A 230686-nucleotide genomic window follows, 5' to 3' on the forward strand; every position below is an offset into this window, starting at 1 on the left:
GGCAGGTCGGGCCGAGGAGTTGCTTGAGGTCGCCCATGAGGGACGGGGAGGGGGCCACGCGCAGGCGGTCGTCGAGGCGGACGACCGTGGTGCGGGGGCCGTTCTGCAGGTGGAGGTGGACCTCGGAGCTGCCCGGGTGGGCGGTGAGGACCTCCTTGAGGCTGGCGACGATCGGCGGGGTGCAGCGGCCGATCGGGAGGGTGACCGAGAGCGGGCCCATCGAGTCGGCGACGGTGAGGTCGGGCTGGGTGACCTCCATCGCGATGATCTTCGCGACGTCCTCGCGGCGGTCCAGGCGGCCCTTGACGACGAGGATGGCGTCCTCGGCGAGGAGGGTGGAGCAGAGCTGATAGGAGGAGGGGAAGCACATCACCTCGATGGAGCCGCCCAGGTCCTCCAGCTGGAACATGGCCCAGGAGTTGCCCTGCTTGGTGACCTTGCGTTGGAGCCCGGAGAGGAGGCCCGCGATCGTGACGACCTGGCCGTCGGCGCCGTCGCCTTCGTTCAGGACCGCGATGGAACGGTCGGCCTCGCGGTCCAGGACGTGCTCGATGCCGAGGAGGGGGTGGTCGGAGACGTACAGGCCGAGCATCTCGCGCTCGAAGGCCAGGAGGGTGGTCTTGTCCCACTCCTCGCCCTCGGGGATGGCGACGGCGAACGCGTCCCCGCCCTCCTCCTCTTCGAGGGCGCCGAACAGGGAGTCCTGCCCGATCGCCTCCTTGCGCTTGATGTCGATGACCGAGTCGATGGCCTGCTCGTGGACCATGAGGAGCGCCTTGCGCTCGTGGCCCAGCTCGTCGAAGCCGCCCGCCTTGATGAGCGACTCGATGGTGCGCTTGTTGCAGACGACCGGGGGGACCTTGGACAGGAAGTCGTTGAAGTCGGTGTAGGCGCCCTTCTCCTTGCGCGCCGCGACGATGCCCTCGACGACGTTGTGGCCGACGTTGCGGACGGCGGACAGGCCGAAGCGGATCTCGGTGTCGCCCATCGGGGTGAAGTCGGCCTCGGAGGTGTTGACGTCCGGGGGCAGCACCTTGATGCCCATCCGGCGGCACTCGTTCAGGTAGAGGGCGCTCTTGTCCTTGTCGTCGCCGACCGAGGTGAGCAGGCCTGCCATGTACTCGGCCTGGTAGTTGGCCTTGAGGTAGGCGGTCCAGTACGACACCAGGCCGTAGCCCGCGGTGTGCGCCTTGTTGAACGCGTAGTCGGAGAACGGCAGGAGGATGTCCCACAGGGCCTTGATGGCGGCGTCGGAGAAGCCGTTCTCCTTCATGCCCTTCTCGAAGAACTCGAACTGCTTGTCCAGCTCGGACTTCTTCTTCTTGCCCATCGCGCGGCGGAGCAGGTCCGCGCCGCCGAGCGAGTAGCCGGCGACCTTCTGCGCGATGGCCATGACCTGCTCCTGATAGATGATCAGGCCGTGGGTCGTGGACAGGATCTCCTCGAGCGGCTCCTCCAGCTCGGGGTGGATCGGGGTGATCTCCTGCTGCTTGTTCTTGCGCAGCGCGTAGTTGGTGTGGGAGTTGGCGCCCATCGGGCCCGGGCGGTACAGCGCGAGGGCCGCGGAGATGTCCTCGAAGTTGTCGGGCTTCATCAGCCGCAGCAGCGAGCGCATGCCGCCGCCGTCCAGCTGGAAGATGCCCAGTGTGTCGCCGCGGGCGAGGAGTTCGTAGGCCTTGCGGTTGTCGAGCGGGAGCGACAGCAGGTCGAGCTTCTCGCCCTTGTTCTTCTCGATGTACTTGACCGCGTCCTGCATGATCGTCAGGTTGCGCAGGCCCAGGAAGTCCATCTTCAGCAGGCCGAGCGTCTCGCAGGTCGGGTAGTCGAACTGCGTGATGATGGCGCCGTCGGCGTCGCGCCGCATGATCGGCACGTGGTCGGTCAGCGGCTCGGACGACATGATGACCCCGGCCGCGTGCACGCCGGTCTGGCGGATCAGGCCCTCCAGGCCCTGCGCCAGGTCCATGATCTGCTTGATGTCGGGCTCGTTCTCGTACAGCTGCCGCAGCTCGCCGGCCTCGCCGTAGCGCGGGTGCTTGTCGTCGAAGATGCCCGACAGCGGGATGTCCTTGCCCATGACGGCGGGCGGGAACGCCTTGGAGATGCGGTCGCCCAGCGCGTACGGGAAGCCGAGGACGCGGCCCGCGTCCTTGATGGCGGCCTTGGCCTTGATGGTGCCGAACGTGGCGATCATCGCGACCTTGTCGGCGCCCCACTTCTCGGTGGTGTAGCGGATCGCCTCCGCCCGCCCGACTTCGTCGAAGTCCACGTCGATGTCGGGCATGGAGACGCGGTCGGGGTTGAGGAACCGCTCGAAGATCAGGCCGTGCGGCAGCGGGTCCAGGTCGGTGATGCCCATCGCGTACGCGACCAGCGAGCCGGCCGCCGACCCTCGGCCCGGGCCGACCGCGATCCCGTTGTTCTTGGACCACATGATGAAGTCGGCCACGACCAGGAAGTACGAGGGGAACCCCATCTTGCAGATGATGTCCATCTCGTACTCGGCCTGCTTCTTGTGCTCCTCGTCGAAGCCCTCGGGGAAGCGGCGGTCCATCCCCTTCCAGACTTCCTTGCGGAACCAGCTCTCCTCGGTCTCGCCCTCGGGGACCGGGAACTTGGGCATGAGGTTGTGGTACTCGAACATGCCCTCGGGATCGACCTTCTCGGCGATCAGGAGCGTGTTCTTGCAGCCCTCGAGCCACGCCTCGGAGGTGTCGATGCCGCGCATCTCGTCGGCGGACTTGATGTAGTAGCCGCTGCCGTCGAAGCGGAACCGGTCGGGGTCGGCGAGCTGCTTGCCCACCTGGACGCACAGGAGCGCGTCATGGGCGGTGGCCTCGGACTCGTGGGTGTAGTGCGAGTCGTTGGTGACCACCGGCGGGATGTTCAGCTTCTTGCCGATGTCCAGGAGCCCCTGGCGGACGCGGCGCTCGATCTCCAGGCCGTGGTCCATCAGCTCGAGGAAGTAGTTGTCCTTGCCGAAGATGTCCTGGAACGTCGCGGCGGCCTTCAGCGCCTCGTCGAACTGGCCGAGCCGCAGCCGCGTCTGGATCTTGCCGGACGGGCAGCCGGTCGTCGCCATGACGCCCTCGGCGTGCTCGGCGAGCAGCTCCTCGTCCATGCGGGCGTACTTGAAGACGAAGCCCTCGGTGAAGCCGCGCGAGGACAGCTTGAACAGGTTGTGCAGGCCGGCCTTGTTGCGCGCCCAGAGCGTCTTGTGGTTGATGAGGCCGCCACCGGAGACGTCGTCGCGCTTCTGGCTCGGCTCGCCCCACTGGACCTTCTTCTTGTGGAAGCGGGACTCGGGGGCCAGGTAGGCCTCGATGCCGATGATCGGGGTGACCCCGGCGGCGGTCGCCTGCTTGTGGAAGTCGTAGGCGCCGTGCATGTTGCCGTGGTCGGTCATGGCGATGGCGGGCATGCCCTGGTTGCTGACCTCTTCGAACATCTGCTTCAACCGGGCTGCCCCGTCCAGCATGGAGTACTCGGTGTGTACGTGCAGATGAACGAACGAGTCGGCCATGCTGTAAGCGCCTCCTAGTGAAGCCGTGCCGTGAAGCCGTGCTGGTCAAGCCGTGCCAGTGAAGCCATGCGGCGGCCCGCGTGCGGTCGGCACGCGTCCGTCGAACCCTGTCCGGGGGAAGATCGTATGAACGCGTTTCCGGCGCCGTTCATACGCGGCCCTGAGAGCCTAACCCGCCCCACCGACACTCCGGGCCTCGACACTCCGGATGCCCGATCCGCCCCACGCGTTCCGTTTTGTCACGCGTGTGTCAGGCTGCGCCCCGGGCACGCCGATAGGCCCCTGGCGGCACTCCCACGGTGCGCTTGAAGTGACGGTTCAGGTGCGCCTGGTCAGCGAATCCCGTCCGGGAGGCCACCTCGGCAGGGAGGTCCCCCGCGTCCAGCAGGCGGCGCGCCTCGCGCACGCGGATCTGGTTGAGGTAGGCGTGCGGCGGCAGGCCCGTGACGGTGCGGAACGCGCGCAGCAGGGGGAACGGCCTGGACCCCACCTCGGCGGCCAGTTCCTCCAGTGAGGGCGGGTCCACGAGCCGCTCGTGCAGGATCTCCCGCGCGGCCCGTACGGCGGGAGGGACCGCGGCCTCGTCGCTGCCCGGAATCTGCTGGGCGTGGCGCCGCAGCATCCCCGCCAGGGCCGACCGCAGCAGGGTGGAGGCCGCCAGGGCGTCCCCCTCCTCCCCCGCCTGATGGGCGGAACGCAGCAGGCGGGTCGCGGCGGGATCGGTGAAGACGGTCTCGGGAAAGTAGGGCGTCCCCGATGAGGCCCCCAGTTCGGCGGCGACTTCCCTGACCAGGTCCACCGAGGGGTACATCCCGCGATAGACCCATCCCTCAGGGATGGCGGCCTGCCCTGTGTGAACGGTGTCCGGGTTCACCACGACGATCGAGCCCGGCCCGGCGCGCAGCAGCGTTCCCCGGTGCTCGAACTCCTCGACGCCCTGCTCGATGACGCTGAAGTTGTAGCCCTCGTGCACATGACGCCCGAACCGGTGGGTGATGAAGCGGGCCCGCAGCAGGTCCACGTCGGGCATGACGGGGTGCCGCCAGTAATGCGCGACCTCGTCACTCATGTCCGACATGGTAAAGGTGGAGGATGAACACCGAGGTCACGGTGGTCTCGACCGCCGAGGAACGGGTGGACGCCTACCAGATCCGCATGCGGGTCTTCGTCCGCGAGCAGGGCGTCCCGGCGGGAATCGAGCTGGACGAGCACGACACCATGGCCGCCCATTTCCTGGGCCGGGTCGACGGCAGGCCGATGGGGACCGTACGGCTGCTGGCGGGCGGGCCGGGCGTGGGGTTCCTGGGGCGGCTGGCCGTTCTGCCCGAGGCGCGGGGCACGGGCCTGGGCGGGGCGCTGGTCGAGGCCGTCGAGGACCTGGCCCGGGAGCGCGAGATCACGACCATAGAGCTGCACGCCCAGGTCGAGGCGCGCGGATTCTACGAACGGCTGGGGTACGAGGCGTACGGGGAAGAGGACGTCTCGGCGGGCATCCCGCACATCTGGATGCGCAAGACCGTCTCACGGGATGAGACACCTGTCCCGTAGCTTGGCGGCATTCGTCAACGGCCTCTACCATTGTGACCATGGAACGTCGCTATTTCGGGTTTACGCAGCCGGCTCCGGGTGAGCCGGTCGGCGCGACGACCTGAGCGACGACCCCGGAGCCGGCTCAAGGCAGAGACCCCCACTCGGGCTCTGCTTTCGCATTTTGCTGACACGGCCGCGTTTTGCTGACACGGCCGCGGCTCCGGGCATATTCCCTGCGCGGCGCCGCCGCGCAGAAGGGACCCCGCCACCATGCACCGCCACACCGACGACAACGTCATCATCGAGTCCGACGCTCCCTGTCTCAACGACGAGGTGTGCCTCACGGGAGCCGATCATGAGCTCCGCGTGCCGCTGGCCGATCCGGCCGCCATCGCCTCCCTGCCCGAGGCCAGGGAGGCGATCGACGAGATCGATGCCGCCCTGGCCGTCCTGCTGGAGCGCCGCGCCGCCGTGGCCGGCGTCGTCCAGGCGCTGAAGCCGGTCGGCGGGTTCGCCGGGCGCAACCCCGAGCGGGAGAGTCAGATCGTGGCCGCGATGGCCGAGCGGGCCCCGTCGCTGGGGCCCGCCCGCCTCACCCGCATCATGAACGCCGTCATCGAGGCGGGGCTGGAGGTCGCAGAGCAGCGGCGGCGGCCGCCGAACGGTTCTTGACGAATCGCCAGCCCGCCCACAGCCCCACCACCAGGAACGGGATGGCGATCACGGCCCACTTCTGGTTCGAGTCGAAGCCCATCAGGAACACCACGAACGCCAGGAATCCCAGGGTGATCCAGTTGGTGTAGGGCGAGCCGGGCATCCGGTAGTCGGGCCGCTGGATCTCGCCCTGCATCGCCCGCCGCCGCAGCCGGATCTGCGCGTACAGCAGCGTCGCCCAGGTGGTGAGGACGCCCAGCGAGGCGATCGAGGTGGCGATGTCGAACGCCGAGTGCGGCACCCAGATGTTGAGCGCGATCCCGGCCAGGTAGACGGCCGAGGTGAACAGGATCCCGCCGTAGGGAACGTGGTGGGAGCTCATCCGCCCGACGAACTCGGGCGCCTCGCCGCGCTGCGACAGCGACCGCAGGACCCGGCCGGTCGAATAGAGCCCCGAGTTGGTCCCCGACAGCGCGGCGGTGATCACGACGATGTTCATGATGCTGCCGATCCCCGGCACGCCGAGGGCCGAGAAGACCGTCACGAACGGGCTCTCACCCGACCGGTAGACCGTCCAGGGCAGCACGACCACCAGCAGGAAGATCGCGCCGACGTAGAACAGCGCGATGCGCCAGACCACGCCGTTGATCGCGCCGGGCATGACCTTGCGCGGGTTCTCGGCCTCGCCGGCGGAGATGCCGACCATCTCGATCGCCGCGTACGCGAAGATCACGCCCTGCAGGCTGAGCAGCACCATCCAGAAGCCGCGCGGGAAGAAGCCCCCGTAGTCGGTGAGGTTGGAGAACTGCGCGTGGTAGTCGCCGATCTTGGCGTGCGTCGCGACCAGGAAGCAGCCGACGACCAGGAACGCCACCAGCGCCGCGACCTTGAGCATCGCGAACCAGAACTCCAGCTCGCCGAACAGCCGTACCGACACCAGGTTGACGGCCAGCAGCACCGCCAGCGCGATCGCGGCGGAGATCCACTGCGGGAAGTCCGGGGCCCAGTAGTGCACGTACATGCCGACCGCGGTGGTCTCGGCCACCCCGGTCATCGCCCAGTTCAGCCAGTACATCCAGCCGCTGGCGAAGCCCGCCCAGGGGCCGATGAAGTCACGCGCGTACGTCACGAAGCTGCCCGAGGTGGGCTTCCACAGGACGAGCTCGCCGAGGGCCCGCATCACGAACAGCGCGGCGATGCCGGCGGCCAGGTAGGCCAGGACCAGGCCGGGCCCGGCGTTCTGGAGGCGCTGCGCGCTGCCCAGGAACAGCCCGACGCCGATCGCGCCGCCCATCGCGATCATCCGTACGTGGCGGGGCTTCAGCGACTGCTGGTAGCCCTCGTCCTCGGGCGAGGGCGGCGGCAGCTGCCTGGCCGCGTCGACCGCCACGTGACCGGCGCCGGCGGTCATCTCACCGAGCCCGCCCGCGACCTCCCGCGCGCCCTCGGCGGCCTTCCTGGCCCCGGCCGCCGCGCGCCTGGCGCCTTCGGCGGTCTCCTCAAAGCCCTTCGGCCGCTTCCTCGGCGGTTCTGGCAACTCCGGCAACGCCTCGCCTCTCCTCGACGTAACTGCTCTTCGATGTGCCACTCTTCGACGTGACTGTGAGTAAGCATTTGATCACGGTGAGCCGGGCGTGGGCGGCGCAAGAACGTTCAAGACCAGGGAAAGCGAGCCGCCCTAGCGTGGCGGCCATGTCCACGACCGAATCCGAGCTGGCGGCCGCCTCCGCCACGCCCGCAACGTCCCCTGGAAGGCGCTCAGCGGCCGTACGAGACGGTCTGGGAGTCGGACTGGCCGTCGGGATGTCCGGGCTGGCGTTCGGCGCCGCAGCGGTCACCGCGGGCCTCTCGGTCCCCCAAGCCTGCGCGCTCAGCCTGCTGACGTTCACCGGCGCCTCGCAGTTCGCGCTCGCCGGGGTGATCGGCGGGGGCGGCGGCCTGATCGCGGGCACGCTCGGCGCGGTGCTGCTCGGCGGCCGGAACGCGCTCTACGCGCTGCGGCTGGCCGATCTGCTGGACGTACGGGGCTGGCGGCGGCTGATCGTCGCCCACGGGATCATCGACGAGTCCACCGCCGTGGCGACCGCCCAGCCCGACCGCGCGACCGCCCGTACCGGCTTCTTCGTCACCGCGGTCAGCCTCTTCCTGACCTGGAACCTCACCACGCTGCTGGGCGCCGCGGGCGCCGCCAGGCTGGGCGATCCGCGGACCCTGGGGCTGGACGTGCTGGGCCCGGCCGTCTTCCTGGCCCTGCTGTGGCCGCGCCTGACCGCCGGGCGGACCGAACTGCGGGTGGCGGCCGGGGCCGCGGTGATCGCGATCCTGGCCACTCCCGTGCTGCCGCCCGGCGTGCCCGTGATGCTGGCCGCCCTCGCCGCGCTGATCGGCTTCCTGCCCGGGCGGCCGGCACGTCCAGACCGTACGGAAGGGAGCACGGCATGAGCGTCTGGATCGCCGTGATCGCGACCGGGCTGGGCTGCTACGCGCTGAAGCTGGGCGGCCTGGTCACCCCGCAGCGGGTGCTGGACGACCCGCGCGTGCGCCGCTTCACCGACCTGGTCCCGGTCGCCCTGCTGACCGCGCTGATCGCCGTCCAGTCCCTGGCGGACGGCCGGACGCTGGAATGGGACTGGCCGCGGATGGCCGGACTGACGGCGGCCGTGGCGGCCCTGCTGCTGCGGGCCCCGTTCCTGGTCGTCCTGGCGGTCGCCGCCGCCGTGGCGGCGGGCCTGCGCCTGGCGGGCCTGTAGCGGCTGGTCAGAGCTGGTCGGACTCCCCGCGGCTGGCGGGTCTCTGAGACCCGCAGGCCTCAGGACTCGCTGGCGACGATCTCCAGGGCCTTGGCGAGGTCCTCCGGGTAGGGGCTCTCGAACTGCACCCAGTCGCCGCGCGTCGGGTGCTCGAAGCCGAGGCGCATGGCGTGCAGCCACTGGCGCTTCAGCCCGAGCCGCGCCGCCAGCGTCGGGTCGGCCCCGTAGGCCATGTCCCCCACGCACGGGTGCTTGATCGCGGACATGTGCACGCGGATCTGGTGCGTACGGCCCGTCTCCAGGTCGATGTCCAGCAGGGTCGCCGCCCGGAACGCCTCCACGGTGTCGTAGTGCGTGACCGACGGCTTGCCGCCCGCCACGACCGCGAACCGGCCGTCGCCGGAGGGGTGGCGGTCGATCGGGGCGTCGACCGTGCCGCGGAACGGGTCGGGGTGGCCCTGCACCAGCGCCTGGTAGCGCTTGTCGATGCGGCGCTCCTTGAACGCCCGCTTCAGCCGGGAGTAGGCGATCTCGCTCTTGGCCACCACCATCGCGCCGGTGGTGTTGGCGTCCAGGCGGTGCACGATGCCCTGGCGTTCGGCGGCGCCGCTGGTGGCGATCGTGTGCCCGGCGCCGAGCAGCCCGCCGAGCACGGTCGGGCCGGTCCAGCCGGTGGTCGGGTGGGCGGCGACGCCGATCGGCTTGTCGACCACCACGATGTCGTCGTCCTCGTAGAGGATCCCCATGCCCGGAACCGGCTCGGCCACCGGAGCGGGGGCGGCGGGCGGCGGCGGGAGCGTCACCTCGAGCCAGGCGCCGCCGTGCACCCGGTCGGACTTGGCGACCTCCTGGCCGTCCAGCAGGACGTCGCCGGAGGCGATGATGTCGGCGGCCCGGCTGCGGGACAGGCCGAACAGGCGCGCCAGTGCGGCGTCGACCCGTTCCCCCTCCAGACCGTCGGGCACCGGCAGGCTGCGCACGTCGGCCATCAGGACTGCTTCTCCTCCGGCTTGTCCGCCGGGGCCGCCTCCCGGGGCTCGGCCGTCTCCTCGGCCTGCACGGTCTCGGTCTCGGTCTCGGCCTTGGCCTCAGGCGCGGAAGCGGGCTCGGGAGCGGGCGCGGCCTCGGGGGCGGACGCGGGAGCGGAAGCGGCCTCGGGGGCGGCCCCGGGCGCCTCGGCCTTGGAGCCGGACTCGTTCGCCGCGGCCTTGGCCTCCGGCTTGGTCTCCGCCTCGGCCTCGGTCTCGGGCTCGTCCTTGGCTTCGTCGGCGTCCGACATCCGGGTGCCGTCGAGCTGCAGGCCGCGGGCCGCCAGGACCACCGCCAGCACGCCACCGCAGACGATCGCCGAGTCGGCCAGGTTGAACACCGGCCAGTGCGGCAGCTCGATCCAGTCGACCACGTGGCCCTTCAGCGGCCCGGGGGCGCGCAGCAGCCGGTCGATCAGGTTGCCGATCGCGCCGCCGAGCAGCAGGCCCAGGCAGATCGCCCAGGGCAGGCTGCGCAGGTTGCGCGCGGTCCGCAGGATCGCGACGACCACGCCGCAGGCGATCACCGTGAAGATGATGGTGTAGCCGGTGCCGATGGAGAACGCGGCGCCGCTGTTGCGCGTCTCGCGCAGCGTCAGCAGGCCGCCCAGCAGCTTGATCGGCTCGTGGTCCTGAAGGGTCGCCACGACGACGACCTTCGAGACGATGTCCAGGGTGAGCGCCGCCAGCGCCACCAGGACCAGTACGCCGACACGGCGCGGCCGAGGAGATCCCGCGGATCCCTCGGCCCGGCGCGTCGTGGCTTCGTTGTCGTCGCTCAGCGACGTTCCTCGCGTTGTTTGCATGTCACACATAGGGTCGCACGCGGAAAGGCCTGAAGGCGCGCCTTGCCGATCGGCTTTCCGCACGACTCGCAGATCCCGTACGTGCCCTCGTCCATCCGCTGGATGGCGCGCTCGTTCTGAACGAGCATGTCACGCGAATTGTAGGTCAGGGAGAGCTCGTGCTCGCGCTCGTAGGTCTTGGCGCCCGCGTCGGCCTGGTCGTCGCCCGCGCCGTCGGAGGAGTCGCCCTCGGCGATCTGGCTGGCGGAGGCGTTGATCTCCGCGGTCAGGCCGGCGACCTCCTCGGCCAGCTGCGCGCGGACCTCGGCGAGCTCGGCCTCGGTCCAGCGGTCCTCGCCCTCCCGTACGGGGAGTACGTCCGCTTTCGCGGTCTTGGTGGTCGCGCTGGACGCGCTGGACGCGGCCTTCGCCGGGGCGGCCTTGGCCTTGGCTGCGCCCGACTTGGCGGCACCCGACTCGGCCGAGCCCGTCTTGGCGGCGCCCGACTTGGCCGTGCCGGTCTTGGCGGCGCTCCGCTTGGCCGGTTTGGCCGCCGGAGCCTTCGACGCCGGAGGCTTGGACGCGGGAGCCGTCGAGGGCTTCTTCTTGGCGGCGGTCTTGGCCGCCGTCTTCCGCGTTCCCCGTGACTTTTCGCTGGTGGGCGCCTTGTCCCGCCCCGCGCCGGCCATGTCGGCTCCCCTCGCGCTGATCTCCTCGACAGGCAGTGCGGGCAGCATGAGTCCCCTTTCGCGGGCGGGCAGACGACCTTGGATCACTACACGCCGCATATGCCCAGTGACAGGTGAACGAGAACCCCCCACTCATTGGTTCCCTGTAGTGACCTACGCCACATGGGGTCGCCCCAACCCCTGTGGCGGCGGTAATGGGAAGAGTTTTGCCGATGGGTGCGTTAACCTCGCATCGAGCAGTCTCATCGGCAGGCCGTGATGGGGACACCTGCCGCCGACAGCGAGCCATGAGCGACCCGGGGACGGTGCGAGCCCGGGGGCGAGCCCGGCGGTCTGATCACCCCGGAGCCGCCGGAGGAAACCCCTTTCAGGGCCCGAAAAGCCTCTGAGGGCGCGTAGAACCGGCAGCACGAGACTCAATGAAGCGGGCCGCAGCAGGCATGCGGCCAAGGAGGGTGGTACCGCGGGCCACCCGCTCAGCCCGGCTGAGCAGGCGACTCGTCCCTCCGGTCCACGTAGCGAAACGTTGATCCGGAGGTACGCCCACCGTGAGCCGTCAGTTCCGGCCCCTGCCCGCGCAGGTCGATCTGCCCGCCCTGGAGCGGGACATGATGCGCCGCTGGCAGGAGAACAAGGTCTACGAGCGGTCACTGGAGCGCACCGCGTCCGGGCCGCGCTGGGTGTTCTACGAGGGCCCGCCCACCGCCAACGGCATGCCGGGCGTGCACCACGTCGAGGCCCGCGTCTTCAAGGACATCTTCCCGCGCTTCAAGACGATGAAGGGCTACCACGTCCCCCGCAAGGCCGGCTGGGACTGCCACGGCCTGCCCGTCGAGGTGGCGGTGGAGAAGGAACTCGGCCTCACCGGCAAGAAGGACATCGAGACCTACGGCATCGCCGAGTTCAACGACCGGTGCCGCGAGTCGGTGCTGCGGCACGTGGACGCGTTCGAAGAGATGACCGACCGGATGGGCTTCTGGGTCGACATGGCCGACGCCTACCGGACGATGGACCCCGACTACGTCGAGGCCGTCTGGTGGTCGCTGAAGGTCGTCTTCGACAAGGGCCTGCTGTTCCGCGACTTCCGCATCACCCCGTACTGCCCGCGCTGCGGCACCGGCCTGTCCGACCACGAGCTGGGCCAGCCCGGCGGGTACGAGACCATCACCAGCCCCTCGGTGTTCGTGCGGATGCCGGTCACCGCCGGTCCCCTGCACGACCTGAACGCCTCGCTGCTCATCTGGACGACCACCCCGTGGACCCTGGTGTCCAACACCGCCGTGGCCGTCCACCCCGACGTCACCTACGTCGCCGCCCGTACGGCCGACTCCGACGAGGTGCTCGTCGTGGCCGAGCCGCTGCTGGAGCAGGTGCTCGGCGAGGGCGCCCGCGTCCTTCAGCGCTTCCAGGGCAAGGAGCTGGAGCGCACGCCCTACAAGCGCCCCTTCGACCTGGTCGACATCCCGGACGCGCACTACGTGGTCCTGGGCGACTACGTCACCGTCGAGGACGGCACGGGCCTGGTCCACCAGGCGCCCGCCTTCGGCGCGGACGACATGACCGTCTGCAAGAACTACGGCATGCCGATCGTCAACCCGATCGGGCCCGACGGGAAGTTCCTGCGCGAGGTGCCGATGGTCGGCGGGCGCTTCTTCAAGGACGCCGACGAGGACCTCACGGCCGACCTGAAGAAGCGCGGCCTGCTGTTCAAGGGCGACCACTTCGAGCACAGCTACCCGCACTGCTGGCGCTGCCACACTCCCCTGCTCTACTACGCGCTCCCCGCCTGGTACATCCGGACCACCGAGATCAAGGACCGGCTGCTGGAGGAGAACGCCGCCACCAACTGGTTCCCCGAGACGGTCAAGGAGGGCCGGTACGGGGAGTGGCTGCGCAACAACGTCGACTGGTCGCTGTCGCGCAGCCGCTACTGGGGCACGCCGCTCCCCCTGTGGGTCTGCGGCGAGGACGAGGACCACATCACCTGCGTCGGGTCGCTGACCGAGCTGGGCGAGCTGGCCGGGCAGGATCTGTCCTCGCTCGACCCGCACCGCCCGTTCGTGGACGACGTGACTCTGCCTTGCCCGCAGTGCGGTGCGGAGGCCCGGCGCGTGCCCGACGTCATCGACGCCTGGTACGACTCGGGCTCCATGCCGTTCGCCCAGTGGGGCGCGCCGCACCGCAACAACGAGGTCTTCGAGGAGACCTTCCCGGGCCAGTTCATCTGCGAGGCCCAGGACCAGACCCGCGGCTGGTTCTACTCGATGATGGCGGTCAGCACGCTGGTCTTCGACAAGTCCTCGTACGAGAACGTGCTGTGCCTGGGCCTGATCCTGGCCGAGGACGGCCGCAAGATGAGCAAGCACCTGGGCAACGTGCTGCGGCCCATCCCGCTGATGGACCAGCACGGCGCCGACGCGCTGCGATGGTTCATGCTCGCGAACGGCCTGCCCTGGGCGTCCCGCCGGGTCGGGCACCCCGCGCTGGAGGAGATCGTCCGCAAGGTCCTCCTCACGTACTGGAACACCGCGTCGTTCTTCGTGCTGTACGCCAACGCCGCGGCGGCGCAGGGCGAGGCCTGGACGCCCGACCGGCTGTCCGCGGCGCCCGCGCACGCCGACCGCCCGCTGCTGGACCGCTGGGCCCTGGCCGAGCTGCACCGTACGGTCGGCGAGGTCGACGCGGCACTGGAGGAGTTCGACACCACTCGCGCCGGCCGCCGCCTGGCCGAGTTCGTCGACGACCTGTCCAACTGGTACGTGCGCCGCTCGCGCCGCCGCTTCTGGGACGGCGACGACGCCGCGTTCGCCACGCTCTACGAGTGCCTGGAGACGCTGACCCGCCTCATGGCGCCGATGGTCCCGTTCATCACCGACCACGTCTGGGACGTGATCCGGCCCGAGGACGCGCCGGAGTCGGTGCACCTGGCCGAGTGGCCCGCCGTGCGCGAGGACCTGCTCGACCCGACGCTGACCACCCAGATGGCGCTCGTGCGCCGCCTGGTGGAGCTCGGCCGTTCGGCCCGCGCCGCCAGCGGCGTCCGTACGCGTCAGCCGCTCGGCCGCGCCCTGGTCGGCGCCGCGGGCTGGCCGTCGCTGCCGCCACAGCTGCGCGACCAGATCGCCGACGAGCTCAACGTCGTGGCGTTCGAGGACCTGTCCTCGATCGGCGGCGACCTGGTCGACTTCGAGGTGAAGCCCAACTTCCGCGAGCTCGGCAAGCGCTACGCCAAGGACACCCCGAAGGTGGCCAAGGCGATCACGAGCGCGGACCCGACCGAGCTGGTCCACGCCCTGCGCGGGGACGGTGCCGGCGTCGAGGTTCCCGAGCTCGGCACGGTCGAGCTCGGGGCAGGCGACGTCATCGTGACCGAGCGGCCCCGTACCGGCTGGGCGGTCGAGAGCGGCGGCGGCGAGACGGTCGCCCTCGACCTGGAGGTGACGCCGGAACTGCGCCGCGCGGGCCTGGTCCGCGAGGCGATCCGGCTGTTCCAGGAGGGCCGCAAGGCCGCCGGCCTGGAGGTCACCGACCGCATCGAGCTCGCCTGGCAGGCGAGCGGCGACCTGGCCGAGGCGCTGCGCGCCCACGGCGAGGAGGTCGGCGCCGAGGTCCTGGCCGTCAGCGTCCGTGAGGGCACCGGAGAGGGCCCGTCCCAGAACGACGAGGACCTGGGCCTCACCTTCTGGATCCGCAAGGTCTGACGCGACCTGACGCCGCCTGACGCGGTCTGACGCGGTCTGACGCGATCTGGCCGCCGCGGGAGAGATCTCGCGGCGGCCAATTCCGTCCAGACCCTTTATCGAGACACATCGCGTTTGCGATGATGGCTTCCGTGACAGACTCCGACTCCCTGCGCGCCTCAGACGCCGACCGCGACCAGGTCGCGGACAAGCTGCGCGAGGCCCTCGCCGAGGGCCGCATCACGCCCGAGGAGCACGCGGAACGCATCGACGCGGTCTACCAGGCCAAGACCTACGCCGAGCTCGCTCCCGTCCTCAGCGACCTGCCCGGCCAGAGCGGCCCGGCCCCGAGCGTGAGCCTCCGGAAGGAGGAGAACGCGCCCGCCCCCGTCTCCGAGTCGGCCAACATCGTCGCCGTCTTCTCCGGCGCCGAACGCCGCGGCCGCTGGCTGGTCGAGCCGAAGACCACCCTCACCATGGTGTTCGGCGGCGTGGAGCTGGACCTGCGCCAGGCGGTGCTGTCCCAGCGCGAGGTCGAGATCAGCGTCACCTGCGTCTTCGGCGGCCTGGACATCACCGTCCCGCCGGGCGTCCGCGTCACCTGGAACGGCTTCACCATGTTCGGCGGCCAGCAGCTGCCCGGCGACGACCCGGACGACCTGAACGCCCCGCACGTGAAGCTGACCGGCGTGATCCTCTTCGGCGGCATCGACGTGAAGCGCCGCGAGCAGGGCGACCTCACCAAGGCCCAGCGTCGCGCCGAACGCCGCGAGCACCACCGCGGCCTCCACGACCACCATCTGGAGATCCGCGAGCAGCACCAGGCGTTCCACGCCGAGATGCGCCGCGCCCGCGCGGACCGCCGCGAGCACCTCCGCGAGCTCCGCGACGCCCGCCGCGCCTCCCGCCGCCGCTGCTGACCCCAGCCGCCCCACCGCCCAATACGCCGATCTTGCTCTGAGCGCCCCTATCGGGCGGCGTGAAGGGCGCTGAGAGCAAGATCGGCGTGGTCTTGGCGGGCGTGCACGCATCGGAGGCTCGGCTGCGAGCCCGCGGGGCGACCGGCGAGGGTTGCTTTCGCGAAACAAGTGCTTTCGGGAAACAAGAACGCGGCCGTGGCCCCCTTGGGGGTCACGGCCGCGTTCTCGGGTCGGCTGGGGTGGGCGGTCAGTCGCGGGCGTGCTCCTTGTCGGGCTGGCAGACCAGGCAGGGGGTGCAGCCCCTGGCCTTGGCCTCGGCCCGGGAGAGCGCCTCCAGGTCGTCGGCCTCGTCGCCGATGTCCTCGATGAGGGCGCAGTCGGTGCGGTGGTAGCGCTTGGTGCCGCTGAGGATGCGCACCTGCGGGCCCTCGTCGTCGGAGTCGGCGGCCGGGGGCTTGGTGTCCTCCGGCTGCCGGGGGCGCGGGGCCGCCGCGGACGACGGCTCAGGGTCGGAGTTGGCGGCCGCGGCCTTCTTGGCGGCGGCCGCCAGCGGCAGGTCGGTCACGGTCGGGTCGGCCTTGGGCGCCTTCGGGGTCTCCGGCCCGGGCTTGGCCGCGGGTGCCACCGGCGGCGTGGGCGCGCCCCACGCTGACGGCAGCGGGCCCGTGGCACGCTCCGGGTCGTCGACCGGCTCGGACGCCTTGGGGGCCTCCTTGGCCGGAGCGGACTGTGCCTGCGCGGACTTGGCAGCGGCCGGCTTGGCGGCGGCGGACGCGATGTCGCCCAGCGCGTCCGAGGCCGGCGCGGCCGGCTTCGGCGTCACCGGGTTCGGCGTGACCGGTGGGCTCGCGGGCTCGGCCTTGACCGGCTGAGCGGGCGGGCTGGACGGCAGCGCCGAGGACGCGGCGGACGCCTGGCCCGCGGGCTTGTCCAGGCTCGGCTTGTCCAGGCTCGGCTTGTCCAGGCTCGGCTTGTCCAGGCTCGGCTTGTCCAGGCTCGGCTTGTCCAGGCTCGGCTTGTCCAGGCTCGGCTTGTCCAGGCTCGGCTTGTCCAGGCTCGGCTTGGCCGGGCCGGGCTTGGCCGGGCCGGGCTTGGCCGGGCCGGGCTTGGCCGGGCCGGGCTTGGCCGGGGGCGTACGGGGCAGCTCGGCCGTCTTGGCGGTGTCGGAAGCGGGGCCCGGCTTGGCCAGCCCCGCGAGGCCCTTCTTGTCCCCCGCCGCCGCAGGCACCGAGACCGCGGCGCGCGCCGCCAGGGCCGTGTCGGGCAAGCAGGCGGTGCAGGGACTGAAGCCCTCTTCCTTCGCCTCCGCGTAGGTGAGCTCTTCCTTGTCGCGGCCGGCCAGCTGGCGGCAGGTGTCCAGGTGGTAGCGCTTGCGGCCGCGGACGACGAACACCGGGGCGTCATCGGGCACGTTCGCCGGCGGGGCCGGGATCTGCACCTCGTCGTCGACGGGCTCGGGCGCGTCCTTGGGAACGGGCGCCTTGGCCTTGGCGGGAGCGGCCTTCTTGCCCTTCTTGGGCTTGCGGGCCTGCGTCGGCGTCGCGCCGCCGCCGAAGAGCTCCTTGCGCCGCAGGAACACCCCGATGGCCAGGCAGAGGGCGGACACGATGCTGACCGCGATCGACACATAGATCACGACCAGCGCGTCCAAGCCGAACACCTGTGCGCTGTCCCCGTTGCCGGCGACGATGCCCGCCACCAGAAGCGCGATCGCCACGACCACGAGGACGCCACTCAGGATGATCACAGGGTCTCCCTCTAACACAGGCCTACAACCACGGGCCCTCTACCACAGGCGAACGGCCCCCGGGTCGCCCCGGAGGTCACCACCGACGTACCGAAACGCCGAACGCCGCCGGGATGGCGTCCCTGCCATCCGCGGCGCGGCGATCGGAAAAGACACTACCGCCTGCGCGACCCGGCCCTAGCGCCTCTCGTGCGGCGGGTTGTCCCCGGCGTGGAACGCGCCCGTCGCGGAGTGCTGGACCTGCTGACCGTGCTGGGCGGGCTCGGCGGGCGGCGGGAACGGGGTGCCGCCGGTCTGCGTGGAGGCCGAGCCGTTGCGGTTCTCACCGGCGTGCGGGAGGGCCGCCTGCGGGCCGGTCTGCGGACCGCCGGACTGGGAGGCACCGCCGCCGGGCGTCGGGAACGCCCCGGTCTCGGTGCTGCCCGCCTCCAGGTCGCGCAGCTGACCCTCGAGGTAGACCTTGAGGCGGCTGCGGTACTCGCGCTCGAAGGCGCGCAGGTTGTCGACCTCGCGCTCGAGCTCCTCGCGCTGCTGCACCAGCGAGCCCATCACCTGGCGGTGGCGCTCCTGGGCGTCGCGGTCGAGGGCCTCGGCGCGGGAGCGGGCCTCGCTCACGATCTGGTCGGCCTGCCGGCGGGCCTTGCCGAGGATCTCCTCGGCCTCGCGGCGGGCGCGGCCGAGCGTCTCGTCGGCCTCGCGGCGGGCGTCGGCGATCGCCTGGTCGGCGGTCTGCTGCGCCAGCGCGAGCACGCGCGCCGCGGTGTCCATGTTGTCCTCGCCGGAGGGGGCCGACATCGTCAGGCCGCCGAGCGCCGGCTCGGGCTCGGGCTGCGGCTGGGGCTCGGGACGAGGCGGCTCGGGGATCTTGGCGACGTCCGGCTTGGGCTCCACGATGGGGGCGGCCATCGCGGGGACCTTGCCCCGGAGGCACTCGGCAAGCTTGGCGCGCAGTTCCTCGTTCTCCTGGATGAGGCGGTCGAGCTCGGCCTCGACCTCGTCGAGGAAGGCGTCCACCTCCTCCTCGTCGTACCCCGGCCTCAGCCTGGTGGTACTGAACTGCTTGTTCCGCACATCGGCGGGTGTCAGCGGCATGTTCGTCTCCTTGGCGCGCTTGGAGTCTGTCCCAAAGGACGGTATCCGATCAGAGCCCCTGCACGAAGATGATCAAGACCCATACCACAAGGATGAGGACCGTGAAGCTGAGGTCCAATGCCACGTTACCCAGCCTGATGGGTGGGATGAAACGCCTGAGCAGTTTCAGTGGCGGGTCGGTCACCGTGTAGACCGCCTCGGCGATCACCAGTACCACCCCCGTGGGTCGCCATGACCGGGCGAACGACTGCAGGACTTCGAGGATCAACCTCCCGATCAGGAACAGGAGGAAGATGTAGAGCAGCGCGCTCAGCACGTCAACAACGATTGTCACGGACACTCTCGCATGTGGCTGTCAGCTTTGGTTGAAGAACCCTCGTTCTGCCATCCGGGCCTTGTCTTCGGCCGTCACCTCGACGTTGGCCGGTGACAGAAGGAACACCTTGTTGGTAACACGCTCGATGCTCCCATGAAGGCCGAATACGAGACCTGCCGCGAAGTCGACGAGACGCTTGGCGTCGCTGTCGACCATCTCGGTCAGGTTCATGATCACCGGCGTTCCCTCTCGGAAGTGCTCCCCGATGGTCCTTGCCTCGTTATACGTCCTTGGATGCAGCGTAGTGATACGCGCAAGGTCTGCGGTACCCGACTCGTAGAGCGCCACGGAGCGTCGCTCCGTGACCGACGAAGAGTGATGATCTCGATCACGGTCCCCGGCGTCTTCGGGCCGGGTAAGCTGCGCTGCGGAGTCGTCCTCGCGCGCGCGGCCCGGCCGCCCCACAGCGGGGTCGGCCTCGTCGTCGTAGACGTACTCGTCGTCATAGTCGTCGTACTTGGCGTACTTGTCGTCGTAGCGGTCGTCCTCCACAAGGCCGAGGTAGACCGCCATCTTGCGCATCGCGCTGGCCATATGCCCTCCGTCGTCCTGCGGTCGGACCGCTCCGTCCAGGTGGCCCACCGTTTCGGCAGGTACCACTGGGGGGACATTACCTGACGATTGCCCGTCGGCCGCCGAGCAACGCCGTACCGACACGTACGTGTGTCGCGCCACACGCGATCGCGGCCTCCAGATCACCGCTCATTCCCGCCGAAATCGCCATGGCCCCCGGGTGCGAGTCCCGTACCCCCGCCGCGATCTCGGCCAGCCGGGTGAACGCCTCGACCGGATCTCCGCCGAGCGGCGCCACCGCCATCACCCCGCCGAGCTCCAGCCCCTGCGCCCCGGCGATCTCGTCCGCGAGGGCGGGCACGTCGGCCGGCGCGGCCCCGCCGCGCCCTTCCCGCTCGTCCAGGCCGACCTGGACCAGGCACCGCAGCGTCCGTTCCTCCCGCAGCGCCGCCGCGGACAGCGCCCGGACCAGCTTGGAACGATCCACGGATTCCACGACACCGGCGTACGAGGCGACCGAGCGCACCTTGTTGGTCTGCAACTGCCCGACGAAGTGCCACGTGAGCGGCAGGTCCCGGCACTCCCCCGCCTTCGGCGCCGCGTCCTGGTCGCGGTTCTCGGCGACCTCGGTCACCCCGAGCCCCGCCAGCAGCCGCACGTCGGACGCCGGGAAGGTCTTGGTCACCGCGATCAGCGTGACCTCGCCCGGCACGCGCCCGGCGGCGGCGCACGCCGCGTCGATCCGCTTGCGCACGTCCGCCAGGTTGGCGGCGATCTCGTCCCGCCGCGCGGACGGTGAGACGGCCGTGGGATCAGTCACGGGAGGGGTCCTTGAGCCAGACGAAGCCCGCGAAGCGGCCGGTGCGGCCCTCGCGGCGGTAGGAGAAGAGGCCGGGCGACTCGATCGTGCAGCGGGGATCGATCGCCACCGAGGCGACGCCGTGCGCCGCGAGCTGCGCCGCGATACCCGCGCGGATGTCGACGCCCGGGGTGCCCTTGCTGGTGGTGGCGTACGAACCGGGCGCCGCGGCCTCGACCTCGTCGCGCATCTCGGCCGGGACCTCGTAGCAGCCGCCGCAGGCGGCCGGACCCACCGCGGCCCTCATACGTTCGGGATCCGCACCGTGCTCGGTCATCTCTGTGACGAGCGCGGGCACGACGCCCGCCGCGGTCCCCGGGCGGCCGGAGTGGGCCACGCCGACGACTCCGGCGACGGGATCGGCGATCAGCACCGGCGCGCAGTCGGCCACCAGCACGGCCAGGACCAGGCCCGGCTCGGTGGTGAGCGTCGCGTCCACCGGAGAGTCGAGATGGGGGGTGGTCACGTGCGCGACGTCCGCGCCGTGCACCTGGCGCATCCAGACCGTGCGGCCTGGATCGGCGCCCAGGGCGGCGGCGGCACGGGCGCGGTTGCCCGCGACCGCGGCGGCGTCGTCGCCGACCGCGCCGCCGAGGTTCAGCGAGTCGAACGGTGCGCGGCTCACCCCACCCGCGCGGGCGGTGAAGGCGGCGCCGATCCCCTCGCCCAGGTCAACGGTCGTGATCACTTCGGGGGGTCCGCGATCACTTCAGGAAGTCGGGGACGTCGAGGTCGTCGTCCTCGTCGAACACGACCGGGCGGCGGCGCTGGCCCGCACCGGCCGAACCGCTCTCCCCGTCGCCGGCGTGCACCCGCGTCGGGGCCGGCTCGGAGGCCGGGCGCGGCGCGGGCGGCGGTGCCGGGGACGAGGCGGGCTCGCTCTCCTGCGAAGAGGGCTGCGGCCGCGCCGGCTCGGCGGCACGTTCCTGCGGCCGCTCGGCCTCGGCGGGCTTCGGCGGCGGCGGGGGCGCCGGCGCCGACTGCGGCGGCGCGGGCACCGGGGCCGCCGCGGCCTGGGCGATCGACTGCGCGGGCTGGGCCGGCTGGTCGCTGCGGCCGACCCGGCTCGGGATCGGGTTCGCGGGCTGGGCCGGTGCCTGCTGAACGGGCGGCGCCTGCTGAACGGGCGGCGTCGGGGGCGGCGGCGCGGGTCGCGGCGGCGGCGGTACGCGTTTGGCCTCGGGTTCGGGCGCCGGCTTGGCAGGTCGCCCTTCGTCAAAACCCGCCGCGATCACCGTGACCCTGACCTCGTCGCCGAGGGCGTCGTCGATGACCGCGCCGAAGATGATGTTCGCGTCCGGTGCGGCCGCGTTGGAGACCAGCTGGGCCGCCTCGTTGATCTCGAAGAGGCCGAGGTCGGAGCCGCCGGAGATGGACAGCAGGACGCCGTGGGCGCCGTCGATGCTCGCCTCCAGCAGCGGGCTGCTGATCGCCATCTCGGCCGCGGCCACGCTGCGGTCGTCGCCGCGCGCCGAGCCGATGCCCATGAGCGCCGAGCCGGCGCCGGACATGACCGACTTCACGTCGGCGAAGTCCAGGTTGATCAGGCCCGGCGTGGTGATCAGGTCGGTGATGCCCTGAACACCGGACAGGAGCACCTGGTCGGCGGCCTTGAACGCGTCCAGCACGCTGACCTGCCGGTCGGAGATCGACAGCAGCCGGTCGTTCGGGATCACGATGAGGGTGTCGACCTCGTCGCGCAGCGTCTCGATGCCCGCCTCGGCCTGCATGGCCCGGCGCTTGCCCTCGAAGCTGAACGGGCGGGTGACCACGCCGATCGTGAGCGCGCCGAGCGACCGGGCGATGTTGGCCACGACGGGCGCGCCGCCGGTGCCGGTGCCGCCGCCCTCGCCCGCGGTCACGAAGACCATGTCGGCCCCCTTGAGGACCTCCTCGATCTCCTCGCGGTGATCCTCCGCGGCCTTGCGGCCCACGTCCGGGTTGGCCCCGGCGCCCAGGCCGCGGGTGAGCTCACGCCCCACGTCCAGCTTCACGTCGGCGTCACTCATCAGCAGCGCCTGGGCGTCAGTGTTGATCGCGATGAACTCGACGCCCTTGAGTCCCTCCTCGATCATCCGGTTGACGGCGTTGACGCCGCCGCCGCCGATGCCGACGACCTTGATGACCGCGAGGTAATTCTGCGGTGCTGCCACGACGAGGGGCCTTTCCGCTCGCTCTATCCAACCCGCCGGGCCCGGCGGGTCGCCGGTGCCGTCGCGGAGTTCCTGACCTGGGACTTGCTCTGAGACTTACGGGTACGGATCGGGCGGTGCGAGCACCCCCAAACCCTCACCCTCAACTTGAGACTTACAGTTATGTCAACCTGAAGGCTGATACGGACAGTAGGGCGGGCTTACCGCCAGGGTCAACTAACCTCCGGCCAACTGAACCGGCGTGTCGCAGTGCGCGAGAGTTGCCCTGGTTGGCGAACGAAGGGAAGCGCCTCCCCATGTCTGGGCTCACGCCGGACATGACTCCTCCCCTTCCCGCACCGCAGGACGCCATTTCGTCCTCCGGTCCAGCGTGCCCCATCGGGCGCCCGGAAGCCCCGCGACGCGCGCAGGGATTCCCAGTCACCCGTGGACGGGATCCAGATCACCGTGTCGTGACGACCTCGGGAGAGCTGACGTCGATGGTGTGCGCCGCCCGTCCCGCGGGCGTCTTCAGCAGCGCGTCGAACAGCCGCAGCTTCTCCTCCGGCCGGTCGTCGGAACCCCACACCACCGACGGGCCACCGGAAAGCCGCAGCGTCACCGACTCCGGCGACGGCGCCTCCACGCCCACGACCCGGCGGCCGAGCCGGTCCGGCAGCGCGGCGACGACGTGCAGCGCGGCGAGCGTGGCCGGATCGGTCGGACCGGGCGCGGTCGCGCTCAGCGCGGGCAGCTTCGGCGGGCGCGCGGGGCTGTCGGCGACGGTGACGCCGTCCTCGTCCAGCTGGTAGTAGCGCCCGGCGCGTTCGACCATCACCAGCGGGACGCGTTCGTGCACGACGATCCGCACCGTGGCGGGCCAGCGGCGTTCGACCTTGGCGGACTTGACCTCGCGCAGCCGTTCCACGCGGCCGCGCACCTCCCCGGTGTCCAACCTCACCATCGGCACGCCCAGCCTGATGCCCGCCGTCGCCACGATGCGGTCGCGCGGCGCGAGCTTGGTGCCGGTCACCTCGACGTGCCGTACGACCAGCAGCTTGGAGCCGAGCAGCATCCACGAGGCGGTGCCGAGGACGCCCAGCACGAGCAGCGCGACGAACGCCGTCTTCCACCTGCTGGCACCCTTGGGGCGCCCCGACGGCGGCTCAGAAGGCGGCGTGGTGCCGTCTCCGGGCACGTCGGCACCGGTGGACTCGCTCGCGTCGCCGTTCGCGGTGTCCGCTTGGCTCGTGCCCGCCTCGGTCATGACCCCAGCTTGGCAGTCATCTCCGTTGAGCAGCGGGAGCCCACGCCTAGGAGGCCGCGATCCGTTCCAGGATCATCGGGCCGAGCCTGGTCACGTCGCCCGCGCCGAGCGTGATGACCACGTCACCGGGCCGCGCGAGCGCGGTGATGGTCGCGGGGACGTCGTCCCAGACCGGGGCGTAGACCGCCTCGGTCCTGGCCGGGACCGCGTCCGACACCAGCTTGCCGGTCACGCCGGGCTCGGGGTCCTCACGGGCGCCGTAGACGTCCAGCACGACCGCGACCTCGGCCAGGCCCAGGGCCTCGCCGAACTCGGCGGCGAAGAAGCGCGTGCGGCTGTAGAGGTGCGGCTGGAAGACCGCGACGATCCGCCCGCCGCCCTTCTGCTCCACGTAGTCGCGGGTCGCCGACAGGTCGGCGGTCAGCTCGGTCGGGTGGTGGGCGTAGCTGTCGAACACCTCGACGCCGTTCGCGCTGCCCTTGGGCTCCAGCCTGCGCATCGCGCCGCCGAACGCGGTCAGCCCCTCCCGTACGGCGGCCAGGTCGCAGCCGAGCGCCTGCGCGACCGCGACGACCGCGGCGGAGTTCAGCGCGTTGTGGCGGCCCGGCACCCTCAGCGCCACCGCCCCGACGCCCTCGATCTCGAACGCCGAGCCCAGGCCGCGCGGGGTGAAGCCGGTGACGCGCAGGTCGGCGCCCTCGGCCTCGCCGTAGGTCCGCACGGTCAGCCCGCGCGCACGCCCCTGCTCCCCCAGCTCCATCGCGACGGGGTCGTCGGCGCCGACGACCAGCGTGCCGCCGGGCTCGATACGTTCCACGAAGCGGGCGAAGTTCTCCTTCACCTTCTCGAAGCCGCCGTAGTTGTCCAGGTGGTCGGCCTCGACGTTGGTGACGACCGCGATGTGCGGCGTGTACATCAGGAACGAGCCGTCGCTCTCGTCGGCCTCGGCCACGAACACGTCCCCGGTGCCCTCGTCGGCGCCGAGCCCGGTCGTGACCAGCTGCCCGCCGATGCAGTACGACGGGTCGGCGCCCGCGTGCTGCAGCGCGACCGTCAGCATCGACGTCGTGGTGGTCTTGCCGTGCGTGCCCGCCACCGCGACCGCGCGCCGCCCGACCATCAGCGCGGCGAGCGCGGCCGACCGGTGCAGCACCCGCAGCCCGCGCTCGCGCGCGGCGACCAGCTCGGGGTTGGTGTCTCGGATCGCGGTGGACACCACCACGGTGTCGGCGTCGCCCACGTGCGCGGCGTCGTGCCCGACGAAGACGTCGGCGCCGAGCCCGGTCAGCTGCGCGAGCAGGTCGGAGTCCTTGGCGTCGCTGCCGGAGACCGCGATGCCGCGCTTCAGCATCACGCGGGCGATGCCGGACATGCCGGCCCCGCCGATCGCGATGAAGTGGACCCTGCCCAGCTCATCGGCAGGCAGGATCTCACCCGGACTGATCAGACTCATGCGGCACCGTTCGTTCCCTTGTCCTCCGCGCCGCCCCCGCGGCGCGGCCGTCGTCCACGTGCGTTCCCCCCAGCGGTCCTACTGCTGTTGCTGGTGGGCGGCCCGTACGACGTCGTACACCATCTTCGCCAGCGCGACGTCGGCGTCGCGGCGGCCCATCCGGCCCGCGGCCTCCGACATCTGCGCGACCCGGCTCGGGTCGGCCAGGGCGGGCAGCAGCTGGTGGGCGATCCACTCCGGCGTGAGCTCGGCGTCGTCGACCAGCAGCCCGCCGCCCGCGGCCACGATCGGCTCGGCGTTCAGGCGCTGCTCGCCGTTGCCGATCGGCAGCGGCACGTAGACCGCCGGCAGCCCGACCGCGGTCAGCTCGGCGCAGGTCATCGCGCCCGCGCGGCACATGGCCATGTCGGCCGCCGCGTAGGCCAGGTCCATCCGGTCGCAGTAGGGGATGGTCACGTACTGGGGACCGCCCGGACCGGCCGGCTCGGGCTCCTCGGTGTTCTTGGGCCCGACGATGTGCAGCACCTGGATCCCGGCCTGGCGGAACGCGGGAGCCGCGGCCACCGCGGCCCGGTTCAGCGACCGGGCGCCCTGCGAGCCACCGAAGATCAGCAGCGTCGGGAGGTCGGGCAGCAGCCCGAAGTAGGAGCGCGCCTTGTCGCCCATCGCCAGCCGGTCCAGCGTGGCGATCTCGCGGCGCAGCGGGATGCCGACGAACGTGGCGTTCGGCAGCGGGGAGTCCGAGTGCGAGACCGCGACGTGGTCGGTGAAGCGGGCGCCGAGCTTGTTGGCCAGGCCCGGCTTCGGGTTGGCCTCGTGCACGATGATCGGCACCTTGCGGCGCTTGGCGGCCAGGTAGCCGGGGGTGGCGACGTAGCCGCCGAAGCCGACCAGGACGTCGGCCCGCGCCTGGTCGAGGATGTTCGCCGCGGCCTTGATCGCACCGTTCAGCCGTCCGGGCACCGACAGCAGCTGGGGGGTCAGCCGGCGCGGGAGCGGCACCGGCGGGATCAGGGCGAGCTCGTAACCGCGCTGCGGGACGAGCCGGGTCTCCAGGCCCCGCTCGGTCCCCAGGCACGTGATCCCCACGTTCGGGTCGTTGCGCCGCAGCGCGTCGGCCAGGGCCAGGGCGGGCTCGATGTGTCCGGCGGTGCCGCCGCCGGCCAGGACAACCCTCATGCTCGTAGACAACTCCTCGGGCGAGTCGGTCAGGGGATTCAACGCCGTGCCAGGCCCAGCCAGCTTAGGGCCCGCAGGACCGGTCCGGGACCTCGTGCGGCCAGCGCCTGGCGGGCCCCCGGCTCCCGCTTGGCGAACGCCAGCAGCATGCCGAGCGCGATCAGGGTCGGGATCAGCGCCGAGCCTCCATAGGAGACCAGCGGCAACGGGATCCCTGTGATGGGAAGCACACCGATCACCGCCCCGATGTTGACGATCGCCTGCACCACCAGCCAGGCGGTGGAGCCGGCCGCGGCCAGGCGGGTGAACGGGTCCTTCACCCGCCGGGCGATCCGCAGCCCGGCGTAGGCGAGCAGGCCGAACAGGCCCAGCACCACGAGCGTACCGACGAGCCCGAATTCTTCACCCACGATCGCGAAGATGAAGTCGGTCTCGGCATGGGGCAGGAAGTCCCATTTCGCCCGGCCCTCCCCCAGCCCGGTGCCGAACCAGCCGCCGGAGGCCACCGCGTAGAGGCCTTGCAGGCCCTGATAATTCGTCTTGAGGGGGTCACCGCTGGGGTCCAGGAAACCGGTGAGGCGCTGCATGCGGTACGGCTCGACGACGATCAGGATCGAGACCAGCACGCACACCAGCCCGGCGATGCCGACGAACAGGCGTCCGGGCGCCCCGATGACCCACAGCAGCGCCAGGAAGATCGTGAGGAGCACCAGCGTGGTGCCCAGGTCGTTCCCGAGCATCACCAGCAGCACCAGCAGCCCCGCGCCGGGCAGCAGCGGGACCAGCAGCGGCTTCCACTCGTTCAGCTGGCCGAGCTTCTCCTTGCGCGCCAGCAGGTCGGCGCCCCACAGCACCAGGCCGAGCTTGGCGGGCTCGGACGGCTGGATCTGGAGCGGTCCGAGGCTGATCCAGCGGGTCGCCCCACCGGCCGTACGGCCGAGCCCGGGCACCAGCACCAGGACCAGCGCCACGACCGACAGCAGGACCAGCGGGTAGGCCAGCGCGCGGATCGCCTTGACCGGCATCCGGGAGGCCAGCCACATGCCGGGCAGGCCGATCACCATCCACATCGCCTGCTTCTGGAACAGGGTGTAGGCCGACCCGGTCTCCTGCAGCTGCTTCACGCTGGAGGCCGACAGCACCATGGTGAGCCCGAGCGCCAGCAGCAGCATCGAGCAGCCGAGCACCAGGTAATAGGACGTGAGCGGGCGGTCCAGCAGCCCGACCGCGGCCGCGACCTGCTCGCGCGGCCCGGACCGCTCCCTGGCCTCGGTGACCTCGTCTTGCGCCGGTACGGCGGTCATCAGGACTCGGCCAGCCGCCGAACGGCCGCGATGAAGGCGTCACCGCGGGCCGGATAGTTGGCGAACATGTCGAAGGAGGCGCCGACGGGGGCGAGCAGTACGGTGTCGCCCGGGCGGGCCAGGGCTGCGGCTTGGTTCACGACACGGTCCATCGCCCCAGTGTCGGTGTCCGGAACGTCCACGACCGGGACCTCGGGCGCGTGTCGCGCGAGTGCCTCGGCGATCCGCCCGCGATCACGGCCCATGAGGACGACGCCGCGCAGCCGGGGCGCGCTGGAACGGACCAGGTCGTCGACGTCCAGGCCCTTCAGCAGCCCGCCCGCGATCCACACGATCGGCTGGTAGGCGGCCAGCGAGGCGGCCGCGGCGTGCGGCTGGGTGGCCTTGGAGTCGTTGATGTAGGTGACGCCGCCGATGTCGGCGACGTGCTGGATGCGGTGCGGGTCGGGCACGAACGCGCGCAGGCCCTCCCGTACGGCCCCGGGCGGCACGCCGTAGGCGCGGGCGAGGGCGGCGGCGGCGAGCGCGTTGGCGACGTTGTGCGGCGCGAAGGGGCGCACGTCCTCCAGGCCCGCCAGCTCGTCGGCGTGCCGGGCCGGGTCCTCGGTGAACGCGCGGTCGACCAGCAGTTCCTCGACGACGCCGAGCTGACCGAAGCGCGGGCAGTCCAGCGTGAAGCCGGCCCGGCGCTCGGAACGTTCCGCGAGCGCGGTCGAGGTGGCGTCGTCGGCGTTGTAGACCGCCAGCGTGCCCGGAGCGAAGATCTTGCCCTTGGCACCGACGTAGGCGTCCATCGTGCCGTGCCAGTCGAGATGGTCGGGCGCAACGTTCAGCACGGTCGCGGCGAGCGGTGCCAGCGAGCTCGACCAGTGGAGCTGGTAGCTGGACAGCTCGACCGCCAGCACGTCGTGCTTCTGCAGCACGGCCTGGGCGATGGGGGTGCCGACGTTGCCGACCGCGAGCGCGTCGTGCCCGGCGGCCTCCAGCATGCACGCCAGCATCCGCACGACCGTGGTCTTGCCGTCGGTCCCGGTGACGGCCAGCCAGGGCGCCGCGTCGGCGGGACGCAGCCGCCACGCGAGCTCGACCTCGCCGAAGACCTCGATCCCGGCGTCGGCCGCGGCCACCAGCAGCGGGGCGTCCGGGCGCCAGCCGGGCGAGGTCACGACCAGCTCGGTGCCCTCCGGCAGCGACTCGCCGTCGCCGAGCCGTACGGTCACACCCTGCGACTCCAGCTCGGCGGCCTGCGCGCGCTGGTCGTCGCCGTCGCGGCCCTCCACGAGGGTGACGCGGGCGCCGCGCTCGGCGAGCACCCGCGCGGCCGCGCGACCGGAAACACCGATCCCGGCCACGCAGACGTTCAGGCCGTCCCAGCTGCTCGCGGTGGGACGACCCCCCGCACCCCCCGGCCCGGCTTCGCCGGATTCCCAGGCGGTCACTTCTTAGGCATCCATTCCAGGTAGAACAGCCCGAGCCCGATCGCCACGAACAGCGCCGACATCAGCCAGAAGCGCACGACGATGGTGGTCTCGGCCCAGCCCGACAGCTCGAAGTGGTGCTGGAGCGGTGCCATCTTGAACACGCGTTTTCGGGTCATCTTGAAGCCGCCGACCTGGATGATCACCGACAGGGTGATCATGACGATCAGGCCGCACAGGATGGCCAGCAGGAACTGGGTGTGGGTGAGGATCGCCAGGCCCACCAGCACGCCGCCGAGCGCGAGCGAACCGGTGTCGCCCATGAAGATCTTGGCGGGCGGCGCGTTCCACCACAGGAAGCCGAACACGCCGCCGAGCACCGCCGCGGCGACCACGGCGAGGTCGAGCGGGTCGCGCACGCTGTAGCAGCCGGGCGCCAGGCCCGCGTCGTAGCAGCTGTTGCGCAGCTGCCAGTTGCCGATGATCACGTACGCGGCCAGCACCATGCCCGCGGGGCCCGCGGCCAGGCCGTCGAGGCCGTCGGTCAGGTTGACGCCGTTGGACATCGCCGCGATCAGCAGCAGCGCCCAGACGACGAACAGGTACGGGCCGATCGACGGCCCGAAGTCGCGCAGGAACGACAGGTGCGGGGAGGCGGGGGTGACGTCGTACCCGTTGGGGAAGTTCAGCGAGGCGACCGCGAAGACGACGCCGACCAGGATGATGCCGATCATCTTGGCGCCGCTGCGCAGGCCGAGGCTGCGCTGCTTGAAGACCTTGATGTAGTCGTCGACGAACCCGACCAGGCCGAGCCCGGTCATGAGGAACAGGGTCAGGATCCCCGAGACCGTCGGCTTGCTGCCGGTGATCAGATGGGCGACCGCGTAGCCGACCAGCGAGCCGACGATGAAGACCGTGCCGCCCATCGTGGGCGTGCCGCGCTTGGACAGGTGCGCCTCGGGGCCCTCGTCGCGGATCATCTGGCCGTAGCCGAGCCGGTTGACGATCCGGATCCACACCGGCGTGCCGACCATGACGAACACCAGCGCCACGCCCGCGGCAATGATGATGTTGGTCATGCCGTGTCACTCCCGTGCTCACCCTCGAGCAGCCCGGCGGCGACCCGTTCCAGCCCTACCACGCGAGAGCCCTTCACCAGTACGACGTCCTGCGGCGCGAGCCGCTCCCGCAGCGCCGTCAGAGCGGCGCCGACGTCATCCACCTGTACGCACTCTCCGTTCCATGACCCCACCTGCCCGGCCCCCTCGGCCATCGCGGCCGCCGCCTTGCCGACGGCGATGAGGCCGGCGAATCCGCTGCGGGCGACATGCTGCCCGATCTTGGCATGTTCCGCCACGGAGGACGCGCCGAGTTCGGCCATCTCGCCCAGAACGGCGAACGCGCGCCGTCCCCTGGCCATGTGCACGACCGTGTCGAGCGCGGCGCGCATCGACTCGGGGTTGGCGTTGTAGGCGTCGTTGACCACCGTCACGCCGTCGCTCTGGCGCACGGTGACCTCCATGCGCCACCGGCTGGCCGGTTCGGCCTCCGAGAGCGCCTCGGCGATCTCGTTCAGCTCCAGGCCCGCCTCACGGCCGACGGCCGCGGCGGCGAGCGCGTTCATGACCGCGTGGGCGCCGTGCAGGCGCAGCGAGACCGGCAGCACGCCCTCGGGGGTGACCAGCGAGAACCGGGCCCGTCCCTGGTCGTCCAGGAACTCCTCGGTCGCCCGCACGGTCGCGTCCGGCGCGCGCCCGAAGGTGACGATCTTGGCGGCGGTACGGGCGGCCATCGTGCGCACCAGCGGGTCGTCGGCGTTCAGCACCGCGGTGCCGTGCACCGACAGCGCCTCGACCAGCTCGCCCTTGGCGCGGGCCACCATCTCCTGGCTGCCGAACTCGCCGATGTGCGCGTGGCCGACGTTCAGCACCACGCCGATCCGGGGCCGGCCGATGCGGGCCAGGTAGGCGATGTGGCCGATGCCACGGGCGCCCATCTCCAGCACCAGGTGGCGGGTCTGCTCGTCGGCGCGCAGCGCGGTGAGCGGCAGGCCGATCTCGTTGTTGAACGAGCCGACAGGCGCGATCGTCGGCCCGGCGCGCCGCACGACCTGCGCGATCAGGTCCTTGGTCGAGGTCTTGCCGGCCGACCCGGTGATGCCGGTCACGGTCGTGTCCGGCAGCCTGCCGAGCACGCCCCTGGCCAGCTCGCCCAGGGCCTTCTGCACGTCGTCGACGACGACCGCCGGGCCGCCCACCGGGCGTTCGGCGAGCACGCCCGCCGCGCCCGCCTGCAGGGCGGCGGCGGCGTAGTCGTGCCCGTCCACGCGTTCGCCCCGGAACGCGGCGAACAGCGCGCCCGGCTCGACGGCGCGCGAGTCGATGACCACGGGCCCGTCGACCAGGACGTCGGGCCGCTCGCAGTGGAGCGTCCCCCCGGTCAGCTCCGCGACCTTCGACAGCGGAAGTGGGATCACGCCTGCGTCCCGTCCCCTCTCACAACCCCGTCTCCTCTCACGACCTGGCGCAGGGCCTCCCCGACGACCTCTCGGTCGTCGAAGGGGAACACCTCGCCGGCCACGTACTGGCCCTGCTCGTGGCCCTTGCCCGCGACCACGACGACGTCGCCGCGGCGCGCCCGGCCGATCGCCAGCCCGATGGCGGCGGCGCGGTCGGGTTCCACCACGATGTGCGCCCGCTCGGGCTGCGGCACCTTCAGTCCGCCCTCGACCATAGCGGCGAGGATGGCCAGGGGATCCTCCGACCGGGGGTTGTCGTTGGTGAAATAGGCCATGTCGGCCAGCCTCGCGGCGGCCTCGCCCATCAGCGGGCGCTTGCCGCGATCGCGGTCGCCGCCGCAGCCGAGCACCACCATCAGCCGGCCCTCGGTCACCTTGCGCAGCGCCGTCAGCACCGCCTCGACCGCGCCCGGCTTGTGGGAGTAGTCGACGAGCGCGACGAAGTCCTGGCCCTCGTCCACCTTCTCCAGCCGCCCCGGCACGCCGGTGAGCTCGGAGACGCCCCGTACGGCGGCCGGCAGCCCGATGCCCGCCTCGACGAGCGCGACGATCGCCGACAGCGCGTTGGAGACGTTGAACGGCCCGGGGAGCTGCACGGCGCCGTCCGCCTCTATGCCGCCGGGCCCGACGACGCGGAAGACGCTCCCGTCGGCGCCCAGGCGCACGTCCTCGGCCCGCCAGTCGGCGGCCGGGTCCCCGGTCGCCGAGTAGGTGGTCGTCGGCACGGTGGCGATCTCCAGGAGCTCGCGGCCGTAGTGGTCGTCGAGGTTGACCACGCCCACCTTGGAGTACTCGGGCGTGAACAGCTTCGCCTTGGCGGCGAAGTAGTCGTCCATGGTCGGGTGGTAGTCCAGGTGGTCCTGGGAGAGGTTGCTGAAGATCGCGACCTCGTAGTGGGCGCCGCCCACCCGGCCCTGCGACAGGGCGTGGCTGGAGACCTCCATCGCCGCGGCGCCGACGCCCTGCTCGCGCATCATCGCGAACAGCGCGTGCAGGTCGGTGGACTCGGGGGTGGTCAGGGAGCTCGGCACCCTGCTGTCCTTGATCCGCATCTCCACGGTGCCGATCACGCCGGTCTCGATCCCGGCGGCCCGCAGGCCCGCCTCCAGGAGATAGACGGTCGTGGTCTTGCCGCTGGTCCCGGTCACCCCGATGACGGTGATGTCGTCGGCGGGCTCCCCGTACACCCAGGCGGCCACCGCGCCGAGGCGGTCGCGCACGTCGTCGATCACCAGCACCGGCAGCCCGGTCGAGGCGGCCTGCTCCAGCCCGGCCGGGTCGGTGAGGATCGCGGCCGCGCCCGCCTTGGCCGCCTGGCCGGCGAACGCGGCGCCGTGCGTGCGGGCGCCGGGCAGTGCGGCGTAGAGGTCGCCGGCCAGGACGGCGCGGGAGTCGTGCGTGATCCCGGTCACCGCGGTCCCGGCCCATTCCTCAGCGCGTTCCAGCCCCAGGAGCGCCACGAGCCCCGACAGCGGACGGGCCGGGTTGGTCGTGGGACGCATGGCGGTTCTTCCGGTTCTGTCGGTGGCGGGCGAGGGGCCCGGCCGGGACGTCGAAGCTGGACTCACGGCGAGAGAGCGTACTCGTTGAGCTCAGCCGGTGGCGTAGATCTTGGTAACCGGCGGTTTACTCCCCGTCGGCGGGATCTTGCGGGTCTGCAGGGCGAAGCTCATCACGTCCTTGAAGACCGGTGCCGCCGCATCGCCACCATAGTGGCTTCCCCGCGTCGGGGCCTGCAGGACGACCTGGACGACCAGCTGCGGATCATCGGCCGGCGCGAACCCCGCGAACGAGGCCGTGTAGCCGCCGCCGCTGTAGCAGCCGCAGGCCGGATTGACGATCTCGGCGGTGCCGGTCTTGCCCGCGACCCGGTAGCCCGGGACCTTCGCCTTGGGGGCCGTGCCCTCGTTGGAGGTGACGCCCTCCAGCATGTCCCGCAGCTGCCGCGCCGTCTCCGCGCTGATCACACGCTTCTGCGCGGACGGCGGCGCGGGCGTGAAGGCGTTGTCGTCGCCGGTGGTGCCCTCGATCAGCCGCGGCGCCACCCGGACGCCGCCGTTGGCGATCGTGGAGTAGACACTGGCCATCTGCAGCGCGTTCACCGAGACCGTCTGCCCGAACGCGATCGGGTAGCGGTCGGTGCCCGACCACTTGTTCGGCGGGCTGAGCTGCCCGGCGGTCTCGGCCGGCAGCCCCACGTTGGTGGTCTGCCCGAAGCCGAAGTTGCGCAGGTACTGGTAGAGGGTGTCCTGGCTGATGTGGTCGCTCGCCATGATCGTGCCGACGTTGCTGGACTTGGCGAGGACGCCGCCGAACGTCAGGCGCTCGGGCTTGTGCGGGTGCGAGTCGTGGAAGACCCGGTCGTACTTCCTGATGCTCGACGGCACGGTGAACGGGGTGTCCGGCCGGATCCCGCCCTGCTCCATGACCGCCGCGGCCGTGATGACCTTGTTGGTGCTGCCGGGCTCGAACGCCTCCTGGACGATCGGGTTGGCGTAGGCCGACTGCCGCGCCTTGGCGTAGTTGTTCGGGTCGTAGCCGGGCGAGGAGGCCATCGCCAGCAGCTCGCCGCTGCGCGGGTCCATGACGACCACGCTGCCGCTGCGGGCGCCGGTCGCCTTCACCTGCTGCTCGATCGCCTGCTGCGCCTTGAACTGCACGTCGCGCATCAGGCTGAGGCGCACGCCGCGGCCGGGCACCGAGGGACGCTTCTGGTCCTCGCCCATCGGGATCCGCTCCCCCTCGGGGCTGATCTCGATGCGCTGCCAGCCGTTGCGGCCGGCGAGCTGGCGGTTCATCGCGTACTCCAGCCCGGCGCCGCCGTCTCCGGAACGGTTCACGAAACCTATGACGTCCGCGGCGAGCGAGTCGTTGGGGTATTCGCGCCGATATTCCGGCAGAGTTCCGAGGCCCAGGAACTTCAGGGCGGTCACCAGCCGCGCCTGGTCGGGCCGCACGCCGTGCGCGAGGTACTCGAACCGGCTGTTCCTCGTGCTGATCGTCTTCATCACGAACGCCGGGTCCAGGCCGAGGATGGGCGAGATCGCGTTCACGATCGCCTGCCGCTTCTCCGGCTTGATGACATAGGGGTCGGCGAAGATGGACTTCGCCTCGACCGTCATGGCGAGCGGGTTGCCCTGGGCGTCGGTGATGTCGCCGCGCACGGCGGGCAGGTCGATGGTCTGCAGCCGCTGCTTCATGGCCAGCTCGGTGTACTTGCCGGACTCTATGGTCTGCAGCTGCACCAGCCGCCCGGCGAACAGCGAGAGCACGAACGCCACCACCAGCAGCCCCACGTTCAGGCGCTTCAGCGGGTCGCGGCGGCGAAACGGGATGCGCGGCCGCGGCCGGCGCGCGGGGGGCCTGCGTGCCCCTCCCCCGCCGCCCGGGGGCCGCGAGCCGCGCTGCCCGGCCCCCGGCCTGGTCTGCCGCGTGCCGCCGGGCCCCGTCGAGCCGTTGGCGCCGTTCTTGCGCGGCGCGGGGACGGTGCCGTTACGGGCCGGCCGGCGAGGGGACGCTCGGTCCTTCGCCGGCCGGCCCGTTCCGTCCTGCCTGGGCCGGCCGGTGCCGTCCTGCCTTCCGCCCGGCGGCCGGGGCGGATTTCCGGTTGAGCGCCCGGACGCGCGCGCCGCGCCCGGGCCGTTCTTCTCGTCGCGGCCCGCGGGATTGCGCGGGCCGCGTCTGCGACCGGGTGGAGGTCCCGCGGTTCCGCGGCCCGGTCGTGTCGTCACGGGGCACCGCCTCCCTGGCGGGGCGTCTGCGGACTGGACTGGCGGGCTCCGGGCGACGCGGTGGCGTTGCCGCCGGGAGCGGTGGGAACGCCGCCGCCGGGCACGACCACGCCGGGGATCGCGGCGACCGCGGCCGCCTCGGCCGACGCGGCGGCCGCGTTGGGCACCGCCCGCACCGACCCCGGCCCGACGATCTGGCCGGTCAGCGGGTCGATGTAGAGCGGGTCCTGCGGCTGCATGCCGAGCGCCTTGGCCCGCTGCGCGAGGTTCTCCGGCGAGGCCTCGCGCGTGTTGTCGCTCTGCAGCTGCTGGCGCTGCTGGTCGAGCAGCTTGTTGCTCTGCTGGAGGCGCGTCAGCGTGAACGCGTCCTGCGCCAGCACGGTGTTGAGCAGCAGCAGCGACACCAGCGCGCCGCTCAGCAGCGCGACGATGAGCAGCACGAACGGCGCGCGCGGCGGCGCGCCATGCCGGACCACCGCCGCGGCCCTGGCCGTGGTCCTCGGCGCGGCCTTGCTCTTGGGCGCGGCCTTCGGCGAACCCTTAGGCCCGGACTTGGGCGCCGTCTTGGGCGCGGCCTTCGTCGTCGGCGCGGGCTTGGACTTGGGAGCCGGCCTGGTCTTGGGCGCGGCCTTCGACGTCGGCGGAGCCGCGGTCGTGGTCGCGTCCTCGGGAGCGGGCCGCTGCGCCTTGCGCCGGCGCGTCGTGGTCGTGGCGGCCGCTCCGCGCTGCTTGCGGCCCTTCGACCCGGGCGTACGGGTGCTCGTCGTGGTCATGTGGCCTCCCGGACCCGCTCGGCGGCGCGCATCCGCACCGATCCGGCCCGTGGGTTGGTCGTGGTCTCCTCGTCGGAGGGCAGCTCGGCGCCGCGCGTCAGCAGCCGGAAGCGTGGCTGATGCTCGGGCAGCGGCACCGGCAGGTCCGGCGGGGTGGTGTCCGCGGACTGCTGGGCGAGGACCTGCTTGGTGATGCGGTCCTCGAGAGAGTGGTAGCTGAGGACGACGATCCGGCCCCCTACCGGAAGCGCGTCCAGTGCGGCGGGCAGCGCCCGCCGCCAGGTCTCCAGCTCGCCGTTCACCTCGATGCGCAGCGCCTGGAAGGTGCGCTTGGCCGGGTTGCCGCCGGTACGGCGGGTCGCGGCCGGGATCGAGGTGCGCACGAGGTCGGCGAGCCTGCGGGTCGAGTCGAGCGGCTCGCGCTCGCGCTCGCGCAGGATGGCGGAGGCGATCCGCTGGGCGAACCGCTCCTCCCCGTACTCGCGCAGGATGCGGGCCAGCTCGGCCGCCGGGTAGCCGTTGACCACGTCGGCGGCGGTGAGGCTCTGGGTGCGGTCCATCCGCATGTCGAGCGGAGCGTCATAGGAATAGGCGAAGCCGCGGTCGGCCTCGTCCAGTTGCGGCGACGACACCCCCAGGTCGAACAGGACCGCGTCCACCTCGGCCACGCCGAGCCGCTCCAGCACGCCGGGCAGCTCGTCGTAGACCGCGTGCTCGAGCGTCACCCGGTCGCCGAAGCGGGCCAGGCGAGCCGCGGAGCGGTCCAAGGCCGTCGTGTCGCGGTCGAGGCCGATCAGCCGCAATTGCGGATGCGCCTCGAGCATCGCCTCGGCGTGGCCCCCCATGCCGAGAGTGGCGTCGACGTAGACGGGATCGCGAGCAGAGCCGGGATCGCGAGCGGAGACGGGATCTCGCCCGGATGCGGCGCCGCCGCCGGTGACCTGCACCGCGGGCGCCAGAAGTTCCAGAACGCGGTCGAGCATGACCGGTACGTGACCGGCTTCGGCCGCGTGGTCTCCCACGTCCATGATCCACCCCCTACTGTGCCACTTCGCTCGCGGACTGTGTGGCATCGTCGGCCCGGCGCGCCCCTCCGTTACGCCAGGTCAGGCCGCTGATGGTTGGATCAGCCCCCTTGAGCCCGCCGGCGGCCTCGCCCGGCCAGGTCCCCATCCGCTGCCCTGAGGAAGTTTCACCGCGACAGTGCAGTTTCACGCGCATCGCGGGGGGTCGCCGTCTGGCACCGGGGAAGCTGCGCCAGTTGGCTAGGAGAGCGGCTGGAGACCTGGCCGAACGTGGGCCATGCCGGTCATCGGACCGACGAGTCGTGTCTCAGAGGATCCCTGGCAACACCTCCTCCGAGACGTCGGAGAAGGCCTGTTCCTCCTGCTCGAGGTAGGTCTCCCAGGCCTGGGTGTCCCAGATCTCCAGGCGCGTGTTGGCACCGATGACGGTGCAGTCGCGCGTGAGTCCGGCGTAGGTCCGCAGCGGCGGCGGGATCGTGATGCGTCCCTGCTTGTCGGGGACCTCGTCGGAGGCGCTGGCGAAGAAGACGCGGCTGTAGGCGCGTACCGCCTTCTCGGTGACGGGTGCGGCACGCAAGGCCTCGGTGATGCGCTGGAACTCCGCCATGGGGAAGACGTACAGGCAGCGTTCCTGGCCTTTCGTGATCACCAATCCCCCCGACAGCTCCTCGCGGTACTTCGCCGGCAGGAACAGTCGTCCCTTGTCGTCGAGGCGCGGCGAATGGGTGCCGAGGAACATCGGCCCCACCTCCCACGCGGCGCGGGGCGCTACTGCTCCCCACGGCGCCCCACTCTACTCCACTCTGCCCCACCGTCAACCAAGTAAACGCCTCTCGCGCGTCGCATCCCGACTCGAAACCGCAGGTCAGGGGTGGTGGTGCGGAGTGGGGCGCCGGGGGCGGGCGCAGGCGTGGCGGTGCCGTACCGGGGCCGGTGGAGGGCCGTACCGCGTCCCGCATCGTCCCTTTTGGCCCTCGCCGGGGAGGCGGGTGGAGTGAAGTGGAGAAGGCCTTAGGGCTGTGATGACGATCCCCTTGGAGCACAATGGGCTCCCGTTCCCCATGAACATCTGGGCGGGCGCTGGGAGTGAACCGTAAATATCGCGGTGGACGGCCCGACGACGTACTGTCGTTCACGTACGGCCGGACGCCTGAGGAGGGTTGTTGGTGGCAGTAGGCACGCACGGCGAGTCGTTGACCGACCCCTCAGGATCCCCCCGCCGCGACCCTCACGGCGGGCGCGGGAACGGCCTCGACGGGCTGGCACAGGTCTCCACCAAGATCCGGGACGCCATCGAGTCGGTGGTGGAGGGCAAGCCCGGCGTCGTCCGGTTGGCTCTGACGGTGATGCTCGCCGAGGGGCACCTCCTCATCGAGGACGTGCCGGGCGTCGGCAAGACGATGCTGGCCAAGGCGCTCGCCAGGTCGATCGACTGCTCGGTGCGGCGGGTGCAGTTCACCCCCGACCTGTTGCCGAGCGACATCACCGGGGTGAGCGCCTACAACCAGGAGCGCCGGGAGTTCGAGTTCAAGCCCGGGCCGGTGTTCGCGCACATCGTGGTCGGCGACGAGATCAACCGCGCTTCCCCCAAGACGCAGTCCGCGCTGCTGGAGTGCATGGAGGAACGCCAGGTCACCGTCGACGGCACCACCTATTCGCTCGAGCAGCCGTTCATGGTGATCGCCACCCAGAACCCGGTGGAGATGGAGGGCACCTACCCGCTGCCCGAGGCGCAGCGCGACCGTTTCACCGCGCGCATCTCGATGGGCTACCCCGACCCGGCCGCCGAGCTGGAGATGCTCGACGTGCACGGCCAGTCCTCCCCGCTGGACCGGCTGAACCCGGTCGCGCACGCCTCCGACGTGCGCGAGCTGATCAACGTCGTCCGTCACCAGCACGTCGCGCCGCCCGTACGGCAGTACGCGATCGACCTGGTCACCGCGACCCGCAACCACCCGGAGCTGCGGCTCGGCGCCTCCCCTCGCGCCACCCTGCACCTGGTCCGCGCCGCCCGCGCCTACGCGGCGCTGGACGACCGCGACTACGTGGTGCCCGACGACATCCAGGACCTGGCCGTCCCGGTCCTGGCCCACCGGCTGCTGCCCACCGCGGAGGCGCAGGTCGAACGGCGCCGCCCCGAGCAGGTCGTCGCCGAGCTCGTGAGCCGTCTCCCGGTGCCCTCCCCCAGGAAGTGACCGCTTGAGAAGAGCGCTGGCCGGCCTGACGACCCGCGGCCGGTCTTTTGTCGCCGCAGGGGCCACCGCGATCGTGTGCGCCTTCATCCTCGGTGAGCGCGATCTGCTGCGCGCGGGCGTGCTCGTGCTGGCGCTGCCGCTGCTGTCCACGCTGGCGCTGTCGCGGACCCGGTACCGGCTGGCCTGCGCGCGCCGGCTGGACCCGTCCCGGCTGCCGGTCGGCCACGAGTCGCGGGTCGACCTGCGAATGGAGAACGTCTCGCGGCTGCCGAGCGGGCTGCTGCTGGTCGAGGACCAGGTCCCCTACACCCTCGGCGGGCGGGCGCGGTTCGTGCTGGACCGCATCGAGCCGCACGGCTCGCGCGAGCTCAGCTACCGGATCCGTTCCGACGTGCGCGGGCGCTACCGGGTCGGCCCGATGGTCGTCCGGCTGGCCGACCCGTTCGGCATGGTGGAGCTGGTCCGCTCGTTCAGCCTGGCCGACACCCTCACCGTCACGCCGACGATCGTCCCGCTGCCGTCGGGGCGGCTGAGCGGCGCCTGGACGGGCGGCGGCGACAGCATCGCCCGCACGGTGTCCACCGCGGGCGAGGACGACGTGGCGCCGCGCGAGTACCGGCACGGCGACGACCTGCGCCGCGTGCACTGGCGGTCCACCGCGCGACGCGGCGAGCTGATGGTGCGGCGCGAGGAGCAGCACTGGCAGAGCAGCGGCACGCTCTTCCTGGACACCCGGCGGACCGCGCACCACGGCGACGGGCCGGGCGCCTCGTTCGAGCAGGCCGTCTCGATCGCCGCGTCGATCGGCGTGCACCTCGGCCGCGGCGGCATGGGCCTGCGGTTCGTGACCGACCTCGGCGAGTCGCTGCCGTCGTCGGTGGCCTACGAGGGCGCCTTCGAGGGGGCGCTGCTGGACAACCTCGCGGTGATCAGGACCTCCACCGGGCGCGCGCTGACGCCCGGGCTGGCCGCGCTGCGCGGCGCGCTCGGCCATGGCCGGGAGGGCGACGGCCTGGTCGTCGCCGTCCTCGGCGCGCTGTCGGCCGAGGAGGCCAGGACCGTCGCGGCCGTCCGGCGCGGCACCGCCACCTGCGTCGCCGTCCTGGTGGACGTCGCCGACCCCGACCTGGGTGACGGCGGCGGCGCCGACACCGCCCGGCTGCTGCGCGCCGCCGGCTGGCGCGTGGTGACGCTGCGGTCGGCCACCGAGCTCGCCGCGGCCTGGGTGCAGGCCGACCAGGCCACCGAGGATCTCGCACGGGGGACATCGCCGTGAGAATCAAGATGACGATCATCGCCGGGCTGGCGACGCTGGCCAGCTCGGTCGGGCTCTACCCGCTGTTCGCCAGCGGCGGGTGGTTCTGGTCCGGGCTGGGCGCGGTCGTCGCCGTCGCGGCGGCGGGCGTGCTCATGCGGCGGTTCCGGGTGCCCGCGGTCTTCAGCGCCATCGGCGGGCTGGCCGCCCTGCACCTCTATCTCACGGCCCGGTTCGCGGCCGACGACGCGCTGCTGGGGATCATTCCGACGCCCGGCTCGCTCCGCAAGCTCGGGGACCTGATGGGCTCAGGCTGGGACTCGGCCAACCAGTACGCCGCGCCGGTCCCGCTCGCGCCCGGCATCCTGCTGCTGTCCTCGGCCGGCATCGGCCTGGTCGCCGTCATCGTGGACCTGCTGGCCGTACGGCTGCGCCGCGCCGCGCCCGCCGGGCTGCCCCTGCTGGCGATGTACAGCGTGCCCGCCGCCGTACGCGAGGACAGCGTGAGCTGGCTGGCGTTCGGCGTCGGCGCGCTCGGCTATCTCGCGCTGCTGATGACCGACGCGCGCGAGCAGGTCGGCGGCTGGGGCCGGGTGGTCTTCACCCGCCGCTGGTCGGAGGAGGCCGAGGCGCGGCCCGAGCGCCCCGACGCCAGCGGCATGGCCGCGAGCGGGCGCCGGATCGGCATCGCCGCGGTGGTCACCGCCGTCCTGCTGCCGACGCTGATCCCCGGCATCCACCCGCGCGGCATGTTCGGCATGGGCGGCGACGGTTCGGGCGGCGAGGGCTCGCAGACCGTCACGACGCCCGACCCGCTGGTCAGCCTCAAGCGCGAGCTCACCGAGACCAACGACCAGGTCGTCCTCACCTACCAGACCAGCGACCCGCACCCCGACTACCTGCGGATGTACGCGCTGGACAAGTTCGACGGCGACAACTGGACCTACAGCCCGCTGCAGAGCTCGCCCGACGACAGCATCAAGGGCCGCGACCTGCCGCCCGCGCCGGGCCTCGGCGCCACCTCCACGAACACGGTCACCACCAAGATCAAGGTCAAGCGCGAGTTCAAGAAGCTGACCTTCCTGCCCGCCCCGTACGCGCCGACCCGGGTGTCGATCAAGGGCGACTGGCGGGTGCACGGACCGTCGCTGATGGTCTACTCGCTGCACGACTCGGCCACCGGGCGCACCTACACCGTCCAGAGCACCAAGGCCGTGCCGAACCAGGACCAGCTCGCGACCGGCGGGTCCTACCCGTCCGACGTGATGGCGACCTACGTCGACCTGCCCAAGAACATCTCGCCGAAGGTCGAGGACCTGGCGACCAGCGTGACGCGCGGCGCGCCCAACGCCTACGAGAAGGCCGTCCGCCTCCAGCGCTGGTTCACCTCGACCGGCGGCTACACCTACGACACCAACGTCCAGGCGCCCCGCCACGTCAACGACCTGGAGGACTTCGTCCTCACCAGCAGGCGGGGCTACTGCGAGCAGTTCGCCGCGTCGATGGCGGTCATGGCCCGGATGCTGAAGATCCCCGCCCGCGTGGCGATGGGCTTCACCGCCGGAACGCAGGTCGGCCCGCGCGACTGGCAGGTGCGCAACCGCGACATGCACGCCTGGCCCGAGCTCTACTTCGAGGGCGTCGGCTGGGTGCGGTTCGAGCCCACCCCGTCGGGCGCCACCGGGCAGGGCACCGCGATCCCGCCGGTCTACAGCCAGCCGCCCGCCTCCGGGGAGCAGCCCTCCGACCAGCCGTCCTCGAACCCGAACTCCACCCCGTCCAGCGCGGCCTCGGCCAGCTCCAGCCCCGGCTCGAACCCGGGCCACCGCCCCGACGAGCGCGACCAGTCCGTGGGCACCGACGCCCAGCACAACGGCGACAACGGCACCCTCGCCGCCTGGCTCGCGGGCTCGCTGCTGGTGCTGCTCCTGCTGGCGGCCCCGATGACCGTCCGCGCCCTGACGCGCCGCCGCCGGTGGACCGCGCCGCCCAGCCAGACGACGACCCCGGAGGTCAGCGCGGCGCACGCGGCGTGGAGCGAGGTCCATGCCGACGCCCTGGACCACGGCCTGGCGTGGCGCCCCAGCGACACCCCCCGTGCCGCCGCCCGGCGCCTCAGCCAGCTGCTGGAGCTCGACGCCGAGGCCTCACACGCCCTCACCCGGATCGCCCGCGCCGAGGAGCTGGCCCGCTACGCCCGCGAGACCTCGGTCCCGCACTCCAACCTCCGCGCGGACGTCCGGACCGTTCACACGGCGATGGCCGCCGCCGTGGGCCGCACCACCCGCTGGCGCGCCCGGCTGCTGCCGCCGAGCACCATGACCGGCTTCCGCGCGACCACCGCGCAGCTGATGGAGACCGCCAACCGGCTGAACGCGAAGGCCTCCGGCTTCCGCCTCTCCGAGCGGCTGAGGCTCCAAGAACGCCTGAGGCTCCCCCGCCGCAAGTAGCCGCCGCAGTAGCGAGAATGAGAGCAAGGCCACACTGCCGGGCGGCGGAAAACGGCCTGAAAAACGACTCGACCGCCCCGCACGGGTCGGCGGGACGGCCATGGGGCAGGGCTGATCTGCCGCGGGCAGAGCGGGTCAGCGGGCGTCACGGGACGTGGCGGAACCCGGCGGGGCGGGCTCGGCGGGCGTCAGGGGCTCACCGAGCGTGAGCCCTGGCGCCCTCTTACTCGCTTACTCGCCTTCGGTGCGCTTGCGCCAGCGCTCTTCCATGCGCTCCATGAAGCCGGCGCGCGCCGGGCGCGGGCTGCCGCGCTCGGGCTCTGCGCCCACTCCGGTCATGCGCTTCCAGCTCGACAGCGCCCAGACACAGCACACGACCATCAGGATGAAGCCGGTCACGCTGATCGCGATGGTGATCGGGCCCTCGTTGACGACCAGGCCCGCCATCAGCGCGCAGACGCCCACCACGAAACCGAGGGCTGCCTTGACGATGCGACGCTTGTAGTGGACCTGGGGGTTGGTCGAGCGGACCGCGTGAGCGAACTTCGGATCCTCGGCGTACAACGCCTGCTCGATCTGTTCGAGCATGCGTTGCTCGTGCTCAGAGAGCGGCACGGCGCCTCCCAACGACAGCCCCGCGACGGGGTATCCGATGCAGGACGGGAACCTCAACGGTGATATGCCCAGAATACGAGGCCGGACAAGCGTACGAAAGCGAACGGCCAACCGCGGACCACATGCCGGTCATCTCACCGACCTCAATCATCGCTCATCATCACCGGTGCCACTACCGTCCCTCTCTCTCGTCCGACGCACCAGGGCCGCGGGCCGGACCGCCCCGCTGCCGAAGCGGTGCGCGGCCTGGTCCATCGCCCGCTCGGCCTCGCGCCAGCCGGTCTCGGGCTCGTCGAAGGCCAGCTGGCGAGGGGCCTGGTCGGCGGGGCCCAGGTTCTCCACCCGTACCCCGACCAGACGGAGTCGTACCCGCTCCAGGCCCGCCCCCTCGTACAGCTCGCAGGCTGTGATGTAGATCACACGAGCCAGATCCGTGGGCTCACGGAGCGTGCGCGCCCGAGTGATCGTTTTAAAGTCCGACATGCGTAGTTTGACGCTCACCGTACGTCCGGAGTTGCCACCGGCGCGCAGCCGGGCGCCGACCTTCTCCGACAGCCGCAGCAGCTCGCGGCGGATGACCTCGGGGTCGTCGATGTCGGTCTCGAACGTCTCCTCGGCGCCGATGCTCTTGTCCGGGTTGTGCGGCTCGACCTCGCGCGGGTCGCGTCCCCACGACAGGTCGTGCAGATGGCTGCCGAGCGCGTTGCCCAGTTCGCGCTGGAGCGTGCTGAGCGGCGTCTGGGCGAGCTGCCCGACCGTGCGCAGCCCGAGGCGCAGCAGGCTCGCCTCCGTGCGCTCTCCGACGCCCCAGAGGGCCGCGACGGGCAGCGGGTGCAGGAACGCCTCGGTCCCGTCCGCCGGAACGACCAGGAGGCCGTTCGGCTTGCAGTGGGTCGAGGCGAGCTTGGCGACGAACTTGGTGCTCGCGACGCCCACCGAGCAGGTGATGTTCTGCTGGGCCTGCACCTGCTCGCGGATCTGCTGAGCGATCTCGGCGGGGCGGCCCAGGCGGCGCAGCGCGCCCGCGACGTCCAGGAACGCCTCGTCCAGCGACAGCGGCTCCACCAGCGGCGTGACGGACTGGAAGATCTCGAAGACGCCCGCCGAGACGCGCGAGTACTTGCCGTGGCTGGGCGGGATGATCACGGCCTGCGGGCACAGGCGGCGGGCACGGGTGATCGGCATCGCCGAGTGGACGCCGAACTTCCGCGCCTCGTAGGAGGCCGCCGAGACCACGCCGCGCGGGCCGGGATGGCCCACGATCACCGGGCGGCCGCGCAACTCGGGGCGGTCCAGCAGCTCGACGCTGACGAAGAACGCGTCCATGTCGACGTGCAGGATGGGGCACCCGGTGTCGTCGGCGGGCGGACCGGGGGTGGGACCGGGGCGGTGCAGCTGCTGCTTGCGGCTCATCTGTCGCTACGGCTCAGTTATGGGCGAGCACGTGCAGCTGGGTGGCGAGCTCCCGAAGGATCGGATGGACGGCCGCCGCCGACTCCAGCGCGATCAGCGCCTCCGCAGCGCGTGTTTCGCCCCCATGGCTACGCCCCGCCGCCCCCGTTTGTTCGGCGTCGATGAGCCCGCTCGGCACCAGGTCGGCGAAGATCCGCACGCCGTGCAGCTCCCCCACCGTGAGCCCGGCCGAGGCGACCAGCTCCGACAGCGTCTCGCGGGTGAAGCGGCGGGGCATCCGGTCGCCGTCGCCGAAGCGCCCGGCCGGGTCGTCCAGGACCCGCAGCGCCTCGTCGAAGTGGCCGGCGACCGCCCGGTGCAGGACCGCGGCGACCTGGCCCGCGACCAGCACGCTCACCGAGCCGCCCGGCCGGACGGTGGTGGTGAGCGCGGCCATCGCGGCGGCCGGGTCGTCCACGTACTCCAGCACGCTGTGGCACAGCACCAGGTCGGCGGCGCCCTCCCCGAGCAGGTCGGGCAGGTCCACCGCGTCGCCCTGGACGGCCCGCACGGTCACGCCCGCCTCGTCGGCGCGGCGCTCCAGCGCGGCGAGGGCGTCGGGGCTGGCGTCCACGACGGTGACCCGGTGGCCGAGCTCGGCGAGCGGCACGGCGAAGCCGCCGGTGCCGCCGCCGACGTCCACGACGTCGCTCGGTCCCTCGGGGGCGATGCGGTCCAGCACGCGGCGCAGCGCGTCCCAGAGGACCGCGTTGCGCACGCGGCTGCTCCCCCGGGCTCTCTTCCCCTGCTGGGCGGCCACGGTCGCCCCCTTAACCTCGGTCATCCCGACCTTCCCACCACCCATGGCCTCACCCTAGTTGCTGGGACCGACGCTAGAGGGTGAGGGACGGCTTGAGCTCCTGAAGACGCGACAGGAGGCCGTTGACGAAGCGCGGGGACTCGTCGGTCGACAGCTCGGTGGCCAGGTTGACCGCCTCGCTGACCGCGACCCCGTCCGGGACGTCGTCCACCCACAGCAGCTCGTAGGCGCCCATCCGCAGGATGTTGCGGTCGACGACCGGCATCCGCTCCAGCGTCCAGCCGGTGGCGTAGGTGGAGATCAGCTCGTCGATCCGCTCGTTGTGCTCCTGGACTCCCTCGATCAGCCGCACCGCGTGCCCGAGCTCGGCGAGCTCGTCCTGGTTCGGCCGCCCGCGCTGGGCGAGCACGTCGGTCGGCTTCTCCTCGCGCAGTTCCGCCGCGAACAGGATGTCCAGCGCGAGCTTGCGCGCCTTGGTCCGTGCGCTCAATGCCTCGCTCCGCTCGGCGGTTCGCAGCCGTTCTCACGCGGCGGCTTCCCTCGTCGCAAGCTCCTCAGTCCAGCCGCCGCGCGGCTGCTCACGGCCGCCACGTCAGCCGCGACCGAGGTACTCGCCGGAACGAGTGTCGACCTTGACCTTCTCGCCGGTGGTGATGAACAGGGGCACCTGGATCTGCGCGCCGGTCTCGAGGGTGGCGGGCTTGCTGCCGCCGGTGGAGCGGTCGCCCTGCAGGCCGGGCTCGGTCTCGGTGATCTGCAGGATCACCGCGGCCGGGAGCTCGACGTAGAGCGGGTTCTCGTTGTTGAACGCGATGACCGCGCCGCCCTCGGGCAGCAGGAACTTGGCCGCGTCGCCCACGGTGGCCGCGGGGATGTGCGGCTGGTCGTAGGTCTCGGTGTCCATGAAGACGAAGTCCTCGCCCTCGCGGTAGAGGTACTGCATCTCGCGCTTGTCGACGCTGGCCACCTCGACCTTGGTGCCGGCGTTGAAGGTCTTGTCGACGGTCTTGCCGGAGAGCACGTTCTTGATCTTCGTGCGGACGAAGGCCGGGCCCTTGCCGGGCTTGACGTGCTGGAACTCCTGAACGGTCCAGAGCTGGCCGTCGATGTTCAGCGTCATGCCGTTCTTCAGGTCGTTCGTCGTCGCCACGTGTTTCTCCTGGTCGCGGGCCTGCTCGCCGGGCCCGGGCTCGCGGGCTCAGAGGACGAGCAGTTCCTTGGTCGTCTTGGTGAGGAGCTCGGGGCCGTCGGTGCGGACCACGAGCGTGTCCTCGATGCGGACCCCGCCCCGGCCGGTGAGATAGACCCCCGGCTCCGCGGTGATCGGAACCCGATCCATCAGCTTACCGGTCTTGTCGTACCCCATGAGCGGAGCCTCGTGGATCTCGAGGCCGACGCCGTGTCCGAGACCGTGCGGGAAGTCGTCGCCGTGGCCCGCCGCCTTGACGATGTCGCGGGCGGCGGCGTCCACGTCCTTGGTCTCGGCGCCGGGCCTGGCCGCGTCGACGCCGGCCTGCTGGGCCCGCTTGACCAGGTCGTAGACCTCGCGCTGCCAGGCCGCGGGCTCGCCGACGGCGACGGTACGGGTCATATCGGCGTGGTAGCCGCCGTAGAGCGCGCCGAAGTCCATGGTCACCAGGTCGCCGGCGGCGATCTCGCGCGCGCCGGGACTGTGGTGCGGGACCGCGCCGTTCGGCCCGGACGCGATGATCGAGTCGAACGCGGGGGCCTCGGCGCCGAAGTCGACCATGTGACGCTCCAGCGCGATCGCGACCTCCCGTTCGGTCACGCCCGGCCTGATCATGGGCAGAATCGCCTCGAAGGCCCGGTCGGTGATCGCGCAGGCCTCGCGCAGCAGCGCCAGCTCGTCCTCGTCCTTGACCCGGCGCAGCTCCTCGACGAGGCGGCCGACCGGCTTGAACGCGATGCCGCCGTCGAGCGCGGCCAGCTCGGCGTGCTTCTCGACGGTGAGGTCGTGCGCCTCGAAGCCGAGGGTCTGGGCGCCGGAGTCGGCGGCGAGCGAGGTCAGCACCTCGGCGGTCTTGCGCTCGACGATCGTCTCCAGGTCGCCGGCGATCCGCGCCGCCGTGCCCGCGTAGCGCGCGTCGGTGGCGAGGACGGCCGGTCCGTCGGTGCGTACCAGCAGCGCGGCGTTGGAGCTGGCCAGGCCGGTCAGGTAGCGGACGTTGACCAGTCGCGTGACCAGGAGTGCGCCGGCGTCCCGCTCGGCGACCAGTGCGGCGAGCCGTTCGCGCCGCGCGTTGTGAACCTCACCCATGGCCCGACTCTAACCCGTTGTGTTCGGGCGATCGTCTCGGGGCGATCACAGAACATGAATATCCCTCGACTTAGCCGTGACCGCGCCACTACGTTGGGCCCCGCCAGTGATCGTTTCCCCCCGCCATTGGCCCGGCCTCAGGCCTAGTCCCCTAGGAGGGACCTTGACCGCAGTAAGCCGCCGCAGACTCCTTGGAACCGGCGCGCTCACCGCCGCCGCGGGCGCCGCGATGTCCGCGCTGCCCGCCTCCTCCGCCCGCGCCCAGACCTCACGGGCCGCGCCCCAGGACGCGCCGAACGCCTCGGCCGACGTGGTGATCGTCGGCGGCGGGCTCTCCGGGCTGACCGCCGCGCGGGACCTGATCGCCGCCGGCCGTTCGGTGATCGTGCTGGAGGCGCGCAACCGTGCCGGCGGGCGGGTGTACGGGATGCCGCTGGGCGACGGTACGACCAGCGAGGGCGGCGCCGAGTTCATCGGCTCGACCCAGACCCGCATCGCGGCGCTGGCCAAGGACATGGGCGTCGACACCTTCCCCACATACAACACGGGCAAGAACGTCTACTACCGCAACGGCAAGCGCTCCCTCTACGCCACCGACGGCATCCTGGGCGCGGTCCCGCCGGACTGGGGCGTCATCGATCTCGAGGTCGCGCTGCTGAACATCGGCAACATGGCCAAGAGCATCACGCCCGGCGAGCCGTGGAAGGCCGCCAAGGCCGAGGAGTGGGACAGCCAGACCTTCTACACCTGGTCGCGCGCCAACTCTCTCAGCAGCGGCGCGCGGTTCCTGCTGGACGAGTTCATCAGCTCCACGCTGTCGGTGCGCTCCAAGGACGTCTCGCTTCTGTACGTCCTGCACTACATCGCCTCGGCGGGCGGCGTGGACCCGCTCATCAACACCAAGGGCGGCGGACAGGAGACCCGGTTCGTCGGCGGGTCGCAGGAGGTGCCGCTGCGCCTGGCGGCCAAGCTCGGCGACGCGATCCGCTACAACGCGCCCGTACGCGGCATCGAGACCACCGGCAGCGGGGTCACGGTCACGGCGGACGGGGTCACGGTCACCGCCAAGAGGGCGATCGTGGCGATGTCCCCGGCCATCGCCGGGAAGATCGCCTTCTCCCCGGGGCTGCCCGCCTCGCGCGCGCAGCTCATGCAGCGCTACCCGATGGGCTCGATCGCCAAGTTCGTCGGCGTGTACGAGACGCCGTTCTGGCGGGCGGACGGCCTCACCGGGCAGGCGGTCGCCGACAGCGGGGCGATCGACGCGACGTTCGACAACAGCCCGCCGGACGCCTCGCGCGGCATCCTCATGGGCTTCATCAACCAGACCAACATCCGCAAGCTCGACGCCGCGTCCGCGGACGACATCAGGGCGGCCGGTCTGGACTCGTTCACCAAGCTCTACGGCGACAAGGCCGCCACGCCGGTGCTCACCGCGTTCCAGCGCTGGGACAACGAGGTGTGGAGCGGCGGCGGTCCGGTCGGCATCGCGCCGCCCGGCGTGCTCACCGAGTACGGACCGGCGCTGCGCACCCCGTGCGGCCCCGTGCACTGGGCGGGCACCGAGACGTCCGACATCTGGACCGGTTACATGGACGGCGCCGTGCGCTCCGGCGAACGCGTCGCCAAGGAGGTCCACGCCGCCCTGTAAATACGCCGATCTTGCTCTCAGCGCCCTGAGAACAGGCGGGGAAGGGCGCTGAGAGCAAGATCGGCGTGTTGTACGGGCTCGGCGAGGAGAGGGTCAGAGGTCGGCGGCCATCTCCTTGACCTTCTCGATCAGGCCGAGGCGGCTCTTGTGGTCCCCGGCGATGGGGGTCACGTTGAGCGTGGTGACGCCGGACTCCTTCATGGCGGCCAGGCGCTCGCGGACGTGGCCCTCGGAGCCGATGAGCGACATCTTCTCCAGCAGCTCGTACGGGACCTTGGCGGCGGCCTCGTCCTTCTTGCCGGCCAGGTAGAGGTCCTGGATCTCGTCGGCTTCCTTCTCCCAGCCGTAACGGCGGCAGAGGTCGTTGTAGAAGTTCTTGCCCTTGGCGCCCATGCCGCCGATGTAGAGGGCGGCCATCGGGCGGCCGAACTCCAGGAAGCCCTGGACGTCGTCGCCGATCGCCAGCGGCGCCTGGCCGACCACGTCCAGCTCGCCGAGCGAGGCGTCGCGCTTGGCCTTGCCCGCCGCCAGGGACGGGCCCCACACGTCGGCGGCCTTCTCGGGCAGGTAGAAGATCGGCTCCCAGCCGTTGGCGATCTCGGCGGTCAGCTCGACGTTCTTCGGGCCGATCGCGGCGACCAGGATCGGGATGTCGGCCCGCACCGGGTGGTTGATGATCTTCAGCGGCTTGCCGAGGCCGGTGCCCTGCCCCTCGGGCAGCGGCATCGTGTAGTGCTTGCCCCGGTGCTCCAGGCGCTCGCGGCGCCACACCTTGCGGCAGATCTCGATGATCTCGCGGGTGCGGCCGAGCGGCGCGGTGTAGGGCACGCCGTGGAAGCCCTCGATGACCTGCGGTCCGGACGCGCCGATGCCGAGCGTGAACCGGCCGTCGGACACGTAGTCCAGGCCCGCGGCGGTCTGCGCCATCGCGGTCGGGGTCCGGGAGTAGATGTTGAGGATGCCGGAGGCGATCTCCAGCCGCTCGGTCTTGGCGGCGATGTAGCCCATCTGGCTCACCGCGTCGAAGCTGTAGGCCTCGGCGACGTAGACGATGTCCAGCCCGGCCTTCTCGTAGTCGGACAGCTCTTCGACCGTCTCCTTGAAGCCGCCCGAGTAGCTGAGGGCCATCCCGATGCGCATCCCGCATCCCTTCATGAGTAAAACCGAACCAGATTCGAGTACGACGTAATCTAGTGCTTACGCCCGTTCAGGAGAACACGGGGCCGCGAAGCGCCTCGATGGCGCCCCGGTACATGTCCCTGCGGATCTTCCCGATGGTCGTGCCGTTCTTGGGTGCCAGCGAACCCGCCAGCTCGACCGCGGCGGGCAGCACGTCCGCCTCGGCGGCGGTCCGGTGCACGATCGCGGCCTCCTGGGCCTGCTCGGCGGTGTAGCGGCGCCCGGAGATCATCGCCTCGTGCGCGGTGGCGTGCGAGAGCCGCGCCTGGATCAGGGCGCTCATGCCGGGGGTGAAGCTCATTCCAAGGTCGACCTCGGGCAGGCAGAAGTAGCCGCGGTCGGTCCGCATGACCGAGAAGTCGTGCGCGAGCGTCAGCATCCCGCCACCGGCGAACGCGTGGCCGTTGATCGCGGCGACGGTGGGCAGCGGCAGCGACAGGACCCGGGCGTACATCCCGTTCACGCGCTTCAGGTAGTCCTCGAACCGGTCCTGGTTGGCGCCGAGCCAGTCCAGGTCCAGGCCGTTGGAGTAGAACTTGCCGGTGCCCGTGGTGACGAGCGCCTTCGGCCCGTCGGTCTTCTCGACGGTGTCGAGCGCGTCGTTCACCGCGTCGAGGAAGCCGGGGCTGAAGCGGTTCTCGTTGTCGTCGAACCGCAGGACGTACACGTCGCCGTCACGCTGGAGATCGATCACGCCAGGACTCCTTGCTGCTCCGTTGCCTGAGAAAACCCTACTTGTCGGTAACGGCGGGGGCCACGACCTCCCCCAGGTATGACGACCGTCATAACTCAGCGTTGCTATGACGATCGTCATAGTCAACCCGGGATCCTTATGATGAATGTCATAATCGACGCATGAGCACCGACAGCCGGGAACGCATGGTGCGCAGCGCGGCCTATCTCTTCCGCGAGCGCGGGTACAGCGGGACGGCGTTCCGCGACGTCATCGCGCACAGCGGCGCCCCGCGCGGATCGATCTACCACCACTTCCCCGAGGGCAAGGTGCAGCTGGCCGAGGAGGCGGTGCGCTACGCCGGTGAGTTCCTCAACTCGGGCATCGCGGCGGCGGCCGAGGGCGGCGACCCGGCCGCGGCGGTGGACGCGTTCACCGCGTGGTGGCGGCAGGTCCTGGTGAAGAGCGAGTTCCGGGCGGGCTGCCCGATCGTCGCGGTCACGGTCGAGTCGCACGACGACGCCCCGCAGCTGGCGAGGGCGGCCGCCGCCGCGTTCGACCGCTGGGAGGACACGCTGGCCACCTGCCTCGGCAACGCGGGCGTGGTGGACGAACGAGCGGGCCGCCTCGCACGCATGATCGTCGCCGCCGTCGAGGGCGCCACGATCCTGTGCCGCGCGCACCGCGACGTGAAGCCGCTGGACGACGTGGTCAGCGAGCTCAAGGCCCTGGTCGCGTCCGCGACGGGCTGAGCCACGGCCGGCCGAGCCACACAGAGCGCCGGGCTAGGAGGAGACCGGTGCGGGCTCGGGCTCGCGGGCCTGCGCCAGCTTGATCTGCCGGGCGAGCAGGAAGAGCGGGAAGGTGACGCTGATGGCGATCAGCAGCGAGCCGATCACGTACGCCCAGCCGTACCGGACGCCGACCCGGCGCGCCTCGATGACCATGAAGACGACCGCCGCGAGGCCGACGAAGACGATGTCGTTCGACAGCGACGCGGCGGCCGGGTTGGCCCAGGCGTCCTTGAGGAACCCCGTGAGGCCGCCGTTGTCGTCCTGCCCGAAGAACCGGATGTTCTGCGACCACGTGGCGATCAGCGCGCCGAACGCCAGCACGCCGTAGATCACGCAGATGGTCTTGTCCCGGCCGGTCACGGCGCCTCCCGTATAAGCAGACACTTACAACGCGGATACGCGGGACAGACTAGCGGGTCAGCCCTTGCTCTTCTCGGCGATCAGCTCGGCGACGGCCTGGAGGGCCAGCACGTACGACATCAGCCCGAACCCGGCGATCGTGCCGGTGGCGACGCCCGCGACCACGGAGTTGTGGCGGAACTCCTCGCGCGCGGCCGGGTTGGAGATGTGCACCTCGATCAGCGGCGCGGTCCGCTGCGCGAGCGCGTCCCGCAGGGCGTAGGAGTAGTGCGTGAACGCGGCCGGGTTCAGCACGATCGGGAGCCGTTCGTCGGCCGCCTGGTGCACCCAGCCGATCAGCTCTGCCTCGTCGTTGGTGTGCCGGACCTCGACGTGCAGGTCCAGGTGCCGCCCGGTCTCGCGGCACAGCGTCACCAGGTCCTCATAGGTGTCGGCGCCGTAGACGTCCGGCTCGCGGCTGCCGAGCCGCCCGAGGTTCGGGCCGTTCAGCACGAGCACGGTGTTCATCGGGCGACCTCCTGGTAGGCGGCGGCGAGCAGGTCCTCGTCGGGACCCTCCAGCCGGCCGGGCTCGGCGATGCCGTCGAGCACGACGAAGCGCAGCGTGGCACCGCGCGACTTCTTGTCGATGGTCATGGTCTTGCGCAGGCCGGGCCAGGCGTCGATGCCGTACGAGGTGGGCAGCCCGACCGAGGCGATCACCGCGCGGTGGCGGGCGACGATCTCCGGGGACAGCCGCCCGGCGCGGCGGGCCAGCTCGGCGGCGTAGATCATGCCGATGGCCACCGCGTGCCCGTGCCGGAACCGGTAGTCCTCGGCCTTCTCGATCGCGTGCGCGAGCGTGTGGCCGTAGTTGAGGATCTCCCGCAGCCCGGCCTCCCTGAGGTCGGCCGACACGACGTCGGCCTTGACCTGGATGGCGCGTTCGACCAGCTCACGGGTGTGCGGCCCGTCCGGCGCCGCGGCGCCCGCCGGGTCGTCCTCGACCAGCTCCAGGATCGTGGGGTCGGCGATGAAGCCCGCCTTGATCACCTCGGCGAGGCCGCTGATGTAGTCCTCGCGCGGCATCGTCATGAGCGTGGTGAGGTCGCACAGCACCCCGGCCGGCGGGTGGAACGCGCCGACGAGGTTCTTGCCCTCGGGGATGTTGATGCCGGTCTTGCCGCCGACGGCCGCGTCGACCATGCCGAGCAGCGTGGTCGGCACCAGGACGGCCTTCACGCCACGCAGCCAGGAGGCCGCGGCGAAGCCCGCCAGGTCGGTGGTGGCGCCGCCGCCCACGCCCACGACGGCGTCGGTACGGGTCATGCCGAGCTCGGCGAAGCGCGACCAGAGCCCGGCGAGCACGCCGACCTCCTTGGCGGCCTCGCCGTCGGGAACGGGCAGCGCGTGGACCGCGTACCCGGCCGCCTCCAGCGCACCGCACACCGGCCGCGCGATCTCCGGCAGGCCCTCGGCGTGCACCACGGCGACCGTACGGGCCCTGTCGCCGATCATCCCGGCCAGCTCGCCCAGCACACCGGTGCCGATCACCACGTCGTACGGGTCGGCGCCGCCCACCTGGACCCGCGACACCGTCATGAGAGCTTCCCCGCGAGCTCCTCGACGAGCTCGGCGGGCTCGCGGCCGTCGGTGACGATGGTGATCGTGCCGAGCCGCTCGTAGATCGGCAGCCGTTCCTCCAGCAGCTTGCGGAGCTGGCTGCGCGGGTTCATCACCAGCAGCGGCCGCGCCGAGGCGAGACCGACCCGCTTCACCGCCTCCGACAGCCCCACCTGCAGGTAGACCACGGTGTGCCCGGCCAGCAGCTCCTGGGTCGCGGGCGACATGATCGCCCCGCCGCCGAGGGCCAGGACGCCCTCGTGCTCCTCCAGCGCCGCCCGCACGGCGGCGTGCTCCAGCGCGCGGAAATGCTCCTCGCCGTCGTCGATGAAGATCTCGCCGATCGGCTTGCCCGCGGCGGCCTCGGTGTCGGCGTCGGTGTCGCGCAGCGCCACGCCGAGCCGCTCGGCCAGCGCCGCGCCGACCGTGGACTTGCCGGAGCCGGGCGGCCCGATCAGGACTGCCTTGGGTCGGGTCATGAGCTCTGCCTCGCCCTTACTTGATCGTGCGTTGTGTGATCGTGAGCTATTTGATCGTGAGCGACGACAGGTAGCCCCGCAGGTTGCGGGCGGTCTCCTCGACCGAGTCGCCGCCGAACTTCTCCAGCGCCGCGTCCGCCAGCACCAGCGCCACCATCGCCTCGGCGACCACCCCGGCCGCGGGCACGGCGGTGACGTCGCTGCGCTGGTTGATGGCCTTGGCGGGCTCGCCGGTCTTGACGTCCACGGTGTCCAGGCGCTTCGGCACGGTGGAGATCGGCTTCATCGCGGCCGACACCCGCAGTACCTCGCCGGTGGTCATGCCGCCCTCGACGCCCCCGGCCCGGTTGGTGCGGCGCCGCAGCCCCTCGGGGCCGCCGTCGATCTCGTCGTGCGCGCGCGACCCGGGCCGCCGGGCGGTCTCGAAGCCGTCACCGACCGCCACGCCCTTGATCGCCTGAATGCCCATGAGGATCCCGGCGAGGCGCGAGTCCAGCCGCCGGTCCCAGTGCACGTGGCTGCCGAGGCCGGGCGGGAGCCCGTACGCCAGCACCTCCACCACGCCGCCGAGCGTGTCGCCGGCCTTCTTGACCTCGTCGATGTGGGCGACCATCTCGGCCGAGGCCTCGGCGTCGAAGCACCGCACCGGGCTCTCGTCCACGGCCGCCAGGTCGTCCGGCTCGGGCAGCACGCCCGCCGGGGCGGACACCTCGCCGAGCGCGACGACGTGGCTGAGGACGTCCACGCCGAGCGCCTGCTTCAGGAACGCCTTGGCGACCTCGCCCAGCGCCACCCGCGCCGCGGTCTCCCGCGCGCTCGCCCGCTCCAGGACCGGCCGGGCGTCGTCGAAGCCGTACTTCTGCATGCCGACCAGGTCGGCATGGCCGGGCCGCGGCTGCGACAGCGGGGCGTTGCGGGCCTGCGCGGCCAGCACGTCAGGGTCGACCGGGTCGGCCGACATCACCGTCTCCCACTTGGGCCACTCGGTGTTGCCGACCTGGATCGCGACCGGCCCGCCCTGGGTCACCCCGTGCCGGACCCCGCCCAGGATCGTGACCTTGTCCTGCTCGAACTTCATCCGGGCTCCCCGCCCGTGCCCGAGTCGGCGGCGGCGCAGGGCCTCGGCGATGTCGTCCGAGGTCACGCGCACGCCTGCCGGAAGGCCCTCCACGATCGCGGTGAGGGCCGGGCCATGGGACTCCCCCGCGGTCAACCAGCGCAGCATGCGTCGATCCTAGTGACTCCGCCCCGGTGCCCGGCGCCGTGTCCAGCCCGTGAGAACGAGCCGGACGAACCTAACGGGGCAGTTTCGAGGCCGCCTCGGCCGCCACTGCGGAGACCGCGTCGATCGACTGTCTCCGATTCGGTGGTTTGGATCGGCTGTTCGACGCGAAAGTGACCTCCAGCAGCAAATTCCTGCTCCGTACCATGATCCGTCCGGGCGATCCCTCCTCCAAATAGGAGGCGAAGGCCTGGTCGCCGAGGCCGGTGAGGGGCTTGTAGTACTTCTCGTCGTCGCCGCTGATCGGCTGGCCGGCCTGGGCGTTCAGCTGGGAGGCCAGGTAGGCGCGGGCGGCGGCCTGCTCGGCCGCCCGCCGGTCGGCGCCGGGCCCCGAGGCGACCGTCACGGTCAGCACGCGGTCCTTGGCCCCCCAGGCGCAGGTGGACCGGCGGCCCTGAACGAGCACGCCGTCCTTGGCGACGTCGGTGTTCGGGGTCGGTGACCGGTGCCCCTTGATCACCTTGCCCAGGACCTTGCCGGAGACCAGCCCGCACGCGCTCGAAGGCGGCGCGAGCGGCGCTCCGGCGCCGCCACCGGTCCCGTAGGCGGGCGTGCCGTGCGGGGCCGAGCCGAGGCTCCGGGCGATCTCGGCGCTCGCCTTGAGTGCGCTCGCCCTGAGGCTCGCCTCCGCACGGGGCTTGGCCCCGCCGAAGCGATCGACCCCGTACGATACGCGCGCGACGACGTTGCCCACCCGGAACTGCGTCCAGCCGGCTCCGGTGCCCGCGCGGAAGCCGCCGACGCCGTCCTCGCCCACGCCGGTCAGCGGCTCGGGCTCGTCGTTGGAGTACCGCGCGAGCCCCGTGGCCGTGACCGCGTCGCCGAGCGGCGACGTGCGCACCCTGCCCCAGCGCAGCCCCGACGAGGAGATCGCCAAGACGCTCCCGGGCAGGTCCGCCACCGAGCCGCTCACGTAGGCGCGCAGCGACACCTCCAGGGACAGTGACTGCTCCCGCACGAACCACCGGCACTCTCCGAAGTCGCCGTTCTCCACCACCTCGGCCTTGGGGACGAGCGAGCGGAGGGTCGCGGCGGACAGGCCGCAGTCTCGCGGGAGCCGCTGCGTGACCGGCCCGGCCATGGGGGCGGCCCCCTGGGGCGACTTCAGCACGCCGGCGATGCCCAGGGCCGCCGTGTAGGCGCCCGCCAGCGCCTTGTCGCCTGGCAGGTCGGTGCGGTAGAGGGTCTTGGACTGGGTGTCCTCGCCCCTGTACAGGACATCGACCAGGACGTTCCGCAGGCGGAAGACCACCCGCCCGTAGTTCTGGTACTGCGACCAGGTGCCACCGAACGCCTGGTCGCCCAGCCCCTTCAGCGCGTGGAACCGCTCGGCGGCACCGGCCTTGCCCGTCCCGTCTCCCCGGGCCTCCCCGTGCAGCCTCAGGTAGGCGCGGGTGATCGCGCGGGCACCGGCGCCCGGCTCCCAGTCCGGCACGCTGCCGACCGTCACCTGGAGCACGCGGTTCCGGTCCACCTTCGCGCCGGCCGGCCCGGAGGCGTTCCACTCGCAGGTGTCGGTCGCGCCCCCGCGCAGCTGGGCGAACATCTGGGTGAGCTCCTGGTTCGCTTCGCCGCGCGAACGGTCCGCGCCGCGCACGAGCCTGTCGAGCGCGTCGCCCGGCACGGTGTCGCACACCCGGGGCAGCGCCGCGAAGCCCGGGGCGGCGCCGCCGACGGGCGTGGTGCCGGACGGGGACGGCTTGGCGGGAGCGCCCAGATTCTTGGCGATGTCGGTCGCGGCCTTGAGCGCGCCGGCCTCGGCCTTCGTCTCGGTCAGCCCGCGCCCGCCGTAGGTGACCCTGGTGTACGACCCCCGCAGGGTGAGGCTGATCTCCGCCTCTGCCTTGCCGTACGGGGACGAGGTGCGGGCGAGGGCCTCGTCGTCCCCGAGCCCTGAGAAGCGCTTGGGCGGCCGGGGACTGATCGCGTAGAGGGTGTCGGCCGATGACGTCACGACGGGCGGGGCGCCGCTCAGGCCGTCGTCGACCGTGAGGAACCGGTCGTCCCCGAACCAGTCGCAGGAGCGGTCACCGGACTTCTTCACGCCCGGGACCAACTCCTGGGCCGTGCCCTTGGACAGGCCACAGTCACCCTTCTTGAGCCCCTGTGAGACGGGAACGGTGTCGGCGGTGAACGCCGGTGACGCGAGCCGCCCCTCACCGCGTCCACCTTCGGAGGCCTTTCCCGAGGAGGACAGGACGACGGTCAGGACGACCGCCGTCACCGCCGCGGCCATGGCGGCGATCACCACCGTGGTACGGGACTTGAGCTGCGGCATGGCGGACTCCGGGTGCCGAAGAGTGGAACGATCGGATCTAGGACGTGGCGTTACGGACATCGGTTCGCGGCACCGGTGCCGGATGGCCGTTCAGAATGGTCCTGAACGGCGTTTACGCAGGTCACCCCGGGACCGTCCTGAACCGGGCACCATCGGGCGAATCGCCCGGTAATCTGGCCCACCGGGAATTGGATCTTCCGAACGTGGAGGTGGACCATGGTCGAGGACACCTGGCATCCGATCGGCATCGACACCTCCACCCCCAACGCGGCCCGCATGTACGACTACTTCCTGGGCGGCAAGGACCACTTTCCGGCCGACCGCGAGGCGGCGGACAAGATCCTGCTGTACGCGCCCGAGGTGCCCCACGTGGTGCGCGAGAACCGAGCGTTCCTGGCCCGCGTGGTCCGGCACCTCTGCGAGGCCGGAGTACGGCAGTTCCTCGACATCGGCACCGGCCTGCCGACCCAGAACGCGGTGCACGAGGTGGCGCAGCGGCACGCCCCGGACGCCCGCGTGGTGTACGTCGACAACGATCCCGTGGTGCTGACGCACGCCCGCGCCCTGCTCACCGGGGTCGGCGAGGTCAGCGTCGTGCAGGGCGACCTGCGCGAGCCCGAGGCGATCATGAAGGACCGGGACGTGCGGGCGGCGCTGGACTTCGACGAGCCGGTCGCGGTCCTGCTGCTGGCGATCCTGCACTTCATCCCGGACGGCGAGGACCCGGCCGGGCTGGTGCGGCGGCTGCTCGCGCCGCTGCCGCGCGGGTCGTACGTCGTCCTCACGCACGCGACCCCGCAGGACAGCAACGAGGCCGACATCCCGAAGGTCATGGGGGTCTACAACTCCTCGACCTCGCCGGTGACGCTGCGAGACAAGGAGCAGATCTCCACGTTCTTCGGCGGCTACGACCTGATCGACCCCGGCCTGGTCTACGTCTCGCAGTGGCGGCCGCACGCCGCGCGCAGGCTCACCGGTCCCGACCGTTCGCGCGCGTACGGCGGCGTCGCGCACATCTAGAGCCGCGCGCATCTAGAGCCGCGCACGTCCAGGGCCGCGCACATCTAGAGCCGGTCGCGCGCATTTAGAGTCGGGGGATGCAGGACTCCCCGGAACAGGCGGCGCTGGCGCTCTTCCGCCACGTCGCCGCCACGGTCCCCGCGTACGCCGCCTTCCTCGCCGAGCAGGGGATCGACCCCGCGCGGGTCACCGGCCTGGCCGAGGTACCGCTGACGACCAAGGCCAACTACGTGCGCCGCCATCCGCTGCCCTCGCGCTGCCGCGACGGCGTCATCGGCGACATGCTCGCGGTCTCGTCAGGCTCGACGGGCGAGCCCACGTTCTGGCCCCGCTCCCCCGCCGACGAGGCCGCCGTCGCCACCCGCTTCGACCAGGTGTTCTCCGCCTTCGAGTCGAACGAGCGCGCCACCCTGGCCGTGGTCTGCTTCGCCCTCGGCACCTGGGTGGGCGGCCTCTACACGACCGCGTGCCTGCGTCACCTGGCGGCGCGCGGCCACCGGATCACCGTCGTCGCGCCCGGCAGCGACAAGCGCGAGATCCTGCGCGTCCTGCCCGAGCTCGGCCCGCACTTCGACCAGGTCGTCCTGCTCGGCTACCCGCCGTTCCTCAAGGACGTGATCGACACCGGCCGGGCGCAGGGCGTGCCGTGGGCCGACTACGACCTCAAGCTGGTGACGGCGGGCGAGGTCTTCAGCGAGGAGTGGCGGTCCCTGATCGCCGAACGGACCGGCATGCGCGACCCGGCCCGTTCCACCGCGTCCCTGTACGGCACCGCCGACGCGGGCGTGCTCGGCAACGAGACGCCGCTGTCCATCGAGATCCGCCGCTCGCTCTCCCCCGAGGTCGCCCGGGAGCTGTTCGGCGAGTCACGGCTGCCCACGCTCCTGCAATACGACCCGTACCTGCGCTTCTTCGAGGAGCAGGACGGCACGCTGCTGTTCACCGGCGACAACGGCGCTCCCCTGATCCGGTACCACATCGCCGATGAGGGGGGCCTGATCCCGTACGAGGAGATGCTGGCCTTCCTGGACCGCCACGGCCTGTCCCCCAAGACCGACGGCCCTCAGCTGCCGTTCGTGTACGTCTTCGGCCGCAGCCACTTCACCGTGTCCTTCTACGGCGCGAACGTCTACCCCGAGAACATCACGGTCGGCCTGGAACAGCCGCCGGTCAGCCCTCACGTGACGGGCAAGTTCGTCCTGGAGGCCCGGGAGACCGAGGACCGCGACCGCGCCCTCACCGTCACGGTCGAACTGGCCCCGGCCGCGGACCCGCCCGCCGACTTCGCGGACACGGTCGCCGACTCGATCCTGGAACACCTGCTGCGCCTCAACAGCGAGTACGCGCACTACGTCCCGGAGGGGCGGCGGCGGCCGGTGGTACGGCTAAGGCCGCTCGGGGACGCCGAGTACTTCCCGCCGGGCGTCAAGCACCGCTACACCAGGCCGCCGGACAGGTCCTTGCCATAGCAGCGGCTGGTCTCCGAGCCGCTGTAGAAGCCGAACTTGGGGATCGCCAGGTATCCGGACGAGGTGTAGAGGGCGATGGCCTCCGGCTGGTTGATGCCGGTCTCCAGGACCATGCGCCGCCGGCCTCGTTCCAGCGCCGAACGCTCCAGGTCGGCCAGCAGGGCCCGCGCCAGACCTCGGCCGCGGGCCCGCTCGGCCACGTACATCCGCTTGAGCTCGGCGTCGCCGTCCAGGAAGTTCGGCTCGCCGTCGTGGCCGCGCCACCCGCCGCACGCGACCGGCTCGCCGTCCAGCCAGCCGACGACGAAGTGGCCGAGCGGCGCGGTGAAGTCGGCCGGGTCGGTCGGGGTCTCGTCCTCGCTGCCGTAGCGGGCGACGTACTCCTGCTGCACCTGCGCGACCAGCCTCTTCGCGACCGGATCGTCATAGCCGCAGACCACGATCTTCATGGTCGAAAGGGTATGCGAGGTCCCCGACTAGGCGATCTCGCGCCAGTCGACCACCGGCGCGACGAGATCACGGATGGCGGCGAGGAAGCCGAGCCGGTTGGCGCGGACCGCCTCGTCCTTGTCCATGACCATGACGTCGTCGAAGTAGGCGTCGATCGGCTCGGCCAGCGGCAGCGCGGCGGCGGTGAACTCCGGCAGCGCCGGGTAGCGCGGCATCTCCGCCTGCACCTCCAGGAACGTCTCGTGCAGGCGCCGCTCGGCGTCCTCCTGGAAGAGCGCGAGGTCGTAGCCCGCGACCGTGTCCTCCGGGACGATGCGCAGGACGCGCTGGAGGGCGGCGGTGAGGCGCTGGAAGCTCTCGTCGGCGAGGAGTTTGGTGAGGTCGCCCGCGGCGCGTTCGGCGTGCGCGGGCGATCCGGCGTGCGGCATGACGGCCCGGACGACGTTCACCGGGTGGCCCTCATCCAGCAGCGACTGCTCCAGGCGGCGGGCGACGAAGCGTTCCGCCTCGGCCAGGGCCTCGTCGCTCACCTCGACGGGCTGGCGCCAGCCCGCGATCCCGAGGGCCTGCCCGACGGTGAGCGGTGCCAGGCCCGGCACGGCGCGCATGACGGCGGTGAGCGCCAGGGCCGCGCGGCGCAGCCCGAACGGGTCGGAGCTGCCGGTGGGCGCGGACCCGACGGCGAACAGGCCCGCCAGCAGGTCGAGGCGGTCGGCGATCGCCAGCAGCGCGCCGACCGTGCTGGTCGGCAGCGCGTCGCCGGCGGAACGGGGCAGCTCCATCTCGTACAGGGCCTGCGCGACGGTCTCGCTCTCGCCGGAGCGCAGGGCGTACTCGCGGGCCATGGTCCCGGCGAGGCTGGACAGCTCGATCACCATCGAGGACGCGAGGTCGAACTTGGCGAGCTCGCCCGCGCGGTGCAGCGCCTCGTGGTCCTCGGGGTGCAGGTCCAGGTGGGAGGCCAGCTCGGCGGCGATGCCGCGGATGCGGGTCGAACGGTCGGCCATCGAGCCGAGCCGGTCGGCGAAGGTGAGCTTGTCCAGCCCCTCCTTCATGTCCAGCGGGGCGGTGCGCAGGTCGTGCTGGAAGAAGAACGCGGCGTCCTCGTAGCGGGCGCGCAGCACCGCCTCGTTCCCGGCGCGGACGGCGTCGTGGTCGCAGTCGCCGTTCGCGACCGTGACGAAGTGCGGCAGCAGCCTGCCGTTCGCGTCCCGCACCGGCAGGTAGCGCTGGTGCTTCTTCATCACGGTGGTGAGGATCGGCTCGGGCAGCTCGAGGTAGCGCTCGTCGAACGAGCCGCGGATCACCACGGGCTCCTCGACCAGGTTCACGACCTCCTCGACGAGGGCGTGCTCGCCGGGGAAGTCGATCACGCCGCCGACCTCGCGGGCGAGCGGCTCGGCGGTCTCGACGATGCGGGTCCGGCGGCGCGCGGGCGACGGCTCGATGCCGTGCGCGCGCAGCGTCTCCAGCAGCGCGGTCGCGGACGGCACCTCGACGGTGGCGGGCCGGTGGACGCGGGTGGTGCGGCCGGAGGTCATGTTCGCCACGGTGAACGGGACGACCTGGTCGTTCAGCAGCGCCACCAGCCAGCGGATCGGGCGGCTGTAGGACAGGCCCGGGGCGTTCCAGCGCATGTTCTTGTCGGCGCGCAGGCCCTCGACGATGCCGGGCAGGGCCTCGGCGAGCACCTGCGCGACCGGGCGGCCGGTCACCTGCCGGACGAACCCGGCGTACTCGATGTCGCCGACCGTGACCGTGCGGACCTGGTCGAGCTCCACGCCCCGGCCGCGCGCGAAGCCCTGCAGCGCCTTGGTCGGGTTGCCGTCGGCGTCGTAGGCGGCCTGGACGCGCGGGCCCTTCACGACCTGCTCGGTGTCGGGCTCGCGGGCGGCGACCTCGGGGATCACCACGATCAGACGCCGTGGCGTCGCGTAGACGTCGACGAGCGTCCCGTCGTCGTAGACGCCGGCCTCGCCCAGGGTCTCGATGAGCCGCTGCGCGACGTGCCGGGCCGCGGGCTCGGCGACGTCCGGCGGCAGCTCCTCGACGCCGATCTCGAACGCGAACGCGCCGTGGCCCTCGATCGCGGGCAGCTCACCCGGCGCCGGGAGCTCGACCGGGCGGACGACGGCGTTGCCCAGCGGGTGCTCCAGCTCGGCGCGGCGCTCGACCCACAGCTGCGCGACCTCGTGCGCGAGGCCGCGCATCCGGCCGAACGCGCGGGCACGCTCGGTGGTGCCGATCGCGCCGCGCGAGTCGAGCACGTTGAACGCGTGCGAGCACTTCAGCACGTAGGTGTGCGCGGGCACCGGGAGCCGCGCGTCCAGCATCCGCCGCGCCTCGGAGGCGTAGGCCTCGAACAGCTCGCGGTTGGTGTCGATGTCGGCGTCGTCGAGGTAGTAGCGGCTCATCTCGTACTCGGCCTGGCCGAACGCCTCACCGTAGGAGATGCCCGGCGCGTACGCGATGTCCTTGAAGTGGGAGACCCCCTGGAGCGCCATGATGATGCGCTCCATGCCGTAGGTGATCTCGACCGACACCGGGTTGAGGGTGAGCCCGCCCGACTGCTGGAAGTAGGTGAACTGGGTGATCTCCAGCCCGTCCAGCCAGACCTCCCAGCCGAGGCCCCACGCGCCGAGCGCGGGCGAGGCCCAGTTGTCCTCGACGAACCGGACGTCGTGGGCGTTCAGGTCGATCCCGATGGCCTCCAGGCTGCCCAGGTAGAGCTGCTGGGAGTCCCCGGGCTCGGGCTTGAGGATCACCTGGAACTGGGTGTGGGTCTGCAACCGGTTGGGGTTGTCGCCGTACCGTGAGTCGTCGGGGCGCACGCTCGGCTCCACGTAGGCGACCCGCCACGGCTCCGGTCCGAGCACCCGCAGCGCCGTGCCGGGGTTCAGGGTTCCCGCGCCGACCTCGGTGTTCATCGGCTGGGTGATGAGGCAACCGTGCCCCGCCCAGTAATCGGTGAGCCGGATCAGGGCGTCCTGCATGGTCAGCACGGGTTTTCCTCCGGGATCGAAAGGGGCTCCCAGCGTAGAGCTTCAGCTCGCGTGAAGGAGAATCGCGATCAAGGATCCCAGCAGCATGTACGGACCGTAGGGAAACTGCGATTTCCGCCCGGCCCGCCGGGCCGCCAGCAAGACCACGCCCGCGATGCCCGCCAGGAAGACCGTCGCGACCAGGCCGAGCACCCAGGCCTGCCAGCCGAGCCACCCGAGGCCGAGGCCCAGCACGCCGCCGAGCTTGGCGTCTCCCGCGTACATCGCGCCCACGGGCAGGAACATCACCTGCAGCGCGAACCACGCGTACAGCGCCGCCATCCCGATCAGCGCGTGCAGGAAGCGGGCGCCGCCGTCGTCGGTGAAGAACGCGGCGACCCCGAGCAGCGCGGCGACGATGCCGTACGACGGAAGGGTCAGCGGGTCGGGCAGCCGCTGGATCGCGGCGTCGATCACCCCGAGCGCCACGCCCACGACACCCAGGTAGAGAAAGGCCGGAAGGTCGGGCCGCAGCCCGATCCGCCAGACCAGCAGCCCGCACACGACGACGCAACAGGCGGCCACGAGCACGGGCCGGGCACGCAGCGGCTCGGACCAGTGCGGAGCCGGGGGCGGAGCGGAGGGCGGGGCGTCGTCCACGGCGCCGACCCTACCGGGCGTCCTACCGGGCGCCTCCGCGCATGACGTTCAGCTCGACGCCGCCGACGATCCGGCCGCGCAGCAGCTCGGCCAGCCGGTCGGAGACCCGCTGCACGGTGACCCGCTCGTCGTGGCCGGGCACGATCGCGAACCGCACGGCGAGCTCGGCGCCCGCGCCCTTGCTCACCCGCACGCCCGCGACCCCGGTCTCGGAGCCGAACGCGGCCTCGATCGCGGCCAGCACCTCGGGGTCCTCGTGCGGCGGCGGGATCGGGCGGCCCTCGGCCAGCAGGTGCAGCCGGAGCCCGTCGACCGCGAACGGCACGGGGCCCGCGACGTCCACCACCAGCGCCTGCGCGCCCTCGTCGAGCGCGGCCAGGCACGCCTGCCGGGCGTGCACCGCCACGGGCCTTGCCTCCGGGCGCCACGCCTTCAGCGCCTCCATGCTGGTGAAGCCGAGCACGCCGCGGCGGCCGTCCTCGCCCATCAGGGTGGGCAGCGCCATGTCGGAGTTCTTCTCGCGGCGCAGCTCGCCCGGGCCGACCTCCTCTTCCTCGGTGAGCACGGCGACGACGGGCACCAGCAGGCGCGAGTCGTAGAGCTCCTCGAGGACCCGGTGCTCGCCGACGCGCCCCGCGGCGTAACCGGCGAGCGCCTCGGCCAGCCGAGGATCGGCGCTCCCGTCGTCCGCGGGGAACTGGGGTTCGGGAATGGTCTTTCCGGACACGGCCATGAGGCTATAACCTCTCGCGACCGCGGAGGGTACTTAATTCAATACTCTCCGATATCCGGAGCTGTCAGCCCAGGTCAGCGATGGCGGCGACGGTGCCTCCTCCGGAGGGGCCCTGGTGGACGGCGGCGACCGAGACGAACACGGCCGGGTCGCCGGTGACCGAGGCGGCGACGCCGCCGACGCAGGCCTTGATCTGGCGGTGCCAGTGCACGTCGGAGTCGTCGAGCATGATGTTGCGGCGGCCGCGGACCGAGCCGGTCGGGTCGGCCTCGCACTTGATGAAGACGTTCACGAGCCGGTCGCCCAGGTCGCTCGGGTGCGGCCGGTCGGGCAGGTCGAGGCCCGTGCCGCGGACGGCGTCCCAGATGCCGTCGGCGTCCAGCGCGTCCTTCATCACACCGTGGCCCGCGCGGTAGCGGCCGCCGACGCCGCGCACGTTGCCGACCACGACGATCTGCGCGCGGTCCAGCTCCACCCCCGACGAGCAGGACGCGACCGAGGAGTACAGGGACAGGTCGTGGTGGATCTGCTCGGCGGCGGGCATCTCGATCTCGCCGAGCGCGACGGCGATGCCGAGCGCGGTGGTCGAGTTGGAGATGTCCATCGACTTCAGCGTGTCCTCGGTGACGACGGTGTGACCGCGCCGCTTGGCGTCGTTGATGGTGTCGAGGGTGAGCAGCGGCGTCTTGGTCTGCACGTAGTGCACGTCGGCGGCGTCGTCGATCCCGGCGATCTTCATGGCGTCGCGGACGCCGGCGGCGACGGTCTCGACCATCGCTGGGCGGCCGATGTCCTCGGGCGCGATGATCTCGCTCATCGCGACGCCGACCGACAGCCGCGGCTCGGCGGAGGCGGGGACCGACGCCGGGTCGGCGGTGGCGAAGACGGTGGCGTGCGGGCTCAGCACGCCGTCGGTGCCGCCCGACCAGACCAGCGGCACCCGCGCGACCTCGTCGGCGGTGCGGGTGCCCTTGGCGAGCAGCACCTCGCGGAACGCGCGGTCGGCCAGGATGCGTGTGTAGTCGTTCACGCCGCCGTTGCCCTCGGTCTTGCCGACGACGGCCAGGACCCGATCGGCCTCCAGCACGCCGTCGTCGATCAGGCGGGCCAGCCCCGAGGCGTCGGTGACGCTCTCGATGGGCACCTTCCGGACTTCGATCGGATCGGGCACGTGACTACTCCTCGATGATGGTCCCTGCCTTGCCCTCGACCGCGTCGGTGATGCGGCCGAGCGAGCTGATGGCCGCCCGTTTCCCGCCGGCCGCCACGAAGCGCAGCAGGGCCTCGACCTTAGGGCCCATGCTGCCGCCGGCGAAATGCCCGGCGGCGGCGAGCGTGCGCAGCTCGGCGGAGGTGGTGCGGTGCAGCGGGCGTTCGGCGGGCGTACCGAACCCCACCATGACGTGCTCCACGTTGGTGGCGATCACCAGCGTGCCCGCGCCGAGCCGCCGGGCGAGCAGCGCGCTTGCCAGGTCCTTGTCGATGACGGCCTCGACGCCGCGCAGCTCCCCGCCCTGGCGGACGACCGGCACTCCCCCGCCGCCCGCGGCGACCACGACGTGCCCGGCTGCCATCAGCACCGCCGCCGCGTCGGCGTCCAGGATCTCCAGCGGGTCGGGCGAGGCGACCACCCGCCGCCAGCCGCGTTCGCCGAACGACTTCCAGGACTGGCCGATCGCCATGAAGCGGCGCGCCTCGTCCACCGGGAAGTAGCGCCCGACCGGCTTGACCGGGTCGGTGAAGCCCCGGTCGGCCGCGTCCACCAGCGTGCGGGTGACGACCGCGCTCACCGGCCGGGCGGCGCCGCGGGCCGCCAGGGCCCGCTCCAGCGCGTTCATGATGAGGATGCCGATGGTGGCCTGGGTCTGCGCGCCGCACCAGTCCAGCGGCACCGGCGGCACGACCGTGGCGGCGAGCTGGTTCTTGATGAGCAGGTTGCCCACCTGCGGGCCGTTGCCGTGCGTGACCGCGACCTGGGCGCCGGCGGCGACCAGGTCGGCCACGTGCTCCATGGCCCCGGTGACGGCCGCCGCCTGAGCTGCCGGCGTGGCGCTCCCGTCCGGCCCGGTCATGGCGTTCCCGCCGAGCGCGATAAGGACCCTCTCGCCGTTGAGGGGTCCGGTCACCTCACTGGTCACGCTGCGACGTTACTGGCGGAACGACCGGTGCTCACTGGCGGAATCCGCCCAACGAGCACCGGCCGTTCGGCAACACTCGCCCGGTTACGGCACCCGCCACTCGCCCGGTTACGGCACCCGCCCGTCGAGCGAGTCGACCCACCCCATCGACTCGTAGGCGACCGACAGGCCGGGGGTGCCGGTGGCGCGGGAGTCGTAGGACTCGTACGCCAGCAGCTGGGCCGACTTCGGGTCGATGACCAGCCGGACCTCGCCGTCGGGGCCCTTGGATCCGAAGGCGCTCGCCAGCGGCAGCGTGACCGACAGGCCGCGGCGGCCGAGCTGGTCGGTCACCATGCCGTCGGAGCGGACACCGGGCTGCTGGGCGAGGACGCGGTAGAGCGCGGCCTTGGTGCCCGGCGTGATCGGACCGGCGAGCAGGTCCTGCGCGGTCGTCCACACGTAGTAGGGGTAGGGGTCGACGTTCTGCGGCCCGCCCGCCCGCTGGACGTCGAGGGCGCGGCGCTTGCGCAGGTAGCGGCTCAGGTCGTCGGCATCGGTGGGCAGCTTGAGCAGATCATCGGTCTGCACCTGCTCGTTCCCGATCTGGAAGTGCAGCGGGATGTCGTAGTTGTTCACCGACGGCTTCCGCTCGTCCTTCTCGACGAGGTCGGGCGAGCCCGCCTTCACCCACTCCGCCCTGTCGGCGGGGGTCGGGAAGGTCGTGCGGACGTCGATCGAGGTGATGGTCCTGGAGCGGTCGCGGCCGGTCCGTGACATCCAGCTCTCCTGGCCGCCCGAGGAGAGATAGGTGTACGGGAGTTTGGTCACCTCGCGCTGCGGCCTCCGCGCCAGTTCCCCGGGCTTGGCCCCCTTGACGTCGGTGCGGGTGCTCTGGACGGTCTGCGTCCGCTCGCGGTCGTACCAGTAGCGTCCCGGCTTGACCTGCATGCGCTCGGCGGTCGCGGCGCTGGCCAGCAGGACGCCGCGCGCGTCCAGCTGACGGGTCGGCGTGGCGGCCGGGGTCCGCGCGGGCGAGGTGCCGTGGCGACCGGCCGCGGTGGTGGCCACGACCGTTCCCGCGGTGGCCGCGCACGCCGTCGCCAGCCCGGCGACCAGGATCGTCGGCCGCCACCGCGCCTTCCGTCCTTGAGTGGCGGAGGCGCCGCGCATGGCCCGGTCGAGGTCGTCCTCGCGGCGGCGCGCGTAGGCGTCCTCGGTCAGTTCGTCGAGCGCCGCGGGCTTGAGTGCACGGAACGTCGATTCGGGGTCGGTCATGGTGTTCCTGCCGTTTCCAAAGGTCATCGGGCCACCTCCTCGGCGACGTGGGGAAGGGTGCGGGCCGCGGGGTCGCCCTCCAGGGCGCGCGCGAGCCGTTTGCGCGCCCGGTGCAGCCGTACGAAGAACGTGGCGGCCGAGCAGCCGACGACCTTGGCCGCCTGGCGCGGGTCCAGGCCGTGCCAGTTGACCAGCGCGAGCGTCTCCAGGTCGCGTTCGGGCAGCCCGGCGATGGCGGCCAGCGCCGCCTCGCGTTCGACCACGTGCTCGGCGACGTCCCAGGCGGCCAGGTCCTGCGGGCCGGTGAGCGCGGCGACGCGGTCGGCGAGCACCCGGCGGCGCCGCCCGCTGTCGCGCTGCTTGTGCAGCAGGTTGCGGGCGACGGTCAGCAGCCAGGGCAGCGCCGGGTCGGGCACCTCGGCGAGGCGCCGCCAGGCGATGAGGAAGACCTCGCTGGCGATGTCCTCGGCGGTGTGCGGCTCGGCATGGGTGAGCGCGTACGCGAGCACGCGGCGGTAGCTCTGGTCGTAAAGCCTCGTGAACCGGGTGGCGGGATCATCCACGGAGGCCCTCCCGTCGGGGATGGGGATCAATGTCGTCGTCCTGTAGTCCCTCCGGGACCCGCTCGTTTACACTCCCAGCTCAATCGATCTTGAATGCCCCCTGGAGTCTCTCGTGCAGCCGATCACGGGCGCACCCCCTCTTCCGCAAGGCGCCGCCGCACTCAGCGCGTGGCGCGAGCTGCCCCGGGCCACGCGGCGCGAGCTGCTGCGCGCCGACGGGCCGCATCCCGACCCGGCGGCCGGTGTCGTCGCCGTCGGCTACGCGCGCGCCGTGCTCGCCAGGTCCCCGCTCCGGCACGCGGTGCCGCTGGTGGGCGTGCTCTTCGCGGTGCTGCTGCCGCTGATCGTGGTGCTGGTGGTCACGACCCACTCCAAGACGATCTCGAACGCGGTGGTCCTGCCACTGGCGCTGGCGGGCGCGCTGGCCTGGCGGATCCGGATACGCGGCCGGCTCGTCGCGCTGCACCGGATGGAGAGCGTCAACTCGGCCGCGCTGTGGGAGACCGAGCGCGGCGCACCCATTCAGGCTGCTGAACGTTCGGCGCCGACCACCGCCGAGGAGGTCGAGATCCGGTACAACGCGGGGGCGCTGCGCAGGCAGTACGCGTTCCTCGCGGTGTACGGGCTGGTCGCGGTCGCCGTGCTGGCGGTGCTGTTCTGGTACGCGGCGGTGGCCGTCGCGGTGCTCATGGTCGTGGTCATCGCGCGGACGGTCGTCGTCACGCGCCGCCACGTCCGCCCGGACCTGCCGATGCTGGTCATGGACGCCGAGGGCGTGCGGATCCCGGCGATGAGGGCCCGGCTGGCGTGGGCCGACCTCACCGAGATCCGCGTCAAGCCGTTCCGCGCGTGGCTGTGGGGCAAGGACCGGCACGCGACGGTCTTCGTGCTCGCCGATCCCGAGGTCTTGTCGTCCCAGCTCGATCCCTGGTGGACGCGCCGGACACAGCTGTCGACGAAGGCGCACGGCTCGCCGCTCGCGGTCGCCGACCTCTCGCTCGACCACACCTCCGAGGAGACCGCGTCAGCGGCAGCGGCGCTGAGCGGTCTCCCCGTGCGGCGTTTCGGCCTCTGAGCCGGCCACGAGTTATCCGCGGGTCGCGGTGATGAGGCGGGCGGTGTCGCGGGTGCCCAGGCGGACGAACAGCGGCAGCGTGCCCAGGCCGGCCGGGTAGGCCTTCAGGTCACCGCCGTTCACCACCTTGTGGCGGGCGACGTCGTACCAGCGTCCCGGCGGCAGGTGAACGTCGCGGGAGGTGCCCTCGGCCAGCAGCGGCGCGGCCAGCAGCGAGTCGCCCAGCAGCCACTCGTCGTTGATCCCGTAGGACGCGCGGTCCCGGGGGAACTCGAAGAACAGCGGCTTCATGATGGGCTCGCCGGACGCGACGGCCCGCTTCACCTGCGCCTGGATGTAGGGGTTGAGCGCCTGGTGGAGCTTCATCGCCTCGCCGTAGTACCGCGCGACCTCCGGCGGGTACTCGACCCACTTCTTGTTCACGTGGTCGTACACCCGGATCGGCGAGGTCGAGGAGTAGACCAGCGGCATCACCGCGGCGGCCTGCGCCCAGCGGACCAGGACGTCCTTGGTGGGCGGCGGCATGCTGTCCGAGCCGCCGATCATGTCGGTCTCGACGAACGGGTAGCCGATGACCGAGACGGCCAGGTTCTGGTTGACGGCGGCCCGCAGCGAGTTCCAGTCGGTGCCCTTGTCGACCGTGCGGGTGACGAAGCCGTACTTCTGCGCGCCGGTCCAGTGCACGCGGATGCCGATGCCCTGCTGGTCGAAGCCGTCGGCGAGCTCGGCGCCGAGGCGCCGGTAGTCGGCGGCGGTCAGTCCGTTGGACGCGGCGCAGCGCTCGTCGAAGAAGCGGGTGTCGAACTTGAAGCCGTCGACGCCGTAGTCGCGTTCGAGGGCGTGCAACTGGTCCTCGTACCACGTGTAGGCGGCCGGGTTGCCGAGGTCGATGAGGCCCGCCTTGCCGTTCCACCAGGTGACGGTGCACGGCTGGGACGGGTCGTCCTTGGACTTCAGCAGGTAGCCCTTGTCCTTGGCGACCTTGTAGTTGTCGGCGTCCAGGTTGATCCACTGGGTGACCCAGACGCCGAACCTGTAGTTCATGCCGTGGATCTCGGCGGCCATCGCCTTGGGGTCGGGGAACTTGTCGTTCCAGGTGAAGTCGCCGTAGTGCTTCATCCAGCCGTCGTCGAGCGACATGGTGTGGCCCGGCAGGCCCTTGGCGTGCAGGGAACGGGCGTACTCCAGGAAACTCTTCTGGTCGACGCTGGAGTAGAACTGCGCCCAGGAGTTCCAGAGCGGGCTCGCGTACTGCTCGGGGGTCGCGTCGCTCTTCTCGGGCTTGCCCGCGATGCCGATGTAGTCCTCGTAGACCTGGCGCGGGGTCTGCTCGACGAAGACGGTGGCCTTGAGCGAGGCGGTGTCGGCGACGCTCAGGTCGGCGACGCCCGCCTGCTCGCGGCCGAGCGAGACGTGCATCAGGTTGCCGGTGTCGATGTAGACCCCGGCGGCCGACTGGGTGAACCAGAACGGCTCGATCATCAGGTAGGACGCCGGGCCGAACGCCTTGTCGTTGACCTGCTCGTCGCCCTGGGCGGCGTCCAGCGGCCACGGCTGGCGGGTGTCGGGCTCGCCCTCGGCGTCGCTCTTGGCCTCGCCGTGGCCGTACCAGTGGCCGGCGGACTTGAGGTCGAAGTGCAGCCCCGAGGTGGTCGCCTTGACGCCTTCGACCGAGCTTTCCAGGCCGTAGCGGTCCGCGCCGGGCTTGATGGTCACGTGCAGGGTCGCGTTCGCGTCGGTGGTGGCGACGGTCAGGTCGAGGACGCCGTGCTTCCAGGCGGCCTTGCGGACGGCGGTCGGCGTCGTGCGGCCGTTCGGGCCGGTGAAGTCGAGCGCGCCGGTGCCCGCGGTGGCGAGCACGGTGCGCCCGCGACGCTCGGTCGTGATCGAGAACGGGCTCTTTCCGATCACGATCGAATATGACCGCGTCGTGAGCGTGAGCTCGTGGCCGCCCTGCCGGAGGGCGGGCCCGTCCGCGGCCGCGGCCGCGGGCAGGGCCGCGGGTACGGCGGCGACCAGGGGTGTTGTCAGGGTCAGACAGGCGAGTAGGCGGGAGAGACGGCTCTGCGGCACGGACACCTCGCAGGGAACGGAGCTGGACCTCCCCCGATGGGCCTGCTCACTTGCTCATTCGTGAGTGCTTTATGCGATTTGCAAGCATAGATGCGCACTCACCGAAGATCAATGAGCCGTTCCACCGCCGCGTCGATGACCTCGTCCTTCTTGCAGAACGCGAACCGCACGAAGTGCGCGCCCGCCGCCGCGTCGTCGTAGAAGACCTGCGTGGGGATCGCGACGACGCCCGCCTTCTCCGGCAGCGCCCGCGCCAGCTCCATCCCGTCGGTGAAGCCGAGCGGGCGGATGTCGGCCTGGACGAAGTAGGTGCCCTGCGGCCGGTAGGTCTCGAAACCCGCCGCCTCCAGCCCGCTGATCAGCCGGTCGCGCTTGCCCTGCAGGGACTTGCGCAGCTCCTCCACCCACGGCATCTCGTTGCGCAGCGCGTACGCCGTGGCCCGCTGCCAGGGGCCGCCGACCGCGTAGGTGACGAACTGCTTCACGGTCTGCACGGCGCGGACGTAGGGCGCGGGCGCGGTCACCCAGCCGGTCTTCCAGCCGGTGACCGAGAACGTCTTGCCGGTGGAGGAGATCGAGACGGTCCGCTCGCGCATCCCCTCCAGCGTGGCCAGCGGGATGTGCTCGGCGTCATCGAAGGTGAGGTACTCGTACACCTCGTCGGTGATCGCGACCAGGTCGTGCTCGCGGCAGACGTCGGCGATCACCTGGAGCTCGTCGCGGGTGAAGACGGTGCCCGCCGGGTTGTGCGGCGAGTTGACCAGGATCACGCGCGTACGCGGGCCGACGGCCGCCCGCAGCTCGTCCGGGTCGAAGGTGAAGCGCCCCTGCACCGGGCGCAGCGTCACCGCGCGCCGGACCGCCCCGGCCAGCGCGATGGTGGCGGCGTAGGAGTCGTAGTACGGCTCGAAGACGATGACCTCGTCGCCCGGCCCGGCCAGCGCCATCACCGAGGCGGCGATGGCCTCGGTGGCGCCGACGGTCACGAAGACCTCGGTCGCCGGGTCGAACTCCAGCCCGTAGCGGTCCAGGCGCTGCGCCGCGACCGCCTCGCGCAGCTCGGGGATGCCGGGGCCGGGCGGGTACTGGTTGCCGCCGCCGCGGATCGCGTCGATGGCCGCCTCCAGCATCGCCGGCGGGCCGTCGGTGTCCGGGAAGCCCTGGCCGAGGTTGATGGAGCCGGTGGCGACGGCCATCGCGGACATCTCCGCGAAGATCGTCGTGCCGAAACCCTGCATGCGCGGTACGAGAGGTTCTCCCACCCGCCCCACCCTAGAAGACCGGGCGCGCCCCGATCAGATCCAGCCCATCTCGCGGGCGGCTCGGACGGCCGCCAGCCGGTTGGACTCGCCCAGCTTGGTCATCGCGCTCGACAGGTAGTTGCGGACCGTGCCCTCCGACAGGTGCAGCAGCGTCGCGATCCGGCCGGTCTCGGTGCCCGCGCCGATCAGCCGGAGGATCTCGCGTTCCCGTTCGGTCAGCGGGTTGTCGCCCGCCGCCATCGCGGCCGCGGCCAGCTCGGCGTCCAGGTAGCGGCCACCCGCGTGGACCTTGCGGATCGCGGCGGCCAGTTCCTCGGTCGGGGCGTCCTTGGCCACGAACCCGCGTACCCCGGCCGCCATCGCCCGGCGCAGGTAGCCGGGGCGGGCCAGGCTGGTGAGGATGCAGACCGAGCAGCGGGCCCCGGCGCGGTGCAGCTCCTCGGCCACGGTCAGCCCGTCGGCGCCCGGCATGTCGATGTCGAGCACGGCGACATCGGGATCGTGCTCGGCGACCGCGGCGGCCACCTCGTCCCCGCGCGCCAGCTCCGAGACCACCTCCAGGTCGTCCTCCAGGGTGAGGAGGGCGGCCACCGCGCCGCGGATCAGGTGCTCGTCGTCGGCGAGCAGGATCGTGATCACGCGGCCTCTCCCAGTGGGATCACCACGCGCAGCAGGAAGCCGTCGCGGCCGTCCCGGTCGGCGGTGAGCGTGCCGCCGACGACGGCGACCCGTTCGGCCAGCCCGGTAAGGCCGGACCCGGCCTCGGAGTCCGAGTCGCGGGCGCCGTCGTTGCCCATCTCCAACACCACCGTTCCCGACGAAGTCGGCCCGGGGGGCGTGGGGGGTGGTCCCCCCTCAGGCTGTACGGAGCCACCGTAGACGAGGACGGAGATGCGGCAGCGGCGCGCCTCGCTGTGCTTGATCACGTTCGTGGCGCCCTCGCGGATCACCCAGGCGAGCACGGACCGTACCTCCGGTGGGAGCTCGGGCGGCGGCTCGGTCTCGCACCGCACGCCGGCCGCCTCCAGTACGGCGCGCACGCCCGCGAGCTCGGCGTCGAACTCGACCGCGCGGTAGCCGCGTACGGCGGCCCGCACCTCGCGCAGGGCGCCTCGGGCCGCGTTGCGCACGTCCATCATCTCCGCCTTGGCGCGGTCGGGGTCGCCCTCGGTCATCCGCATGGCCAGCTCGCTCTTGACCGCGATGAGGGAGAGGCTGTGGCCGAGCAGGTCGTGCAGGTCGCGGGAGAAGCGGACCCGTTCCTCGGTGACCGCGAGTCTGGCCTGCGCCTCGCGGGCGGCGTGCGCCTCCTGGTGCAGGTCCCACATGCGCATCTGGTAGCGGTTGAAGTAGACCGCGACAGCGAAGGAGACCGAGAGGACCGCGAACGTGATCGGGATCGAGGCCCACCCCCTGCCGTACCAGTGCGACGGGTGGTTGGCGGCGACGATGATCGGCGTGCAGTAGGCCGCGGTTCCCAGGCACAGCGCGGTCAGCCGCCGCCGGTTCCGCTCCGAGAGCGACACCGTGCCCACCCAGAAGACCGGGACCAGGATCCACACGGGCTGGCTGAGCATCATCAGGGCCAGCAACGCCGTGACGGCGCCGCTCGCGATCCGGTCCCGGCGGGTCGCCCGGCCCATCAGGCCGGCCCGGATCAGCCGCTCGTAGAACAGGCAGCCGACGACGAGCCCGGCGGTGGCGGCCACGGCCACCGGGACCGGCAGCTTTCCGCCGGCGGTCTGGTCGAACAGGGCGATCACGGGCGGCGCGATGATGCCCACCATGGCGAACATGAAGGACCAGTAGGTCACCCGGCGGAACTTCTCGAACCCGCTCGCCGCGCGTTCTTCGAGTTCGGCGGCGGTCGCGGAGCCCATGTCAGTCGTCCTCCCCCCTCTCGCGCACACTATCGGGATCAGGCATGCCGGGGCTCCCACCGGAACCAGCGGCGGGCCGCCCACAGCCCCAGGGCCGCCCAGAGGACGAAGATCCCGAGCGCCTTGGCGTACGAGGCGAGCGAGCCGTCTCCGAAGTAGGCGTCGCGGGTGATCTCCACCAGCGGGCTCAGCGGCAGGAACCGCGCCGCCTGCTGGACGGCCTCGGGCGCGCTGTCCAGCGGGAACATCACGCCTGAGCCGATCATGCACGCGAAGATCAGCGGCAGTACGGTCAGCTGGGCCATGTCGGCGTTCGGCGTGAGCCCGGAGACCGCGAACGCCAGCAGCGCGAACACCGGGATGCCGAGCACGAGGCCCACCAGCAGCATCGGGAGGTCGGCCGGGAACCTGCCGCCCAGCGTGGCGCCCATGACCACCAGGAGGAGAACGGCCTGGATCAGGTAGAGGGCCCCGGACATCACGGCGCTGCCGCCCAGCAGCTCGGCCTCCGTCAGCGGCCCGCTGCGCAACCGCTTGAGCGTGAGGTCCTCGCGCCGTGCGGTGAAGACGGTCACCAGGTTCATGAAGACCGAGAAGACCAGGAAGTAGGCCAGGTAGCCGGTGCCGACGTACAACGCCGAGTCGATGCCCGCGCTCTTCTGCCCCTTGACCGAGTACAGCACCGAGGCGAACAGCAGCGGCAGGCCGATCACGGTGAACAACGCGGTCCGGTTGCGCCACAGCAGGGACAGATCCAGCCGGACGACCCACATGACATTGGCGAGTCTCATCGCGCTCCCCCATCGGCGGTGTTCAGGAAGACGTCCTCCAGCGAGGCCGAACGGGCCTGGAGACCGTCCAGCTCCAGCGACCGTTCCTCGGCCCAGCGCAGCAGTTCGTACAGCGGCCGTTGCACGCCGGTGACGGTGTAGGTGGCGACGGCCTGCCCGTTGGCGATCGCAATGTCGGCGGCGCTCCCCCGCAGCGACGGCAGCTCACCGACCGGGACCTGGTGCGGCACCTGGAAGGTGATCCGGTCCCCGTGCCCGGCGACCACCTCGGCGACGGTGCCGCTCAGCTCGATCCGCCCCCGGTGCATGATCGCGAGCCGGTCGGCCAGCCGTTCGGCCTCCTCCAGGTAGTGCGTGGTCAGCAGCACCGTGGTGCCGCCCGCGACCAGCCCCTGAACGATCTCCCAGGTGGCCCGCCGCGCCTCCGGGTCCATACCGGTGGTCGGCTCATCCAGGAACAGCACCCGGGGCCGCCCGAGCAGCGCCAGCGCCAGGTCCAGGCGCCGCTTCTGCCCGCCCGACAGCTGCCGGGTCCGTACATCCGCCTTGTCGGCCAGCCCGGTCAGCTCCAGCACGTCCTCGCGCGGCGCCCCCGCGAGGCCGCGCCAGTGCCGCACCGTCTCGGCGACCGTCAGGTCGGCGAAGAACCCCGCCTCCTGGAGCATGATCCCCAGCTGCGGCCGGAGCTCCCGCCGATCCCGGTACGGCTCCATCCCGAGCACCCGCACCTCGCCCGCGTGAACGGGCCGGAAGCCCTCCAGCGCCTCCATCGTCGTCGTCTTTCCGGCCCCGTTGGTGCCGAGCAGGGCGAACAGCTCGCCCTCCCGCACATCGAACGAGACCCCTCCCACGGCCTCGAAGTCCCCGTACCGCTGCCGCAGGCCCTCGACCTGTATGGCTTGATCCATGCCTCAAGCCTCCCGGCGCGCCCGCTCCCCCGGTAGAAGCCGCCGTCATCGGCTCCGGACGCGCCGGTCACACGATCGACATGACAGCTGTCATGCGTAGGCTGGGGGCATGCGCGTGGCTTTGTGTCAGATCGAGGTCGGCGACGACCCCAAGGAGAACCTCCAGCGGATGATCGACGCCCTGCGCGGGGCGCCGGAGGCCGACCTGGCGGTGTTCCCCGAGGCGTCCATGGTCAGGTTCGGCAACCGGCTCGCGGACGTCGCCGAGCCGCTGGACGGCCCGTTCGTCACGGCCCTACGCAAGGCGGCCCGCGAGCACCACACCGCCGTGATCGCGGGCGTCTTCGAGCCCGCCGGAGACCGCGTCCACAACACGGTCGTGGGGATCGAGGCCACCGGCGAGATCTCCGGCTCGTACCGCAAGATCCATCTGTTCGACGCGTTCAGCGACCGCGAGTCCGAGGACGTCGCCCCGGGCGCCGAACCGGTCGTGCTGGACCTGGCCGGGACCCACATCGGCGTGATCACCTGCTACGACGTGCGCTTCCCCGAGCTGGCCCGCGCCCTGGTCGACCGCGGCGCCGAGATCCTGGCCGTCCCCGCCGCCTGGGCCCAGGGCGTCTTCAAGGAAGAGCACTGGACCACCCTGGTCCGCGCCCGCGCGATCGAGAACACCACCTGGGTGATCGCCGTCGACAAGGCCCCCGACCGTTCCCGCCCGCCGCGCGGCGCCCCCGGCGGCGTCGGCCGCAGCCAGCTGATCGACCCGATGGGCACCGTCGTCGCCGACCTCGGCCCGTTCCCCGCGGTCCGCGTCGCCGAGCTCGACCTGGGCGTCACCGAGCGGGTCCGGTCGATCCTGCCGTCCCTGACCCACCGCCGCCCCGAGCTGTTCTGACCCCGGCGGCTCAGTCCGTCGGCGTCCTTGGCGTCCATGGCGCCCCCGGCGTCATGCCCCGGTCGCGCTCGCGGATGAAGTCGACGTGCTCCGGCTCGCGGCCGGGCCAGGTGAGGCGGGTGGGGGTGACGGGCGTCTCGGCGAGCACGCGGCCCCGGGAGATGACGTGGCTGGGGCGGGTCTGGCGGCGTACGGCGTCGCGGGGCGAGGCGGCCGGGAGGACGACCAGGTCGGCCGGGCGGCCGGGCTCGATGCCGTAGGCGTCGGTCAGGTTGAGGACGCGGGCGGCGCGGCTGGTGACCATGGCGAACGCCTCGTCGATCTCGGCGGCGCCGGTGAGCTGGGCGGCGGCGATGCCCGCCAGGGCGACCTGGAGGGGGAACGCGGTTCCGAGCGGATACCAGGGGTCCATCACGTCGTCATGGCCGAACGCCACGTTCACGCCCGCCGCGAGCATCTCCTTGACCTGGGTGAGGCCGCGGCGCTTGGGGTAGGCGTCGAAGCGGCCCTGCAGGCAGAGGTTGGCGAGCGGGTTGCAGACCAGGTTGATGCCGCTGCGGGCCAGGATGCGCTGCAGCTTGTACGAGTAGGCGCCGTTGTAGGAGCCCATGGCGGTGGTATGGGAGGCGGTCGCGCGCTCGCGCAGGCCGCCGCGCCGGGCGAGGGTCGCCAGGACCTCGACGAAGCGGGACTGCTCGTCGTCGATCTCGTCGCAGTGGGCGTCGATGAGCAGGCCGTGGCGTTCGGCCAGCCGGAACGCGATCTCCAGGGAACGGACGCCGTCCTCACGGGTGTCCTCGAAGTGCGGGATCGCGCCGATGACGTCGACGCCTCGGCGGGCCGCCTCCTCGAGCAGCTCGGCGCCGTCGTCGAAGGAGCAGACGCCCTCCTGCGGGAAGGCCACGAGCTGGACGTTGACGACGTCACGGACCTGCTCGCGGACCTCCAGCATCGCGTCGAGGGCCACCAGGCCGGGATCGGTGACGTCCACGTGGCTGCGGACGTGCAGGACGCCGTTGGCCGCGTACCAGCGCAGGACCTCGGTGGCGCGGGCGATCACGTCGGCGCGGGTGAGGGTCTGCTTGCGTTCGCTCCAGACCGCGATGCCCTCCCAGAGGGACCCGGAGGCGTTCCAGCGCGGCTCGCCCGCGGTGAGCGTGGTGTCGAGGTGAACGTGAGGCTCGACGAACGGCGGGCCGACCAGGGCCCCGGAGGCGTCCAGGAGCACCTCGCCCCGGCCCTGGCCTGCGGGCAGGACGCGGCCGAAGCGGTCACCGTCGATCTCGATGTCATGAAGGCCGTCGCGACCGTGCAGGTGGGCGTTGCGGATCTGGATCATGCCAGGCTCCTGCGGCGGGCGGCCGTGTCCGGGTTGAGCTGTGACGATGACATTTGATCACGACGATACCGACCGCGCCGCGTCACCGGTTGGCCGAGTCCCGCGACGCAGGCCCCCTGACCTCGGTAACCTCGGAGAGGGCACCGCGAGGAGAGAGGCAGCCGGGGGAACGGATGGACGCAGGGGACGACCCCGAACCGCCACCCGGGACACCCGGGCTGGAGTTCCTCGACGACCCGTGGGCGGTGCGCGGCTTCGTCGCCGCACAGGCCGCGCGGCACGGCGTGATCGGCAACCGGGCCGCCCTGCTGGTCATCGCCGCCGGGAACGTTGCAGAGCACCTGGTGAAGGAGGGCGCGAGCCCCGCCACCGTACGGGTGTGGCCGCTACCCGAGGCGCTCATCTGCCACTTCGAGGCCTCGGCCGGCAACGCCCCGGCCCATCCCCCGCCGCAGACGCTGCGCGACCGGGTCGAGGTGAGCACGGTCGGCGCCACGACGACCATCAGACTGCCCAGGCCCGCGAGACCGGTGGACTCGACCGGCTCGGCGGATCCGCTCGGCCCCCCCGGCCCCCTCGGACCGCTCGGACCGCTCGGCTCGGTCAGGCGCCCAGGCGGGTCTTGACCACCTTCCCCATGGCGTTGCGCGGCAGCGATTCGACCAGGTGGACCACGCGAGGCCGCTTGTGGGCCGACAGGCGTTCGGCGACGAAGTCGATGAGCTGCTTGTCCGTGACGCCTTCGGCGACGACGTAGGCGGTCACCTGCTCGCCCAGGTCGGCGTGCGGCGTGCCGATGACGGCGGCCTCGCGTACGGCGGGATGCGACAGCAGCGCGTTCTCGACCTCCCCGGCCCCGATCCGGTAGCCGCCGCTCTTGATCAGGTCGGTGGAGGCGCGGCCGACGATGCGGTGCCAGCCGTCGGGGCCGATCGCCGCGATGTCGCCCGTACGGAACCAGCCGTCGGCGGCCAGGCTCTCGGCCGTCGCCTCCGGGCGGCCCAGATAGCCGTCGAAGATCATCGGGGCGCGGACGTACAGCTCACCCGGCGTCTCGCCGTCGTGCGGCACGGGCGCGCCGTCCTCGGCGGCCAGCCGCGTCTCCACCCCGTTGAGCGGCAGGCCCACGTGGCCGGGGCGGCGGTCGCCGCCGGCGCGCGCGCTGATGGTGATGAGCGTCTCGGTCATCCCGTACCGCTCGACCGGGCGGTGGCCGGTGAGGCCCGCCAGCTTCTCGAACACCGGCACCGGGAGCGGCGCGCTGCCCGACACCAGCAGCCGCGCGCCCTGCAGCGCACGCGCCGAGCCGGGGTCGTCGCAGACCCGGGACCAGACGGTCGGGACGCCGAAGAACAGCGATCCGCCTCGTTCGCGCGCGGCGGCGGCGTAGGCGTCGGGGCGCGGCCGGACGGTGTGCACCAGCGGCGAGCCGGTGCGCAGCGCCCCGAGCACGCCCAGGACCAGCCCGTGCACGTGGAACAGCGGCAGCCCGTGCACCAGCGTGTCGCCCGCCGTCCACTCCCACGCGCCCGCGAGCGCGTCCAGCCCGGCGGCGATCGCGCGCCGCGAGATCAGCACGCCCTTGGGCGCGCCGGTCGTGCCGCTGGTGTAGAGGATCAGCGCGGTCGCAGCGTCGTCCGCCCGTTCCGGTGAACGATCGGCGGTCCCGAGCTCGTCGACCGGGACCAGCGCCGGGCCGCCCTCACCCTCGTAGGCGCCCTTGGCGGCCAGCATCAGCTGCGCGCCCGAGTCGCCGAGGATGTGGTCGCGTTCGGCGGGCCCGGAGTCGGGCGGGAGCGGCACGACCGGCACCCCGGCGAGGATCCCGCCCACCACCGCCACCACCGTCTCCAGGCTCGCGGTCGCGTGCACGGCGACCGCCGACGCGCCGCCGATCTCACCGGCCACCGTCGACGCGCGGCGCAGCAGTTCCTCCCGGGAGAGGGCACGGTCGCCGACGCGCACGGCCTCCTCGGTGTCGCGGGCGGGCCCGAGCAGCTCCATCAGCGCTCCTCTTCGTCGGGTTCGTCGTCGGGTTCGGTCTCGGTCGCGTCCAGCCAGGCCAGGATCGCCTCGGTGTGCTCGCCGAGCAGCGGCGGCGCGGTGTGCTCGCGCGGCGCCGCGCCGTCGAAGCGCAGCGGCGGCCCGGGCAGCTCGATCGGGCCGAGCCTCGGGTGGTCGACCTCGATGACCAGGCCCTGCGAACGGGTCTGCTCCCACTCGTAGACCTCGTCGATGGAACGGACCGACCCGGCCGGGACGCCCGCCTCCCCCAGCCGGTCCAGCCACTCCCGCCGGGTGCCGCCCGCCAGCGCCTCCTCGATCGCCTCGGTCAGCTGCGCGCGGCGCGCCGAGCGGGCCGGGATCGTCGCGTACGCAGGGTCGTCGGGGTCCAGGCCGACCAGGGGCGCGAACCGGTGCCACAGGTTCTGGTTCGCGACGCCGATCTGCAGGATGCCGTCGGCACAGCGGAACGTGCCGTACGGGGCGATCGAGGGATGGTCGTTGCCGACCGACTCGGGCACGTCCTTGGCGACCGTCCAGCGGGTGCCCTGGAACATGTGCGCGCCGACGACCGACGCCAGCAGCGAGGTCCGCACGACCGTGCCGCGCCCGGTCCGTTCCCGCTCGTACAGCGCCGCCAGCACGCCGGACACGCCGTTGGACGCGGCGAGGACGTCGGCGATCGACAGGCCCACCTTGCTGGGCGTGCCGGGCGGACCGGTGACGCTCATGATCCCGGCCTCGCCCTGCATGATCGCGTCGTAGCCGGGCCGGTCGCCCTCGGGGCCGTCGTGCCCGAACCCGGTGATCGACAGCACCACCAGGCGCTCGTTCAGCTCGTGCAGGCGTTCCACCGGGAAGCCGAGCCGGTCCAGGACGCCGCGCCGGAAGTTCTCCACCAGCACGTCCGCGCGCCGGACCAGCCGCTCCAGGGTCGCCTTCCCTTCGCCGGACTTCAGGTCGAGGGTGATCGACTCCTTGTTGCGGTTGCACGACAGGTAGTAGGTGCTGATCTCGTCGTCGCCGGCGAACGGCGGGCCCCAGCCGCGCGTCTCGTCGCCGGTGCCGGGCTGCTCGACCTTGATGACGCGGGCGCCCAGGTCGGCGAGGGTCTGGGTGGCGTGCGGCCCGGCCACCACGCGGCTGAGGTCGACGACGAGGACGCCGTCGAGCGGTCCGGTGGGCAAAGAGCTCCTCCTTCGGGGGCAGCGCCCGGCAAACGCCGGACCGGCGGGCCGATACCTCCTGTACCTCCTGGAAGTATGCCGTTCGTGCCAGACCAGACCCTGACCTACCCGGCCCTTGCCGGGCGGGTGCTCGCGCTGCCGCCCTCCTGCGGGCCGGTGCGCGTCGTCGCGATCGACGGCCCGAGCGGCGCGGGCAAGTCCACGTTCGCGCCCCGGCTGGCCGCCGCGCTCGGCGACGCCCTGGACGACGGCCTCGGTGAGGCTCCCGTGGTGCGCTCGGACGACTTCCGCGTCCCGTGGGACTCCGACCCGCTGACCTGGTGGAAGCCGCTGGAGGACGCCGTGCTCGGCCCGCTGGCCACCGGCGGGGCGGCCGTGCTGCGCCGGTACGACTGGCATCGCGACATCTACGGCGACCCCGAGCGGATCGCGGCCCGCGAGGCGTTGATCATCGAGGGCGTCGGGGCCGCGTGGCACGGGTCGCCCGCCGCGTACCGGATCTGGATCGACGCGCCGCGCGAGGTCCGCCGCACCCGCGCGCTGGCCCGCGACGGCGCCGAGTGGGCCGATGCCTGGGACGACTGGGCGACCCGCGAGGAGCGCCATTTCGCCGCCGACGGAACTCGCGGCCTCATCGACCTCGCCGTCGACGGCACCCGCGTCGGCGCCACCGCGTTCACCACCGCGTCCGCCACCGGCCGCTGATCACCGCCCGCCGATCGCCGCTCGCAGCCGGAAAGCATCGGCCAAAAGGGTTTCCGGGCGTTGGAACGTGCTCCACCGCCCTATCGAACGGGTTACTGTATGGGCACTCACGACTCCGCCCTGCCCCCGCGGATCGTCCGGCAGCGGAGGTCGCGGAGGTGTTCCCGCCCAACACGGGATGTCCCGGCGCGCAGGGTCACTGCGCGCGGTTGCTCGCGTCCACGCTGACCACCGTCACCGACGCGGCGCAGGTCGACGGCTGCGGGCTCATCCTGGTGGCGAACGGCGCGCCGCACGCCGTCGGCGGCTCCGATCCCGACGGCCGCCTCCTCGAACGCGCCCAGGTCGCGATCGGCTCCGGCCCCGCGTTCCGCTGCATGATCTCCGGCCGCGCCGTGGCGATCCGCGACCTGCCCGCCGACTACCCGCACGGCCATCCCGAGCTCGCGCCCTCGGCGGGCCGGGTGCGCGCCGTGCTGTCGGTGCCGGTCACGATCGGCAGGATCGTCGCCGGCTCCCTTGACCTGTACGACCTCGAACCGCACGACTGGCCGCCGGCCCGGCTCACGGCCGGCACGGAACTGGCCGAGGTGATCGGCTCGGTGCTGTATCTGCTCGCCACGACGAGCGAACCGGTGTCGAGTCCGATTTCGGGGGTACCTCGTTGACGTCGCAAACCCGGGTGTACGCGGCGACCGTCAACTGTCCGTCAAGCACGATGCCGGTCAGGCTGGAGGAACGCCACCATGCACCTCGACCCGGAGGCACTGGACGCAAGCCTTCGCATGCTGCGCCACACGCCTCGGGAACCCGATCTGAGGCGTGCGCTCGCCAAGGTCGTCACCGCCGTCAACAGGCTGTTCCCCTGCGACGGCGCGGGGCTGATGTTCGCCGACGCCAGCGGCGTGCTCCGCTATGTGACGGCGACCGACGAGAGCGGCCGCAGTCTGGAGCTCGCCCAGGCCGAGCTGAACGAGGGCCCCTGCGTGGACGCCTATGTGCACGACCGCCTGGTGGCCAGTCCCGACGTCACCCGTGACGTCCGCTGGCCGGCGCTGGCCCGGATCGTCCAGACCGAGGTGCGCGCCGTGCTCGGGGCCCCGGTACGGCTGTCGGGGACACCGATCGGCTGCCTCAACCTGCACGCCGCCGAGCCGCGCCGCTGGGAGGACAGCGACCTGCGGGGCCTGCCCGCGTACGCCGAGCTGATCGAGGAGATCATCTGTGCGGCGCTCGCCGCCGAGCACACCGGCACGCTCGCCCGCCAGCTCGAGCGCGCCCTGCACGACCGTGCCGTGATCGAGCGCGCGATCGGGTTCCTGATGGCCGACCGGGGCCTGGACGCCAAGGAGGCGTTCGACCACCTGCGGCGCCAGGCCCGCAACAGCCGCCGTCGCATCGTGCACATCTCGGCCGAGCTGCTGGGCGAGCCCATCCCGCTCCCCCAGCGCCCGTCCGCCTCCTGAGGATTGGTCCTGCGACCAGATCCCCCAATGGACCTGTGACAGAGCCATTGTTTCCGCGAATCTGGGACGCATGCGTTTCCAGCACTCACCACAGATCTGGTCCGACCATCCCTCGCTCGCGGCCGGGGCCGTGTCCGCGACGGGCATCACCGCCGACGCCTCCGTGACGGACCAGGTGGCGAGGTTCCACGCGATCGCCAAGGAACGCCTGTCGGCCTCACCCGAGTCGGAGTTCCCCGAGATCCAGGCGTGGCGCCGCACGTTCTCCCAGCTGGGCCTCAAGCCGACCCAGTACCGCTGCGCCTCGGAGTCGCTGCTGCGCCGCTTCCGCAAGGAGGGAACGCTCCCCGAGATCCACCCGCTGATCGACCTGTGCAACGCGATCTCGATGGCGTACGCGATCCCGGTGGCCGCCCTCGACGTCGCCCGGATCGACGCCACGCTGGAGGTCCGTTACGCGGCCGGCGACGAGAGCTATGAGACGTTCGGCGGCGAGATCGAGAACCCCGCGCCGGGCGAGGTGACGTTCGTCGACGCCTCCGGCCGCAGCCACGCCCGCCGCTGGACCAACCGCCAGAGCGGCCTGTCGGCCGTCCGCGCCTCGACGGCCTCGGTCCTGATCGTCGCCGAGGCCCTGCACGACACCGCCGCGACCGACGTCGCCGCCCTCACCGCCACCCTCGCCACCGAACTGGCCGCCGCCTGGCCCACGACCCCCAGGACCGCGATCCTCACCGCCACGGACCGCACCTTCGACTTCTGACGCACACGCTGCTGAGACACACGTCTTCTGACGCACACGCCTCCGGCGCACACGTCGTAACGTCGTGGCCGTGGTGATGATCCGATACGCACGAGCAGACGAGGCCGACGACATCCTGCGCTTCTGGAAGGTCGCCGGCGAGGACACCGACCGGCATGACTCCGTCCAGGCCTACCTCGCCCTGGTCGAACGCGACCCCGAGGCGCTCCTGGTGGCCGAGATCGACGGCGAGCTCGCCGGCACGCTCATCGCGGGCTGGGACGGCTGGCGGGCCCACCTCTACAGGCTGGCGGTGCACCCGGGCCATCGCCGCAAGGGCATCGGCCGCGCTCTGATCGAACGGGCCGAGGAACGGTTCGCCTCGTTCGGCGCGTTCCGCGCGGACGCCATGGTCCTGCATGACAACGAGCTCGCCCACCACGCCTGGGGCGCGGCGGGGTACGGGGTCCAGCCGCAGTGGGGGCGGTGGGTCAAGCCGTTGCGGTGACATGAACGGTGGTCGACATGAACGGTGGGGGAATTTGATCAACCCGGGAAGGGTGGGGCGTAGGGTGGGTTTTGCGCGATGTGGACCGCTCCTCTTCCCCCGGGAGTCACTCGGTGAGCCCTGAAAGCCCGCAGAACAACATCCCGCTGGGGCGGCCCACCCCCGCGCGCATGTACGACGAGGCGCTGCACGGCAAGGATCACTACGAGATCGACCGCGTCGCCAACACGACCCTGTACGAGGGCATCGGAGAGTCGTCGGTCCGCGGGACCGCGCTGGAGAACCGGCGCTTTCTCGGCCGGGCGGTGAAGCACCTGGCCCACGAGTGCGGGATCCGGCAGTTCCTCGACATCGGTTCGGGCCTGCCGACGATGCGCAACACGCATCAGATCGCGCAGGAGGCCAATCCCGACGCCAAGGTCGTGTACGTCGACTACGACCCGATCGTCGCGGTGCACGGGCGGGCTCTGCTGGCCGGGAACGGCACCCGGATCGTCACCGCCGACATGCGCGAGCCCGACACGATCCTCGAGCACCCCGACACGCTGTCGCTGATCGACTTCAACGAGCCGGTCGCGGTGCTGTTCGTCGCGGTGTTCCACTTCATCACGGCCGCCGAGGACCCGGCGCGGATCGTGCAGGCCTTCCGGGACCGTTCGGCGCCCGGCTCGTACGTCACGATCTCGCACCTGACCAGCGACGGGCCGCCCGAGGAGGAACGGCTCGCCTGGGTGAAGGCGTTCGAGGGCGCTACCTCCCCGCTGGTCTTCCGTACGGAAAAGGAGATCGGGGCGCTGTTCGACGGCTATGAGCTGGTCGAGCCCGGTCTGGTCCGCCCGTACACCTGGTACCCGGACGAGGAGGGGTCGCCGGAGACCTCCGCTCTCTTCGGTGGCGTGGGCCGCAAGGTCTAGCCGGCGTCTAGTCCCCGGATAGCTGGGCGTAGCCGGGGCCTCGGTCGAAGAACGGCGCGGGGCCTCGTTGCCTGCGCAGGTGGGCTCGCAGGGTCGCGGTGGAGTGCTCGTCGGCCTCGCCGTTGGTGATGAGGACGCCGTAGTCGTGGCGCGCGCCTTCCAGGGAGACCTTGCCGTCGCGGACGTCGGCGGCCACGGCCGCCGGATCGCGCTCGTACGGGTCGCCCCAGCCGCCGCCTCCGGTCGTACGGATCCGGATGACCTGCCCTGCTCGGACGGGATGGTCGTCCACCAGGCCTTCCATGGGGACGCCGTCGATCTCCACGCGGAACGGCCGGCCCGCGGCGCCGCCGTTCACGCCCCAGCACGACAGGATCGAACGGTCGGCGATGGACATGTAGCTGGCGTCGCGCAGCATGCGGATGTGCTTGTCGTAGCCGAGGCCGCCGCGATGCTGCCCGGGCCCGCCGGAGTCGGTGGCGAGGCCGAGCCGTTCGACCAGGAAGGGCCAGCGGGCCTCGGCGAACTCGGCGGGGATGTTGCGCGAGTCCGGCACGACGTGGATCGTGTCCTCCCCGTCGGCGTAGTAGCGGCCGCCCGAGCCGCCGCCGAGGACCTCGCGCATGAGGTACGGGCCCCGGTCGTCCTCGCCGTAGACGCCGGTGTAGCGGATCGTCTCCTGGTCGGCGGGCATCCGGCCGCCCGTGGCCTTGGCGAGCACGCCCGCGAGGACGCCCAGCAGCCGCAGGATCACGAACGTGCGGGCGTTGGTCGGCGCCGGGAAGACCGGCGTGAGAAGGGTCCCCTTGGGCGGGAAGCGCATCTCGATGAGCGGGACGACGCCCTCGTTCACGTCGAGCTCGGCGGCGCGTTCGGGGGTGTCGGCCAGGTTGCGCAGGATCGGCGCGAGCCACTTCTTGAGGAACACGCCGTCGGAGTAGTCGCCCGCGTGGTTGATCGGCCCCTTGGCCTGGGGTGACGTACCGGTGAAGTCGATGACCAGCGGCGTCGGTGCGGTGTCGTCGACCGTGAGGGTGATGCGCTGGGCGTGCAGGCGGGGCGGGTCCACGCCGTCGTGCTCGGCGTAGTCCTCCCACGTGTAGGTGCCGTTGGGGATCTTGGCGAGCAGCTCGCGGCGGAACGTCTCGGTGGTGTTGTCGATGATGGCGTCGAAGCAGGCCTCGACGGCGGCGCGGCCGTAGCGGTCGAAGAGCTCGCCCAGGCGGCGCGCACCCATGAGGCAGGCCGAGCATTCGGCGTCCAGGTCGCCCGCGAGGGAGTCGGGCATGCGGGAGTTGCGGGTCATGATGCGCAGCGCCGCCTCGTTCGGCACGCCCTGGTCCCACAGCTTGATGGGCGGCACCATGAGGCCTTCCTCGAAGGCGCTGCGGGCGTGGCTGGGCATCGAGCCGGGCACCGCGCCGCCGATGTCGTCGTGGTGGCCGAACGCCTGCACGAACGCGACGACCTCGCCGCCGTGGAAGACCGGCACCGTGACGCACAGGTCGGGCAGATGGCCGATGCCGCCCTCGGAGAGGTAGACGTCGTTGTGGAAGAACACGTCGCCCGGCTTCATCCGCGCGAGCGGAAAGTCGCGGGCGACCGGCTGGACGAGCGCGGAGTAGGAACGGCCGGTCAGCTTGCGCAGGCGCCGGTCGTGGATGCCCGCCCGGAAGTCGTGCGCGTCCCGGATCATGGGTGAACGGGCCGTACGGGCGATCGCGGTCTCGACCTCGCGTTCGACCGAGGCGAGAGTGCCTTCGACGATCTCCAGCAGGATCGGATCCACGCGCGGGTCGGTCGGGTCGGTCGGGCCGGTCGGATCGGTCGGGCCGGTCATCGGGTCACCACCAGGTTGCCGTGCGGGTCGACCAGAGCGTGGAAGCCGGGGTGGAGCGGGAGGGTCGAGCCGAACTCCTCGATGACGGCCGGACCGGCGATGGTCTGCCCGACGTGCAGGTCCGCTCGTTGAAATACGGGAACGTCGGACCAGTCGTCGTAGAAGACTCTGCGAGTACCTGATGGCTTGGCCTGGCCGGGGACGGGCGCTCGTTCGCGTAGTTCCGGGCTGGTGATGGGGCCGATGCCGGAGACGCGGGCGTTGACCCACTCGACGGGATGGCGATCGGGGTCGTCGCGATAGCAGTAGCCGTAGAGGGCCTCGTGCGCGTCGTGGAAGGCGGCGACGACCGTCTTCTGGAACGTCTCGTCCAGCGGCCCGGCGGGTGCGGCGACGCGGACCTCGAACGCCTGGCCGTAGTAGCGCAGGTCGGCCGAGCGGACGTAGGTGTGCCGTTCGGCCGGGAAGCCCTCGCGGTCCAGTGCGGCGGCGGCCTGGGCCTCCAGGCCGGCGTAGGTCTCGTCCAGCGCGGCCAGGTCGAGCTCGGCGTCGCGGGCCACGCGGGTGCGGACGTAGTCGTTCTTCACGTCCACCGTCAGCAGCCCGAACGCCGACAGGTTTCCGGGGTTCTCGGGGATGACGGCCGACGGCAGCCCGAGGACGTCCAGGAGGCGGCAGGCCAGCAGCGGGCCTGAGCCGCCGAACGCCACCAGCGGGTAGTCGCGCACGTCCAGGCCGCGCTTGACGGTGATCTGGCGGATGGCGTTGGCCTGGTTCCACGCCGAGATCTCCAGGATGCCGGTCGCGGTCCGCTCGGGCGTCAGGCCGAGCTCGGCGGCCAGCGCCGCCAGGCCCTCGCGTGCCGCCGCCACGTTCAGCGGGATCTCGCCGCCGAGCAGGTGCGGCGGGATGCGGCCGAGCGCGGCGTGCGCGTCGGTGACGGTGACCTCGGTGCCGCCGCGGCCGTAGCAGAGCGGCCCGGGGTCGGCGCCGGCGCTGCGCGGCCCGACCTTCATCGTGCCCTCCGGGGAGAGCCAGGCGACCGAGCCGCCGCCCGCGCCGACCGTAACGATGTCGATCATGGGGATCTTGACCGGGTGGCGGCCGATCGAGCCCTCGGTGGTGAGGGTCGGCTCGCCGTCCAGCACGACCGCGACGTCGGTGGAGGTGCCGCCGCCGTCCAGCGTGATGACCGAGCCCTGGCCGCTCGCGCGGGTGACGAACGCGGCGCCGAGCGCCCCTGCCGCCGGGCCCGACAGGACCGTGGTGATGGGCTGGTGAACGACCTCCTCGGCCGACAGGACCCCGCCGTTGCTCTTCATGACGTGCAGCCGGGACGGCAGGCGTTCGGCGATCCGCCGGATGTAGCGCGTCATCGCGGGCTTCACCGCCGCGTCCACGAGCGTGGTCACCGAACGCTCGTACTCCCGGTACTCGCGCAGCACCTCGCACGACAGGGACACCACGGCCTCGGGATGCTCGCGCCGCAGCACCTCGCGCATCGCCAGCTCGTGCGCGGGCTCGGCATAGGAGTGCAGGAAGCAGACCCCGATCGCCTTGATGCCCTGCGCGCGGAACCAGCGGGCCGCCGCCACCGCCGAGTCCTCGTCGAACGGGCGCAGCTCGTTCCCCAGATGGTCGAGGCGCCCGCCGACCGTCCGGACCCGCTGGACCGGCACGATTCGTGGCGGTTTGACCCAGAAGTAGCTGTTCCCGTAGCCGTCGGGCACGCTCTGCCGGGCGATCTCCAGCACGAACTCGAAGCCCTCGGTCGTGATGAAGCCCAGGTCGTCCAGGCGGTCCTCGAGCAGCTGGTTGGTCGCCACCGTCGTCCCGTGCGCCACAGCGCTCACCGCCTCGCGCGCCGCGCCGGCCAGGGCGAGGACCTTGTCCACGGCCGCCGCGAAGCCCTCGGCCGGATCCGCCGGGGTGGAGGGCGTCTTGGTGGTGACGACCGCGCCGGTGTCCTCGTCGAGCGCGACCACGTCGGTGAACGTGCCGCCGGTGTCGATGCCAATGCGGAGCATGACACTTCTTTACCGGCGGCGGAACGCCCGGTACACCGTCGCATCCTGCCAACGGGGAGCCGCTTCTTTGGCGAGTCCGGCTGCGGCTACCCTGAACGGCGTCCGAAGAAACGACCCACGACGACTCTTTCAGGAGCCCGGCAATGGCGCTTGAACGGCCCGAGATCGACTTCCCCGAGGGGACCCCGCCCCAGTACCTGGACATCACCGACATCAGCGTCGGCGACGGCCCGGAGGCCACCAAGGGCTCCACCGTCTCCGTGCACTACGTCGGGGTCTCGTTCTCGACCGGCGAGGAGTTCGACGCCTCCTGGAACCGCGGCAGTGCCTTCGACTTCCCGCTCGGTGGCGGCCGCGTCATCAAGGGCTGGGACATGGGCGTCGAGGGCATGAAGGTCGGCGGCCGGCGCAAGCTGGTCATCCCGCCGCACCTGGCCTACGGCGACCGCAGCCCGAGCCCGGCCATCAAGCCCGGCGAGACGCTCATCTTCGTGGTGGACCTGCTCGGCGTCAGCTAGCCCGGCCCGCACACGAGCGCGCTACCTGAGCGGGCGACGAGCCGAAGGCGATGTCGCCCGCTCAGACGGCGAAGCCGTGTCGCGCTCGTCGCTTGTGTGGTTCGGGCACGAGCCGCCAGGCGAGGGCACGAGGCCACGGAAGCCTTAAATAGAGCGGGCAAGCGGAGGCAAAATCTCCCTCCGCTTGCCCGCCGTCGCCGTTTCCGGGACCGTGCCCGTCGGTATCAGCCCCTCATGATCCAGGCGCGGGGGCTGACCAAGAAGTACGGGTCTAAGGTCGCTGTCGACCATGCCGACTTCGCGGTGCAGTCGGGCCACGTGACGGGCTTCCTCGGCCCGAACGGCGCCGGCAAGTCCACCACCATGCGCATGATCCTCGGTCTGGACCACCCGACCGCGGGCGACGTCACGGTGAACGGCAAGCACTACCGCGAGCTCGGCGCGCCGCTGCACGAGGTCGGGGCGCTGCTGGACGCCAAGGCGATCCACGGCGGGCGCAGCGCGTACAACCACCTGCTCTGCCTCGCCAAGAGCAACGGGATCGCCAAGCGCCGCGTGGACGAGGTCCTCGGCCTGGTCGGCCTGCAGTCGGTGGCCAAGAAGCCGTCCAAGGGCTTCTCGCTGGGCATGGGGCAGCGGCTCGGCATCGCGGGCGCGCTGCTCGGCGACCCGGGCGTGCTGATGTTCGACGAGCCGGTGAACGGGCTCGACCCCGAGGGCATCCTCTGGATCCGCAACCTGATGAAGCAGCTGGCCAAGGAGGGCCGGACGGTCTTCGTCTCCAGCCACCTGATGTCGGAGATGGCCCTCACCGCCGACCATCTCGTGGTGATCGGGCGCGGCAAGATCCTCGCCGACACCGGCATGCAGGAGTTCATCGACACCAACGCCACCAGCCACGTGCGGGTGCGGTCGCCGCAGCTCGCCGAGCTCGGCCCGCTGCTGGCGCGGCAGGGCTGGCGGGTCGAGGTCGAGGGCGACGAGTCGCTGCGCGTGTACGGGCCGCGCACCGCCCAGGTCGGCGACGTGGCCGGCGACAACAAGATCCGGCTGCACGAGCTGACCGCCGTCCAGCCGTCGCTGGAAGAGGCGTTCATGCAGCTCACCGGCGACACCGTCGAGTACCACGCGGGCATTCCCGGGGGCGCGCCCGCGGCCGGCGTGACCGCCGACCAGGTGCCCGCCGCGACGCCGGACGGCTCCTGGGTCTCCGCCCCGCCGCCGCCCGGAGCCGCACCGCCGCCGCCCGGAGCCGCACCGCCGCCGCCCGGCGTTCAGGGCGGACCGAACGGAGGGCAGGGATGACCACGGCCACCACCACCGCGCCGCCGGCCGCGGGGAAGGCGCCGCGCGCCTCGTTCGGCAACGTGCTCCGCTCCGAGTGGACCAAGATCCTCACGGTCCGGTCCACGTTCTGGACGCTGCTCGCCGCGATCGTCGTCACGATCGGGCTGAGCCTGCTGCTGGCCTGGGCGTTCACCTCGTCCTACGACCAGATGAAGCCGTCGGACCGGGCCCAGTTCGACCCGGCCTCGTTCGGCATGGTGGGCATCAACTTCGGCATGGTCGCGTTCGGCGTGCTGGGCGTGCTGGTCATCACCGCCGAGTACGCCACCGGCATGATCCGCACCTCGCTCACCGCCGTGCCGCGCCGGGGTCAGTACCTGGTCGCCAAGACCCTGGTGCTCGGCGTGGTCACGCTGATCATCGGCCAGATCGCCTCGTTCGCCTCGTTCCTGCTCAGCCAGCTGATCTTCAAGAGCAAGGGCATCAACGCCTCGCTCGCCGACGACGGGATGCTGCGCGCGGTGATCGGCGGCGGCCTCTACCTGACCGTGATCGCCCTGCTCGCGCTCGGCATCGGCACGCTGCTGAGGCACACCGCGGGCTCGGTCACGGTCGTGCTCGGCCTGCTGTTCGTGCTGCCGATCATCGGCTCGTTCCTGCCCGGCGGGTGGGGCAACACGCTGAGCAAGTTCCTGCCGTCCAACGCGGGCGGCGCGATCATGGCGACCAGACCGTCCGACAGCAGCCTCGCGCCCTGGACGGGCTTCGGGGTGTTCGTGCTCTACGCGGTCATCGTCCTCGGCGTCGCGCTGTTCTTCTTCCAGAAGCGGGACGCGTGAACCCTGCCCGCGTTCCAGCCGCACTCGGGCGGGCCGGTTTCGGCCTGCTCGCGCTGGCGAGCGTCGCGACCTGCCTCGCGGCCCGCCGGTCATGCTCGGACGTGGTCGACTTCTTCAGCTACTTCACCTTCCTCAGCAACCTGCTCGGCGGCCTGGTCCTGATCGCCAGCACCGTGCCCGGCCTGCGCGGCCGGCGCTGGCTGGAGTCGGCGCGCGGGGCCGCCGCGCTCTACCTGGTGATCACCGGGCTGGTGTACGCGCTGGTCCTCGGCGGCGCGGCCACGCACTGGACGGGCTGGGTCCAGCACCGGATCATGCCCGTGGCGGCGCCGCTGGACTGGCTGCTGTTCGCCCCGGCCGTACGCCTGCCCACCTGGCGCACGCTGGGCGTCTGGCTCGTCTTCCCGATCACCTATCTGGGCTACACGCTGGTCCACGGCGCGCTCACCGACTGGTACCCGTACCCGTTCCTGGACCCGGCCCGGCACGGCTGGCGCGTGGTCACCATCTACGCGATCGGCATCGCCGCCTACTTCGTGGTGATCGCCACGATCCTGCTGGTCTGGGCCGACCTGAACGACCGCTTCCGCACCCGTACGACCCGTCCGCGCCGCCAGGTCGCCTGGAGCCCGGAGACGTCCAAGGCCTACGAACAGGCCTAGGAACAGGCCTAGGAACGCCGCCTGCCCAGCACGTACCCCAGCGCCACCCCCGCCAGCGCCACCGCGCCGCCCAGCACGAACGCCGCCGAAGCCCCCTCGACCGCCACCCGCCTCCGTTCAGGCGCAGCAAAGACCTGCCCCACCTCAGCCGGAGCCGGAACGCCCGGAGCCGCTTCACCTGCCGCCACCGGCTCGGTCAACGCCCGTTCCACAGCCGCGAAGAACTCGCCCGCCGTCTTCTTGGCCACGCCGCCCAGCATCCGCTGCCCGACCCCGCCGATCATCCCGCCCACGGTGGCGTCGGCGTCGTAGTCGACCCTGGTCCCGCCGTCCCCCTCGCCCTCCGACAGCCGCACCAGCACCGTCGCGTCCACGGTCCCCGGCGCCCCCTGCCCCTTGGCGCGCAGCACGAACGACCGCGGCGGATCGGGCTCGGCCAGCTCGACCTCCCCCACGTACATCCCGCGGATCGACGCCACCCCGGCGGAGATCGTCATCTTGTAGGTGTCGCTCCCCGTGGCCTCCAGCGAGTGGCAGCCCGGAATCGTACGGGCCAGCACCGCCGGATCCTGCAGCGCGTCCCAGACGCGCGAGAGCGGAGCGGCGACCCTGGCACTCCCGGTGACCTTCATCTGAACCCTCCGACGTGACCCCGCCCCGCATCCGGACATCCGCAGAATGTCACACGGTGATGGCATGGTTGAGAACTGTGACTACTGGTGTGAAGCGGGCGTTCAAGTACCGCTTCTATCCGACCGCCACGCAGGCGGCCGAGCTCTCGCGTACGTTCGGGTGCGTTCGCAAGGTCTACAACATGGCGCTGGCGGCTCGCACCGAGGCATGGAATCAGCGGCGGGAACGGGTCGGCTACAACGCGGCGTCGGCGATGCTGACGGCGTGGAAGCAGACCGAGGAGATGACCTTCCTCAACCAGGTCTCCAGCGTGCCACTGCAGCAGTGCCTGAGGCATCTGCAGGCTGCCTTCACCGCATTCTTCGCCAAGCGGGCCGGCTACCCGCGCTTCAAGTCCAAGAAGCGGTCCCGCAGGAGCGCCGAGTACACCGGCTCGGCGTTCCGCTTCCGCGACGGGCAGCTGACCCTGGCCGAGATGAACCAACCGTTGAACGTCGTCTGGTCCAGGCCACTTCCCATGGGGGCCAAGCCGTCCACAGTGACCGTGTCGCACGACAGCGCGGGCCGCTGGTTCGTGTCGCTGCTGGTGCAGGACCCGTCGGTACGGCCGCTGCCGACCGCCGATGCGGCGGTCGGGGTCGACATGGGCCTGGATCATCTGCTGACCCTGTCGACCGGGGAAAAGATCGTCAATCCCCGGCATGACCGCGCCGATCACGCCCGGCTGGCCAGGGCCCAGCCCGAGCTGTCGCGCACGACCCCAGGTGAGGGCGCCAACCGGGCCAAAGCACGTCGCAGGGTTGCACGCATCGAGTCTCGGATCGCCGACCGGCGCCGGGACCATCTGCACAAGATCACCACTCGACTCGTTCGTGAGAACCAAACGATCGTGATCGAGGACCTGGCCGTTCGGAACATGATGCGCAACGGCACGCTCGCCCGCGCCATCAGCGACGCGGCGTGGGCGCAGTTCCGCAGCCTGCTGGAGTACAAGGCCGCCTGGTATGGCCGCAAAGTGATCGCGGTCGACCGCTGGTTTCCCTCCTCCAAGCTGTGCTCGGCGTGCGGCGCTCTGCAGGGCAGCATGCCGTTGCACATCCGTTCGTGGACGTGTAGGTGCGGCGCCACCCATGACCGCGACGTGAACGCGGCAAGGAATCTGCTGGCGGCCGGACGGGCCGTGACAGCCTGTGGAGACGGTGTAAGACCCCAACGGAGCACTCCGGGCGGGCAGTCGTCGGCGAAGCAGGAAAGCCCAGCCCGCGAGAGCTGGGGACTCGTCCTACAGGGAGGGATGACGTCAAGTGCTGACTCTAGGGAACCGAGGGGCCACGCCGAAGGGCAACTTGTGCCGAGTGCGCGGGCGGGCGCCGAACATGATCTGATATGTCCTTCAGAACGTCGACGGGACGGGGGAACGGCGGATGCGAGGGAAGGTGCCCTTGGTCGCCACGCTGGTGGCGGGCGTGCTCGGCGTGGGTGCGGGGGCGTGGCCCTCGGTACGCGCTCAGGCGGGTGACGACAAGGGCCCCTCGATGCGCGCTCAGCTCAGCACCGTGCTGGCCGACCAGCAGTGGGACGCGCCCAAGCCCGGCACGTGGAAGCCGCCGCAGCCCTCCACCGACGGCCTGCCGCCGGTGATCAGCAAGATCGACACCACGGACAAGGTGGTCTTCCTGACCATCGACGACGGCTACACCTACGACGCCGAGTTCGTGAACCTGGTCCGCCGCGAGAAGGTGCCGATCCTGACGTTCCTGACCTCGCGCTACATCCGGGGCGAGGGGCAGTACTTCTGGGCGATGCGCAACGCCGGGTCGCAGATGGAGAACCACACCGTCAGCCACCCCGACATGAAGACCCTGAGCCCGGAGATGCAGAAGAAGGAGATCTGCGACTCCCAGGAGGCCATCACCAAGCAGTACGGCCGCCGCCCGGAGATCTTCCGGCCCCCGTTCGGCAGCTACAACACCGCCACCCGCCAGGTCGCCAAGGAATGCGGGATCAAGTCGATCCTGGTCTGGACGGCCGAGTTCTACAACGGCACCACAGGCCCCGGCGTCGGCTTCAACGGCTTCGCGCGCGGCGACGGCGCCGGCAAGGGCTTCAAGCCCGGCGACATCATCCTGATGCACTACCGGACGGGCCTCGCCGGGCAGTTCCAGACCATGCTCGGCTGGATCAGGCAACAGGGATTCCGCCCCGCCGCCGTGCAGAACTACCTCCCCAAATCCCTCGGCGGCAACGCTCCCGGATAAACCCGGACGATTCCCGGATGCTCGGATCGATATTCGACCCCGCACTATCGTTCAGGCGCTGGCGGGGTTGAGGTCCCCCGCTCCCCGAGCAGCCCCGCTGGCTTCAATTGCTCCTGTGGTCCGGCCTCCTCGCCTTGCGGCTCGGAGGCCGGATCACAGGGGCGTGCGGGGCTGGGGCCTACCGCGGAAGGGTCCCTCATCAAGTGGAAGAGCTCCGACGGGGACAGGGGCATCTGGGCCACGGCGATGCCGGTGGCGTCTTCGATGGCCGAGGCTATGACGGCGGAGACGGGGATGACGCCGGCTTCTCCGGCGCCCTTGATGCCGAGCGGATTGAGCGGTGAGGGCGTTTCCAGGTGGGCGGTCTCGATTCTGGGGACCTCGGTGGCGTAGGGCATGAGGAAGTCCATGAACGAGGCGTTCAGCAGCTGGCCGGACTCGTCGTAGACCATGCGCTCGTAGAGGGCGCCGCCGATGCCCTGCGCGACGCCGCCGTGGATCTGGCCCTCGACGACCATCGGGTTGATGAGGCGGCCGCAGTCGTGCAGGACCGCGTAGCGCAGCACGGCGATCTCGGCGGTGTCGGGATCGACCTCGACGATCGCGGCGTGCATTCCGGCGGCGAACGTGGAGCGGATCGGCGAGTAGTAGTCGCGGCCCTCCAGGCCCGGTTCCTCGCCCTCGGCGACGGGCGGCCCGTCGGAGCCGCCCACGGCGAACTGGGTGGCGCGCGCGGCCTCCTCGTCGAAGGCGTACCGCAGCGGGTTGGACAGGACGGCGACCGTACGGAGCGGGACGGCTGAGGTCGGGTCGCCCTTCACGTGCACGACGCCGTCGGTGATGTCCAGGTCGCGCGGGTCGGCCTCCAGCGCCTCGGCGGCGATGCGCAGGGCCTTGTCGCGGACCTTGCGGCAGGCGAGTGCGATCGCGTTGCCGCTCATCACGGCGGCGCGGGAGGCGAACGTGCCGACCGCGTAGCCGAAGCGGCGGGTGTCACCGGTCGTGACCTGCACGTTCTCGATCGGGACGCCGAGCTCGGTGGCGGCGATCTGGGCGAACACGGTCTGGTGACCCTGCCCCTGCGAGGTGAGCCCGGTGGCGACGTGCACGCGGCCGGAGGTGTCGATCTCGACGTGCCCGCCCTCGTACGGGCCGACGCCGGTGCCCTCGACGTAGCAGCCGAGACCGATGCCGATCCGGCGCCCCGACGGCGCGGCCCGCGCGCGCCGGTCGGCGAAGCCGTCCCAGCCGATCAGCTCCTTCACCCGGCGCAGCAGTTCGGGGTAGTCGCCCGAGTCGTAGATCAGCGGACGGCCGTCCTGGAAGGTGAGCCCCTGGTCGTAGGGGAACTCGTCCGGCCCGATGAAGTTGGCCTCGCGCACGTCGGCGCGGTCGCGGCCGAGGTGGTCGGCGATGCGGTCCATCGTGCGTTCCATGCAGAACACGCCCTGCGGGCGGCCCGCGCCGCGGTACGGGGTGACGATGACGGTGTTGGTGTAGAGGCTGGTGACCTCCGCCCGGTAGGCGCCGATCTTGTACGGGCCGAGCAGCTGGGTGGAGGTGACGATCGGGATGATGATCCCGTACGGCATGTAGGCGCCGTGGTCGTGCAGGATCCGCACGTCCAGCCCGAGCACCCGGCCCTCGTCGTCGAACCCGACCCGCACGAACTGCGCCTGGCCGCGTTCGTGCGCGGCGGCGACGAAGTGCTCGCGCCGGTCCTCGGCCCACTTGACCTCCCGGTCCAGCAGCCGCGCGGCCCACGGCACCAGCACCTCCTCGGGCCACGGGTGAACGATCTTGACCCCGAACCCGCCGCCGACGTCGGGCGCGATCACCTCGACCTTGCCGGGCGCCAGCCCGAGCTTGGCCGCGATCGCCGCCCGCACGCTGGTGGACGCCTGCGTCGAGGAGTAGACCCGCAGCGACTCGTCGTCGGAGTCCCAGCGCGCGTAGACGCCCCGTCCCTCCAGCGGCATGGACGCGCTGCGCTCGATGTCGAGCCGGAACTCCAGCCGATGCGGCGCGTCGTCGATCGCGGCGCCCGCGTCGCCCGTCTCCTGAACGAGCACGGCGCCCACGTTCCCCGGCACGTCCTCGTGAACGAGGTTCTCGCCCGCCGCCGCGACCTCGATCCCGACCACCGCGGGCAGCACCTCGTAGTCGACCCGGATGCGTTCGACGACGTCCTCGGCCACGTACCGGTCGGTCGCGACCACCATCGCGACCGGCTCCCCCACGTGCCGGACGACCTCCTTGGCCAGCGGATATCCCGTTCGCCCGTGTGTCATCGAGGGATGCGGGATGAGCAGCGGCAGCGGCTCCCCGATCCGCCCCGGCAGGTCCTCCCACGTGTAGATCGCGACGAGCCCCTCGACGTCCAGGGCCTCGGTCACGTCGATGTCGGCGATCCTCGCGTGCGCGTGCGGCGACCGTACGAACGCCGCCGCGAGCGCCTCGTGCCCGAGGTCGTCCAGGAACCGCCCCTGCCCCATGAGCAGCCGCGGGTCCTCCCGCCGGGCGACGGGCTCACCGAACATCCGCGTGCTCATCAGGACTCCTCAGCCAGCAGGTCGGCGGCACGATGCACCGATTTGAGGATGTTCTGGTACCCGGTGCAACGGCAGAGATTGCCGGAAATGCCCTCCAGCACCTCGTCATCACTGGGCCGCGGGTTGTCCCTCAGCAAAGCCGTCACCGTGCACAGGAACCCCGGCGTACAGAACCCGCACTGCAGCCCATGGCACTCCTGAAAAGCCCGCTGCACAGGGGAAAGACCACCGTCTCCCAGCCCCTCCACGGTCGTGATCTCGTGCCCGTCCGCCGTGACCGCGAACATCAGGCACGACCGCACCGGTTCGCCGTCCATCAGCACGGTGCAGCAGCCGCACACCCCGTGCTCGCAGCCGACGTGCGTCCCGGTCAGCTTCAGATCGTGCCGCAGCAGGTCCGACAGCAGCCTCCGCGCAGGCACCTCCGCCCCCCGCGGCGTGCCGTTCACCGTCAGCCGGACCTCGAACGTCTCCTCCATCAGCGCGCCCCCTCCAGCACCCGTTCGGTCGCCGCACGCAGCGCGCGCTCGGTCAGCACCCCCACCAGATGCCGCCGGTAATCAGCAGTCGCATGAATGTCGCCCTCAGGCTCAACGCGCTCCCTGGCGTACGCCGCCGCGACCGACCAGTCCAGCGCCCCCGGCCCCGCCTGCGCCTCCTCGGCGGGCGCGGTCAGATCCAGCACCAACGGCCGAGTATCCACACTCAGATAACCCGCCCTCGCAGCCGTGACCCGAAGATCCTCATCCAGCTCGACGACCGCCGCGACCCCGGCCAGGGCATAGTCCCCATGCCGTCGCGCCGTCTCCACGAACGCAGCGCCGGCCCGCTCAGGCAAGGCCGGAAAGAACGCCTCCACCGCCACCTCATCGTGCTCAAGCGAAGACTCCAGCGGCCCCACGAAAAGCTCTTCAGCCGCCACAACCCGCCGCCCCCGCACCGACTCCGCCTCGACCCACCCGCCTAGCACAGCGAGCACAGCCGGCAGCTCAGCCGCCGGATCGGCGTGCGCCAGGCTCCCCACGACCGTCCCGCGATTCCGGATCACCGGATGCGCCACATGCCGAACGGCCTCGCGCAGCAGCTCTCCGGCCCCGACGTCCCGTTCGACCCGCGCATGCCGCGCCAGCGCGCCGACCCGCACGCCCGCGCCGCTCACCTCAACGGCATCAAGCCCCTCGATCCGGTTGATGTCGACCAGATGCGCAGGCGCGGCGAGCCGCATGTTGAGCAAGGGGATCAAACTCTGCCCGCCCGCCAGAACCTTGGCGTTCTCCTCTTCGGCGAGGATCCGCACGGCTTCGTGCAGCGTTCTAGGGGCGTGGTAACGAAAGGGGGGAGGTTTCACACTGCTCCTACTCCGTTGTAGGGGGCCGGACGGGGCCGCCGATCTCCTTTTCCTCGGGGGCGATCATGCCGGCGCCGGTGTCGCGGGGGCCGCGGGCACCTTGGACGGCGTTGAGGGTGTGGTAGCCGATCAGCAGGGCGATCGTGCCGAGCGCGATGCCCTGCAGTGGGAAGTCATCGGTGATCTTGAGGGTGACGTTACCGATGGCGAGGATGATGGCGGCGGCGACCGGGACCAGGTTGACGGGGTCGGCGAAGTCGACGCGGTTCTCGATCCAGATCTTGGCGCCCAGGAGGCCGATCATGCCGTAGAGGACGACGGTGATGCCGCCGAGGACGCCGCCGGGGGTGGCCGCCACGAGTGCGCCGAACTTGGGGCAGAGGCCGAAGAGGATCGCGACGACGGCGGCGACGTAGTAGGCGGCGGTCGAGTAGATGCGGGTGGCGGCCATGACGCCGATGTTCTCGGCGTAGGTGGTGGTGGGGGCGCCGCCGACGGCGCTGGCCAGCGCGGTGCCGACGCCGTCGGCGGCGATCGCACGGCCGAGCACGGGGTCCAGGTCGTCGCCGGTCATGGCGGAGACCGCTTTCACGTGCCCGGTGTTCTCGGCGATGAGCGCGATCACGGCGGGCAGGGCCAGGAGGATCGCGGACGTCTTGAAGTCGGGCGAGTGGAGGCTGGGGAAGCCGAACCAGTCGGCCGCCTTCACTCCGGTGAAGTTGACGCGGTGGTGGGAGATGGCCGTCGCCACGCAGTACGGGCCCTCGCTCGTGCAGGGCTTGCCGCTGGAGTCCAGGAGGTTCTGGCCGGGGAGGACCGAGGTGATCTCACCGGCGGTCTTGTCCAGGATCCAGGAGAGCGCGAAGCCGAAGATCAGCGCTAGGAGGACGCTGATGCGGGCCCAGAAGCCTCGCAGCAGGACGGCGCAGAGGACCGCGAAGGTGAGGGTGAGGAGGGCTACCCACTGGTCTTGGGGCCAGTAGACGTCGGCCACGACCGGGGCGAGGTTGAAGCCGATCAGCATGACCACGGCGCCGGTGACCACGGGTGGGAAGACGGCGTGGATGACCGCCGGGCCCAGATAGTGGATCAGGAGGCCGATCGCCCCCAGGACCAGGCCTGAGACCAGGATGGCGCCGGTGACCTGGGCGGTGCTGCCGCCGTCGGCGCGGATCGCGGCCACCGCGCCGACGAACGAGGCGCTGGTGCCCAGGTAGCTGGGCACACGGCCGCCGACGATGAGCAGGAAGATGATCGTCGCGACGCCGGACATCATGATGGCCAGGTTCGGGTCCAGGCCCATCACGACGGGGAAGACGAAGGTCGCCCCGAACATCGCCACGACGTGCTGCGCGCCGATCCCGGCGGTGCGCGGCCACGACAGCCGTTCGTCCGGGCGCACCACCTCACCCGGCGGTGGCGTCTTCCCGTCACCATGGATCTTCCAGCCGACGGCCATCTGTACTCCCGGTTTCATCACCGGCCTGGGGCATCCCCACGCGTTCCGGAGAAGGATGCCCCAGCGAGGCGGGCGTTAAATCACACGGGTGTTAATTCCTGAAAGCTCCTCAGATTCCTCGCATCCGCAGAACGTGGAGCGCGAGGGTCAGGTTGAGGCGCAGGTGGGCGTCCTCGGTGAACGGGCCGAGCATCCGTTCCAGCTTCCCGATGCGGTAGCGCAGCGTGTTGTAGTGGAAGTGGAGGCGGCGCGCGGTCTCGGCCACGTTGAGGTTGGTCTCCAGCAGCACCTGCAGGGTCCGCCGCAGGTCCACCAGCTCGGCCTCGTCGTCGGCCGCGAGGTCGCCGAGGGTCTCCCGGACGAACGCGTGCAGCTCGGCGGGGTCGGAGACCAGGCTCAGCAGGCGGTAGACGCCGAGCTGGTCGAAGTGGGCGCGGGACCCCGCGCCGTGCAGCTGGCGGCCGACGCGGACGGCCTTGACCGCCTGCTCGTAGGCCTCGGGGAGCGCGGCGGGGGTGGCGACGGTGCGGCTGATGCCGGTGGAGAACGTGCGGCGCACGGCCAGGTGCTCGGCGAAGAGCGCGCCCGCCTCCTTGACCATGGTTTGGATCGGTCCAGCCGACAGTCCGGCCGAGTCGGCGCCGTCCTCGGCCCCGACCACCGCGACCACCTCGTGCGCGAAGCTGGCGACGGCGGCGCCGCGGTCGTGGCGCCGTACGACGGCCGTCCAGGCGGCGGCGAGCCGTTCCTGGGCGAGGCGTTCCTCGGTCCCGCGGGAGCTGCGGGCGGCGTCGGTCTCGGGGTGGGCGCCGTCGGGGTTGCGGGGCCGCCCGTCGAGCTCGGCGACGACGACCATGACGGGTCGGTCCAGGTCCCAGCCGAAGCCGGAGCAGTGCGCCACGACCCGGTCGTCGTCCCCGGCACGTCCGGCCAGGATGTCGCGCAGGAAGTCGGCGCGGTACTTGCTCTCGACCGCGGCGACGGCCTGCTGCTTGGTGACCACGAGCGCGGCCACGGTCGCGGCGCGTTCCAGGATGCCGAGGTCGGTCTCGCGGAGCGAGCCGTTCGGGCTGTACGCCACGATCCGGCCGTGGTCGAAGCCGCCCGCGACGACCGGCACGACCAGGTGGTCGCCGCCGGGTCCCTGGGTGACGGCCGCCCCAGGGGCGCTCGATGAGGGGTTGGCGGGTGAGGGGGTTCCGGCAGAGTGCGTTCCGGCAGAGTGCGTTCCGGCAGAGTGCGTTCCGCCCGAGGGGGTCCCGGCCGAGGGGCCGCCGGGGAGGTTCGGCGCGCCGGGCATGCCGAGGGCGCGCATGGCCTGGATGTGGGCCTCGGACCCGGCGCCGGCGAGCACGCGCTGCTCGCCGTCCAGCACGATGACCGCGACCTCCAGGAGCGTGGCGACCTCGTCGACGACCTCCTGGAGGCCGCCGCCGCACAGCACGATCTGCACGAGCGCCCGGTGCACCTCCTCGGTGCGCGCGAGCACGGCCGCCTGGCGGTTCAGGATGTCGGTGAGGACCTGGTTCAGGATGTCGTCGAAGCCGACGTCGTCGGGGAGCTGGATGAGGGGGAAGCCGCGCCGGTCGGCCTGCTCGATCATCTCGGGCGGCAGCGTCTCCAGGTAGCGGCCGAGCTTGATGGCGAGCGCCGCCAGGCCGCGCTCGTCGAGGTCGGCGACCAGGTTGTCCAGGGACTGGGGGGTATTGCGGAGGGGATAGCCGGTGGTCAGCAGCAGCTCGTTCGGTTTGACCCACGACAGGATGTCGGGGACCTCCATCACGTTCAGCCGCTGGACGATGCGCTCGAGACCGGAGCGACCGGCGATGAGGCGAGCGCCGTTCAGCGTCGACACCCCCAGGACCTCGCCGACCGACAGACCGTACGTCAGTGTTCCGGTGCTCGCGAGCCTCAGGGCCGGTGGGCCCGGGTCCGCAGTGGTGTAACTCATGCCAGGGGTCACCTCGCTTTTGGTGCGTACATCGCCCGATTAGGCGTGATCGCTACCACTTTGCGATCAACCCTGACAACAAACACGAAGGATGACAAGCAGTCTTGGCACCTTTCTCCATACGGCACTCGCCGTGGCCAGGTCTACGTTCTCGGCAGGGGCCGGGGCAGCTCCCTGAACTGCCACGTTCACCGGCCCATGGAGGACCCCGTGAGTGCCGTCGTGCGAGACCCGATCCCGCTGGCAGCCCGGCCGGGACGCCGGCCACCGGTGGCCGGCGCCGCCAGCCTCGCGCTCCGCCCGCTCATCGACTCGCAGCGCCGGACCGCCCGCGTGATCGCCGTCTTCCCGTCCGCGGTGTACCTGGAGCTGCGCGGCGCCGCCGAGCCCCGCGTGGTCGCGCTCGTGGCCTCGGACGCGGTACGGCTGCCGAACGCCGTCGTGGTCGTCGCCGCCAGCCGCGAGCGCCCGTTCCAGGCCGTACGCGAGGGCCTGGAGGCGCACGTCGGCGACGGGCGGATCGAGCTCGAGGGCATGCAGGTACGCGTCCGCAGATGGTGGGACCCCTCCCCCTCGCTCGGCACGCTGTCGCCGGGCGCGCTCGCGCGCGGCATCCGCGCGCTGGAGTCCGCGCTCGACACCGCGGGCGGCGTGACCGGCTGCGGCCTCGCCGGGCACCCCGACCCGCTGCTGCTCGCCGGGCACTGCGCCGCGGGCGAGCTGGCCGACGCCGTGGAGGCGGCCGAACGCATCGTCGGTCTCGGCCCCGGCCTCACGCCGTCGGGCGACGACATCCTCGCCGGGCTGCTGGTCTCGCTGCGCCTGGTCGGCGGGGCGGTACGGCAGGGCGGCACCGCCGTGTGGCTGGCGAGCTGGCTGGGCGCCGCCGTCACCGCCGACGCGAACACCCGCACGACCGCGCTGGCCGCGACGCTGCTGCACTGCGCCGCCGCCGGGCAGGCCGGCGCCGAGGTCGCGGGCGTGCTCCGCGCCGTCGCCGGCCACGAGTCGCCCGTCCCGGCCGCGCACCGGCTGCTCGCCGTGGGCCACACCTCCGGAGCCGACCTCGCCTGGGGCGTCCTCGCCGGCTGCCGCGCCACCCTCGCCTTGGCCAACGCGTCCGCGAGGGACAGGAGGGTCACTGCATGAGCCCGGAGAACGCTGCATGAGGAGTCCCGGGGCGGACTGGGTCGAGGTTCGCCGAGGGGCCTACCACGACTCGGTCACGCTGATGAGGGTGAGCCGCCGTCTCGCCGAGCGCGACGGGGTCGCCGAGGCGATGGCCGCGATGGCGACCGAGCTCAACGTCGAGGTGCTCGCCCGGATGGGCTTCGAGGTGCCGCGGGACGCGGGGCCGGGCGATCTGGTCGTGGCGGTGCGCGCCGACAGCGGGTCGCTGGACGAGGCGCGTTCCGATCTCGACGAGCTGCTGCGGCCGCAGCCCGTCGCGTCGGGCGGGGACCTGGGCGCGGCCGTCGCGCCGCGTACGACCGCCTCGGCGGCGCGCGGTGAGGACGCGGGGCTGGTGCTGCTGTCGGTGCCGGGGCCGAACGTGTTCCCCGAGGCGATGGACGCGCTGAACGCGGGCCGCAACGTGATGATCTTCAGCGACAACGTGCCGCTCGCCCAGGAGGTGGCGCTCAAGGAGGAGGCGGCGCGGCGCGGGCTGATCGTGCTCGGGCCGGACTGCGGAACGGCGGTGATCGGCGGGGCCGGGCTCGGCTTCGCCAATGCCGTCCAGCCGGGTCCCGTGGGCATGGTCGCCGCCTCCGGCACGGGCGCGCAGCAGCTCATGTGCCTGCTGGACGCCGCGGGCACCGGTGTCAGCCACGTGCTGGGCGTCGGCGGGCGCGACCTGTCGGCCGAGGTGAGCGGGCGTTCCACGCTGGCGGCGCTCGCCGCACTGGACGCCGACCCGGCGACCGAGCTCATCGTGATGGTGTCCAAGCCGCCCGCGCCCCGGGTCGCCGACCTGATCCGGGAGGCCGCGCGCCGCCTCGACACCCCGACCGTCTTCGCGCTGCCCGGCCCGGACGGCGACGACCTCACGCGCGCCGCCGAGCAGGCCCTCGCCAAGCTGGGCACGCCCGTTCCGCACTGGCCGGTCTGGCCTGCTCCCCCGCCGCCGCGCGGCTGCGCCCCCGCACTGCGCGGCCTCTTCGCGGGCGGCACGCTGCGCGACGAGGCCGAGGCGGTCGCGCGCGCCGTGCTGGGCTGGGAGGACGGCGTCGAGCACCGGTTCGTCGACCTCGGCGACGACGAGTACACGCGCGGCCGCGCCCACCCGATGATCGACCCGACGCTGCGGCTGGCCGCCCTCGCCGAGGAGGCCGCCGATCCCGCGTGCGGCGTGCTGCTGCTGGACGTCGTGCTCGGGTACGGCGCCGAGCCCGATCCGGCCGCCGCGCTCGCTCCCGCCATCGAGGCGGCGCTGAACGGCCGCGACGACCTGGCCGCGGTGGTCTCGCTGTGCGGAGCGGCCGCCGACCCCCAGGACCGCGACCGCCAGGCCGCCGCGCTGAACCGCGCGGGGGCGGCGGTCTTCGCCTCCAACGCCAGGGCCGCGGGCCACGCGGCCCGACTCGTGAAGGGGAAGGGATGAGCAGGCCTCCGCTCGGTGGGTTGCTGTCCGGCGAACCGAGGGTCATCGCGGCGGGCGTGGACGTCCTCGCCGACGCGCTGGCCCAGCAGGCGGTGCCGGTGGACCGGGTCGACTGGCGCCCGCCGCCGCCCGGCACCGAGGACGCGCTGGCCACGGTCCTCGGCGACCCGGCCCACGCCGAGGCGGACGCGCGCGCGACCGGCCGGATGCTCACCGCGCGCCCGCACCTGGTGGACGTACGGCCCGCGCACGAGGTCCTCGGCCTGCGTCCCGGCGATTTCCTGCACGCCGGACCGCCGCTGGACTTGGACCGCGCGTCCGGCCCGATGCGCGGCGCGCTCATCGGCGCGATGCTGCTGGAGGGGCTGGCCGAGACCCCCGAGGAGGCCGAGAAGGCGCTCGCACGCGGCGCCGCGACGCTGGAGCCGTGCCACCACCACGGCGCGGTCGGCCCGATGGCGGGCGTCGTCAGCCCGTCGATGTGGATGCTGGTCGTCGAGGACGCCGAGCACGGCGGCACCGCGTACTGCTCGCTGAACGAGGGGCTCGGCAAGGTCCTGCGGTACGGCGCGTACGGCCCCGAGGTGATCGAACGCCTCGGCTGGATGGGCGCGGTCCTCGGCCCCGCGCTCGCCGGGGCGGTGCGGCGGCACGGCCCGCTCGACCTCACCGCCGTCATGGCGCAGGCCCTGCAGATGGGCGACGAGCTGCACAACCGCAACCGGGCCGCGACCTCGCTCCTGCTCCGCGAGCTGGCCGCCGACCTGGTCGAGGCGGGCACCGAGGCCGGCACGGCGGGCGGGGCCGCCCAGGCGCTGCGCTTCGCGGCGGGCAACGACCACTTCTTCCTCAACTTCGCGATGGCCGCCGCCAAGTGCGCCACCGACGCCGCCCGCGGCGTCCCCGGATCGGGCCTGGTCGTGGCGATGGCCCGCAACGGCACCGACTTCGGCATCCAGGTGTCGGGCACCGGCGACCGCTGGTTCACCGGCCCGGCCGGGGTCCCCGACGGCCTCTACCTCGGCTCGTACGGGCCCGGCGACGCCAACCCCGACATCGGCGACTCGGCCATCACCGAGACCGCCGGCATGGGCGGGTTCGCGCTCGCCGCCGCCCCCGCGATCGTGCGGTTCGTCGGCGGCGAGGTGCCCGACGCGATCGCCGCCACCCGCCGGATGTACGAGATCACGATGGCCGAGCACCCGGCGCTGCAGATCCCGCTGCTGGGCTTCCGCGGCACCCCGGTCGGCATCGACGTCACCCGCGTGGTCCGCACCGGGATCCTGCCCGTCATCGACACCGGGATCGCGGGCCGGGAGGCCGGGACGGGCCAGGTCGGGGCCGGTCTGGTCGAGCCTCCTGGGGGAATCTTTACCGACGCGCTGCACGCCTTGGCCGAAAACGGCTGATCCCCGGGTACGTTCCCGGTGTGAACGAGTTGATCACCGGCGACCAGCACGCGATCGCCTCAGGCCCGTACCGCGCCGTCATCACCGAGGCGGGCGCCAGCCTGCGCGAGCTCACCCACGAGGACCGGCCGCTGATCCTGGCGCACCCCGAGGACGAGATCGCCCCGGCGGCGTTCGGCCAGCTGCTCATCCCCTGGCCCAACCGGATCGACCACGGCCGCTACACCTACGGCGGCAAGACCTACCAGCTCGACATCTCCGAGCCGAAGTTCGACTGCGCCATCCACGGGCTGGTGCGCTGGGCCCCCTGGGCGCTCGCCGAACTCCAGTCGAACCGGGTCCTGCTGACCGCGCGCCTCCTCGGCTCGGGCGGCTACCCGTTCCGGCTCGACCTGGAGGCCGAGTACACCCTCGACCCGGGCGAGGGCCTCACGGTCCGCCTGAGCGCGACCAACACCGGCCGCTCCCCCGCCCCGTACGGGCACGGCGCGCACCCCTACATCACCGTCGGCGAGGCGCTCGACGGCTGCACGCTCTCGATCCCCGGCGACCGCTACCTGGCCGTGAACGACCGCATGATCCCCGACGGCCCGCCCCGCAAGGTCGAGGGCTCCTCCCACGACTTCCGCGAGGCGCGCACGCTCGGCGACCTGAAGATCGACAACGCCTACACGGGCCTGTCCCGCGACGGCGACGGCCGCGCGTGGGTGCACCTGACCGGGGCGGCGCACACCACCTCGTTCTGGCTGGACGAGCGGCACCCGTGGCTGGAGATCTTCACCGCCGACACGATCCCCGCAGACCTGCGCCGCCAGGGCCTCGGCGTCGAGCCGATGACCTGCCCGCCGGACGCGTTCAACAGCGGCACCGACCTCATCGACCTCGCCCCGGGCGACCAGTTCAGCGGAACGTGGGGCATCAAGGCCGGCTGACCGCCTCCACGCCCGCGATATAGCGTTCGCTTCGGGATGTTCCGCGAGTCTGGGGGTTCGCCGTGGCCACGTACGCCTTCGACAACGCAGCCGAGCAGGCCGGCGGGCGGTTCGCCGCGCTGGAGGAGTGCTACGACCCGGTGAGCACGGCGCGCCTGGAGGCGCTCGGGGTCGGGCCGGGGTGGCGGTGCCTTGAGGTCGGCGGCGGTGGCGGTTCGATCGGACGCTGGCTGGCGGAACGGGCCGGGCCCGAGGGGCGGGTGCTGATCACCGACCTCGACCCGCGCTGGGTGCGGACCGGCGACGCCGAGGTGATCGTTCACGATCTGCGGACCGATCCGCTGCCGGAGAACGAGTTCGACCTCGTGCACGCCCGCCTGGTCCTGATCCATCTGCCCGAACGGCTCGCCGCACTGGACAAGCTCGTGCGGTCCCTGCGGCCGGGCGGCGTGCTGGCGCTGGACGAGTTCGACCTGCCGCTCGTCCAGGTGCTGAAGGCGCCCGACGAGGCCGCGGCCGCGCTGTTCACCAAGGTCCACGACGCGATGATCCGGGCGGTGCAGGGGCGCGGCGCCGACCCGATGTGGGGCAGCCACGCCTACGGCGCTCTCGTGGACGCCGGGCTCGGCGACGTGAGGTCCCTGACCTACGCCGAGTCGTGGACGGGCGGCTCCCCCGGCACAGACCTGCACCGGGTGAACGTCGAGCAGGTGCGGGCGCAGATGGACCAGGTCGACGACGCCGAGCTGGCCGCGTTCTGGGATCTGCTCAGGGATCCCGGTTTCGCCGTCGCCTCGTACCCCCTCATCACCACGTGGGGCCGCCGCGCGTAGGACTGAAAGACGAGGTCCCGTCCCGATCGCGCCGGTCGGGACGGGACTTCGTCTGGTTCAGAGGGTGCCAGGGGCGTCGGTCGAACGGAGGGCCTCGTTCGCCTCGCGCCGGAGGGCCCAGGCGTCGGCGACCGTGCCCACGTGGCCGAGCTTGTCGGGGTTGACCACGGCGCGGATGGCCTGGACCTGCCCGTCGAGGATCTCCAGGGCCAGCACGCTGACGACCTTGCCGTCCCGGGCACGGAAGATCGCGCCCGGCTCGCCGTTGGTCTCGTGCGGCTCGAAGACGGCGCCGATCGCGTCCATCTTCGTGACGAAGCCGACGAGCGTCCGGGACACGTTGCCGGAGCCGAAGACGGTGTTGGTGAGCGCCGGGGCCTTGCCGCCGCCGTCGCCGACCAGTTGCACGTCGGCGGCCAGCAACTCCTGGAGCGCGTCGACCTTGCCCTCCTTGAACGCGTCGAAGAACCGCCCGGCGAGCAGGTCGCGTTCGTGCCGGTCGGCCTCGAAGCGCGGGCGGCCGTCCTGCATGTGGCGGCGGGCCCGGACGGCGAGCTGGCGGCACGCGGCCTCCGAACGGCCCACCGCGGAGGCGACCTCGGGGAAGCCGAACCCGAACACCTCGCGCAGCACGAAGACGGCGCGTTCCAGCGGGGACAGGCGTTCGAGCAGCAGCAGCGCCGCCATCGACACCGAGTCGGCCAGCTCCGCCGAACGCTCGGGGTCCTCGTAGGGGTCGGCGAGCAGCGGCTCGGGGAACCACGGCCCGACGTACTCCTCGCGCCGCACCCGGGCCGACCGCAGCACGTCGATCGAGATGCGGGTGACGACGGCCGACAGGAACGCCTTGGTCGAGGTCGGCTTCGTCGGCGTCGCCTCGTACCGCAGCCAGGTGTCCTGCACCGCGTCCTCGGCCTCGCTCACGCTGCCGAGGAGGCGGTAGGCGATCGAGAACAGCAGCGGCCGCAGCTCTTCGAACTCCTCGACGCGGCTCATGCCAGCTCCGAGGCGAAGCCCTGGCGCCACGACGGGTAGTGCGGCTCCCAGCCGAGCTCCCGCTTGGCCTTGGCGTTGGAGAATCCACGCCCCTCGGTCATCATCACCACTGCCACCTTCCCGGCGAGCAGGCGGGCCAGCCACACCGGGACCTTCATCGGCTTCTTGGCGCCCGCGCTCTCGGCCAGGTACGGCAGCCACTGCGCGGCCGGTGCCGGCTCGTCGTCCACGATGTTGAACACCCCCTTGACCTGCTGTTCCACGGCCAGGACTGTAGCGCTCGCCGCGTCGTCCAGGTGCACCCAGGAGGTGTAACCCGCGCCACTGCCGACCAGCGGGAACTGCCGCTTGCGCACCAGCTCGACCTGGTCGTCGGTGGCGCCGGGCCCGTACAGGGCGCCGTAGCGCAGGGCCGTGCCGCCCGCCGCCAGCACGGCCTCCTCGAGGTGCCGGATCGCCTCCATGCCGGGGGCCGCTGACGTCCCGGGCAGCAGGTCGAGCGGGTCCTCCTCGGTCTTCACCCAGCCGCCCTCGCGGATGCCGTTCCAGCCCGCGTAGCTCTGCGCGACGAAGTTGGTCACCCCGGTCGCCGCGGCGGCGGCCAGCAGATGGTCGGTGCCCTCGGTGCGCAGCCGGTTGGTGACCGCGAACCAGCGGTCCATGTGCTTGATGTCGGGCTTCCCGGAGATCGCGGTCATCTGGTGGACGATCGCGTCGGGGTGAGCCGCGGCCACCGCCTCGCCGACCGACGCCGCGTCCAGCCCGTCCATCACGACGCCCTTGGCGCCCAGCCCGGTCAGCACGTCCAGCTTGGCGGCGCTCGTGGTCGTTGCCGTCACCTCGTGCCCGCGAGCGACCAGCTGCGGCACCAGCCGCCGTCCCAGCACCCCGGCCCCGCCCGCAACGAAAATCCGCATGACCCTCACACCTTCTCTGCCTGTGAATCTGTCTTCGTGCCCTGAGACGAGACAGCCCGGGCCCCAGTGACATGCCCCGGAAATCCCAACCCCCATAACCTTATTGACAGGTTATTCGGCCGGTGCTTGGCTGGGCATGCTCGGACTAACCAGTTAAAGATCGGATAGCGGTTATGGAGCAGGCGAGCGAGCGGCCGGTGGCGTCCCTGCTGTCGGTGAACGTCGGCATGCCCAAGAACGTGCCGTGGCAGGGCCGGACGGTCTACACCGGCGTGTGGAAGCAGCCGGTGAACGGCCCGGCGATGGTCCGCCGCCTGAACGTGGACGGCGACGGCCAGGGCGACACCAACGGCCACGGCGGCGAGCAGCGGGCCGTGCTCGTCTACCAGATCCAGTCCTACCGGCACTGGGAAGAGCACTTCGGGCGCGACGACTTCACCTACGGCCAGTTCGGCGAGAACCTCACGGTCGACGGCATGCCCGACGACGAGGTCTGCATCGGCGACCGGTACCGGATCGGCGAGGCCGAGTTCGAGGTCACCCAGCCAAGGGTCACGTGTTACCGGGTGGGGATCCGCATGGGCGAGCCGGAACTGCCCGCTCTGCTGGTCGCCCATCACCGGCCCGGCTTCTACATGCGCGTCATCCGCGAAGGGCACGTCCAGGCCGGTGACCAGATCGTCAAGACCAGAACCGGGCCGGGTGCGCTGTCGGTGGCCGACACCGACGCGCTCCTCTACCTGCCCGGCCGCGACCAGGCCAAGCTGCGCGCGGCCACGCAGATCCCAGCGTTGAGCCCAGGCTGGCAACAGTCGTTCCACGAACTGCTGCACGACGGCGCGGCCGAGGAAACCCCGGCCTGGCCAGGGTTCCGCGAACTACGTGTCACGAACGTGGTCCCCGAGAGCACAACGGTCTCCTCCATCCACCTGTCCTCCGCGGACGGCACGCCACTCCCGGCCGCCCAGGCAGGCCAGTACCTCACCCTGCGCATCCCCGGCGATCCCGCTCCAGTACGCAGCTACTCCCTCTCCTCGACACCCGGCGATGGCTATCGCATCAGCGTCAAGCGCGAACCGCACGGCATGGCCAGCGGCTACCTGACGACGAAGCTGGCCCCCGGGTCGCTCATAGACGTCGCCGCACCTCGCGGCGAATTCGTTCTCGACGAGGGCACCGACCCCGTACTCCTCATCTCCGCCGGCATCGGCGTGACACCCGTTCTGGCCATGCTGCACGCCCTGGCCACCCGGCAAAGCGACCGCGAGATCTGGTGGATCCACGGCGCCCGAGGCCCGCAAGAGCACCCGCTGGCCGCCGAGGCACACGCCCTGCTCGCCACCCTGCCGAACACCCACGAGCACGTCTTCTACAGCACGAAGGACGGGCGCCTCACCAAGAACAAGCTCACCGCGCTGTCCCTCCCCTCCGGCGCCACCGCCTACATCTGCGGCCCGGAGTCGTTCATGGCCGACATGACCGAAGCCCTCAAAACGCTAGGCATCGACCAGACCCGCATACGCACCGAGCTGTTCGGAGCTCTGGACTCCATCAATCCCGGGGTGACGAACCACCCGAGCAAGGCTCCCCATCAACCACCCGGCCCACCTGGCACCGGCCCCCTGGTGACCTTCGCCCGTAGCGGCATCTCCACCCGCTTCACACAGGGCAACCTGCTCGACCTGGCCGATGCCTGCGACGTGCCCACGCGCTGGAGCTGCCGTACGGGCGTCTGCCACACCTGCGTCACTCCCCTGCTGTCCGGCGAGGTCACCTATTCCCCGGCCCCTCTGGAGGCCCCCGCCGAAGGTCAGGCGCTCATCTGCTGCGCCCACCCCAGCACCGACGTCGTCCTGGACATGTGAGAGCCCTATCGGGCCTAGCGGGTGGCCTCGCGCGTGCGCTCGTAGTGCCGCCGGGCCTTCATGCGGTTGCCGCACCTCGCCATCGAGCACCACCGCGCGGTGTTCGGCTTGCTGTGGTCAATGAGAAACAGTCGACAGTCCGGGTTAGCGCAAGGACGCAGCCTCCCAGGACTGGACTCATACAGAGCACCCCAGGCAAGCACCGCTCTCGCCGCGGCCCCACACCCCTCCGGAACGTCCAGACTCCACGAGATGCCGTCGTCCACCCCCGCAGGCCGATACGCCACCCCGGCAAGAAACGGCGCCAAGGAACCCGCGCTCTGCTCACCCCGCACCACGTCCTGCAGCACCGAACGCACCTCGCGCAGCGTCTCCCACTCCTCCACCGACGCCCGCTGCCCGTGATCGGCAAGCCACCGCCGCCCCGCCTCGCCGTCACCGATCAGGTCACGCCGATTCCCGTCCATCACAGGAGTGGTGTTCAGCAGATCCAGCAACAACCCCTCGTCCGCCGACGCCTCAAAGCCCATACCTAACCCCCAAAGTTCTGTTGACAGGTTAACGCGGGCGCAGAAGCGGTCACGGGCGTTCACTCTTGCGTGGGCCATCCTGCGGGATCATGGCCGGACGGGGGCGTAGGTCAGGAGGGTTCAGGTGCAGGTCACGATCGGTCCGGTGCTGGCGCTGGTGCTGCTGGCGTTGACGGCGGCCGCGGCGCTGCTCGTGCGGTGGGGCGGGCTCGACCTGGACCGTGAGATCTGGGTGGCGGCGGTACGCGCGGTCGTACAGCTCGCCGTGGTCTCGCTTCTCATCGCGGCCGTGCTCCGCAACGCCGGGTGGACCGCGGCGTTCATCAGCGGCATGGTGCTCGTGGCCGCCTACACGGCCGGGCGCCGGGTCACCGGGGCCACGACGTGGTGGATGATCGTGCCGATCCTCGCGGGCGTGGCGCCGGTGGTGACGTTGCTGCTGCTCAGCGGGCTGGTGCCGCTGAAGCCGGTGGCGGTGCTTCCGATCGCCGGGATCCTGATCGGCGGCGCGATGACCGCGTGCTCGCTCACGGGACAGCACGCCCTGGAGGCGCTTCGCACCCGGCACGGCGAGTACGAGGGCGCGCTCGCGATCGGGCTGCTCCCCCGCGACGCCGCGTTGGAGATCTGCCGCCCGGCGGCCAGGCTCGCCCTCATCCCCGTGCTCGACCAGACCCGGACCGTCGGGCTGGTCACGCTGCCCGGCGCGTTCGTCGGCGTCCTGCTCGGCGGCGCCGACCCCATCCAGGCGGGCGCGACTCAGGTGCTCGTGCTGATCGGCCTGCTGGCCGTCGAGTCCACGGCCGCGCTCCTCACGCTGGAGATCACGGTGCGAGGGCGGATTCAGAGGCGTCCGGTGCCGAGGAGCGCCAGGAGGAAGACTGCCAGGCCCAGGCGGTAGACGATGAACAGCCCGAACGTGTGCCGGGCGACGTAGCGCAGCAGCCAGGCGACGGAGGCGTAGCCGACGACGAACGACACCGTCGTGCCGATGATCAGCGGCACGACGTCCACGCTCGATCCGACCACGTCCTTGAGCTCGTACAGGCCCGCCCCGGTCAGCGCGGGGATGGACAGGAAGAACGACAGGCGCGTCGCCGCGACCCGGTCCAGACCGCGCAGCAACCCGACCGACAGCGTCGCGCCCGAACGGGAGAACCCCGGGAACAGCAGCGCCAGAATCTGCGAGGAGCCGATCACCATGCAGTCGGTGAACCCGACGTCCTGCTCGCCGCGTTTGAGCAGCGCGCGCCGTTCGGCGAACCACATCACCGCACTCCCGGCGATCAGTGACGCCGCCACGACCTCCAGGGACGCCAGCGGACCGTCGATGAGGGGCTTGGCCGCCACCCCGACGATCACGAGCGGAACGGTCGCGGCGACGATCCACCACGCGAACCTGAAGTCGAACGAGTCGCGCCTGTCCCGGTCGACCAGGCCGCCGACCCCGGCACCGGCGAGCCGGACGATGTCGCGGAAGAAGTAGACCAGGACGGACGCGATCGCGCCGGTCTGGATGACGGCGGTGAACGCCACGACCGCCTTGTCCTCGACCGGGATGTTCATCAGGCCTTCGACGATCTTGAGATGGCCGGTCGAGGACACCGGCAGGAATTCGGTCAGTCCCTCGACGATCCCGAGAACGACCGCCTGCCCGGCATTGATCACGCTCACCCGCTGAACCCCCTGGTCGATGCCGCCCCGCGCGGCAGGGAGCGTCACGGTAACCGCCGGAAGGTTAGAGCCAGGTCAACGCGGTCGCGCCGGACGCAAGCGCGCTGACCAGGACCGATCGGCGGAAATCGGAGTTAGCCTGGCGCTTACCTTGCGCTGGCTACGGTGAGCGGTCTTCGTTGAACGGACGGACATATGACCGTTGCTCCGCTCTTGAGCGTCGTCGTGCCCTTCTACGGGGTCGAGGACTATCTGCAGGCCTGCCTGGAGTCGCTGCGCCGGCAGACCCTGAAAGACCTCGAAGTGATCATGGTGGACGACGGGTCGCCCGACGGGAGCGCGGCGATCGCCAAGGCGTTCGCCGGACGCGACGGGCGGTTCCATCTCGTTCAGCAGGACAACCAGGGCCTCGGCCCGGCCCGTAACACCGGCGCCGGGCACGCCACGGGCAGGTACCTGGCCTTCATGGACAGCGACGACGTCGTGCCCCGGTACGCCTACGAGCTGATGGTGGGGTCCCTGGAGGAGACCGGGTCCGACATCGCGTGCGGCGGCGTCCGCAGATTCACGGTCAGCGGGCTCAAGGGCTCGGGCATGCACAGCGAGATCTTCAAGACCGCGGCCAAGCGCACCCACATCTCGCGCCGCACGAACCTGCTCGGCGACCGCACCGCCTGGAACAAGGTCTTCCGCAAGTCGTTCTGGGACGCGAACGACTTCGTCTTCCCGCCGGGCCTGTACGAGGACGCGCCGGTGACGCTGCCCGCGCATTTCCTGGCCGGGTCCGTGGACGTGCTGAGCGACGCCGTCTACTACTGGCGTGAACGCGAGGGCGAGTCGCTGTCGATCACGCAGCGCCGTACCGAGCCCGGCAACATCGAGGACCGGGTGTCGTCCATCCTGGCCGTCGCCTCCTTCCTGCACGGACGGGCGCCGCGCCTGTGGCAGGAGTTCCTCACCTCCGCCCTCAACGCCGAGATCCCGCTCTACATCGACGTCGCGGGCGAGGGCGACGACGAGTACCGGGACCGGCTGCGGGCGCAGGTCATCTCGGTCATCACCACCGCGGACGCGTCCATGGTGACGAAGCTGACCGCACTCAAGCGGCTCAAGTACCACCTGCTCGTCGAGGGGATGTTCGGCGAGCTGGCCGAGGTGCTGACGTTCCAGCAGGGCGAGATCCGCACGACGGACCTCGTCCAGCGCGGCGGCCGCTGGCTCGCCGAGTACCCCTACCTCGGCGACCGGGCGCGCCGCATCCCGCAGGACCTGTACGACGTCACCGACGAGCTCCACCTGCTCGGGCGGGCGGACCGGGCGACGTGGCACGACGGCAGGCTCCAGATCGAGGGCCACGCGTACATCAGCCGGGTGCCGCTCGCAGAGGAGGGCGACGGCGAGATCCGCGTCTGGCTGCAGGACGTGAAGCGCGGCACCCGGATCGAGCTCGACGCCCGGCGGACCTACCGGCCGGACGTGTCGGCGAACGCGCGGCGGGCGGCGGCCGACTACGACTGGGCGGGCTTCACCGCAGAGGTGGAGGCGAACGCGCTGAAGCCGATCCGGGCGCTCGGGCTGAAGATGTGGTGGCCGTCCACGTGGGAGCTGCACGCGGAGGTCACCATGCGCAGCGGGCTGCGGCGCACCGGCGTCCTCGCCGGGCCGCGCCGCTCGGACGCCCAGTGGGCGGCCGCCCACGACGTGACGAAGGATCTGTGGGTCAGGCCGGTGGGCACGCCGGACGACCGCTACGTGCTCCAGGTGAAGCGCAGCACGTGCCAGGTCACCCGGGCCGGGGCCGAGGGCGTGTCGCTGCTGGTGGAGGGCTGGGCCAAGGGCGCGCGGCGCAGCGCGGACGTGACCCTGGTGCTGGAACGCAAGCAGGGCATGACCGCGATCCAGCTGCCCGTGCACGTGAACGAGCCGGGCACGTTCACCGCCCGCATCCCCGGCGACGTCCTGGTCTCCCAGGCGCAGCAGGCCGCGGCCGTGGACGGCGAGGGTGAAGCCGAAGCCGAGCGTGTCAACCCGGCGGAGGGCCTGGACTACGACGTCTCCCTGCGCGTCGGCGAGGGCCAGAAGCCGGTCCGGCTGAGCGTCCGGGACGACGTCGAGGCGCGGGTCGCCATAGGGCCCGACGAGGTCGTCATCACGCGCACCAAGTACGGCAATCTGCGCCTCGTCGAACGGCCGCGCAGGCCCGTGGTGACCGCCGCCGCGTGGAGCGAGGACGGGCGGCTGGCGCTGTCCGGCGAGATGCCCGGCGACGACCGGCCCGATCATCTCGTTCTGCGGCTGCGCAACAGCGGCGACCGCCACACCGTTCCGCTGGCGTGGACCGGGGCGCGTTTCATCGCGGGCCTCACGCCCGGCTCGATGCACCGGTTCGGCGAGGAGTTGCCGCTGGCGAGTGGCAACTGGGACGTGTACGCACCCATGCCCGCGGGCGAGATGGCGGTGGTGGTGTCGCGCGCCACCTCCGGTGACCTGCCCGGCCCGCACGTCGCGGGCGGCCGGAAGGTCGAGCTGACCCTCTATCAGGGCGAGGCGCTGCGCTTTGTGGTGCAGCCGGCGCTGGAGGACGAGGAACGCGGCCTTTATGGGCAGAAGCGCCTGCGCCTCAATGTCTACCCCACGCTGCTCAAGGCTCCGCTACGCGAGCTGGCGGTTTTCGAGAGTTTCCGGGGTCGTCAGTACAGCGACAGCCCGCGCTACATCTTCGAGGAGATGCAGCGGCGCCGCCCCGACCTGGACTACGTGTGGGTCACGCTCGACGACCAGTTCCGGGTGCCCGAAGGCGTGCGGAAGGTGGTGCATGGGAGCCGCGCCCATTTCCAGGCCCTGGCCCAGGCCCGGTACCTGGTGGGGAACGATCCGATGCCCGAGTGGCTGGAAAAGCGCGACGGCCAGTTCTACCTCCAGACGTGGCACGGGACCCCTCTGAAGCGCATCGGCCACGACATCGAGCACCCGCTGTTCCGTAACGCGCGCGACTACCTGAGGCGCTTCGATTCCGATGTCGCCCAATGGGATGCCCTGGTGTCCCCCAACCCGTTCAGCACGCCCATCCTGAGGCGCGCCTTCCGCTTCGACGGCGAGGTCCTGGAGTCGGGCTATCCGCGCAATGACCTGCTGGCGCGGCCGGACACCGAGGGCAGGGGCGCACGCGTGCGCGCCACGCTGGGCATCCCGGAGGGCAAGCGGGTCGTGCTGTACGCGCCGACCTGGCGGGACGACCAGGCGCGCGCGGGCGGCTACAGGATGGATCTGCGCATCGATCTGGACGCGGCACGGCGCGCGCTCGGCGACGACCACGTTCTCCTCGTCCGCGGGCACTTCAACGTCGGTGAGGGGGTTCCGGGGGTGGACGGGCGGTTCACCTTCGACGTGAGCCGCTATCCCGACATCGCCGAGCTCTACCTGATCGCCGACGTCCTGGTCACCGACTACTCGTCGGTGATGTTCGACTTCGCCGTCACCGGCCGGCCGCAGCTGTTCTTCGCCTACGACTACGAGCGCTACCGCGACGAGTTGCGCGGCTTCTACTTCGACTTCGAGGCCGAGGCGCCGGGACCGCTCTGCCGGACGTCCGCCGACCTCATCGAGGCCCTCCACGCCGCCCCCGCGACCCGCGAGGACCACGCCGCCCGCTACGCCGCGTTCCGGGAGAAGTACTGCGCCTGGGACGACGGCTCCGCGTCCGCCCGAGCAGTGGACCGCCTGCTCACCTGAACGTCGCGAACAATCCCCTGAGGACTTCCAGTGGCATCCCCCGTACCTCCGCCCTCGGCCGATCCCTCACTCAGCATCGTCATCCCCGTTCACAAGGTGCAGGGCTACCTGCGCCAGTGCCTCGACTCGGTCCTGGACTCCGACCTGCCGGACGTGGAGATCGTCGCGGTGGACGACGCCTCACCCGACGGCTGCGGCGCCATCCTGGACGAGTTCGCCGAACGCGACCCGCGCGTCCACGTCCTGCACCTGGACGAGAACGTCGGGCTCGGCGAGGCGCGCAACATCGGCCTCGGCCTGGCGACGGGCGAGTACGTGTGGTTCTTCGACAGCGACGACTATGCCGCCGAGGGCGCCGTCCGGGCCGTTCACGACCGCCTCAGCCAGACGCGTCCGGACGTGCTGGTGCTGGGCCACGTTCGCGAGCAATGGGACGGCGGCCGGACGCCCACGCCGCAGCAACGCTTCGAGGGCGCGCCGGACGTCTTCACCTGCGCGGAGCGGCCCAGCGTGCTGGGATTGCTGATGACCACCTGGAACAAGGTGATCCGCCGCGAGTACCTGCTCGGTCTCGGGCTGCGGTTCAGCCGGGGCTACTACGAGGACGTCCACCTCACCTTCCCGGCGCTGATGGAGGCCGGGCGGCTGAGCCTGCTCCAGCGGGTGTGCTACGTGTACCGGCAGCGGCGCGGCGGGGCCATCACCACGAGCGCGAGCCGCCGCCACTTCGACGCGTTCCCGCAGTACGAGCGGCTCTTCGCCTTCATGGACGAGCACGACGAGACCGACCCGTTCCGGTCGGTGATGTTCGACCGCGTCATCGGGCACGCCCTGCTCGTCATGGAACGGGACCGGGTGCTCCCCGAGGACCGCGCCGAGTTCTTCGGCCGGCTAAGCGCTCTCTACAAGCGGCATCGCCCCGCCGATCACCGCCCACCGCCCGGCCGCCTGATGAAGATCAAGCACAGGCTTCTCGCGAACGACGCCTACCGCCGCTACCGCTTCGTCCTCTTCCTAGCAAGCGCGCGGCGCTGGGCCCTGGCGCGACTGGGATCCGCCAAGCGTCTCGCACGACGCGGACTGAGATATGGCAGGCGCCGGGCCTTCCGTCTCTACTACCGCGCCCAGCTGCTCGCCCCCATCGACGAGCACCTCGCCGTGTACGGCGCGTACTGGTTCCGCGGCGTCGCCTGCAACCCCAAAGCCATCTACGACAAAGCCCACGACATCGCCCCCGACATCCACGGCGTCTGGGTCCTCACCCGCGACAACGCGAACTCCGTCCCCGACGGCATCGACTACGTCATCCAAGGCACCCTCGCCTACCAACGCCTGATGGCCCGCGCCAAGTACTTCGTCAACAACGTCAACTTCCCCAACAACCTCATCAAACGCCCCGGCCAAATCCACCTCATGACCCAGCACGGCACCCCACTCAAAAAGATGGGCCTGGACCAGCTGGACTTCCCCGTCGGCGCCCAGGAAATGGACTTCCACAAACTCATCACCCGCTCCGACCGCTGGGACTACCTCATCTCCTCCAACCCCCTGTCCACCCAAGCCTGGGAACGCGGCTACCCCTGCCACTACCAAATGCTGGAAATCGGCTACCCCCGCAACGACCGCCTCGTCCACACCACCCCCGAAGAACGCCACACACTGCGCGAACAACTCGGCATCCCCCAAGACAAGACCGCGATCCTCTACGCCCCCACCCACCGCGAATACCGCGACACCTACCAACCCATGTTCGACATCGGCCGCTTCACCCGCGAACTCGGCGACCACTACGTCCTCCTCATACGCGCCCACTACTTCTACACACCCGAAAAACAGGACTGGGACCCCCAACACGTCATCGACGTCTCCGACCACCCCAGCGTCGAAGACCTGTGCATCGCCTCCGACGCCCTCCTCACCGACTACTCCTCGGTCATGTTCGACTACGCCCTCCTGGACGGCAGACCCATCGTGATCCTGGCCAACGACTGGGACACCTACCGGCTCACCCGCGGCGTCAACCTCGACATCACCGCCCACCCACCCGGCATCCTCACCCGCACCGAAGACGAACTGCTCGACGCGTTCCGCCACCGCACGCCCTGGGCCGACACCACCGCCAAGGCCCGCGACGCCTTCCGCACCCGCCACTGCCCCTGGGACGACGGCCACGCCGCCGAACGCGCCGTCCGCCGCGTACTCCACGAGAGCAGGCGCTCATCGTCCATCCGCAGGCGACGACCCGAGGCGGGCGCTCACGCCAGGGTGCGCCTCAGTTCGCCTGGTTGGTGGGGCGGACGAGGATCTCGTTGAGCGCCATCCGCCGGGGCCTGCTGACCATGTAGCCGATGAGGTCGCCGATGTCCTCCGACAGCAGCCGTTCGACGTCGGCGAACCGCGCCCGCGTACTGTCGCGCATCTCCGGCCGCATGTGGGAGGTGAGCTCGGTCGCGACCGCGCCCGGCTCGACCACCGAGACCCGCACGTGGCGGCTCGCCAGCTCCTGCCGGAGCGACTCGCTGAACGCCGTCACGCCGAACTTGGTCAGGTTGTAGACGCCCGAGCCCGCCCGCGCGACGCGACCGGCGACCGAGCTGATGTTGATCAGATCGGCGACCTGGCGCGGGCCGGACTCGGCCGCCGTGAGCAGATGCGGCAGCGCCGCGTGGGTGACGTGCAGCAGCCCCTTGACGTTGATGTCGACCATGCGTTCCCACTCTTCGAGCGGAGCGCCGACCGCGGGGCCGAGCAGCATCACCCCGGCGTTGTTGACGACGGTGTCCAGGCGGCCCAGCTCGTTCACCGTCTCGGCCACGGCCGCCTCGGCGGCGGCCTGGTCGGTGACGTCGGCGTTGATCACCAGCGTCCGGCCGCCGAGCTCGGCCGCCAGCGCGTCCAGCCGGTCCTTGCGCCGGGCGACCAGTGCGATCGTCGCGCCCCGGCCCGCCAGGTCCCGCGCGGTCGCCTCGCCGATGCCGCTGCTCGCCCCGGTCACCAGCGCCACTGTGTCGTTCAGTCGATCAGCCATGCTCCCGGTCCTTCCCCGTTCGGCCCGATCTGACGACCGTTGCCTCATGACGGATCAGGAGGTTCGCCACCTGTAATGAAACCCCGTGCAGCCGCAGGGTTGGCCGTGCTCTGACTTGATGATCTCGCCGTCGAACCAGGTCGTGGTGTCGGTGTAGAACGGGGCGACTTCTTGCTGGCATCCGAGCTTGCCGTCCACATGACTTGCCTGGGCGTGACCGCAGGTGAGGCATTCTCGCTTGTGCCATGCCTCGGGCAGGGGCTTGCTGCGCCCGCCGTACAACAGCCAGAGGATCGGCAGCGCGATCACGCCGGTGATCCCGAGAGCGGGCCAGGGATTGGGAAGGAAGATTCCGGCCACGATCAGGACCACGGAAGCGAGCAAGGCCAGGCAGCTCACCGCGACGAAGGCCAGCATGAGGACGTAGAGGACCCGGCCCAGCACCTCGTCGGCCTTACGCAGCCGGCTCATGAGGGCTCGATGCCGTCGTAGCGAGGACAGCCGCAGGCAGTGCCGCTGGTGGTCTGGGTGATGTCGGCCTCCCAGCCGACCGTGGTCTCGGTCGTGTACGGCGGGCCCTCGACCGTGCACGTTCCCATGCCGCGCTGGTGGGCCGTCCAGTTGTGACGGCAACGCCGGCATGTGTAGGACGTCGTCACGAGGTCCAGGTCGATCGGCTTCGGAGGCGCCGATGCCCTGGCGGCCCTTGCCCTGGAACGGGCGCGCCGGGCCCTGACCGTCAACAGCACACCGGCCAGGGCCAGGACCGCCACCAGGACATAGGGCCATGTCATCAACCCCAAGATAGGCGGCGATCAGCGGCGTTCGGGGGCCGCCCCTGAGTGTTCACCCGCAGGTCACCGAGCGGCGGCGGCGCGATCCCTTGAAAGTGCGGCTCAGTTGACGACGGCCCAGATCTGGGCCAGGTTCAGCCGGTCGCCCGACGAGGTGCAGGTGAAGACCTTGACGAGGTTGCTGAAGGTGTCCAGGCAGTTCTGGAACTGGAGCCCCGACTGCAGGGTGTTGCCCCCGCCGCCCAGGCCGAACGTTCCGCTGGCGATCCACTGCTGTGCCAGGTTGTTCCCGTCGCAGGGGTGCATGACCACCGCGGCGCCGAACGCGCCGGACTCCGCGGTGACGCACCGGCCGGTGTGCGGGTTGCGCAGCAGCCAGACGCGGGAGCGCACCTGGATGGGATCCCAGAGCTGGTTCTCCGAGGCCTTGCAGGTGAAGCGCTGCAGCGGGGCGCCGTCGTTGGGGCTGTCGCCGACGATGTCCAGGCACTTGCCCTGTTCGGCCTCCTTGATGTGCAGCTCTGAGGCGTGGGCGGTCCCCGGCAACAGCCAGGCCATGGCCACCATCGCCACGGTGCTCAGCGTGCCGGCGGCTCGGAGACGACCCATCATGACGTTCTCCCTCCACGGGACGAGGTTCTGTCACCTTGGAGGCGTTCCATTTCGTTCCACCGCAGGCAGACGACCTGGCCGGGCTTCCTGGCCGGGCTTCCTGGCCGGGCTTCCTGGCCGGGCTTCCTGGCCGGGCAGCCTGCCTGCGGCGGAACGGGCAGCGGTCAGTTGGGGAGCGCCCAGGCCTGGTTGGACTGGTGGGTGCCGCAGGTCCAGGTGTCGATCTTGGTGAGGTCGGCCGTTCCGCCGCCGTAGACGTCGAGGCACAGTCCTGACGCGGTGCTGGTGACGGTGCCGTCGGGGCGTGCGGACCAGCGCTGGGTCGTGGCTCCTGTGCAGGAGGACAGGACGGCGGCGCTCCCGGCGGTCGTGCCGCTGGCGGTGAGGCACTTGCCGAGTGAACGGTAGGTGCCGTCGGAGCCGAGGGTCCAGCGCTGGTTGGTGTTGCCGGTGCAGCCATAGAGGATGACCGGCGTGCCGTCGGTGGTGCCGCTGTTGGTGATGTCCAGGCACTTGGCTCCGTCGCCGGTGACCTGGCCGGTCGGGACCGTGGTGCAGGTGGAGGACGGGGTGAGGCGCCAGATCGCGGTGCCGTGCGAGGGGACGCCGGCCGTGAGGGAGGTGACTCCGGACGTCGTGGAGCCCGTCCAGAGGTCCTTGGCCGCGGCGGTGCAGCCGTTCAGGCCGATGGTCGACAGCGGGGTCGTGATCGTCTGCGTTGAGGCGGTGCGGTTGAGGACGGCGACGGCCCGGTCTCCGTTGGCCAGCGGCCGGGCGAGGACGTCCGTGCTGCCGTTCGAGGACACGACGCCCGCCTGGCGGCCGGCGGAGTCCTGGTCGACCGCGATGAGGTTGGTGTTGCCGAGTGCCGCAAGGCCCGCGGAGCTGAGCGAGTTGACCTTCGACGACAGGATCATCGGGGCGGCCTGCATGGCCCAGATCGCCACCTGGCTGCGCGACTCGTCCGCGGTCAGGCCGGGATCGCCCGCGATGAGGAAGTCGGGGTCGTTCCAGTTGCCGGGCTTGGCGTAGCGGCCGATCCAGCGGTTGTAGCCGTAGTTGCCCAGCACGCTCCCCCACCGCGACGCGTTCGGGTTGGAGGCGTTGTAGGTCGCGATGTCGTAGCCCTCACGCCAGAGCTGGCCGTCACCACCGACCCATCCGAGGACGCTGAACCACGCCGGGTTGCCCCACTCGCCGCTCTGGAAGTACGCCGGGGCCGACTCGGAGAAGACGATGGAACGGCCCGAGCCCGCGAGCGCGGCGGCCTGGGCGTCGTAGGCGGTCTTGTACGCCTGTTCCTTGGTCTGACCTGATGGGACGTAGACGTTGCAGCCGTCGAGCTTGAGGTAGTCCACGCCCCAGGAGGCGAACGTCGCGGCGTCGTGCGCGAAGTGGTCGGCGCCGCCGCCGTTCGGCTTGCCGCTGCCGGGATAGCCGGCGCAGGTCGCCCAGCCCGCGTCCTCGTAGATGCCGAACTTCAGGCCCTTGCTGTGCAGGTACGAGCCGAGCCAGGCCATCCCGTGCGGGAACTTGGTCGAGTCCGCGACGAGGTCCCCGTTGGCGCTCCGCGAACGGGCCATCCAGCAGTCGTCGACGGTGACGTAGGTGTAGCCCTTGGCCGCCAGGCCCGTGCTGACGAGCGCGTCGGCGTTCTCGAGGACGACCGACTCGTTGATGTCGCACTCGTAGTGGGCCCAGTTGTTCCAGCCCATCGGCGGTGTCGGTGCCAGCAGCGCTACGGCCGCCTTCGTGCGCGGCGTGGCATGGGCGGACGCCGCCGTGGCATGGGCGGGCGGGACCGCGGCATGAACGGGCGGGACCGCGGCATGGGCGGGCGGGGCCGTGGCGTGGGCGGGCGGGGCCGTGATGAACGGGATGGTCAGAGCGATGGCGGCGGTCAGCGCGGCCAGGACTCGGGAGCGTAGCGGGGTGCGGGGCACGGCGACTCCTTCTGGAGCGGCGGTGGGGATCAGACGGGGTTGAGGGTCCAGCGCTGCAACGCCGAACCGGTGTCGGTGGCCTGGGTGACCTTGGCGCCGTCGGCGGTGGACGCCGTGGTCAGGGACAGCCCGCTCGACTTGGACGCGATCTTGGTGAGGCCGTTCGCCGTGGTCAGCGTCCAGTGCTGGTTGTCGTTGCCGGTGCAGGTCCACTGGATGACGGCCGCGCCCGGGGCGGTCGAGCCGCCGTTCACGTCCAGGCACAGGCCCGACAGGGCGTTGACCAGCGTGCGCGTGCCGTCGGCGTTCGGGGTGAGCCGCCACTGCTGGTTCGGGCCGCCGTGAACGGTCCAGGTGACCAGCTGCGTGCCGGGGCTGGTCGAGCTCGCCGGGTCGTCCAGCGCCTTGCCGCCCGTCACCACGGTCGCGGTGGTGGCGGCCGCGCCGTACACCTCGAACTCCCAGAGCGAGTAGCCGTAGCTCGTGCCGCGCTGGGTGCCGTACATGCGGATGTAGCGGCCGCTGCCCTTCACGGCGAGGTCGTCCACGCCGCCGTCACCCGTCGTGGTCGTGTAGACGTTCGTCCAGGTGGTGCCGTCGGGCGACACCTGGATCTGGTACGCCTTGCCGTACGCCGCCTCCCATCGCAGCACGACGCGTTCGATGGGCACGGCGGAACCCAGGTCCACCTGGATCCAGCTCGGGTCGGCATAGGCCGACGACCAGCGCGTGGTGGCGTCGCCGTCGACCGCGGCCGTTGCGGGGAAGTTCGGCGTCTCGGTGGACGACACCTTCACCGGCTTGCCCTGGGCCAGGTTGCCGGGCGATCCGGTGGTCGGCCAGCCGGGCGCGTGGCCGACTGCGTCCACGATCGGGGTGAACGCCGCGTACGTGCTGACCGGCTTGGGCGATCCCCAGGTCTGCTGGGCCAGCACGCGCAGCGAGTACTTGATGCCGCCCGCGATCTGGTCCTCGGTCTCGGCGTTGGGGTTGTCGCACCACACGTGCAGCAGGCTGCCGAGGTTCTTGGCGGCGTTGTCGATGGTGTTGTCGCCCTGGAAGAGGTCGGGCGTCCAGGTCTCGTACACCCACTGGTTGTTGGGCTTGGCCCCGCCCAGCACGTAGTACGTCGGGTCCCACGAGTCGTTGGCGATGGTGTGGCCGCGCCCCAGCAGCTGCTGCGGAGTGAGGCCGTAGTTGTACCAGTACTCCACGATGATGTTGGAGGCCGGGTTGATCGTGCCGTCGCCGGACTTGATGCCGTCGTTCCACATGCGCATCGTCTTGCCGCCCGCGCGCACGATGCCGTTCGCCCAGTTGATGAACCCGTAGTACGAGTCCTTGGCCGTGGCGTTCGCGCCGTAGTGGGCACGCGCGTACGTCAGCAGTTGCGGATAGCTGCCGTAGTCGCTCACGTACTCGTCGGCACCCAGGTGCCAGTACGGGCCGGGGAAGAGCGGCAGGTACTCCTTGATGAGGTCGCTGATGAGCGTGTAGGACGCGTCCTTGCTCAGGTCGATGAAGTCGTCACGTGCCTGACCCGAGCTGTTCTTCAGCTTCAGCTCCGGATGCGCGGCCAGGATCGTGTTCATGTGTCCGGGCACGTCGATCTCGGGAATGATCGCCACGTGGTACTTGGCGCCCAGTGCGACCAGGTCCTTGATGTCCTGCTTGCTGTAGTGGTCGGGCGAGACGATCTCGGGGTGCGATGAACTCTCCAGCCTGAACCCGAAAGTGTCGGACAGGTGGAAGTGGTAGGTGTTCATCTTCAGGTAGGCGAGTTCCTTGATATGGCGCTTCACCCAGTCGACCGTGAAGAACTTGCGGCCCATGTCCGTCATCAGCCCGCGTTCGGGTTTGCTGGGCCAGTCGCGGGCGGTGCCCGCGGGGACGGTCGCGGCCTGGTGCAGCAACTGCAGCACGGTCCGCGTGCCGTAGAACGCGCCGGTGTCGTCCTTGCCGGTGATGGTGATGGCGTTGCCGACGGTCATGGCGTAGCCCGCGGCGGGAACCGAGGCGCCCAGGGTCAGGTAGATGTCACCCGAGGCGGGCGTCCCCTGCGCCGTGGCGACGGTCCGGCCGGACTGGACGGACAGGTCGCCGGCGAAGGTCTGCGCCTCGTCGGTCAGCTGCCCGGCGTACGCGGGGTCGACGACGACCCGGCTGGTCGTGGTGAACGAGTAGGTGCCGCTGCCCGCCGTCCATTCCCTCAACGCGGGCACGGTCTGCGGCGCCGCGGCGACCGCGCGGGAGGGAAGGGCTGTGGCGGTGGCGGCTCGGGGGGTGGCGGTGGCGGCTCGGGAGGCGGAGGTGGCGGCTTGGGAGGTGGCGGGAGCGACGGCGGTCACGAAGCCCGCCGTGACGACGCATGTCAGTACATGAAGGAAGCTGCGCACAAACGGGATGTTACGAACAGCTTCTTGCAGCATCAACGCGGATCCCGGCTGTCACGAAGGCCTCATGTGGCCAACCATGTCCGATTCGAGTAACCCTTGACCCCCGCCTCACAGGCGTCCATAGTCATGGCACCTCCATGCCTCCTCATGCTTGAAAACTCACCCAAACCTGCAAGTCTGCTCATTTCCCCTGCTCCGCCACCTTTTTCTGTTTCTGACAGAACCTCGTGTGGCGGATCGGCGTTCTTGGTTTGTCAGATCGCCGATACGGAAGGGGAACCAGATGAGGGTCATCGGCTTCAAGACGAGCAAGAGGGCACGCGCGGGGGTCATCATCGGAGTCACGGCGGCCGGCCTGGGCGCCGCGGCGGTGGCCTCCGCCTCCACGTCCGCCCCGTTCTCCACCGCGACGACGCCCCGGTGCCACACCGGCGGCCTGTCGCTGTCACTGCTGCCGGAGACAGCCCACCGGCACCACGGCGGCGGCATGAACCACCAGGGCGCCACGGTCGCGCTGAAGAACGTCGGCAAGCACGCCTGCCACGTGAACGGCTACCCCGGTGCCGCGATGAGGACCGCGAAGGGCTCGATCATCGCTCCCGCGCGGGTGGTCCGGGGCCGTACCTACTACGCCGCCGATCCGAAGCCGCACACGTTCGTGCTGGCTCCGGGCAAGAGCGCCTACGCCGAGCTCGGCTGGACGTCGGCGGACGGCACGCGTCCCACGGCCGAGGCGGCCTCGATCATCGTCACTCCGCCCAACGAGCGCACGTACCGTACGACCGGGCTGCGCACCGTCCTGGGCGGGGACCGTACGATCACGGCGACCGCACTGTCGGCCGCCCCCGCGCACCTGCCCTCCTGACCCAGGCCGGAGCACGGCGCGAGTTTCACCGGAAGGGATCTGGTTGGCGGAGACCGCGGACACGGCGGACGAGGAATTCACCACGTTCGTAGAGGGGGCCTCGCGCTCCCTGCTTCACGCTGCCGACCTGCTCACCGGTGACCGCGCACGCGCCGAGGACCTGGTCCAGAACGCGCTGGCGCGGACCTACTCGCACTGGGCGAAGGTGCGCCGTGGCAATCCCGAGGGTTACGTACGCCGGGCCATGTTGAACAACTACCTGGACTGGTGGCGGCGAGTGCGGTGGCGAGAGCTGCCGTTCACCGCCAACGTGACTCCCCCGCCCTCGGACGACCACGCGACCGACCTGGCCCGCCGTGACGCCGTGCAACGCGCGCTGGCCGTCCTGACCCGCCGCGAACGAGCGGTGGTGGTCCTGCGCTACTGGTTCGATCTCAGCGAGGTCCAGATCGCCGAGGAGCTCGGCATCGCACCCGGAACGGTGAAGAGCACCGCGCACCGGGCCCTGCAGCGGCTGCGCCAGTCGCGGCACCTGCTACCGATGGACTCTTGGACAGAGGACGGGGGACGCCATGCGTGACAGCCACGACGGGCCGGATCCCCGCATGGACCTGGGCTACAACGATCCGCCTCCCCCATCGGACCTGGCCGCCAAGGCCCGCCGCAAGGGCACCGCCATGCGCAGGCGCCGCCGCGTCGCGGCCGGTGCCGGCGGAGCGCTGATCGTGGCGGCGGTCGCCTGGGGCGTCTCCGGAACGCTGCCGGATCGCGAGCCCGCCGTACGCCCCACCGGCGAACGCCCCACGCCCACCGGCCGGCCGGTGCCGACGACGAGCGGCCCGACCGGGTCTCTCTCGTCCTCCCCCACCACATCCTCGGACAAGACCTCAAGCCCGAGCTCGACCCCGACCACCAGCGCTCCGGCCACCACCACGTGCACCTTCACCGACCTGAAGGTGAGCCTCGGCTCCTCCCAAGGCGGCGCGGGCCACACCGACGTGGAACTCCTCTTCACCAACACCGGCTCGCGCCCATGCACGCTCCGGGGCACGCCAGGCGTCTCGTTCCTGGACGCGTCCGGAACGCATGTCGGCCCCTCAGCGGCCCGCGACCTCACCGCCAACCCCCTGGTCACGGTGACGCTGGCAGCGGGCTCCCACGTTTACAGCGTCCTGCACACGACCAATACCGGCGTCTATGGAGACCCGGGCTCTCCGCCCTGCAGTTCCCAGCAGGCGACCCATCTCCGCGTCTATCCGCCGGGCCTGCGCGAGTCCGCCCAACTCCCCTATCAAGGGGACGTCTGCACCACCGACACAGGCCGTTCCGAGGTCCGTCCCGTGGCCAAGGGCCGCATGCCCTGACCCTCACCCACATGGCCCTACCGCGAAGCGAAATGAAGCCGCCGCGGAACTACCAAAAGATTCATATATGCGGAAAACGCTTCGGCTAGAGTCCCCCTCGAAGAAGGGGTGCTCCCATGAAACGAATAGTAATCACGGCCGTCTGTGCCGTGTTGGCCTGTGTGGGCTGTTTGACCGCTTTCGCGGTCTCGAAATCGGCTGACGCCTCCAAGTCGTCCGCCGACTCCGCGTCAACCGCCGCCGCGACGTCGGTCGGCTTCAAGCCGAGGCGGCTCATCGCGCCGCCGCCCCCGAAAAAGGGCATCGACCACAACGTCGTGGCGCTCGGCACAGTACGGATGAAAATGACCGCGAAGCAGACCACGTACGTGGTCTCGCGGGTGCGCGCGAACAAGGCCAGCGTCCGGACGCTGGTCGACAACGAAGTGCGCTGCACGTGGCCGGGCGGCGGCAAGAACATGGTGCTGGGCCAGAACGTCTACCCCGGTACGGGCAAGTACCCCCAGTGGGAAGACATCTGGGTCGTCACCAAGTTCCTGCTCCACTCCGGCAAGGCCACCACGGCCACCTGCACGACGTACGCCCGGGTCGCCTCGCTCTACACCAAGCGTTCCTCGGTGCAGATCGCGGGCGGTTCCCTGGCGTTCGCCAACAAGTTCGTCGGGAACGCCTCCAACGGCAAGCCGCTCGCCTACGACATGCCCTACGGCGACCTTCCGGTGGACTCCAAGCACCACCAGTGGCAGCCCGCGCTGCCGAAGACCAAGACTCCCGCTTTCCGTGAGCTCAACGTCTTCGGCGACGTGAACTACCAGGTCTGCCAGCGCAACGTGGCGTGCAACAAGAAGGGCGCCTCGACCGCCCGGTTCACGCTGATCGTCAACCAGTGGAACTCGACGGGCAAGAAGGTCTGCCAGTCGAGCAAGACGAGCGTCGTCAAGACGACCCCCTACGCGGTGCACCACACCGTGGTGCCGATGTACAAGCCGCACTTCAAGGTGTCGAAGGCCCGGGGCTGCGCCCCCATCTTCAACGCCTACGTGCGGGTGGACTGGGTGAAGGGCGAGAAGGGCGCGGTGCACGGCACCGCGATCGGCCTGCCCGACTTCCGCGGTTCCAAGTCGACGCACCGCTCGGCGATGAGCCACATCTACATCGTTCCCGCGTAACCTGCCCGACCCCCTGATGCCGGCCCGCCTCCAGCGGGCCGGCATCGCCTTTTCCGCCCATCAGGGCAATCAGAACCGGACGGGTTCCAGGCCTGTGTTCCGCCAGACGACGCCTCGGCGTTCGTGGGCGAACAGGGCCTCGACGGCGTGGGCCACTCGGGGACCGACCTCGCGTTCCAGCAGGTAGAGGGCGAGGTCGAGTCCTGAGGTGACGCCCGCGCCGGTGATCAGGTCGCCGTCGTCGACGACGCGGGCGCTCACCGGGTGGACGCCGGTGGCGTCGAGCATGTCCATGCCCAGGTGGTGGGTGGTGGCGTGGCGTCCCTCCAGCAGGCCCGCCATGGCCAGGATGAGCGAGCCTCCGCAGACGGTGGACACGGTGATCTCGGGGTTGTCCATGGCCGCCTTCAGCAGAACGGGCAGCTCGGTGGTCAGCGTCCGGCCGAGCAGTGCGGGGATGGATTCGCCCTGGGCGCCGATGTCTGGGGAGTCCTCCATGGGGCCTGAGGCGCCGGGGACCAGGATCAGGCCCGCGCGTTCGGGATCGAGGGCGGCGGTGGAACGGAGCGCCAGGCCGCCGGTGCCGCCGGCCACCTCGCGCGGCCCTTCGGCGGAGACCAGTTCCACGGTCACCGCGCCCGCGGAGGCCATGCCGCCGGCGTGCAGCACCTCGTAGGGAGCGACGACATCGAGCGGATCGAAGCCGTCGAACAAGACGATCTGCGCGTGCATGAGGGTCCTCCGGAGTGCGGGACGTTCGGCCTACGTTCCGAACGTATTGAGCCTCCGCTCACCCGGCCCACAGGCGTGGGAGCCACGTTTCGACGGGATCAGGCCAGGTCAGCGGGGGCTCGACGGCGGCCATCATGATCAAAAGACTCTGACCTGCGGTGATGCGGTAAACGGAATCCCGTCTAGGCGGCGATGGGGAAGATGCGGGATCATTACGGGGTGAACCTCAGCGTGACCTCGATCGATGACCTTTCCGAGCGTGTGACCGCGGTCTCCGCGGAGCACGCGAGCGTCTTCCCCGGACCGCCCACCGGGCGGCAGCCGGTGCACACGGTGTACGTGCCCGCCGACCGCTTCTCGCGGTCGACGCCGTCCGACTTCGGGTCGGAGGCGCTGCGGCTGCTCAACACGCACACGCCGGGGGCCGGGTCGTTCGGGTCGGCGTTCGGGATCGAGCCGGAGATCGCCGGGCTGGTGCGGGAGCGGGTCGCCGCCAAGCTGGCGAACGAGCCGATCGAGGACCTGCGGATCGACTTCGAGGACGGCTACGGGGTGCGGTCCGACGAGGAGGAGGACGGGCACATCACCCAGGTGGTGGAGGCCGTCGCGACCGCCTACAACGCCAAGAACCTGCCGCACTACTGGGGACTGCGGGTCAAGTCGTTCGCCGACGGGGGCCACGAGCGCAGCATGCGCACGCTCGACGGGTTCCTGACCTCGCTGCGGGACCGGCTCGGGCGGCTGCCCGGCGGCTTCACGATCACGTTCCCGAAGGTCGTCATGGCCGAGCATGTGGCGATCTTCGTGGACTACATCGAGCGGCTGGAGACCTCGCTGGGGCTGCCCGAGGGGATACTGCGCTTCGAGGTCCAGATCGAGACCACCGAGGCGATCATCGACCACGAGGGCCGGATCGGGCTGCGGGCCATCGCCCAGGCGGCCAAGGGCCGGATGTCGGCCGCGCACTTCGGCGTCTTCGACTACACCGCGGCCTGCGGGCTGCCGCCCGAGGAGCAGCGCCTCGACCACCCGGCGTGCGACTTCGCGCGCCACATGATGCAGGTGTCGCTGGCCGGGACCGGGATCCGGCTGTCGGACGGTTCGTCGAACGTGATCCCCCGCAACGACGGGCCCGACGAGGTCAACGCCGCCTGGGCCGTTCACGCGGCGCAGGTGCGGCACTCGCTGAAGCACGGCTTCTACCAGGGCTGGGACCTGCACCCGGCGCACCTGCCGAGCCGTTACGCGGCCGTCTACGCCTTCCATCTGAACGGGGTGGACGACGTGATCGGGCGCGTGCGGGCCTGGCACGAGCAGGCCGCCGGCGACGAGGGCGTGCTCGACGAGCCGGCGACCGTGAAGGCCCTCACCGGGCGGCTCCGCCGCGCCGTCGACTGCGGCGCCCTGGACGAGAGCGTGCTGCCAGCCGACTCATGACCGGGCATCTGACCTGGCACTTCTCCAGATAATTCGATCGACCCCTTGCCGATGAGTGTTCACTCATTTATGGTGAGTGAGTACCCACTCAGAACCACTCAGCAGCACTCATCCAGGAGGACCGGATCATGGCCGAGACGACCGAGACTCAGATTCGCGAGCTGGAGGCCCGCTGGGCCGAGGCCGAGCGCACCATGGACGTGGAGTTCCAGCGGGCCCTGCTCGACGACGACTTCCGCGGCGTCGGGCCCGTCGGCTTCATCCTCAACAAGGAGCAGTGGCTGGGCCGCTACGGGGGCGGCCTGAAGATCCAGGCGTTCGACTTCGAGAACATCGAGGTCCGCGCGTTCGGCGACACCGCCGTGGCGATCGGCACGCAGGTCCAGGAGGCCTCACACCAGGACCGCCCGGTCAACGGGCGCTTCCGCGTCACGCACGTCTACCTGCGCCGCGAAGGCTCCTGGCGCGTCATCGGCAAGCACATTTCCAACCAGCAACAGCCCTGATGATCATGACCGGAACTGTCCATTGACCCCTGGTCAGGGCCTGCATAGCTTCGAAGTTCTACGGGTGACCCATCCATCGCCCGCCCCAGCAAGAGAGGAGGCGGGCCATGGAAGCCATGCCGCCTTCGTTCATCGACACCGTCGAGCAGGCCCTGGGGGGAATGGACGCCGGCGTCCATGCGGTCAGCGAGGCCAACCTCATCCGGATCATCGACACGCCCCACGTGTGGGGGCGGCCGATGACCTCGTCCGGAGTCTCCGCCCTGGCGGCCCAGTCGGTCCAGGACATGGCCGGGATCGTCGAGTCGATCATCGCCGGGGCGAACCAGCACGTCGACATCGTGTCGCTGAACCCGCCCCTCGGCGTCTTCCAGAAGGCGGTGGAGAACGGGCTGGCCAAGCTGGCCCAGCGGATCGGGACCGCGCCGATCACCATCCGCTTCCTGTTCGGGTACGTGATGCTCTATGACACCGTGACCAAGTTCCAGGAGCGGCTCGCCACGTTCTGCAAGGAGAACAAGCTGCCCGTGCAGACCATGACGATCCTGGTCGGCCAGCTGTCGACCTCGCTCGCCGGGGCGTCCTGGAACCATGCCAAGATCGTGGCCGCGGACGGCTCCGTGGCGCTGGTCGGCGGGCACAACCTCTGGGACGGCGCCTACGGCTCCTACCCGCCGGTCCACGACATCTCCGTGGAGGTGCGCGGCGGCGCCGCCGCGCACGCCCAGCAGTTCGCCGAGTTCCTGTGGAGAAAAGGCGAGAACCTCCTCATCGTCAAGCGGATCAACCAGAGCTTCGCCCTGGCCGCCCTGGCCGCCGGCACCGCCCGCGACCAGGTCACTCTCACCCACCCGGCGGTGCCGCAGACCCAGGTCCAGCAGGAGGGCGGCGAGGGCTGGGCGCCCGGCCGGGTCCTGTCGCTCGGCCGCGGTGGCGTCCTCGGCCAGAACGCCAGCGACGTCGCCAAGGAACAGGTCATCAAGGGCGCCCGCAGCTCGCTCTACATCTGCCAGCAGGACCTGATGTTCACCGGCGCGAACAAGGAGCGCGAGCACCTGGTCTGCCACTGGATCGCCGAGGCCCTGCTGGCCTCCGACACGCTGAAGGTGAACGTCGTCGTCTCGCCGCTCGACGCCGCCGGCGGTGGTCAGCAGTACTCCTGGGGCAACGGCGCCTCCGGCACCAACGAGTTCCTGCGCCGCCTCATCACCGAGAAGGCCGCGAGCAAGACCAAGGCCGGCGGTGCGAACGAGCGGCTCGCCGTGGCACCGTTCTGCTTCAACGAGGTGAAGTTCACGGCCGAGGGCACCGACTACAAGTGGCCGGACCCGCCGTCGGGCAGCCGCTGCGGCCGCATGGGCACCGTCGTCCCGACCCCGGCGATCTTCTCCAGCGACCCGGCGCCCGGCAACCACGCCAAGGTCTACATCGCCGACGAGTCCTGCTATTACGTGGGCTCGGACAACCTCTACCCGCACAACCTGATGGAGTTCGGCTACCTCGTCGAAGGAAAGGCGGCCACCGATCTGGTCCGCGATTACTGGAACCAGGTCTGGGCCTATTCGGCGCCGCACGCCTACAAGAAGTAGAAAGCGCGCACGTCAGCGCTGGAATGCACCGAAGCTGACCGCCCGGCCATCATGATCACAATTATGTGTAGCGTGCATGAGACGGCTTCACCGGCCGGGCGGTCCGCGGTTATGGTCCAGCTGTGACCGATTCACCGCTCGTGCCGTTCACGCCAGGCCCGCAAGGGCGTCTGCCCGCCGAGTTCACGCGCCGTCACCGGGAGGATCCCCTCGCGCCGGTCACCTTTCCGAGCGGCGACGAGGCCGTCATGGCGGTGCGGTTCGAGGACGTCGTCACCGTGCTGTCCGACCCCCGTTTTTCACGGGAGCTGAACTATCCGGGCGCGCCCCGGATGGTGCTCGGCCAGGACCTGTCCAGCGACCCCGACCAGATCCTCAACATGGACCCGCCCCGGCACACCCGGTTCCGCCGGCTGCTGTCGGGCACGTTCACGCCGCGCCAGATCGCGAACTGGCGGCCGCGGGTCCGCGCGATCGCGAACGAGATGATCGACGAGATGCTGGTCGGCGCGAAGGAGGGCCCGGTCGACTTCGTGACCGCGTTCGCCTTCCCGCTGCCCATCCAGGTGATCTGCGACATCATGGGCGTCGACGGCATCGACACCGCCAGGGTCCGCCAGTGGTCCGACGACCTGCTGTCGACCGCGGCGCTCACCCCCGACCAGCGGCTGCACTCGGCGTTCGAGTTCGCGATCTACATGGCCGAGATGGTCACCGCGCACCGCGCCGCGCCCGGCGACGGCCTGATCGCCATGCTGATCGACGCCCGCGACGACGACGGCAACGACCGGCTGAACGACGACGAGCTCACCCGGATCGCGATGATGCTGGTCGCGGCCGGGCACGAGACCACCGCCTCGGTGCTGACCCGCGGCCTGCTGCGCCTGCTGGAGCCGCGCGAACGCTACGCCGCGCTGGCGGAGTCGCCGGAGATGGTCGAGCACGCCGTCGAGGAGCTGCTCCGCATGGAGATCCCCGGCGACAACGGGCTCCCCCGCGTCGCCAAGGAGGACGTCGAGCTGTCGTGCGGCGTGGTCCGCAAGGGCCAGGCGATCCTGTCGCCGCCGATCGCCGCCAACCACGACCCCGAGGTCTTCCCCGAGCCGGAGGAGTACCGCCCGGGCCGCGAGCAGGCCCACATCGCGTTCGGCCGCGGCGCCCACTACTGCCTGGGCGCGAACCTGGCGCGGATGGAACTGCAGGAGGCCTTCGCGGCGCTGGCGGAACGGCTGCCCGACCTTCGCCTGGCCCAGCCCGCCGCCGACGTCCCCTGGTCGACCGGCCACCTGGTCCGCCGCCCGCAGAACCTCTTCGTCCTTCCCGGCTAGTCATTCCTGGCGCATGAAGGCGTCCAGGTCCTCTGGGGTGTCGATGTCGTCGGGGGCGGCGATGTCGTCGCAGGGCACCTGGGTGACCAGGTCGGCGTGGGTGCGCAGGAACGTGCGGGCGCCCACGTCGCCGACGGCCGACTCGGCGATGGCCTCGAAGAACTCGCCCTTGAACAGCGCCGGGTTGCGCGGACGGCCCTCATAGGTCGCGACCGCGATGCCGACGCCGGACTCGTAGGCCGCGATGAGGCGCCGTACGGCCTCGGCGGTGACGCGCGGCTGGTCGACCAGCGCGACGACCACGGCCGGGCAGCCGGGCGGCAGTGCGCCGAGCCCGGTGCGCAGCGAGGAGCCCATGCCGCTGCGCCAGTCCGGGTTGGGCACGGTGACCGCGCCCATGACCTCCACCTCGGCGGCGCCCGTCACGACGACGACCGGCGAGCAGCCCGCCTCGCGCAGCATCTGGACGCCCCGGTCCACCAGGCGCTCGCCGCCGAGTTCGAGCAGCGCCTTCGGGCGGCCGAGCCGGCTCCCCTCCCCCGCGGCCAGCAGCAAACCGGCCGGAGGCACCTCACCATGCAAGGTCATCTGGTGAGCGTAGGGCCTCTTACCCCGTTTCGCCGTGGATCCGGCCGCTGGTGTCGGTAAGGGGACGTCCGGAACCTCCCCACCTGAGCTGGATGAGCTCGGCGGCGATGGACACGGCGGTCTCCTCGGGGGTGCGTGCGCCCAGGTCCAGCCCGATCGGCGAACGGAGCCCGGCCAGCTCCGCCTCGGTCACGCCCGCCTCGCGCAGCCGTTCCAGCCGGTCCTCATGGGTGCGGCGCGAACCCATCGCGCCGACGTAGCCCGCGCCCGTGCGCAGCGCGACCTCCAGCAGCGGCACGTCGAACTTGGGGTCGTGGGTGAGCACGCAGATCGCGGTGCGCGCGTCCACCTCGGCCTCGTCCAGGTACTTGTGCGGCCACTTGACCACGACCTCGTCGGCGTCGGGGAAGCGCTTGGCGGTGGCGAACACCGGCCGCGCGTCGCACACGGTCACGTGGTAGCCGAGGAACTTGCCGACCCGCGCGACCGCCGCCGCGAAGTCGATGGCGCCGAAGACCAGCAGCCGGGGCGGCGGCGCGAAGCTGTGCACGAACACCGTCAGCTCGTCCAGCCGCCGCTCCCCCTCGCGGCCGTAGTGCCGCTGGCCGGTCAGGCCCTGCGCGAGCATGCCGCGCACGTCGTCGTCGACCGCGTCGTCCAGCCGTTCCTCATGCGGGGCGCCGGGCGCCAGTGAGCCGGTCGCGCGGTCCGGCCAGACCAGCCGCCGCGCCCCGATGTCGCCGGGGCCCGCGACGACGGTCGCGACCGCGACGGGCTCGCGCCGCGCGATCGACGCCGCCACCTCGCGGAACTGCGGGAACGTGGCGGGCGTGATCGGCTCGACCAGCACGTCCAGGATCCCGCCGCAGGTGAGGCCGACGGCGAACGCGTCGTCGTCGCTCACCCCGTACCGCTGCAGCACGGGCGCGCCCGACTCCAGGACCGACTCGGCCAGGTCGTAGACCGCGCCCTCGACGCAGCCGCCGGACACGCTGCCGACGACCTCGCCGGACGCCGAGACCGCCATCGCCGCGCCGGGCGGCCGGGGCGCGCTCCGGAAGGTGTTGACCACGGTGGCGAGGCCGAACGGCTCCCCCGTCTCGTACCACTCCACGATGTCACCGAGTACGTCGCGCATCGGGACCTCCGATCAGCCGTGCCAGTTCCTCCAGGGCGCCCAGGCTGTGCCCCGAGGTGAAGTCGTCCACGTGCGGCAGCGCCGCCGCCATCCCGGCGGTCAGCGGCTCGTAGCCCGGCCGCGCCTTGTGCGGGTTGGCCCACACGACGCGGTGCGCGAGCCGGTGCAGCCGCGCCATCTGCGTGCCGAGCAGCTCGGCGTCGCCGCGTTCCCACCCGTCGGAGGCGATCACGACGACCGCGCCGCGGGCCGTGCCGCGCTGCCCGAAGCGGTCGAGGAACTCCTTCAGCTCCTCGCCGAGCCGGGTGCCGCCGCTCCAGTCGGGGATCGCCGCCGACGCCGCCGCCATCGCGGTGTCGGCGTCGCGCTGCCGCAGCTCCCGCGTCAGGCGCGTGAGGCGGGTGCCCGCGCTGAAGATCTCGGCGCCCCGGCCGCCCGCCCGTCCCCCGGCGCGGGCGACGGCGTGCGCGAAGCGCAGCAGGGAGTCGGCGTACGGGCTCATGGAGCCGCTGACGTCGATGAGCAGCACAACGCGGCGCGGCCGGGTGCGGTGCGTGCGGTGGCGCAGCAGGGAGATCTCACCGCCGCGCCGCAGCACCTCCCGTACGGTCCGGGCGGGGTCGAGGCGGCCGGACGGCGCGGGGTGGAAGCGGCGCGTGCGGCGCGGCTCGGCGGTCGCCTCCAGCAGCGCGATCAGCCGGTTGACCTCGGCGCGTTCGGCGGCCGAGAGCCGGGCGACGTCGCGCCGGCGCAGCACCTCGACGCCGCTCGCGGTCGCCAGGTCGACGTCGGTCGGGCGCTCCTGGGCGCCCTCGGGGGTGCGCATGCTCGGCACGACGACGTGGCGCCGTACGACCGGCGGCGGAACGCGCGGCCCGGGGCGGACCGTACGGCCGGAGAAGTAGGCGGCGAAGCAGCGGTCGTAACGGTCCAGGTCGCCGGGGTCGGCGCAGAGCGTGAGGCGGCCCGCCCAGTAGACGTCGGCCGGGTCCAGGACGTCGAGGTGGTCGAGCGCGCGCAGCATCGCCTGCACCCGCTCGGCGTCGGCGGGCCCGCCCGCCGCGCGGACCGTGCGGGCGAAGCCGACGATCGTCTCGGTGACGTCGCGCATCGCGCTCATCCCCCGTCAAGAAGAGCGGCCAGGCCGTTCTTGACGATCCGCTCGCCGTCCTCGCGGTACTTCAGCACGGCGCCGAGCGTCACCGCGGCGGTCTCGGGGTCCAGCTCGCGGACGCCGAGCGCGACCAGCGCCTCGGTCCAGTCCAGGCTCTCGGCGACGCCCGGCGGCTTCAGCAGGTCCTCGGCGCGCAGCCGCTGGGCGGCGCGGGCGACCTGCCCGGCGAGCCGGTCCGCCGCGTCCGGCAGCCGCCGCCGGATGATCGCGACCTCACGGTCGTAGGAGGGGTGCTCCAGCCAGTGGTAGAGGCAGCGGCGCTTCAGCGCGTCGTGCACCTCGCGGGTGCGGTTGGAGGTGACCACGACGACCGGCGGCCGCTCGGCGCGCACGGTGCCGAGCTCGGGGATCGTGATGGTGAAGTCGCTCAGCACCTCGAGCAGGAACGCCTCGAACTCGTCGTCGGCGCGGTCGATCTCGTCCACCAGCAGCACGCTCGGCACGGTCTCCAGGGCGCGCAGCAGCGGCCGGGCGACCAGGAAACGGCGGTCGTAGAGCTCGCCCTCCAGCCGGTCGACGTCGGCGACGCCCGCGGCCTCGGCGGCCCGCAGGTGCAGGAGCTGGCGCGGGAAGTCCCAGTCATAGAGGGCCTGCGCGGCGTCCAGCCCCTCGTAGCACTGCAGCCGGATCAGCGGAGCGCCGAGCACCTGCGACATGGCCCGGGCGAACGCGGTCTTGCCGACGCCGGCCTCGCCCTCCAGGAACAGCGGGCGCCCCATCCGGAGCGCGAGGAAGCCCGCCGTCGCCAGGCCCTCGTCGGCCAGATAGGCGTGCTCGTCCAGCCGCCGTACGAGCTCGCCGGGCGAATCGACGCCGGACGCCGGGTCTGCCGCGTTTCGCGTCACACCGACAGGCTACCCACCGCCGTTCCCGCTTCGACCCCTTCGCACTTCCCATAGAAACAGTACTTTTCCTACAGGATCAGTTGACTTTACGCGTTCCGCCCACCACGATCGGTCGCATGAAGCACGACCTCACCGACGAGGCCACCTATGAACGGGTGCGCATGTCCCGGCGCGGCCTGCTGCGCGCCACCGCCGGAGCCGGTCTCGGAGCCGGTCTCGGAGCCGCCGCGTTCGCCGCCACCGGCCGAGCCGCCGCCTCGACGCAAACCACGGCGGCCGAGGGCGGGCCGATCGTCAAGCCGCTGCCGCCCGAGACGTTCATCAACTACGGCACCAACGCCGAGACCCGCTGGGAGGCGCTCAAGGACACCGGCTACCTGACGCCCGTCGACCACTTCTTCGTGCGCAACCACGTGTCCACCCCGCTCATCGACGCGCGCACGTGGCGGCTGAAGCTGTGGGGCAGCGGGCTGCGCGGGTCGCCGGGCGAGGACCGGCCGATCGAGTTCTCCTACGAGGACCTGAGGGCGATGCGGGCCGAGACCCTCGTCTCCTCGATCGAGTGCACCGGCAACGGCCGCAGCTTCTACGCCTCGCAGCAGGGCCAGGAGGTCTCGGGCACACCCTGGAAGCTCGGCGCGGTCGGCGTCGCGCGGTGGCGCGGCGTGCGGCTGGCGACCGTTCTGGAACGTGCCGGGCTCACCCGCCACGCCGTCGACCTGCTGCCGCGCGGCCTGGACCCCGAGTACCTGGACAAGGGCGAGAACCTCGGCCGGGTGCGGCGCCCGCTGCCGATCGCCAAGGCGCTCAAGGACGTGCTGCTGGCCTACGAGATGAACGGCCGCCCGCTGCCGCCCGACCATGGTTTTCCGGTGCGGCTCGTCGTACCTTCGTGGGTGGGCATCGCATCGATCAAATGGCTCGGTGACGTTCAGGTGTCGGATCAGCCGTTGTACTCCCCGTGGAACACCCGGTACTACCGGATGTTCGGGCCGGACTTCCCGGCCGAGGGCAGCGCGCCCCTGACCAGGATGAACGTCAAGAGCGCGTTCGAGCTCCCCTTCGGCGCCGAGCTCGCCGCCCGCCGCAGGCACGTGCTGACCGGCCGTTCGTGGTCGGGCAACGGGCATGTACGCCGGGTCGAGGTCAGCAGCGACGGCGGCGCGTCCTGGGATCGCGCCCGCACGTACGGGCCGAGCGCCGAGCACGGCTGGGTGCGCTGGCAGTTCCCCTGGCGGCCCGAGACGCCCGGGTCGTACGAACTGCTCGCCCGCGCCACCGACGAGACCGGTGCCGTGCAGCCCGCGACCGCCGCCTACAACACGCTCGGATACCTGTTCGGCGCGATCGTGAAACACCCCGTGACCGTCATTTAGCCGAAAGAGTCGGAAGAGCCGGGAGAGCCCCATGGCCTTGTGGAAGCCGGATCCCACCTTCTACGCCTCGCCGCGCGACGCCGCGGAGGCGCCCCCGGAGACGCTCGCCTACGTCGCCGCGTTCGACCGTTCGGCGGCCAAGCCGGACGCGATCGCGGTGCTGGACGTCGATCCGGGGTCCGGCTCGTACGGCGAGGTGGTCGGCTGGAGCGAGCTGCCCAACCTCGGCGACGAGCTGCACCACTTCGGCTGGAACGCGTGCAGCAGCGCGCTGTGCCCGTACGCGCCGCACCCGCATGTCGAGCGGCGCTACCTGGTGGTGCCGGGCCTGCGGTCGTCGCGGATCTACGTGCTGGACACCAAGGACGACCCGCGCGCGCCCAAGCTCGTGAAGACCCTGGAGGCCGACGAGCTGGCCAAGCGGGCGGGCTACTCGCGTCCGCACACCGTGCACTGCGGTCCCGAGGGGCTGTACGTGACGGCGCTCGGCGGGGCGAACGGCGAGGAGGGGCCGGGCGGGATCGCGCTGCTCGACCACACCTCGTTCGAGGTGCGCGGACGCTGGGAGGTCGACCGGGGCCCGCAGTACTTCGCCTACGACGCCTGGTGGCACATCGCCCACGACGTGCTCGTCACCTCCGAGTGGGGCACGCCGTCGATGATCGAGGACGGCGTGGTCGGCGAGCTGCTCCTCGGCCGCAAGTACGGGCACGCGCTGCACTTCTGGGACCTGCCCAAGCGCAAGCACGTGCAGACCGTCGACCTCGGCGACGAGCACCAGATGGCGCTGGAGCTGCGGCCCGCGCACGACCCGACCAAGCAGTGGGGCTTCGCCGGCGTGGTCGTCAGCGTCGAGGACCTGTCGGCGTCGGTGTGGCTGTGGCATCGGGCGGACGATGGCGACGGCTGGGCCGCCACCAAGGTCATCACGATCCCGGCCGAGCCCGCCGACCCGGCCCTGCTCCCGCCGGTCATCGAGCCGTTCGGGGCCGTGCCGCCGCTGGTCACCGACATCGACCTGTCGGTGGACGACCGCTGGCTGTACGTGTCGTGCTGGGGCACCGGCGAGCTGAAGCGCTACGACGTGAGCGACCCGTTCCACCCGGTCGAGGCGGGCTCGGTGCACCTCGGCGGGATCGTGCGCCGGACCCCGCATCCGGCCGCGCCGGACCTGCCGCTGGCGGGCGGGCCGCAGATGGTCGAGGTCAGCCGCGACGGCCAACGGGTGTACGTGACGAACTCGCTCTATGGGGCGTGGGACGACCAGTTCTACCCGGACGGCGTCGGTGCCTGGATGGCCAAGCTCGACTCCTCCGCTTCGGGTTTCGGGTTCGACGAACGCTTCTTCCCGCACGGCGACGCGTTCCGCGGGCTGCGCCCGCACCAGGTGCGCCTGCAGGGCGGTGACGCCTCCTCCGATTCGTACTGCTACCCGTGACGAACGGCTCGCTCGCGGCGCTCATCGCGCTCGGGGCGTTCCACGGGCTGAACCCCGGCATGGGCTGGCTGTTCGCGGTCGCGCGCGGCCTTCAGGAACGCAGCCGCGCCCTCGTGCTGCAGTCGCTCCCGGCGATCGCGGCCGGGCACGCCGCCTCGGTGGGCGCGGTCGCGATCCTGGTGTCGCTCACCGAGTCGGTGGTCGCGACCCAGGTCATCGCGATCGCCGGCGGCGTGGTCCTGGTCGGGTTCGGGCTGTGGCGGCTGCTGTCCAACCGGCACTTCCGCTGGGTCGGCATGCGGCTGTCGCTGTGGCAGCTGGCGGGCTGGTCGTTCCTGATGTCGTCGGTGCACGGCGCCGGGCTCATGCTGCTGCCGATCCTCACCTCGTCGTCCGGTGTGTCGTCCGGTGGGTCGTCCGGCGTGCACTCCGCCCACAGCCACGGCCTGGAGGCGGGCGCGGGCAGCGCGATCTCCACGGGCGTCTTCGTGACCGGCGTTCACACCCTGGCGATGTTCACCGTCGCCGGGGTGATCGCCATCGCGGTGTACGAGCTGGTCGGGCTGGCGATCCTGCGGCACGCCTGGTTCAACCTCGACCGCGTGTGGGCGGTGGCGCTCATCGGCGCCGGGACGGCGACGCTCCTCACCGCCTGATGGTTGACGCCCCGGCCGGATTTGGCATCTTGATCACCTTCCCTTGCCGGGGCACTGACCCGCCTGACAACCTCCTTGTCGCCGCTGTGCCCGACGGGACACGCGATGGCCGATGAGGAACGGGGAACGCATGAGGTCGACGATCAAGATCACGATCGCCGGAGTCACCATGGCGCCGCTCATGGCGGCCCCCGCCCTCTCAGCCTCAGCCTCGGCCGAAGCGGCCACCACCCCCGCGCCCGCGGTCCCCGCCGCCGCCGCGAAGGGCCCGAGCGTGGCGGCCAGGTCGGCCTACCTCTGGGACAGCGGCGCGAAGAAGACCCGCTGGACCAAGAGCCCCGACACCCGCCGGCCCGTCGCCAGCATCACCAAGGTGATGACCGCGATGGTCGTGCTGCGCGGCGGCCACCTGGACCGGAAGATCACGGTCAAGAAGAAGCACGTCGACTACGCCAAAAGCCACGGCGCCAGCTCGGCCAAGCTGCGCGCGGGCGACAAGCTGACGGTCCGGCAGCTGCTGAACGCGATGATGCTGCCCTCGGGCTGCGACGCCGCCTACGTGCTCGCCGACTCCTACGGGCCCGGCTGGCGCGGCTTCGTCGCCAAGATGAACAAGACCGCCAAGCAGCTCAAGATGACCCGCACGCACTACGCCAACTTCGACGGGCTGCCCTGGCCGTCGCAGACCTCGACGCTGTCGACGGCACGCGACCAGATCAAGCTCGGCCACTACGCGATGAGGAACAAGGACTTCCGCGCGGTCGTCGCCCGCAGGTCCTACTCGCTCGGCTCGGGCGGCGGGCACCACGCCTACAAGTGGACCAACACCAACCTGATGATCGGGTCGTACCGCGGCACGATCGGCATCAAGACCGGCTTCACCGACGGCGCGGGCTACTCGCTGATGTTCGCCGCCCACCGCGGCAAGCGCATCCTGATCGGCGTCGTGCTGAACAGCTCCACCCGCAACCCGAACGCGCGCTTCACCGACGCGGCGCGCCTCCTGAACTGGGGCTTCGGCGTTCGCACGGCCGAGGTCTACCGCGTCCCGCCGGTTCCGGCCGGCGCCAACATCGACTAAGGCGGGCGGCCATGGCCGGACTCACGCGACGCGATGTGTGCAAGGCCGGGCTGGTGACCGCCGGCGCGGCCGCCTCCATCGGGCTGCCGGGCTCCCCCGCGGAGGCGGCGGAGGCGGCGGGCCCGGCGGTCGTCGGCCAGAAGTGGCTGAGCAAGAGGCTTCTGGAGTTCACCGTGTCCTCGCCCGCGATGGGCCGGACGCTGACCAACCGGCTGCTGGTGCCGCCGGGCTGGTCGGCCTCGGCCAAGCGGACCTGGCCCGTGATCTTCATGCTGCACGGCGGGAACGACACCTACGTCTCCTGGACCCGTTCCACCGACATCGAGGCGTTCACCGCCAAGACCAACGCGCTGATCGTCATGCCCGAGTGCGGACGCTCCGGCGGCTTCACCGACTGGTGGTACGGAGGGAAGGGCGGCACGCCGCGCTGGGAGACCTACCACCTCACCGAGGTCCGCCAGGTCGTCGAACGGCACTACCGGGGCGGCCCGCACCGCGCCGTCGCGGGCCTGTCCGCCGGTGGCTACGGCGCCCTCATCTACGCGGCCCGGCATCCGCGCTTCTTCTCCTACGCCGCCGCCTACAGCCCGTACGCCGCGACCCTGCTGCCCGGCCTCCCCGAGGGCATGCTCGCCGGAATGCAGCACGACGGGCTGAACGGCCTGGACATGTGGGGCCCGCCCTGGTTCAGCCCGAACGTCTGGCCTGCCCACGACCCGATCACCCAGGCGCCCGGCCTCAAGGGCACCCAGCTGTATCTCTCGTGCAGCATGACCGGCTTCGACGGTCCGTTCGACGCCCCCGGCCAGGAGTACGGCGCTCGCAACTCCGCCGAACAGCTCGCTTGGACCACGGTCGCCGCGTTCTCCCTACGGCTCAGCCCGCTGGGCATCCCCGCCACCCGCCACTTCTACGACACCGGTACGCACCGCTGGCCGTACTGGCAGCGCGAGATGCACAACTCCTGGCCTCGCCTGACCAAGTCCCTCGGCGCGTAGCAGGGTCCCTCGGCGCGTAGCAGGGCGTTGAGCAGGGGAATCGCTTAGCATCCTGCGCGTGCCGATCGCTCCCGCCCCCGGTGGAAACGCCCCCGCTGGAATCCATGCCCGCGCCGCCTACCTCATCGAGGGCAACGGCACCGAACGCTGGTCCAAGGACGCCGACACCCGGCGGCCCATGGCGAGCATCACCAAGGTCATGACCGCCATGGTGGTGATTCGTTCGGGCGACCTGAACCGGACCATCACCATCAAGCGCAAGTACCTGACGTACGGTGCCAGGCACGGAGCGACCGTGGCGGGGCTTCGCCCCGGCGACCGCTTCACCGCCCGGCAGCTCCTCTACGCCCTGCTGCTGCCTTCCGGGGCCGACGCCGCTTATGCCCTCGCCGACTCTTACGGGCCCGGCTGGCGCGGCTTCGTCGGCAAGATGAACACGACCGCGCACACGCTGGGCATGGGCCACACCACCTACGACAACTTCGATGGGCTCCCCTGGCCCACCGCCTTCGCCGACTCCACGACGCCGCGCGACCTCGCCAGGCTGGCCCAGTACGCGATGAAGAGCCCGACGTTTCGTTCTGTGGCGGGCAAGGCCGCATACACACTGCCTAAGAGCGGAAGGCATCGCCGCTACCGCTGGACCAACACCAACCGGCTTCTCGGCGTTTACCGCGGCACGCGCGGCATCAAGACCGGCTTCACCAACGCCGCCGGCTACTGCCTGCTGTTCAGCGCGACCAGAGGTAGGCGGACGCTGTACGGCGTGGCCCTGGGTAATGTCTCTTCGGCCAACCGCTTTACTGATGCGGCCCACATGCTCGACTGGGGCTTCAACGCGAAGACCCCGTCCGCACTACGCCTGGCCGACGTTCCCGTGACCGACTAAAGAAAAAGGGAACTCGTTCGGGAGGTCCGGCCGAGAACGGGATGTAGCCCCACTCGAAAGGACCCCCCAATGAACGGACGTGGTACGTGTTGACCGCGCCCCCCGCACAGGACACCTCTGACGCAGTCCTCATAAGGCAGTCGTTGCGGGAGCCGGAGCATTTCGCGCTCGTCTTCGACCGGCACAGCGACGAGATCCACCGCTACGTCGCCCGCCGCCTCGGACCCGAAATGGCCGAGGACGTGGTCGCCGAGACGTTCCTGACCGCGTTCAGCAAGCGCTCCCGCTACGACCTGGACCGCCCCGACGCGCGCCCCTGGCTCTACGGCATCGCGACCAACGCCGTCCGGGAGCACCGGCGCGCCGAGGTCCGCCGCAACCGCATGCTGGCCCGCACGCGCACCCCCGGCACGGTCGAGTCGTTCGACGAACGCAGCGCCGCCCGCGTCACCGCCGAACGCCTCCAGCCCCGCCTCGCCGCGATCCTGGCACGGCTCTCGGCCGCCGACCGCGACCTCCTGCTCCTGATCGCCTGGGCCGACCTGAGCTACGAGGAGGCCGCTCAGGCCCTCGGCGTCCCGGTCGGAACGGTCCGATCCCGCCTGCACAGGATCCGTAAGAAGGTGCGCCGCGCGTTCGGCGGTACCGACCCCATGACGACGCACGAGGAGTCCCCGGCATGACCACCGACGAGATCACCACCTTCCGCGAGGCCCGTCCCGACGTGCCGCCGTACGACCCCGTCGCCAAGGCCCGCCTCCGCGCCAGGCTGCTCGACGCGTCCGAGGCGCGTCGCTCGCCCGGCCGCGCACCCGGTCGCGCATCCCGCCACACGCCTCGGCGCCGCTTCCTGGCCGTCGGCGTCGGCGCCGCCGGTGTGGGCCTGGCCGTCGCCGCCGTGGGCTCCTTCGTCGTTCTCCAGAACGACGGAACGGCTCCCGCCAGGCAGCAGCCACTCCGCATGCGGCCGGTCGCCAACGCCATGGACCTCGCCAACAACGCGGCCGTGGCCGCCGCGGCCAAGCCCGACGACCGCCCCCGCCCCACCCAGTGGGCGTACTCGAAGAGCACCAGCGTCACGACCAAGGTCGACGGCGGTCCGTACCTCAAGCTCGGCGCCGCCCGCCCCAAGCTGAACCGCCCCACCGAGGTCTGGACCCGCGCCGACGACCAGCAGTGGGCCGACATCCGGAACGGGCATCTCAGCGTCCACCAAGGTTCCGAGGCGCAGGTGAACTACGCCGACGTCCTCGCCTGGCCCACCGATCCCGACAAGCTCCTCGCCGCCGTCTTCAAGAAGGTCTCCCTGCGCGATGACGTGCGACGCGGCGGCGTCGAGACCCGGAACCAGTACGCGTTCATGGAGATCGAGGCGGGCATGTGGGACAAGGCCCTCCCGTCGCGCCTCCGCGCCGCCATGTACGGCGCCCTCGCCAAGATTCCGGGCACCACCTACGAGGCGCACGCCAAGGATCTGCTCGGACGCCGGGGTGTGACCCTCTACCGCGTGCACCACGGTTACCTGCGCGACGAGGTCATCATCGATCCGAAGACCTACGAGTACCTGGGCTCCCGCTCGTACACCATCCGCGCCTACAAGGATCCCTCCGGCGACAACCAGAACGCCGCGAAGGGCGAGGTCTGGACCTGGACCGCCCAGATCGGGGTCGGGGTCTTCGACCGCCCTGGCGACCGCCCTGGCAAGCGCCCCTAGCCCGGCCCGGTCTGGCCTGGCCCGGTCTGGCCCGGTCTGGCCTGGCCTGGCCTGGCCTGGCCCGGTCTGGCCTGGCCCCTAGGATCGCCACGACCAAGCGTTTGCTGAGGGAGTGAGCGAGTGATCGTCGATCCTGGGCTGGTCCGCCGGTACACCGAGGCCGGTTGGTGGGAGACTGCGCCGCTCGGCGACATGGTCCGAGCGCACCGGCCCGGCCGGATCGCCTATGTCGAGCCGTCCAGGTCCCTGACGTGGGGCGAGCTCGACCGCGCGGCCAACGAGGTCGCGGGCGCGCTTCGCGGCGCCGGGCCGGCCCCCGGCGACCGGGTGGCCCTGCTCCTCCCGGACGGCGTGGACTTCCACGTGGCCCTCCTCGGGACCGAACGCGCGGGCGTCGTAGCCGTCGGCATCGGGGCACGGGCAGGCGACGCGGAGATCGCACATCTCGTCCGCCACTCGGGCGCGCGCGGGATCGTCACACTGCCCGAACACCGTGGCCGTGACATGGCCGAACTGCCCGACGCGCTGGCTCGACACGGCGCCGGCGTCGAGCGCCACCTCTTCCTGTACGACAGCTCGGACGCGGCGTCGGGGGCTCGCCTTGAGTCTCCGACGCCGCCCGGGCCTCCCTCGCACCTCGGACCCCCCGGGCAGTTCAGGCCTCCCGGGCCTCCCGGGCCTCCCGGGCCTCCCGGGCCTCCCGGGCAGCTCGGGCAGCTCGGGCAGCTCGGGCCGAACGACCTGTGGATGCTCAACTCCACCTCGGGAACAACCGGGCTGCCCAAGTGCGTCATGCAGCACCAGAACCGCTGGATCGCGTTCGCGAAACTCGCGATCGAGGCGGCCGGTGGCGTGCGGGACGACGAGGTCCTGCTGGGGGCGGTGCCCGCGCCCTTCGGTTTCGGCCTGTGGAGCGCGCATGTCATGCCGATCTTGACCGGCATGACGGCGGCCGTGCTGCCCAGGTTCGACGTGGACGAGCTCGTAATGATGATCGAACGGGAGCGCCCGGCGGTGCTGTGCCTGGTGAGCACCCAGCTCAGGATGCTCATGCGGTCGCGCCCGGATGCTGACCTGTCGTCCGTACGGGTTGTCTTCACCGGTGGCGAGGCCATCCCGTACGAGGACGCCGCCGCGTTCGAGGAACGAAGCGGCGCGGCGGTCCTGAACTTCTTCGGCTCGAACGAGAGCGGCGCGTTCAGCCGCACGACCGTCCACGACCCGAGGGAGGCGCGCCTTCGCACGGGCGGACGCCTGATCCCCGAGATGGACGTACGGATCTTCGGGGCGCAGGGGCCGGGGCCGGGGTTGGGGCCCGGGCGACCAGGGCAGCCCGGCGGCAAGGGACCGCTGCTGTCGGCCGGCTACTACCGGGACGACGAGGCGAACCGGGAGCTGTTCACCGACGACGGCTACCTGCTGATGGGCGACCTGGTGTCGTTGGACGAGGACGGCTATCTCCACGTCGTGGGCCGTACGTCCGACATCATCATCCGGGGCGCCAAGAACATCAGTGCCCGCGAGGTCGAGGACGCCGTGGGCGGCCATCCGGCGGTGGAGCTGTGCGGTGTCGTCCCGGTGCCCGACGAGCTGTTCGGCGAACGAGTCTGCGCGGTCGTGTCGTTGCGCTCCGGGGCGTCGCTGACCCTGCCCGATCTCGCCGCCTACCTGGTCGGCAAGGGCCTGACCAAGGAGCTGCTCCCGGAGCATCTGGTCGTGCTGGCAGACCTTCCGCGCTCGTCCGGCGACAAAGTCGCCAAGGGTGAACTCCGCCGGATCGCCGCCGAACGGGTAGGACCCTAGCCGACCGGCCGCTCTCCACCGTGGTCCACCGTGGTCCGCTGCGGTCCACTGCGGTCCGCTGCGGTCCGCTGCGGTCCACTGTGGTCCACTGTGGTCAAAGAGACAAAGATGTTCGCTTGACGGTGCGGCCGATCGCGCATGAGTATCGCGCATGAGTATCGACGCATGAGGAGGGCTGCCCAATGGCTAAGAGATTCGGCTCCACGGTCGCCGTCGTGATGGGACGGATCGCCTCGCTCCTGGGGCCCGGCAGGATGCGTTCCATCGCACGGTTCAACCGGCGCGTCACCAACCCGATCCAGCGTCTGTGGGCTCCCTACCTGCCCTATTACGCCGTCATCGAGCACACCGGCCGCAAGTCAGGCAAGCAGTACCAGACCCCGGTCATGGCCTTCGTCGAACGCGGCAAGCTCGCCGTGATGCTGAACTACGGCGCCGAGTCCGACTGGGTGCGCAACATCAAGGCGGCCGGCTCGGCCGGGGTGGTGCACCGGGGCAACCGGTATCGGCTGTCCGATCCTCAAGTCGTTCCGACCGACTCCCCGGACCTGCCGTCGGCCATCCAAGCCGCTGGAGCAGGAGCGGGCAGCGCCCTCTACGGCACCCTCGTGCGCACCGGCGGATGACCCGATAAGGGGCCCTGGCCGGTCCGCTAGTGCCCAGCCGACAGGAGATCGAGCGCCCGAGGGCTCAGCGCGTCCGCCCACGGCGGGTCCGCACCCGGCACCCGGCACGTCTCGGCTGCGATGTGGCTGGCGAACGTGAGCGCCGTACGAACATCGTCGATCGTCAGCGCCAGCCCGAGTGCGTCCTGCCTGTTCAGCCAGTGGAGCAGCCCGGCCATGAACGCATCCCCGGCGCCGACGGTGTCCACGGCCTTGACCGCGACCGCCGGAACCTCCACCCGCTGCCCGTCCAGCGAAGCCAGCGCTCCGTCACCGCCCCGGGTGATCACCACGAGCCGTACGCCGTCGGCATGCCAGGCGTCGCAGATCTCTGCCACGGGAGCGCGTGGCGCGAGCACGGCCAGGTCGTCCTCGCTGAGCCTGATGATGTCCGCGAGTCGTGTCCAGCGTGCCAGGCGCTCCCGATAGACCTCGGACCGAACGATGCCCGGTCGTACGTTGGGATCGATCGAGATCGTCGTCTGCCCGCGCAGGCGTTCGAGCATCTCCTCGATGAGCGGTCCGCCAGGCTCCATGACGAGTGCTAGCGATCCCGTATGAACGGCCCCTACCCGTGGCTCGCGTTCGAGCAGCTCGTCGCGCGTCCATTGCCAGTCGCCGGTGCCTCGCGCGTAGAACTCATAGGCGGCCTGGCCGGAGCGGTCGATCGCGGCTACTGCGAGTGTGGCCTCTTCGGGCGCGTCCACTACGTTCAGTTCAACGCCTGATGCGAGCAGGTGCCTGCGGAGTAGGCGCCCGAACGGCCCATGGCCCAGGCGGCCCAGGAATTGAGCGGACGTTCCTAGGCGTGCGAGCGCGACCGCTGTGTTGGCAGGCCCGCCGCCCGGGCGCACCTCCATTCGCAGGGCATCCCCAGCGTCAGGATCGCCCGGCAGAAACGCGTCCGCCACTGCCTCGCCGATCACCGCGATCTCAGTCATGGTGTCGCGAGCGTAGCGCGGACATCTGATGCCATGGCCCGCGCGGGTGGTCTGTTAAAGGCGGCATCGGTCACCCCTTCCGTGGCGGTTGGGTGCCCGGGTGCGAGTGGGTGTTGGTTGAAGGCCGAAAAGCTCGGCGACGAGGAAGGTGGGGGCGGGCTGGGGGGTTGCTGGTCGGCTGCGGGCTTGGCGCGGGTTGGGCTTGGTGCTTATGGCGGGTGCGTGGCTGGGTTGGCGTTCGTGCCTGTAGGTCCGGAGCGGGGTTGGGGTTCGTGCTTGGTGGCGCGCTTCGCGCGGAGTGAGCGGCAGCGGTCACCCCTTCCGTGGCGGTCTGCTGCCCGGCTGGCGGGTGGGGTGTTGGTTGAAGGCCGAAAGGCTCGGCGACGAGGTAGGTGGGGGCGGGGTTGGGGGTGGGTTGTTCGGGTGCGGGTCTCACGTGGCTGGGGTTCGGACCTTTGGGCCGCGCTTCGCGTGGGGGTTGGTGTGTGGTTGGGTTGGCGTTCGTGCCTGTAGGCCCGGAGCGTGGTGCCTCCGGGCCTGTTTCAGGCGGCTAGGGATTGATCGTCCTGCCAGGGGTTGGCGTCGTGTTCGGGGATCGATCTTCGAGCTCGTGCGATCCCGTCCGGCGCCAGCGTCCGGTAGACGAACCGGCCGTCGCTCTTGCTGATCTCTATCTGCTGCGGGTTGGTGTGTTTCCACCGGTTGTGCCAGCCGCAGCACAGCGTCAGCTTGTCGATGTCGGTCGGGCTTCCCAGCGCCCAACCATCAACGTGGTCAACCTCGCACAGGAAACCCGGCACCTCACACCCATGAACGGCACAGGTGTCATACAGCGTCTCTAGTGCCCGGCGTTGGCCAGCGCTGGCGATCCGAACCGTGTGCCCCAGATACAGAGGCACATGCCCGCGACCGAAGATCAGGGGTGAGATTCCGGCGGTCAACGCCAGGCGGCGGACCTGCTCGGCGGGGATCGGGGTGCCGTCACGGAGTCGCCCGGGGGTGTCGGCACCGGTCAGCGTCTCCAGGTCAGCGATCACCGTGACACGGGTGGCTCCGTGGCCTCCGGCGAGCACGGTGGTGAGGGCGGCGGCGGTCCGCTCACCCAGGTCACGACGGTCGTCAGTCCCGGCGGGCTTGGCCAACGGAGCCAGCGTGCCGTCCAGGATCGCGGTGTCCTCGGGGTTGAGCCAGCCCTTCAGATAGCAGCCCCCATCCAGCGACCGGCTGACCGTCACCCACGAACGCTCATAACCCCGCTGCACATCCTCGGGCGGCTTCTCCTCACCGTTGTACTCACGCACCAGGTCATGGATCTTCCCACCCAGCTTGGCGACCTTCCCCGCCGACAGGCCCTCGCCTGCGGCGGTGAGAAGGATGTCCTCGGCCGCTGCGGTGTCATCGTCATTGAGACGCTGCACAGCGTCGGCGATCGTGGCCGCATAGCCGAACGACAGCTCACCAGCGGCCAGGCCCGTGCAGACACGACCGAGCCGGTGAAGTTGACGGGCCAGCGTGATGCGTTCCTTGGCACGGCCCTCGCGCATGCCCATCCGACACCGCAACCACGCCTGCGTGGACGGCAGACCCCACGCCTTCATCTCACCCGTCCGGTCCACCACCGCAATCAACTCGGCGAGCACATGCTCAGCGCGGTCGGTGACCGTGGAGAGTGCTTCAGCCAGCTCCATGCAGGCGGTCCCGGAATCAGGAGCAGCTCTATTAGCGAGTTCGGAGAATATGACGGATGCCGCTTCCACCAGTTGCTGGGTGGAAGCGGATTCGGGGTCCGCCACGATCGAACTCATACCGTTATTTTACCATCACAGTCTGCCATTATGATGATCAAATAGACAATATTCGAAGATTCTTTCGACGGCGCTTTTCCCGCGCGAAGCGCGGCTATCAAAGCTTGTAGCTCAACCCCGTGAGACCCGCACCCGAACAACCCAGCCCCCGGCCCCGCCCCTTCCTTCCTCGTCGCCGAGCTTTTTGGCCTTTAGCCAGCACAAACCCGCAGACGGGCACCAGCCAGAGCGGAAGGGGTGACCGATGCCGCACAGTAATTAGCGGTCAGGAGCTTCGCTCTTCGCTCGCACCAAGGCCTGCAGCTCCGACAACTGCCGCGAAGCCAAATGCTTCTCCGCGCCCTGAATGCCCATGGCACCCATCGAACTGCCATCGGCCAGGTCCAAAGTCGGCCAGGGCTCGCCTTCGGTCATATTGACGTCCAGCACCTCGGGCCAATCAAGACGACGGGTACGGAAGGCATTGACGACGACAAGACCTTCCTCAGAAGCCTCGATACGACAACGAGCCAGCATGTGGAGAACCCACGCCACCACGACCGCGAAAAGAACCATGAGGACGCGGTCGAAGGTCTTGAAGGTGGGCGCCACCACCACGGCGAGCACGATCATGCCGAGCACGATCACGCCCGCCGTGATGTAGGCGACGATGCGCGTGGTGCGCGGGCGCCACACGATCGGGAGGGTCGGCCTCTGCTCAGTCAACGATCTTGGAGATGGGGATCTCGAGGATGTCGTGGGCACCGGCGGCCTTGAGCGCCGGGATGAGCGTGTTGACGCCGCGCTTGGCGACGACGCTCTCGACCGCGTTGGAGTCGCCGCCGGCCAGGGAGGTGACGGTGGGCGAGGACATCGACGGCATGATGTCCAGGACGGCCTGGAGGTCGGCGGAGGCCACGTTCAGCTTCAGCAGGGTCTTGCCGCGGGCGCGGATGGCGCCCTGGAGGAGCAGCGAGATGTCCTCCATGGCGGCGCGCTTCTCGGGGTTCTCGTACGCCTCACGGTTGGCGACCAGCTCGGTGTAGCTGGTGAGGAGCGTGTCGAGGATGCGCAGGCCGTTCTTGCGAAGCGACGAGCCGGTCTCGGTCAGGTCGACGATCACGTCGACGATGTCGGGGACCTTGGCCTCGGTGGCGCCGTAGGACGGCACGACCTTGGCCTTGACGCCGTGCTTCTCCAGGAAGCGGGCGGTCATCGCGGGGAACTCGGTGGAGATCCGGACGCCCTCGGGCAGGTCGGAGACCTTCTGCCAGGGCGCGTCGTTCGGCACCGCCATGATCACGCGGACCGGGTTGGAGGTGGCCTTGGAGTACTTCAGCTCGCCGAGGCTGACCACGTCGGAAGCGGTCTCGGTGATCCAGTCCCGGCCGGTGATGCCGAGGTCGAACAGGCCCTGCTCGAGGTAGGTGGGGATCTCCTGCGGGCGGAGAACGCGCACGCGGGCGACGCGCGGGTCGTCGATCTGGGCCCGGTAGTCGCGGTCGGAGCTGCGGCGGACGGTCAGGTCGGCGGCGTCGAACAGCTCAAGGGTGGCCTTCTCCAGGGAGCCCTTGGGCAGGACGAGAGACAGCACGGTGAAGCCTTTCAGGAAGGTGGGATCGGGTGTCCGGGCTCAGGAGCTCAGATGCTCCGCGCGATGCCCGGCGTGACCGTGATGCCGCAGACCTCGCAGGGTCAGAGCCGTGTCGAGTGCGGCCACAGTCGCCTCCCATCCCTTGTCTTCGTGGCTGCCCGGCAGCCCGCTGCGGTCCAATGCTTGCTCAATGGTGTCACACGTGAGTACCCCGTTGCCCACCGGAGTGGCCTCATCCAGGGCGACCCGGGTCACACCGGCGGTGACCGAGTCGCACACGTAGTCGAAATGGGCGGTCTCGCCGCGAATGACGGCCCCGAGAACGACGACGGCGTTGTGCGTCTTGGCCAGTTGCTGGGCCACGACCGACAGCTCCAGGGCGCCGGCGACCCGTACGGCGGTGGGTTCGGCCACGCCGCAGGCCTTGGCGGCGTCCAGGGCGCGCTGGAAGAGGGTGTCGGTGATCTGCCCGTGCCAGCGGGTGCACGCGATGCCGAGGGTCAGGCCCTCGGCGTCGACGGTGCTGTCCTCGGGTCGTCCTGCTCCACTCACTTAGAGGCCCTCGATCTGGTGTCCGAGACGGTCCCGCTTGACCGTCAGGTAGCGGCGGTTGTGCTCGGTGACCACGACGGGCATGGCCGCCCGGCCCTTCACCTCGAGACCGAAGCCCTGCAGGCCCGCGAGCTTGGCCGGGTTGTTGGTGAGCACGCGGATCGAGCGTACGCCGAGGTCGAGCAGCATCTGGGCCGCATTGGAGTACTCGCGCGCGTCGGCGGGCAGGCCGAGCTCCAGGTTGGCGTCGACGGTGTCGGAGCCGTTGTCCTGCAGCGCGTACGCCTTCAGCTTGGCCAGCAGGCCGATGCCGCGGCCCTCGTGCCCGCGCAGGTAGAGGATGACGCCGCGGCCTTCGGCGGCGATGCGTTCCATGGCGGCGTCCAGCTGGGTGCCGCAGTCGCAGCGCTCGGAGTGCAGGACGTCGCCGGTGAGGCATTCGGAGTGGGCGCGGATCAGCACGTCCTCGCCGTCGCCGAGGTCGCCGTAGACCAGGGCGATGTGCTCGCCGCCGTCGATGGCGCTGGAGAAGCCGACGGCGCGCCAGGTACCGAAGCGGTTCGGCAGCCGGGTCTCGACGACCCGCTCGACCATCGGCTCGGTGCGCTTGCGGTACTCGACGAGCTGCTCGATGGAGATCAGCTTCAAGCCGTGCTCCTTGGCGAAGACCTGCAGCTCGGGCAGGCGCGCCATGGTGCCGTCGTCGTTCACCACCTCGGCGAGGACGCCCGCGGGGGTGAGCCCGGCGAGACGGGCCAGGTCGACGGAGGCCTCGGTGTGGCCGCGGCGGCGCAGCACGCCGCCCGGGTGGTAGCGCAGCGGGAAGATGTGGCCGGGCCGCACCAGCTCGTACGGCTCGGTCGCCGAGTCGCACAGCGTCTTGATCGTCTTGGCCCGGTCGGCGGCCGAGATGCCGGTGGTCACGCCGTCGCGCGCGTCCACGCTGATGGTGTACGCGGTGCGCATCTTCTCGGAGTTCTGCGCGGTCATCAGCGGGATCTGCAGCCGGTCGAGGTCCTCCCCCTCCATCGGCACGCAGATCACCCCGCTGGTGTAGCGGATGGTGAACGCCAGCAGCTCGGGCGTCGCCTTGGACGCCGCGAAGATGATGTCGCCCTCGTTCTCGCGGTCCTCGTCGTCGACGACCACGACGGGCTTGCCCGCCGCGACGTCGGCGATCGCGACCTCGATCGAGTCGAAGATCCCATTGTCGCCACCGTTCACGCCGGCGCCGTTCACACCGCTGCCGTTCATACCGCCGCTGCCGATCACACTGCCGCCGCTCAGGTTGTCGCTGCCGCTCATGCGGTCACCGCCTCGTTTCGTGGGCTCCCCGCGCTCCGGCCTCCCCGGGACTCCCGGAGCCAGTTGCGGAACCCGACCATCACCATGACGAAGAAGATCCCGTAGACCGCGCCGGAGACGTACAGTCCCGACTTGAAGGCCAGCGGCACGCCGACCAGGTCCACGAGCACCCAGATGATCCAGAAGTCGACCAGCGCGCGGCTCTGGGCGAAGGTCGCGACCGCGCTGCCGACGAAGATGTAGGCGTTCGCCCACGGGGACCAGGCGACCTTCAGCCAGGTCAGGTGGATGAACAGCTGCGCCACCACGGTGGTGCCGATCGCCAGGGCGGCCAGCAGCACGACGCGTTCGCGCACGGTGGCCTGCCGTACGAGCAGCTCGTGACCGTGGCGCTTGCCCTGCGTCCAGGCGATCCAGCCGAAGACGGCCAGGCCGCAGAAGAGGGCCTGCTTGAGAGCGTTCCCGGGAACGTGCGCGTGCAGCGAGGCGGCCAGCAGCAGGAGCGCGCCGGCGAGCTGGACCGGCCAGGTCCACAGCGTCTTGCGCATGGCCAGCCAGACCACGGCGAGGGAGAGCACGTTGCCGATGAGATCGGTCCACAGCACGTGCTCGCCGAAGAGCTCGAAGCTCGCGTTGAGCCAGTTCACGACCGGTCACCGGCGATCTGACGGTCATCGGCGATCTGGCGGTCACCAGTGATCTGACGGTCATCAGTGATCTGGCGGTCACCGGCGAGGGTCCGGTCGCCGATCATGCGCTCGACGTACTTGGCGACCACGTCGACCTCGAGGTTGACCGGGTCGCCGGGCTTCTTGTGGCCGAGCGTGGTGAGCGAGAGCGTGGTCGGGATGAGCGCGACGCTGAACCGGTCCGCGCCGGCCTCGACCACGGTGAGGCTGATGCCGTCGATGGTGATCGAGCCCTTGTCGACCACGTAACGGGCCAGGTGCGCGGGGAGCGCGAAGGTCACCACGTCCCAGCGCTCGCCGGGCTCGCGGGAGATGATCGTGCCGACGCCGTCGACGTGGCCCTGGACCAGGTGGCCGCCGAGCCGGTCGGACAGCCGGACGGGGCGTTCCAGGTTGACGCGCGAGCCGCGCTCGAGCGCGCCGAGGCTGGACTTGTCGAGGGTCTCGCGCATGACGTCGGCGGTGAAGACCTCGTCCTTGACGTCGACCACCGTGAGACAGACGCCGTTGACGGCGATCGAGGCGCCGTGGACGGCGTCCTGGGTCACGAGCGGACCGCGGACCGCAAGGACCACTGAGTCCGCGGCGGACTCGATCCCCTCGATCTCGCCGAGCTCCTCGACGATGCCGGTGAACATCTCCCGGGCCTCCTCATATGCGTCTGCACAGGGGCTCCGGGGACGTACGACGAAACACAGCACCCCTGGTCAGGGGTGTACAGCGCGCTGCCTCCCATCCGGACTTTAACCGTCGGTCCCGGAGTTCCACCGGGTCAACCGGCCGATGGCTTCGGCCGGGTCGCGGACTGTCACCGCCGGTTCGGAATTTCACCGACCCCGGAGCACGCGTTTCACTGCTGCCAACCAGTGTGCCATGCAATGCATTCCCCGCCCTATGTGAGGATGCCCACGGCCACATTTGGCCAACCAAGCGCTCGCTCGGTTATATCATCGACGGCGGCGTTCGTTCAACGTTCAACGATCTTGGCATACGGGTAAGTATTCGATCTCTAGCGATGATCCGCTTGGAGGTCACCATGGACGTCATCGCTCTCATCGCCCGCATCCTGTTCACCGCCGTCTTCCTCGGCGCCGCGATGGGCCACCTCACCGCCACCGAGGCCATGGCCGGCTACGCGGCCAGCAAGAAGCTCCCGCAGCCCAAGCTCGCCGTACAGGTCTCCGGCGTCTACATCGGGCTAGCGTCGATCATGCTCATCCTGGGCATCTGGCCCGACCTCGCGGCGATCGCCCTGGTCCCGTTCCTGCTGATCACGGCGTTCGTCTTCCACGACTTCTGGCGCGTGGAGGACGCCCAGGCCCGCCAGCTGGAGCAGATCCAGTTCACCAAGGACCTGTCGCTGACGGGCGGGGCGCTGGCGCTTTTCGTGCTGTACGCCGCCGAGAGCCACCCCGGGCTCAACCTCGTGGACCCGCTCTTCTCGATCTCGTGATCCCGATCCCGATCCCTTGAGCCGAGCAGGTCAGGAGATCTTCAGGCCCTCCGGAACGGCCGTGACCGCGCTGAGGTCGCCGATCACCAGGTCGGCCTCGGTCAGCTCGTCCGCCGCGTGGCTGGTGGTGACCGCGACCACGGTCGCCCCGGCCGCGCGCCCGGCGGCGATGCCCGCCGGGGCGTCCTCGATCACCACGCACTCCCCCGGCGGCACGCCGAGCCGCCGCGCGGCCAGCAGGTAGCCCTCCGGGTCCGGCTTGCCGTGGGTCACGTCGTCGGCGGTGACGGTCACCGCCGACAGCGGGACGCCCGCGACCTCGGTACGGGCGGCCAGCTGCCCGCGGTCCATCGACGTCACGATGGCCCAGGGCAGCCCGTTCATCGCGCCGAGCAGCGCCACGGCGCCGGGCAGCGCGACCACGCCGTCGCCGTCCAGCAGCTCGGCCTCCAGCCCGTCCAGCTCGGCCGTCGCGGCCGCGACGGCGTCGGCCGGCAGGAACTCGGCGATCCGGTCGCTGGTACGCCGCCCGTGCGAGCCCGCCAGGAACTCGTCGGCGTCGATCCCGTACCCGGCCGCCCACCGCCGCGCCGCCCGTTCGATCAGCGGCGTGGAGTCCACGAGCGTGCCGTCGGTGTCGAAGAGCACCGCGGCGCAGCGCAGCAGGCTCATCGCGGGCTGATCGGGGTTCATCGCGGGCTGATCGGGGCTCATCGCGGGCTGATCGGAGCTCATACGGACCAGGCCGCGGCGGAGGTGGCCCCGGCGGCCTGCTGCCGCAGCTTCTGAACGGCCTCGGCCGGGTCCTCGGCGCCGTAGACCGCGTTGCCCGCCACGAACACGTCCGCGCCCGCCTCGGCGCACCGTTCGATGGTCTCGGCGCTGACGCCGCCGTCCACCTGGAGCCACACCGGCAGGTCCCGGCCCTTGATCAGCTCGCGGGCGCGGCGCACCTTGGGCAGCACGACGTCCAGGAACTTCTGGCCGCCGAAGCCCGGCTCGACGGTCATCAGCAGCAGCATGTCGATCTCGCCGAGGATGTCCTCGTACGGCTCGACCGGCGTGGCCGGGTTGATCGCGAGCCCGGACCGCGCCCCGGCGGCCCTGATGGTCCGCAGCGTGCGGATGGGCGCCTTGGCGGCCTCGGCGTGGATCGTGACGCTCTGCGCCCCGGCCTCGGCGAACTGCGGCGCCCAGCGGTCCGGGTCCTCGATCATCAGGTGACAGTCGAGCGGCAGCGGGCTGTGCTTCAGCAGCGCCCTGACCACCGGCAGGCCGATGGTCAGGTTGGGCACGAAGTGGTTGTCCATCACGTCGACGTGCACCCAGTCGGCGACGTCGGAGATGGCCGCGACGTCGCCGGCGAGGTTGGCGAAGTCGGCGGACAGGATGCTGGGTGAGATCTGCGGAGCCATGATTCCCCGAGTCTATTGAGAGACCTCGGCCAGGGCCTCACCCGGCCGGGTGACAGCGCGGGGGACCCGGCGCGCCAGGCCCAGCCGCACGAACGCCTCGGGCGCGCCGGCCGTGGCCCACAGGCCGAGCGCCGCCTGCACCAGGAACGACGGCACCGGCTGGTCTCCCATGAACAGGCCGATCCCGTACACCACGAACGCGCCGAGCCCGCCGACCGGGATCCGGGCCAGCCGCCGCCACACCGCTCCCCCGCTGTCGAACCAGCCGCGCCACCCGAGGATCGACAGCCCGGCGATGATGCCGAAGACCCCGCCCGCGGCCGCGCTCGCCGCCGTCATGCTGAGCGGCTTGACCCCGCCGCCCGCCGCGATGATCGCCTCGGACCAGGTCTCCGGCCAGTTCCAGTCGTCCAGCGTCCGCAGCGCCGCCCAGGCCAGCCCGAGCAGCGCCAGCGACACCGCCAGCGCCAGAACGACCTGCACCACCACCGGCCGGCGCGACCACCAGGGCGTCACGATCGGCTCCAGTTGCAGCGCGACGACCAGGAAGACCGCCCCGATCGCCCAGCCCGCCAGCACCTGCCCGATCGAGTGAACGCCCAGGTAGATCCGCGACACCCCGATCAGCACCACGAGCACCAGCGCCGCCGCCCACAGCGCCCTGCGCCGCGTCTGCGAGGCCAGGAATCCCCAGGCCACCACCGAGTTCTGCGCGTGGCCTGACGGCATGCCGAACGAGGACTGCGCCTCGTACCCGTGGATGGAGCGGTCGGTCCAGAACGGCCGTGGAGCGTGAAAGAACAGCTTCAGCACCGTGTTGAGCATCGCCCCGACGGACAGGAGCACGGCCAGCCGTGCGCCCAGCCGGGCGCTCACGCACCAGAAGACGATGACGAGCAACGGAATGGAGAAGCCTGCACTCCCGATGAACGACACCAGGCGCATGAAGTCGGTCAGCACGATCCCCCGTCAAGCATCACATCGGCCAGAGCGTCACAACGGCTGAGCGCCGCCACGCCAGGAGCCTCACCGCGCCGAGAGCCTCACCACGGCTATGAGCCGGCGACCCGGGCCTTCTCGGTCGCCAGGTCGAAGTCGCCCTTGGGCCACTCGAGGCCGAGGCCCTCGAAGACCTCGGTCAGCAGCATCATGATCGCGTAGTTCCGGTACCACTTCCGGTCGGACGGGATCACGTACCAGGGCGCGGCCTCGGTGTTGCACTTGTCCAGCGCGGCGGCGTAGGCCTCCTGGTAGGCGGGCCACAGCATCCGCTCGTCCACGTCCGAGGGATTGTACTTCCAGTGCTTGCCCGGGTCATCGAGGCGCGCCATGAGGCGTTCCTGCTGCGTCTCCGGCGAGATGTGCAGGAAGCACTTCACGATCGTGCAGCCGTCGGCGGCGAGCCGTTCCTCGAACCGATTGATCGTCGCGTACCGCCGCGACCAGACCCGCCGTGGCACGAGCTCGCGCACGCGCGCGATCAGCACGTCCTCGTAGTGCGAACGGTCGAAGACCCCCAGGTAACCGGGCTTGGGCAGGGCGTTCCGGATCCGCCAGAGGAAGTCGTGGGACAGCTCCTCCTTGGTCGGCGACTTGAACGACTTGATCGTGCTGCCGTACGGGTTGAGCGGGCCGACGACGTGCTTGACCACGCCGCCCTTGCCCGAGGTGTCCATCCCCTGCAGCACGAGCAGCACCCGTCGCTGGTCCCCGGCCGCCTGGGCGTTGGCGTACAGCCGCTCCTGCAGGTCCTCCAGGCGCAGGCCGAGCTCCGGCATCGCCTCGCGCGTCGCGGTCTTGTCGCCGATCGCCCCGAACGTGGCGCGCGGGTCGAGCTCGGACAGGTCCACCGGCCCCGGCGGGCAGCGCAGCGCCTCGGCGAACGAGATCTTCTCGGCGTCCGCCTTCTTCGCGTCAGCCTTCTTCGACCCGTCCGACTTCTTCGACTTCTTCTTAGCCGTCTTAGCCCCCATCCCCGAAAGATCACCCTTGGCCATGGGAGTGAAACGTTCAGGAGCGTCGCAAAAGTGCCAGGAACATGGCGTCGGTGCCGTGCCGGTGCGGCCAGAACTGCGCGTACGGGCCGTCTCCGACGCCTTCGAGGCCGGGCGCGACGCCGGTCAGGACGGCGGGCGCGTCGAGCCGCTGCACGTCGTCGCGGCCGCGCAGGACGTCGTCGACCACGACCCGGGTCTCGGCCAGGTGCGGCGAGCAGGTCACGTACGCGACCACGCCGCCCGGCCGGACCGACTCCAGCGCCGCCCCGAGCAGCTCGCGCTGCAGCGGCCCGAGCTCGGCGACCGATTCGGGGCCGCGCCGCCAGCGCGCCTCGGGCCTGCGCCGCAGCGCGCCGAGGCCGGTGCAGGGCACGTCGAGCAGGATCCGGTCGAACGAGCCTGGCTTCCACGCGGGCGCGGCGCCGTCGGCGACGATGACGCCGGCGCGTTCGTCGACGGCGCGGGCGACCAGCGCGGACCGGTGCGGCTGCAGGTCGGACGCGAGCAGCCGGGCGTCCCGCTGGGTCGCCAGCGCCGACAGCAGCCCGGCCTTGCCGCCGGGTCCGGCGCACAGGTCGGCCCAGAACGCGTCGCGCCCCTCGATCGGCGCACTGGCCAGGGCGAGCGCGACCAGCTGGCTGCCCTCGTCCTGAACGGCCGCGCGCCCCTCGCGTACGGCGGCGATCCCGGCCGGGTCGCCCTCGGTCAGCAGCGCGGCGTACGGCGAGTAGGGGGCGGCCTCGGCGCCCGCCTCCAGCAGTTCCTCGACCGTGGCGCGTCCGGGCCGGGCGACCAGCGTCACGCGGGGCCGGTCGTTGTCCGCGGCGAGCAGCGCGCCGATCTCGCCCCGGTCGGGGCCGAGGGCGTCGCGCATCGCCGACACGATCCAGCGCGGGTGGCTGTAGGCGATCGACAGCCGCTTGGCCTCGTCGCCCTGGCCCTCGGGCGCGACGATCTCCAGCCAGCCGTCCATGTCACGGGTCGCGACCTTGCGCAGCACCGCGTTGGCGAACTTGGCCTGCCCGGGACCCGAGACGCTGCGGGCCAGCTCGACGGCCGTGGCGACGGCGGCGTGCGGCGGGATGCGGGTGGCCAGCAGCTGGTGGGTGCCCAGGCGCAGCACGTCCAGCAGCGGCGCGTCGATGCGGCGCAGCTCGCGGTCGCTGCACAGCGCCAGCACCGCGTCGTAGGTGCCGCGGCCGCGCAGCGTGCCGTAGGTGAGCTCGGTCGCCAGCGCGGCGTCGCGGCCGGTGAGGCCGCGCTCGCGCAGCCGGGTCGGCAGCAGCAGGTTGGCGTAGGCGTCGCGCGTCTCGACCGCGCGGATCACGTCGAACGCGGTGCGCCGGACGAGATCCTCGGGGCGGCCGGTGTTGCGCGGCCCGCCCGGTCGGCGGTTGTGGTCGCGGTTCCCTCGCCTGCTTCGGGTGGGCGGCATCAGCTGAAGCGGTCCTCGTCGGTGAGCGGGTGGCCGCGGGTCCAGTCCACGGCGTTCATGCGGCGCTTGCCGGGGGGCTGGAGCTCGCCGAGCGCGACCGGGTGGCTCCCGGTGCCGACGAGCACCTCCTTCTTGCCGGCGCGCAGTTCGCCGGGCTCCAGGGCCTCGGCGTCGGGTGCGGGCCGTACGGGGCCGAGCTTCACGCGTTCGCCGTTCAGCGTCGTCCAGGCGCCGGGGGCGGGCGTGCAGGCGCGGATCTGCCGGTCGATGTGCATCGCGGGCTTGGCCCAGTCGACCTTGGCGTCCTCGGGCTTCAGCTTGGAGGCGATCGACACGCCCTCGTCGGGCTGCGGCCGTGCCTCGAGCACGCCCGCCTCGATCCCGTTCATCGTGTCGAGCAGGAGCCGCGCGCCCGCGATCGCCAGGCGCCCGAGCAGGTCGCCGGTCGTGTCAGTGGGCAGGATCGGCTCTGTCAGCACGCCGTAGACCGGGCCGGTGTCCAGGCCCTCCTCGATGAGGAACGTGGCGGCGCCGGTGACGTCGTCGCCGTGCAGGATCGCGTGCTGCACGGGCGCCGCGCCGCGCCAGGCGGGCAGCAGCGAGAAGTGCAGGTTGATCCAGCCGTGCCGCGGGATCTCCAGGGCGGCCGGGCGCAGCAGCGCGCCGTACGCCACGACCGGGCACGCGTCGGGCGCGATCTCGCGCAGCCGGTCCAGGAACTCCGGGGCGCTGGCCTTGGCGGGCTTCAGCACCTCGACCCCGGCCTCCTCGGCGCGCTGCGCGACGGGGCTGGCGACGAGCTTGCGTCCCCGTCCCGACGGCGCGTCGGGACGGGTGACCACGGCGGCGACCTCGTGGTCGGAGCCGAGCAGCGCCTCCAGCGCGGGGACCGAGGTCTCCGGAGTTCCTGCGAAAACGAGCTTCACGGGTTTACAGAGCCTTCCCGAAGGTGCGGTGCGGAGAGTCCTTGACGACCGGCGCGGGGTCGCCGAACCACTCGGCCTCGCGGATGGCCTTCATCGCGGCCTTGCGCTGCTCGGGGTCCATCCGGTCGATGAAGATGATCCCGTCCAGGTGGTCGGTCTCGTGCTGGACGCAGCGGGCCAGCAGGTGCGTGCCCTCCAGCGTGATCGGCTCGCCGTGCTGGTTGAAGCCCTTGGCGACGACGCCGACCGAGCGCGGCGTGGGGAACGCGAGGCCGGGCAGCGACAGGCAGCCCTCGTCGTCGGTCTCCTGCTCGTCGGTCAGGTCGAGGCTGGGGTTGATCAGGTGCCCCAGGCGGTCGTCCACGTAGTAGGTGAACACCCGCAGGCCCACGCCGAGCTGGGGGGCGGCCAGGCCCGCGCCGGGCGCGTCGACCATCGTGTCGGTGAGGTCCTTGACGAGCTGGCGCAGTTCCTTGTCGAAGTCCTTCACCGGCTCGGCCGGGGTGCGCAGCACGGGGTCGCCGAAGATGCGGATGGGCTTGACGGCCAACGGGGACTCCGATCGAGCAGTGGTTCATTCACTGGGTGTCAATCCCCAGTCTACGGAGATCTCAGCCGCGCTTACGCGCCCTGCGTGACGGAGCGGGCCGGGGAGGCCAACACAGCGGCGGCCCGGCCGCCCCTACGCGCCTTGCGTGACGGAACGGGCTTTGTAGGCCGCCTTGCGGGCGGCCTTGGCGACGTCCTTGTCGGGCAGGTGGTCGCCGATCGCCTCCAGGACCTCGGCCGTGGACGGGTGCTCGCAGCGCCACATCTCGTCGATCATGCCGCCGAGCTCGACCTCCTCGGGCGCGCCCGCCACGGCCGCCGCGACGGCCTCGGCCGGGGCGGCGGTCTCCAGCATGCCCGCGACGGTGTCGACGAACATCCAGATGAACGCGCGGCGGTCCAGGTCGATGGGCTCGCCGGCCTTCTGGTTCAGCCAGAGCGCGGCGTACGGGCGGACCAGCGGGTGGTCCTGGGCGCCGCGCACGACCGGGGCGATCTCCTCGCCCATCCGCTGCAGCACGGCGGCGGCGAGGTTGCGGGCGCCGGGGCCGCCGGCCCGCATGACGTCGAGCAGCTCGGCCGCGGCGGCCTCCGGCTCGCGGTCCTCCAGCCACAGCGCGATCTCCTCGTCGGCGGTGTCCTGGCGGTGCCAGACCAGCCCGGCCACCAGGTCCTCGGCGGAGGAGTCGGCCAGGTCGCCCACCACCGGGGCCATGAAGCCGTCGGCGAGCAGCAGCTCGCGCACGCCCCAGACGCCCAGCGGGGTCAGCTCGTAGGTGCCGCCCGCCCGGCGCGCGACGCCCCAGCGGACCAGGTCGTCCAGCTCCAGCGCGAGGGCCTCGCGGGCGCCGTCGGCGACCGCGCGCCGGTCGGTCACCTCGTACGCCTCGGCGATGTGGTCGATGAGGGCCGACGACAGGACCTCGGCGGAGGTCGGCGCCTCCTGCTCGTACAGGTGGATCAGGACGCCGGTGAGCTCGTTCTGGACCAGCTCGACCGGGTCCAGGCCGTCCTCGGTCTCGTGCTCGGGCACGGCGGCGGCGTCGAAGACCTTCAGCCACGCCGCGAGGGCCTTCTCGTCGTCGGCGCCGGTCAGCTCGGCCAGCGTGGGCCCGGGCCGGACCGTGCCATTGGCGGTCCGCATGACCTCGGCCTCGATCGCGGCCCACCACAGGCGGTCCAGCTCAGGCAGGTCGGACTGGTCCTCGACCGGCGCGTCCTCGGCGCGGCGCGGCGTCGCCAGGCCGAGCGCCTCGGTGGCGGCGACCGCGTCGGCGGCGTGCAGGTCGCCGAACTCGGTGACGGGCCGTTCCCCGGTCCACTCGGTGAACGCGCGGACGTCGGCGGTCAGCGCGGAGGCGCGCGCCGCGGCGGCCAGGTCGGCGTCGCTCGCGAGCCGTACGGGCGGGACGACCAGCTCCTCGGCCTGGCGCAGGTACTCCTCGGTGCGGGCGTAGCGCTCGTCCTCGGGCAGCGCCTCGAACGCCGCGACCCAGCGGGCGACGGCCTCCTCGTCGTTCATGGCGACGCCGTCGGCCTGCATCATCCCCGACAGCACCTCGGCGGCGGCCTGCCGCTCGGTGGTGTCCATCTCCTCGACGACGGAGGTGAACTCGGGGGTGATCCGGTCCAGCTCGGCCTGCAACTCGGCGGCGCGGCCCCCGGGGACGGCGCCGGTGTCACCGAGGAAGTCCATCAGCGCGTGCGCGGTCTCCAGGATCGCGGGGACCTCGTCGGCCCCGGCGACCACCGCGTCCGGGAAGACCTTCAGCAGCAGGTCGCTCAGGCGCTCGGCGGTGAGCTCGGCGGGGTCGGCGAGCCCCATCTCCTCGCGCGCGAGATCGAGGAGCAGCAGGGCGCCCTGCGCGTCGAAGTCCGCGTCCCGCCGGTCGGCCCATCGCTGCAGGTCATCGGCGAGGTTCTCCACCCAGTTGTCGGCCACGCGGAAACCCTAGTGCTCAGAGCAGCTCCAGGGGGTCGATCTGAACTCGTACGTACTCTTCGACCTTGCGGGCGCTTCGTACCCCTTGTGCCTCCTTCAGCGCCCGCGCGAGCTCGGCGGCGCCGGAACGCGGCACCCGGACCAGCGCCCGCTCCTTCGGCCTGTTGCCCGAGGAGGGACGACCCCCCGCGCCCCCCGAGCCGACTTCGCCGGATGCGGAGTCGTCGGCGGCCTGCGCGTTCCAGGGCGTGGACACCGGGACGGGGCCGAGGACCTCGGCGCCCTCGGGCAGGCGCGCGTCGGCCAGCAGCTCGCGGATGGCCGCCGGGGTGGCGGTCAGGGAGGCCATGCGGAACGCGGGCGGGAAGCCGACCTCGCGGCGTTCGTCCAGCTCCCGTTCGGCGAACGTGACCGGGTCCCAGCGGATCAGCGCCTGGACCGGGGCGAGCGCGCCGTCGGCCGAGACGATCACGGGCCCGGCGGGGCGGACGAGGGCGGCGGCGTTCATCCAGCGGCGCAGCGCCTCCTCCCCCGCGCGCAGGTCGGCGCGGCCGAGCAGGGCCCAGCCGTCCAGGAGCAGGGCGGCGGCGTAGCCCTCCTCGGCCACCGGCTCGGCCCCGGGCGTGGCGACCACCAGGGCGCGCCCGGGCCCGATCCGGTCGAGGATCGCGTCCCGCCCGGAGGTCTTGACCGGCACGCCGGGGAAGGCGCGGCCGAGCTCCTCGGCGGTGCGCTTGGCGCCGACGACCACCGCGCGGATGTGGATGTGGCCGCACTCGGCGCAGCGCCAGTCCCCGGCGATGCGCCCGCACCAGCGGCAGTACGGCGTGGCGTGGCCCGAGGACAGGGCCAGCGGACCCTGGCAGGCACCGCAGTGGGCTCGTTCGCGACAGTTGCCGCAGGCCAGCGCGGGCAGGTAACCGCGCCGGGGCACCTGGACCAGGACCGGGCCGTCCTCCAGCGCCGTTCTGGCGGCCTGGAACGACACGTTCGGCAGGCGGGCGCTGCGGGCGGCGCCGTCGCGCGCCAGCTGGGCGTCGTCGCCGATGGGGGTGATCCGCGGCATGGCCTTGCGGATCGTGTCCCGGTCGGCGGCCAGCGCGTGCGCCCAGCCCGACCCCACCAGCTGGGTGGCGTCGGTCGTACGGGTGAGCCCGCCGATCAGCGCCCCCGCGCCGGAACGATGCGCCCGCAGCGCCAGGACCTCGCGCGGATGCGGGTAGGGCGCGTGCGGGTCGGGGTGAACGTCGTCACCGTCGTCCCACAGCGCGACGAAGCCCAGATCGGCGACCGGGGCGAACATCGCGGCCCGGGTGCCGACCACCGCGCGGGCCGAGCCGCGCAGGATCGCCAGCCAGCGCCGGTAGCGCTCGGACGGCTTGACGTCGGCGGTCAGCGCGACGTGCCGCCCCTCCCCCAGCTCCTCCGTCAGCGCCTCGTCGACGCGGGCGACGTCGCGGCGGTCCGCCACGACGATCAAGGCCCCGCGGCCGGCGGCGAGCGTGACGGCGGCGGCGCGGGCGAGCGCGGCGGGCCAGGACGGCCCCGGCAGCGCCGTCCAGACCGCCCGTGGCGCCCGTTCCTCCGCCAGCGCGCCCAGGAACGAGGGACCCGCCGGGTAGTCGGCCCACGGGCCGGGCCCCTCAGGCGCCGGAGGATCGTCCAGGCGTTCGGCGGGCGCCTCGGCCTCCACCCGGGCGTGCCGGGGCGGCAGGGCCAGCCTCAGCACGTCGTAGAGCGAACCCGCGTAGCGGTCGGCGACCTCGCGGGCCAGCGCCGCGACCTCCGGCGTCAGCACCGGCTCGGCCGACACGACACGATCGAGGAAGAGCAGCGTGCCCTCATGATCGCTTTCCTCGGCCCGCTCCAGCAGAATGCCGTCCACGAGCTGACCTGCGAACCTCACCCGCACCCGGCAGCCAGGGACCGCCGTCTCGGCCAGCTCGGTCTGTACCTGATAATCGAAGGGGCGGTCCAGATGTGGGAGAGAGACATCCACGGCGACGCGCGCAATGGGAAGCTTGTCCGCAGGCTTGCGGGCGCCTTTCTTGGGGGCCTTCTTGCCCGCCTTGTCCGGCTTCCGGCCCGGTTTGGCGGCCGCCTCGGGGGTGACCCGGGGTATGTCGCCGAGCCCCGGAATCAGGTCCGATCCCCCACCGTCGTTCGTCACTCCACCGTCCTACCAGATCAGCCCGACGCTCTAACCGACCGCGACATATGGCCACGCCATGTGACACGCTCGGTTTGAGTTAACTCCCAGTTGACGGGATCATTGCCCGATGCCCTCGGCTCCCCGAATGTCCGCGCGACCCGTGCAGGCGCCGTGACCACCGCAGAGACCCCACAGCGGGCCGGCGGGCGGATCCGCTACGCCTCGACGCGGCGCTTCGGCCTGCCTGTGGCGCCCCCCGAGGGGTCGCGATGGCGGGAGTGGCTCGACCCGCGCAAGCCGGTGATGGCGGCCACACTGACGGCCGCGATCCTGCACATCGTGTGGGCGGTCTTCCTGGCGACCGACGGCGGCGACATCGCCGCCCAGGCCGCCTGGACGGGATGGGCGCGCAAGTTCCCCGACACGGCGTTCAACCTGGCCTGGTACGGCGGGATGCACCCGGCCAACTACAGCGTGCTGTCGCCCTACCTGATGGGCTGGGCGGGGATCCGTACGGTCGCCACGGTCACCGGGACCCTGTCGGCGACGCTCACCGCGCTGCTGCTGGTCCGTTTCAAGGCCCCGATGGCCCTGCCCGCCGCGATCTGGGCGGCGTTCGCGCTGTCGTGCAACTCCGCGTCCGGGCGGGTCACGTTCGGGCTCGGCCTGCTGTTCGCGCTGGCGGCGGTGTTCCCCGCGTACGCGGGCGGGCGCGGCACGCCGATGCTGCGCGCGGTCGGGATGTTCGCGCTCGGGGTGCTGGCCACCCTGGCGAGCCCCGTCGCGGGCTTGTTCGTCATGGTGCTGGCCGCCGCGCTGATCCTGACGGGACGGCGCCGCGCCGGGATCGCGCTGGCGCTCGGGCCGCCCCTGGTCGTGGCGACGACGTCGCTGCTGTTCCCCTTCTACGGCAACCAGCCGATCTCCACCACCGCGATCGTGCTGCCCACGCTGGCCAGCGTCGTCGCGATCCTCATCTGCGCGCCGCGGTCCTGGAAGGTCGTCCGGGTCGGCGCCGGCGTCTACCTCCTCGGCATCCTGCTGACCTGGGTGATCCCGTCCCCGATCGGCTCCAACGTGGAACGCCTCGCGCTGATCTTCGGCGCCATGTTCCTGATCGCGGCGATGGTCGCGACCCCCCTGAGCGACAAGCGCCGCCTGGTCGTCCTGGGCCTGGCCCTTGCGGTCACCGCCGTCTGGCAGGTGGTGAAGCCGGTCGACGACCTGATCCACACCCGTCCCGCCGCCGCCACCGCGAGCCACTCCAAGGGCCTGATCGACGAGCTGGAGCGCCTTGGCGCCGCCAACGGCCGGGTCGAGGTCGTCCCGCTGCGCTCGCACTGGGAGGCGTTCGGCCTCAGCCGCAAGTTCGTCCTGGCCCGCGGCTGGAACCGCCAGGTCGACGCCGAGCGCAACGCCCTGTTCTACGAGGACAAGGAGTCGCTGGACCCCGTCGCCTACCGCGACTGGCTCCACAAGTGGGCCGTCCAGTACGTGGTCCTGCCCGAGCGCGAGGTCGACTGGGCCGCCCGCCACGAGGCCGCCGTCGTGCGCAGCCCGCAGCCCTACCTGAGCGAGGTCTGGCGCGACCCGCACTGGCGCCTCTACAAGGTCGCCTCCCCCACCGCCCTGGTCGACGCGCCCGCCACCGTGGACAAGATCCGCGCCGACAAGGTCGTCGTCGACGCCCCCAACCCCGGCTCGGTGCTCCTGCGGATCTCCTGGTCCCCCTGGCTCAGCGTGCACGGCCCGGGCTCGGGCTGCGTGGCCCCCGCGGGCGACTTCGTCCGCCTCCACCTCTCCAAGCCCGGCCACTACACGGTCGGCGCCACCTACAAGATCCCGCGCGGCACCCCCTGCAAGGACTGACGCTCCCCTAAGAGGGGCGCGCCCGGCGCTCGCGGCGTTCGAGCACCGCCAGCAGGGCGGCCAGGAAGACGGCCACGACGGTCACACCGAAGGCCCAGACGAAGGCCCAGACGAAGGCGTCCGCCTGGCCCGCCGGGGACACGCCCGCGTCGTCCAGGCCCTGCTGCAGCACGACCGCGAAGATCGCCGTGCCCATGGAGGCGCCGATCCGCTGCACGATGTTGAGCTGCGGGGTCGCGTCGGCGACCTTGGCGGGTTCGAGGGCCCGGAAGGCGTCCGTCATCGCGGGCATCGCCGACAGCCCGATGCCCCAGCCGCGCGCGAACAGGCCCGCGTCCAGCAGCCGGTACGGGACGCCCGCGGTGATGAAGACGGACGGCAGCGTGGTCACCACGGCGATCACGCCGCCGACCAGTGAGGTCGCGCCCGCGGCACGCCGCCCGTGGAGGACGCGCCGCCGGAGGAGCGCTAGCCCGCGCAGCGGGTCTGCGGCGGGTCTGCGGCGGGTCAGTCGACGGGGATGTCCAGGGTGTCCAGGCGGGTCAGGTCGGCGATGATGTCGATGCCGACGATCTTGCCGTCGCGGAGGGTCAGGCTCATGACGGCGCTGGGCTTGCCGCCGGGGGCGGTGACGGAGCCGGGCAGGCCGTTGATCATGATGGCGTGGGTGGACGCGGCGAAGCGCTGGAACATCATGGCCTTGCCCGCGACCTCGGCGGCGCCGCGGGTGATCTGGAGGGCCAGGCCGCCGACGTCGGCGCGCAGGACCACGTCGGGGTCCAGGAGTGAGACCAGGGCCTCGAAGTCGCCGCCGCGCGCGGCGGCCATGAACGCCTCGATGACGGTGCGCTGGCGTTCGGTGTCGGTGTCGGGGGCGGGGCTGCCCTGGACGCGGCGGCGGGCGCGGCTGGCCAGCTGCCGGGTGGCGGCGGGGGTGCGGTCGACGATGGGCGCGATCTCCTCGAAGGAGAGCGAGAACATGTCGTGCAGCACGAAGGCCAGGCGTTCGGCCGGGTTGAGCGTCTCCAGCACGACCATGAGCGCGAGGCCGACCTGGTCGGCCAGCATCACTTCCTGCTCGGGGTCGATGGCGTCCATCCGGCCGACGATCGGGTCGGGGATCCGCTCGTACTCGCCGTAGGGGTCCTCGCGGCGGGACTCGCGCGAGCGCAGCTGGTCCAGGCAGAGCCGGCCGACGACGGTGGTGAGCCAGCCGCCCAGGTTGTCGATCTCGTCGGCGTCGGACCGTACGAGCCGGAACCACGCCTCCTGGACCGCGTCCTCGGCCTCGCTCACCGAGCCCAGGATCCGGTACGCCACTGCCCTCAGATGCGACCGGTGCTCCTCGAAGCGCGCCGCGAGTTCGTCCTGCTCCACCACGGGTCCAACCTACCGACACCGGGCAATCCGATCATCTCGGGGCGGGTGGCAGCGCGGCGCAGAGGGCGTCCACGGCCGCGGTGTAGGCGTGGTCGGGCGGGGTGGCGTAGCCGACGACGAGGCCGTCGTGGGCGGGCATGGTGGCCGCCGGATGGCGGAACGCGGCGAGGCGGTCGAGCTCCACGCCGTGCATGAGGGCCGACTCGCAGGCGGCCTGCTCGGTTCCGGGCGGCAGCCTCAGAACGGCGTGCAGGCCCGCCGCGATGCCGGTCGGATGGATGTGCGGGGCGCGCTCGGCGAGGGCCGCCACGAGCTGATCACGGCGTTTCCGGTAGTGCTGGCGCATCCGGCGGACGTGCCGGTCGTACGCGCCGGAGTCGATGAAGTCGGCGAGCGTGAGCTGGTCGAGCACGCTCGCCCAGGCCTCGCGCAGGCCCTTGGCGGCCAGCACGCCGTCCACGAGGTGGCCGGGCAGCACCATCCAGCCCAGCCGCAGCGCCGGGGACAGGCTCTTGCTGACCGAGCCGAGGTAGATGACGCGGTCGGGGTCCAGTCCCTGGACGGCCCCGACGGGCTGGCGGTCGTAGCGGAACTCGCCGTCGTAGTCGTCCTCCAGGATCAGGCCGCGGCCGGCGCGGGCCCAGTCGATCGCCGCCGCCCGCCGGTCCGGGTCGAGGGGCCCGCCGGTCGGGAACTGGTGGGCGGGGGTCAGCAGCGCAGCGTGCACGCCCTTGGGAATGTCCTGCGTGCGGGCACCGTGCTCGTCGAGGTCGAGCGCGGCCGGGCGGACCGAGGCGGCGTCGAGGATCGAGCGGTGGAACGCCAGGCCGTACGACTCGACGGCCATCGGCCCGCGCACGACGCCGCCGCCGAGCAGCAGCCGCAGCCCGTGCGCGAAGCCTGAGCAGATGACGATGTGGCCGGGATCGGTGCGTACGCCCCGTGCGCGCGCGAGGTAGTCGACCAGGGCACGGCGCAGCTCGATGCGCCCGCGCGGGTCGCCCGGGCCGAACGCCTCGTTGGGCGCCGCGTTCAGCGCCCGGCGGGCGGAGGCGAGCCAGGCCGCGCGCGGGAACGAGGCGGCATCCGGCTGCCCCTGGCGCAGGTTGTGGGGCAGGCGGAGCGAGGCCTTGGGCAGGACGGGCGCGGCCGGACGGACCTTGGCGGGGCGGGCACGTTCGGCCACGCGGGTCCCCGAGCCCTGGCGGGCCGTCAGCCAGCCCTCGGCGACCAGTTCGGCGTAGGCGTCGGCGACGGTGTTGCGCGCCAGGCCGAGGTCCGCGGCCAGAGAACGGTAGGGCGGCAACCGGGTGCCGGGCGCCAGTCTCCCCGCCCTGACGGCCTCCCGCAGGGCGCGCGTGAGCGCCGCCCGTCGGCTGCCCGGCCCGGACAGGTCCAGGTGCAGGTCAGCGCCGATGCGCTCCGCAGAATTGACCCATGTTCTCTCCATCAGATTGAACCCTACACGCGGTCTTTCCCCTCCGTAGATTCATGGTCATCACGAACCGCACCACCACACTTGGGGGAAACCATGAGCAACCTGAACGAGCTGCGCACCGTTGTCCGAGGCCGCGTCCTGCTGGCCGGCGACGAGGGCTTCGAGCAGGCCCGCCGCCCCTGGAACCTGGCCGTCGAGCAGCCCGTCCCCGCCGTGGTGGAGGCCGCCGACGCAGCCGACGTCGCGGCGCTGGTCCGGCACGCCCGTTCCGCCGGGCTCACGGTGACCGCGCAGCCGAGCGGGCACGGCGCCACCGGTGACGTGAACGAGGCGGTCCTGCTGCGCACCGGGGCGTTGAACGAGATCCACGTCGACCCGCAGGCGCGGACGGCCCGCGTGGGCGCCGGGGTGAAGTGGGGCGAGGTGCAGGCCATCGCCGGGGCGCACGGACTGACCGGCCTGCCGGGCAGTTCCCCCGTGGTCAGCGTGACCGGCTACACCCTGGGCGGCGGGCTGAGCTGGTTCGGCCGCAAGCACGGCTGGGCCGCCGACAGCGTCCGCGCGTTCGAGATCGTGGACGCCGGCGGCGACCAGGCGAGGGTCACCGCCGACTCCGACGCCGACCTGTTCTGGGCCCTGCGCGGCGGCAGCGGCGACTTCGCGCTGGTCACCTCCGTCGAGTTCGACCTGCACCCCGCGCCGGAGCTGTTCGGCGGCCGGATGATGTGGGCCGCCGAGCAGGCCCCGGCGGTCATGGCCGCCTACCGGGAGATCACCGCGTCCGCCCCCGACGAGCTGACGGTGTGGCTGGACCTGCTGAAGTTCCCCGGCGCCGCTCCGCTGGTGGCCGTGGACGCCACCTACCTCGGTGACTCGGCCGAGGCCCGGGATCTCCTCGCCGCGTTCGACACGATCGGCGGCACGCTCTCCGACAGCCGCGCGGCCATGCCGGTCGCCGACCTGGGCGCGATCACCGCCGAGCCCACCGACCCCGCCCCCGGCATGTCCCGGGCGGAGCTGCTGACCGACCTGGACGAGGTGGCGGCCAAGGCTCTCCTCTCCGCCCCGATCGACCCGCTGCTGTCGGTACAGATCCGCCACCTGGGCGGCGCGTTCACCCGCCCGTCCGACAGCCCGCACGGGGCGCTCACCGAGCCGTACTACCTCTACATGTTCGGGATCCCCGGCACCCCCGAGGCCGCCGACGCCATCAAGACCCGGCGCCAGGAGATGGTCGACGCCATCGCCCCGTACGTCAGCGGCCGCAAGCCCTACACCGCGCTCGCCATCGGCGACACCGCCGCCGACGCCTTCGCCCCGGGCGCCGTCGCCCGCCTCCAGCAGATCAAGCGCGACCGCGACCCCCAGGGCACCTTCCGCAGCAACTTCCCCGTCCTCGGCAGCTAGTCCGGCACGCAGCACAGGAACGCGAAAGGCCCCGGGATCTCCCGGGGCCTTTCGCGTTCGTGCGTGGCGCGTGGCGCGTGGCGCGTGGGCGCGTGGTGCTTGTGCGCGGTGGATCAGAGGCCGGCGGCGCTGGCCAGGGCCTCGGCGCGGTCGGTGCGCTCCCAGGAGAAGTCGGGCTCGGGACGGCCGAAGTGGCCGTACGCGGCGGTCTGGGAGTAGATCGGGCGGAGCAGGTCCAGGTCGCGGACGATCGCGGCCGGGCGCAGGTCGAAGACCGTGGCGACGGCCTGCTCGATCTTGACCGGGTCGGCCTTCTCGGTGCCGAAGGTCTCCACGAACACGCCGACCGGGTGGGCCTTGCCGATCGCGTAGGCGACCTGCACCTCGGCGCGGTCGGCGAGGCCCGCGGCGACGATGTTCTTGGCGACCCAGCGCATGGCGTACGCGGCGGACCGGTCGACCTTGGACGGGTCCTTGCCGGAGAAGGCGCCGCCGCCGTGGCGGGCCATGCCGCCGTAGGTGTCGACGATGATCTTGCGGCCGGTCAGGCCGGCGTCGCCCATCGGGCCGCCGATCTCGAAGCGGCCGGTCGGGTTGACCAGCAGCCGGTAGCCGGTGAAGTCCAGGTCGAACTGGGCCAGCACGGGGTCGACCACGTGCTCCTTGATGTCCGGGGTGAGCAGCTCCTTCAGGTCGATGTCGGGAGCGTGCTGGCTGGACACCACGACCGTGTCGAGGCGGACGCCGCGGTCGCCGTCGTACTCGATGGTGACCTGGGTCTTGCCGTCGGGGCGCAGGTAGGGCACCTGGCCGGACTTGCGGACGGCCGACAGCCGGTGCGACAGCTTGTGCGCGAGGGTGATCGGCAGCGGCATGAGCTCGGGGGTCTCGTTGGTCGCGTACCCGAACATCAGGCCCTGGTCGCCGGCGCCCTGGCGGTCCAGGTCGTCGATGCCCTCGCCCTCGCGGGTCTCGTAGGCGTCGTCGACGCCCTGGGCGATGTCGGGCGACTGAGCGCCGATGGAGACCGACACGCCGCAGGAGTGGCCGTCGAAGCCCTTCTGGGACGAGTCGTAGCCGATCTCGAGGATCTTCTCCCGGATCACTCCGGGGATGTCCACGTAGGTCTCGGTGGTCACCTCGCCGGCCACGTGCACCTGGCCGGTGGTGATCATGGTCTCGACGGCGACCCGGCTCTTGGGGTCGTCCTTGAGCATCGAGTCGAGGATCGCGTCAGAGATCTGATCGGCGATCTTGTCCGGGTGTCCTTCGGTGACGGACTCGGAGGTGAACAGGCGGCGAGACACGAACGTGAACTCCTTGCAGCGGCTGCTGACTGATGTCGCAGAACGGACGGTTGTGAGGGCCGAGGCGGCAGGCGACCATGCCCCCACCCAGGTCGTATGTGCTTGTCGAAGTCTAGCGGCCCGTGATTGACCGCCACTAAATCCTGACTGGAACGGTAGGGTAAATCACTCGAGCCGCTGGGAGACAAGGTCCCAGACCACGTCGGCCAGGGCTTCCTTGGCCCCGCGCGGCACCTCGACCGGCTCGCCCTTCGCCGCCAGGATCACCGCGGCGTTGTCGGGCCTGCCGAACGTCAGGTCGGCGCCGACCTCGTTGACGACCAGCAGGTCAGCGCCCTTGCGGACGAGCTTGTCCCGCCCGTTGGCGAGCACGTCGTCGGTCTCGGCGGCGAACCCGACGATCACCTGACCGGGGCGGCGGCGCTGACCCAGTTCGGCCAGGATGTCCGCGTTCTTGATCAGGTGGATCGGCTCGGGCTCCGCGCCCGGCGCCTTCTTGATCTTCGAGCCCCGGTAGTCGGCGGGCCTGAAGTCGGCCACCGCGGCGGCCATGACCACCGCGTCCGCCGCGCCGGAGGCCTCGATCACGGCCTTGCGCATCTCCTCGGCCGACCCCACCGGGACCACGTCGGCCCCGGCCGGATCCGGCAGCGCCACGTTCGCCGCCACCAGCGTCACCCGCGCGCCGCGCGCGATCGCCGTCCTGGCCAGCGCGTAGCCCTGCAGCCCGGAGGAACGGTTGCCGATGAAGCGCACCGGGTCGATCGGCTCCCGCGTGCCCCCGGCGGAGATCACCACGTGCCGCCCGGCCAGATCCAGCCACCGGCCGGACCCGGACGCGGCGCGCGCCCCCTCCCCCGCGAACCGCCCGTCCTCGTCCTCGGCCGACACGCCAGGCTCGGCCGGCCTGCCGGAGGCGGCCAACGTCTCCTGGCGGGCCAGGACGCGGCGGGCGGCTTCGAAGAGCTCGGCGGGGTCGGGCAGGCGGCCCTTGCCGGTGTCCTTGCCGGTGAGGCGGCCCGAGGCGGGTTCGAGCACCAGCGCGCCGCGGGCGCGCAGGGTCGCCACGTTCGCCTGGGTGGCCGGGTGCTCCCACATCTCGGTGTGCATCGCGGGCGCGAACACCACCGGGCAGCGCGCCGTCAGCAGCGTGTTGGTGAGGAGGTCGTCGGCCAGTCCGTGGGCGGCCTTGGCGAGGGTGTTCGCGGTCGCCGGGGCGACGAACACCAGGTCCGCCTCCTGCCCCAGCCGTACGTGCGGGACCTCGTCGACGTTCTCCCAGACCTCGGTCGCGACCGGGTTGCCCGACAGGGCGGCCCATGTGGGCTCGCCGACGAAGCGCAGGGCATCACGCGTGGGCACGACGCGCACGTCGTGCCCTGACTCGGTCAGCCGCCGCAGCAGCTCACAGACCTTGTACGCGGCGATGCCCGCGCTGACGCCGAGGACGACACGCGGTTTGCGGGAGGTCATCAGATGGTGGTTCCAGGAACGGCCGTCGCCGGCCGTCCGCCTTAGCCTTCGATCGGCTCGGCGTTGAGGAGGCCCTCGCGGGTCTCGCGCAGCGCGATCGACAGCGGCTTCTCCTGGACCTGGGTCTCCACGAGGGGACCCACGTACTCGAGCAGGCCCTCGCCGAGCTGCGCGTAGTAGGCGTTGATCTGCCGCGCGCGCTTGGCCGCGATGCTCACGAGGCCGTACTTGGTGTCGACGACTTCGAGAAGCTCGTCGATCGACGGGTTGGTGATGCCTTCGGTGCTGGCTGCCACACCGTCGCCTTCCGATAGTGGTCTTAGTGAACGGACATCAAGGTTAGCAGCTCGCGGCACACGTCCTGGACGGACGTGTTGATCAAGGTGAGGTCGAACTCCTGTTCGGCCGCGAGCTCGACCCGGGCCGCCTCGAGACGGCGTTCGATCACGTCGGGCGGTTCGGTGCCGCGGCCGACCAGCCGGCGGACCAGCTCCTCCCAGGAGGGCGGGGCCAGGAAGACCAGCTGCGCGTCCGGCATCGTCTGCCGGACCTGCCGCGCGCCCTGGAGGTCGATCTCCAGCAGGACGGCCTCGCCGCGCTCCAGCCGGTCGATGACCGCCTCGCGCGGGGTGCCGTAGCGGTTGCCCGCGAACTCGGCCCACTCGAGCAGCTCCCCTTCGGCGACGAGCCGGTCGAAACCGGCGTCGTCGACGAAGAAGTACTGCACGCCGTGGACCTCACCCGGCCGCGGGGGCCGGGTGGTCACCGAGACCGACAGCCACACCGAGGGGTGCGCACGCCGGATCTCGGCGACGACCGTGCTCTTGCCGACGCCCGACGGCCCGGAGAGGACCGTCAGCCGTCGCACAAGCTGGTCATGCGGCTCTGAGCCGTCCGGCGCAGGAATGGGTGCGCCGGAGCTGGACGGGATGGGGCCGGTCACGGGCATGCCCTCGGGTATACCGGACCTGGCCGCGACGGCCGAACCGCCGCGCCCGTCCGCGAGCTTGTCAGCGGTTTCCACCGCCGCCGAACTCACGCTCCAGGGAGGCGCGCTGGTTCGCACCGAGGCCCCGCACGCGGCGGGACTCGGCGATACCGAGACGCTCCATGATCTGCTTCGCACGAACCTTGCCCACGCCGGGCAGCGATTCCAGGAGGGCCGAGACCTTCATCTTTCCGATGACGTCGTCGGCTTGTCCCTCCTTGAGGACCTCGGCAAGCGAGGTTCCCCCGTGCTTGAGCCGGTTTTTGACCTCGGCCCGCTCCTTGCGGGCCTTGGCAGCCTTCTCAAGGGCTGCGGCGCGCTGTTCGGGGGTTAGGGGCGGAAGAGCCACGCCGGGTCACCTCAGGTTTCCACTCGACGGAGTCGGACGGGTTGGGAAACTAGCGAGTTCAGACCCCATAAGGCAACGTGAAGTGCCGTTTAGCACGCCACAAAATCACGAAAATCACTCCATGCAGTGTCCTGAATACGGAGTGTGCTCAACTCGGGCCCCTCAGACGCGAACCCCCCGCCTTCCTGGGAGTTTCGCAAGATCGCAAAAAAGCCCCCTCGAGACCCCCGAATGTGTCACTCCTCACCCATCCGAACGTGATCTCCATCACCGTGTCCGAAACCCCCACGAACTAGGCCCGAAAAGTCCAACGCCCCCTCCCGAAGATCCAGAGAGGGGGCGGTGGCATCAGCCACGCACGCGAGCGCGCTACCTGAGCGGGCGGCGAGCCGAAGGCGAAGTCGCCCGCGAAGATCGCGGAGCGATGTCGCGCTCGCCGCTTTTGCGGTTCGGTCCCGAGCCGCTAGGCGAGGGGCTGAGGCCGCGAAAGCCTTCTCAAAACAGCGGCGATCGCGGCGGCGGCCGCGCCGGGGTCGGGGGCGCCGGTGATCGGGCGGCCGATCACCAGAAGGTCGGCTCCGGCCTCCAGGGCCTCCTCCGGCGTGGCGACGCGGGCCTGGTCCTGGGTGGCCGAACCCGACGGGCGGACGCCCGGGGTGATGAGGGTGATGTCCGGGCCGACCTCTGCGCGGACCGCATTGGCCTCCTGCGGCGAGCAGACCAATGCCTGGGCACCCGCGTCCACGGCGAGCACCGCGAGGCGTCGTACGGCGTCTGAGGCCGGTCCGGCGAGGCCGAGCGCGTCCAGGTCGCCGTCACGCAGCGACGTGAGGACCGTGACGGCGGCGATCTTGGCGGTGCCCGCGTTCTCCACGGCGGCGCGGATCATCGCCTCGCCGCCGGTGGCGTGCACGGTGAGGAACGCGGGCTTCAGGCGCGCGACGGCACGGGTGGCGCCGGCCACGGTGGCCGGGATGTCGTGCAGCTTGAGGTCCAGGAAGACCTGGACCCGGGTCGCGCCGCGGACGCTCGCCACCACGTCCGGGCCGTACCGCAGGTAGAGCTCGAGCCCGACCTTCACGGTGGTCACGTGCGGCGTCACCAGGGTGGCCCAGCGCGCGGCGGTCTCCAGATCGGGAGCGTCGAGGGCGACGGCGATGGGGGCGGCAGCGGTCACGGCAGCTTCTCCTTCAGCTCCCCGGGCTCGGCGGGCTCCTCGACGGGAGGCTCGGGGCGGACCTGGGGTGGAACGTATCCGGTGGGCTTGTGGGCGAGCCCGACGGCGTCGGCGAGCCGGCCGATGCGCCGGGCCGCCAGTGCCTCGTCGAGCTCGCGGACGATGCGGGGTCCGGCCGTCGGGTCGTGGAACAGCGTCGTGCCGACGGCCACGGCGGAGGCGCCCGCGAGAACGAACTCCAGCGCGTCCAGCCCGGTGGCGACCCCGCCGACGCCGACGATCGGCGTGCCCGGCAGGGCGGCGTGCACCTGGTAGACGCAGCGGATGGCGACCGGGCGGATCGCGGGGCCCGACAGGCCGCCCGACACGCCGGTGAGAACGGGGCGCAGCGACCGGTGGTCGATCGCCATGCCCTCCATCGTGTTGATCAGTGTGAGCCCGTCGGCGCCGGCGTCCACGCAGGCCAGCGCGATGGTCACGATGTCGGCCACGTCCGGGGCGAGCTTGGCCAGGACGGGCACGGTGGCCGCCGCGCTGACCGCCCCGACGACCGCGGCGGCGGCGCCCGGGTGCCAGGCGAACATCCGGCCGCGGTCCTCGACGTTCGGGCAGGCGACGTTGACCTCGATCGCGGCGATGCCGGGCACGCCGCGCAGCCGCCGGGCGAGCTCGGCGTACTCCTCGACGCTGTTGCCGGCGATCGACACGATCGTGCGCGCGTCCTGCTCCTGGAGCCAGGGCAGGTCGCGTTCGAGGAAGCCCTCGATGCCGGGGCCGGGCAGGCCCATCGCGGTCAGCAGGCCGCTCGGCGTCTCGGACATGCGGGGCGTCGGCCGCCCGGCGCGCGGCTGGGTCATCACCGAGCTGGTGACGAACGCGCCGAACCGGGTGAGGTCGTGGAACTGGGCCAGCTCCCGGCCGGTGCCGGCGCACCCGGCGGCGGTCATGACCGGGTTCGGCAGCTCCAGCGCGCCGAGGCGGGTCTTCAGGCGGGCGCTCATCGGCTCGCTCCGCCCCCTTCCGAGACGGACAGGACGCGCGGGGCACCGAGCGCGTCGAACGGGATCGTGCCGAGATCGCCCCAGCGGACCCGGTCGCCGCGCAGCACCGGGCCGTCGGCGCACGCCCGCACCATCCGGGTGACGCCGTCGTCACCGTGGAAGGGCAGCACGCAGGTCATGCAGACGCCGATGCCGCAGGCCCCGGTCTCCTGGAGGAACTCCTCCACCGAGACCTGCGAGGGCAGGCCGTACTCCGAGGCGATGGAGGTCACCGACCGCAGCAGCCGGGTCGGGCCGCAGCCGTAGACGACGTCGGCGCCGGTGTCCTGGATCGCCTTCGGCAGGACCTCGCGGACCGTGCCCTTGTCGCCGAGCGTGCCGTCCTCGGTGGTGAGCACGGCTGTGTCGCCGATGCGCTGCGCCATCCGCGAGCCGAACACCTCGCGGGCGGACCCGCCGCCGAGCACGAAGTGCACCTGGCAGCCGCGCCGGTGGAGGGTGTCGGCGAGCGCGAACAGCGACGCGCCGCCCGGCCCTCCCCCGACGAGCAGGCAGCTGACCGGGTCGCGCGGGAGGCGGAACGGGCGGCCGAGCGGCCCGACCAGGTCGACCTGGTCACGGGCGCGGCGGCCCGACAGCCACGCGGTCCCGGCGTCCCGGTCGGCGAACACCACCTCCACGGTGCCGCCGTAGTCCGACTTCACCTCGTACACACCGAAGCAGCGGCGGACCAGCCGGCTCGTGTGCTCGCCGCCCACGGCCAGCGCCACGAACTGCCCCGGCCGGAACCGTTCGGCGATCGCCGGGGCCACCAGCGTCATCGCGTGGTAGTCCTGCACCTGGCGGACCGTCAGAACGGTTGCCGACGTCTGCACCGGTGTGTCGGACACCCGTCTCCCTCTCGTCGTCGTGTCAGCGCCCTCCGGGCCGCCGTCGCGGCCGCGCGAGCCGTGCCGCGCTCATTCGAACCCCGGCGCTCATTCGAGCCCCGTCCGGCCGTGCGCGCCGCGCAGCCGCTCGGCGTGCTCCTGCAGCGACCGGACGCCGACGTGGCCGCCCGCGATGGCCTCGATGCCCTGCACCGCCGCGGCCAGTCCCTGGACGGTGGTGACGCACGGCACGCCGCGCAGCACCGCCGCGGTACGGATCTCGTAGCCGTCGAGACGAGGTCCCGACTGACCCGGGCTTCCGAAGGGAGTATTTACGATGAGGTCCACCTCGCCGTCGAGGACGCGCCGCACGATGGTGGGCTCGCCGTCGGATCCGGGGCCTTCGCTGTGCTTGCGCACGATCTTGGCACGGACTCCGTTGCGGCGCAGTACCTCGGCGGTGCCGGCGGTGGCCAGGATCTCGAAACCGAGGTCGGCGAGCCGCTTCACCGGGAAGATCATGTGTCGCTTGTCCCGGTTGGCGACGGAAACGAACGCGCGGCCCTTGGTCGGCAGCGAGCCGTAGGCGCCCTGCTGCGACTTGGCGTAGGCGGTGCCGAAGACCTCGTCGATGCCCATCACCTCGCCGGTGGAGCGCATCTCCGGACCGAGCACGATGTCGACGCCCTGGCCCTTGGCGTTGCGGAACCGGTCGAACGGCAGCACCGCCTCCTTGACCGCGATCGGCGCGTCCAGCGGGAGCATCCCGCCGTCGCCCGACTCGGGCAGCAGGCCCTCCTCGCGCAGCGAGGCGATGGTGGCGCCCATCATGACCCGCGCGGCGGCCTTGGCGAGCGGCACGGCCGTCGCCTTGGACACGAACGGGACCGTGCGGGAGGCGCGGGGGTTGGCCTCCAGCACGTAGAGCACCCCGGCGGCGAGCGCGTACTGCACGTTCATCAGCCCGCGCACGCCGATGCCGGCCGCGAGCGCCTCGGTGGACTCGCGGATGCGCCGGATGTCGTCGTGCCCGAGGGTGATCGGCGGGAGCGCGCACGCCGAGTCGCCGGAGTGGATGCCGGCCTCCTCGATGTGCTCCATGACGCCGCCGAGGTAGAGCTCGGTGCCGTCGTAGAGCGCGTCCACGTCGATCTCGATCGCGTCGTCGAGGAACCGGTCGACCAGCACCGGGTGCTCAGGACTGGCGTCGGTCGCCTTGGCCATGTACGTGCCCAGCGTGGTGTCGTCGTAGACGATCTCCATGCCGCGGCCGCCGAGCACGTAGGACGGCCGGACCAGCACCGGGTAGCCGATCTCGTCGGCGATCTCCTTGGCCTCCTCGTAGGAGGTGGCGGTGCCGTGCTTGGGGGCGGCGAGCCCGGCGCGGTGCAGGACGCGGCCGAACGCGCCGCGCTCCTCGGCCAGGTGGATGCTCTCCGGCGAGGTGCCGACGATCGGCACGCCGGCGTCCTTGAGCTTCTGCGCGAGCCCGAGCGGGGTCTGCCCGCCGAGCTGCACGATCACGCCCGCGACCTCGCCGGACTTCTGCTCGGCGTGCACGACCTCCAGGACGTCCTCCAGCGTGAGCGGCTCGAAGTACAGCCGGTCGGAGGTGTCGTAGTCGGTCGAGACGGTCTCGGGGTTGCAGTTGAGCATGACGGTCTCGTAGCCCGCCTCGGCCAGCGTGAACGAGGCGTGCACGCAGCTGTAGTCGAACTCGACGCCTTGGCCGATGCGGTTCGGGCCGGAGCCGAGGATGAGGACCTTGGGCTTGCTGCCCGGCGGGACCTCGGTCTCCTCGTCGTAGGCCGAGTACAGGTAGGGCGTCTGCGCCTCGAACTCGGCGGCGCAGGTGTCGACGGTCAGGTAGACCGGGCGGATGCCGAGCGCGTGCCGCAGCTCGCGGACGACCTCCTCGGAGATCCCGCGCAGCTGCCCGATCTGGGCGTCGGAGAAGCCGTTGCGCTTGGCGCGCAGCAGCTTGTCCTTGGTGAGCGCGTCCTCGGCGGTGCGGACCTCGTCGGCGATCTCGTTGATGGCCGTGATCTGGTCGAGGAACCAGGGGTCGATGCCGGTCGCCGTGTACAGGTCCTGGATGGTCGCGCCGCGCCACAGCGCCCGCTGGACGTCGCGCAGGCGGCCGTCGTGGGGCGTGCGGGCCGACTCCACGAGCTCCTCGACCGAGCGCCCGTCCTCCGCCCAGCTGAACGAGGAGCCCTTCTGCTCCAGCGAGCGCAGCGCCTTCTGCAGGGCCTCGGTGAACGAGCGGCCGATCGCCATGGCCTCGCCCACCGACTTCATGTGCGTGGTGAGCGTGCCGTCGGCGCCGGGGAACTTCTCGAACGCGAACCGCGGGACCTTGACGACGATGTAGTCGAGGCTCGGCTCGAAGCTCGCCGGGGTCTCCTTGGTGATGTCGTTCGGGATCTCGTCGAGCGTGTAGCCGACCGCCAGCCGCGCCGCGATCTTGGCGATCGGGAAGCCGGTGGCCTTGGACGCCAGCGCCGACGACCGCGAGACCCGCGGGTTCATCTCGATGACGATCATGCGGCCGGTGCCCGGGTGGACGGCGAACTGGATGTTGCAGCCGCCGGTGTCGACGCCGACCTCGCGGATGACCGCGATCGCGACGTCGCGCATGTTCTGGTACTCGCGGTCGGTGAGGGTGAGCGCGGGCGCGACGGTGATCGAGTCGCCGGTGTGCACGCCCATCGGGTCGAGGTTCTCGATGGAGCAGACGATCACGACGTTGTCGTGCTTGTCGCGCATGACCTCGAGCTCGTACTCCTTCCAGCCGAGGATCGACTCCTCCAGGAGCACCTCGTTGGTCGGGGACGCGTCGAGGCCCGCGCCCGCGATGCGGCGCAGGTCGTCCTCGTCGTGCGCGAAGCCCGAGCCGCGGCCGCCCATGGTGAACGAGGGCCGTACGACCAGCGGGTAGCCGAGCTCCCCCGCGCCCGCGAGCACCTCGTCCATGGTGTGGCAGATGACCGAGTGCGCGGACTCGGCGTTCAGGCCCTGCTCGCGCGCGACCTTGGCGACGATCTCCTTGAACTTCTCGCGGTTCTCGCCCGCCTGGATGGCGTCCACGTCGGCGCCGATCAGCTCGACCCCGTACTGCTGGAGGACGCCGCTCTCGAAGAGGGAGATCGCGGTGTTGAGCGCGGTCTGGCCGCCCAGCGTCGGCAGCAGCGCGTCGGGCCGCTCCTTGGCGATGATCTTCTCGACGACCTCGGGGGTGATCGGCTCGACGTAGGTGGCGTCGGCGAACTCCGGGTCGGTCATGATCGTCGCCGGGTTGCTGTTGACCAGGATGACCCGCAGGCCCTCGGCCTTCAGCACCCGGCAGGCCTGCGTGCCCGAGTAGTCGAACTCGCACGCCTGGCCGATCACGATCGGGCCGGACCCGATCACCAGGACGGACTGCAGGTCTTCACGGCGCGGCATCAGCGACCACTCCCCATGATCTCGATGAAGTGATCGAACAGGCCGGTGGCGTCGTGCGGGCCGGCGGCGGCCTCGGGGTGGTACTGGACGCTGAAGGCCGGGCGGTCGAGCAGCCGCAGCCCCTCGACGCAGTTGTCGTTCAGGTTGACGTGGCTGACCTCGGCGCGGCCGTACGGGGTGTCGAACGGGCCGTCCGTCGGGGCGTCCACCGCGAAGCCGTGGTTGTGCGCCGAGACGTCGACCTTGCCGGTGCGGCGGTCCTGCACCGGCTGGTTGATGCCCCGGTGCCCGAAGCGCAGCTTGTAGGTCCCCAGGCCGAGCGCGCGGCCGAAGATCTGGTTGCCGAAGCAGATGCCGAAGAACGGCTTGCCCGCGTCCAGCACGCCGCGCAGCGCCTCGACGGCGTAGTCGGCGGTGGCGGGGTCGCCCGGCCCGTTGGAGAAGAACACCCCGTCCGGGTTCAGGGCGAGGATCTGCTCGGCGGTCGTCTTGGCGGGCAGGACGTGCACCTCGCAGCCGCGCTCGGCCATGCGGTGCGGCGTCATGCCCTTGATGCCGAGGTCGATCGCCGCGACGGTGAACCGCTTCTCGCCGATCGCGGGGACGACGTACGGCTCCTGCGTGGCGACCTCCGGCGCGAGGTCGGCGCCCTCCATCGAGGGCGTCGCCAGCACCTGCTGGAGCAACTCGTCCACTCCGGCCTCGACGGCCGCCCCGCTGAAGATGCCGGCGCGCATGGCGCCCCGGTCGCGCAGGTGACGGGTGAGGGCGCGGGTGCCCGGGATCGCGATACCGACGACGCCCTGGTCGCGCAGCGCCGACCCCAGCGAGCCGGTGGCCCGCCAGTTGGACGCCACGCGGGCGGGCTCGCGGACCACGTAACCGGCGACCTGGATGCGGCCGGACTCGGGGTCCTCGTCGTTCACCCCGGTGTTGCCGATGTGCGGCGCGGTCATGGCGACGATCTGGCGGGCGTACGAGGGGTCGGTCAGGGTCTCCTGGTAGCCGGTCATGCCGGTGTTGAAGACCATCTCGCCGAAGGTCGTCCCCTCCGCCCCGTACGCGACTCCCCGGAAAACGCGTCCGTCTTCGAGGATGAGCACAGCCGGGGGCTGGGTCACTGAAGTTTTCCTTCCAGCACGGTCGGCCGGCCGCGCAGGAACGTGGCGACGACCCGGCCGGGCAGCTCCAGCCCCGCGAACGGGGTGTTGCGGCTCTTGGAGGTCATCGCCGACGCGTCCACGGTGCGGCGCGGCGACGGGTCGTACAGCGTGATGTTGGCCGGGGAACCGGCCTCCAGCGGACGACCCTGTCCGCTGAGCCGCCCGATCCGCGCGGGGCGGTACGACATGCGGTCGGCCACCCCCGCCCAGTCGAGCAGGTCCGTCTCGATCATGGCCTCCTGGACCACCGCGAGGGCGGTCTCCAGCCCGATCATGCCCATGGCCGCCACGGCCCACTCGGTCTCCTTGGCCTCGACCGGGTGCGGCGCGTGGTCGGTCGCGACGCAGTCGATCGTGCCGTCGGCCAGGGCGTGCCGGAGCGCGGTGACGTCGTCGGCGGTGCGCAGCGGCGGGTTGACCTTGAAGATCGGGTCGTAGGACTCGGCCCGGGTGTCGTTCAGCAGCAGGTGGTGCGGGGTGACCTCGGCGGTCACCTGCACGCCCTTGCTCTTGGCCCAGCGGATCAGCTCGACCGAGCCCGCCGTGGACACGTGGCAAACGTGCAGGCGCGAGCCGACGTGCTCGGCGAGCAGCACGTCCCGGGCGATGATCGCCTCCTCGGCGACCGCGGGCCAGCCGCGCATGCCGAGCGCGGCCGACATGACGCCCTCGTTCATCTGGGCGCCCTCGGTGAGCCGCGGCTCCTGGGCGTGCTGGGCGACGACGCCGTCGAACGCCTTCACGTACTCCAGCGCGCGGCGCATGATCACCGCGTCCGACACGCAGTGGCCGTCGTCGGAGAAGACCCGTACCTGCGCGGCCGAGTCGGCCATCGCGCCGAGCTCGGCGAGCTGCTCCCCCGCGATGCTCCGGGTGACCGCGCCGACCGGCTGGACGTCGCAGTAGCCGGCCTCGCGGCCGAGCCGCCAGACCTGCTCGACGACGCCGGCGGTGTCGGCGACCGGGTCGGTGTTGGCCATGGCGTGCACGGCGGTGTAGCCGCCCATCGCGGCGGCCTTGGTGCCGGACTCGACGGTCTCGGCGTCCTCGCGGCCGGGCTCGCGCAGGTGCGTGTGCAGGTCCACCAGGCCGGGCAGGGCGATGAGGCCCTTGGCGTCGATGATCTCGGCGCCCTCGGCGGTCAGATCCTGGCCGATCTGGACGATCTCCTCGTCGCGAACGAGGATGTCGGCCGGGTCGCCGCCGAGGATGCGGGCGTTCTTGATGATGTAGGCAGTCACTCGGAGACCTCCTTGCCGATGGCGGGCTCCGAGCCGCCGAGCAGCAGATAGAGCACGGCCATGCGGGCGCTGACGCCGTTGGCGACCTGCTCGACGATGGTGGAACGGACGGAGTCGGCCACGTCGGCGGCGATCTCGACGCCGCGGTTCATCGGGCCGGGGTGCATGACGATCGCGTGCTCGGGCAGCGCGGCCATCCGGTCGCCGTCCAGGCCGTAGCGGCGGCTGTACTCGCGCACGGTCGGGAAGTACGAGGCGTTCATCCGCTCGTGCTGGACCCGCAGCATCATGATCACGTCGCTCTTGGGCAGCACCGCGTCCAGGTCGTAGGAGACCTCGCACGGCCAGGTGTCGACCGCGACCGGCACCAGCGTCGGCGGGGCGACCACGGTCACCTCGGCGCCGAGCGTGTCCAGCAGCAGCACGTTGGACCGTGCCACGCGGCTGTGGAGGATGTCGCCGACGATCGTGACCCTGCGGCCGTCCAGGCTGCCGAGGCGCTGACGCATGGTGAACGCGTCCAGCAGGGCCTGCGTCGGGTGCTCGTGGGTGCCGTCGCCGGCGTTGATGACACTGCCCTGCACCCAGTTGGCCAGGCGGTGCGGCGCGCCGGAGGCGCTGTGCCGGATGACGACGCCGTCGGCGCCCATCGCCTCCAGGGTCAGCGCGGTGTCCTTCAGGCTCTCGCCCTTGGACACGCTGGACCCCTTGGCCGAGAAGTTGATCACGTCGGCGGACAGCCGCTTGGCGGCCGCCTCGAACGAGATCCGGGTCCGGGTCGAGTCCTCGTAGAACAGGTTGACCACGGTGCGGCCGCGCAGGGTGGGCAGCTTCTTGATGGAACGGCCGGAGACCTGGGCGAGCTCCTCGGCCGTGTCCAGGACCAGCAGCGCGTCGTCCTTGGTCAGGTCCGCCGCGGAGATCAGATGACGCTTCACTTCGACTCCCCCGCGCCGACGGCGTGGGCCGCGCCCGCCGCGTTCGCCGCACTCGTTTCGTTCGGACCGAGGAGGACGGCGTCGCGCTCGTCGTTCTCGGCCAGCAGGACCTTCACGTTCTCGCGCATGGAGGTGGGCAGGTTCTTGCCCACGTAGTCGGCGCGGATCGGCAGTTCGCGGTGCCCGCGGTCGACCAGGACGGCGAGCTGGACGGCGCGCGGACGGCCCAGGTCGTTCAGCGCGTCGAGGGCGGCGCGCACCGTGCGGCCGGAGAACAGCACGTCGTCGACCAGCACCACGATGCGGTCGTCGACGCCCTCCGGGGGCAGCTCGGTGCGGCGGATCGCGCGGGCCGGCTTCATGCGCAGGTCGTCGCGGTACATGGTCACGTCGAGGGAGCCGCAGGGCACGCTGCGGCCTTCGACCTGCATGAGCTGCTCGGCCAGGCGCTGCGCCAGGGCGACTCCCCTGGTCTGGATGCCGAGCAGGACGACGTCTTCGCCGCCCTTGGTGCGCTCGAGAATCTCGTGTGCGATACGGGTGAGGGCGCGCCGGATGTCCGGTCCTTCGAGAACGGCCTTGTGACCGTCTGCCACGCGCGCCTCGACCGGCCCATCCGGCCGGGAGGCAGCATTCACCACCGAAACCTCCTTTCCCGCCTCACAGGACGGGTCTTAAAGGACGCCTTGTCCCCATCACCGTAGCAGTCTCCCCCTCCTGCTCAGTACCCGGATGGAACCGTGTCTTCCCTGGTGAGAGGGGTCACATCGGAGCGCGGAAAGCGCCGTGGAAGGGAGGGTGAATACGCCTGCGGCGCCGAGCCTGCGGGGCTTCGCGCCGATCCGGTCGGCCCGGATCGAGACCTGCGGATTCGACCCCTTTTTTCCAATCAGCTTGACCTAGAGCCGTCACCGTTTTACCGTCACTGTCCGTAACCATCCCTGGAGATGGACCCTAAGGGGGAGACCCCTGCGGATCCTGTTCCTCTCCAGGGCCCCGACAACGACGACGAAAGTGAGCCTGGGGGGCCGCAACATGCCGTCTGAATACGCTAAGGCTCTCGGCGCGCGCCTGCGCGCCATCCGTACCCAGCAGGGCCTGTCCCTGCACGGTGTGGAAGAGAAGTCACGTGGCCGCTGGAAGGCCGTCGTCGTGGGTTCGTACGAGCGGGGCGACCGCGCCGTCACCGTTCAGAAGCTGGCCGAGCTCGCCGATTTCTATGGCGTGCCGGTATCCGAGTTGCTGCCCGGCGGAGCCGCGCCGAGCCCACTCGGGCCTACACCGAAGCTCGTGATCGACCTCGAGCGACTGCAGCAGCTTCCGAAGGACAAGGCCGGTCCTCTCGCCCGCTACGCCGCGACGATTCAAAGCCAGCGGGGCGACTACAACGGAAAGGTCCTGTCGATCAGGCAGGAGGACCTGCGTTCGCTCGCAGTGATCTATGACAAGTCCCCGACCGAACTGACCGAGGAACTCATCACCTGGGGAGTCCTCGACCCGGAGGCGCGGCGCGCCGTCGAGTCGTTCTGACCCTCTGACGAGGCGTCCCCCGACGCCTCGTGACCACCGGCCCGGCCTCCGTCCGGGTCATGCTCGGCTGTCCGGGGCGTGACGTTTTCGTCACGCCCCGGTCGCATATCCGGGGGCCAGTCTCGGCCACGGCCGGCGCGCCTCCAGCTGCGCCGCGAGCGCGAGCAGGAGCGCCTCCTTGCCGGGCGCGGCGACGAGCTGCACGGAGAGCGGCAGTCCCGAGCCTCCGATACCCATGGGTACCGACGCCGCCGGAAAGCCCGCCAGGTTCCAGGCCGCGGTCATCGGGGCGTATCTCATCGAGGCGACCACGCTGGGCAACCATCCGCCCGCGCCCCACGCCTTGGCCTTGGGCGCCCGCTGGGCCAGCGTCGGCATCACCAGAACATCTCGCCGCTCGAACAGTGGCGCCACGGCGGCCCGGAACCGCTCCCGGTCGTCGTCGCGCGGTGGCCGCAACCGGCCGACGATCCGGCCCACCCGTACGTGCGTGCGCGTCCTGGCCTCCAGGCGCGGGTCGTCCAGCAGGCCGTCGGCGTCGGCCTCGGGCCCGACCAGCCACCGCGAGACGAGCGCGGTCGCGGCCCACACCGGATATTCCGGGTCGTCCCGCGCGACGTGGTGCCCGAGTCCGACGAACGCCTTGCCCGCCTCGCGCACCGCGGCCTTCAGGTCGTCATGGATCATCACCCCGGCGGTGGGCGCCTTGACCGACAGCGCGATCCGGACCCGTTCGGGCTCCCGGACCTCACCGAGCCCCTTGTCCGCCGCCATCACCGCCAGCGCCAGGGCGGCGTCGGCCACGCTCGTGGCGAGCGGCCCGTTCTCCGAGAGGCCGTCCCAGGAGTCGGCGCCGATCCCCGAGGGCACGACGCCGGGCCCGGGCTTGATCCCGAACACCCCGCAGTCGGCCGCCGGGATCCGGATCGACCCGGCGCCGTCGTTCCCGTGCGCGATCGCCACCATCCCCGACGCCACCGCCGCCGCGGCCCCGCCCGACGAACCGCCCGCCGTCCTGGCGGGGTCCCACGGGTTGCGGCTGACGCCGAAGGCGTTGTCGGTGAACGGGTAGATCCCCATCTCGGGCAGGTTGGTCAGCCCGACCACCACGGCCCCGGCGGCGCGCAGCCGTTCCACCACCGCGTGGTCGCGGGCCTGCGGCGTCTCCGGCGTGGCCGCCGACCCGCTGCGCATCGGCTCGCCCGCCACCGGCACGTTGTCCTTGATCGCCACCGGCACGCCCGCCAGCGGCAGCTCGCCCAGGTCGCCCCGCCGGTCGACCTCGGCGGCCTCCTCCAGGGCCCGTTCCCGGCGCACCCGCACGAACGCCCCGAGCACCCGGTCGACGTCCTCGATCAGGTCCAGATGCTCCCGTACGACCTCGACGGCCGACGTCTCGCCGGTCCGCACCGCCGCAGCGATCTCCGTCGCGCTCTTTCCCACCCACGTCATACGGAAAGAGTCTGCCGTACCGCGCCCCCGCTCACCGCCGCCCGCCGCCGCGGCGCGACGAGAGCGAAGATCACCACCAGCCCCATCACCGCCGCGCTCACCGCGAACCCGGCCACGAACCCGGACTCGGTCGGCTGCCCGTGCACCACCGAGGCCGCCACGATGACCGCGCTGGCCTGCGTGCCCAGCGAGGCGCCGACCGTGCGGATCAGGGTGTTGATCCCGGTGGCGACGCCGGTCTCCTCCGCGGGCACCGCCGCCACAACCAGGTTGGCCACCGACGCGTAGGCGAACCCGAGGCCCACGCCGCGCGCGATGCCGCCCACGTACAGCTGCCACATGGCGTCGTGCTCGAACGCCACGAACCCGTACCCCAGCCCGGTCAGCACGGCTCCCATCAGCAGCACGGCCCGCGACCCCACCCGCCGGTCGAGCAGCCCCGCCGTCATCCCCGCCGCGGTCATCCCGAAGCTCGCGGGCAGCTGCAGCAGCGCGGCCTGGGTGGCCGTACCGCCGAACCCGGCTCCCTTGGGCAGCTGCACCAGCAGCGGGAAGAGCACGCCGCCCGCCATCAGCGCGTAGCCCGACAGCAGCGACGCCGCGTTGGCCGTCCAGACTCCTCGCCGCCGCATCATCCGGAGATCGACCAGCGGCTCGCTGACCTTGCCCTCGACGAGGAGCCACCCGGCCGCCAGCACGACCGCGAGACCGACCAGGCCCAGGACTCCCGGCGACGTCCAGCCCCAGTCCATGCCCTCGGTCAGGGCGGTCAGCGCGGCCACGAGCCATCCGGCGAAGAGAACCGCGCCCCACCAGTCGACCTTGGCGTGCCCCGTCCCCTCCGTGCGTGGAACGATCCACCAGGCGGCCACGACGCCGGGCACCAGCCCGATCACCGGCACCCACAGCAGCCACCGCCACCCCAGGTGGTCGATGATCGGCCCGGCCAGGCACCACGAGACGGCCCCGCCCAGGCCCAGCATCGACGACATCAGCCCGACCGCCGACGCGGTCCGTTCGGGTGGGAAGACCTGCCGGATGATCGTGTAGGCCAGCGGGAAGACGCCTCCCCCGATCCCGCTCAGGACGCGCCCGGCGAGCATCACGCCCAGCGACCCGGCAGCCGCCGCGACGACCATCCCCACGGTCGCGATCACCACGACCACCAGGAGCACCGGCCGCGGCCCGTACAGGTCCCCCAGGCGGCCCACCACCGGCGTCGCGACCGCCGCCGACAGGGTCATGGCCGTGAGCGCCCAGGCCGCCCCCGCAGGCGTCGTGTGCAGGCCCTTCTGCAGCAGCGGCAGCGCGGGCGTGACCACCGCCATCGACAGCGAGTAGGCCATCACCCCGAGGAATGCCAGCAACGCCACCAGACCCCGACCGCGCACGACCCCTCCTCGCATACCGGCATAACTTTCTCATGCACGGCAATTGGGACGGCCCGCGCCCGTGCGCTCAAGGGCCGTCTCCGAGGCCGTCGCACAGGCGGCCCATCGGTCGGCGGCCGGGTCGGCCGGCGGCCGGTCGGCCGGTCGGTAGCCGGTCGGTCGGTAGCCGGTCGGTCGGTCGCGATCGCCGGTCGGGGCGGGCCGTCAGGTGCCCGGCTTGCGGGGTGACAGCGGCGATCGCTCGGTGGTGAGCTCCCTGGTGTCCTCGGAATCCTGGATGATCCCCAGCGCGACGTCGGACAGCTTGCGGCGGTGCCGGCGCGCGAACGCGCGGATCTCGGCGGCGGCGCGGTTGACGGTCAGGCGGCGGCGCTCGGCCAGGACACCCTTGGCCTGTTCGATGATGATGCGGCTCTGCACGGCGATGTTCAGCTGCTGCGTCAGCACGTCCGGCTGATGGGTGGCGCGATGGCCGAGCAGGCCGACGGTGGCGTGGTCGGCCAGGGCCTGGCCGAGCCGCTGGTCGGCCGGTGAGAGTTCGCCGGGGTGGTGCGTGAAGACGTTGAGCGTGCCGATGACGTCCTGCCGCAGCCGCATCGGCAGCCCGTGCGCGGCGCGGAACCCCACCTCGTGGGCGGGCGGGGCGAAGTTCGGCCAGCGGCCGACGGCCGCGGGTGCCATGAGGTCGGGGCACGAGACCGCGCGCCCGCTGGTGAAGGTGTCGACGCAGGGACCCTCGTCCTGCTGGAGCTGCAGCAGCTCCAGCATCCGGCTCTGTTCCGTCGAGGCCGCGATCAGCTGGAGCTGGCCGCGGTTGTTGGTGACCAGGACGCCGGCCGCGGCGACCGCGAGCAGGTCCGCGCAGTGCCCGGCGAGCCGGTTCAGGTAGTCGATGATGTCGAAGTCGTCGACCAGGGTGTCGGCGAGATCGACGAAGGCGATGGTGAGCCGTTGCTCTCGTGAGAGCTGGTCAGCTGCCATGGTCATCCTCGGTGTCAGGGCCACGGGGGTCCGTGGTGGCGCCCGCGACGGGCCAGCGGAGCCTTCGGGCGACGACGTCCAGCGCCACCTCCGACAGCGTGCGGCGCCGTTCGACCGCGTACCGGCGGAGCTCGGCCAGCGCGTCCTCCAGGCCGACGCGGAGCTGCACGGCCACCATGCCGGTGGCCTGGTACACCTCGGCGCGGCCGGCGCCCAGCCCGTCGCCGCCGTCCCAGGGCAGCATGCCCTGCTCGGCCGACCCGCGGTGCAGCCGGGCCAGGATCATGTCCAGGGCCAGATCGGCGATGGTCAGGGCGTCGGCGAGCTGGGTGCGGCTGAGCTCCCCGGCCGCCGATCGGTACAGCTGAAGCATGCCGGCCGAGATCGCGCCGCTGCGCAGCGGGAACGCGAAGACCGCCTGCGCGCCCGTGGCGATCGCGGCGGGGCCGTACGCGGGCCAGCGGGCCTGCATCTCCAGCGTGCGCAGGTCCTCGGCCAGCACCGGGCCGCCCACGTCCCAGGCGTCCACGCACGGGCCCTCGCCGAGCGTGAGCTGGAAGTCGTCCAGCCGCTGCGACACCGCGTCGGTGGCGTAGGCCAGGACGCGCCGTTCGGAATTGGCCGCCAGCCACACGGCGGCCCCCGTCACCGTCATGACGACCGGGCAGATCTCGCACAGGTCCGCCAGGGCGGCGGGCTTGCCATGTTCCACGGCGCGGGCGGCGACGAGCGCCGCCAGCTCAGCGCCGCGTCCGGCGGTGGGCATCGGGTTCACGTTCCTTCCGCGCTCCGCGGCGACCACTCGCAGGTAGGCCAGGGCACGGTCGAGGGCGGCACGCCGCGCGTACTCGTCCACGGGCAGCCCGGCTCGGGCCGCCGCTTCCTGAATGACCGCTGCCTGCCGTGGCGTCAGCGGAACCGTGATCAAGTGACCGTCTCCGCTGTCGAGGTCGCCCTTACCCACCTCAAAGTCCTCGTGAATTCATGGATTGGCAAGGGCGGGCGTTCGAGGGCTCTGGCTTTCGAGGGCGCTAGATGGCGCGGCGGCGGACCAGGTAGGCGAAGGCGGCCATGCCCGGGACGAGCTGAGCCCAGAAGGTCAGCAGGCGGTGGCCGAGGACTGCGGCCAGGGCGGCCGTGGCCGGGACTCCCGCAACCGTCAGGCCGGCGATCAAGGCCACGTCGATGGAGCCGATGCCGTTGGGCGAGGGGATCATGCCCGCGAGCGTCGTCATGATCATGTACGCGGCGAGCAGATGGCCCGGCGGGAGCGTGATGCCGAGGCCGCGGAGCATCGCGTACAGGTCTGCGGTGTAGAGGATCGGCAGCGAGAACGCGCCCAGCCAGAGCATGGCCGCGCGGCGCGGGTTCCTGGCGACGGCCCGTACGTCGGCATGCCAGGCCAGGAGCGCGCGCCAGCCGCCGCGGCGGACGACGAACGCGCGGACGGCGAGGACCGCGGCGACCGCCAGGAGGACGGCCAGCGTGCAGCCCGCGGCGAGCACCGCGGGATGGCGGAGCGTCAGGCCGAAGATCCATTGGCCGTGGGAGGCGGCCACGTGGACCAGCTCGGGGGCGGCGAGGATCGAGCCCGCGAGGAGGATGGCGCGCGCGACGCCGTTCGCCAGGGCCATCAGCACGAACGCGCCGACCGCCTCGCCGTTGCTCAGTCCCTCGCGGCGCAGGAACCGCAGGTAGACGACGAATCCGGCGCCCGGCAGCGGCGCGACGCCGGTCACCGCGAACTGCACGGTGACCAACCGGCCCGGGCTCGGGCGGACCCGCATCGAGCCGTAGGAGATGCCGAGGCTCGCGACGATCGTCGCGAGCGTGACGATCAGCGCGGCGCCGAGCCAGGCGTGGTCGACGTCGGCGAGGGCGCGCACGCCGTCCCGCACCGTCGCCCACTGGCCGATCGCGAGCGCCAGGACCGCGATGGCGACGACGGCCGACACCGCGAGGCGCGGCGCCGAGACCGAGCGCCGGACCGGCGGGGCGAGTGTCGTCTCCATGACGCGTGAACGCTATCGGGAGGCCGTGAGATCCATCTCGGCCATTGTCGGTCAGCCGGGTGGTTTCCGTAACTCTTGTCCCGCCGTTCACCGAGCCGGTCGCCCGGCAGGCGAAGAAGAATCGGGCCCAATCACGCAACGCGTCCTCATCGGGACACTGCGGTTGTCGCCGAAGTCGGCCCGGCGTAGGCATGAAGAAGCCGAAAGGAAAGGGGCTTGCCATGGCCGTCTACAAGACCCAGATTCAGTGGGGCGGGCCGAACGCCGACTGGCACGACGACGCCGATTTGACCGTCGTCATCAACAACCGCGACGGTGTCGTTCCCGCCGACAAGCTTCCCGAGACGGGCACCCAGATGTCCTGGGCGAGCCCCCGTGGAAACGGCCAGATCACCTTCTTCGACGACGGCACGTCCTTCGCCGGGTCGGCCCAGTTCAAGGGCGAGGGCCCGGTCGGTTACCGCGGCCAGGTCAAGAGGTGATCACCGGCGGCCGGGGCCGGTCGGGCGGCCCCGGCCATCGGGTCGCCCCCATCCCGTCCACCCGTTGGGCCGGCGATCCGATCCGCTGTTGACTCAGCTTGTTTCGTCCGAGAAATACCAGCAAAGGCCGACGGAGTCTCCCGTATCGGCTATTCGGTGCCGGTTGTCCACCATTGAACTGCGTCCGCCGGAATTGCGCCGTGGACCGCGCCGATGGGACCACCTCGGGGGGATGCGGAAGCCCATCGGCGCGGCCGGTCGGGGCGCCGGAACCAGGTGGTGCTGACCCGTGGCGGCTCCGGCGTCCCGAAGACCCCGGCGCCCCGAAGACCGAGACCGCCGCCCACCGGTGAGGAGGGGTGGACGGCGGCCCCGGGCGAAGGGGGCAGGGGGCGAGTGGGGCCAGGGGGTGGTGGGACAGGGACGGCCGGCCAGAGGGGTGCCGGCCGGCCCTTAGCTGGCCTCGGGGATCGGGAGCGTGGGCTGACTGGTGACGCCGAGGGAGTCCTCGACCAGCGAGACGAAGATCTCGGCGTCGTGGAGCAGCTCCTCGGCCTCGCGCGGGGTGACCGCGCGCGGCAGGCCCGCCTCGGCGGCGGCGCGCTTGTCGGCGCCGGCAGCGAAGAAGGCGGCCCACTCGCGCAGCGCGGGGTCGGCCTCGGGCAGCAGCACCCAGACACTGCGCGGACGGCCGCGCCGGTGCGTGTCCAGGGGCTCCTTGGACGCCAGGACGGCGGCGGCCGCTCGGAGCGCGGCGAGGTGGGCGCACACGTAGCGGACGGCGGCGGAGGTCGCCTCGGCCGCTTCGGCCAGTCCCATGCGGGCGGCGTGCAGCTGCCCCACCGCGGTGTGGGCGGGCCTGGGTGCAGGAAGCGGTCGTGGGCGCGGGCCCGGCTGGCTGAACTGGGCTGATGAGTGAACGGTGAGCGTTGCGGTCATTGCCTGGTCTCCTTCCGGCTCGGGCCGGTCGGGCGGAGAGCTTCCCCTCACTCCGCCCGACCGTCCGTCCCCCGCACAAGACACGCGCTGCCCGTGCGGGGGGACGTCGCCCCGGCGCGGGCCGCGAGTCCCGCACCACGTCGAACATAAGTTCGACGCATTCACAGTAAACCGGCCCGGCGCCGATTCGTCAATGCGTTCGAACGCGTGTCGCGGATCCGAGCGATTGCCCAGGTCAGCGCCACGTGAAACCCAGTAGAACAGGCGGGTCTGACATTCCTGACCGGCCGTGCGGACAGGCCCCGTCCAGGCGTGCGAACACCGCCCGTCCACGCGGCGAACGGCACCCGTCCGGGCATGCCAACGACCCGCTCGCGACCGTCTGACCTGGGCGCGAACGGGTGCTGAGGGTGGCGGGCCGGTTACTTGGGGCGTCGAACGTGGACCGCGACGCCCGTCCCCACGCGGTCCTGGAAGTACTCGGCCACGTGCATCGGCAGTCGAACGCAGCCGTGCGACGCCGGGTAGGCGGGAACGTCCGGGGCGCCGTGGAAGGCGATGCCGCCGTTGAAGTAGATCGGGTTGTAGAGCTGCCCGAGCGGCGAGACCTCCCAGCCGGTCGCGCGGCGGCCCGTACGGAAGTCCCCGGTGCTGGTGGTGGCGTAGCGGCAGCGGGCGACCGTGGCGCCCCGGTCCTTGGCGCAGTAGTACATGCCCGAGCCGGAGGAGATGTGGGTGATCAGGTTGACCTTGCCGTCCTTGTAGACGACCAGGAACTGGCGCCGCAGGTCCACGTCGACGCGGTCCGCCTCGCGCTTCTTGGCCACGGGCTCCGGCGTCTTGGGCGCGTCCAGGGCGGCCCACACGGTCTTGCCGACCGTGCTGGTCTGCTTGAGGCGGTTGACGGCCTCGAACGCCCACACGGCCATCTGCGTGGTCTCGCCGTACTTGCCGTCGGCGCGGCCGGGATCGTAGTCGAGCTGCTTCAGCCGCTGCTGCAGTTCCTTGACGTACTGGCCCTTGGCGCCCGGCTTCAGCTTGGGCCGGACCGCCGGCGACGGGGTCGGCGTCGCGGGGGTCGCGGAAGGGGCCGAGGCCGACGGGCTCGGCGTGGACACGGCGCCGGCGTTGGAGGTCGGGTCGCTCTGCGAGCACCCGGCCAGCGCCATCACGCCCGTCGCCACAAGGATTCCGCCAGTCCGCACGCCCATGCCGTCTCCTCTCACGCCCATTTGTCCCCCTTGGACGCACTTTTATGAGCCGAGGTTCGGACACCATAGGCTGCGGCCCATGCATCCGAACGTCGAACGTGTGACAAAGGCCCTGCGAGAGCGGGGTGCCACCGGCGAGATCGTCGAGCTCCCCGACGCGGCGCCGACCGCGCAGGCGGCCGCCGAACAGCTCGGCTGCGAGGTCGGCGCGATCGCCAACAGCCTCATCTTCAACGCGGACGGCGCACCGCTGCTGGTGCTGACCAGCGGCGCGCACCGGGTGGACACGGCCAGGGTGGCGGCGCTGATCGGGGCCGCGAAGGTCAAGCGGGCCACCCCCGACTTCGTCCGGGAGGCGACCGGGCAGACGATCGGGGGTGTCGCTCCCCTCGGCCACCCGGCGCCGATCCGTACGCTCGTGGACGTCTGGCTGAACGGGTACGAGCAGGTCTGGGCGGCGGGCGGGATCACGCACACGGTCTTCCCGACCTCGTACGACGAACTGCTGCGCATCACCGAGGGCGAGGCCGCAGAGGTGGGCCAAGCCGCAGAGGCAGGAGACTGACGTTGGAGATCTGGCACAACCCGCGCTGCTCCAAGAGCCGCAACGCCAAGGCCGCGCTCGACGAGGCCGGCGTGGCCTACACCGAGCGCCGCTACCTGGACGAGCCGCCGACGGCCGCGGAGTTCGACGCGATCCTCACGAAGATCGGCGCCGAGCCGTGGGAGGTCGCGCGGATGAACGAGGCCGTCGCCAAGGAGCTCGGCCTGAAGGACCTGGAGCACGACCGCGCCCGGTGGATCGAGCTCATGGTCGCCAACCCCGTCCTCATCCAGCGCCCGATCGTCCTGACCGACGACGGCCGCGCCGTAGTGGCACGTGACACCGAATCGGTACGTCAGGCTCTCGACAGCGCGTGATGACAGTGTGATTCTGGGGAATTGACTGAGCACGAGCCGGCTGAGCGGCGACCGGCTCAGCACCGACCGAATCGCACGATCGGCACGGCCACGGGGAGAGACGATGGCGTCGGAGATGCGCACCGGCCCGGCCGCGCGTGACGCCGACTTCCGCGGGATCGATCCGGACGCGCTCAACCAGCTGGTGAAGCAGGTCCAGGACGCGCAGAACGCGATCAAGACCTGGCTGAACGGCCATCGCCCGCCGCCGGGAGTGTCGTCGGCCGGTTATCGCCAGGCCGACCAGATCGCGCTGTGGGCCGCGGACCAGCTGGGCATGCTGACCCGCCGCTACAACTACGCCGTGACGCATCCCGACAAGGGCGGCGGTGTCACGCCGCCGCCCGTGCCGTCCCCGCCGAAGAACCACGGCAGCGGCGGCAACGGATCCGCTCCCCCGCCCAAGGTCCGCCCGCCGAAGACCCCGCGTCACCACACGACGCCCAAGGGCGCGGGCGGCATCGGCAACTTCCCCGACCGGCAGGCCGCGGCCAAGGCCGCCAAGGCCGACGCCCTGGCCACCGCCAAGGCGATCCAGGACGGCGAGCCGGTGCCCGACTCGGTGTGGAAGCACCTGAAGGCGAACGCCGACGACCCCGACTACACCGAGAAGTTCGTCGAGCGTCTCGGCCCGGCCGGAGTCGCCGACCTCATCAAGGCGGCGCACGGCGACAAGGCCAAGCTGCACGCCATCCAGGAGGCCCTCGGCACCGCCAGCCACCACACCCCCATGGACGCCAAGTGGCTGCGCGCACTGCTGGCGGAGGCCGACCGTACCGGCGTCCACCCGGCGCTCCTGCAGATCCTGAACGGCGCCGAGTGGAGCCAGAAGACCCACGACGCGCTGGGCAAGCTGGGCGTCCCGGGCCTGCATCCGAAGGACACCTCCCCCACTCCGATGGCCGGCTGAGAGGTCGACGTGGCCGTTCCCCCTCCGCCCGGCAGCGTCCCGCCGCCCATCGACGCGTCCTCGGCCGCCAAGCTCCCGCCGAACGAGCAGCCCAACCCCGCCTACCAGACGCTCTACCAGGCGTACGCCGACGCCTACGGCAGCATCGGGCAGCTGCGCCGGGCGCTCGACCCGGCGGTCAAGACGCTGCGCGGCACCGACGCCTGGCTCGGCCCGGAGGCGCGCGCCTGGGGCGACGAGCTGGACGGCCGGCGCGGCAGCCTGCAGAAGGCGGCCGACACGATCCTCTGGGACATCTACGATCGCCTCTCGGCGACCCAGCGCACGATCTCCCGGATCTAGGGGGACATGGTGAAGGCCCGCCAGGTCTAGGCTGTCGATCCGTGAGACCCGTGAGGGAGCAGAAGCTGCGCGAAATCGACGAACGCGGCTTCCTGCGCCGCCTGAACCCGATCCTCGAGGTGTACGCGGCCGCGATGCGACCGCCCTACGAGCAGTTGCCCGGCCGGCACACGATCATGGAACGGCACGCGGCCTACCCCGGTTTCCGCGCGTTCGTGGCCGAACGTCCCCGGTCGTTCCTGGCGCCGGCCGCGATCTCGGGGTTCGGCTACGGCTTCCATGGAACGCGCGGCCAGTGGTGGCACGACGTCGTTCATCAGGCGCTCGTGGAGCGCGGCGGCCCCGAGCACGCCGCCGAGTGGCTGGCCGATCCGTTCGAGGTGGCCGAGCTGCACGTGCACCCCGACCACCAGGGCCACGGCCTCGGCCGCGGGCTGCTGACCTCGCTGTGCGCCGACCGGCCGGAACGGACCGTCGTGCTGTCGACGCTGGACCGCAAGCCCGACACGCCCGCCCGGCATCTCTACCGGTCGGTGGGCATGGTCGACCTGCTCACCGACTTCGAGTTCCCGGGCGGCGGGCCGCTCTACGCGGTCATGGGGGCGACGCTGCCCCTGAGCCCGTAGGAGGCGGCGCCACCGCTCGCCTCGAGGCCGCCACTGCCCTTGATCCCGTACGACGCCGCGTCGATCAGCCCGTAGACCTCGCGCGTCGCCGTGGACTTGTTGAACGTGATGAAGTGGATGCCCGGCGCGTCCTGCTCCAGCAGTTCGCTGCACAGCTCGGCGGCGTGCTCGATGCCGAGCCGCCGCACCGCCTCCGGGTCGTCGGCGACCGCCTCGAAGCGCTCGCGCACCTCGTCGGGGAACGGCGCGCCCGACAGCTGCTCGGACCGCTCGATCGTGCTCATCTGCGTCACCGGCATGATGCCGGGCAGGATCGGCACGTCGCAGCCCGCCGCCGCGACCCGGTCGCGCAGCCGGAAGTAGTCCTCGGCGCGGAAGAACATCTGGGTGATCGCGTAGTCGGCGCCGGCCCGGCACTTCTCCACGAAGTAGCGGGTGTCGCTCTCGATGTCGGCCGAGCGCGGGTGCTTGTAGGGGAAGGCCGCCACGCCGACGCTGAAGTCGCCGTACGAGCGGATCATCTGGACCAGGTCGGCGGCGTACTCCACGCCGTCCGGGTGCTTGATCCATTCGCCCATGGGGTCGCCCGGCGGGTCGCCGCGCAGCGCGAGGATGTTGCGCACGCCGACCGAGGCGAACCGGCCGATCAGGTGCCGCAGCTCGGCCTGGGAGTGGTTCACGGCAGTGAAATGCGCCACAGGCGTGAGCGTGGTGTCGGTCGCGATCCGCTCGACGATGCCGATGGTCGTGTCGCGGTTGCCGCCGCCCGCGCCGTAGGTCACCGAGACGAACGTGGGGTGGAGGGCCTCCAGCTCACGGATCGCCCGCCACAGGCTCCTGGCGCCCTTGTCGGTCTTGGGCGGGAAGAACTCGAACGAGAAGGACTTGCCGCCCTCCGCGAGCAGCTCGCGGATGGTCGGGGCTCGGTCGGGCCGTTCGCGTCGCATGGTCCAAGCCTAGTGGAGTGCGCTCGATGCGCGCTGGACGCGATCTGGAGCCGAATGCGGCCGGGAGGCGACGCTGGATACGATCTCGAACATGTCCACCCGCCAGATTCGCAAGGAGGTCGACGAGGCCCTGCTGGGCTTCGTGGACCGGCAGCGCCCGCTCCTGCTCGGTGTGAGCGACGAGCTGGAGCCGATGCTGGCGGCCCTGGACACCCTTCTGGCGGGCGGCAAGCGGCTGCGCCCCGCCTTCTGTTACTGGGGCTGGCGCGGCGCGGGCGGCGATGCCCGGCCGGGCATCGTGACCGCGGCCGCATCCCTGGAGCTGCTGCAGGCCAGCGCCTTGATCCACGACGACGTGATGGACTCCAGCGACACCCGCCGGGGCCAGCCGTCGGTGCACCGCCGGTTCGAGGCCCTGCACCGCGAGGCGCGCTGGCCGGGGGCCGCCGCGCCGTTCGGCGAGGGCGCCGCGATCTTGCTCGGCGACCTGTGCCTGGCCTGGTCGGGCGAGATGTACGAGGCCAGCGACCTGGCCGAGGAGCGCCTCGCACGCGGCCGTCCCGTCTACGACCTGATGCGCACCGAGGTCATGTGCGGCCAGTATCTCGACATGCTGGAGGGCACCCGCGCCACCGGCACGGTCGAGACGGCCCTGCGGGTCGTGCAGTACAAGAGCGCCAAGTACACGATCGAGCGGCCGCTGCACCTGGGCGCGGCGCTGGCGGGCGCCTCCCCCGAGTTGACCGAGGCGCTCAGCGCGTACGGCCTGCCGCTCGGAGCGGCCTTCCAGCTCCGCGACGACGTGCTCGGCGTGTTCGGCGATCCGGCCGAGACCGGCAAGCCCGCCGGGGACGACCTGCGCGAGGGCAAGCGGACCGTGCTGGTCGCGCTGACGCTGGAGCGGGCGAACGAGGCACAGGCAGAGACGGTGCGGCGCCGCCTGGGCGACCCGGACCTGGACCCGGCCGGGGTGGCCGAGCTCCGCACGATCATCGAGGAGACCGGTGGCCTGGCCGCCTGCGAGGCCATGATCGACCGGCACGCGGCCGAGGCGGACGCCGCGCTGGCGACCGCGCCGATCACCGCCGAGGCCCGCGACGCCCTCACCGCGCTCACGGTCGCCGCCACCGCCCGCCGCGGCTGACCCCTATCTGGCGGCTGACCCTTATCTGGTCGAACTCACACCTGGTTTACACGTGTGACAAAAGTGACACGATCCGGCCATTTGGCAGCCGTGGGGTAGAACTGTCCCACCGTTTGGTGGCAGAAATAGCCTCATGCCAGCTGACACCCCCCGCATCGGCCCGCTCCCCGAAGACCAGTGGGACGACGTACTCAAGACCGTCGTCGCCAACACGGGCCCGCTGAACATCTTCACCACGCTCGACCGCCACCCCGATCTGTTCAAGTCGTGGATCGGCTTCGGCTCGATGCTGCTGATGAAGGGGACACTGAGCGGGCGCGTCCGTGAGCTGGCGATCCTGCGCACCGCCCACAACCGGTCCTGCGCGTACGAGTGGAAGCACCACCACCGGATCGGCCTGGACGCGGGCCTCACCGAGGTGGAGATCGCGGCGCTCCGACTGGACCCGGGCGACCACTCCTGGAGCGACGAGGACCGCCTGGTCATCGTCACCGCCGACGAGCTGCACGAGCGCGGCACGGTCACCGACGCGACCTGGGCGGCCCTCGCCGAGCGCCACGACGAACGTGAGCTGATCGAGCTGGTGATCCTCATCGGCCACTACCACATGGTGGCGTTCGCGCTGAACGCGCTGCGCGTGCAGACCGAGGAGGACCACTGATGAGCACGGACAGAGGCAGACGCTGGCTGTCGGCCGCGGGGACCGTGGCCTCGGTGCTGGCGCTCGTCACCGTGCCGGGCACCCCCGCGCACGCTGCCGGGCGCTGCGGCGACCCCGCCGCGCGGCCCTGGTGCGACACCGCCCTGTCCCCCGACCAGCGGGCGGCCCTGCTGGTGCCGAAGCTCACCGAGGACGAGCGCATCTCGCTGCTGGCGTCCGACGACCCGCTGGGCGGGCCGCTCGGCGGCTTCACCGACACCGCGCACGCCGACACCAACAATGGGATCCCGCGCCTGGGCATCCCGCCGCTCTACATGGCCGACGGCCCGGCGGGCGTACGGCAGGGCCAGGCGACCGCGCTGCCCGCGCCGATCTCGCTCGGCGCGGGCTTCGACCCGTCCGGCGCGCAGAAATACGGCGCGACCGTCGCGTGGGAGGCCAAGCACCGCGGCAACGACCTGATCTTCGGCCCGACCGTGGACGTGATGCGCACGCCACGCAACGGCCGTGTCTTCGAGGGCTTCGGCGAGGACCCGTACCTGTCGGCGATGACGAGCGCGTCCTGGGTGCGCGGCGCGCAGGCGCAGGGCGTGATGACGTCGGTGAAGCACTTCGCCGTCTACACCCAGGAGACCGACCGGCTGAAGCTGGAGATGAAGGTCGAGCCCCGCACGCTCCGCGAAATCTACCTGCCGCCGTTCGAGGGCGCGGTGAAGGACGGCAAGGCCGCCACGGTGATGTGCGGCTTCGGCAAGCTGAACGGCCGCTGGGCGTGCCAGGACGGCAGCATGCTCAACAAGGTCCTGCGCGGTGAGTGGGGCTTCAAGGGGTTCGTGCCGTCCGACCACACGGCGGCGCAGGACGCGGTGGAGTCGATCAACGGCGGCCTGGACATGGAGCTGCCCATCGGCTTCAAGTACAACGCCTGGATGCTGAAGAACGCCGTCTCCCAGAAGCAGATCACCCTGGCGGCGATCGACGGGCACGTGCGCAACGTCCTGCGGACCATGTTCGCGTTCGGGGTCTTCGACCGCGCCGAGTACCCGAACGACCTGGGCAAGATCGACCGTTCGGCGAGCGAGACCGCCGCCCGCCAGCTCGAAGAGGGCGGCATCACCCTCCTGAAGAACACCGGCGGCGCGCTGCCGCTGAAGTCACCCACGTCGATCGCGCTGATCGGCAAGCCCGCGAACGAGAACCCGAGCGGCTTCGGCTCCGCGCAGGTCCAGCCGTTCGCCTCGGTCACCCCGAAGAGCGGCATCACGGCCCGCGCGGGCGCCGGCACCAAGATCACCTACAACGACGGCGGCAACCGGGGCGCCGCCGCCGACGCGGCCCGATCCGCCGACGTGGCGATCGTGTTCGCCAGTGACAGCCAGGGCGAGTTCTTCGACAAGGGCTGCCTCACGCTCGCGTGCGCCGGGTTCTTCGGCACCGACGGCGACGCGCTGATCTCCGAGGTCGCCAAGGCCAACCCCAACACGATCGTGGTCCTGGAGACCGGCGCGCCGGTGACCGCTCCCTGGGCCTCACAGGTGAAGGGCATCGTCGAGGCCTGGTACCCGGGCCAGCAGGGCGGCAACGCGCTCGCCCGCGTGCTGTACGGGGATGTGGACCCGGGTGGCCGGCTCCCGATGACCTTCCCGGCCGCCGAGGGCGACGCGCCCACCGCCGCCAGCACCGCGCAGTACCCCGGGGTGAACGCGGCCGTGACCTTCTCCGAGGGCGTCATGGTCGGCTACCGGCACTACGACTCCAAGGGCATCACGCCGCGCTTCGCGTTCGGCCACGGCCTGTCGTACACCACGTTCGGCTACAGCGGCCTGAGCGTGCGGCCGGACTCGGTGCAGGTGACGGTGACCAACACCGGCTCGCGCACCGGCACCGCCGTGCCGCAGCTCTACCTGGGGCTGCCGTCGCCTAGCGCGTCGGTGCCGCAGCCGCCGCGCCAGCTGAAGGGGTACGCCAAGGTGACGCTGGCGCCGGGCCAGAGCACCCGGGTCGGCTTCCCGCTCACCCAGCGTTCGCTGGCGTACTGGAGCGAGGCGTCGAACTCGTGGCAGGTCGCCAAGGGCTGTTACAAGGTCATGGTCGGCGCCTCGTCCCGGGACATCGTTCAGAAGGGCGTGTTCGCCCAGGGTGGAGCGACCTGCTGAGCTGGCGTTACTGGCCTGCGGATCCCCTGAACTGTCAGCAAGATCAGGGTTCTCCCTCCGCGAGGCGGTGACTCAGGGTACAAATGAGGCAATCTTCGTCCGTACCCCGCCGAGTCGGAGTTTCAGTGCCGCATGCCCAAACGCAGCGCCCAGACACCCCGCTGGGCCCTGACGATCCGAGCCGCCTCGGCGGCTACCGCCTGCTGGGCCGCCTCGGCGAGGGCGGGCAAGGGGTGGTCTACCTGGGGCGCGACGAGGACGGCGAGCTCGTGACCGTGAAGCTGCTGCGCGGCGGCACGGCCGCGACCGAACGCGCGCGCAGCCGCTTCATCAAGGAGGCCGACCTCGCGCTGCGGGTGTCGGGCCGCCACACCGCGCGGGTCCTGGACGCCGACGTCACCGGCGACCGCCCCTACATCGTGAGCGAGTTCGTCGAGGGGCCCTCGCTGCAGCACGTGGTCGAGGACACCGGCCCGCTGCCCGCGCCGCGGCTGCGCAAGGTCGCGCTGCGCACGGCGGGCGCGCTGGCGGCGATCCACCGGGCCGGGATCGTGCACCGCGACTTCAAGCCCGGCAACGTGCTGCTCGGCCCGGACGGTGCCAAGGTCATCGACTTCGGCATCGCGCGCACGCCCGACGCCACGCCGATCACGACCGGGCCCGTCGGCACGCCCGGTTACATGGCGCCCGAGCAGATCGAGGACGAGCCGGTCGGGCCGCCCGCGGACGTGTTCGCCTGGGGCGCGACGATGGTGTACGCCGCGACCGGACGGCCGCCGTTCGGCACCGGCAGCAGCGCCGCGGTGATGCGCCGCGTCACCTCCAGCCGCCCCGACCTGGGCGACATGCAGGGACAGCTGCGCGAGCTGGTGGCGCGCTGCCTGGACAAGAACCCGGCCGCGCGTCCCACGGGACCCCAGCTGGTCCGCGCGCTGCGCGACGGCCAGTCCCCCGCCCCGAAGCCCAAGCCCAAGCGGATCCCGCGCTACCGCTGGCGGATGATGGTCGCGCTCGCCGCGGTCGTCGCCGCGGGCTTCCTGATGGGCGTGCTTCTCTGACACGGAAGATCACCAGTGCGGCGGACGGTCCTCCAGGAGACGGTCGTCGTCGCTCGCCCCGCCGCGCCACTCGCCCCAGCCGGTGTCGGTGTCGTCCGAGGTCTGGTCGGGCAGGATCTCGAGGTCTTCGTCGGCCAGGTCCACCGGCCGGTCGTCATCGGGCCCCATGGTCATAGATCCATTGTCCTGCATGCCGGCCGGTGCTCCGGGTGAACCCCCCGGGTCTGACCGGTGAACCGACCGGGCGTCAACCGCCCGGACCTCGGCCTCGGGTCTCAGCCGACGGGCGGCAGGCGGCGGGCCAGCTCCTCCGCCGCGGCGCGCGGGTCGGCGGCCTCGGTGATCGCCCGTACGACGACGACCCGGCGCGCTCCCGCGGCCAGCACCTGGTCGAGGTTGCCCGCGTCGATGCCGCCGATGGCGAACCACGGGCGCCCCTCGGGCCGCGCGGACACGTACTCCAGCAGCTTGGGGCCCGGCGCCTCGCGGCCCGGCTTGGTCGGCGTCGGCCACACCGGACCGGCGCAGAAGTAGTCGACGCCCGGCTCGGCCGCGGCGGCGGAGGCCTGCTCGTCCGAGTGCGTCGAACGGCCGATCATGACGTCCGCGCCCACGATCGCGCGGGCGGCGGGCACCGGCAGGTCGTCCTGGCCGAGGTGCAGCACGTCCGCCTGGACGGCGTGCGCGATGTCGGCCCGGTCGTTGACCGCCAGCAGCGCTCCGTGCCGTTCACAGGCCTCCCGGAACACCCGCAGGTACTCGATCTCCTGGCGCGCGTCCAGGCCCTTCTGGCGGAGCTGGACGATGTCCACGCCGCCCGCCAGCGCCGCGTCCAGGAACTCCGGCAGGTCGCCCTGCCGATCCCGTGCGTCCGTGCACAGGTACAGGCGCGAGCGGCTCAGCCGGGCGCGGAGCGCGACGGCGCGGTCGGAGACGAGGTGCTTGGGCACGGCGGGGGTCGTCCCTTTCGGGTCGTGGAAAGCCGGGTCACGGCATGGACGCGAGGCCACGCGGCCGATCCGCATGACCTCGCAATCCTGTCATGTCCGTTTTCTGGGCGTTCGAACGGCTGGAGGGGTCAGAAGGCCATGGCCTGCGCGCGGCGCCTGACCTCGGTGCCCCGGTTCTCGGCGAGCGCCTGCACGGGGGTGCCCGGCAGGGTGTCGTCGGCGGTGAACATCCACCGCAGCGTCTCGATGTCGTCGAAGCCCGCGTCCGACAGCAGCGTGAGCGTCCCGGGCAGGCCCTTGATCACCTGTCCGTCCTGGATGAACGCGGCGGGGACCATGAGCTTGCCGTCCCGCCGCACCGCCAGGAGCTTGCGCTCACTGATGAGCTGCTTGGTTCGGTTGATCCTGATACCGAGGAGCTCGGTCGCGTCGGGAAGGAAGAGCCACTCCCCCACGAGTTCGTCGGTCTGCCGGTCGAGCGAGCTGTCAACGGTTGCGTGCGTCTGCGTCACGCCCCCTGCTTACCACCTCGGGTGACCCGTCAAACCCCTAGGATTTCACCGCCTGGCGAACGGGCGTTTCCGGATCGGTGACCGCCTCGTCGTCCACGGGTGTTCCGGCCGCGATCAGGCGCCGGGCCTGCACCAGGTCCCGCGGCCGGTCGACGGTGAGAACGGCGTCCAGCCGGTCGCCGGTGAGCCAGAGGACCGCCCACTTGTCGCCCGCCGGGTCGCCCCGGTAGATCATCCGTTCGGACGTGGTGTGGTGGCCCGCGTACTGCACCATCTTCCCGAACTGCTCTGACCAGAAGTAGGGCACCGCGTCGTAGGTCGCCTCCTGCCCGAGGAGGGTGGCCGCGGCGACCTCGGGGGCGTTCAGCGCGGTGTCCCAGTGCTCGACCAGCATCCGCCGCCCGTACCGCTCCGACCACCAGGCCGCGCAGTCCCCGGCGGCGACGATCTCGGGCCTGCTGGTCCTCTCCTCCTCGAGGGGGGACGACCCCCCGCGCCCCCCGGTAAAAGCCCTGAGCGACGCGTCGGTCACCACGCCGCCCTCGATCTCCAGCCCGGAGCCCTCCAGCCAGCCCAGTTCGGGCCGGACGCCGACGCCGACGAGGATCTCGTCGGCCTCGATCCGGTCGCCGTCGGTCAGCAGCAGCCCGCCGTGCTCGACCGCGGCGACCTTCACGCCGGTGCGCAGGTCGATCCCGGCCTCGGCGTACCAGCGTGTGGTCAGGGCGCCGAGCTCGGGCCCGAGCGCGTTCGCCAGCGGGGTGTCGGCGGCCTCGACGACGGTCACCGCGCAACCCTTCTTGACCGCCGTGGTGGCGACCTCGGCGCCGATCCAGCCCGCTCCGACGATCACCAGCCGGGTGCCCTCGGTGAGCCGGGCGCGCAGCCTGAGCGAGTCCTCCAGCGTCCGCAGCACGTGCTGGGACCCGTCGCCGGGCAGCGTGATCGGGGTGGCGCCGGTCGCGATGACCAGGCCGTCGAACGGCAGGTCGCCCGCGGTCTCGGTGACGACGACCCCGCCGGGGCCGTCGGCGTTCAGGCGCAGCGCGGTCGCCCGCTCGCCGAGCAGCAGCTCGCAGTCCAGCCGGTCCCAGTCGGCGTCGACGGTCGTCTCGTCGCGCTCGCCGGCCAGCACCGCCTTCGACAGCGGGGGCCGGTCGTAGGGCTTGTGCCGCTCGGCCGAGAGCAGCGTCAGGCGGCCCTCATAGCCCTTGCCCCGCAGGGCCTCCACGGCGCGAACGCCCGCCAGGCCACCACCGACCACGATCACCCTGTCCATGAAGGTGAACCTTAGTCGGGGCCGCTCGAGGCTTGCTAGACGGGTGTCTGGACAAATGACCATTCGCACCGCGTCGTACGCTGGAGGGGAAATGCGCGGGAGTCCGGTGCGACCGGGCTGAGAGGGCGGCTGAGCGGGCCGCCGACCGCCACGACCTGATCCGGATCATGCCGGCGAAGGGAGCGCGATGGAGATCGTGATCATTGGGGCGGGGATCATCGGCCTCGCCACCGCCTGGCGGGCGGCGGCGCGCGGCGCGGACGTCACCCTGGTGGACCCGGATCCGGCGAGCGGCGCGACCGCCGTCGCCGCCGGGATGCTCACCCCGATCAGCGAGGTCACCTACGGCGAGGAGCCCCTGCTGCGGCTGGGACTGGCCTCGCGTGACCGCTATCCGGCGTTCGTCGCCGAGCTGGAGGCGCAGACCGGGCGCGACACGGGCCTGCGGACCGACGGGACGCTCGAGGTCGCCTTCGACTCCGACGACCTCGGTTACCTCGACGACCTGCGCCGGTTCCAGGAGTCGCTCGGCATCGCGGCCGAGGTGCTCACCGGCAGGGAGTGCCGCAAGCTCGAACCGATGCTCGCGCCCGCCGTGCGCGGCGGGCTGTTCGCGCCGCAGGACGGCTCGATCGATCCGCGGCGGCTCGCCCCCGCGCTGCTGGCGGCGGCCGAGGCGCTCGGCGTACGGCTCGTGAGGGAACGTGCCACCGCGATCCTCGTGGAGCACGACGCGGCGGTCGGCGTCCGTACCGAGGGCGGCGAGATGCGCGCCGACAAGGTTCTGCTGGCCGCGGGCTCGTGGTCGGGCGACGTCGAGGGGCTGCCGCCCGGGGTCGTTCCGGCGATGCGGCCGGTCAAGGGCCAGGTCATGCGGCTCCGGACGAAGATCCCGTTCCTCCAGCGGACCACCCGGGGCCTGGTGAAGGGCTCGCCGATCTACCTGGTGCCGCGCGCGGACGGCGAGATCGTCGTCGGCGCCACCCAGGAGGAGATGGGCTTCGACACGCGGGTGACGGCGGGCGGCCTGTGGGAGCTGCTGCGCGACGCCCGCGAACTGCTGCCCGGCATCACCGAGCTGGAGTTCGCCGAGGTGTCGGCGGGGCTGCGGCCCGGCTCCCCCGACAACGCGCCGGTGATGGGCCCGAGCGCGCTGCCCGGCCTGTACCTGGGCATCGGCCACTTCCGCAACGGCATCCTGCTGACGCCGGTCAGCGCCGACGTGCTGGCCGGGGCCCTCGTGGACGGAACGGTGCCCGAGGTGGGCAGGCCCTTCACCCCCGACCGCTTCGGGGCGAACGAGTTCGAGGTGACGAAGTGAAGATCTTTGTGAACGGGGAGGCCCGCGAGCTGCCCGACGGCGCGAACGTGGCGGAGGTGGTCGCCGCCGTCACCGCCGCGCCGTCCGGGGTGGCCGCCGCGCTGAACGACGAGGTCGTGCGGCGGTCGGCGTGGGCCGCCACGACCCTGCGCGAGGCCGACCGGATCGAAGTGCTGACCGCCGTCCAGGGAGGATGACCACGATGACGACCGAGAACACCGGCGAGCCGGTCGGCACCGACGCGCTGGCCATCGGCGGCGAGACGTTCGGCTCGCGCCTGATCATGGGGACCGGCGGCGCGCCGAGCATGCAGATCATGCGCGAGGCGCTGGTCGCCTCCGGCACCGAGCTCACCACGGTGGCGATGCGCCGCGTCGACCCGTCGGCGCGCGGGTCGGTGCTGGACGTGCTGCGCGAGTGCGGCATCCGCGTACTGCCCAACACCGCGGGCTGCTTCACCGCGGGCGAGGCGGTGCTGACCGCCAAGCTCGCGCGCGAGGCGCTGGAGACCAACTGGGTGAAGCTCGAGGTGATCGCCGACGAGCACACCCTGCTGCCCGACCCGATCGAGCTGGTCGACGCCGCCGAGCAGCTGGTCGACGACGGCTTCGTCGTGCTCGCCTACACCAACGACGACCCGGTCCTGGCCCGCCGCCTGGAGCAGCTCGGCTGCGCGGCCGTCATGCCGCTCGGCTCCCCCATCGGCTCGGGCCTGGGCATCCGCAACCCGCACAACATCGAGCTGATCGTCGAGCGGGCGAACGTGCCGATCGTGCTGGACGCCGGGCTCGGCACCGCCAGCGACGCGGCGCTGGCGATGGAGCTCGGCTGCGACGCCGTGCTGCTGGCCACCGCCGTCACTCGTGCGCAGTCCCCCGAACGGATGGCCGCCGCGATGCGGCACGCCGTGGAGGGCGGCCGTCTCGCCCGGCTGGCGGGCCGGATCCCCAAGCGGCGCTACGCCCAGGCGTCCTCCCCCTGGGAGGGGCTCAGCGGCTGAACCGCGACGATGAAGCGCTGCTAACGCGTGCCCTGTAGGAATACTCGGTGGACCTGAACAGTCGTGCCACCCGAGAATCGACGGAGAGATCTTCCACGAGCACCGCAACGACGCCGGTCACTTCGGTGTTCGTGGAAGTGTCGTCGACCTAAGGTGCAGCTCATGGAACAGCTTGAGGCGGCCAGGCCGCGTGTAGACCGTCTCGCCGTCGCGGCCGCTTCCGTGACGGTCGTCTTCTGGGCGTCGGCCTTCGTGGCCATCCGGGCCGCCGGCAAGGACTACAGCCCCGGCGCGCTCGCGCTCGGGCGGCTTCTCGCCGGCGCCGTGACGCTCGCGCTCATCTGTCTCGTCCGGCGTGAGGGCCTGCCGCCGCGCGCCGCCTGGCCCGGCATCATCGCCTCGGGCGTGCTGTGGTTCGGCGCCTACATGGTGGTGCTCAACTGGGGCGAGCAGGAGGTCGACGCGGGCACCGCGGCGCTGCTGGTCAACATCGGCCCGATCCTGATCGCGCTGCTCGGCGGCTGGCTGCTGAAGGAGGGCTTCCCGCCGCGGCTCATGGCCGGGATGGCGGTCTCGTTCGCCGGCGCCGCCGTGGTCGGCCTGTCGATGTCGAACGGTGGCAGGTCCTCGCTGCTCGGCGTGGTCCTGTGCCTGCTGGCCGCCATCACCTACGCCTCCGGCGTCGTCAGCCAGAAGCCCGCGCTGCGCAAGGCGTCGGCGCTGCAGGTGACCACGTTCGGCTGCGTCATCGGCGCGGTCTTCTGCCTGCCGTTCTCCGGCCAGCTGATCTCCGAGCTCCCCGACGCCTCGACCACGGCGACGCTGAACATGGTCTACCTGGGCGTCTTCCCGACCGCGCTGGCGTTCACCACCTGGGCGTACGCGCTGGCGCGCACCTCGGCGGGCAAGATGGGCGCGACCACCTACGCCGCGCCCGCCCTGGTCGTGCTGATGTCGTGGCTGCTGCTGGGCGAGGTCCCGGGCCTGCTGACCCTGGCCGGCGGCGTGATCTGCCTGGGCGGCGTCGCGGTGTCCCGTTCGCGCGGCCGGAAGGCCACGGCCCAGGCGGTCCAGGCGGACCAGGCGGCCGAGACCGCCCCGGTCGCGCCGGTGGCTCAGACCGAGGAGCGCTCGGCTTCCTCTTCGGCGATGGCGGCGGGGTCGGGCTCGTCCTCGTGACCCGGCCACCAGGCGACGTGGCCGAGCAGCACGGTGACGGCGGGCACCAGGAACATCGACATGACGAAGGCCGACAGGATCACGCCCATCGCCACTGAGGTGCCCATCTCCTGCATCGCGGCGGCGTTCGCCAGCAGGAACGTGCCGAAGCTGCCGGCCAGGATGAGGCCCGCCGACGCGATGGTCGGCGCGGCCTGCTGGAAGGCGTGGGCCACCCCTTCGCGCGGTGGGTGCCCGGCGCGCGCCTCCTCTCTGAGGCGCGCGATCATCAGGATGTTGTAGTCGGTGCCGAGCGCGACCACGAACAGGTACACGATCAGGGGCAGGAAGAAGATCACGCCCGCGTGCCCCTTGATCCCCTGGAAGAGGAAGACGGCCGCGCCGATCGTGCCGAGGAAGCTGAGCACCACGGCGATCATCAGGTAGATCGGCGCGACGACGCTGCGCAGCAGCAGGCCGAGGATGATCGCGATCAGCAGGCCGGCGATCGGGAACACGACCTTGTAGTCGCGGTTCATCGCGCTCTGCAGGTCGACCATGATCGCCGTCTGGCCGCCGACGAGCGCCTCGGTGCCCTGCGGCGCGCCGGACGAGGCGGCCTTGCGGATGCCCGGGATGCTGTCCATCGCCGCGCTGGACAGCGGGTCCTTGGACAGCTGTACCTCGATCAGCGCGGTGCGGCCGTTGGCGCTCGGCATCGGCTTGCCGACGGCGGCGACGCCCTCCGCGCCGTGCAGCTTGGCGGCGACCTCGGCGGGCGCCCCGGCGGGCAGCGGGCGCGCCGAGGTGCTGTTGACGTAGACCTGGGTCGCCTCCTGCGCGCCCGCCGGGAAGCCCTTCTCCAGCGCGACGATGCCCTTGGCGGCCTCGGTGTCGGGCGGCGCGGAGGCCATGTCGAAGTTGGCCTTGAAGCCGAGCGCCCCGAACGCCAGCGCGACCAGGATCACACCGGACACCAGCGCGACGATGCCGGGCTTGCGGCCGATGAACGCGCCGATCTTCCCGGAGGTCTTGTGGGCGGGCTCGCGCTGCCAGTTCTTGGACGGCCAGAACACCTTCGGGCCGAGCAGCGACACCACGGCCGGGATCAGCGTGAGCGCCGCGACCAGCGTGGTCGCGATCGCGATGCTCATCGCCGGGCCCATCGACTTCAGCATGCCGAGCGAGGCCAGCACCAGCGCACAGAACGCGATGATCACGGCGAACGCGGCGGACGCGATCACCTCGCCGACCTTGTGCACGGCCGACACCATGGCCTGCTTCTTGTCCTCGCCCGCACGCAGCCGTTCCCGATATCGGAACAGCAGGAACAGGATGTAGTCGGTGCCGACGCCGAACAGCACGATCGGCATCAGCGAGCTGGTCATCTGGTCGGCCTTGAGCCCGAAGACCTTGTTCACCGTGCCGATCAGCGACAGCGCGACCATCATCACCAGCGCGACCGTGAACAACGGCAGCAGGGCCGCCACCACGCTGCGGAACGTGAAGATCAATAGGACGAAGATCACGATGACGGTGGCCATCAGCGTGATCTGGTCGCTCTTCTCGTACGACTTGGTCGCGTCGGCGTTCACCGCCGCCTGGCCGGTGACCAGCGCGCTCAGCCCGCTCCCGGCCGTGTCCGTCTTGATGTCGTCGCGCAGCGTCTCGATGCCCTTGGTCACCTCAGGGTCGCTGAAGTCCTGGGACGAGAACCTGACGTTGATCATCTGGACCATCTTGTTGGCCGACACCGGGCCCGGCGCGATCCCCTGGACGCCCTTGACGTGCGCGCCCTGCAGTTTGGCCGCCAGCGCGACGGTCCGCGCCTGGTCCTGCGCCGTCAGCGCCCGGCCGTCCTCGCGGGTGACCACGACGATCGCGGTCTGCCCCTTGGCCTGCGGGAACGCCTTCTCGGCGAGCTTGAACGCCTGGACCGAGGCGTACTTGCCCGGCAGGAAGTCGGTCTGCTGGTTGCTGGCCTTGAACTTCGGCGCGAAGCCCACCAGGAGGACCGCGGCCACGATCCACGCCCCGATGACCCACCAGCGCCGACGCACGACGAAACGCCCGATCCATGCGAACACAGCGAAGCCCCCGACTCCCCCGTCAAGCCCGTACTCGCGTACGGCAAGATCAATTCAGCGGATTACTACCCGCTGTCGCAGATCAGACACATGCAGTGCCAAGCGAGGGTGACCCGGGACACTGGTTCCCCAAGACCATCAATGCTCATACTCCCGACTGATGAGACACGCTTGGAAACACCTTTAAACTCGCTCTGATGGACGCGACTGTTGCTGACCCACTCGTCGGGCATGTGCTCGACGGGCGATACCGCATTGAGTCGCGGATCGCCCGTGGGGGCATGGCCACCGTCTACGTGGCCCGCGACATCAGGCTCGACAGGGTGATCGCGCTCAAGGTGATGCACTCCCACCTGGCCTCCGACGAGGACTTCGTCGCGCGGTTCATCGGCGAGGCCAAGGCCGCCGCCGCGCTCTCCCACCCGAACGTCGTCGCGGTCTACGACCAGCGCACCGACGGCGAGCACGTCTTCCTGGTCATGGAGTACGTGCCCGGGCGGACCCTGCGCGACCTGCTGAACGAGCGGGGCCGCCTCGGCCCGCGCGAGGCGCTGGAGATCCTGCAGCCGATGCTGGCGGCGCTCGGCGCCGCGCACCGCGCCGGGCTGGTGCACCGGGACGTCAAGCCCGAGAACGTGCTGCTCACCGACGACGGCCAGATCAAGGTGGCCGACTTCGGGCTGGCCAGGGCCGAGAGCGCCAGCAAGATGACCAAGACCGGGCTGATCATCGGCACGGTCGGCTACCTGGCCCCCGAGCAGGTGCTGTCGGGCAACGCCGACATCCGCTCGGACGTCTACGCGGCCGGCGTGCTGCTGTACGAGCTGATGACCGGCGTCCTGCCGCACCAGGGCGACACGCCCCTGGCCATCGCCTACAAGCACGTGAACGAGGCCGTCCCGCCGCCGTCGCACACGCTGCCGGGGATCACCCCCGAGATCGACCTGCTGGTCACCCGCGCGACCTCGCACGACCCGGGGCGCCGTCCCCAGGACGCCAACGCCTTCCTGGCCGCCGTCGCCGAGGTGCACGGCGGCCTGCCCCGCGACTTCGACTGGCGCGTCGAGCAGTCCGGGCGTTCACAGACCTCGATGCTGGAGTCGGCGCCGCCCGCGCCGACCCAGGCGCCGAGCGGCGACGGCCACACCGCCGTGTACGACGCGCGGACCGCCCCGGCCGAGTACCTGCCGCGCCGGTCCGGCGGCGACAAGGTCGTCGGCGCCCTCACCGGCCGCTACGTCCTCATCGCCATCGGCGCGGTCGCGGCCGTGATCCTCGGCTGGGCCGTCTGGTACCAGGTCTCCGGGCAGTACCACCACGTACCGGAGAAGGTCGTCGGCATGCAGCTGTCGGCCGCCGAGAAGAAGCTGCGCGACGACGGGCTCCAGGTCCGGGTGGCCGAGGCGGTCTACGACGACCACGTGCAGAAGGGCCAGGTCGCCAAGTCCAACCCGCCCGGCGGCGCGCGCGTCGGCGACGGCGCGGTCGTCACGCTGACCCCGTCCAAGGGCCGCATCCCGCGCGAGGTGCCCGACGTCGGCGGCAAGTCCCAGGACGAGGCCCGGCAGATCCTGGAGGGCAAGGGCTTCAAGGTCGGCGACGTCAGCAAGGACACCTCACAGACGGTCGACAAGGACCACGTCATCCGCACCAGCCCGGTGGCCGGCAAGAAGACCTCCCCCGACAACCCGGTCAACATCGTGCTCAGCACCGGCATGTCCATGCCCGACCTGGTCGGCACGAACGGCGAGCAGGCCAAGAACACGCTGCGCTCGATGGGTCTGGACGTGAAGGTCGACACGCAGAAGGACGACAGCAAGCCGGCCGGCGTGGTGCTCAGCCAGAACCCCCGGTCCGGCGACGGCGTCTCGCGCGGCGACCAGGTCAACCTCGTCATCAACGAGCAGAAGTGCGACATCAACCTGGGCCCGTTCGGCAAGTACGGCTGCGACAACGGCGACCAGAACGGCGACCAGCAGCTCCCGGTTCCCGACGTCACCGGCCAGAACGCCGATGACGCCAAGTCCACGCTGGAGGACGCGGGATTCCACGTCAACGTCCTCGGCGGCGGCGACAACGTCCGCACCCAGACCCCCGCGGGCGGCACCACCTCGCCCCGCGGCTCGACCGTCTTCCTCATCACCTGACGGCTAGGCTGAACGGTCTATGACCTCAGCGAAAAGCCCCATCGGGGGTCACGTTCCCGTCGCCGGGGGCATGGCCACCAAGGGCCTGAAGTACGCCGCCGACATCGGCGCCGAGACCGTCCAGGTGTTCGTGACCAACCCGCGCGGCTGGGCGCAGGCGGCCGGGAACCCGGCCGAGGACGCCAAGCTCCGCGAGAGCGGCGTCCCGGCGTTCCTGCACGCCCCGTACCTGGTGAACTTCGGCTCGCCGACCGCCGACACGCTGGAGAAGTCGGTGGCGTCCGTACGGCACGCCCTGCACCGCGGCGCCGAGATCGGCGCGCTCGGCGTGGTGGTGCACACCGGCTCGGCGGTGACCCAGTCGTTCGACGAGGCGATGCGCCAGGTCCATGAGCACGTGCTGCCGATGCTGGAGGAGCTGCCCGAGGACGCGCCCGACCTGCTGCTGGAGCCGATGGCCGGGCAGGGCAACATGCTCTGCGCGACCGTCGACCAGCTCGGCCCGTTCTTCGAGCGGCTCGAGCACCACCCCAAGGTCGGCGTGTGCCTCGACACCTGCCACGCGTTCGCCGCCGGGCACGACCTGGCCGCCGAGGGCGGGGTCAAGGAGACCATCGACCTGCTGGTGAGCACGGTCGGCGAGGGCCGGCTGAAGCTCGTGCACGCCAACGACTCCAAGGACGTCTGCGGCTCGGCCAAGGACCGCCACGAGAACATCGGCGCGGGCAACATCGGCGAGGCGCCGTTCGGCGAGCTGCTCCACCACCCGGCCGTCGCGGGCGTCCCGTTCATCATCGAGACCCCGGGCCGCGCCCCCGAGCCGCACGCCAAGGACATCGAGACCCTCAAGCGCCTGCGCGACGAGGGCTGAGAACGCAGCGAACGCTGAGAAGCGGGAAAAGGTGAAGGGGCCCGCGTGCGGGCCCCTTCACTTGAATAAGACTCAGGCGCTGCTGAACAACCCCCCGACTGTTCAGCAGCGCCCGAGCCACCGCCATCGGATCCCACCCCCCCGGTACGGGATCCGACGGCTCCTGATCCGGCGTACGACATGCGCCCGCCGGATCTCCAGTTTTGTTCGTGCTCGAGGTCTTTCGCGGCGCCGTGTCCGCCCGCCCCCCGAGTGCGGTGTGGTGTTTGGTGCCACTGAGAACACTAGGGGCCTGAGAGACTCGCGGGGCGCCTGGAAACACCGCCGTCGGTGAACGGTGCGTAGTCGGCGCTGTACGTAGAGTAATCGTACGACGAACGGTCGATCATGCACGACGAGCGGTCGAGCGGGCGCGGTGGAAGCGACGACCGCGCAGGTCAGCGGATGACGATCTCTTCCGGGAGGTGCAGCCGGGCCATCACCCGGCCCGCCCGGCGCGGCACCCGGCGGTGGTTCAGCAGCGAGACGCCGATCATGACGGCGAACGTCACCGGGACGATGGCCATGGCGGGCTGCGCGAGGATCGCGGCGGCCCAGCCGTCCCAGGGACCGCCGAACAGCCACGCGACGCCCGCGGCGACCGCGAGGCCGCCGCCGACCACCAGGCCCGCGCCCGCGCCGAGCGCCGTCAGCCGGCGCCACCAGATGCCGAGGACGAGCAGCGGGCACAGGGAGCAGGCCGAGACCGTGAGCGCCAGCGTGACCAGCCCGGCGGCGCCGAGCGGCCCGACCTTGGACACCATGGTCAGCGGCACGGCGAGGGCGATCAGCGCGCCGATGCGGAACGCGCGGACCCCGCCGCGTAGCAGGCACTGCGAGATGGTCCCGGCGATGGTCACCACGATCCCGCAGGAGGTGGAGATGAACGCGGCGAACGCCCCGGCCGCCACCAGCCCGGTGAGCAGCACGCCCGCGAGTCCGGGTGCGAGGCGTTGCGGCAGCATGAGGATCGTCGCGTCGGTGTCGCCGGTCATCAGCAGGTCGGGCGTGTAGAGCCGTCCCAGCGCCCCGTACATCGCGGGGAAGACGTAGAACAGCGACAGCAGCACCGGCACCATCGCGGCCGTCCGCCTGGCCGCGCGGCCGCAGCGGTCGGTGTAGAACCGCATGAGGATGTGCGGCAGCCCCATCGTGCCGAGCAGCACGCCGAGCAGCGCCGAGTAGGTGGCGAACAGCCCGTGTTCCTGGTCGCGGCCGAACGGCATGGCCCAGGTGTGACCGTCCTGCACGGGAAGGCGTTCGGCATGCGGCACCGGCGCGCCCTCGGGGAAGACGAGCGCGGTCCCCTTGCCCAGCGAGTGCTTGCCGACGGCCAGGGCCACGTCGTCGCCGTCATGATCGTCGCCGTCCAGCAGCCCGTGCACCTGGGCCGTGGTGTCGTCGGGCACGTACACGATGACGTCGGCCTGCACGCTGACGGTGGTGTCGCGGTCGAACGAGGGCAGCTGCCGCCCGGTCGGGTCGTCCCCGCCGTCCAGGTGCCACATCGTCAGCAGCGCGACGGCGGGCACGGCGACCGCGACCAGCTTCACCCAGTACTGCACGCCCTGCACGACGGTGATGCTGCGCATCCCGCCTGACAGCACGAGCAGGAGGACGACGCCGACGACGACCGCCCAGCCGACCCACATCGGCGCGCCGGTCAGCACGCGCAGGGTGACGCCGGCGCCCTGGAACTGCGGCAGCAGGTAGAACCAGCCGATTACGCAGACGCACCCGCTCACGACCCGCCGCACGGTGAGCGACCCGAGCCGCCACTCGGCGAAGTCGGAGATCGTGTAGGCGCCCGAACGGCGCAGCGGCGCGGTCACGAACGCCAGCAGCAGCACGTAGCCGGCGGCGGCGCCGATCGGCAGCCAGAGCATGTCGGCGCCGTAGGCGAGCACCAGCCCGGCGGTGCCGAGGAACGCGGCGGCGGAGATGTACTCGCTGCTGATCGCCGAGGCGTTCCACGCCGGGGACACCCCGCGCGAGGCGACCAGGAAGTCGGAGGTGGTGTGCGCGGGTCGGCGGCGCCCGTACGAGCCGACCACGCCCATCATGCCGAGCACGGCGACCAGCGCGGTGAGCGCGGCCGCGACGACCATGACGATCACGAACGGTCCACCAGCCGGGCGAACTCGCGCTCGGTGCGCTCGGCCTGCCGCAGGTGCCGTGCCGCCGCCGCGATCCACAGCGGCTGCACGAACAGCGCGAGGCCGAGCCAGGGCAGTGGCACCCCGTACAGCCGCGACCGGCACAGCGCCGGCATCGTCATCAGCAGCAGCGGCAGGCCGATGACGACGGCGGTCACGATGGCGAGCGTGAGCAGCGCGGTGCGCAGCTGCGCCCGGATCAGCGACCGGACGAAGACCGCGCCGAGCTCGGTGTGCTCGTCCAGCTCCTGCGCCATCGTCCAGCGCGCCTCGCGCCCGCAGTCGGGCATCGCCGAGGACGCCGCCGAACGTGCCCAGCGCGTGCGCGGGTTCGCCACGACGACGCGGCGCGCCGCGTTCCCCACGGCCGTGCGCGCGTCACTCATCGTCGTCCGCCTGGTCGTCGAGACCGTCGCGGCCGTTCGTGTCGTGGCGGCCGTTCGAGCCGCCCGGGTCGTGGCGGCCGTTGTGGCCGTTCGGGTCGCTCCGGTCGTTCTGGTCGCTCGGGTCGTTCTGGTCGACGTGCCGGAAGCGGCGGACGAGCAGGTCGCGCACCTCACGGGTGTGGCGGCGGCTGACCGGCAGCAGCTCGGAGCCGACCTGGACGGCGGCGCGGCCCTGGTCGAAGCGCAGTTCGCTGATGTGCGCCGAGGCGACCAGCGTGCTGCGGTGTATGCGGATGAACCCGGCCGCCTCCCAGCGCTTTTCGAGCGAGGCGAGCGGCATGCGGACCAGGTAGCTGCCGTCGCCGGTGTGCAGCCGGACATAGTCGCCCTGCGCCTCGACGTAGGTCACCGCGCGGCGCGACACCAGCCGGGTGCGCCCGCCGAGCTCGACCGGGACCATCTCGTCCTGGGCGCGCCGGGGCGGGCCGCCGTCGTCGCTCTGCGTGCCGCGGTGCACCGCCTCGTCCACCCTGCGCACCGCCTCGGCGAGCCGTTCGGGCCGCACCGGTTTCAGCAGGTAGTCGAGCGCGCCCAGCTCGTACGCGGCGACCGCGCAGTCGTCGTGCGCGGTCACGAACACCACCTCGGGCGGTGTCGCGAACCCGGTCAGCAGCCGGGTGAAGTCCAGGCCGTCCAGCCCCGGCATCCGGATGTCGAGGAAGACCGCGTCCAGGCGTTCACCGGCGACCAGCATGCGGCTCAGATCGCGCAGCGCGGCGGCGGCGTCACCGGCGCCGCCGACCCGTTCGATCCGCGGATCCTCGCGCAGCAGGTAGAGCAGCTCCTCCAGTGCGGGGACTTCGTCGTCGACGGCCAGGACGCGCAGCATAAAGACGACCTTGCCTTGATTACTGTCCGTCCGCAATCAGTTTCGCTAAGTAAGTGGGATTGTCCTCGCACGTCAGGGGGCCTTTTGACCTCAGATGACCTCACTTGAGAGGTCCTTCCGTGGTCAGTCCGGGCCGGTCCGGGCCGGTCCGGGCCGGTCCGGGCCGGTCCGGGCCGGGCCGGTCCGGGGTCAGTCCGGGAAGACGCCGGGACGGTACTTGGGCACGCGCAGGTTGACCTTGGTGCCGGCGCCGAGCGCGGTCTCGACCGTGAGGCCGTACTCGTCGCCGTACACCTGGCGCATCCGCTCATCGACGTTCGCCAGCCCGATCCCGGCTCCCGCGCCGGCCCGCCGCTCGCGCGCGGTCGTCCGGGCCCGGCCGGTGTCGCGGCCGCCGCCCGGCCCGGCGAGGATCTCGCCCAGCCGCTCGGGGTCCATGCCGACGCCGTCGTCCTCGACACTGATCGCCGCCTCCGCGCCCGCGTCGCGCGCCACGATCTGGATGTGGAACGACTCGCGGGCGCCCTCCATGCCGTGCCGGATCGAGTTCTCCACCAGCGGCTGCAGGGACAGGAACGGGACGGCGACCGGGAGCACCTCGGGCGCGACCTCGACGCTGAACTGCAGCCGTTCGCCGAACCGGGCACGTTCCAGCAGCAGGTAGCGGTCGATCGAGCGCAGCTCGTCGGCGAGCGTGGTGAAGTCGCGCGGGTTGCGGAACGAGTAGCGCGCGAAGTCGGCGAAGTCCAGCAGCAGTTCGCGGGCGCGCTCGGGGTCGGTGCGGACGAACGAGGCGATCGTGGTGAGCGAGTTGTAGACGAAGTGCGGCGAGATCTGGGCGCGCAGGGCCCGCATCTCGGCCTCGGCCAGGCGCGTACGGGAGGAGTCGAGCTCGGCCAGCTCCAGCTGGCTGGACACCCAGCGGGCCACCTCGCCGACGGCGCGCACGCGGGCCGCCGACGCCCCCGGGCCGTACGCGGTGAGCGCGCCGACCACCCGGCCCTCGACGGTGAGCGGCGCGACCATCGCCACCCGGATGCGGCACAGCGGGTCGTCGCAGGCGAGCACGCCCGGCGCCACGACCCGCGGGCGGCCGGAGGCGAGCGCGGGCTGCGCGTGCACGAGCGCCGTCTCCGAGTGCAGGTCGCCGCCCGCGCCGTCCCAGACCAGCAGGCGGCCGAGGCCGGTGTCACCGGACGCGCCGTCCTTGCCGTCCGCCTCTTCGGAGTCGTCCGGGTCGCCGGGATCGGAGTGGTGCACCGAGACCAGCGCGACCGCCTCGGCGCCGAGCAGCACGCGCAGGTGCCGAGCGGACTTGCGGGCGGACTCGCGGGTGAGGCCCGCGCGCAGCGACGGCGAGGCCCGGGAGATGGTGTGGAGCGTCGCGAACGTCGCCTCGTCGGCCAAGGTGCCGAACCCGTGACGCCGCGACCGCAGCCAGCGGCGCGTCGCGGAGAACCCCAGAGCCGAGGCCGCGGCGACGCCGCACGCCGCCACATCAAGCACGGACGGTACGATCACGACAACCCACGGTAATGCTCACCGGCCCCACTGGGCAGGGCGAATCGCAAGATGTGAACCGTTCATGCCGCGAGACGGTCAGAGCGATGGTCAGACGAACGTACCGGTGAAGGGGCCGGCGGCTAGAGGGGCGGGGCCTCGTTCTCGTCCTCCTGGTAGGAGTAACGCTGCTCGCGCCAGGGGTCGGCGACGTTGTGGTAGCCGCGTTCCTCCCAGAAGCCCCGGCGGTCCTTGACCAGGTACTCCACGCCCCGCACCCACTTGACGCTCTTCCACGCGTACAGGTGCGGCACGACGATCCGGATCGGGAAGCCGTGGTCGGGGCTGAGCCGCTCCCCGTTGCGGTGGGTGGCGAACAGCGTGCCCTCGGCCAGGAAGTCGCTCATCCGGATGTTGGCGCTGTAGCCGTACTCCGCCCAGACCATCACGTGCGTCACGTCCGGGGCGGGCGGGGCGGCCTCCACGATCGAGACGCCGGAGATCCCCTCCCACTCGTTGTCGGGGATCGTGAACTTGGTGACGCAGTGGAAATCGGCGACGGTCCTGGTGTGCGGCAGCCGCTCGAACTCGTCCCAGGTCCACCGGTGGTGCTCGCCCGACTCGGTCTCGCCGAACACCCGGAAGTCCCAGGTCTTGGGACGGAACTTGGGGACCGGCCCGTAGTGCAGCACCGGCCAGCCGCGCGGTACGTACTGCCCTGGCGGGAGCTGCTTGCCGGGTGGCGTCTCGGGTGGTGTCTCGGGTGTCGACATGACCCGGGACATACTGCCACCCGGCGTGAGCTGAGCCATATTCGGGGCCGCCTCCCCGCGCACCGTGCACCATGCGTTACGCTGAGGTCCATGCGCAACGTCGTGTACTTCTTTTGGTATGACCGGCCCGGGAGGCTGGTCTGCCAGACGCTGCGCTGACAGACCACAAGGCGAAGAGCCCCGGGCCGCTACGGCCCGGGGCTTTCGTCGTTTCAGGGGCCCGCCGGGTGGAGGCACCCGCCCACGGGACATCGGGATTTCGGGATGAGGAAGAGGCAACGATCATGGTGGTAGTCATGGCCCCGGAGGCCAGCGAAGCCGATATCCAGGCCGTCGTCTCACTGGTCGAGACGGCGGGCGGCGACGCGTTCGTCAGCCGCGGGGTGGAGCGCACCATCATCGGGCTCGTCGGCGACGTGCAGCAGTTCGGCTCGCTCAACCTGCGCGGCATGCGCGGCGTCACCGACGTGGTGCGGATCTCCGTGCCGTACAAGCTCGTCAGCCGCGAGCACCACGCCGAGCGGTCGGTCGTCCGGGTCGGCGGGGTGCCGATCGGGCCGGGCACGATGACACTGATCGCCGGGCCGTGCGCGGTCGAGACGCCCGAGCAGACGCTGCTCGCGGCGCAGATGGCGCAGGCCGCGGGCGCGACGCTGCTGCGCGGCGGCGCGTTCAAGCCGCGCACCTCGCCGTACGCCTTCCAGGGGCTCGGCGAGGCCGGGCTGAAGATCCTCGCCGACGTCCGGGAGGAGACCGGCATGCCGGTCGTCACCGAGGTCGTGGACGCAAACGACGTCGAGCTGGTCGCCTCGTACGCCGACATGCTCCAGATCGGCACCCGCAACGCGCAGAACTTCGCGCTGCTGCAGGCCGCCGGCGAGGCGGGCAAGCCGGTCATGCTGAAGCGCGGCATGAGCGGCACGATCGAGGAGTGGCTGATGTCCGCCGAGTACGTGGCGCAGCGCGGCAACCTCGACATCGTGCTGTGCGAGCGCGGCATCCGCACGTTCGAGAAGGCCACCCGCAACACCCTGGACATCTCCGCGGTCCCGGTCGCGCAGCGGCTCTCGCACCTGCCGGTGATCATCGACCCGTCGCACTCGGGCGGCAGCCGCGACCTGGTCCTGCCGCTCACCCGCGCGGGCATCGCGGTCGGCGCGGACGGTGTGATCATCGACGTGCACCCGCACCCGGAGACCGCTCTGTGCGACGGCCCGCAGGCCCTCGTGGACGGCGACGTGCGCGAGCTCGCCAAGATCGTCCGGGACCTGCCCCCGCTCGTAGGCCGCACGCTCACGGGCACCCCCGACGGCGTCCCCGCCTAGCCCGGCCCCGGTCCTCACCGGCCTTACCAGGCCTTTTCCTCATCCCGCGCCGTGATCACGGTGGACCGGCGACCCCGGTCGGTGGTCACGGCGGCTGGTAAGGTGACCAATCATGAGCTACTGGACCCCGAACTGTGGCCCGCCCCGCTCCTGACCGGGGCGCTGCGACTCTCACCCTGAGTTCCCTCTAGGCCCGGCGCGGCCCGCGCGTTGACAGCGCGGCCCTCTGCGCCCGGCCCGGTCCCAGCACGCCCCGGACCCGGATCCCTTTCCGATTCGAGTTCAGGAGCGTTCCTCCGTTGTCCGTACGTACTCTCATGCGCGCGCGAGCGCGCTACCTGAGCGTGGAACGAGCCGAAGGCGAAGTTTCGCGCTCAGATCGCGAAGCGATGTCGCGCTCGGCCCTTCCCGATTGGCTCCGAGCCGCCAGGCGAGGAGCCAGGTCGGGGAGGAGGTCCAACACAGCCGACATCCTGCTCGCGGCGTGCCTGTGGGGCACGACCGGGACCATCCGCACCTATGTCCCCGAGGCGTCCAACGTCTCGATCGCCGCCGTCCGCATCGTGCTGGGCGGCCTGATCCTGCTGGCCGTCGCCGCGGGCACCGCGCGCGGCGCCGGCCTGCGGCGCCTGGTGTCCGCGCGGCGCAACTGGCCGCTGCTGGTGCTCGGCGCCGCCGCGATCGCGGTCTACCAGACGGCGTTCTTCAGCGCCGCCGCACGTACCGGCGTCGCGGTCGGCACGGTCGTCACCCTCGGCAGCGGGCCGGTGTTCACCGGGCTGCTCGGCCTGATCACCCGGCAGGCGGCGTTCACCCGGCGCTGGGGCCTGGCGACGGCCGGCGCGGTCGCCGGATGCGCCGCGCTGGTCGGCGGCGGGCAGGACGCCGGCGCCGACCCGGTCGGGATCGGCCTCGCGCTGCTGTCCGGCTTCTCCTACGCGGTGTACGCGACGATCACCTCCACGTTCATCTCGCGGGGCGAGGAGGACCGGGCCGTCGTCGGCGCGCTGTTCGGGATGGCGGCGGTCGTGCTGCTGCCCGTGCTGCTGGCGGGCTCGCCGGGCTGGACGCTGCACGGCACCGGCATGCTGATCGCGCTGTACCTCGGCGCGGTCACGACGACCGGCGGCTACCTGCTGTTCGCGCGGGGCCTGCGCACCACGCCCGCGACGACGGCGACGACCCTCACGCTGGCCGAGCCCGCCGTCGCGGCGGTCCTGGGCCTGGCGGTCCTCGGCGAGCATCTCGGCGGGGTCGCGCTCTGCGGGCTGGCCTTGCTCGCGGGCAGTCTGGTCGTGCTGATGGCGCCTTCGCGCAGGTAGCCGGCGGGACCACCGGAAGGGCCCCGGGCCCGAGCCGGGTCATGCCTCAGGCGTGACCCGCGGGCGGCCCGGGGCGCTTCCTGGACGTCGCCTGGGACCCGTCTCAGATCTAGTTGAAATTTCGCTCAGAACCACTCGCCAGAAGGGGTTCCGGCGAGGATGATGTCGCGCATGACAACGGGCGATGGCGACGCCGGCGGGCGGCTCTTTCCCGAGGACCTGGACGGCGTGGACCCCGTCGCAGCGGTGATGCTCGCGGACGCCTGCCGTTCCATCGCCGCCTATCCCGAGCTCATCGTGGTCGGCACGCTGTTCGCGGCGGCCGAGGAGATGGCGAACGGATGGCAGGTCGTCTGCCCGTGCGATCCCCTCCCCCAGGGCGCCCGCGAACTGCTCGCCGAGCACCTGGGCGACCGCGCCGCGCTGGCCGGGGCCACCGAGGCCCGCGAGCTTCTCGCCGCCGCGCGCAGCCTGGAGAACGAGCCGCGCGACGAGCTGCGGGTCGCCGGGCACCGGTTCCGGATCGTACGGATCGAGCAGGCCGTGCGGACCGGCCCGGACGGACCCGAGCCGCCGCGGCCCACCGACCTGGACCCGCACCCCGCCGACCGCCGCCCCTTGCCCGCCCGGTCGTACGACATGCTGCCGATGGGGCACGACGTTCCCGACACCGCGACGGCCGAGCTGCTGTGCCAGCTGCTCGACGCGACCGCGCGAACGGGCAGCGAGCCGTCCGAGGCCTACCTCACGCCGGTGCTGCTGACGCCCGCGTTCACCATGGCGGAGAAGACCGGCGGCCGCTGGCGCCCGGTGGGCCGCCTGCACGACACGCCTCAGGAGGCCCGCCAGGCTCTGGCGACCTACTTCCGGCACGTGGTGCCCGCCGTCGAGCACCCGGGTGAGGAGGAGGCCGCCGACTACGCCGAGGCGGCCGACCTGCTCATCGACCAGTCCCGCCGCAACGGCATCGCGGTGGCCGGGCGCCGCTTCCGGGTGATCCGCATCGAGCGGATCACCCTCATGAGCCCCGAAGGCCCGGAGCCGCCCCGTACCGCGGACTAGGCCCGGCCTCAGGAACCGCCCTCAGCAATCGCCCTCAGGAGTCGCGCTCAGGAGTCGCCGAAG

The 230686-nt window shown here is 71.5% G+C and carries 207 protein-coding genes, 2 pseudogenes and 1 riboswitch (1 of these 210 cut by a window edge); of the genes and pseudogenes, 79 read left to right on the top strand and 130 right to left on the bottom strand.

Translation table 11 applies throughout. The features are described 5' to 3' along the window. Together dnaE and J4573_RS34820 are read right to left on the bottom strand one after the other, a co-directional pair. Positions 1 to 3523 (bottom strand): DNA polymerase III subunit alpha (gene dnaE, locus J4573_RS34815; protein ID WP_208260239.1); only part of this gene is annotated, 3523 nt, incomplete at its 3' end. Positions 3524 to 3773: 250 nt separating this feature from the next. After that, on the bottom strand, positions 3774 to 4592 hold the full coding sequence (locus tag J4573_RS34820) for an AraC family transcriptional regulator (RefSeq protein ID WP_307797141.1): 819 nt from the start codon (positions 4590 to 4592) through the stop codon (positions 3774 to 3776). A gap of 23 nt (positions 4593 to 4615) precedes the next feature. Between J4573_RS34820 and J4573_RS34825 the strand changes: the two genes are divergently transcribed. Together J4573_RS34825 and J4573_RS34830 are read left to right on the top strand one after the other, a co-directional pair. Further along, complete coding sequence (locus J4573_RS34825) at positions 4616 to 5071, top strand: GNAT family N-acetyltransferase (protein ID WP_208260243.1); 456 nt, start codon at positions 4616 to 4618, stop codon at positions 5069 to 5071. A 252-nt stretch (positions 5072 to 5323) separates the two neighbouring features. Then, complete coding sequence (locus J4573_RS34830; RefSeq protein ID WP_208260244.1) at positions 5324 to 5725, top strand: chorismate mutase; 402 nt, start codon at positions 5324 to 5326, stop codon at positions 5723 to 5725. On the opposite strand, the gene J4573_RS34835 is transcribed toward J4573_RS34830, so the two are convergent. Continuing rightward, a complete protein-coding gene (locus tag J4573_RS34835) occupies positions 5667 to 7253 on the bottom strand; it encodes an amino acid permease (protein ID WP_243774067.1) in 1587 nt (528 codons plus the stop codon). The two genes, J4573_RS34830 and J4573_RS34835, sit on opposite strands and share 59 nt — an antisense overlap. Before the next feature lie 146 nt (positions 7254 to 7399). On the opposite strand from J4573_RS34835, the gene J4573_RS34840 reads away from it, so the two are divergent. Together J4573_RS34840 and J4573_RS34845 are read left to right on the top strand one after the other, a co-directional pair. Then, positions 7400 to 8149: an AzlC family ABC transporter permease gene (locus J4573_RS34840; protein ID WP_208260245.1), complete on the top strand. Its 750-nt coding sequence runs from the start codon at positions 7400 to 7402 to the stop codon at positions 8147 to 8149. Next, the gene (locus J4573_RS34845; RefSeq protein ID WP_208260246.1) at positions 8146 to 8457 is read left to right on the top strand and encodes an AzlD domain-containing protein; all 312 of its coding nucleotides are present in this window, start codon (positions 8146 to 8148) and stop codon (positions 8455 to 8457) included. The genes J4573_RS34840 and J4573_RS34845 overlap by 4 nt, the downstream gene beginning before the upstream one ends. A 59-nt stretch (positions 8458 to 8516) precedes the next feature. On the opposite strand, the gene J4573_RS34850 is transcribed toward J4573_RS34845, so the two are convergent. The 3 genes and pseudogenes from J4573_RS34850 to J4573_RS56780 form a co-directional block, all read right to left on the bottom strand. Continuing rightward, positions 8517 to 9446 carry an RluA family pseudouridine synthase gene (locus J4573_RS34850; RefSeq protein ID WP_208260247.1) on the bottom strand — a complete coding sequence of 310 codons (930 nt, stop codon included), beginning with the start codon at positions 9444 to 9446 and terminating at the stop codon, positions 8517 to 8519. Beyond that, complete coding sequence (gene lspA / locus J4573_RS34855; RefSeq protein WP_243774068.1) at positions 9446 to 10291, bottom strand: signal peptidase II; 846 nt, start codon at positions 10289 to 10291, stop codon at positions 9446 to 9448. The genes J4573_RS34850 and lspA overlap by 1 nt, the downstream gene beginning before the upstream one ends. Beyond that, positions 10264 to 10509, bottom strand: a pseudogene (locus J4573_RS56780) (TraR/DksA family transcriptional regulator); the annotation flags it as partial. The gene lspA and the pseudogene J4573_RS56780, both read right to left, overlap by 28 nt. 998 nt (positions 10510 to 11507) lie before the next feature. On the opposite strand from J4573_RS56780, the gene ileS reads away from it, so the two are divergent. From ileS to J4573_RS56785, 3 genes are all read left to right on the top strand, one after another. Beyond that, positions 11508 to 14660 carry an isoleucine--tRNA ligase gene (gene ileS, locus J4573_RS34865; RefSeq protein WP_208260261.1) on the top strand — a complete coding sequence of 1051 codons (3153 nt, stop codon included), beginning with the start codon at positions 11508 to 11510 and terminating at the stop codon, positions 14658 to 14660. A gap of 131 nt (positions 14661 to 14791) precedes the next feature. Then, a complete protein-coding gene (locus J4573_RS34870) occupies positions 14792 to 15559 on the top strand; it encodes a DUF1707 SHOCT-like domain-containing protein (RefSeq protein ID WP_307797142.1) in 768 nt (255 codons plus the stop codon). A gap of 913 nt (positions 15560 to 16472) precedes the next feature. Next, the gene (locus tag J4573_RS56785) at positions 16473 to 17321 is read left to right on the top strand and encodes a pentapeptide repeat-containing protein (RefSeq protein ID WP_372442962.1); all 849 of its coding nucleotides are present in this window, start codon (positions 16473 to 16475) and stop codon (positions 17319 to 17321) included. 162 nt (positions 17322 to 17483) lie between these two features. Here the strand turns inward: J4573_RS56785 and J4573_RS34880 are convergent, their stop codons facing one another. The 18 genes from J4573_RS34880 to mraZ all read right to left on the bottom strand — a co-directional run bounded on the left by J4573_RS34880 (position 17484) and on the right by mraZ (position 37685). Further along, on the bottom strand, positions 17484 to 18398 hold the full coding sequence (locus J4573_RS34880) for a DivIVA domain-containing protein (RefSeq protein WP_208260265.1): 915 nt from the start codon (positions 18396 to 18398) through the stop codon (positions 17484 to 17486). Between the two features lie 49 nt (positions 18399 to 18447). Next, a complete protein-coding gene (locus tag J4573_RS34885; RefSeq protein ID WP_208260267.1) occupies positions 18448 to 18732 on the bottom strand; it encodes a YggT family protein in 285 nt (94 codons plus the stop codon). A gap of 21 nt (positions 18733 to 18753) precedes the next feature. Further along, positions 18754 to 19308 carry a cell division protein SepF gene (locus J4573_RS34890; protein WP_208260268.1) on the bottom strand — a complete coding sequence of 185 codons (555 nt, stop codon included), beginning with the start codon at positions 19306 to 19308 and terminating at the stop codon, positions 18754 to 18756. A 76-nt stretch (positions 19309 to 19384) separates the two neighbouring features. After that, positions 19385 to 20107 carry a YggS family pyridoxal phosphate-dependent enzyme gene (locus tag J4573_RS34895; RefSeq protein WP_208260270.1) on the bottom strand — a complete coding sequence of 241 codons (723 nt, stop codon included), beginning with the start codon at positions 20105 to 20107 and terminating at the stop codon, positions 19385 to 19387. Beyond that, entirely contained in the window at positions 20100 to 20834 is a 735-nt protein-coding gene (gene pgeF, locus J4573_RS34900) for a peptidoglycan editing factor PgeF (RefSeq protein WP_208260272.1), read from the bottom strand. Before pgeF ends, J4573_RS34895 begins: the two co-directional genes overlap by 8 nt. Before the next feature lie 16 nt (positions 20835 to 20850). Next, positions 20851 to 22299, bottom strand: coding sequence for a cell division protein FtsZ (ftsZ, locus tag J4573_RS34905; RefSeq protein ID WP_208260274.1), 1449 nt, complete (start codon positions 22297 to 22299; stop codon positions 20851 to 20853). A 442-nt stretch (positions 22300 to 22741) separates the two neighbouring features. Further along, positions 22742 to 23545, bottom strand: coding sequence for a cell division protein FtsQ/DivIB (locus J4573_RS34910; protein ID WP_208260276.1), 804 nt, complete (start codon positions 23543 to 23545; stop codon positions 22742 to 22744). A 46-nt stretch (positions 23546 to 23591) separates the two neighbouring features. Then, positions 23592 to 24998: a UDP-N-acetylmuramate--L-alanine ligase gene (gene murC, locus J4573_RS34915; RefSeq protein ID WP_208260278.1), complete on the bottom strand. Its 1407-nt coding sequence runs from the start codon at positions 24996 to 24998 to the stop codon at positions 23592 to 23594. 78 nt (positions 24999 to 25076) lie between these two features. Beyond that, entirely contained in the window at positions 25077 to 26177 is a 1101-nt protein-coding gene (gene murG / locus J4573_RS34920; RefSeq protein WP_208260280.1) for an undecaprenyldiphospho-muramoylpentapeptide beta-N-acetylglucosaminyltransferase, read from the bottom strand. A 38-nt stretch (positions 26178 to 26215) separates the two neighbouring features. Continuing rightward, entirely contained in the window at positions 26216 to 27481 is a 1266-nt protein-coding gene (ftsW, locus tag J4573_RS34925) for a putative lipid II flippase FtsW (RefSeq protein ID WP_208260282.1), read from the bottom strand. After that, positions 27481 to 28920 carry a UDP-N-acetylmuramoyl-L-alanine--D-glutamate ligase gene (gene murD / locus J4573_RS34930; protein ID WP_208260283.1) on the bottom strand — a complete coding sequence of 480 codons (1440 nt, stop codon included), beginning with the start codon at positions 28918 to 28920 and terminating at the stop codon, positions 27481 to 27483. Before murD ends, ftsW begins: the two co-directional genes overlap by 1 nt. Continuing rightward, positions 28917 to 29978: a phospho-N-acetylmuramoyl-pentapeptide-transferase gene (gene mraY / locus J4573_RS34935; RefSeq protein ID WP_208260285.1), complete on the bottom strand. Its 1062-nt coding sequence runs from the start codon at positions 29976 to 29978 to the stop codon at positions 28917 to 28919. The genes murD and mraY overlap by 4 nt, the downstream gene beginning before the upstream one ends. Next, the gene (locus tag J4573_RS34940) at positions 29975 to 31375 is read right to left on the bottom strand and encodes a UDP-N-acetylmuramoyl-tripeptide--D-alanyl-D-alanine ligase (protein WP_208260287.1); all 1401 of its coding nucleotides are present in this window, start codon (positions 31373 to 31375) and stop codon (positions 29975 to 29977) included. Before J4573_RS34940 ends, mraY begins: the two co-directional genes overlap by 4 nt. Then, a complete protein-coding gene (locus tag J4573_RS34945) occupies positions 31372 to 32919 on the bottom strand; it encodes a UDP-N-acetylmuramoyl-L-alanyl-D-glutamate--2,6-diaminopimelate ligase (RefSeq protein WP_208260288.1) in 1548 nt (515 codons plus the stop codon). The genes J4573_RS34940 and J4573_RS34945 overlap by 4 nt, the downstream gene beginning before the upstream one ends. A 90-nt stretch (positions 32920 to 33009) precedes the next feature. Next, positions 33010 to 34752 (bottom strand): peptidoglycan D,D-transpeptidase FtsI family protein, encoded by a 1743-nt coding sequence (locus tag J4573_RS34950; RefSeq protein WP_504740201.1) that lies wholly within the window; start codon positions 34750 to 34752, stop codon positions 33010 to 33012. A 392-nt stretch (positions 34753 to 35144) separates the two neighbouring features. Beyond that, a complete protein-coding gene (gene ftsL, locus J4573_RS34955; protein WP_208260291.1) occupies positions 35145 to 35921 on the bottom strand; it encodes a cell division protein FtsL in 777 nt (258 codons plus the stop codon). Further along, entirely contained in the window at positions 35918 to 36949 is a 1032-nt protein-coding gene (rsmH, locus tag J4573_RS34960; protein WP_208260292.1) for a 16S rRNA (cytosine(1402)-N(4))-methyltransferase RsmH, read from the bottom strand. Before rsmH ends, ftsL begins: the two co-directional genes overlap by 4 nt. A 304-nt stretch (positions 36950 to 37253) precedes the next feature. Continuing rightward, positions 37254 to 37685 carry a division/cell wall cluster transcriptional repressor MraZ gene (mraZ, locus tag J4573_RS34965; protein ID WP_208260293.1) on the bottom strand — a complete coding sequence of 144 codons (432 nt, stop codon included), beginning with the start codon at positions 37683 to 37685 and terminating at the stop codon, positions 37254 to 37256. Between the two features lie 520 nt (positions 37686 to 38205). Here mraZ and J4573_RS34970 point away from each other — a divergent pair. Genes J4573_RS34970 through J4573_RS34980 form a run of 3 tightly spaced genes read left to right on the top strand, consistent with a single transcriptional unit; the run spans position 38206 to position 42846 of the window. Continuing rightward, positions 38206 to 39141, top strand: a complete 936-nt coding sequence (locus J4573_RS34970; protein WP_243774094.1) for an AAA family ATPase — start codon at positions 38206 to 38208, stop codon at positions 39139 to 39141. A gap of 4 nt (positions 39142 to 39145) precedes the next feature. Continuing rightward, the gene (locus J4573_RS34975; RefSeq protein WP_208260295.1) at positions 39146 to 40417 is read left to right on the top strand and encodes a DUF58 domain-containing protein; all 1272 of its coding nucleotides are present in this window, start codon (positions 39146 to 39148) and stop codon (positions 40415 to 40417) included. After that, on the top strand, positions 40414 to 42846 hold the full coding sequence (locus J4573_RS34980) for a transglutaminase TgpA family protein (RefSeq protein WP_307797145.1): 2433 nt from the start codon (positions 40414 to 40416) through the stop codon (positions 42844 to 42846). Before J4573_RS34975 ends, J4573_RS34980 begins: the two co-directional genes overlap by 4 nt. A gap of 231 nt (positions 42847 to 43077) precedes the next feature. Here the strand turns inward: J4573_RS34980 and J4573_RS34985 are convergent, their stop codons facing one another. From J4573_RS34985 to J4573_RS35010, 6 genes are all read right to left on the bottom strand, one after another. Then, a complete protein-coding gene (locus tag J4573_RS34985; protein WP_208260296.1) occupies positions 43078 to 43461 on the bottom strand; it encodes an SCO2097 family morphological protein in 384 nt (127 codons plus the stop codon). A 147-nt stretch (positions 43462 to 43608) separates the two neighbouring features. Continuing rightward, on the bottom strand, positions 43609 to 44874 hold the full coding sequence (locus J4573_RS34990) for a DNA polymerase IV (RefSeq protein WP_208260297.1): 1266 nt from the start codon (positions 44872 to 44874) through the stop codon (positions 43609 to 43611). A 13-nt stretch (positions 44875 to 44887) separates the two neighbouring features. Beyond that, on the bottom strand, positions 44888 to 45697 hold the full coding sequence (locus J4573_RS34995) for a methyltransferase domain-containing protein (RefSeq protein WP_208260299.1): 810 nt from the start codon (positions 45695 to 45697) through the stop codon (positions 44888 to 44890). 49 nt (positions 45698 to 45746) lie between these two features. Next, positions 45747 to 46163 carry a transcription antitermination factor NusB gene (nusB, locus tag J4573_RS35000; protein ID WP_208260301.1) on the bottom strand — a complete coding sequence of 139 codons (417 nt, stop codon included), beginning with the start codon at positions 46161 to 46163 and terminating at the stop codon, positions 45747 to 45749. A 102-nt stretch (positions 46164 to 46265) separates the two neighbouring features. Further along, positions 46266 to 46823, bottom strand: a complete 558-nt coding sequence (gene efp, locus J4573_RS35005) for an elongation factor P (RefSeq protein ID WP_208260303.1) — start codon at positions 46821 to 46823, stop codon at positions 46266 to 46268. Positions 46824 to 46871: 48 nt separating this feature from the next. Beyond that, positions 46872 to 47951: a M24 family metallopeptidase gene (locus J4573_RS35010; RefSeq protein WP_208260305.1), complete on the bottom strand. Its 1080-nt coding sequence runs from the start codon at positions 47949 to 47951 to the stop codon at positions 46872 to 46874. 163 nt (positions 47952 to 48114) lie between these two features. On the opposite strand from J4573_RS35010, the gene J4573_RS35015 reads away from it, so the two are divergent. Continuing rightward, positions 48115 to 49602: a flavin monoamine oxidase family protein gene (locus tag J4573_RS35015; RefSeq protein WP_208260307.1), complete on the top strand. Its 1488-nt coding sequence runs from the start codon at positions 48115 to 48117 to the stop codon at positions 49600 to 49602. Between the two features lie 93 nt (positions 49603 to 49695). On the opposite strand, the gene J4573_RS35020 is transcribed toward J4573_RS35015, so the two are convergent. Beyond that, entirely contained in the window at positions 49696 to 50742 is a 1047-nt protein-coding gene (locus tag J4573_RS35020; RefSeq protein WP_208260309.1) for an LLM class F420-dependent oxidoreductase, read from the bottom strand. 67 nt (positions 50743 to 50809) lie between these two features. Then, positions 50810 to 51475 (bottom strand): enoyl-CoA hydratase/isomerase family protein, encoded by a 666-nt coding sequence (locus tag J4573_RS35025; RefSeq protein WP_208260311.1) that lies wholly within the window; start codon positions 51473 to 51475, stop codon positions 50810 to 50812. A 161-nt stretch (positions 51476 to 51636) separates the two neighbouring features. Between J4573_RS35025 and J4573_RS35030 the strand changes: the two genes are divergently transcribed. After that, complete coding sequence (locus J4573_RS35030) at positions 51637 to 52206, top strand: TetR/AcrR family transcriptional regulator (RefSeq protein WP_208260313.1); 570 nt, start codon at positions 51637 to 51639, stop codon at positions 52204 to 52206. Between the two features lie 33 nt (positions 52207 to 52239). Here J4573_RS35030 and J4573_RS35035 read toward each other — a convergent pair whose 3' ends face one another. The 6 genes from J4573_RS35035 to J4573_RS35060 all read right to left on the bottom strand — a co-directional run bounded on the left by J4573_RS35035 (position 52240) and on the right by J4573_RS35060 (position 58248). Beyond that, positions 52240 to 52608: a DUF2834 domain-containing protein gene (locus J4573_RS35035; protein WP_208260315.1), complete on the bottom strand. Its 369-nt coding sequence runs from the start codon at positions 52606 to 52608 to the stop codon at positions 52240 to 52242. 57 nt (positions 52609 to 52665) lie between these two features. After that, complete coding sequence (aroQ, locus tag J4573_RS35040; protein ID WP_208260317.1) at positions 52666 to 53115, bottom strand: type II 3-dehydroquinate dehydratase; 450 nt, start codon at positions 53113 to 53115, stop codon at positions 52666 to 52668. After that, the gene (aroB, locus tag J4573_RS35045; protein ID WP_208260319.1) at positions 53112 to 54188 is read right to left on the bottom strand and encodes a 3-dehydroquinate synthase; all 1077 of its coding nucleotides are present in this window, start codon (positions 54186 to 54188) and stop codon (positions 53112 to 53114) included. The genes aroQ and aroB overlap by 4 nt, the downstream gene beginning before the upstream one ends. Beyond that, positions 54185 to 54688 carry a shikimate kinase gene (locus J4573_RS35050; protein WP_208260321.1) on the bottom strand — a complete coding sequence of 168 codons (504 nt, stop codon included), beginning with the start codon at positions 54686 to 54688 and terminating at the stop codon, positions 54185 to 54187. The genes aroB and J4573_RS35050 overlap by 4 nt, the downstream gene beginning before the upstream one ends. 46 nt (positions 54689 to 54734) lie before the next feature. Then, positions 54735 to 55913 (bottom strand): chorismate synthase, encoded by a 1179-nt coding sequence (aroC, locus tag J4573_RS35055; protein ID WP_208260328.1) that lies wholly within the window; start codon positions 55911 to 55913, stop codon positions 54735 to 54737. A 70-nt stretch (positions 55914 to 55983) separates the two neighbouring features. Then, positions 55984 to 58248: a hypothetical protein gene (locus tag J4573_RS35060; protein WP_208260330.1), complete on the bottom strand. Its 2265-nt coding sequence runs from the start codon at positions 58246 to 58248 to the stop codon at positions 55984 to 55986. A 216-nt stretch (positions 58249 to 58464) separates the two neighbouring features. Between J4573_RS35060 and J4573_RS35065 the strand changes: the two genes are divergently transcribed. Continuing rightward, positions 58465 to 59268 (top strand): SAM-dependent methyltransferase, encoded by an 804-nt coding sequence (locus J4573_RS35065; protein ID WP_208260332.1) that lies wholly within the window; start codon positions 58465 to 58467, stop codon positions 59266 to 59268. A gap of 77 nt (positions 59269 to 59345) precedes the next feature. After that, positions 59346 to 60737, top strand: coding sequence for a phenylacetate--CoA ligase family protein (locus J4573_RS35070; protein ID WP_208260334.1), 1392 nt, complete (start codon positions 59346 to 59348; stop codon positions 60735 to 60737). Here J4573_RS35070 and J4573_RS35075 read toward each other — a convergent pair. The 8 genes from J4573_RS35075 to J4573_RS35110 form a co-directional block, all read right to left on the bottom strand. Beyond that, positions 60704 to 61186, bottom strand: coding sequence for a GNAT family N-acetyltransferase (locus J4573_RS35075; protein WP_208260336.1), 483 nt, complete (start codon positions 61184 to 61186; stop codon positions 60704 to 60706). The genes J4573_RS35070 and J4573_RS35075 overlap by 34 nt on opposite strands. A gap of 27 nt (positions 61187 to 61213) precedes the next feature. Continuing rightward, positions 61214 to 64180 carry a glycine--tRNA ligase gene (locus J4573_RS35080; protein WP_208260626.1) on the bottom strand — a complete coding sequence of 989 codons (2967 nt, stop codon included), beginning with the start codon at positions 64178 to 64180 and terminating at the stop codon, positions 61214 to 61216. A 51-nt stretch (positions 64181 to 64231) separates the two neighbouring features. Then, on the bottom strand, positions 64232 to 64828 hold the full coding sequence (locus tag J4573_RS35085; RefSeq protein ID WP_208260337.1) for a prepilin peptidase: 597 nt from the start codon (positions 64826 to 64828) through the stop codon (positions 64232 to 64234). 22 nt (positions 64829 to 64850) lie between these two features. Next, positions 64851 to 65555 (bottom strand): SseB family protein, encoded by a 705-nt coding sequence (locus J4573_RS35090; RefSeq protein WP_208260339.1) that lies wholly within the window; start codon positions 65553 to 65555, stop codon positions 64851 to 64853. 70 nt (positions 65556 to 65625) lie between these two features. Next, the gene (bar, locus tag J4573_RS35095) at positions 65626 to 66732 is read right to left on the bottom strand and encodes a barbiturase (RefSeq protein WP_208260341.1); all 1107 of its coding nucleotides are present in this window, start codon (positions 66730 to 66732) and stop codon (positions 65626 to 65628) included. A gap of 4 nt (positions 66733 to 66736) precedes the next feature. Then, positions 66737 to 67699, bottom strand: a complete 963-nt coding sequence (locus J4573_RS35100) for a carbamate kinase (RefSeq protein WP_307797147.1) — start codon at positions 67697 to 67699, stop codon at positions 66737 to 66739. Between the two features lie 108 nt (positions 67700 to 67807). Next, positions 67808 to 68983, bottom strand: a complete 1176-nt coding sequence (locus J4573_RS35105) for a CU044_5270 family protein (protein WP_208260342.1) — start codon at positions 68981 to 68983, stop codon at positions 67808 to 67810. Continuing rightward, positions 68980 to 69519, bottom strand: a complete 540-nt coding sequence (locus J4573_RS35110; protein ID WP_307797149.1) for an RNA polymerase sigma factor — start codon at positions 69517 to 69519, stop codon at positions 68980 to 68982. The genes J4573_RS35105 and J4573_RS35110 overlap by 4 nt, the downstream gene beginning before the upstream one ends. A gap of 112 nt (positions 69520 to 69631) precedes the next feature. Between J4573_RS35110 and J4573_RS35115 the strand changes: the two genes are divergently transcribed. Continuing rightward, complete coding sequence (locus J4573_RS35115; protein WP_208260344.1) at positions 69632 to 70594, top strand: hypothetical protein; 963 nt, start codon at positions 69632 to 69634, stop codon at positions 70592 to 70594. A gap of 12 nt (positions 70595 to 70606) precedes the next feature. Here J4573_RS35115 and J4573_RS35120 read toward each other — a convergent pair whose 3' ends face one another. The 6 genes from J4573_RS35120 to J4573_RS35145 form a co-directional block, all read right to left on the bottom strand. After that, positions 70607 to 72667, bottom strand: coding sequence for a glycoside hydrolase family 31 protein (locus J4573_RS35120; RefSeq protein ID WP_208260346.1), 2061 nt, complete (start codon positions 72665 to 72667; stop codon positions 70607 to 70609). A gap of 98 nt (positions 72668 to 72765) precedes the next feature. Then, positions 72766 to 73929 (bottom strand): pyridoxal phosphate-dependent aminotransferase, encoded by a 1164-nt coding sequence (locus J4573_RS35125; RefSeq protein ID WP_208260348.1) that lies wholly within the window; start codon positions 73927 to 73929, stop codon positions 72766 to 72768. Positions 73930 to 73962: 33 nt separating this feature from the next. Continuing rightward, the gene (locus J4573_RS35130; RefSeq protein ID WP_208260350.1) at positions 73963 to 74568 is read right to left on the bottom strand and encodes a response regulator transcription factor; all 606 of its coding nucleotides are present in this window, start codon (positions 74566 to 74568) and stop codon (positions 73963 to 73965) included. Next, a complete protein-coding gene (locus tag J4573_RS35135; protein ID WP_208260352.1) occupies positions 74565 to 75809 on the bottom strand; it encodes a sensor histidine kinase in 1245 nt (414 codons plus the stop codon). Before J4573_RS35135 ends, J4573_RS35130 begins: the two co-directional genes overlap by 4 nt. Before the next feature lie 38 nt (positions 75810 to 75847). After that, positions 75848 to 76600: an ABC transporter permease gene (locus J4573_RS35140; protein ID WP_208260354.1), complete on the bottom strand. Its 753-nt coding sequence runs from the start codon at positions 76598 to 76600 to the stop codon at positions 75848 to 75850. Then, on the bottom strand, positions 76597 to 77508 hold the full coding sequence (locus J4573_RS35145; RefSeq protein WP_208260356.1) for an ABC transporter ATP-binding protein: 912 nt from the start codon (positions 77506 to 77508) through the stop codon (positions 76597 to 76599). Before J4573_RS35145 ends, J4573_RS35140 begins: the two co-directional genes overlap by 4 nt. A gap of 109 nt (positions 77509 to 77617) precedes the next feature. Between J4573_RS35145 and J4573_RS35150 the strand changes: the two genes are divergently transcribed. Next, positions 77618 to 78406 carry a carbon-nitrogen hydrolase family protein gene (locus tag J4573_RS35150; RefSeq protein ID WP_208260358.1) on the top strand — a complete coding sequence of 263 codons (789 nt, stop codon included), beginning with the start codon at positions 77618 to 77620 and terminating at the stop codon, positions 78404 to 78406. A gap of 10 nt (positions 78407 to 78416) precedes the next feature. Here the strand turns inward: J4573_RS35150 and codA are convergent, their stop codons facing one another. Beyond that, complete coding sequence (gene codA, locus J4573_RS35155; RefSeq protein WP_208260360.1) at positions 78417 to 79745, bottom strand: cytosine deaminase; 1329 nt, start codon at positions 79743 to 79745, stop codon at positions 78417 to 78419. Positions 79746 to 79918: 173 nt separating this feature from the next. Between codA and J4573_RS35160 the strand changes: the two genes are divergently transcribed. Further along, entirely contained in the window at positions 79919 to 80371 is a 453-nt protein-coding gene (locus tag J4573_RS35160) for a hypothetical protein (RefSeq protein WP_208260361.1), read from the top strand. Here the strand turns inward: J4573_RS35160 and J4573_RS35165 are convergent. Both J4573_RS35165 and J4573_RS35170 read right to left on the bottom strand, forming a co-directional pair. Further along, positions 80349 to 81749, bottom strand: coding sequence for an acyl-CoA synthetase (locus J4573_RS35165; RefSeq protein ID WP_208260362.1), 1401 nt, complete (start codon positions 81747 to 81749; stop codon positions 80349 to 80351). The two genes, J4573_RS35160 and J4573_RS35165, sit on opposite strands and share 23 nt — an antisense overlap. Further along, positions 81749 to 82936: a CaiB/BaiF CoA transferase family protein gene (locus tag J4573_RS35170; RefSeq protein WP_208260363.1), complete on the bottom strand. Its 1188-nt coding sequence runs from the start codon at positions 82934 to 82936 to the stop codon at positions 81749 to 81751. The genes J4573_RS35165 and J4573_RS35170 overlap by 1 nt, the downstream gene beginning before the upstream one ends. A gap of 75 nt (positions 82937 to 83011) precedes the next feature. Between J4573_RS35170 and J4573_RS35175 the strand changes: the two genes are divergently transcribed. The 6 genes from J4573_RS35175 to J4573_RS35200 all read left to right on the top strand — a co-directional run bounded on the left by J4573_RS35175 (position 83012) and on the right by J4573_RS35200 (position 87271). Continuing rightward, positions 83012 to 83641 (top strand): uridine kinase family protein, encoded by a 630-nt coding sequence (locus tag J4573_RS35175; protein WP_208260364.1) that lies wholly within the window; start codon positions 83012 to 83014, stop codon positions 83639 to 83641. A 158-nt stretch (positions 83642 to 83799) separates the two neighbouring features. Then, positions 83800 to 84309, top strand: a complete 510-nt coding sequence (locus tag J4573_RS35180) for a GAF domain-containing protein (RefSeq protein WP_208260365.1) — start codon at positions 83800 to 83802, stop codon at positions 84307 to 84309. 78 nt (positions 84310 to 84387) lie between these two features. Next, positions 84388 to 85107, top strand: a complete 720-nt coding sequence (locus J4573_RS35185; RefSeq protein ID WP_208260366.1) for a GAF and ANTAR domain-containing protein — start codon at positions 84388 to 84390, stop codon at positions 85105 to 85107. Between the two features lie 70 nt (positions 85108 to 85177). Then, the gene (locus tag J4573_RS35190) at positions 85178 to 85870 is read left to right on the top strand and encodes a B3/B4 domain-containing protein (protein WP_208260367.1); all 693 of its coding nucleotides are present in this window, start codon (positions 85178 to 85180) and stop codon (positions 85868 to 85870) included. 76 nt (positions 85871 to 85946) lie between these two features. After that, positions 85947 to 86357, top strand: a complete 411-nt coding sequence (locus J4573_RS35195; RefSeq protein ID WP_208260629.1) for a GNAT family N-acetyltransferase — start codon at positions 85947 to 85949, stop codon at positions 86355 to 86357. A 113-nt stretch (positions 86358 to 86470) separates the two neighbouring features. Then, on the top strand, positions 86471 to 87271 hold the full coding sequence (locus J4573_RS35200) for an SAM-dependent methyltransferase (protein ID WP_208260368.1): 801 nt from the start codon (positions 86471 to 86473) through the stop codon (positions 87269 to 87271). Between the two features lie 7 nt (positions 87272 to 87278). Here J4573_RS35200 and J4573_RS35205 read toward each other — a convergent pair whose 3' ends face one another. Then, positions 87279 to 89111, bottom strand: coding sequence for a hydantoinase B/oxoprolinase family protein (locus J4573_RS35205; protein ID WP_208260370.1), 1833 nt, complete (start codon positions 89109 to 89111; stop codon positions 87279 to 87281). Further along, positions 89108 to 91138 (bottom strand): hydantoinase/oxoprolinase family protein, encoded by a 2031-nt coding sequence (locus J4573_RS35210; RefSeq protein ID WP_208260372.1) that lies wholly within the window; start codon positions 91136 to 91138, stop codon positions 89108 to 89110. The genes J4573_RS35205 and J4573_RS35210 overlap by 4 nt, the downstream gene beginning before the upstream one ends. A gap of 143 nt (positions 91139 to 91281) precedes the next feature. Here J4573_RS35210 and J4573_RS35215 point away from each other — a divergent pair, with 143 nt between their 5' ends. From J4573_RS35215 to J4573_RS35230, 4 genes are all read left to right on the top strand, one after another. After that, complete coding sequence (locus J4573_RS35215; protein ID WP_208260374.1) at positions 91282 to 91656, top strand: FKBP-type peptidyl-prolyl cis-trans isomerase; 375 nt, start codon at positions 91282 to 91284, stop codon at positions 91654 to 91656. Between the two features lie 234 nt (positions 91657 to 91890). Next, positions 91891 to 92961 (top strand): ATP-binding cassette domain-containing protein, encoded by a 1071-nt coding sequence (locus J4573_RS35220; protein WP_208260382.1) that lies wholly within the window; start codon positions 91891 to 91893, stop codon positions 92959 to 92961. Then, entirely contained in the window at positions 92958 to 93782 is an 825-nt protein-coding gene (locus J4573_RS35225) for an ABC transporter permease (protein ID WP_208260383.1), read from the top strand. Before J4573_RS35220 ends, J4573_RS35225 begins: the two co-directional genes overlap by 4 nt. Continuing rightward, complete coding sequence (locus J4573_RS35230; protein WP_208260385.1) at positions 93779 to 94444, top strand: Pr6Pr family membrane protein; 666 nt, start codon at positions 93779 to 93781, stop codon at positions 94442 to 94444. Before J4573_RS35225 ends, J4573_RS35230 begins: the two co-directional genes overlap by 4 nt. A gap of 8 nt (positions 94445 to 94452) precedes the next feature. Here J4573_RS35230 and J4573_RS35235 read toward each other — a convergent pair whose 3' ends face one another. Then, a complete protein-coding gene (locus J4573_RS35235) occupies positions 94453 to 95076 on the bottom strand; it encodes an SRPBCC family protein (RefSeq protein WP_208260386.1) in 624 nt (207 codons plus the stop codon). Positions 95077 to 95135: 59 nt separating this feature from the next. On the opposite strand from J4573_RS35235, the pseudogene J4573_RS35240 reads away from it, so the two are divergent. Together J4573_RS35240 and J4573_RS35245 are read left to right on the top strand one after the other, a co-directional pair. Beyond that, positions 95136 to 96329, top strand: a pseudogene (locus J4573_RS35240) (RNA-guided endonuclease InsQ/TnpB family protein); the annotation flags it as partial. 283 nt (positions 96330 to 96612) lie between these two features. Continuing rightward, positions 96613 to 97335, top strand: coding sequence for a polysaccharide deacetylase family protein (locus J4573_RS35245; protein ID WP_243774073.1), 723 nt, complete (start codon positions 96613 to 96615; stop codon positions 97333 to 97335). 44 nt (positions 97336 to 97379) lie between these two features. Here the strand turns inward: J4573_RS35245 and cutA are convergent, their stop codons facing one another. The 5 genes from cutA to J4573_RS35270 all read right to left on the bottom strand — a co-directional run bounded on the left by cutA (position 97380) and on the right by J4573_RS35270 (position 104645). Then, the gene (gene cutA / locus J4573_RS35250) at positions 97380 to 99887 is read right to left on the bottom strand and encodes an aerobic carbon-monoxide dehydrogenase large subunit (RefSeq protein WP_208260390.1); all 2508 of its coding nucleotides are present in this window, start codon (positions 99885 to 99887) and stop codon (positions 97380 to 97382) included. After that, positions 99887 to 100366: a (2Fe-2S)-binding protein gene (locus tag J4573_RS35255; protein WP_208260392.1), complete on the bottom strand. Its 480-nt coding sequence runs from the start codon at positions 100364 to 100366 to the stop codon at positions 99887 to 99889. Before J4573_RS35255 ends, cutA begins: the two co-directional genes overlap by 1 nt. Then, positions 100366 to 101235: an FAD binding domain-containing protein gene (locus J4573_RS56340; RefSeq protein WP_208260393.1), complete on the bottom strand. Its 870-nt coding sequence runs from the start codon at positions 101233 to 101235 to the stop codon at positions 100366 to 100368. Before J4573_RS56340 ends, J4573_RS35255 begins: the two co-directional genes overlap by 1 nt. A 7-nt stretch (positions 101236 to 101242) precedes the next feature. Continuing rightward, positions 101243 to 102694, bottom strand: a complete 1452-nt coding sequence (locus tag J4573_RS35265; protein ID WP_208260395.1) for a uracil-xanthine permease family protein — start codon at positions 102692 to 102694, stop codon at positions 101243 to 101245. A 109-nt stretch (positions 102695 to 102803) separates the two neighbouring features. Beyond that, positions 102804 to 104645 carry a PucR family transcriptional regulator gene (locus tag J4573_RS35270; RefSeq protein WP_208260397.1) on the bottom strand — a complete coding sequence of 614 codons (1842 nt, stop codon included), beginning with the start codon at positions 104643 to 104645 and terminating at the stop codon, positions 102804 to 102806. Between the two features lie 210 nt (positions 104646 to 104855). On the opposite strand from J4573_RS35270, the gene J4573_RS35275 reads away from it, so the two are divergent. The 5 genes from J4573_RS35275 to J4573_RS35295 all read left to right on the top strand — a co-directional run bounded on the left by J4573_RS35275 (position 104856) and on the right by J4573_RS35295 (position 110421). Continuing rightward, positions 104856 to 105794 (top strand): oxamate carbamoyltransferase subunit AllH family protein, encoded by a 939-nt coding sequence (locus J4573_RS35275; protein WP_307797150.1) that lies wholly within the window; start codon positions 104856 to 104858, stop codon positions 105792 to 105794. A 16-nt stretch (positions 105795 to 105810) separates the two neighbouring features. Further along, positions 105811 to 107247, top strand: a complete 1437-nt coding sequence (locus J4573_RS35280) for an AllF/FdrA family protein (RefSeq protein ID WP_208260401.1) — start codon at positions 105811 to 105813, stop codon at positions 107245 to 107247. Further along, positions 107244 to 108656 carry a YlbE family protein gene (locus J4573_RS35285; RefSeq protein WP_208260402.1) on the top strand — a complete coding sequence of 471 codons (1413 nt, stop codon included), beginning with the start codon at positions 107244 to 107246 and terminating at the stop codon, positions 108654 to 108656. Before J4573_RS35280 ends, J4573_RS35285 begins: the two co-directional genes overlap by 4 nt. A gap of 20 nt (positions 108657 to 108676) precedes the next feature. Next, positions 108677 to 109588, top strand: a complete 912-nt coding sequence (locus J4573_RS35290) for an aldose 1-epimerase family protein (protein ID WP_208260404.1) — start codon at positions 108677 to 108679, stop codon at positions 109586 to 109588. Positions 109589 to 109650: 62 nt separating this feature from the next. Beyond that, positions 109651 to 110421 carry a class I SAM-dependent methyltransferase gene (locus tag J4573_RS35295; RefSeq protein ID WP_307797151.1) on the top strand — a complete coding sequence of 257 codons (771 nt, stop codon included), beginning with the start codon at positions 109651 to 109653 and terminating at the stop codon, positions 110419 to 110421. Positions 110422 to 110478: 57 nt separating this feature from the next. Here the strand turns inward: J4573_RS35295 and J4573_RS35300 are convergent, their stop codons facing one another. Continuing rightward, positions 110479 to 111417, bottom strand: coding sequence for an RNA polymerase sigma-70 factor (locus J4573_RS35300; RefSeq protein WP_208260406.1), 939 nt, complete (start codon positions 111415 to 111417; stop codon positions 110479 to 110481). After that, positions 111414 to 112334, bottom strand: coding sequence for an NAD-dependent epimerase/dehydratase family protein (locus tag J4573_RS35305; RefSeq protein WP_208260408.1), 921 nt, complete (start codon positions 112332 to 112334; stop codon positions 111414 to 111416). Before J4573_RS35305 ends, J4573_RS35300 begins: the two co-directional genes overlap by 4 nt. A 173-nt stretch (positions 112335 to 112507) precedes the next feature. Between J4573_RS35305 and J4573_RS35310 the strand changes: the two genes are divergently transcribed. Continuing rightward, positions 112508 to 114199, top strand: a complete 1692-nt coding sequence (locus tag J4573_RS35310) for an MOSC and FAD-binding oxidoreductase domain-containing protein (protein ID WP_208260409.1) — start codon at positions 112508 to 112510, stop codon at positions 114197 to 114199. 14 nt (positions 114200 to 114213) lie between these two features. On the opposite strand, the gene J4573_RS35315 is transcribed toward J4573_RS35310, so the two are convergent. Then, positions 114214 to 114792 carry a CGNR zinc finger domain-containing protein gene (locus J4573_RS35315; RefSeq protein WP_307797152.1) on the bottom strand — a complete coding sequence of 193 codons (579 nt, stop codon included), beginning with the start codon at positions 114790 to 114792 and terminating at the stop codon, positions 114214 to 114216. Positions 114793 to 114853: 61 nt separating this feature from the next. Between J4573_RS35315 and J4573_RS35320 the strand changes: the two genes are divergently transcribed. Next, complete coding sequence (locus J4573_RS35320; protein ID WP_208260411.1) at positions 114854 to 115630, top strand: ABC transporter permease; 777 nt, start codon at positions 114854 to 114856, stop codon at positions 115628 to 115630. On the opposite strand, the gene J4573_RS35325 is transcribed toward J4573_RS35320, so the two are convergent. After that, positions 115573 to 116451 (bottom strand): undecaprenyl-diphosphate phosphatase, encoded by an 879-nt coding sequence (locus J4573_RS35325; RefSeq protein ID WP_307797153.1) that lies wholly within the window; start codon positions 116449 to 116451, stop codon positions 115573 to 115575. The genes J4573_RS35320 and J4573_RS35325 overlap by 58 nt on opposite strands. A 147-nt stretch (positions 116452 to 116598) precedes the next feature. Here J4573_RS35325 and J4573_RS35330 point away from each other — a divergent pair, with 147 nt between their 5' ends. Together J4573_RS35330 and J4573_RS56345 are read left to right on the top strand one after the other, a co-directional pair. Further along, positions 116599 to 120135 (top strand): bifunctional glycosyltransferase/CDP-glycerol:glycerophosphate glycerophosphotransferase, encoded by a 3537-nt coding sequence (locus tag J4573_RS35330; protein ID WP_208260413.1) that lies wholly within the window; start codon positions 116599 to 116601, stop codon positions 120133 to 120135. A gap of 30 nt (positions 120136 to 120165) precedes the next feature. Beyond that, the gene (locus J4573_RS56345; protein ID WP_208260414.1) at positions 120166 to 122448 is read left to right on the top strand and encodes a bifunctional glycosyltransferase/CDP-glycerol:glycerophosphate glycerophosphotransferase; all 2283 of its coding nucleotides are present in this window, start codon (positions 120166 to 120168) and stop codon (positions 122446 to 122448) included. On the opposite strand, the gene J4573_RS35340 is transcribed toward J4573_RS56345, so the two are convergent. The 6 genes from J4573_RS35340 to J4573_RS35365 form a co-directional block, all read right to left on the bottom strand. After that, entirely contained in the window at positions 122408 to 123163 is a 756-nt protein-coding gene (locus tag J4573_RS35340) for an SDR family NAD(P)-dependent oxidoreductase (protein WP_208260416.1), read from the bottom strand. The two genes, J4573_RS56345 and J4573_RS35340, sit on opposite strands and share 41 nt — an antisense overlap. A 54-nt stretch (positions 123164 to 123217) precedes the next feature. Next, positions 123218 to 123634, bottom strand: coding sequence for a hypothetical protein (locus J4573_RS35345; protein ID WP_208260417.1), 417 nt, complete (start codon positions 123632 to 123634; stop codon positions 123218 to 123220). Then, positions 123631 to 123957, bottom strand: a complete 327-nt coding sequence (locus J4573_RS35350) for a hypothetical protein (protein WP_208260419.1) — start codon at positions 123955 to 123957, stop codon at positions 123631 to 123633. Before J4573_RS35350 ends, J4573_RS35345 begins: the two co-directional genes overlap by 4 nt. A gap of 102 nt (positions 123958 to 124059) precedes the next feature. Next, positions 124060 to 124569, bottom strand: coding sequence for an RICIN domain-containing protein (locus J4573_RS35355; RefSeq protein WP_208260421.1), 510 nt, complete (start codon positions 124567 to 124569; stop codon positions 124060 to 124062). A gap of 164 nt (positions 124570 to 124733) precedes the next feature. After that, entirely contained in the window at positions 124734 to 126512 is a 1779-nt protein-coding gene (locus J4573_RS35360) for a ricin-type beta-trefoil lectin domain protein (protein ID WP_208260423.1), read from the bottom strand. Between the two features lie 29 nt (positions 126513 to 126541). Beyond that, positions 126542 to 128908, bottom strand: coding sequence for a family 20 glycosylhydrolase (locus J4573_RS35365; RefSeq protein ID WP_208260424.1), 2367 nt, complete (start codon positions 128906 to 128908; stop codon positions 126542 to 126544). Positions 128909 to 129191: 283 nt separating this feature from the next. Between J4573_RS35365 and J4573_RS35370 the strand changes: the two genes are divergently transcribed. From J4573_RS35370 to J4573_RS35385, 4 genes are all read left to right on the top strand, one after another. After that, positions 129192 to 129773, top strand: coding sequence for a DUF4232 domain-containing protein (locus J4573_RS35370; protein WP_208260425.1), 582 nt, complete (start codon positions 129192 to 129194; stop codon positions 129771 to 129773). A 43-nt stretch (positions 129774 to 129816) separates the two neighbouring features. After that, positions 129817 to 130353 (top strand): SigE family RNA polymerase sigma factor, encoded by a 537-nt coding sequence (locus J4573_RS35375; RefSeq protein WP_208260426.1) that lies wholly within the window; start codon positions 129817 to 129819, stop codon positions 130351 to 130353. After that, positions 130346 to 131137 carry a DUF4232 domain-containing protein gene (locus J4573_RS35380; RefSeq protein WP_208260427.1) on the top strand — a complete coding sequence of 264 codons (792 nt, stop codon included), beginning with the start codon at positions 130346 to 130348 and terminating at the stop codon, positions 131135 to 131137. The genes J4573_RS35375 and J4573_RS35380 overlap by 8 nt, the downstream gene beginning before the upstream one ends. Before the next feature lie 170 nt (positions 131138 to 131307). Beyond that, on the top strand, positions 131308 to 132306 hold the full coding sequence (locus tag J4573_RS35385) for a hypothetical protein (protein WP_208260432.1): 999 nt from the start codon (positions 131308 to 131310) through the stop codon (positions 132304 to 132306). Positions 132307 to 132375: 69 nt separating this feature from the next. On the opposite strand, the gene J4573_RS35390 is transcribed toward J4573_RS35385, so the two are convergent. Next, a complete protein-coding gene (locus J4573_RS35390) occupies positions 132376 to 133038 on the bottom strand; it encodes a DJ-1/PfpI family protein (RefSeq protein ID WP_208260438.1) in 663 nt (220 codons plus the stop codon). 219 nt (positions 133039 to 133257) lie between these two features. Between J4573_RS35390 and J4573_RS35395 the strand changes: the two genes are divergently transcribed. The 4 genes from J4573_RS35395 (at position 133258) to J4573_RS35410 (ending at position 137898) form a co-directional block, all read left to right on the top strand. Next, the gene (locus J4573_RS35395; protein ID WP_208260439.1) at positions 133258 to 134475 is read left to right on the top strand and encodes a DUF6986 family protein; all 1218 of its coding nucleotides are present in this window, start codon (positions 133258 to 133260) and stop codon (positions 134473 to 134475) included. A gap of 128 nt (positions 134476 to 134603) precedes the next feature. Beyond that, positions 134604 to 134981 carry a nuclear transport factor 2 family protein gene (locus J4573_RS35400; RefSeq protein ID WP_208260440.1) on the top strand — a complete coding sequence of 126 codons (378 nt, stop codon included), beginning with the start codon at positions 134604 to 134606 and terminating at the stop codon, positions 134979 to 134981. A 107-nt stretch (positions 134982 to 135088) separates the two neighbouring features. Beyond that, on the top strand, positions 135089 to 136570 hold the full coding sequence (locus tag J4573_RS35405; protein WP_208260441.1) for a phospholipase D-like domain-containing protein: 1482 nt from the start codon (positions 135089 to 135091) through the stop codon (positions 136568 to 136570). A gap of 122 nt (positions 136571 to 136692) precedes the next feature. Continuing rightward, entirely contained in the window at positions 136693 to 137898 is a 1206-nt protein-coding gene (locus tag J4573_RS35410) for a cytochrome P450 (protein ID WP_208260442.1), read from the top strand. On the opposite strand, the gene J4573_RS35415 is transcribed toward J4573_RS35410, so the two are convergent. The 4 genes from J4573_RS35415 to J4573_RS35430 are packed head-to-tail and all read right to left on the bottom strand — an operon-like array spanning position 137899 to position 141643. Further along, the gene (locus J4573_RS35415) at positions 137899 to 138486 is read right to left on the bottom strand and encodes a nucleotidyltransferase family protein (RefSeq protein WP_208260443.1); all 588 of its coding nucleotides are present in this window, start codon (positions 138484 to 138486) and stop codon (positions 137899 to 137901) included. It abuts the gene before it with no gap. 19 nt (positions 138487 to 138505) lie between these two features. After that, on the bottom strand, positions 138506 to 139624 hold the full coding sequence (locus tag J4573_RS35420; protein WP_208260445.1) for an XdhC family protein: 1119 nt from the start codon (positions 139622 to 139624) through the stop codon (positions 138506 to 138508). After that, on the bottom strand, positions 139605 to 140735 hold the full coding sequence (locus J4573_RS35425) for a vWA domain-containing protein (RefSeq protein WP_208260447.1): 1131 nt from the start codon (positions 140733 to 140735) through the stop codon (positions 139605 to 139607). Before J4573_RS35425 ends, J4573_RS35420 begins: the two co-directional genes overlap by 20 nt. Before the next feature lie 5 nt (positions 140736 to 140740). After that, entirely contained in the window at positions 140741 to 141643 is a 903-nt protein-coding gene (locus J4573_RS35430; protein WP_208260448.1) for an AAA family ATPase, read from the bottom strand. 116 nt (positions 141644 to 141759) lie between these two features. On the opposite strand from J4573_RS35430, the gene J4573_RS35435 reads away from it, so the two are divergent. From J4573_RS35435 to J4573_RS35480, 10 genes are all read left to right on the top strand, one after another. Further along, positions 141760 to 143019 (top strand): sulfite oxidase, encoded by a 1260-nt coding sequence (locus J4573_RS35435; RefSeq protein ID WP_208260449.1) that lies wholly within the window; start codon positions 141760 to 141762, stop codon positions 143017 to 143019. Between the two features lie 31 nt (positions 143020 to 143050). After that, positions 143051 to 144457, top strand: coding sequence for a selenium-binding family protein (locus J4573_RS35440; protein ID WP_208260450.1), 1407 nt, complete (start codon positions 143051 to 143053; stop codon positions 144455 to 144457). Beyond that, positions 144454 to 145113: a hypothetical protein gene (locus J4573_RS35445; RefSeq protein ID WP_208260451.1), complete on the top strand. Its 660-nt coding sequence runs from the start codon at positions 144454 to 144456 to the stop codon at positions 145111 to 145113. Before J4573_RS35440 ends, J4573_RS35445 begins: the two co-directional genes overlap by 4 nt. Positions 145114 to 145243: 130 nt before the next feature. Beyond that, positions 145244 to 146194, top strand: a complete 951-nt coding sequence (locus J4573_RS35450; RefSeq protein WP_243774075.1) for a D-alanyl-D-alanine carboxypeptidase family protein — start codon at positions 145244 to 145246, stop codon at positions 146192 to 146194. Between the two features lie 11 nt (positions 146195 to 146205). Continuing rightward, positions 146206 to 147192 (top strand): alpha/beta hydrolase, encoded by a 987-nt coding sequence (locus J4573_RS35455; RefSeq protein WP_208260453.1) that lies wholly within the window; start codon positions 146206 to 146208, stop codon positions 147190 to 147192. Positions 147193 to 147250: 58 nt separating this feature from the next. Beyond that, positions 147251 to 148081, top strand: coding sequence for a D-alanyl-D-alanine carboxypeptidase family protein (locus J4573_RS35460; RefSeq protein ID WP_307797154.1), 831 nt, complete (start codon positions 147251 to 147253; stop codon positions 148079 to 148081). Positions 148082 to 148224: 143 nt separating this feature from the next. Then, positions 148225 to 148764, top strand: coding sequence for an RNA polymerase sigma factor (locus J4573_RS35465; protein WP_243774076.1), 540 nt, complete (start codon positions 148225 to 148227; stop codon positions 148762 to 148764). Next, complete coding sequence (locus tag J4573_RS35470; protein ID WP_208260455.1) at positions 148761 to 149795, top strand: CU044_5270 family protein; 1035 nt, start codon at positions 148761 to 148763, stop codon at positions 149793 to 149795. The genes J4573_RS35465 and J4573_RS35470 overlap by 4 nt, the downstream gene beginning before the upstream one ends. A 120-nt stretch (positions 149796 to 149915) precedes the next feature. After that, the gene (locus tag J4573_RS35475) at positions 149916 to 151598 is read left to right on the top strand and encodes a class I adenylate-forming enzyme family protein (protein WP_208260457.1); all 1683 of its coding nucleotides are present in this window, start codon (positions 149916 to 149918) and stop codon (positions 151596 to 151598) included. A 182-nt stretch (positions 151599 to 151780) separates the two neighbouring features. Further along, positions 151781 to 152224, top strand: coding sequence for a nitroreductase family deazaflavin-dependent oxidoreductase (locus J4573_RS35480; protein ID WP_208260461.1), 444 nt, complete (start codon positions 151781 to 151783; stop codon positions 152222 to 152224). Between the two features lie 26 nt (positions 152225 to 152250). Here J4573_RS35480 and J4573_RS35485 read toward each other — a convergent pair whose 3' ends face one another. The 8 genes from J4573_RS35485 to J4573_RS35520 all read right to left on the bottom strand — a co-directional run bounded on the left by J4573_RS35485 (position 152251) and on the right by J4573_RS35520 (position 159766). Further along, entirely contained in the window at positions 152251 to 153204 is a 954-nt protein-coding gene (locus J4573_RS35485; protein WP_208260462.1) for a carbohydrate kinase family protein, read from the bottom strand. Between the two features lie 542 nt (positions 153205 to 153746). After that, entirely contained in the window at positions 153747 to 155009 is a 1263-nt protein-coding gene (locus J4573_RS35490; RefSeq protein ID WP_208260463.1) for an HNH endonuclease signature motif containing protein, read from the bottom strand. A 258-nt stretch (positions 155010 to 155267) separates the two neighbouring features. Further along, on the bottom strand, positions 155268 to 155684 hold the full coding sequence (locus tag J4573_RS35495) for a PH domain-containing protein (protein WP_208260464.1): 417 nt from the start codon (positions 155682 to 155684) through the stop codon (positions 155268 to 155270). Positions 155685 to 155706: 22 nt separating this feature from the next. Next, positions 155707 to 156582 carry an ATP phosphoribosyltransferase gene (gene hisG, locus J4573_RS35500; RefSeq protein WP_208260465.1) on the bottom strand — a complete coding sequence of 292 codons (876 nt, stop codon included), beginning with the start codon at positions 156580 to 156582 and terminating at the stop codon, positions 155707 to 155709. Between the two features lie 39 nt (positions 156583 to 156621). Then, entirely contained in the window at positions 156622 to 157134 is a 513-nt protein-coding gene (ribH, locus tag J4573_RS35505; protein ID WP_208260466.1) for a 6,7-dimethyl-8-ribityllumazine synthase, read from the bottom strand. After that, positions 157135 to 158388 carry a bifunctional 3,4-dihydroxy-2-butanone-4-phosphate synthase/GTP cyclohydrolase II gene (locus tag J4573_RS35510; protein ID WP_243774120.1) on the bottom strand — a complete coding sequence of 418 codons (1254 nt, stop codon included), beginning with the start codon at positions 158386 to 158388 and terminating at the stop codon, positions 157135 to 157137. Positions 158389 to 158435: 47 nt separating this feature from the next. After that, complete coding sequence (gene pnuC, locus J4573_RS35515) at positions 158436 to 159086, bottom strand: nicotinamide riboside transporter PnuC (RefSeq protein ID WP_208260467.1); 651 nt, start codon at positions 159084 to 159086, stop codon at positions 158436 to 158438. Further along, positions 159083 to 159766, bottom strand: coding sequence for a riboflavin synthase (locus J4573_RS35520; RefSeq protein ID WP_208260468.1), 684 nt, complete (start codon positions 159764 to 159766; stop codon positions 159083 to 159085). Before J4573_RS35520 ends, pnuC begins: the two co-directional genes overlap by 4 nt. An 80-nt stretch (positions 159767 to 159846) precedes the next feature. Continuing rightward, positions 159847 to 159977: riboswitch (FMN riboswitch) on the bottom strand. A 187-nt stretch (positions 159978 to 160164) separates the two neighbouring features. On the opposite strand from J4573_RS35520, the gene J4573_RS35525 reads away from it, so the two are divergent. Next, the gene (locus J4573_RS35525; RefSeq protein ID WP_208260469.1) at positions 160165 to 160581 is read left to right on the top strand and encodes a DoxX family protein; all 417 of its coding nucleotides are present in this window, start codon (positions 160165 to 160167) and stop codon (positions 160579 to 160581) included. A gap of 30 nt (positions 160582 to 160611) precedes the next feature. On the opposite strand, the gene J4573_RS35530 is transcribed toward J4573_RS35525, so the two are convergent. The 9 genes from J4573_RS35530 to J4573_RS35570 form a co-directional block, all read right to left on the bottom strand. Continuing rightward, positions 160612 to 161295 carry an HAD-IA family hydrolase gene (locus J4573_RS35530; RefSeq protein WP_243774078.1) on the bottom strand — a complete coding sequence of 228 codons (684 nt, stop codon included), beginning with the start codon at positions 161293 to 161295 and terminating at the stop codon, positions 160612 to 160614. A 17-nt stretch (positions 161296 to 161312) separates the two neighbouring features. Then, positions 161313 to 161996, bottom strand: coding sequence for a ribulose-phosphate 3-epimerase (rpe, locus tag J4573_RS35535; protein ID WP_208260470.1), 684 nt, complete (start codon positions 161994 to 161996; stop codon positions 161313 to 161315). A gap of 12 nt (positions 161997 to 162008) precedes the next feature. Continuing rightward, a complete protein-coding gene (locus J4573_RS35540; RefSeq protein ID WP_208260471.1) occupies positions 162009 to 162956 on the bottom strand; it encodes a phosphatase PAP2 family protein in 948 nt (315 codons plus the stop codon). A gap of 92 nt (positions 162957 to 163048) precedes the next feature. Continuing rightward, the gene (locus J4573_RS35545) at positions 163049 to 163969 is read right to left on the bottom strand and encodes a PPK2 family polyphosphate kinase (RefSeq protein ID WP_208260472.1); all 921 of its coding nucleotides are present in this window, start codon (positions 163967 to 163969) and stop codon (positions 163049 to 163051) included. Between the two features lie 37 nt (positions 163970 to 164006). Beyond that, positions 164007 to 165428 (bottom strand): RsmB/NOP family class I SAM-dependent RNA methyltransferase, encoded by a 1422-nt coding sequence (locus J4573_RS35550; RefSeq protein ID WP_208260473.1) that lies wholly within the window; start codon positions 165426 to 165428, stop codon positions 164007 to 164009. After that, complete coding sequence (gene fmt / locus J4573_RS35555) at positions 165428 to 166354, bottom strand: methionyl-tRNA formyltransferase (RefSeq protein WP_208260474.1); 927 nt, start codon at positions 166352 to 166354, stop codon at positions 165428 to 165430. The genes J4573_RS35550 and fmt overlap by 1 nt, the downstream gene beginning before the upstream one ends. A 4-nt stretch (positions 166355 to 166358) precedes the next feature. Further along, the gene (gene def, locus J4573_RS35560) at positions 166359 to 166904 is read right to left on the bottom strand and encodes a peptide deformylase (protein WP_208260475.1); all 546 of its coding nucleotides are present in this window, start codon (positions 166902 to 166904) and stop codon (positions 166359 to 166361) included. 132 nt (positions 166905 to 167036) lie between these two features. Continuing rightward, complete coding sequence (locus tag J4573_RS35565) at positions 167037 to 168845, bottom strand: hypothetical protein (RefSeq protein ID WP_208260476.1); 1809 nt, start codon at positions 168843 to 168845, stop codon at positions 167037 to 167039. Positions 168846 to 168861: 16 nt separating this feature from the next. Continuing rightward, positions 168862 to 171015, bottom strand: coding sequence for a primosomal protein N' (locus J4573_RS35570; RefSeq protein WP_208260477.1), 2154 nt, complete (start codon positions 171013 to 171015; stop codon positions 168862 to 168864). A 153-nt stretch (positions 171016 to 171168) separates the two neighbouring features. On the opposite strand from J4573_RS35570, the gene J4573_RS35575 reads away from it, so the two are divergent. Beyond that, positions 171169 to 172866, top strand: coding sequence for a DUF8823 domain-containing protein (locus tag J4573_RS35575; RefSeq protein WP_307797155.1), 1698 nt, complete (start codon positions 171169 to 171171; stop codon positions 172864 to 172866). A 7-nt stretch (positions 172867 to 172873) separates the two neighbouring features. Here the strand turns inward: J4573_RS35575 and J4573_RS35580 are convergent, their stop codons facing one another. The 3 genes from J4573_RS35580 to pdxR all read right to left on the bottom strand — a co-directional run bounded on the left by J4573_RS35580 (position 172874) and on the right by pdxR (position 175696). Continuing rightward, a complete protein-coding gene (locus J4573_RS35580; protein WP_208260478.1) occupies positions 172874 to 173269 on the bottom strand; it encodes an MFS transporter in 396 nt (131 codons plus the stop codon). A gap of 104 nt (positions 173270 to 173373) precedes the next feature. Continuing rightward, the gene (gene sigJ, locus J4573_RS35585) at positions 173374 to 174246 is read right to left on the bottom strand and encodes an RNA polymerase sigma factor SigJ (protein ID WP_208260479.1); all 873 of its coding nucleotides are present in this window, start codon (positions 174244 to 174246) and stop codon (positions 173374 to 173376) included. A 31-nt stretch (positions 174247 to 174277) separates the two neighbouring features. Next, the gene (pdxR, locus tag J4573_RS35590; protein ID WP_208260480.1) at positions 174278 to 175696 is read right to left on the bottom strand and encodes a MocR-like pyridoxine biosynthesis transcription factor PdxR; all 1419 of its coding nucleotides are present in this window, start codon (positions 175694 to 175696) and stop codon (positions 174278 to 174280) included. Positions 175697 to 175777: 81 nt separating this feature from the next. Here pdxR and J4573_RS35595 point away from each other — a divergent pair, with 81 nt between their 5' ends. Further along, a complete protein-coding gene (locus J4573_RS35595) occupies positions 175778 to 177091 on the top strand; it encodes an FAD-binding oxidoreductase (RefSeq protein ID WP_208260481.1) in 1314 nt (437 codons plus the stop codon). Positions 177092 to 177204: 113 nt separating this feature from the next. On the opposite strand, the gene metK is transcribed toward J4573_RS35595, so the two are convergent. From metK to pyrR, 13 genes are all read right to left on the bottom strand, one after another. Beyond that, positions 177205 to 178398: a methionine adenosyltransferase gene (gene metK / locus J4573_RS35600; protein ID WP_208260482.1), complete on the bottom strand. Its 1194-nt coding sequence runs from the start codon at positions 178396 to 178398 to the stop codon at positions 177205 to 177207. A gap of 165 nt (positions 178399 to 178563) precedes the next feature. Beyond that, positions 178564 to 179871: a bifunctional phosphopantothenoylcysteine decarboxylase/phosphopantothenate synthase gene (locus J4573_RS35605; RefSeq protein WP_208260483.1), complete on the bottom strand. Its 1308-nt coding sequence runs from the start codon at positions 179869 to 179871 to the stop codon at positions 178564 to 178566. A gap of 41 nt (positions 179872 to 179912) precedes the next feature. After that, on the bottom strand, positions 179913 to 180167 hold the full coding sequence (gene rpoZ / locus J4573_RS35610; RefSeq protein WP_151566392.1) for a DNA-directed RNA polymerase subunit omega: 255 nt from the start codon (positions 180165 to 180167) through the stop codon (positions 179913 to 179915). 23 nt (positions 180168 to 180190) lie between these two features. Continuing rightward, complete coding sequence (gene gmk / locus J4573_RS35615) at positions 180191 to 180820, bottom strand: guanylate kinase (protein WP_243774128.1); 630 nt, start codon at positions 180818 to 180820, stop codon at positions 180191 to 180193. 61 nt (positions 180821 to 180881) lie between these two features. Further along, entirely contained in the window at positions 180882 to 181208 is a 327-nt protein-coding gene (mihF, locus tag J4573_RS35620) for an integration host factor, actinobacterial type (RefSeq protein ID WP_019630791.1), read from the bottom strand. A gap of 463 nt (positions 181209 to 181671) precedes the next feature. Further along, entirely contained in the window at positions 181672 to 182385 is a 714-nt protein-coding gene (gene pyrF, locus J4573_RS35625) for an orotidine-5'-phosphate decarboxylase (RefSeq protein ID WP_208260484.1), read from the bottom strand. Continuing rightward, positions 182382 to 183386, bottom strand: coding sequence for a dihydroorotate dehydrogenase (locus tag J4573_RS35630; RefSeq protein WP_208260485.1), 1005 nt, complete (start codon positions 183384 to 183386; stop codon positions 182382 to 182384). Before J4573_RS35630 ends, pyrF begins: the two co-directional genes overlap by 4 nt. After that, complete coding sequence (locus tag J4573_RS35635) at positions 183383 to 184276, bottom strand: dihydroorotate dehydrogenase electron transfer subunit (RefSeq protein ID WP_208260486.1); 894 nt, start codon at positions 184274 to 184276, stop codon at positions 183383 to 183385. Before J4573_RS35635 ends, J4573_RS35630 begins: the two co-directional genes overlap by 4 nt. Before the next feature lie 87 nt (positions 184277 to 184363). Next, a complete protein-coding gene (gene carB, locus J4573_RS35640; protein WP_208260487.1) occupies positions 184364 to 187702 on the bottom strand; it encodes a carbamoyl-phosphate synthase large subunit in 3339 nt (1112 codons plus the stop codon). Further along, complete coding sequence (gene carA, locus J4573_RS35645; protein WP_208260488.1) at positions 187702 to 188823, bottom strand: glutamine-hydrolyzing carbamoyl-phosphate synthase small subunit; 1122 nt, start codon at positions 188821 to 188823, stop codon at positions 187702 to 187704. The genes carB and carA overlap by 1 nt, the downstream gene beginning before the upstream one ends. Next, entirely contained in the window at positions 188820 to 190106 is a 1287-nt protein-coding gene (locus tag J4573_RS35650) for a dihydroorotase (protein WP_208260489.1), read from the bottom strand. Before J4573_RS35650 ends, carA begins: the two co-directional genes overlap by 4 nt. Then, positions 190103 to 191044 carry an aspartate carbamoyltransferase catalytic subunit gene (locus J4573_RS35655; protein ID WP_208260490.1) on the bottom strand — a complete coding sequence of 314 codons (942 nt, stop codon included), beginning with the start codon at positions 191042 to 191044 and terminating at the stop codon, positions 190103 to 190105. Before J4573_RS35655 ends, J4573_RS35650 begins: the two co-directional genes overlap by 4 nt. Then, positions 191041 to 191640 carry a bifunctional pyr operon transcriptional regulator/uracil phosphoribosyltransferase PyrR gene (gene pyrR / locus J4573_RS35660; RefSeq protein ID WP_208260640.1) on the bottom strand — a complete coding sequence of 200 codons (600 nt, stop codon included), beginning with the start codon at positions 191638 to 191640 and terminating at the stop codon, positions 191041 to 191043. Before pyrR ends, J4573_RS35655 begins: the two co-directional genes overlap by 4 nt. Positions 191641 to 192079: 439 nt before the next feature. Here pyrR and bldD point away from each other — a divergent pair, with 439 nt between their 5' ends. After that, on the top strand, positions 192080 to 192574 hold the full coding sequence (gene bldD, locus J4573_RS35665) for a transcriptional regulator BldD (protein WP_030145002.1): 495 nt from the start codon (positions 192080 to 192082) through the stop codon (positions 192572 to 192574). Positions 192575 to 192664: 90 nt separating this feature from the next. Here bldD and J4573_RS35670 read toward each other — a convergent pair whose 3' ends face one another. From J4573_RS35670 to J4573_RS35690, 5 genes are all read right to left on the bottom strand, one after another. Next, positions 192665 to 194026: an amidase gene (locus J4573_RS35670; protein WP_208260491.1), complete on the bottom strand. Its 1362-nt coding sequence runs from the start codon at positions 194024 to 194026 to the stop codon at positions 192665 to 192667. After that, on the bottom strand, positions 194023 to 195417 hold the full coding sequence (locus J4573_RS35675; RefSeq protein ID WP_208260492.1) for an MFS transporter: 1395 nt from the start codon (positions 195415 to 195417) through the stop codon (positions 194023 to 194025). Before J4573_RS35675 ends, J4573_RS35670 begins: the two co-directional genes overlap by 4 nt. A gap of 204 nt (positions 195418 to 195621) precedes the next feature. Continuing rightward, positions 195622 to 196398, bottom strand: a complete 777-nt coding sequence (locus J4573_RS35680) for a GAF and ANTAR domain-containing protein (protein ID WP_208260493.1) — start codon at positions 196396 to 196398, stop codon at positions 195622 to 195624. Next, positions 196388 to 197326, bottom strand: a complete 939-nt coding sequence (locus J4573_RS35685) for a GAF and ANTAR domain-containing protein (RefSeq protein ID WP_208260494.1) — start codon at positions 197324 to 197326, stop codon at positions 196388 to 196390. The genes J4573_RS35680 and J4573_RS35685 overlap by 11 nt, the downstream gene beginning before the upstream one ends. 103 nt (positions 197327 to 197429) lie before the next feature. Continuing rightward, positions 197430 to 198410, bottom strand: coding sequence for a lysylphosphatidylglycerol synthase transmembrane domain-containing protein (locus J4573_RS35690; protein ID WP_208260495.1), 981 nt, complete (start codon positions 198408 to 198410; stop codon positions 197430 to 197432). Between the two features lie 221 nt (positions 198411 to 198631). On the opposite strand from J4573_RS35690, the gene J4573_RS35695 reads away from it, so the two are divergent. Then, entirely contained in the window at positions 198632 to 198892 is a 261-nt protein-coding gene (locus J4573_RS35695; protein WP_208260496.1) for a hypothetical protein, read from the top strand. Positions 198893 to 199345: 453 nt separating this feature from the next. Here J4573_RS35695 and J4573_RS35700 read toward each other — a convergent pair whose 3' ends face one another. Both J4573_RS35700 and J4573_RS35705 read right to left on the bottom strand, forming a co-directional pair. Beyond that, positions 199346 to 199831 carry an SAV_6107 family HEPN domain-containing protein gene (locus J4573_RS35700; protein ID WP_208260497.1) on the bottom strand — a complete coding sequence of 162 codons (486 nt, stop codon included), beginning with the start codon at positions 199829 to 199831 and terminating at the stop codon, positions 199346 to 199348. Positions 199832 to 200253: 422 nt separating this feature from the next. Next, positions 200254 to 201042 carry a L,D-transpeptidase family protein gene (locus J4573_RS35705; protein WP_208260498.1) on the bottom strand — a complete coding sequence of 263 codons (789 nt, stop codon included), beginning with the start codon at positions 201040 to 201042 and terminating at the stop codon, positions 200254 to 200256. 79 nt (positions 201043 to 201121) lie between these two features. Here J4573_RS35705 and J4573_RS35710 point away from each other — a divergent pair, with 79 nt between their 5' ends. The 5 genes from J4573_RS35710 (at position 201122) to J4573_RS35730 (ending at position 203880) form a co-directional block, all read left to right on the top strand. Further along, positions 201122 to 201607 (top strand): YbaK/EbsC family protein, encoded by a 486-nt coding sequence (locus J4573_RS35710; RefSeq protein WP_208260499.1) that lies wholly within the window; start codon positions 201122 to 201124, stop codon positions 201605 to 201607. Between the two features lie 2 nt (positions 201608 to 201609). Beyond that, a complete protein-coding gene (locus J4573_RS35715; protein WP_208260500.1) occupies positions 201610 to 201963 on the top strand; it encodes an arsenate reductase family protein in 354 nt (117 codons plus the stop codon). A gap of 103 nt (positions 201964 to 202066) precedes the next feature. After that, positions 202067 to 202912, top strand: coding sequence for a hypothetical protein (locus J4573_RS35720; protein WP_208260501.1), 846 nt, complete (start codon positions 202067 to 202069; stop codon positions 202910 to 202912). Between the two features lie 9 nt (positions 202913 to 202921). After that, positions 202922 to 203254 (top strand): hypothetical protein, encoded by a 333-nt coding sequence (locus J4573_RS35725; protein WP_208260502.1) that lies wholly within the window; start codon positions 202922 to 202924, stop codon positions 203252 to 203254. Positions 203255 to 203295: 41 nt separating this feature from the next. Then, on the top strand, positions 203296 to 203880 hold the full coding sequence (locus tag J4573_RS35730) for a GNAT family N-acetyltransferase (protein WP_307797159.1): 585 nt from the start codon (positions 203296 to 203298) through the stop codon (positions 203878 to 203880). On the opposite strand, the gene metF is transcribed toward J4573_RS35730, so the two are convergent. Beyond that, positions 203841 to 204827, bottom strand: coding sequence for a methylenetetrahydrofolate reductase [NAD(P)H] (metF, locus tag J4573_RS35735; RefSeq protein ID WP_208260503.1), 987 nt, complete (start codon positions 204825 to 204827; stop codon positions 203841 to 203843). The genes J4573_RS35730 and metF overlap by 40 nt on opposite strands. A gap of 91 nt (positions 204828 to 204918) precedes the next feature. Between metF and J4573_RS35740 the strand changes: the two genes are divergently transcribed. The 4 genes from J4573_RS35740 to J4573_RS35755 all read left to right on the top strand — a co-directional run bounded on the left by J4573_RS35740 (position 204919) and on the right by J4573_RS35755 (position 209846). After that, the gene (locus J4573_RS35740; RefSeq protein ID WP_208260504.1) at positions 204919 to 205971 is read left to right on the top strand and encodes a polyprenyl synthetase family protein; all 1053 of its coding nucleotides are present in this window, start codon (positions 204919 to 204921) and stop codon (positions 205969 to 205971) included. A gap of 133 nt (positions 205972 to 206104) precedes the next feature. Further along, a complete protein-coding gene (locus J4573_RS35745; protein WP_208260505.1) occupies positions 206105 to 206632 on the top strand; it encodes a carboxymuconolactone decarboxylase family protein in 528 nt (175 codons plus the stop codon). Next, on the top strand, positions 206632 to 208788 hold the full coding sequence (locus J4573_RS35750; RefSeq protein WP_208260506.1) for a beta-glucosidase: 2157 nt from the start codon (positions 206632 to 206634) through the stop codon (positions 208786 to 208788). The genes J4573_RS35745 and J4573_RS35750 overlap by 1 nt, the downstream gene beginning before the upstream one ends. Before the next feature lie 125 nt (positions 208789 to 208913). Beyond that, positions 208914 to 209846, top strand: coding sequence for a serine/threonine-protein kinase (locus J4573_RS35755; protein ID WP_307797161.1), 933 nt, complete (start codon positions 208914 to 208916; stop codon positions 209844 to 209846). 9 nt (positions 209847 to 209855) lie between these two features. Here J4573_RS35755 and J4573_RS35760 read toward each other — a convergent pair whose 3' ends face one another. From J4573_RS35760 to J4573_RS35775, 4 genes are all read right to left on the bottom strand, one after another. After that, positions 209856 to 210020, bottom strand: a complete 165-nt coding sequence (locus tag J4573_RS35760) for a hypothetical protein (RefSeq protein WP_208260508.1) — start codon at positions 210018 to 210020, stop codon at positions 209856 to 209858. Between the two features lie 101 nt (positions 210021 to 210121). Beyond that, complete coding sequence (gene thiE, locus J4573_RS35765; RefSeq protein WP_307797163.1) at positions 210122 to 210796, bottom strand: thiamine phosphate synthase; 675 nt, start codon at positions 210794 to 210796, stop codon at positions 210122 to 210124. Between the two features lie 128 nt (positions 210797 to 210924). Continuing rightward, entirely contained in the window at positions 210925 to 211308 is a 384-nt protein-coding gene (locus J4573_RS35770) for an Rv2175c family DNA-binding protein (RefSeq protein ID WP_208260510.1), read from the bottom strand. 37 nt (positions 211309 to 211345) lie between these two features. Continuing rightward, on the bottom strand, positions 211346 to 212587 hold the full coding sequence (locus J4573_RS35775; RefSeq protein WP_208260511.1) for an NAD(P)/FAD-dependent oxidoreductase: 1242 nt from the start codon (positions 212585 to 212587) through the stop codon (positions 211346 to 211348). A gap of 187 nt (positions 212588 to 212774) precedes the next feature. Here J4573_RS35775 and thiO point away from each other — a divergent pair, with 187 nt between their 5' ends. The 4 genes from thiO to J4573_RS35795 all read left to right on the top strand — a co-directional run bounded on the left by thiO (position 212775) and on the right by J4573_RS35795 (position 216087). Next, positions 212775 to 213908, top strand: a complete 1134-nt coding sequence (gene thiO / locus J4573_RS35780; RefSeq protein ID WP_208260512.1) for a glycine oxidase ThiO — start codon at positions 212775 to 212777, stop codon at positions 213906 to 213908. Beyond that, entirely contained in the window at positions 213905 to 214105 is a 201-nt protein-coding gene (gene thiS, locus J4573_RS35785) for a sulfur carrier protein ThiS (protein ID WP_208260513.1), read from the top strand. Before thiO ends, thiS begins: the two co-directional genes overlap by 4 nt. Before the next feature lie 5 nt (positions 214106 to 214110). Continuing rightward, entirely contained in the window at positions 214111 to 214908 is a 798-nt protein-coding gene (locus J4573_RS35790) for a thiazole synthase (protein ID WP_208260514.1), read from the top strand. A gap of 162 nt (positions 214909 to 215070) precedes the next feature. Next, positions 215071 to 216087 (top strand): DMT family transporter, encoded by a 1017-nt coding sequence (locus J4573_RS35795; protein ID WP_208260515.1) that lies wholly within the window; start codon positions 215071 to 215073, stop codon positions 216085 to 216087. Here J4573_RS35795 and J4573_RS35800 read toward each other — a convergent pair. Beyond that, positions 216024 to 218153 carry an MMPL family transporter gene (locus J4573_RS35800; RefSeq protein ID WP_208260516.1) on the bottom strand — a complete coding sequence of 710 codons (2130 nt, stop codon included), beginning with the start codon at positions 218151 to 218153 and terminating at the stop codon, positions 216024 to 216026. The two genes, J4573_RS35795 and J4573_RS35800, sit on opposite strands and share 64 nt — an antisense overlap. 197 nt (positions 218154 to 218350) lie before the next feature. On the opposite strand from J4573_RS35800, the gene pknB reads away from it, so the two are divergent. Together pknB and J4573_RS35810 are read left to right on the top strand one after the other, a co-directional pair. Further along, a complete protein-coding gene (gene pknB, locus J4573_RS35805) occupies positions 218351 to 220300 on the top strand; it encodes a Stk1 family PASTA domain-containing Ser/Thr kinase (RefSeq protein ID WP_208260517.1) in 1950 nt (649 codons plus the stop codon). A gap of 19 nt (positions 220301 to 220319) precedes the next feature. After that, positions 220320 to 221171 (top strand): deoxyribonuclease IV, encoded by an 852-nt coding sequence (locus J4573_RS35810; protein WP_208260518.1) that lies wholly within the window; start codon positions 220320 to 220322, stop codon positions 221169 to 221171. A gap of 437 nt (positions 221172 to 221608) precedes the next feature. Here the strand turns inward: J4573_RS35810 and J4573_RS35815 are convergent, their stop codons facing one another. From J4573_RS35815 to J4573_RS35835, 5 genes are all read right to left on the bottom strand, one after another. Further along, the gene (locus J4573_RS35815; RefSeq protein WP_208260642.1) at positions 221609 to 223318 is read right to left on the bottom strand and encodes a sodium/solute symporter; all 1710 of its coding nucleotides are present in this window, start codon (positions 223316 to 223318) and stop codon (positions 221609 to 221611) included. Between the two features lie 5 nt (positions 223319 to 223323). After that, positions 223324 to 223752: a hypothetical protein gene (locus J4573_RS35820; protein WP_208260519.1), complete on the bottom strand. Its 429-nt coding sequence runs from the start codon at positions 223750 to 223752 to the stop codon at positions 223324 to 223326. Continuing rightward, positions 223745 to 224641 (bottom strand): LytR/AlgR family response regulator transcription factor, encoded by an 897-nt coding sequence (locus tag J4573_RS35825; protein WP_208260520.1) that lies wholly within the window; start codon positions 224639 to 224641, stop codon positions 223745 to 223747. The genes J4573_RS35820 and J4573_RS35825 overlap by 8 nt, the downstream gene beginning before the upstream one ends. 189 nt (positions 224642 to 224830) lie before the next feature. Further along, positions 224831 to 226162 (bottom strand): histidine kinase, encoded by a 1332-nt coding sequence (locus J4573_RS35830; RefSeq protein WP_208260521.1) that lies wholly within the window; start codon positions 226160 to 226162, stop codon positions 224831 to 224833. 122 nt (positions 226163 to 226284) lie between these two features. After that, positions 226285 to 226914, bottom strand: a complete 630-nt coding sequence (locus J4573_RS35835; protein ID WP_208260522.1) for a sulfite oxidase-like oxidoreductase — start codon at positions 226912 to 226914, stop codon at positions 226285 to 226287. A gap of 284 nt (positions 226915 to 227198) precedes the next feature. On the opposite strand from J4573_RS35835, the gene aroF reads away from it, so the two are divergent. From aroF to J4573_RS35850, 3 genes are all read left to right on the top strand, one after another. Then, a complete protein-coding gene (gene aroF / locus J4573_RS35840) occupies positions 227199 to 228239 on the top strand; it encodes a 3-deoxy-7-phosphoheptulonate synthase (RefSeq protein WP_208260523.1) in 1041 nt (346 codons plus the stop codon). Positions 228240 to 228628: 389 nt separating this feature from the next. Beyond that, positions 228629 to 229561 carry an EamA family transporter gene (locus J4573_RS35845; RefSeq protein ID WP_208260524.1) on the top strand — a complete coding sequence of 311 codons (933 nt, stop codon included), beginning with the start codon at positions 228629 to 228631 and terminating at the stop codon, positions 229559 to 229561. A gap of 171 nt (positions 229562 to 229732) precedes the next feature. Next, the gene (locus J4573_RS35850) at positions 229733 to 230623 is read left to right on the top strand and encodes a DUF5954 family protein (RefSeq protein ID WP_208260525.1); all 891 of its coding nucleotides are present in this window, start codon (positions 229733 to 229735) and stop codon (positions 230621 to 230623) included. Between the two features lie 47 nt (positions 230624 to 230670). On the opposite strand, the gene thiI is transcribed toward J4573_RS35850, so the two are convergent. Then, positions 230671 to 230686, bottom strand: the 3' end of a protein-coding gene (gene thiI, locus J4573_RS35855) for a tRNA uracil 4-sulfurtransferase ThiI (protein WP_208260526.1). 1211 nt of this gene lie beyond the right edge of the window; the window shows 16 of its 1227 coding nt (coding positions 1212-1227); the start codon falls outside the window, past its right edge; it ends in the stop codon at positions 230671 to 230673.

Origin of the sequence: Actinomadura barringtoniae (assembly GCF_017573505.1) — a bacterium.
Taxonomy (GTDB): domain Bacteria; phylum Actinomycetota; class Actinomycetes; order Streptosporangiales; family Streptosporangiaceae; genus Spirillospora; species Spirillospora barringtoniae.

What these genes read in the sequence shown, in the direction of transcription:
- J4573_RS35225 (WP_208260383.1), top strand. Translation starts at nt 92,958, where the DNA reads ATGACCACGGCCACCACCACCGCGCCGCCGGCCGCGGGGAAGGCGCCG.
- J4573_RS34910 (WP_208260276.1), bottom strand. Translation starts at nt 23,545, where the DNA reads ATGACCGAGGCGGGCACGAGCCAAGCGGACACCGCGAACGGCGACGCG.
- J4573_RS35380 (WP_208260427.1), top strand. Translation starts at nt 130,346, where the DNA reads ATGCGTGACAGCCACGACGGGCCGGATCCCCGCATGGACCTGGGCTAC.
- J4573_RS35420 (WP_208260445.1), bottom strand. Translation starts at nt 139,624, where the DNA reads ATGCGCGACGTACTCGGTGACATCGTGGAGTGGTACGAGACGGGGGAG.
- J4573_RS34880 (WP_208260265.1), bottom strand. Translation starts at nt 18,398, where the DNA reads ATGCCGCTGACACCCGCCGATGTGCGGAACAAGCAGTTCAGTACCACC.
- J4573_RS35065 (WP_208260332.1), top strand. Translation starts at nt 58,465, where the DNA reads ATGGTCGAGGACACCTGGCATCCGATCGGCATCGACACCTCCACCCCC.
- ftsL (WP_208260291.1), bottom strand. Translation starts at nt 35,921, where the DNA reads ATGACCACGACGAGCACCCGTACGCCCGGGTCGAAGGGCCGCAAGCAG.
- J4573_RS35790 (WP_208260514.1), top strand. Translation starts at nt 214,111, where the DNA reads ATGACGACCGAGAACACCGGCGAGCCGGTCGGCACCGACGCGCTGGCC.
- J4573_RS35815 (WP_208260642.1), bottom strand. Translation starts at nt 223,318, where the DNA reads ATGGTCGTCGCGGCCGCGCTCACCGCGCTGGTCGCCGTGCTCGGCATG.
- J4573_RS35150 (WP_208260358.1), top strand. Translation starts at nt 77,618, where the DNA reads ATGCGCGTGGCTTTGTGTCAGATCGAGGTCGGCGACGACCCCAAGGAG.
- J4573_RS35775 (WP_208260511.1), bottom strand. Translation starts at nt 212,587, where the DNA reads ATGGACAGGGTGATCGTGGTCGGTGGTGGCCTGGCGGGCGTTCGCGCC.
- aroC (WP_208260328.1), bottom strand. Translation starts at nt 55,913, where the DNA reads ATGCTGCGCTGGTTGACCGCGGGGGAGTCCCATGGCCCGGCCCTCACC.
- J4573_RS35340 (WP_208260416.1), bottom strand. Translation starts at nt 123,163, where the DNA reads ATGGCTGATCGACTGAACGACACAGTGGCGCTGGTGACCGGGGCGAGC.
- J4573_RS35670 (WP_208260491.1), bottom strand. Translation starts at nt 194,026, where the DNA reads ATGACGTGGGTGGGAAAGAGCGCGACGGAGATCGCTGCGGCGGTGCGG.
- pknB (WP_208260517.1), top strand. Translation starts at nt 218,351, where the DNA reads ATGGACGCGACTGTTGCTGACCCACTCGTCGGGCATGTGCTCGACGGG.
- J4573_RS35175 (WP_208260364.1), top strand. Translation starts at nt 83,012, where the DNA reads ATGCCGTTCGTGCCAGACCAGACCCTGACCTACCCGGCCCTTGCCGGG.
- aroB (WP_208260319.1), bottom strand. Translation starts at nt 54,188, where the DNA reads ATGACGGTGTCGCGGGTCCAGGTGGGCGGCGCCGACCCGTACGACGTG.
- thiO (WP_208260512.1), top strand. Translation starts at nt 212,775, where the DNA reads ATGGAGATCGTGATCATTGGGGCGGGGATCATCGGCCTCGCCACCGCC.
- J4573_RS35350 (WP_208260419.1), bottom strand. Translation starts at nt 123,957, where the DNA reads ATGACATGGCCCTATGTCCTGGTGGCGGTCCTGGCCCTGGCCGGTGTG.
- J4573_RS35690 (WP_208260495.1), bottom strand. Translation starts at nt 198,410, where the DNA reads ATGGAGACGACACTCGCCCCGCCGGTCCGGCGCTCGGTCTCGGCGCCG.
- J4573_RS35370 (WP_208260425.1), top strand. Translation starts at nt 129,192, where the DNA reads ATGAGGGTCATCGGCTTCAAGACGAGCAAGAGGGCACGCGCGGGGGTC.
- J4573_RS34850 (WP_208260247.1), bottom strand. Translation starts at nt 9,446, where the DNA reads ATGGCCGACGTGCGCAGCCTGCCGGTGCCCGACGGTCTGGAGGGGGAA.
- J4573_RS35825 (WP_208260520.1), bottom strand. Translation starts at nt 224,641, where the DNA reads ATGCTGCGCGTCCTGGCCGTCGACGACGAAGTCCCCGCACTGGAGGAG.
- aroQ (WP_208260317.1), bottom strand. Translation starts at nt 53,115, where the DNA reads ATGAACACCGTGCTCGTGCTGAACGGCCCGAACCTCGGGCGGCTCGGC.
- J4573_RS35245 (WP_243774073.1), top strand. Translation starts at nt 96,613, where the DNA reads ATGCGCGCTCAGCTCAGCACCGTGCTGGCCGACCAGCAGTGGGACGCG.
- bldD (WP_030145002.1), top strand. Translation starts at nt 192,080, where the DNA reads ATGCCGTCTGAATACGCTAAGGCTCTCGGCGCGCGCCTGCGCGCCATC.
- J4573_RS34945 (WP_208260288.1), bottom strand. Translation starts at nt 32,919, where the DNA reads ATGCGTCCCACGACCAACCCGGCCCGTCCGCTGTCGGGGCTCGTGGCG.
- J4573_RS35745 (WP_208260505.1), top strand. Translation starts at nt 206,105, where the DNA reads ATGCCAGCTGACACCCCCCGCATCGGCCCGCTCCCCGAAGACCAGTGG.
- J4573_RS35820 (WP_208260519.1), bottom strand. Translation starts at nt 223,752, where the DNA reads ATGAGTGACGCGCGCACGGCCGTGGGGAACGCGGCGCGCCGCGTCGTC.
- J4573_RS35020 (WP_208260309.1), bottom strand. Translation starts at nt 50,742, where the DNA reads ATGCGCATCGGGATGGCCCTCAGCTACTCGGGCGGCTTCAAGGAGACG.
- J4573_RS35835 (WP_208260522.1), bottom strand. Translation starts at nt 226,914, where the DNA reads ATGTCGACACCCGAGACACCACCCGAGACGCCACCCGGCAAGCAGCTC.
- rsmH (WP_208260292.1), bottom strand. Translation starts at nt 36,949, where the DNA reads ATGGACGTGGGAGACCACGCGGCCGAAGCCGGTCACGTACCGGTCATG.
- J4573_RS35695 (WP_208260496.1), top strand. Translation starts at nt 198,632, where the DNA reads ATGGCCGTCTACAAGACCCAGATTCAGTGGGGCGGGCCGAACGCCGAC.
- J4573_RS35285 (WP_208260402.1), top strand. Translation starts at nt 107,244, where the DNA reads ATGAGCAGGCCTCCGCTCGGTGGGTTGCTGTCCGGCGAACCGAGGGTC.
- J4573_RS35030 (WP_208260313.1), top strand. Translation starts at nt 51,637, where the DNA reads ATGAGCACCGACAGCCGGGAACGCATGGTGCGCAGCGCGGCCTATCTC.
- J4573_RS35080 (WP_208260626.1), bottom strand. Translation starts at nt 64,180, where the DNA reads ATGCAGGACGCCCTGATCCGGCTCACCGATTACTGGGCGGGGCACGGT.
- J4573_RS35195 (WP_208260629.1), top strand. Translation starts at nt 85,947, where the DNA reads ATGATCCGATACGCACGAGCAGACGAGGCCGACGACATCCTGCGCTTC.
- J4573_RS35750 (WP_208260506.1), top strand. Translation starts at nt 206,632, where the DNA reads ATGAGCACGGACAGAGGCAGACGCTGGCTGTCGGCCGCGGGGACCGTG.
- J4573_RS35760 (WP_208260508.1), bottom strand. Translation starts at nt 210,020, where the DNA reads ATGACCATGGGGCCCGATGACGACCGGCCGGTGGACCTGGCCGACGAA.
- J4573_RS35705 (WP_208260498.1), bottom strand. Translation starts at nt 201,042, where the DNA reads ATGGGCGTGCGGACTGGCGGAATCCTTGTGGCGACGGGCGTGATGGCG.
- J4573_RS35105 (WP_208260342.1), bottom strand. Translation starts at nt 68,983, where the DNA reads ATGACCTTTGGAAACGGCAGGAACACCATGACCGACCCCGAATCGACG.
- J4573_RS35455 (WP_208260453.1), top strand. Translation starts at nt 146,206, where the DNA reads ATGGCCGGACTCACGCGACGCGATGTGTGCAAGGCCGGGCTGGTGACC.
- J4573_RS35545 (WP_208260472.1), bottom strand. Translation starts at nt 163,969, where the DNA reads ATGGGGGCTAAGACGGCTAAGAAGAAGTCGAAGAAGTCGGACGGGTCG.
- J4573_RS35235 (WP_208260386.1), bottom strand. Translation starts at nt 95,076, where the DNA reads ATGAAGGTCACCGGGAGTGCCAGGGTCGCCGCTCCGCTCTCGCGCGTC.
- J4573_RS35605 (WP_208260483.1), bottom strand. Translation starts at nt 179,871, where the DNA reads ATGACCTCCCGCAAACCGCGTGTCGTCCTCGGCGTCAGCGCGGGCATC.
- murG (WP_208260280.1), bottom strand. Translation starts at nt 26,177, where the DNA reads ATGAGGGTTGTCCTGGCCGGCGGCGGCACCGCCGGACACATCGAGCCC.
- J4573_RS34995 (WP_208260299.1), bottom strand. Translation starts at nt 45,697, where the DNA reads ATGACCGAGGTTAAGGGGGCGACCGTGGCCGCCCAGCAGGGGAAGAGA.
- J4573_RS35450 (WP_243774075.1), top strand. Translation starts at nt 145,244, where the DNA reads ATGAGGTCGACGATCAAGATCACGATCGCCGGAGTCACCATGGCGCCG.
- J4573_RS35440 (WP_208260450.1), top strand. Translation starts at nt 143,051, where the DNA reads ATGGCCTTGTGGAAGCCGGATCCCACCTTCTACGCCTCGCCGCGCGAC.
- lspA (WP_243774068.1), bottom strand. Translation starts at nt 10,291, where the DNA reads ATGCAAACAACGCGAGGAACGTCGCTGAGCGACGACAACGAAGCCACG.
- ftsW (WP_208260282.1), bottom strand. Translation starts at nt 27,481, where the DNA reads ATGACCGCCGTACCGGCGCAAGACGAGGTCACCGAGGCCAGGGAGCGG.
- J4573_RS35810 (WP_208260518.1), top strand. Translation starts at nt 220,320, where the DNA reads ATGACCTCAGCGAAAAGCCCCATCGGGGGTCACGTTCCCGTCGCCGGG.
- J4573_RS35140 (WP_208260354.1), bottom strand. Translation starts at nt 76,600, where the DNA reads ATGAGACTCGCCAATGTCATGTGGGTCGTCCGGCTGGATCTGTCCCTG.
- J4573_RS35390 (WP_208260438.1), bottom strand. Translation starts at nt 133,038, where the DNA reads ATGCACGCGCAGATCGTCTTGTTCGACGGCTTCGATCCGCTCGATGTC.
- J4573_RS35265 (WP_208260395.1), bottom strand. Translation starts at nt 102,694, where the DNA reads ATGGCCGTCGGCTGGAAGATCCATGGTGACGGGAAGACGCCACCGCCG.
- J4573_RS35490 (WP_208260463.1), bottom strand. Translation starts at nt 155,009, where the DNA reads ATGAGTTCGATCGTGGCGGACCCCGAATCCGCTTCCACCCAGCAACTG.
- J4573_RS35305 (WP_208260408.1), bottom strand. Translation starts at nt 112,334, where the DNA reads ATGCGGATTTTCGTTGCGGGCGGGGCCGGGGTGCTGGGACGGCGGCTG.
- J4573_RS35300 (WP_208260406.1), bottom strand. Translation starts at nt 111,417, where the DNA reads ATGAGCCGCGTCGAGGAGTTCGAAGAGCTGCGGCCGCTGCTGTTCTCG.
- J4573_RS35520 (WP_208260468.1), bottom strand. Translation starts at nt 159,766, where the DNA reads ATGTTCACCGGCATCGTCGAGGAGCTCGGCGAGATCGAGGGGATCGAG.
- J4573_RS35850 (WP_208260525.1), top strand. Translation starts at nt 229,733, where the DNA reads ATGACAACGGGCGATGGCGACGCCGGCGGGCGGCTCTTTCCCGAGGAC.
- J4573_RS35135 (WP_208260352.1), bottom strand. Translation starts at nt 75,809, where the DNA reads ATGGGCTCCGCGACCGCCGCCGAACTCGAAGAACGCGCGGCGAGCGGG.
- J4573_RS34845 (WP_208260246.1), top strand. Translation starts at nt 8,146, where the DNA reads ATGAGCGTCTGGATCGCCGTGATCGCGACCGGGCTGGGCTGCTACGCG.
- J4573_RS35355 (WP_208260421.1), bottom strand. Translation starts at nt 124,569, where the DNA reads ATGATGGGTCGTCTCCGAGCCGCCGGCACGCTGAGCACCGTGGCGATG.
- J4573_RS35255 (WP_208260392.1), bottom strand. Translation starts at nt 100,366, where the DNA reads ATGGAGGAGACGTTCGAGGTCCGGCTGACGGTGAACGGCACGCCGCGG.
- J4573_RS35480 (WP_208260461.1), top strand. Translation starts at nt 151,781, where the DNA reads ATGGCTAAGAGATTCGGCTCCACGGTCGCCGTCGTGATGGGACGGATC.
- J4573_RS35400 (WP_208260440.1), top strand. Translation starts at nt 134,604, where the DNA reads ATGGCCGAGACGACCGAGACTCAGATTCGCGAGCTGGAGGCCCGCTGG.
- J4573_RS35060 (WP_208260330.1), bottom strand. Translation starts at nt 58,248, where the DNA reads ATGCCGCAGCTCAAGTCCCGTACCACGGTGGTGATCGCCGCCATGGCC.
- J4573_RS35415 (WP_208260443.1), bottom strand. Translation starts at nt 138,486, where the DNA reads ATGACCTTGCATGGTGAGGTGCCTCCGGCCGGTTTGCTGCTGGCCGCG.
- J4573_RS35215 (WP_208260374.1), top strand. Translation starts at nt 91,282, where the DNA reads ATGGCGCTTGAACGGCCCGAGATCGACTTCCCCGAGGGGACCCCGCCC.
- J4573_RS34990 (WP_208260297.1), bottom strand. Translation starts at nt 44,874, where the DNA reads ATGAGCCGCAAGCAGCAGCTGCACCGCCCCGGTCCCACCCCCGGTCCG.
- J4573_RS35700 (WP_208260497.1), bottom strand. Translation starts at nt 199,831, where the DNA reads ATGACCGCAACGCTCACCGTTCACTCATCAGCCCAGTTCAGCCAGCCG.
- J4573_RS35345 (WP_208260417.1), bottom strand. Translation starts at nt 123,634, where the DNA reads ATGAGCCGGCTGCGTAAGGCCGACGAGGTGCTGGGCCGGGTCCTCTAC.
- J4573_RS35710 (WP_208260499.1), top strand. Translation starts at nt 201,122, where the DNA reads ATGCATCCGAACGTCGAACGTGTGACAAAGGCCCTGCGAGAGCGGGGT.
- J4573_RS35525 (WP_208260469.1), top strand. Translation starts at nt 160,165, where the DNA reads ATGGACGTCATCGCTCTCATCGCCCGCATCCTGTTCACCGCCGTCTTC.
- J4573_RS35075 (WP_208260336.1), bottom strand. Translation starts at nt 61,186, where the DNA reads ATGAAGATCGTGGTCTGCGGCTATGACGATCCGGTCGCGAAGAGGCTG.
- J4573_RS34830 (WP_208260244.1), top strand. Translation starts at nt 5,324, where the DNA reads ATGCACCGCCACACCGACGACAACGTCATCATCGAGTCCGACGCTCCC.
- murC (WP_208260278.1), bottom strand. Translation starts at nt 24,998, where the DNA reads ATGAGTCTGATCAGTCCGGGTGAGATCCTGCCTGCCGATGAGCTGGGC.
- J4573_RS35330 (WP_208260413.1), top strand. Translation starts at nt 116,599, where the DNA reads ATGACCGTTGCTCCGCTCTTGAGCGTCGTCGTGCCCTTCTACGGGGTC.
- J4573_RS35550 (WP_208260473.1), bottom strand. Translation starts at nt 165,428, where the DNA reads ATGCCGCCCACCCGAAGCAGGCGAGGGAACCGCGACCACAACCGCCGA.
- aroF (WP_208260523.1), top strand. Translation starts at nt 227,199, where the DNA reads ATGGTGGTAGTCATGGCCCCGGAGGCCAGCGAAGCCGATATCCAGGCC.
- carB (WP_208260487.1), bottom strand. Translation starts at nt 187,702, where the DNA reads ATGCCGCGCCGTGAAGACCTGCAGTCCGTCCTGGTGATCGGGTCCGGC.
- J4573_RS35740 (WP_208260504.1), top strand. Translation starts at nt 204,919, where the DNA reads ATGTCCACCCGCCAGATTCGCAAGGAGGTCGACGAGGCCCTGCTGGGC.
- cutA (WP_208260390.1), bottom strand. Translation starts at nt 99,887, where the DNA reads ATGAGCACGCGGATGTTCGGTGAGCCCGTCGCCCGGCGGGAGGACCCG.
- gmk (WP_243774128.1), bottom strand. Translation starts at nt 180,820, where the DNA reads ATGCCCGTGACCGGCCCCATCCCGTCCAGCTCCGGCGCACCCATTCCT.
- metF (WP_208260503.1), bottom strand. Translation starts at nt 204,827, where the DNA reads ATGCGACGCGAACGGCCCGACCGAGCCCCGACCATCCGCGAGCTGCTC.
- pdxR (WP_208260480.1), bottom strand. Translation starts at nt 175,696, where the DNA reads ATGGAGAGAACATGGGTCAATTCTGCGGAGCGCATCGGCGCTGACCTG.
- J4573_RS35165 (WP_208260362.1), bottom strand. Translation starts at nt 81,749, where the DNA reads ATGGAGCTGCTCGGGCCCGCCCGCGACACCGAGGAGGCCGTGCGCGTC.
- J4573_RS35795 (WP_208260515.1), top strand. Translation starts at nt 215,071, where the DNA reads ATGGAACAGCTTGAGGCGGCCAGGCCGCGTGTAGACCGTCTCGCCGTC.
- codA (WP_208260360.1), bottom strand. Translation starts at nt 79,745, where the DNA reads ATGATCCAGATCCGCAACGCCCACCTGCACGGTCGCGACGGCCTTCAT.
- J4573_RS35680 (WP_208260493.1), bottom strand. Translation starts at nt 196,398, where the DNA reads ATGGCAGCTGACCAGCTCTCACGAGAGCAACGGCTCACCATCGCCTTC.
- J4573_RS35010 (WP_208260305.1), bottom strand. Translation starts at nt 47,951, where the DNA reads ATGGGTGAGGTTCACAACGCGCGGCGCGAACGGCTCGCCGCACTGGTC.
- J4573_RS35595 (WP_208260481.1), top strand. Translation starts at nt 175,778, where the DNA reads ATGAGCAACCTGAACGAGCTGCGCACCGTTGTCCGAGGCCGCGTCCTG.
- J4573_RS35720 (WP_208260501.1), top strand. Translation starts at nt 202,067, where the DNA reads ATGGCGTCGGAGATGCGCACCGGCCCGGCCGCGCGTGACGCCGACTTC.
- J4573_RS35845 (WP_208260524.1), top strand. Translation starts at nt 228,629, where the DNA reads ATGTCGCGCTCGGCCCTTCCCGATTGGCTCCGAGCCGCCAGGCGAGGA.
- J4573_RS35530 (WP_243774078.1), bottom strand. Translation starts at nt 161,295, where the DNA reads ATGAGCCCCGATCAGCCCGCGATGAACCCCGATCAGCCCGCGATGAGC.
- J4573_RS35630 (WP_208260485.1), bottom strand. Translation starts at nt 183,386, where the DNA reads ATGAGCGCCCGCCTGAAGACCCGCCTCGGCGCGCTGGAGCTGCCGAAC.
- J4573_RS35050 (WP_208260321.1), bottom strand. Translation starts at nt 54,688, where the DNA reads ATGACCCGACCCAAGGCAGTCCTGATCGGGCCGCCCGGCTCCGGCAAG.
- J4573_RS35510 (WP_243774120.1), bottom strand. Translation starts at nt 158,388, where the DNA reads ATGAACGGCAGCGGTGTGAACGGCGCCGGCGTGAACGGTGGCGACAAT.
- J4573_RS34825 (WP_208260243.1), top strand. Translation starts at nt 4,616, where the DNA reads ATGAACACCGAGGTCACGGTGGTCTCGACCGCCGAGGAACGGGTGGAC.
- J4573_RS35210 (WP_208260372.1), bottom strand. Translation starts at nt 91,138, where the DNA reads ATGCTCCGCATTGGCATCGACACCGGCGGCACGTTCACCGACGTGGTC.
- J4573_RS35145 (WP_208260356.1), bottom strand. Translation starts at nt 77,508, where the DNA reads ATGGATCAAGCCATACAGGTCGAGGGCCTGCGGCAGCGGTACGGGGAC.
- J4573_RS34840 (WP_208260245.1), top strand. Translation starts at nt 7,400, where the DNA reads ATGTCCACGACCGAATCCGAGCTGGCGGCCGCCTCCGCCACGCCCGCA.
- J4573_RS35485 (WP_208260462.1), bottom strand. Translation starts at nt 153,204, where the DNA reads ATGACTGAGATCGCGGTGATCGGCGAGGCAGTGGCGGACGCGTTTCTG.
- mraY (WP_208260285.1), bottom strand. Translation starts at nt 29,978, where the DNA reads ATGACCAACATCATCATTGCCGCGGGCGTGGCGCTGGTGTTCGTCATG.
- J4573_RS35220 (WP_208260382.1), top strand. Translation starts at nt 91,891, where the DNA reads ATGATCCAGGCGCGGGGGCTGACCAAGAAGTACGGGTCTAAGGTCGCT.
- J4573_RS34820 (WP_307797141.1), bottom strand. Translation starts at nt 4,592, where the DNA reads ATGAGTGACGAGGTCGCGCATTACTGGCGGCACCCCGTCATGCCCGAC.
- rpe (WP_208260470.1), bottom strand. Translation starts at nt 161,996, where the DNA reads ATGGCTCCGCAGATCTCACCCAGCATCCTGTCCGCCGACTTCGCCAAC.
- J4573_RS35270 (WP_208260397.1), bottom strand. Translation starts at nt 104,645, where the DNA reads ATGAGTTACACCACTGCGGACCCGGGCCCACCGGCCCTGAGGCTCGCG.
- J4573_RS35280 (WP_208260401.1), top strand. Translation starts at nt 105,811, where the DNA reads ATGAGGAGTCCCGGGGCGGACTGGGTCGAGGTTCGCCGAGGGGCCTAC.
- J4573_RS34890 (WP_208260268.1), bottom strand. Translation starts at nt 19,308, where the DNA reads ATGGCCAGCGCGATGCGCAAGATGGCGGTCTACCTCGGCCTTGTGGAG.
- J4573_RS35070 (WP_208260334.1), top strand. Translation starts at nt 59,346, where the DNA reads ATGCAGGACTCCCCGGAACAGGCGGCGCTGGCGCTCTTCCGCCACGTC.
- J4573_RS35435 (WP_208260449.1), top strand. Translation starts at nt 141,760, where the DNA reads ATGAAGCACGACCTCACCGACGAGGCCACCTATGAACGGGTGCGCATG.
- J4573_RS35190 (WP_208260367.1), top strand. Translation starts at nt 85,178, where the DNA reads ATGCGTTTCCAGCACTCACCACAGATCTGGTCCGACCATCCCTCGCTC.
- J4573_RS35160 (WP_208260361.1), top strand. Translation starts at nt 79,919, where the DNA reads ATGGACGCAGGGGACGACCCCGAACCGCCACCCGGGACACCCGGGCTG.
- J4573_RS35425 (WP_208260447.1), bottom strand. Translation starts at nt 140,735, where the DNA reads ATGCGCGACGTCACCGAGACGATCGTCGGCTTCGCCCGCACGGTCCGC.
- J4573_RS35205 (WP_208260370.1), bottom strand. Translation starts at nt 89,111, where the DNA reads ATGACCGGCCCGACCGATCCGACCGGCCCGACCGACCCGACCGACCCG.
- J4573_RS35310 (WP_208260409.1), top strand. Translation starts at nt 112,508, where the DNA reads ATGGAGCAGGCGAGCGAGCGGCCGGTGGCGTCCCTGCTGTCGGTGAAC.
- J4573_RS35185 (WP_208260366.1), top strand. Translation starts at nt 84,388, where the DNA reads ATGCACCTCGACCCGGAGGCACTGGACGCAAGCCTTCGCATGCTGCGC.
- J4573_RS35470 (WP_208260455.1), top strand. Translation starts at nt 148,761, where the DNA reads ATGACCACCGACGAGATCACCACCTTCCGCGAGGCCCGTCCCGACGTG.
- mraZ (WP_208260293.1), bottom strand. Translation starts at nt 37,685, where the DNA reads ATGTTCCTCGGCACCCATTCGCCGCGCCTCGACGACAAGGGACGACTG.
- J4573_RS35405 (WP_208260441.1), top strand. Translation starts at nt 135,089, where the DNA reads ATGGAAGCCATGCCGCCTTCGTTCATCGACACCGTCGAGCAGGCCCTG.